Origin of the sequence: Sphingobacterium multivorum (genome assembly GCF_039511225.1) — a bacterium.
Lineage (GTDB): Bacteria > Bacteroidota > Bacteroidia > Sphingobacteriales > Sphingobacteriaceae > Sphingobacterium.
This window is the reverse complement of sequence record NZ_CP154261.1, coordinates 3,342,506-3,573,191: the sequence shown is the minus strand read 5'-3', so window position 1 is coordinate 3,573,191 and position 230,686 is coordinate 3,342,506. Positions and strand designations below refer to the sequence as shown.

At 39.9% G+C, this 230,686-nt stretch carries 209 protein-coding genes, 3 tRNA genes, 2 pseudogenes and 1 riboswitch (2 of these 215 cut by a window edge); of the genes and pseudogenes, 137 read left to right on the top strand and 77 right to left on the bottom strand.

The annotated features are described in order from the left end of the window. Positions 1-67 carry the 3' portion of a thiolase family protein gene (locus tag AAH582_RS15005; RefSeq protein ID WP_343318392.1) on the top strand. 1,112 nt of this gene lie to the left of the window's left edge, so only the last 67 of its 1,179 coding nucleotides appear in the window; its start codon lies off the left edge, out of view; the stop codon is at positions 65-67. A 123-nt stretch (positions 68-190) separates the two neighbouring features. Here the strand turns inward: AAH582_RS15005 and AAH582_RS15000 are convergent, their stop codons facing one another. Further along, positions 191-409 (bottom strand): hypothetical protein, encoded by a 219-nt coding sequence (locus AAH582_RS15000; RefSeq protein ID WP_046672939.1) that lies wholly within the window; start codon positions 407-409, stop codon positions 191-193. Positions 410-711: 302 nt separating this feature from the next. Here AAH582_RS15000 and AAH582_RS14995 point away from each other — a divergent pair, with 302 nt between their 5' ends. The 3 genes from AAH582_RS14995 to AAH582_RS14985 all read left to right on the top strand — a co-directional run bounded on the left by AAH582_RS14995 (position 712) and on the right by AAH582_RS14985 (position 4,609). After that, a complete protein-coding gene (locus AAH582_RS14995) occupies positions 712-1,452 on the top strand; it encodes a histidine kinase (RefSeq protein WP_343318388.1) in 741 nt (246 codons plus the stop codon). Next, the gene (locus tag AAH582_RS14990) at positions 1,442-2,164 is read left to right on the top strand and encodes a LytR/AlgR family response regulator transcription factor (RefSeq protein ID WP_343318386.1); all 723 of its coding nucleotides are present in this window, start codon (positions 1,442-1,444) and stop codon (positions 2,162-2,164) included. Before AAH582_RS14995 ends, AAH582_RS14990 begins: the two co-directional genes overlap by 11 nt. A 177-nt stretch (positions 2,165-2,341) precedes the next feature. Next, positions 2,342-4,609 (top strand): cation:proton antiporter, encoded by a 2,268-nt coding sequence (locus tag AAH582_RS14985; RefSeq protein ID WP_343318384.1) that lies wholly within the window; start codon positions 2,342-2,344, stop codon positions 4,607-4,609. Positions 4,610-4,671: 62 nt separating this feature from the next. On the opposite strand, the gene AAH582_RS14980 is transcribed toward AAH582_RS14985, so the two are convergent. Further along, entirely contained in the window at positions 4,672-5,796 is a 1,125-nt protein-coding gene (locus AAH582_RS14980; protein ID WP_343318383.1) for a DEAD/DEAH box helicase, read from the bottom strand. A 186-nt stretch (positions 5,797-5,982) separates the two neighbouring features. Further along, positions 5,983-6,174 carry a cold-shock protein gene (locus AAH582_RS14975; RefSeq protein ID WP_046672944.1) on the bottom strand — a complete coding sequence of 64 codons (192 nt, stop codon included), beginning with the start codon at positions 6,172-6,174 and terminating at the stop codon, positions 5,983-5,985. 573 nt (positions 6,175-6,747) lie between these two features. Between AAH582_RS14975 and AAH582_RS14970 the strand changes: the two genes are divergently transcribed. Further along, complete coding sequence (locus AAH582_RS14970; RefSeq protein ID WP_343318375.1) at positions 6,748-8,031, top strand: Gfo/Idh/MocA family protein; 1,284 nt, start codon at positions 6,748-6,750, stop codon at positions 8,029-8,031. 82 nt (positions 8,032-8,113) lie between these two features. On the opposite strand, the gene AAH582_RS14965 is transcribed toward AAH582_RS14970, so the two are convergent. The 3 genes from AAH582_RS14965 to AAH582_RS14955 are packed head-to-tail and all read right to left on the bottom strand — an operon-like array spanning position 8,114 to position 10,019. Further along, the gene (locus tag AAH582_RS14965) at positions 8,114-8,731 is read right to left on the bottom strand and encodes an alpha/beta hydrolase (protein ID WP_343318374.1); all 618 of its coding nucleotides are present in this window, start codon (positions 8,729-8,731) and stop codon (positions 8,114-8,116) included. A gap of 23 nt (positions 8,732-8,754) precedes the next feature. Further along, positions 8,755-9,054 (bottom strand): GNAT family N-acetyltransferase, encoded by a 300-nt coding sequence (locus AAH582_RS14960; protein WP_046672947.1) that lies wholly within the window; start codon positions 9,052-9,054, stop codon positions 8,755-8,757. Between the two features lie 38 nt (positions 9,055-9,092). Beyond that, the gene (locus AAH582_RS14955) at positions 9,093-10,019 is read right to left on the bottom strand and encodes a ring-cleaving dioxygenase (protein ID WP_343318372.1); all 927 of its coding nucleotides are present in this window, start codon (positions 10,017-10,019) and stop codon (positions 9,093-9,095) included. A 365-nt stretch (positions 10,020-10,384) separates the two neighbouring features. On the opposite strand from AAH582_RS14955, the gene AAH582_RS14950 reads away from it, so the two are divergent. The 9 genes from AAH582_RS14950 (at position 10,385) to AAH582_RS14910 (ending at position 24,374) form a co-directional block, all read left to right on the top strand. After that, positions 10,385-10,870, top strand: a complete 486-nt coding sequence (locus tag AAH582_RS14950) for a nuclear transport factor 2 family protein (protein ID WP_343318371.1) — start codon at positions 10,385-10,387, stop codon at positions 10,868-10,870. 130 nt (positions 10,871-11,000) lie between these two features. Further along, complete coding sequence (locus tag AAH582_RS14945; protein ID WP_053003562.1) at positions 11,001-11,825, top strand: glycoside hydrolase family 16 protein; 825 nt, start codon at positions 11,001-11,003, stop codon at positions 11,823-11,825. Between the two features lie 162 nt (positions 11,826-11,987). Next, positions 11,988-12,566: a helix-turn-helix domain-containing protein gene (locus AAH582_RS14940; RefSeq protein WP_343318370.1), complete on the top strand. Its 579-nt coding sequence runs from the start codon at positions 11,988-11,990 to the stop codon at positions 12,564-12,566. Positions 12,567-12,750: 184 nt separating this feature from the next. Then, positions 12,751-14,091, top strand: a complete 1,341-nt coding sequence (locus AAH582_RS14935) for a DUF5690 family protein (RefSeq protein WP_343318369.1) — start codon at positions 12,751-12,753, stop codon at positions 14,089-14,091. A gap of 32 nt (positions 14,092-14,123) precedes the next feature. Then, complete coding sequence (locus AAH582_RS14930; protein WP_343318368.1) at positions 14,124-15,278, top strand: TIGR03364 family FAD-dependent oxidoreductase; 1,155 nt, start codon at positions 14,124-14,126, stop codon at positions 15,276-15,278. A gap of 326 nt (positions 15,279-15,604) precedes the next feature. After that, on the top strand, positions 15,605-19,525 hold the full coding sequence (locus AAH582_RS14925) for a response regulator (protein WP_343318367.1): 3,921 nt from the start codon (positions 15,605-15,607) through the stop codon (positions 19,523-19,525). 4 nt (positions 19,526-19,529) lie between these two features. Further along, complete coding sequence (locus tag AAH582_RS14920; protein WP_070570518.1) at positions 19,530-19,886, top strand: response regulator transcription factor; 357 nt, start codon at positions 19,530-19,532, stop codon at positions 19,884-19,886. 4 nt (positions 19,887-19,890) lie between these two features. Further along, positions 19,891-20,958, top strand: a complete 1,068-nt coding sequence (locus tag AAH582_RS14915) for a hypothetical protein (RefSeq protein WP_115049269.1) — start codon at positions 19,891-19,893, stop codon at positions 20,956-20,958. Then, entirely contained in the window at positions 20,952-24,374 is a 3,423-nt protein-coding gene (locus AAH582_RS14910) for a sulfatase-like hydrolase/transferase (RefSeq protein WP_343318363.1), read from the top strand. Before AAH582_RS14915 ends, AAH582_RS14910 begins: the two co-directional genes overlap by 7 nt. Here AAH582_RS14910 and AAH582_RS14905 read toward each other — a convergent pair. The 8 genes from AAH582_RS14905 to thiS form a co-directional block, all read right to left on the bottom strand. After that, the gene (locus AAH582_RS14905; protein WP_343318361.1) at positions 24,371-25,612 is read right to left on the bottom strand and encodes a YaiO family outer membrane beta-barrel protein; all 1,242 of its coding nucleotides are present in this window, start codon (positions 25,610-25,612) and stop codon (positions 24,371-24,373) included. The genes AAH582_RS14910 and AAH582_RS14905 overlap by 4 nt on opposite strands. Before the next feature lie 146 nt (positions 25,613-25,758). Then, positions 25,759-26,466 (bottom strand): HesA/MoeB/ThiF family protein, encoded by a 708-nt coding sequence (locus AAH582_RS14900; protein WP_343318359.1) that lies wholly within the window; start codon positions 26,464-26,466, stop codon positions 25,759-25,761. Positions 26,467-26,470: 4 nt separating this feature from the next. Further along, positions 26,471-27,595 (bottom strand): 2-iminoacetate synthase ThiH, encoded by a 1,125-nt coding sequence (thiH, locus tag AAH582_RS14895; protein WP_046672956.1) that lies wholly within the window; start codon positions 27,593-27,595, stop codon positions 26,471-26,473. A gap of 9 nt (positions 27,596-27,604) precedes the next feature. Beyond that, positions 27,605-28,375: a thiazole synthase gene (locus tag AAH582_RS14890; protein WP_046672957.1), complete on the bottom strand. Its 771-nt coding sequence runs from the start codon at positions 28,373-28,375 to the stop codon at positions 27,605-27,607. After that, on the bottom strand, positions 28,372-28,989 hold the full coding sequence (gene thiE / locus AAH582_RS14885; protein WP_343318357.1) for a thiamine phosphate synthase: 618 nt from the start codon (positions 28,987-28,989) through the stop codon (positions 28,372-28,374). Before thiE ends, AAH582_RS14890 begins: the two co-directional genes overlap by 4 nt. Then, the gene (locus tag AAH582_RS14880; protein ID WP_343318355.1) at positions 28,950-29,567 is read right to left on the bottom strand and encodes a thiamine phosphate synthase; all 618 of its coding nucleotides are present in this window, start codon (positions 29,565-29,567) and stop codon (positions 28,950-28,952) included. Before AAH582_RS14880 ends, thiE begins: the two co-directional genes overlap by 40 nt. Further along, the gene (gene thiC / locus AAH582_RS14875) at positions 29,564-31,378 is read right to left on the bottom strand and encodes a phosphomethylpyrimidine synthase ThiC (protein ID WP_343318353.1); all 1,815 of its coding nucleotides are present in this window, start codon (positions 31,376-31,378) and stop codon (positions 29,564-29,566) included. The genes AAH582_RS14880 and thiC overlap by 4 nt, the downstream gene beginning before the upstream one ends. A gap of 45 nt (positions 31,379-31,423) precedes the next feature. Further along, positions 31,424-31,630 carry a sulfur carrier protein ThiS gene (gene thiS / locus AAH582_RS14870; RefSeq protein WP_046672961.1) on the bottom strand — a complete coding sequence of 69 codons (207 nt, stop codon included), beginning with the start codon at positions 31,628-31,630 and terminating at the stop codon, positions 31,424-31,426. A gap of 59 nt (positions 31,631-31,689) precedes the next feature. Beyond that, positions 31,690-31,785, bottom strand: a riboswitch (TPP riboswitch). A gap of 160 nt (positions 31,786-31,945) precedes the next feature. On the opposite strand from thiS, the gene AAH582_RS14865 reads away from it, so the two are divergent. After that, on the top strand, positions 31,946-34,582 hold the full coding sequence (locus AAH582_RS14865) for an alpha-L-rhamnosidase (protein ID WP_343318350.1): 2,637 nt from the start codon (positions 31,946-31,948) through the stop codon (positions 34,580-34,582). 65 nt (positions 34,583-34,647) lie between these two features. Here AAH582_RS14865 and AAH582_RS14860 read toward each other — a convergent pair whose 3' ends face one another. Then, positions 34,648-36,060, bottom strand: a complete 1,413-nt coding sequence (locus AAH582_RS14860) for a PLP-dependent aminotransferase family protein (protein WP_343318348.1) — start codon at positions 36,058-36,060, stop codon at positions 34,648-34,650. 111 nt (positions 36,061-36,171) lie between these two features. Between AAH582_RS14860 and AAH582_RS14855 the strand changes: the two genes are divergently transcribed. The 7 genes from AAH582_RS14855 to AAH582_RS14825 all read left to right on the top strand — a co-directional run bounded on the left by AAH582_RS14855 (position 36,172) and on the right by AAH582_RS14825 (position 41,581). Beyond that, complete coding sequence (locus AAH582_RS14855) at positions 36,172-37,062, top strand: DMT family transporter (protein WP_343318346.1); 891 nt, start codon at positions 36,172-36,174, stop codon at positions 37,060-37,062. 140 nt (positions 37,063-37,202) lie between these two features. Continuing rightward, complete coding sequence (locus AAH582_RS14850; RefSeq protein WP_343318344.1) at positions 37,203-37,805, top strand: GrpB family protein; 603 nt, start codon at positions 37,203-37,205, stop codon at positions 37,803-37,805. 109 nt (positions 37,806-37,914) lie between these two features. Further along, positions 37,915-38,343, top strand: a complete 429-nt coding sequence (locus tag AAH582_RS14845) for a DinB family protein (protein ID WP_343318342.1) — start codon at positions 37,915-37,917, stop codon at positions 38,341-38,343. Positions 38,344-38,419: 76 nt separating this feature from the next. Then, entirely contained in the window at positions 38,420-39,274 is an 855-nt protein-coding gene (locus tag AAH582_RS14840) for a GNAT family N-acetyltransferase (RefSeq protein WP_343318341.1), read from the top strand. A 202-nt stretch (positions 39,275-39,476) separates the two neighbouring features. Continuing rightward, entirely contained in the window at positions 39,477-40,115 is a 639-nt protein-coding gene (locus AAH582_RS14835) for a hypothetical protein (RefSeq protein WP_343318339.1), read from the top strand. Between the two features lie 174 nt (positions 40,116-40,289). Beyond that, positions 40,290-40,757, top strand: a complete 468-nt coding sequence (locus AAH582_RS14830; RefSeq protein ID WP_046672968.1) for an SRPBCC family protein — start codon at positions 40,290-40,292, stop codon at positions 40,755-40,757. A 53-nt stretch (positions 40,758-40,810) separates the two neighbouring features. Further along, positions 40,811-41,581, top strand: a complete 771-nt coding sequence (locus AAH582_RS14825; RefSeq protein ID WP_343318337.1) for a hypothetical protein — start codon at positions 40,811-40,813, stop codon at positions 41,579-41,581. Positions 41,582-41,658: 77 nt separating this feature from the next. On the opposite strand, the gene AAH582_RS14820 is transcribed toward AAH582_RS14825, so the two are convergent. Beyond that, positions 41,659-42,768: a serine hydrolase domain-containing protein gene (locus AAH582_RS14820; RefSeq protein ID WP_343318336.1), complete on the bottom strand. Its 1,110-nt coding sequence runs from the start codon at positions 42,766-42,768 to the stop codon at positions 41,659-41,661. Positions 42,769-43,058: 290 nt separating this feature from the next. Here AAH582_RS14820 and AAH582_RS14815 point away from each other — a divergent pair, with 290 nt between their 5' ends. From AAH582_RS14815 to AAH582_RS14775, 9 genes are all read left to right on the top strand, one after another. Beyond that, positions 43,059-43,622, top strand: coding sequence for a dihydrofolate reductase family protein (locus AAH582_RS14815; RefSeq protein ID WP_046672970.1), 564 nt, complete (start codon positions 43,059-43,061; stop codon positions 43,620-43,622). Between the two features lie 102 nt (positions 43,623-43,724). Beyond that, positions 43,725-45,023 carry a spondin domain-containing protein gene (locus AAH582_RS14810; protein WP_343318333.1) on the top strand — a complete coding sequence of 433 codons (1,299 nt, stop codon included), beginning with the start codon at positions 43,725-43,727 and terminating at the stop codon, positions 45,021-45,023. 161 nt (positions 45,024-45,184) lie between these two features. Further along, positions 45,185-45,886 (top strand): peroxiredoxin-like family protein, encoded by a 702-nt coding sequence (locus AAH582_RS14805; RefSeq protein WP_046672972.1) that lies wholly within the window; start codon positions 45,185-45,187, stop codon positions 45,884-45,886. A 79-nt stretch (positions 45,887-45,965) separates the two neighbouring features. Further along, entirely contained in the window at positions 45,966-46,709 is a 744-nt protein-coding gene (locus tag AAH582_RS14800; protein WP_343318330.1) for a helix-turn-helix domain-containing protein, read from the top strand. 198 nt (positions 46,710-46,907) lie between these two features. Then, a complete protein-coding gene (locus tag AAH582_RS14795; RefSeq protein ID WP_343318328.1) occupies positions 46,908-47,525 on the top strand; it encodes a hypothetical protein in 618 nt (205 codons plus the stop codon). 305 nt (positions 47,526-47,830) lie between these two features. Next, positions 47,831-48,079, top strand: a complete 249-nt coding sequence (locus AAH582_RS14790) for a hypothetical protein (protein WP_343318326.1) — start codon at positions 47,831-47,833, stop codon at positions 48,077-48,079. A gap of 321 nt (positions 48,080-48,400) precedes the next feature. Then, the gene (locus AAH582_RS14785; RefSeq protein ID WP_343322366.1) at positions 48,401-48,811 is read left to right on the top strand and encodes a TlpA family protein disulfide reductase; all 411 of its coding nucleotides are present in this window, start codon (positions 48,401-48,403) and stop codon (positions 48,809-48,811) included. A 231-nt stretch (positions 48,812-49,042) separates the two neighbouring features. Next, entirely contained in the window at positions 49,043-49,798 is a 756-nt protein-coding gene (locus AAH582_RS14780; protein ID WP_343318325.1) for a DUF6882 domain-containing protein, read from the top strand. A 175-nt stretch (positions 49,799-49,973) separates the two neighbouring features. Beyond that, the gene (locus tag AAH582_RS14775) at positions 49,974-50,546 is read left to right on the top strand and encodes a hypothetical protein (protein ID WP_147282052.1); all 573 of its coding nucleotides are present in this window, start codon (positions 49,974-49,976) and stop codon (positions 50,544-50,546) included. Between the two features lie 257 nt (positions 50,547-50,803). Here the strand turns inward: AAH582_RS14775 and AAH582_RS14770 are convergent, their stop codons facing one another. From AAH582_RS14770 to AAH582_RS14755, 5 genes are all read right to left on the bottom strand, one after another. Further along, positions 50,804-52,021: a transglutaminase-like domain-containing protein gene (locus tag AAH582_RS14770; RefSeq protein WP_343318322.1), complete on the bottom strand. Its 1,218-nt coding sequence runs from the start codon at positions 52,019-52,021 to the stop codon at positions 50,804-50,806. Positions 52,022-52,649: 628 nt separating this feature from the next. Next, a complete protein-coding gene (locus tag AAH582_RS14765; protein ID WP_343318321.1) occupies positions 52,650-53,123 on the bottom strand; it encodes an SRPBCC family protein in 474 nt (157 codons plus the stop codon). A gap of 142 nt (positions 53,124-53,265) precedes the next feature. After that, positions 53,266-53,568, bottom strand: coding sequence for a CHASE3 domain-containing protein (locus tag AAH582_RS24880; protein WP_430459026.1), 303 nt, complete (start codon positions 53,566-53,568; stop codon positions 53,266-53,268). A gap of 246 nt (positions 53,569-53,814) precedes the next feature. Beyond that, on the bottom strand, positions 53,815-54,132 hold the full coding sequence (locus AAH582_RS14760) for a nuclear transport factor 2 family protein (protein ID WP_343318320.1): 318 nt from the start codon (positions 54,130-54,132) through the stop codon (positions 53,815-53,817). Positions 54,133-54,155: 23 nt separating this feature from the next. Next, positions 54,156-54,947, bottom strand: coding sequence for an SDR family oxidoreductase (locus AAH582_RS14755; protein ID WP_343318318.1), 792 nt, complete (start codon positions 54,945-54,947; stop codon positions 54,156-54,158). A gap of 128 nt (positions 54,948-55,075) precedes the next feature. Between AAH582_RS14755 and AAH582_RS14750 the strand changes: the two genes are divergently transcribed. Next, the gene (locus AAH582_RS14750) at positions 55,076-55,435 is read left to right on the top strand and encodes a winged helix-turn-helix transcriptional regulator (protein WP_046672982.1); all 360 of its coding nucleotides are present in this window, start codon (positions 55,076-55,078) and stop codon (positions 55,433-55,435) included. Positions 55,436-55,678: 243 nt separating this feature from the next. Here the strand turns inward: AAH582_RS14750 and AAH582_RS14745 are convergent, their stop codons facing one another. The 3 genes from AAH582_RS14745 to AAH582_RS14735 all read right to left on the bottom strand — a co-directional run bounded on the left by AAH582_RS14745 (position 55,679) and on the right by AAH582_RS14735 (position 58,144). Beyond that, positions 55,679-56,068 carry a DUF5856 family protein gene (locus AAH582_RS14745; protein WP_046672983.1) on the bottom strand — a complete coding sequence of 130 codons (390 nt, stop codon included), beginning with the start codon at positions 56,066-56,068 and terminating at the stop codon, positions 55,679-55,681. Positions 56,069-56,259: 191 nt separating this feature from the next. Beyond that, on the bottom strand, positions 56,260-56,625 hold the full coding sequence (locus AAH582_RS14740) for a response regulator (protein WP_286753945.1): 366 nt from the start codon (positions 56,623-56,625) through the stop codon (positions 56,260-56,262). Then, positions 56,615-58,144, bottom strand: coding sequence for a PAS domain-containing sensor histidine kinase (locus tag AAH582_RS14735; protein ID WP_343318310.1), 1,530 nt, complete (start codon positions 58,142-58,144; stop codon positions 56,615-56,617). Before AAH582_RS14735 ends, AAH582_RS14740 begins: the two co-directional genes overlap by 11 nt. Positions 58,145-58,487: 343 nt before the next feature. Between AAH582_RS14735 and AAH582_RS14730 the strand changes: the two genes are divergently transcribed. Next, positions 58,488-59,492 carry an alpha/beta hydrolase gene (locus AAH582_RS14730; RefSeq protein WP_343318308.1) on the top strand — a complete coding sequence of 335 codons (1,005 nt, stop codon included), beginning with the start codon at positions 58,488-58,490 and terminating at the stop codon, positions 59,490-59,492. Positions 59,493-59,729: 237 nt separating this feature from the next. Here the strand turns inward: AAH582_RS14730 and AAH582_RS14725 are convergent, their stop codons facing one another. Next, positions 59,730-60,338 carry a flavin reductase family protein gene (locus AAH582_RS14725; RefSeq protein ID WP_343318306.1) on the bottom strand — a complete coding sequence of 203 codons (609 nt, stop codon included), beginning with the start codon at positions 60,336-60,338 and terminating at the stop codon, positions 59,730-59,732. Positions 60,339-60,357: 19 nt separating this feature from the next. Continuing rightward, a complete protein-coding gene (locus AAH582_RS14720; protein ID WP_343318304.1) occupies positions 60,358-61,776 on the bottom strand; it encodes an SDR family oxidoreductase in 1,419 nt (472 codons plus the stop codon). 344 nt (positions 61,777-62,120) lie between these two features. Here AAH582_RS14720 and AAH582_RS14715 point away from each other — a divergent pair, with 344 nt between their 5' ends. Next, positions 62,121-62,381, top strand: a complete 261-nt coding sequence (locus AAH582_RS14715; protein WP_046672988.1) for a hypothetical protein — start codon at positions 62,121-62,123, stop codon at positions 62,379-62,381. 242 nt (positions 62,382-62,623) lie between these two features. Continuing rightward, complete coding sequence (locus AAH582_RS14710; protein WP_046672989.1) at positions 62,624-63,067, top strand: hypothetical protein; 444 nt, start codon at positions 62,624-62,626, stop codon at positions 63,065-63,067. A gap of 190 nt (positions 63,068-63,257) precedes the next feature. Here the strand turns inward: AAH582_RS14710 and AAH582_RS14705 are convergent, their stop codons facing one another. Both AAH582_RS14705 and AAH582_RS14700 read right to left on the bottom strand, forming a co-directional pair. Further along, positions 63,258-63,623, bottom strand: coding sequence for a hypothetical protein (locus tag AAH582_RS14705; protein WP_046672990.1), 366 nt, complete (start codon positions 63,621-63,623; stop codon positions 63,258-63,260). Positions 63,624-63,661: 38 nt separating this feature from the next. Further along, complete coding sequence (locus AAH582_RS14700) at positions 63,662-64,558, bottom strand: cyclase family protein (protein ID WP_343318301.1); 897 nt, start codon at positions 64,556-64,558, stop codon at positions 63,662-63,664. A gap of 546 nt (positions 64,559-65,104) precedes the next feature. Between AAH582_RS14700 and AAH582_RS14695 the strand changes: the two genes are divergently transcribed. After that, the gene (locus tag AAH582_RS14695) at positions 65,105-65,557 is read left to right on the top strand and encodes an Hsp20/alpha crystallin family protein (RefSeq protein ID WP_046672992.1); all 453 of its coding nucleotides are present in this window, start codon (positions 65,105-65,107) and stop codon (positions 65,555-65,557) included. A gap of 276 nt (positions 65,558-65,833) precedes the next feature. After that, positions 65,834-66,862 (top strand): Atu2307/SP_0267 family LLM class monooxygenase, encoded by a 1,029-nt coding sequence (locus AAH582_RS14690; protein ID WP_343318299.1) that lies wholly within the window; start codon positions 65,834-65,836, stop codon positions 66,860-66,862. Here the strand turns inward: AAH582_RS14690 and AAH582_RS14685 are convergent, their stop codons facing one another. Then, entirely contained in the window at positions 66,863-67,444 is a 582-nt protein-coding gene (locus tag AAH582_RS14685) for a Crp/Fnr family transcriptional regulator (protein WP_046672994.1), read from the bottom strand. A gap of 309 nt (positions 67,445-67,753) precedes the next feature. On the opposite strand from AAH582_RS14685, the gene AAH582_RS14680 reads away from it, so the two are divergent. The 5 genes from AAH582_RS14680 to AAH582_RS14660 all read left to right on the top strand — a co-directional run bounded on the left by AAH582_RS14680 (position 67,754) and on the right by AAH582_RS14660 (position 72,219). Then, on the top strand, positions 67,754-68,755 hold the full coding sequence (locus AAH582_RS14680; RefSeq protein WP_053003568.1) for an alpha/beta hydrolase family protein: 1,002 nt from the start codon (positions 67,754-67,756) through the stop codon (positions 68,753-68,755). 142 nt (positions 68,756-68,897) lie between these two features. Beyond that, complete coding sequence (locus AAH582_RS14675; RefSeq protein WP_343318295.1) at positions 68,898-69,683, top strand: hypothetical protein; 786 nt, start codon at positions 68,898-68,900, stop codon at positions 69,681-69,683. 153 nt (positions 69,684-69,836) lie between these two features. Next, positions 69,837-70,571, top strand: a complete 735-nt coding sequence (locus tag AAH582_RS14670; RefSeq protein WP_343318294.1) for a helix-turn-helix domain-containing protein — start codon at positions 69,837-69,839, stop codon at positions 70,569-70,571. Between the two features lie 73 nt (positions 70,572-70,644). Next, complete coding sequence (locus AAH582_RS14665; RefSeq protein ID WP_343318292.1) at positions 70,645-71,178, top strand: dihydrofolate reductase family protein; 534 nt, start codon at positions 70,645-70,647, stop codon at positions 71,176-71,178. A 234-nt stretch (positions 71,179-71,412) separates the two neighbouring features. Then, on the top strand, positions 71,413-72,219 hold the full coding sequence (locus AAH582_RS14660; protein WP_343318290.1) for a hypothetical protein: 807 nt from the start codon (positions 71,413-71,415) through the stop codon (positions 72,217-72,219). 128 nt (positions 72,220-72,347) lie between these two features. Here the strand turns inward: AAH582_RS14660 and AAH582_RS14655 are convergent, their stop codons facing one another. Further along, positions 72,348-72,899 carry an antibiotic biosynthesis monooxygenase gene (locus AAH582_RS14655; RefSeq protein ID WP_046672998.1) on the bottom strand — a complete coding sequence of 184 codons (552 nt, stop codon included), beginning with the start codon at positions 72,897-72,899 and terminating at the stop codon, positions 72,348-72,350. Between the two features lie 269 nt (positions 72,900-73,168). Continuing rightward, complete coding sequence (locus AAH582_RS14650) at positions 73,169-73,549, bottom strand: hypothetical protein (protein WP_343318289.1); 381 nt, start codon at positions 73,547-73,549, stop codon at positions 73,169-73,171. Positions 73,550-74,201: 652 nt separating this feature from the next. On the opposite strand from AAH582_RS14650, the gene AAH582_RS14645 reads away from it, so the two are divergent. Next, positions 74,202-75,065, top strand: a complete 864-nt coding sequence (locus AAH582_RS14645) for an SDR family oxidoreductase (protein WP_343318287.1) — start codon at positions 74,202-74,204, stop codon at positions 75,063-75,065. A 375-nt stretch (positions 75,066-75,440) separates the two neighbouring features. Here the strand turns inward: AAH582_RS14645 and AAH582_RS14640 are convergent, their stop codons facing one another. Both AAH582_RS14640 and AAH582_RS14635 read right to left on the bottom strand, forming a co-directional pair. Beyond that, positions 75,441-75,971, bottom strand: coding sequence for a hypothetical protein (locus tag AAH582_RS14640; protein WP_343318285.1), 531 nt, complete (start codon positions 75,969-75,971; stop codon positions 75,441-75,443). A 129-nt stretch (positions 75,972-76,100) separates the two neighbouring features. After that, complete coding sequence (locus AAH582_RS14635) at positions 76,101-76,589, bottom strand: hypothetical protein (protein WP_343318283.1); 489 nt, start codon at positions 76,587-76,589, stop codon at positions 76,101-76,103. A gap of 118 nt (positions 76,590-76,707) precedes the next feature. Here AAH582_RS14635 and AAH582_RS14630 point away from each other — a divergent pair, with 118 nt between their 5' ends. Further along, positions 76,708-77,085 (top strand): HAD domain-containing protein, encoded by a 378-nt coding sequence (locus AAH582_RS14630; protein WP_343318281.1) that lies wholly within the window; start codon positions 76,708-76,710, stop codon positions 77,083-77,085. Between the two features lie 32 nt (positions 77,086-77,117). Here AAH582_RS14630 and AAH582_RS14625 read toward each other — a convergent pair whose 3' ends face one another. From AAH582_RS14625 to AAH582_RS14615, 3 genes are read right to left on the bottom strand one after another with little or no spacing between them, the layout of a single operon-like run. Next, positions 77,118-77,537 (bottom strand): hypothetical protein, encoded by a 420-nt coding sequence (locus AAH582_RS14625; RefSeq protein ID WP_343318280.1) that lies wholly within the window; start codon positions 77,535-77,537, stop codon positions 77,118-77,120. Positions 77,538-77,556: 19 nt separating this feature from the next. Then, the gene (locus AAH582_RS14620) at positions 77,557-78,303 is read right to left on the bottom strand and encodes a metallophosphoesterase (RefSeq protein ID WP_343318279.1); all 747 of its coding nucleotides are present in this window, start codon (positions 78,301-78,303) and stop codon (positions 77,557-77,559) included. Further along, entirely contained in the window at positions 78,300-78,758 is a 459-nt protein-coding gene (locus AAH582_RS14615) for an energy transducer TonB (RefSeq protein ID WP_343318277.1), read from the bottom strand. The genes AAH582_RS14620 and AAH582_RS14615 overlap by 4 nt, the downstream gene beginning before the upstream one ends. Positions 78,759-78,816: 58 nt before the next feature. Here AAH582_RS14615 and AAH582_RS14610 point away from each other — a divergent pair, with 58 nt between their 5' ends. The 18 genes from AAH582_RS14610 to AAH582_RS14525 all read left to right on the top strand — a co-directional run bounded on the left by AAH582_RS14610 (position 78,817) and on the right by AAH582_RS14525 (position 108,890). Beyond that, entirely contained in the window at positions 78,817-79,212 is a 396-nt protein-coding gene (locus tag AAH582_RS14610) for a DUF6896 domain-containing protein (RefSeq protein ID WP_343318275.1), read from the top strand. Between the two features lie 401 nt (positions 79,213-79,613). Continuing rightward, positions 79,614-79,961: a hypothetical protein gene (locus AAH582_RS14605; RefSeq protein WP_343318273.1), complete on the top strand. Its 348-nt coding sequence runs from the start codon at positions 79,614-79,616 to the stop codon at positions 79,959-79,961. Positions 79,962-80,572: 611 nt separating this feature from the next. Continuing rightward, the gene (locus AAH582_RS14600; protein WP_343318271.1) at positions 80,573-81,649 is read left to right on the top strand and encodes a hypothetical protein; all 1,077 of its coding nucleotides are present in this window, start codon (positions 80,573-80,575) and stop codon (positions 81,647-81,649) included. Between the two features lie 25 nt (positions 81,650-81,674). Beyond that, positions 81,675-85,067: a hypothetical protein gene (locus AAH582_RS14595; RefSeq protein ID WP_343318269.1), complete on the top strand. Its 3,393-nt coding sequence runs from the start codon at positions 81,675-81,677 to the stop codon at positions 85,065-85,067. 12 nt (positions 85,068-85,079) lie between these two features. Further along, entirely contained in the window at positions 85,080-88,637 is a 3,558-nt protein-coding gene (locus AAH582_RS14590; RefSeq protein ID WP_343318268.1) for a DUF6443 domain-containing protein, read from the top strand. A 4-nt stretch (positions 88,638-88,641) separates the two neighbouring features. Next, the gene (locus AAH582_RS14585; protein ID WP_343318266.1) at positions 88,642-89,145 is read left to right on the top strand and encodes a hypothetical protein; all 504 of its coding nucleotides are present in this window, start codon (positions 88,642-88,644) and stop codon (positions 89,143-89,145) included. Between the two features lie 501 nt (positions 89,146-89,646). Continuing rightward, positions 89,647-89,934 carry a hypothetical protein gene (locus AAH582_RS14580; protein ID WP_046673020.1) on the top strand — a complete coding sequence of 96 codons (288 nt, stop codon included), beginning with the start codon at positions 89,647-89,649 and terminating at the stop codon, positions 89,932-89,934. Between the two features lie 311 nt (positions 89,935-90,245). Next, on the top strand, positions 90,246-90,887 hold the full coding sequence (locus AAH582_RS14575; RefSeq protein WP_343322365.1) for a YbjQ family protein: 642 nt from the start codon (positions 90,246-90,248) through the stop codon (positions 90,885-90,887). Beyond that, positions 90,884-91,306, top strand: a complete 423-nt coding sequence (locus AAH582_RS14570) for a hypothetical protein (protein ID WP_046673022.1) — start codon at positions 90,884-90,886, stop codon at positions 91,304-91,306. The genes AAH582_RS14575 and AAH582_RS14570 overlap by 4 nt, the downstream gene beginning before the upstream one ends. 409 nt (positions 91,307-91,715) lie before the next feature. Further along, positions 91,716-94,892 carry a hypothetical protein gene (locus tag AAH582_RS14565; RefSeq protein ID WP_343318263.1) on the top strand — a complete coding sequence of 1,059 codons (3,177 nt, stop codon included), beginning with the start codon at positions 91,716-91,718 and terminating at the stop codon, positions 94,890-94,892. Between the two features lie 12 nt (positions 94,893-94,904). Beyond that, positions 94,905-98,456: a DUF6443 domain-containing protein gene (locus AAH582_RS14560; protein ID WP_343318261.1), complete on the top strand. Its 3,552-nt coding sequence runs from the start codon at positions 94,905-94,907 to the stop codon at positions 98,454-98,456. 3 nt (positions 98,457-98,459) lie between these two features. Next, the gene (locus tag AAH582_RS14555) at positions 98,460-99,335 is read left to right on the top strand and encodes an ankyrin repeat domain-containing protein (RefSeq protein ID WP_046671602.1); all 876 of its coding nucleotides are present in this window, start codon (positions 98,460-98,462) and stop codon (positions 99,333-99,335) included. A 16-nt stretch (positions 99,336-99,351) separates the two neighbouring features. Further along, on the top strand, positions 99,352-99,516 hold the full coding sequence (locus AAH582_RS14550; RefSeq protein ID WP_156167481.1) for a hypothetical protein: 165 nt from the start codon (positions 99,352-99,354) through the stop codon (positions 99,514-99,516). 306 nt (positions 99,517-99,822) lie between these two features. Then, entirely contained in the window at positions 99,823-99,954 is a 132-nt protein-coding gene (locus AAH582_RS14545; protein WP_084823028.1) for a heavy metal-binding domain-containing protein, read from the top strand. Between the two features lie 472 nt (positions 99,955-100,426). Further along, a complete protein-coding gene (locus AAH582_RS14540; protein WP_084823027.1) occupies positions 100,427-101,476 on the top strand; it encodes a tail fiber protein in 1,050 nt (349 codons plus the stop codon). Positions 101,477-101,500: 24 nt separating this feature from the next. After that, entirely contained in the window at positions 101,501-104,929 is a 3,429-nt protein-coding gene (locus tag AAH582_RS14535) for a hypothetical protein (protein WP_343318254.1), read from the top strand. A 12-nt stretch (positions 104,930-104,941) separates the two neighbouring features. Continuing rightward, positions 104,942-108,406, top strand: a complete 3,465-nt coding sequence (locus AAH582_RS14530) for a DUF6443 domain-containing protein (RefSeq protein WP_343318252.1) — start codon at positions 104,942-104,944, stop codon at positions 108,404-108,406. Further along, positions 108,387-108,890 (top strand): hypothetical protein, encoded by a 504-nt coding sequence (locus tag AAH582_RS14525; protein WP_343318250.1) that lies wholly within the window; start codon positions 108,387-108,389, stop codon positions 108,888-108,890. The genes AAH582_RS14530 and AAH582_RS14525 overlap by 20 nt, the downstream gene beginning before the upstream one ends. Before the next feature lie 198 nt (positions 108,891-109,088). Here AAH582_RS14525 and AAH582_RS14520 read toward each other — a convergent pair whose 3' ends face one another. The 5 genes from AAH582_RS14520 to AAH582_RS14500 all read right to left on the bottom strand — a co-directional run bounded on the left by AAH582_RS14520 (position 109,089) and on the right by AAH582_RS14500 (position 112,273). After that, positions 109,089-109,370 carry a transposase gene (locus AAH582_RS14520; RefSeq protein ID WP_430459024.1) on the bottom strand — a complete coding sequence of 94 codons (282 nt, stop codon included), beginning with the start codon at positions 109,368-109,370 and terminating at the stop codon, positions 109,089-109,091. Between the two features lie 141 nt (positions 109,371-109,511). Beyond that, positions 109,512-109,937 carry a helix-turn-helix domain-containing protein gene (locus AAH582_RS14515; protein ID WP_343318248.1) on the bottom strand — a complete coding sequence of 142 codons (426 nt, stop codon included), beginning with the start codon at positions 109,935-109,937 and terminating at the stop codon, positions 109,512-109,514. Between the two features lie 117 nt (positions 109,938-110,054). After that, positions 110,055-110,441, bottom strand: coding sequence for a hypothetical protein (locus AAH582_RS14510; RefSeq protein WP_343318246.1), 387 nt, complete (start codon positions 110,439-110,441; stop codon positions 110,055-110,057). 962 nt (positions 110,442-111,403) lie between these two features. Continuing rightward, positions 111,404-111,853: a WapI family immunity protein gene (locus tag AAH582_RS14505; protein ID WP_343318245.1), complete on the bottom strand. Its 450-nt coding sequence runs from the start codon at positions 111,851-111,853 to the stop codon at positions 111,404-111,406. A gap of 30 nt (positions 111,854-111,883) precedes the next feature. After that, positions 111,884-112,273 (bottom strand): hypothetical protein, encoded by a 390-nt coding sequence (locus AAH582_RS14500; protein ID WP_343318243.1) that lies wholly within the window; start codon positions 112,271-112,273, stop codon positions 111,884-111,886. Between the two features lie 219 nt (positions 112,274-112,492). On the opposite strand from AAH582_RS14500, the gene AAH582_RS14495 reads away from it, so the two are divergent. The 8 genes and pseudogenes from AAH582_RS14495 (at position 112,493) to AAH582_RS14460 (ending at position 119,244) form a co-directional block, all read left to right on the top strand. Next, on the top strand, positions 112,493-113,104 hold the full coding sequence (locus AAH582_RS14495) for a hypothetical protein (RefSeq protein WP_343318241.1): 612 nt from the start codon (positions 112,493-112,495) through the stop codon (positions 113,102-113,104). Between the two features lie 93 nt (positions 113,105-113,197). Then, the gene (locus tag AAH582_RS14490) at positions 113,198-114,778 is read left to right on the top strand and encodes an FKBP-type peptidyl-prolyl cis-trans isomerase N-terminal domain-containing protein (protein WP_343318239.1); all 1,581 of its coding nucleotides are present in this window, start codon (positions 113,198-113,200) and stop codon (positions 114,776-114,778) included. Positions 114,779-114,937: 159 nt separating this feature from the next. Next, on the top strand, positions 114,938-115,306 hold the full coding sequence (locus AAH582_RS14485; RefSeq protein ID WP_343318237.1) for a hypothetical protein: 369 nt from the start codon (positions 114,938-114,940) through the stop codon (positions 115,304-115,306). Positions 115,307-115,439: 133 nt separating this feature from the next. Next, a complete protein-coding gene (locus AAH582_RS14480) occupies positions 115,440-115,961 on the top strand; it encodes a hypothetical protein (protein WP_343318235.1) in 522 nt (173 codons plus the stop codon). A gap of 868 nt (positions 115,962-116,829) precedes the next feature. Further along, positions 116,830-117,696, top strand: a complete 867-nt coding sequence (locus tag AAH582_RS14475; protein ID WP_343318233.1) for a hypothetical protein — start codon at positions 116,830-116,832, stop codon at positions 117,694-117,696. A gap of 157 nt (positions 117,697-117,853) precedes the next feature. Next, positions 117,854-118,080, top strand: a pseudogene (locus tag AAH582_RS24875) (transposase); the annotation flags it as partial. Positions 118,081-118,456: 376 nt separating this feature from the next. Next, on the top strand, positions 118,457-118,660 hold the full coding sequence (locus AAH582_RS14465; RefSeq protein ID WP_343318229.1) for a hypothetical protein: 204 nt from the start codon (positions 118,457-118,459) through the stop codon (positions 118,658-118,660). Between the two features lie 62 nt (positions 118,661-118,722). Continuing rightward, complete coding sequence (locus tag AAH582_RS14460; RefSeq protein WP_343318227.1) at positions 118,723-119,244, top strand: hypothetical protein; 522 nt, start codon at positions 118,723-118,725, stop codon at positions 119,242-119,244. 138 nt (positions 119,245-119,382) lie between these two features. On the opposite strand, the gene AAH582_RS14455 is transcribed toward AAH582_RS14460, so the two are convergent. Next, positions 119,383-119,739 (bottom strand): NINE protein, encoded by a 357-nt coding sequence (locus tag AAH582_RS14455; protein WP_343318225.1) that lies wholly within the window; start codon positions 119,737-119,739, stop codon positions 119,383-119,385. A gap of 558 nt (positions 119,740-120,297) precedes the next feature. On the opposite strand from AAH582_RS14455, the gene AAH582_RS14450 reads away from it, so the two are divergent. Both AAH582_RS14450 and AAH582_RS14445 read left to right on the top strand, forming a co-directional pair. Continuing rightward, on the top strand, positions 120,298-120,894 hold the full coding sequence (locus AAH582_RS14450) for an SHOCT domain-containing protein (RefSeq protein WP_343318223.1): 597 nt from the start codon (positions 120,298-120,300) through the stop codon (positions 120,892-120,894). A 56-nt stretch (positions 120,895-120,950) separates the two neighbouring features. Next, entirely contained in the window at positions 120,951-121,085 is a 135-nt protein-coding gene (locus AAH582_RS14445; RefSeq protein ID WP_262896295.1) for a hypothetical protein, read from the top strand. 228 nt (positions 121,086-121,313) lie between these two features. On the opposite strand, the gene dapB is transcribed toward AAH582_RS14445, so the two are convergent. After that, on the bottom strand, positions 121,314-122,108 hold the full coding sequence (gene dapB / locus AAH582_RS14440; RefSeq protein ID WP_343318221.1) for a 4-hydroxy-tetrahydrodipicolinate reductase: 795 nt from the start codon (positions 122,106-122,108) through the stop codon (positions 121,314-121,316). 367 nt (positions 122,109-122,475) lie between these two features. Then, entirely contained in the window at positions 122,476-122,997 is a 522-nt protein-coding gene (locus AAH582_RS14435) for a YdeI/OmpD-associated family protein (protein WP_343318220.1), read from the bottom strand. Positions 122,998-123,188: 191 nt separating this feature from the next. Between AAH582_RS14435 and AAH582_RS14430 the strand changes: the two genes are divergently transcribed. The 20 genes and pseudogenes from AAH582_RS14430 to AAH582_RS24870 all read left to right on the top strand — a co-directional run bounded on the left by AAH582_RS14430 (position 123,189) and on the right by AAH582_RS24870 (position 150,637). Next, positions 123,189-123,452, top strand: coding sequence for a hypothetical protein (locus AAH582_RS14430; protein WP_343318218.1), 264 nt, complete (start codon positions 123,189-123,191; stop codon positions 123,450-123,452). Between the two features lie 469 nt (positions 123,453-123,921). Continuing rightward, complete coding sequence (locus tag AAH582_RS14425; RefSeq protein WP_343318216.1) at positions 123,922-127,182, top strand: hypothetical protein; 3,261 nt, start codon at positions 123,922-123,924, stop codon at positions 127,180-127,182. 10 nt (positions 127,183-127,192) lie between these two features. Further along, entirely contained in the window at positions 127,193-130,591 is a 3,399-nt protein-coding gene (locus AAH582_RS14420; RefSeq protein WP_343318215.1) for a DUF6443 domain-containing protein, read from the top strand. A 9-nt stretch (positions 130,592-130,600) separates the two neighbouring features. After that, complete coding sequence (locus AAH582_RS14415; RefSeq protein WP_343318214.1) at positions 130,601-131,047, top strand: tetratricopeptide repeat protein; 447 nt, start codon at positions 130,601-130,603, stop codon at positions 131,045-131,047. A 278-nt stretch (positions 131,048-131,325) separates the two neighbouring features. Beyond that, positions 131,326-132,287 (top strand): annotated as a pseudogene (locus AAH582_RS14405) (IS256 family transposase); the annotation flags it as partial. A gap of 427 nt (positions 132,288-132,714) precedes the next feature. Beyond that, positions 132,715-133,602 carry an AraC family transcriptional regulator gene (locus AAH582_RS14400; RefSeq protein WP_343318209.1) on the top strand — a complete coding sequence of 296 codons (888 nt, stop codon included), beginning with the start codon at positions 132,715-132,717 and terminating at the stop codon, positions 133,600-133,602. Between the two features lie 531 nt (positions 133,603-134,133). Continuing rightward, complete coding sequence (locus tag AAH582_RS14395; protein ID WP_343318207.1) at positions 134,134-134,499, top strand: class I lanthipeptide; 366 nt, start codon at positions 134,134-134,136, stop codon at positions 134,497-134,499. Between the two features lie 11 nt (positions 134,500-134,510). Then, positions 134,511-134,858 carry a class I lanthipeptide gene (locus AAH582_RS14390; RefSeq protein ID WP_343318205.1) on the top strand — a complete coding sequence of 116 codons (348 nt, stop codon included), beginning with the start codon at positions 134,511-134,513 and terminating at the stop codon, positions 134,856-134,858. 100 nt (positions 134,859-134,958) lie between these two features. Continuing rightward, a complete protein-coding gene (locus AAH582_RS14385) occupies positions 134,959-135,255 on the top strand; it encodes a class I lanthipeptide (RefSeq protein ID WP_343318203.1) in 297 nt (98 codons plus the stop codon). Between the two features lie 100 nt (positions 135,256-135,355). After that, complete coding sequence (locus AAH582_RS14380; RefSeq protein ID WP_343318201.1) at positions 135,356-137,536, top strand: peptidase domain-containing ABC transporter; 2,181 nt, start codon at positions 135,356-135,358, stop codon at positions 137,534-137,536. Beyond that, positions 137,529-138,806, top strand: a complete 1,278-nt coding sequence (locus AAH582_RS14375) for a hypothetical protein (protein ID WP_343318200.1) — start codon at positions 137,529-137,531, stop codon at positions 138,804-138,806. The genes AAH582_RS14380 and AAH582_RS14375 overlap by 8 nt, the downstream gene beginning before the upstream one ends. After that, a complete protein-coding gene (locus AAH582_RS14370; protein ID WP_343318199.1) occupies positions 138,799-139,608 on the top strand; it encodes a hypothetical protein in 810 nt (269 codons plus the stop codon). Before AAH582_RS14375 ends, AAH582_RS14370 begins: the two co-directional genes overlap by 8 nt. Continuing rightward, positions 139,598-140,779, top strand: coding sequence for a glycosyltransferase (locus AAH582_RS14365; protein WP_343318197.1), 1,182 nt, complete (start codon positions 139,598-139,600; stop codon positions 140,777-140,779). Before AAH582_RS14370 ends, AAH582_RS14365 begins: the two co-directional genes overlap by 11 nt. Continuing rightward, the gene (locus AAH582_RS14360) at positions 140,776-141,975 is read left to right on the top strand and encodes a lanthionine synthetase C family protein (RefSeq protein WP_343318196.1); all 1,200 of its coding nucleotides are present in this window, start codon (positions 140,776-140,778) and stop codon (positions 141,973-141,975) included. Before AAH582_RS14365 ends, AAH582_RS14360 begins: the two co-directional genes overlap by 4 nt. 3 nt (positions 141,976-141,978) lie before the next feature. Beyond that, complete coding sequence (locus AAH582_RS14355) at positions 141,979-145,011, top strand: lantibiotic dehydratase (protein ID WP_343318194.1); 3,033 nt, start codon at positions 141,979-141,981, stop codon at positions 145,009-145,011. Then, on the top strand, positions 144,965-147,139 hold the full coding sequence (locus AAH582_RS14350; protein ID WP_343318192.1) for a hypothetical protein: 2,175 nt from the start codon (positions 144,965-144,967) through the stop codon (positions 147,137-147,139). The genes AAH582_RS14355 and AAH582_RS14350 overlap by 47 nt, the downstream gene beginning before the upstream one ends. Beyond that, complete coding sequence (locus AAH582_RS14345; RefSeq protein ID WP_343318190.1) at positions 147,136-148,443, top strand: TolC family protein; 1,308 nt, start codon at positions 147,136-147,138, stop codon at positions 148,441-148,443. Before AAH582_RS14350 ends, AAH582_RS14345 begins: the two co-directional genes overlap by 4 nt. Further along, positions 148,436-149,353 carry a glycosyltransferase gene (locus tag AAH582_RS14340; RefSeq protein ID WP_343318188.1) on the top strand — a complete coding sequence of 306 codons (918 nt, stop codon included), beginning with the start codon at positions 148,436-148,438 and terminating at the stop codon, positions 149,351-149,353. Before AAH582_RS14345 ends, AAH582_RS14340 begins: the two co-directional genes overlap by 8 nt. A gap of 10 nt (positions 149,354-149,363) precedes the next feature. After that, on the top strand, positions 149,364-150,191 hold the full coding sequence (locus AAH582_RS14335) for a beta-1,6-N-acetylglucosaminyltransferase (RefSeq protein ID WP_343318186.1): 828 nt from the start codon (positions 149,364-149,366) through the stop codon (positions 150,189-150,191). A gap of 83 nt (positions 150,192-150,274) precedes the next feature. Next, positions 150,275-150,637 carry a glycosyltransferase family 2 protein gene (locus AAH582_RS24870; protein WP_430459023.1) on the top strand — a complete coding sequence of 121 codons (363 nt, stop codon included), beginning with the start codon at positions 150,275-150,277 and terminating at the stop codon, positions 150,635-150,637. Here AAH582_RS24870 and AAH582_RS14330 read toward each other — a convergent pair. Together AAH582_RS14330 and AAH582_RS14325 are read right to left on the bottom strand one after the other, a co-directional pair. After that, positions 150,552-150,806, bottom strand: coding sequence for a hypothetical protein (locus AAH582_RS14330; RefSeq protein WP_343318184.1), 255 nt, complete (start codon positions 150,804-150,806; stop codon positions 150,552-150,554). The genes AAH582_RS24870 and AAH582_RS14330 overlap by 86 nt on opposite strands. Before the next feature lie 84 nt (positions 150,807-150,890). After that, the gene (locus tag AAH582_RS14325) at positions 150,891-151,271 is read right to left on the bottom strand and encodes a hypothetical protein (RefSeq protein ID WP_343318182.1); all 381 of its coding nucleotides are present in this window, start codon (positions 151,269-151,271) and stop codon (positions 150,891-150,893) included. 188 nt (positions 151,272-151,459) lie between these two features. Here AAH582_RS14325 and AAH582_RS14320 point away from each other — a divergent pair, with 188 nt between their 5' ends. The 7 genes from AAH582_RS14320 (at position 151,460) to AAH582_RS14290 (ending at position 155,594) form a co-directional block, all read left to right on the top strand. Then, positions 151,460-152,470 carry a hypothetical protein gene (locus AAH582_RS14320; protein ID WP_343318181.1) on the top strand — a complete coding sequence of 337 codons (1,011 nt, stop codon included), beginning with the start codon at positions 151,460-151,462 and terminating at the stop codon, positions 152,468-152,470. A 101-nt stretch (positions 152,471-152,571) separates the two neighbouring features. Continuing rightward, a complete protein-coding gene (locus AAH582_RS14315) occupies positions 152,572-152,955 on the top strand; it encodes a hypothetical protein (RefSeq protein WP_343318180.1) in 384 nt (127 codons plus the stop codon). Between the two features lie 448 nt (positions 152,956-153,403). Beyond that, positions 153,404-154,048, top strand: a complete 645-nt coding sequence (locus AAH582_RS14310; RefSeq protein ID WP_343318178.1) for a DUF6266 family protein — start codon at positions 153,404-153,406, stop codon at positions 154,046-154,048. Between the two features lie 30 nt (positions 154,049-154,078). After that, on the top strand, positions 154,079-154,675 hold the full coding sequence (locus tag AAH582_RS14305) for a DUF6266 family protein (protein ID WP_343318176.1): 597 nt from the start codon (positions 154,079-154,081) through the stop codon (positions 154,673-154,675). A 14-nt stretch (positions 154,676-154,689) separates the two neighbouring features. Continuing rightward, positions 154,690-155,133 carry a DUF5675 family protein gene (locus AAH582_RS14300; protein WP_343318174.1) on the top strand — a complete coding sequence of 148 codons (444 nt, stop codon included), beginning with the start codon at positions 154,690-154,692 and terminating at the stop codon, positions 155,131-155,133. A 46-nt stretch (positions 155,134-155,179) separates the two neighbouring features. Then, positions 155,180-155,437: a hypothetical protein gene (locus AAH582_RS14295; RefSeq protein WP_343318172.1), complete on the top strand. Its 258-nt coding sequence runs from the start codon at positions 155,180-155,182 to the stop codon at positions 155,435-155,437. After that, positions 155,388-155,594, top strand: coding sequence for a hypothetical protein (locus tag AAH582_RS14290; protein ID WP_156167541.1), 207 nt, complete (start codon positions 155,388-155,390; stop codon positions 155,592-155,594). Before AAH582_RS14295 ends, AAH582_RS14290 begins: the two co-directional genes overlap by 50 nt. Positions 155,595-155,672: 78 nt before the next feature. Here the strand turns inward: AAH582_RS14290 and AAH582_RS14285 are convergent, their stop codons facing one another. Then, positions 155,673-156,608, bottom strand: coding sequence for a 1-phosphofructokinase family hexose kinase (locus AAH582_RS14285; protein ID WP_343318168.1), 936 nt, complete (start codon positions 156,606-156,608; stop codon positions 155,673-155,675). A 514-nt stretch (positions 156,609-157,122) separates the two neighbouring features. Here AAH582_RS14285 and AAH582_RS14280 point away from each other — a divergent pair. Further along, a complete protein-coding gene (locus tag AAH582_RS14280; protein ID WP_343318166.1) occupies positions 157,123-158,103 on the top strand; it encodes an Rpn family recombination-promoting nuclease/putative transposase in 981 nt (326 codons plus the stop codon). 131 nt (positions 158,104-158,234) lie between these two features. Here AAH582_RS14280 and AAH582_RS14275 read toward each other — a convergent pair whose 3' ends face one another. From AAH582_RS14275 to AAH582_RS14265, 3 genes are all read right to left on the bottom strand, one after another. Next, complete coding sequence (locus AAH582_RS14275; protein WP_343318164.1) at positions 158,235-159,647, bottom strand: DHA2 family efflux MFS transporter permease subunit; 1,413 nt, start codon at positions 159,645-159,647, stop codon at positions 158,235-158,237. A 92-nt stretch (positions 159,648-159,739) separates the two neighbouring features. Then, positions 159,740-160,651: a helix-turn-helix domain-containing protein gene (locus tag AAH582_RS14270; RefSeq protein ID WP_343318162.1), complete on the bottom strand. Its 912-nt coding sequence runs from the start codon at positions 160,649-160,651 to the stop codon at positions 159,740-159,742. Positions 160,652-160,715: 64 nt separating this feature from the next. Next, positions 160,716-161,519, bottom strand: coding sequence for an SDR family oxidoreductase (locus AAH582_RS14265; protein WP_343318160.1), 804 nt, complete (start codon positions 161,517-161,519; stop codon positions 160,716-160,718). Between the two features lie 424 nt (positions 161,520-161,943). Here AAH582_RS14265 and AAH582_RS14260 point away from each other — a divergent pair, with 424 nt between their 5' ends. Beyond that, positions 161,944-162,519, top strand: coding sequence for a Crp/Fnr family transcriptional regulator (locus AAH582_RS14260; protein WP_343318159.1), 576 nt, complete (start codon positions 161,944-161,946; stop codon positions 162,517-162,519). Between the two features lie 63 nt (positions 162,520-162,582). Further along, a complete protein-coding gene (locus AAH582_RS14255; RefSeq protein WP_343318158.1) occupies positions 162,583-163,590 on the top strand; it encodes an NAD-dependent epimerase/dehydratase family protein in 1,008 nt (335 codons plus the stop codon). A 159-nt stretch (positions 163,591-163,749) separates the two neighbouring features. Here AAH582_RS14255 and AAH582_RS14250 read toward each other — a convergent pair whose 3' ends face one another. From AAH582_RS14250 to AAH582_RS14240, 3 genes are all read right to left on the bottom strand, one after another. Further along, positions 163,750-165,882: an ATP-binding protein gene (locus AAH582_RS14250; RefSeq protein ID WP_343318157.1), complete on the bottom strand. Its 2,133-nt coding sequence runs from the start codon at positions 165,880-165,882 to the stop codon at positions 163,750-163,752. A gap of 145 nt (positions 165,883-166,027) precedes the next feature. Further along, positions 166,028-168,355: a GAF domain-containing protein gene (locus AAH582_RS14245; RefSeq protein WP_343318155.1), complete on the bottom strand. Its 2,328-nt coding sequence runs from the start codon at positions 168,353-168,355 to the stop codon at positions 166,028-166,030. 170 nt (positions 168,356-168,525) lie between these two features. Then, a complete protein-coding gene (locus tag AAH582_RS14240; protein WP_343318153.1) occupies positions 168,526-170,331 on the bottom strand; it encodes an IPT/TIG domain-containing protein in 1,806 nt (601 codons plus the stop codon). Between the two features lie 418 nt (positions 170,332-170,749). Between AAH582_RS14240 and AAH582_RS14235 the strand changes: the two genes are divergently transcribed. Next, positions 170,750-171,511: a helix-turn-helix transcriptional regulator gene (locus tag AAH582_RS14235; RefSeq protein WP_197083976.1), complete on the top strand. Its 762-nt coding sequence runs from the start codon at positions 170,750-170,752 to the stop codon at positions 171,509-171,511. A gap of 22 nt (positions 171,512-171,533) precedes the next feature. Then, positions 171,534-172,154: a hypothetical protein gene (locus AAH582_RS14230; RefSeq protein WP_046672471.1), complete on the top strand. Its 621-nt coding sequence runs from the start codon at positions 171,534-171,536 to the stop codon at positions 172,152-172,154. 27 nt (positions 172,155-172,181) lie between these two features. On the opposite strand, the gene AAH582_RS14225 is transcribed toward AAH582_RS14230, so the two are convergent. Further along, on the bottom strand, positions 172,182-172,496 hold the full coding sequence (locus AAH582_RS14225; RefSeq protein WP_343322363.1) for a serine hydrolase: 315 nt from the start codon (positions 172,494-172,496) through the stop codon (positions 172,182-172,184). A 107-nt stretch (positions 172,497-172,603) separates the two neighbouring features. On the opposite strand from AAH582_RS14225, the gene AAH582_RS14220 reads away from it, so the two are divergent. The 3 genes from AAH582_RS14220 (at position 172,604) to AAH582_RS14210 (ending at position 174,140) form a co-directional block, all read left to right on the top strand. Continuing rightward, positions 172,604-172,933 carry an ArsR/SmtB family transcription factor gene (locus AAH582_RS14220; RefSeq protein ID WP_343318150.1) on the top strand — a complete coding sequence of 110 codons (330 nt, stop codon included), beginning with the start codon at positions 172,604-172,606 and terminating at the stop codon, positions 172,931-172,933. 79 nt (positions 172,934-173,012) lie between these two features. Continuing rightward, on the top strand, positions 173,013-173,486 hold the full coding sequence (locus AAH582_RS14215) for a DUF6428 family protein (RefSeq protein WP_343318148.1): 474 nt from the start codon (positions 173,013-173,015) through the stop codon (positions 173,484-173,486). Between the two features lie 15 nt (positions 173,487-173,501). Further along, positions 173,502-174,140, top strand: coding sequence for a low molecular weight phosphatase family protein (locus tag AAH582_RS14210; RefSeq protein WP_430459022.1), 639 nt, complete (start codon positions 173,502-173,504; stop codon positions 174,138-174,140). Between the two features lie 73 nt (positions 174,141-174,213). Here AAH582_RS14210 and AAH582_RS14205 read toward each other — a convergent pair whose 3' ends face one another. From AAH582_RS14205 to pfkA, 12 genes are all read right to left on the bottom strand, one after another. Then, on the bottom strand, positions 174,214-175,122 hold the full coding sequence (locus AAH582_RS14205; protein ID WP_343318146.1) for an SMP-30/gluconolactonase/LRE family protein: 909 nt from the start codon (positions 175,120-175,122) through the stop codon (positions 174,214-174,216). Between the two features lie 102 nt (positions 175,123-175,224). Next, complete coding sequence (locus AAH582_RS14200; RefSeq protein ID WP_343318145.1) at positions 175,225-176,625, bottom strand: TolC family protein; 1,401 nt, start codon at positions 176,623-176,625, stop codon at positions 175,225-175,227. A 1-nt stretch (position 176,626) separates the two neighbouring features. Beyond that, complete coding sequence (locus AAH582_RS14195) at positions 176,627-177,784, bottom strand: HlyD family secretion protein (RefSeq protein WP_343318143.1); 1,158 nt, start codon at positions 177,782-177,784, stop codon at positions 176,627-176,629. 39 nt (positions 177,785-177,823) lie between these two features. Further along, positions 177,824-178,198: a DUF3302 domain-containing protein gene (locus tag AAH582_RS14190; RefSeq protein ID WP_343318141.1), complete on the bottom strand. Its 375-nt coding sequence runs from the start codon at positions 178,196-178,198 to the stop codon at positions 177,824-177,826. Between the two features lie 73 nt (positions 178,199-178,271). Beyond that, on the bottom strand, positions 178,272-178,922 hold the full coding sequence (locus tag AAH582_RS14185) for a hypothetical protein (RefSeq protein ID WP_343318139.1): 651 nt from the start codon (positions 178,920-178,922) through the stop codon (positions 178,272-178,274). A 103-nt stretch (positions 178,923-179,025) separates the two neighbouring features. Further along, positions 179,026-179,637, bottom strand: coding sequence for a Crp/Fnr family transcriptional regulator (locus AAH582_RS14180; RefSeq protein ID WP_343318138.1), 612 nt, complete (start codon positions 179,635-179,637; stop codon positions 179,026-179,028). Positions 179,638-179,873: 236 nt separating this feature from the next. Continuing rightward, a tRNA-Leu gene (locus tag AAH582_RS14175) sits at positions 179,874-179,958 on the bottom strand. A gap of 5 nt (positions 179,959-179,963) precedes the next feature. Further along, a tRNA-Gly gene (locus AAH582_RS14170) sits at positions 179,964-180,036 on the bottom strand. A 53-nt stretch (positions 180,037-180,089) separates the two neighbouring features. Beyond that, positions 180,090-180,162 (bottom strand) — tRNA-Phe (locus tag AAH582_RS14165). Between the two features lie 175 nt (positions 180,163-180,337). After that, a complete protein-coding gene (gene gap / locus AAH582_RS14160; protein WP_046672467.1) occupies positions 180,338-181,336 on the bottom strand; it encodes a type I glyceraldehyde-3-phosphate dehydrogenase in 999 nt (332 codons plus the stop codon). Between the two features lie 4 nt (positions 181,337-181,340). Beyond that, positions 181,341-182,192, bottom strand: a complete 852-nt coding sequence (locus tag AAH582_RS14155; protein WP_046672466.1) for a hypothetical protein — start codon at positions 182,190-182,192, stop codon at positions 181,341-181,343. Positions 182,193-182,209: 17 nt separating this feature from the next. Next, on the bottom strand, positions 182,210-183,187 hold the full coding sequence (pfkA, locus tag AAH582_RS14150) for a 6-phosphofructokinase (protein WP_411567705.1): 978 nt from the start codon (positions 183,185-183,187) through the stop codon (positions 182,210-182,212). A gap of 185 nt (positions 183,188-183,372) precedes the next feature. Between pfkA and AAH582_RS14145 the strand changes: the two genes are divergently transcribed. The 7 genes from AAH582_RS14145 (at position 183,373) to AAH582_RS14115 (ending at position 194,743) form a co-directional block, all read left to right on the top strand. Next, the gene (locus tag AAH582_RS14145; RefSeq protein WP_075992906.1) at positions 183,373-184,044 is read left to right on the top strand and encodes an NUDIX hydrolase; all 672 of its coding nucleotides are present in this window, start codon (positions 183,373-183,375) and stop codon (positions 184,042-184,044) included. 256 nt (positions 184,045-184,300) lie between these two features. Next, positions 184,301-184,900, top strand: a complete 600-nt coding sequence (locus AAH582_RS14140) for a TetR/AcrR family transcriptional regulator (RefSeq protein ID WP_046672464.1) — start codon at positions 184,301-184,303, stop codon at positions 184,898-184,900. Positions 184,901-184,928: 28 nt separating this feature from the next. Continuing rightward, positions 184,929-186,245, top strand: coding sequence for a TolC family protein (locus tag AAH582_RS14135; RefSeq protein ID WP_046672463.1), 1,317 nt, complete (start codon positions 184,929-184,931; stop codon positions 186,243-186,245). Positions 186,246-186,259: 14 nt separating this feature from the next. Beyond that, positions 186,260-187,315, top strand: coding sequence for an efflux RND transporter periplasmic adaptor subunit (locus AAH582_RS14130; protein ID WP_115049038.1), 1,056 nt, complete (start codon positions 186,260-186,262; stop codon positions 187,313-187,315). Positions 187,316-187,379: 64 nt separating this feature from the next. After that, entirely contained in the window at positions 187,380-190,562 is a 3,183-nt protein-coding gene (locus AAH582_RS14125) for an efflux RND transporter permease subunit (RefSeq protein WP_046672461.1), read from the top strand. A gap of 150 nt (positions 190,563-190,712) precedes the next feature. After that, positions 190,713-192,554 (top strand): glutamine--fructose-6-phosphate transaminase (isomerizing), encoded by a 1,842-nt coding sequence (glmS, locus tag AAH582_RS14120; protein WP_343318129.1) that lies wholly within the window; start codon positions 190,713-190,715, stop codon positions 192,552-192,554. An 8-nt stretch (positions 192,555-192,562) separates the two neighbouring features. Next, the gene (locus AAH582_RS14115) at positions 192,563-194,743 is read left to right on the top strand and encodes a DUF4954 family protein (protein ID WP_046672459.1); all 2,181 of its coding nucleotides are present in this window, start codon (positions 192,563-192,565) and stop codon (positions 194,741-194,743) included. A 100-nt stretch (positions 194,744-194,843) separates the two neighbouring features. On the opposite strand, the gene AAH582_RS14110 is transcribed toward AAH582_RS14115, so the two are convergent. From AAH582_RS14110 to lgt, 4 genes are all read right to left on the bottom strand, one after another. Then, positions 194,844-195,410 carry a helix-turn-helix domain-containing protein gene (locus tag AAH582_RS14110; protein WP_046672545.1) on the bottom strand — a complete coding sequence of 189 codons (567 nt, stop codon included), beginning with the start codon at positions 195,408-195,410 and terminating at the stop codon, positions 194,844-194,846. Positions 195,411-195,808: 398 nt separating this feature from the next. After that, positions 195,809-196,351, bottom strand: coding sequence for a L,D-transpeptidase family protein (locus AAH582_RS14105; protein ID WP_046672458.1), 543 nt, complete (start codon positions 196,349-196,351; stop codon positions 195,809-195,811). A gap of 93 nt (positions 196,352-196,444) precedes the next feature. Next, entirely contained in the window at positions 196,445-197,635 is a 1,191-nt protein-coding gene (gene trpB / locus AAH582_RS14100; protein ID WP_231585208.1) for a tryptophan synthase subunit beta, read from the bottom strand. Between the two features lie 153 nt (positions 197,636-197,788). Continuing rightward, positions 197,789-198,604 carry a prolipoprotein diacylglyceryl transferase gene (gene lgt, locus AAH582_RS14095; RefSeq protein ID WP_046672457.1) on the bottom strand — a complete coding sequence of 272 codons (816 nt, stop codon included), beginning with the start codon at positions 198,602-198,604 and terminating at the stop codon, positions 197,789-197,791. Positions 198,605-198,876: 272 nt separating this feature from the next. Here lgt and AAH582_RS14090 point away from each other — a divergent pair, with 272 nt between their 5' ends. The 16 genes from AAH582_RS14090 to AAH582_RS14015 all read left to right on the top strand — a co-directional run bounded on the left by AAH582_RS14090 (position 198,877) and on the right by AAH582_RS14015 (position 216,532). Then, the gene (locus tag AAH582_RS14090) at positions 198,877-199,995 is read left to right on the top strand and encodes a M42 family metallopeptidase (protein WP_343318125.1); all 1,119 of its coding nucleotides are present in this window, start codon (positions 198,877-198,879) and stop codon (positions 199,993-199,995) included. Positions 199,996-200,031: 36 nt separating this feature from the next. Continuing rightward, positions 200,032-200,373 carry a DUF3467 domain-containing protein gene (locus AAH582_RS14085; RefSeq protein ID WP_046672455.1) on the top strand — a complete coding sequence of 114 codons (342 nt, stop codon included), beginning with the start codon at positions 200,032-200,034 and terminating at the stop codon, positions 200,371-200,373. A 417-nt stretch (positions 200,374-200,790) separates the two neighbouring features. Further along, positions 200,791-202,299: a bifunctional GNAT family N-acetyltransferase/carbon-nitrogen hydrolase family protein gene (locus AAH582_RS14080; RefSeq protein WP_046672920.1), complete on the top strand. Its 1,509-nt coding sequence runs from the start codon at positions 200,791-200,793 to the stop codon at positions 202,297-202,299. A 29-nt stretch (positions 202,300-202,328) separates the two neighbouring features. Continuing rightward, entirely contained in the window at positions 202,329-204,371 is a 2,043-nt protein-coding gene (locus tag AAH582_RS14075) for a M13 family metallopeptidase (protein WP_343318120.1), read from the top strand. Between the two features lie 160 nt (positions 204,372-204,531). Beyond that, a complete protein-coding gene (rplU, locus tag AAH582_RS14070) occupies positions 204,532-204,843 on the top strand; it encodes a 50S ribosomal protein L21 (protein WP_028068281.1) in 312 nt (103 codons plus the stop codon). Positions 204,844-204,887: 44 nt separating this feature from the next. Continuing rightward, a complete protein-coding gene (rpmA, locus tag AAH582_RS14065; RefSeq protein WP_046672918.1) occupies positions 204,888-205,151 on the top strand; it encodes a 50S ribosomal protein L27 in 264 nt (87 codons plus the stop codon). A gap of 352 nt (positions 205,152-205,503) precedes the next feature. Next, a complete protein-coding gene (locus AAH582_RS14060; RefSeq protein ID WP_343318116.1) occupies positions 205,504-206,247 on the top strand; it encodes a hypothetical protein in 744 nt (247 codons plus the stop codon). Positions 206,248-206,252: 5 nt separating this feature from the next. Further along, a complete protein-coding gene (locus AAH582_RS14055) occupies positions 206,253-206,843 on the top strand; it encodes a hypothetical protein (protein ID WP_112376352.1) in 591 nt (196 codons plus the stop codon). Between the two features lie 236 nt (positions 206,844-207,079). Continuing rightward, positions 207,080-208,048 (top strand): formylglycine-generating enzyme family protein, encoded by a 969-nt coding sequence (locus tag AAH582_RS14050; protein ID WP_343318113.1) that lies wholly within the window; start codon positions 207,080-207,082, stop codon positions 208,046-208,048. Between the two features lie 26 nt (positions 208,049-208,074). Then, complete coding sequence (locus tag AAH582_RS14045) at positions 208,075-209,388, top strand: Gfo/Idh/MocA family oxidoreductase (RefSeq protein WP_046672915.1); 1,314 nt, start codon at positions 208,075-208,077, stop codon at positions 209,386-209,388. Positions 209,389-209,400: 12 nt separating this feature from the next. Next, positions 209,401-210,423, top strand: a complete 1,023-nt coding sequence (locus tag AAH582_RS14040; RefSeq protein ID WP_343318111.1) for an FAD:protein FMN transferase — start codon at positions 209,401-209,403, stop codon at positions 210,421-210,423. 15 nt (positions 210,424-210,438) lie between these two features. Next, positions 210,439-211,362: a hydroxypyruvate isomerase family protein gene (locus tag AAH582_RS14035; RefSeq protein ID WP_070561137.1), complete on the top strand. Its 924-nt coding sequence runs from the start codon at positions 210,439-210,441 to the stop codon at positions 211,360-211,362. Between the two features lie 95 nt (positions 211,363-211,457). Continuing rightward, on the top strand, positions 211,458-212,702 hold the full coding sequence (locus AAH582_RS14030; protein ID WP_046672930.1) for a nucleoside permease: 1,245 nt from the start codon (positions 211,458-211,460) through the stop codon (positions 212,700-212,702). A 42-nt stretch (positions 212,703-212,744) separates the two neighbouring features. Continuing rightward, on the top strand, positions 212,745-214,430 hold the full coding sequence (locus AAH582_RS14025; protein WP_046672912.1) for a GMC oxidoreductase: 1,686 nt from the start codon (positions 212,745-212,747) through the stop codon (positions 214,428-214,430). A 19-nt stretch (positions 214,431-214,449) separates the two neighbouring features. Then, positions 214,450-215,883 (top strand): Gfo/Idh/MocA family protein, encoded by a 1,434-nt coding sequence (locus AAH582_RS14020; RefSeq protein ID WP_046672911.1) that lies wholly within the window; start codon positions 214,450-214,452, stop codon positions 215,881-215,883. 19 nt (positions 215,884-215,902) lie between these two features. Then, entirely contained in the window at positions 215,903-216,532 is a 630-nt protein-coding gene (locus AAH582_RS14015; RefSeq protein ID WP_343318108.1) for a gluconate 2-dehydrogenase subunit 3 family protein, read from the top strand. A gap of 99 nt (positions 216,533-216,631) precedes the next feature. On the opposite strand, the gene AAH582_RS14010 is transcribed toward AAH582_RS14015, so the two are convergent. Further along, complete coding sequence (locus AAH582_RS14010) at positions 216,632-217,357, bottom strand: acyl-[acyl-carrier-protein] thioesterase (protein ID WP_046672909.1); 726 nt, start codon at positions 217,355-217,357, stop codon at positions 216,632-216,634. Positions 217,358-217,680: 323 nt separating this feature from the next. On the opposite strand from AAH582_RS14010, the gene AAH582_RS14005 reads away from it, so the two are divergent. Then, positions 217,681-217,947, top strand: coding sequence for a hypothetical protein (locus AAH582_RS14005; protein ID WP_172462508.1), 267 nt, complete (start codon positions 217,681-217,683; stop codon positions 217,945-217,947). A 123-nt stretch (positions 217,948-218,070) separates the two neighbouring features. Here the strand turns inward: AAH582_RS14005 and AAH582_RS14000 are convergent, their stop codons facing one another. The 6 genes from AAH582_RS14000 to panB all read right to left on the bottom strand — a co-directional run bounded on the left by AAH582_RS14000 (position 218,071) and on the right by panB (position 225,375). Next, the gene (locus AAH582_RS14000; RefSeq protein ID WP_343318106.1) at positions 218,071-219,372 is read right to left on the bottom strand and encodes a TolC family protein; all 1,302 of its coding nucleotides are present in this window, start codon (positions 219,370-219,372) and stop codon (positions 218,071-218,073) included. A 7-nt stretch (positions 219,373-219,379) separates the two neighbouring features. Continuing rightward, a complete protein-coding gene (locus AAH582_RS13995; RefSeq protein ID WP_343318104.1) occupies positions 219,380-222,463 on the bottom strand; it encodes an efflux RND transporter permease subunit in 3,084 nt (1,027 codons plus the stop codon). A 6-nt stretch (positions 222,464-222,469) separates the two neighbouring features. Next, positions 222,470-223,531, bottom strand: coding sequence for an efflux RND transporter periplasmic adaptor subunit (locus tag AAH582_RS13990; protein ID WP_046672906.1), 1,062 nt, complete (start codon positions 223,529-223,531; stop codon positions 222,470-222,472). Positions 223,532-223,714: 183 nt separating this feature from the next. Then, entirely contained in the window at positions 223,715-223,867 is a 153-nt protein-coding gene (locus AAH582_RS13985; protein WP_070561129.1) for a 30S ribosomal protein THX, read from the bottom strand. 83 nt (positions 223,868-223,950) lie between these two features. After that, positions 223,951-224,553, bottom strand: a complete 603-nt coding sequence (locus tag AAH582_RS13980; RefSeq protein ID WP_343318101.1) for a hypothetical protein — start codon at positions 224,551-224,553, stop codon at positions 223,951-223,953. 6 nt (positions 224,554-224,559) lie between these two features. Continuing rightward, a complete protein-coding gene (gene panB, locus AAH582_RS13975; protein ID WP_046672903.1) occupies positions 224,560-225,375 on the bottom strand; it encodes a 3-methyl-2-oxobutanoate hydroxymethyltransferase in 816 nt (271 codons plus the stop codon). 83 nt (positions 225,376-225,458) lie between these two features. On the opposite strand from panB, the gene AAH582_RS13970 reads away from it, so the two are divergent. The 6 genes in view from AAH582_RS13970 to AAH582_RS13945 are tightly spaced (at most 42 nt apart) and all read left to right on the top strand, a layout consistent with a single transcriptional unit that may run on beyond the window. Next, on the top strand, positions 225,459-226,202 hold the full coding sequence (locus tag AAH582_RS13970) for an RluA family pseudouridine synthase (protein WP_343318098.1): 744 nt from the start codon (positions 225,459-225,461) through the stop codon (positions 226,200-226,202). A 15-nt stretch (positions 226,203-226,217) separates the two neighbouring features. Next, entirely contained in the window at positions 226,218-226,811 is a 594-nt protein-coding gene (locus AAH582_RS13965; RefSeq protein WP_343318096.1) for a TlpA family protein disulfide reductase, read from the top strand. A 23-nt stretch (positions 226,812-226,834) separates the two neighbouring features. Then, positions 226,835-227,671: an orotidine-5'-phosphate decarboxylase gene (pyrF, locus tag AAH582_RS13960; RefSeq protein WP_343318094.1), complete on the top strand. Its 837-nt coding sequence runs from the start codon at positions 226,835-226,837 to the stop codon at positions 227,669-227,671. 42 nt (positions 227,672-227,713) lie between these two features. Continuing rightward, positions 227,714-229,264 carry a glutamine-hydrolyzing GMP synthase gene (gene guaA, locus AAH582_RS13955; RefSeq protein WP_046672899.1) on the top strand — a complete coding sequence of 517 codons (1,551 nt, stop codon included), beginning with the start codon at positions 227,714-227,716 and terminating at the stop codon, positions 229,262-229,264. Then, entirely contained in the window at positions 229,221-230,504 is a 1,284-nt protein-coding gene (locus AAH582_RS13950; RefSeq protein WP_053003558.1) for an ABC transporter substrate-binding protein, read from the top strand. Before guaA ends, AAH582_RS13950 begins: the two co-directional genes overlap by 44 nt. 7 nt (positions 230,505-230,511) lie before the next feature. Beyond that, positions 230,512-230,686 carry the start of an RsmB/NOP family class I SAM-dependent RNA methyltransferase gene (locus AAH582_RS13945; RefSeq protein WP_343318091.1) on the top strand. 1,001 nt of this gene lie beyond the right edge of the window, so 175 of the gene's 1,176 nt are visible here — the first part of the coding sequence; the start codon lies at positions 230,512-230,514; its stop codon lies off the right edge, out of view.

Sequence of the window (230,686 nt, the reverse complement as noted above, 5' to 3'; positions counted from 1 at the left end):
ATTAGGACTGGCAGCGATATGTAATGGTGGCGGTGGTGCCTCTGCCATGGTTATTAAGAAAATTTGATGCTTCTTCCAGCATAAGATTAAAGTACTCTTATGCTGGAAGAAGTTCAGTTTTATTGAATTCGGTTGTTATTAACCATCAAGCTTCCAAGAAACTTATTTTATTTGCTATCAAGTCGTTTGTCTACTCTTCATATAGACGACTTGCTTCGACGCCATGGAGCGCAAGCTCCGACTCGATTTCCGTCGGGTTTAATCGAATGCCTTCTATGGTTAACAGATTGTAAATAGAATCCAAGTCGATCTTCCATTCGTGGATGCCATTCAATTTTTCAACAGCTTGTTTGATTTTATCTACAAGACTGGGATGTTGTGCATTAGTTTCGAAAATGAGTTTTTCCATCGTGTTTCATATTAAGCCGGATAAAAAATCAGGCGGGTTTAACCAAAATAGCGTAGACAATCATTTGATCGGCTAATTACAATAGTATCAATATAAGGATAATAATCTTAAATTAATGCTTTAAAATGACTAAATTGTAATGAAACTGTTAATTTTTGTAATAAATACATGTGAATTTTACAGTGCTATATTTTGTTTAGAAGCACTCAAATTTCATTTTATCGTAAACGGATAAAGGGGCTGGTCGGCCGGATTTTCTGGAGGCTGTTTTTCGTTCATAATGAAATTTTAACTAAGTTTGGATGAACATGACGACTGAGATCTCGAATATTATTATTCTATTATTGCTGACAATTGTTGTTTTAATATTGGGTTTGTATCTATTGTTAAGACAAAAATACCGGAGACTTGAGATAGAGAATAGACAACAAAAGGAGCTTTTTAATCGTATGGACAATCAAAAGATAGCACATTTCCATCGGGCTCAATTAAATCCACATTTGCTTAAAAATTCGTTGAACGGAATACTTTCTCATGCTTATCAAACCTATTATACGATGGACAAATTGGCCATGGTATTGGATTACGTGTTGTATGAAAGTGAAGATGAACTCGTTTCACCAAAGGCCGAAATTGAATTTGCCCGCAATCTCATTGAGATTAATAAAGTAAAATTAAGCCCTTTATTTGATATCCGCGTAAAATTTGATATTGATGAACTAAATGACGCTATATTGAACACACCTTCTTTTGTTCCTCTGATGTCGGTTGATTTAATTGAAAATGCGTTTAAGCATGCGGACTTTCACGGTCCGGATTCTTTTATCGCAATCATGTTAACCTTTAAGAACGGTTTATTCGAATTAGTTGTAAACAATCGAATATCAAAACGTTCACCATTGCAAAAGTCTAAAAGTGGAATAGGTAGCAAAACTTTGGAAGAGCGTCTCATGTTGTATTATCCAGGTAGACATCATCTGCGCAGATTTGTAGAAAATGATGTTTATACTGCCCACCTTCAAATCAGATTGTATGTCGATTGAAAGAAATTTGAAATGTATTCTTTTGGATGATGAAATACCAAGCTTGAGATTTTTGAAAATGCTCTGTGAGCAGATCCCTGGCTTGGAGGTGGTTAAAACTTTTAATGATCCAGCTTCATTATTGAAGGAATACCGCAAACTGACTTTTGATTTTTGCATTCTGGACATTGAAATGCCAGAATTTAACGGATTTGACATAGCCAACGAGCTAAAAAACTATCCAATTGTCTTTTCTACTGCATATAAACAATATGCGAGCGATGCGTTTGACATCAATGCAGTAGATTATATGCGTAAACCACTATCCCTACAGCGTCTTCAACAAGCCATTATGAAGGTCGAGCAATTAATCAGCAAGCGATCTGAAACTATCTCTTTTGCGCAATTTAATACGAATAAGGGAAAAACAGTATTGTATTTCGAACAGATTAACTATGTTCAAATAGCTGAAGTAGACAGCCGGGATAAAACAGTTTATTTGGCGGATGGCTCGTTTATTTTATTGAAAAATATAAGCTTTGATAAGCTGCTGGAAATCTTGCCTGAACAGGATTTTATCCGTATCAATAAAAAGGAGATTATCGCAAGCAAAATCGTCAAATTTTTCTCCGCTGATGAAATTACAAGCACTTTGTTGGACGAACAAAATCTACCCCTTCTTTTTAATTTGGGCGAATCGTACAAGAAAATGTTTTTCGAGAAATTCAGTTGATTACAAAATTCTTTTGGTTCATTACATATTTTCTTAGACCTACCTGCTGAAAGGCATTAAAACTACAACAGAATTATATTTTTGTTGGGACCGTATTTGAAAAACCACTTGTTTAGGGATTATCGGTCGAGACTTAGTATGCTATTGTCATTATATTTATTTTAATTGCTATTGAAAATGAGGAAATATAGGAATACAATTTTCTATGTAGTTTTAGTTGGTACATTACTCGGTGTGATGTATTGGGTGATTCATTTGGGGACACAGCTGGAGGCTCCAGAGTTGCTGCGCGGGGAGAAAACAAGTCAAGGTGCCTGGAACGATTTTACATCAACCTTAATCCATAGCCTGCAACATCCGCTAGCCATATTACTGGCACAAATCGTGACAATTATTGTCGCTGCACGTATCATGGGCTGGATTTGCATAAAGATTAAGCAGCCTGTCGTCATAGGAGAGATGCTCGCCGGTATCATATTGGGGCCATCGTTGCTGGGACTCCATTTTCCCGAATTTTCGCATACACTTTTTCCTGTAGAATCGCTTAGTAACTTGCAGTTTCTGAGTCAAATTGGGCTAATCTTATTTATGTTTATCATTGGCATGGAGCTGGATCTGAATGTGCTGCGAAATAAAGCGCATGATGCTATTGTCATTTCTCATGCAAGCATTGTGATCCCATTTACGTTGGGAATTTCACTGGCTTATTTTTTATACCTATTCCATCCACCCGCAAATGTAGAGTTTCTATCTTATAGCTTGTTTATTGGTATTTCCATGAGTATAACAGCGTTTCCTGTTCTTGCTCGAATTATACAAGAAAGGGGATTGCAAAAAAGTAAGTTAGGAGCAATGGCGATTACCTGCGCTGCTGCAGACGATATTACAGCTTGGTGTATTCTGGCTGTCGTGATAGCAATTGTCAAAGCGGGTGATTTCGCTAGTGCATTATATACCATCGGGCTGGCTGTTGCCTATGTGCTCATCATGATTAAGATCGTTCGTCCATTTTTGATGCGCGTTGGAGAGGTAAAAGGAAGTAAAGAAGCACTAAGTAAGCCTGTTGTTGCTATTTTCTTTATTGTGCTGTTATTGTCGGCTTATGCGACCGAAGTAATCGGAATCCATGCACTTTTTGGAGCATTTATGGCCGGAGCTATTATGCCCGAAGGGAGTCGATTCCGGACAGCATTTATCGAAAAAATCGAAGATGTTTCAACCTTATTACTATTACCTTTATTCTTTGTCTTTACAGGTCTCCGCACGCAGATCGGTCTGCTTAATGACCCTCAGTTATGGATGATTACCATTGGGATTATTTTGGTTGCGGTTATTGGTAAATTTGCAGGTAGTACGTTAGCGGCGCGCTTTGTTGGTCAAAGCTGGAAAGATAGTTTGAGTATTGGTGCCTTAATGAACACGCGGGGATTAATGGAACTTATCGTCCTCAATATTGGATACGATCTTGGCGTTTTAAGTGCTGAATTATTTTCGATGATGGTTGTAATGGCGTTGGTCACTACTTTTATGACGGGACCATCCTTAGATTTAATCAATTTCCTCTATCGACCTAAGAAAAATTCACTACAGGAAGATTTCCGTGATAAATCAAAATTTAAGATTCTATTGTCTTTTGCGAAAAGTAACACGGGGATTTCACTATTGTATCTGGCTGATGCTTTAACGTTGAAATCAAAAAAGAACGCTGAAATTACGGCATTACATATTGAGCCTGCCAACGAATTACATCATTATGAAGTGGAAATCCAGGAGCTGGATAGTTTCCGTGAAATTAAACAGGTGGCGATGCAGCTTGAGCAACCGATCCAGACAATTTTTAAAATCTCCAGTGATATTGACAGCGAGATTGTTCAAACTTCCAATGAGCGCAATCAGGACTTATTATTGTTGGGTGTCAGTGAATCAATTTATGAGGGAAGCTTACTGGGGCGTTTTTTAGACTTTACTACCCGGATTGTGAATCCCGAGAAGTTATTCCATACGGTTACAAATGCAGAGTCTCCTTTCATGACTTTCGATCGAAATCAGCAAATCAATGCTAAAGTAAATGCACAAGTAGGTATCTTAATCGATAAAAATTTTCTAAAGGCAAAGCGTGTGGTTGTCCCTGTTGTCTTAAAAAACGATGAATTTCTATATGAGATGATAAAACGCCTGATTCAGCATTCAGATGCTCAAGTCATCGTGTGGGATCTCAACCAAGTGCTGCAAACCAATGAAAGCTTCAAAGAGAAATTAAGGCAATTGGAACAGCTTGTTCCAAACCACCTTACAATAACTGAAAAAGAGTTAAACCGTGAGACCTGGCAGGAACAAGACTTAATGTTGATCAGCCTTCCCAGCTGGAACAAAATTGTCAATAAAAAAGTACATTGGCTTCCTTTCACGCCATCGACCCTGTTGATGGCAGATCGCAAACCGTAAATAAAATTAAAAGCCCCTAGATCTACTAATCCAGGGGCTTTTAATTAAGGTGTTCTAAAAATCTATTTATTGATCTTTTCTATCTTGATTTTTAATCCGATTAATTTTTCAATATCAGCTAAATATGGTCTTTCTTCTACATCGCAAAAAGAAATCGCTTTTCCTTCCTGACCAGCTCTTCCCGTTCTTCCGATGCGATGAACATAGGTTTCCGGTACGTTAGGGAGATCATAGTTAATTACAAGTGGTAGTTGTTCGATATCAATTCCTCTTGCAGCAATATCGGTAGCGATCAAAATTTTAAGATGGCTGTCCTTAAATTCACCTAAAGCTTTTTGTCTTGCATTTTGAGATTTATTTCCGTGAATGGCTGCTGCTCTTAAACCATTTTTTGCAAGCAACTTAACGATTTTATCTGCTCCGTGTTTTGTTCGCGAGAAGACGATAGTACGCTCGTGCTTTAGCTTTTTTAATATGCTGGTCAATAATTTGATCTTATCTTTCTTTTCAACAAAAAATACAGATTGATTTACTTTCTCAGCTGTTGAGCTTACAGGAGTAACATCCACTTCAATAGGTTTATGTAATATGCCCTGTGCAAATTTACGGATATTGGGCGGCATCGTTGCCGAGAAAAATAATGTTTGTCTTTTTGACGGGACTTTGGTCAGGATCTTTTTGATGTCATGAATAAAGCCCATGTCCAGCATATTGTCCGCTTCGTCCAATATCAAGATCTCGATTTTATCTAGAGAGACTATTTTTTGATTCATTAAATCAAGTAAGCGACCTGGGGTAGCTACAAGAATATCAACACCCTTTTTAATTTCTTTGACTTGCTTTTCTTGGCTTACACCACCGAAAATAGTACAATAGTTTAGTTTTAGATGTTTCCGGTATAGGTTTATATTGTCACCAATCTGAATGGCTAATTCACGTGTTGGCGTAAGAATCAAAGCCCTAATCGGCACGAGTTTTCCTGATGTCTTCGTCTCTTCAAGACGTTGTAAAAGTGGAAGTGCAAAAGCGGCCGTTTTACCGGTTCCTGTTTGGGCACAACCAATAAGATCGTTGCCTTGCAATACAATTGGAATAGCTTTTTGTTGAATTGCAGTAGGATGTGTGTAGCCTGTTTCTGTTATTGCTTTTAAAAGCGGAGCGATTAAACTGAGTTGTTTAAATTCCATAAATAGTATGTTCGAATTTGTCTTAAATAAAACCTTTGAGAATCCTTTTCATACTTTTTATTGAAAACTAAAAGTCTTCAACGGAAAAGTAAAAGATTGCCGAAAAATTGTAAAGGAAGAATAGGAAAAAGAAATGGGATAAGTCATTAAGAATTACCCCATTAACAAGAAAGTGTATTTTTTGGATTACGCCAATTTTACATTTGTAGCGCTGATCCCCTTTGGAGTTCTTTCTACATCATAAGTAACAACGTCGCCTTCAGATACTTGGTTTTTAAGCGCAGAAACGTGTACGAAAACATCTGCACTACCATCCTCTGGTGTAATAAAACCAAAACCTTTAGTTTCATTGAAAAATTTAATTTTACCTGTATTCATTATTTTTAATTAAGTGCGGCAAGGTAGGCATAATAAATGATTATTCCTTTATTTTTTTTAATGAATTATAAAATGTGTTGTGTAGCTGAGCCTATTTTTTGAAGGAGATGTTGATTGAGCCAGCGCTAGCGGAAGGAATTTATCGAACATAAATGTCTAATAAAACACAATCCTCCCAACCAATGTAACATGGTCAATTCATGATATTGTTGTAAATGGTATTATTAATTATTTGGATAAATATTTTTTTAAAATGTTTGTTCTTCGTGAAATTTGTATTAACTTCAACTGCCCCTCCCAAGGGCATGTTTTTCATAGGTAGATGTATGGTCGAGTGACTCTAACTCGACCATTTTTGTTTTGTCCATAAGGTTCCGTAACAATTGTCGATATATATTTTACAATGCTTTTTGCGAGCACCTAAATTCATTTTTGTATTTTCATCGAAGCAATTTGTTTTTAATAATAAAGAACGTAATTCTTGTTAAATGGCATTCATCCAAGCGTATGTAGTCCATTCGTATCTGATATTTAGATGATATCCGTTAAAAACAAAACTTAAACCAATATCCAATGAATAGAAAAGATTTTATCAAAACGTCTACTGTTTTAGCTGCTTCAACATTTTTTTTAAATGCGAAAGGTTCAACCTTTTTAGATCAATCCATCCGGGTTGGATTAATTGGTGTAAATGGTATGGGCTGGTCTGATTTGAATGCGTTGTTAAAGAATGATGGCTTGGTGTGCACGGCTCTTTGTGATGTGGATGAAAATATTCTTAAAAAGAGAGCCGAAGAACTTCAAAAAAGAAATATACATGTCGAAACATTTGTAGATTATAAGAAGATGCTGAATAGCGCGGTTGTGGATGCGGTCATTATTGCCACTCCAGATCATTGGCATTGCCTGCAAATGATCGATGCCGTAAATGCTGGAAAGCATGTGTATGTCGAAAAACCCATTGGTAACTCCATTCTTGAATGTCAATTAATGGTTCAGGCAGCAAAAAAGAATAAGGCTATTGTACAAGTCGGACAATGGCAACGGAGTCAGCAACATTTCCGGGATGCCATTGATTTTGTTCATTCGGGTAAATTGGGCAAAATAAGATTGGTGAAAGCTTGGTCTTATCAAGGGTGGAAAAGTGCTATCCCCGTTGTCCAAGACGAACCGGTTCCCGCAGGTGTACATTATACGGAATGGCTAGGCCCAGCACAAAAAAGACCATTTAATTCGAATCGATTCCATTTTAATTTTCGATGGTTTTGGGACTATGCGGGTGGTTTGATGACCGATTGGGGCGTGCATATGTTGGATTATGCTTTACTGGGGATGAAAGTTTCCGATCCAAAATCCATCATGGCCTCAGGAGGTAAGTTTGCGTTCCCGGACGACGCCGGCCAAACGCCCGATACGATGACTGCCGTGTATGAGTTTGATGGCTTCAATATTCAATGGGAGCACGCCAAGGGGATTGATCTCGGGCCTTATAACCGTAATCATGGTGTCGCATTTATTGGTAACAATGGTACGCTGGTGTTGAATAGATCGGGCTGGGAGGTCATTCCAGAAAAAGGAAGGATGGAGGCGGTCGCTATCCAACCTTCTTTAGATAATGGGTTGGATAAGCATATGGAAAATTTTGTAGCGGCCATTCGCGAACGTAATCCAGAAATACTTCATGCACCAATTGAAGTAGGTGCGCATATTGCCATCTTTTCTCAGCTCGGAAATATTGCGTTCAGAACTGGACAAAAACTCTACTGGGATAAAGATAAACAGCATTTTACTGATCAGAAAGCAAATAAATACTTAGCTTCGGTTTATCACAACGGTTATAAATACCCAAAAGTATAATGCATTAAAATTGGTTGTTGATTAATCATTTTAATCAACAACCAATGGATCACTCTTTACCAATGAATCATTGCTTTATTTCTTAAAGAACAAATTCATTTGCAAGATCGATCTCCTCGCGATTGATGGAGTGGCCTGCGTTTTGATATACCATGAGCTTTACATTAGCATTCATGTTTGCCAAGATGGATACTGTAGCTTCAACCCGTTCAAGAGGAACATGGAAATCAGGATCGCTAGTGCCAATAAAAATAGGTGTTTGTGCGAAGTCACCCTTATAATTATTCCTGTTAATTTCTTCACCGATTACTCCGCCAATAATTGCTATAGCGCCACCATAGCGTTGCGCATGCCGCGCAAGGTATTCCAGTGTTAAGCAGGCTCCCTGGGAAAAACCAAAAAAATAGATGTTTTCGGTGGGAATCCCATGGTCTAAAGCTCGTTTAACCGTATGATCGATCAGATCTATTGCCGAACTCAACCAGGGTTCATTCTCTTGTACGGGAGCAATAAAAGAATAGGGGTACCAACTGTGATTTTCTGCCTGTGGTGCAAGTAGTGCGAAATTATCGACATGAAGATAGGATGACATACCAAGGATGTCTTCTGCACTTCCTCCACGACCATGGATCATGATAATCGCTTTTTTTGCCTGTTCTAAATTTTGCCCAGCTATTTTAATATTTATTGAATGACTCATTTTATCCTTTCATATATGGTAATTTATACCGTTTTTTTAAACCACACGTCCTGATAGAGCTCTGGATGGCGATGAAACTGCGCATTTACATAAGGACATAAAGGAACAATTTTCATGTTGTTTTCGCGCGCATGAGAGACCAATTTCTCGAGGAGTATTTTTGCAAAACCCCGGCCTTCATAAGCTTCGTCTACCTCCGTATGATAAACAACCAAATTACCGTCGATGATAGCGATGCTCATTAAACCTGCTTTGTGGTCGTCGGAGAATAATTGGAGCTCTCCACGTTGATTTTTGTCTAATACAATTTCAGTTCTTTCCATAATTTCCTCGTTTGAATAATGATGTTTTTATACTTTAATTAATCGATTTTTGGCAATGTCTGCTCAATCTGCGAACGATAGCTTTCATATTGCTTTGGCAATTTCAGTGCCGACCCTAAACTGTATAGCGGCTCGTCTACTGTAAATCCGGGATTGTCTGTCGCGATTTCAAATAAGACACCACCAGGTTCACGAAAATAGAGTGAGAAAAAGTAATCTCTATTTATTTTTTCTGTGATATTCAGCCCTGCCGAAAGCACCTTTTCGCGATACTCCATCAATACATTGTCATCCTTTACCCGGAATGCGATATGATGGTTTGTGCCAGCCGCATTTTTGCCATAGGGCAGATTTTTATCCGCTATTATGTCGACAATGTTTGCGGTTTCAATGCTGTCAGTTGTTAATCTATAGCGGTTGTCATCCTGCTGATGAAACGAATAACCTAAAATATCGGTCAATACGCGTATAGTTGGATCTGCTTCTTTTAATGAAAGCGTGACATTATGGAATCCTTTTAGCGCATGTTCTGCATTGACGTCGGTCGTTGTCCATGCCTTTCTAGGGTCGTTAGTTTCAATAAACTGAAGTTGTAATCCATCGGGATCATGAAATGAAATCAGCTTCTCTCCAAAAATCTCATTTTCCTGTAAACTAATCTGATGTTCCGCTAAGCGATTTTTCCAGAAATCCAAACTCCCCTGAGGTACGGCATAGCCAATATGAGTCGCCATTCCCGCTCCCGGAGTACCCTTTCCGATACCTTCCCAAGGGAAAAATGTAAGAATCGTTCCAGGTTCGCCCTGTTCATTACCGAAATAGAAGTGATAGGTCCCTGGGTCGTCGAAATTAACTGTTTTTTTGACAAGGCGTACACCCAGTACTTTCGTATAAAAATCAAGATTTCGCTTTGCATTGTCGGCTATCGCAGTAATGTGATGTAGTCCTAATATTTTATTTTCCATAGCTGATATTTTTATTTTCTTAACTGATGTAAAGTTACATCGTGCAATAAGAAATTTTATTGAACTAGATTAATAAAAGCGATAATTGGCCTTTTTGTTTTATAGCACTATTGATTTTCGAAAATATAAAAAAAAACGCCTGAAGTTGGGAGCTTCAGGCGTTTAACCTAACCAATTATTAACCTAAATTTATGAAATGTATATTTCTGAATATTATACTATCGATGATAAATCCAATTATCATGCCAATATTTAATAGTGTAAAAGACCTCAGATAAAAGCAGTATATATTGTATAATTTAGGTAAATTGGATTGTGCTAAGGTGGGGTGTGAATCGATGACTTCAATTAAAATAGATTTAAAGATGAAAAATAGAACAATAGTTAGGGTCATGACTTTCTCTGTTTTATTGCTAACGCTGGGTTGTCAGCAATCTCCAACAAATGAATCCAAGGAAGCTGCGCAAAAACAACTTGACGAAAACAAAGAGAATAAAAGAATCGTTTTAGATTTTTATCAGCAAATGTTTGGTGATAAGGATATTTCTGCAGTTGACAAGTACATTTCTCCTCAGTATATCCAACATAATCCCGCTGTTGCGGATGGAGCAGCAGCGTTTAAGCTCGCTGCGACAAAGTGGTTTGAAGGGCAGCCTAAGACAAAGATTGATGTACAGCATATTGCTTCGGACGGCGATTTGGTCTTCATACACCTAAAAAATAAGAATCCAGATGGTAGCCTTAAATCGACAATCGATATCTTCAGATTGGAAAAAGGTAAAATCGTAGAGCATTGGGACGCGCAGCAAGATGTACCTAAGAACGCGGCAAATGCTCACCCTATGTTTTAAGGAGTTTGCGCAATCTCATTTTTTGCGTTTGAATCTTTGTTTCTATTAATTTTTAGCGGAGTTGTCGGTTATGGTAATTTATGTCTAAATTTAGGCCTAAATCATTTTTTGCGAAACCACTATTTTAATTATGAAGAGAGTCCTAAGCCTAAGTTGTTTTTTCTTACTGTTTTCTGCATGTAGTGTTCATTATAGTCCAAAAGAATATCCTTATGTGTATATGCAAAAGAAGGATCGTGAGCTTAAAGAATGGAAGCTGGTATGGGAAGAAAACTTCAATTCCCCAAAGCTAGATAGTAGTAAATGGTCCCGGATTCCAGCAGGGGAAGCCGATTGGAATCGGCATATGAGCATGGATGACGCCTGTTTTGGATGGGAAAATGGTGAGTTAATTCTTAAAGGAATAAAAAATGCAGACAAAAATAGCGATTCAAGACCATTTTTGACAGGCGGGATATGGAGCAAGGGGAAGTTTGCTTTTCAGTACGGACGCGTAGAAATCAAAGCCAAGCTTGGAAGTGCAAAAGGCGCATGGCCTGCCATGTGGATGCTGGCGGAGTTGGACAAGTATGGGAAATATCCTAGAAATGGTGAAATCGATATTATGGAGCATCTTAATTTTGACAATATCATATACCAGACCACGCATTCCTATTATACGTTGGATCTGGGGCAAAAGGAGAATCCGAAACATTTTGGTACAGCATCGGTCAGCACTGAAGCATATAATATATATGGTATAAGTTGGTATCCCGACCGCATCGTATTTCAGGTGAATGGTGTTGATACCTTTACTTACCCAAGAATTAATGATGTCGACCCTTCTCAGTGGCCATACGATCAACCCTTTTACCTTTTGATTGACCAACAGTTGGGCGGAAACTGGGTTGGTGAAGTAAATCAAGACAAGCTACCCGTTGAGATGCGTGTTGACTGGGTTAAAGTTTACCAATAGTACTCACCAATGCTGAGCAAAATGAAAGATGAAAAATCTACTGTTATTGAACCACAGTTTTCCGGAAACAGTGAAATATTATAATTTTATAGGAGACCTATGATTAAGTGCTAAAAACTTAATATACGCGACATAGGAAAAATGTTTACTTTTGGCCAAATTATGGAAGATAATACGATATTCAAGATTAGTAATAAGATTAGGGAAATCCGAAAAGAAAAAGGAATTACGATACAGGAAGTTGCGGATAGAGCGGGGGTAAGCAAGGGACTTATTTCGCAAATTGAAAATAACAGAACAATACCTTCCTTACTCGTATTGATTAATATCATCAATGCACTGAATATTGATCTTAACGAGTTTTTTAAAGATTTTAATTCTGAATTGGATTCAGGCCCTGTGGTCGTTCGGAAAAAAGATACGTATAGTCCGTTTGAAAAAGAGTCGGCGATAGGTTTTCATTATAAACGGATTTTTACAACTGCGATGGATAGTTCGACCATGGATATTGTTCTTTTGGAGTTGCTTCCAGATGCAGAACGCCCCATGGTGGAGACCGAAGCCTATGAATATAAATATATCATTAGCGGACAGGTGGAGTATATCTTCAATGATCAAAAAATTAGCTTAGCGGAGGGCGATTCGATTTTCTTTAATGGACGACTATCACATACACCGCGCAATGTTGGAAATGGAAAGGCCGTCATGCTAATTGTATACTTTTTTGAAAATAAGAAATAGATAATAACACGTTAAGTATTAGAGCATCATTGAATCATTCAATGATGCTTTTTTTATTTTATACTTTTCGTATTACAAATGGATAATTATATTTGTTTATAAATACTTAACAAAAGTTTAGTATTGTGTTAATTTCCAAAATTTACTTTTGATTGCGGACGATGAGGTCTGTTAACAAGTTTAGATGATGGAGTTAAACCAACGAATAAAACGACGCATAAATAGACTGGATGAGAAATCTGTGGCTATTGTTCTGGCTGTTACAGCATTTTTATGTTATACGAGTATGTATTCATTTAGAAAGTCATTTACGGCATCTGCCTTTGCAAATGATGCTATTTTTGGTGTCGATTATAAAGTCTGTATGGTGGTCATTCAAATGCTGGGCTATTTGTTGTCAAAGTTCTATGGCATTAAATTTATTTCTGAAAGTAAACAACGTAATAGAGGACGGTATTTAATCGCATTGATTTGTATTTCATGGATAGGGCTTTTGGCATTTGCACTTTGTCCAAGGCCTTGGAATGTTGTCTTTCTTTTTATCAATGGTTTTCCATTGGGAATGGTTTGGGGATTGGTATTTAGTTATTTAGAAGGAAGGCGTTTTACAGAGATTATGGGGGCAGTAATGTCCGTGAGTCTGATTTTTGCTTCTGGACTGATAAAAACTGTTGGACGGTGGTTGATGTCTTCTTTTCATATTAATGAATTTTGGATGCCATTTTTGACGGGTTTACTTTTTTTTCTACCCTTTATTTTGTGCGTATGGATACTTGAAAATGCCCCAGAACCTACAACGGAGGATAAGAAGCTACGGACAGAACGCGTTGCAATGGACAGTCAAATGCGAAAACACTTTTTTAAAACCTTTATGCCCGGGATTGTATTGACTATTATCGTGTACACGATGCTTACTATTTTACGTGACGTGCGGGATAACTTTGAGGTAGAAATCTGGCAGATGTTACATGTAAAAGGAGCGGGTATTTTTGCAAAAGTTGATGGGACTATTTCATTAATTGTATTGCTGTTGGTGAGTTGTCTTATCATGGTTAAAAACAATCTTAAAGCGTTTAAGTTGATTCACTATATGATCATTATGGGTTTCCTTACTGCAGGTATTTCTACCTATTTGTTTACGAGGCAATGGATTGATGGTTTAAGTTGGATGTTGCTCGTTGGTTTGGGGTTATATATGGCATACATTCCTTATAACGCTATATTTTTTGAAAGAATGATCGCTACATATCGTATGAAAAGTAATATTGGTTTTGTGATGTATATGGCTGATTCAATCGGCTATTTGGGTAGTTTTCTGATATTGGTGAACAAAGAGTTTATGCCAAATTCTGTTACTTGGGGAAATTACTTTATTCAATTGGTTTTTTCGGCGTCTATTATCGGAGCGATTTTGGGCATCTTCTCCCTACTTTATTTTATTCGAAAAAAAGAGCAGATGAAAGTAAGCGACGATGAGTTGTTGGCTCCTTGGCATGCGACAAAAGGAGAAGTACAAATTAGTTAACTATACTTTTTTATGATATTCTATTTATAAAGATGAAAACAAATACATATGATTTAATTATTGTTGGGGGCGGGATTTTAGGAACCTTTCATGCCTATCATGCGTTACAAAAGGGGTTACGTGTGCTCCAACTCGAAAAGGATAATTTTCCCGTGGGATCTACCGTTCGTAATTTTGGACAAGTAGTGCCATCGGGAATGGCCGGTGAATGGTTTGATTATGGTGTACGTGGACTTGAAATATATCAATCTATTCAGCGGGAGATGGATATATCCGTTAGAAAAAATGGTAGTATCTATATTGCTTCAGATAATGATGAAGTTCAGGTACTTCATGAGTTATCTAAGCATTATCAAGCGAAAGGATATGAACATGAACTTTGGTCGAAGGAACAGGTTTTATTGAAATATCCTGTGATGAATGCTAGTTATGTTAAAGAGGCTATCTTTTTTCCGCAGGAACTCAGTGTAGAACCCGAGTCAATGATTAGACAGCTGCATATTTATATGCAAAATAAGTTTGTGGACTATACGTTGAAATACGATACGACAATTGTGGCCTGCGAGGATAAAAATGATGCTGTTGTTGTCACAAGCAGTACGTTGCAAAACTTTGAAGGGAAGAAATTGCTTATTTGCAATGGATACGAGTTTAAAATTTTATATCGTTCCTTATTTGACAATAGTGGACTTGAAATTAGCAAGTTGCAAATGATGCGAACGAAACCTTTGGCCCATATCCATTTGCCAGGGAATATTTTAACAGGACTGACCATTCGTCGATACGAGAGTTTTGAAGAATACTGCCCATCTTTTCAAACAATTCCATTGCCTGATCACTATCAGGAGCTACGCAATTATGGAATTCATATGCTTTTTAAACAGGCCACGGATGGTAGTATTATTATCGGTGATTCGCACGAATATGCAGCGGGCAACAGACTGGATGAATTGGGCTTCGCTGTGAATTCCTATATCAATGAATTGATGATTACAGAAGCCAACCGTATCATGCCGATGGAGCGTGCCTCGATTTCATCCTCTTGGGCAGGTTATTATTCGCAGCACAAAGATCATATTCTTGAAATCGACGCTAGCTCAAGGATACATGTTAGAACCGGTATCGGAGGGAAGGGAATGACAGCAAGTGCCGGCTATGCCGAACAGAGTATTGAAAAACTTTTTTAACTTATACCTATCGCAGAGCCCCGCTATCACATTTAGCGGGGCTCTTTCGTTTTTAAGCTATTTTCTGGATCAATTTATCCAAATGCACTGTAGAATTAAAGTTCCCGCTTTCTTAATAAGGTAAAAACAATATAAAATTCAATTAGTAAATAACTAAATTATGAAGAAGGCGTATGGATAATCTTTTTATAGCATCAACTATTTTTGCAGTTGATTGTTCTTTATAAAACATTTATCTGAGCAATATTTCCTTATTGTTTAGGCGTTAAACAATGTTTTTATTAACTTCACGGTCACAATAAACCAGATCTAAATAGTAGAAGTGAATGGCAAATAATGTTTTTCCTGAAAATGAGTTAAGAAGGATAGAAAAATTAAAGTCCTATGAGTTAATGGGACTCGGGAAAGACCCTGAGCTGGATGTTTTTGCGCAGGCGGCCTGTCTGATTACAGATTGTCCCGCAGCGTTAATTGCCATGATGGAGCAAGACACACAACGTATTCAAAGTTGCGTTGGTATGGAGTTGGATACCGTTGACAGGAAGAATACAGTCTGTCAATACACCATAATGAGTAAGGAGGTCCTCGTCATTGAAGATACTTTTGAAGACCCACGCTCGTCTTCCAATCCATTGATTCGCGAGGGAAATATCCGTTTTTATGCCGGCGTTCCGCTCCTGGATGATGATGGCGATGCGCTTGGAACGATCTGTGTCATTGATTTCCATCCGAAAACGCTTTCGGATAAACAAAAAGACTCGTTGGAGGAGCTGGGCAAGGCAGTAACCAAAATATTATTGGGAAAAAAACGAAAAGTTCAGGCTGGTTATTTCTCCGAAATTTTTCACTTGACGAACAATATTATTTGTGTATTGGATGAGGCGCGCAAGGTAAAAGAAGTTAACCCCGCATTTAGTAAAGTCCTGGGATTGTCCAGGTCGAATAGTTTAGGCAAATCTATTTTTACCTTATTGGGAGATACTGAAAGGGAATTAGTGTCGGACTTAGGTCGGGTTGAGGAAACCAAATACGGCGTTCAATCAACGAGTAGGACTAAAATAGAGAATGGCCAAGTTGTTGAAATTGAATGGCATTTCAAATATGATCCAATAAATCATGATATTCTGGCTTTTGGCAGAAACGTAACAAAAGAGCGCGAAGAAAAACTCAAGTTGGAGAATTCTGAACGTAGATTCCGTAGCTTTTTTGAAAATGCGATCGGTCTGATGAGCATGCATGACTTGGACGGTAATATTCTATCCGTTAATGAAAAAGGAAGGGAGATATTGCGGTATGCCAAAGAAGAGGTAAAAGGACTTAACCTCAAGAAATTGGTGCCGTCTCATCATGTCGCTCTTGTTGAAGAATATCTCAAACGTATTGCAAGCAACAAAGAGGACTCGGGAATGATGGTTCTTCAAACAAAAGATGGTGAAGACATTTCTTGGCTATACCATAATATGTTGGAAACGGATGAAAATGGACGATCTTATGTTGTCAGTACGGCCTTGAATATGACGGATCGACTGCGCCTTGAAAATGATCTTTTGCATACCAAACAAATCCTGGAGCAGACCAATGCTGTCGCTCAGGTAGGCGGATGGGAGGTCAATTTAGCTGAAAACAAGGTCTATTGGTCCGACTCCACGAAGTTAATTCATGGTGTGGATCCTGATTTTACACCTGATTTTGAACATGCAATCGGATTTTATGAGCCGGAAAGTCAGGTTATTTTGCGTGGAATTTTTGAAAACGCCGTTAAAACAAGAACACCCTATGATACCGAATTGCGTCTATTAAAACAAGATGGTGAATCAATTTGGGTGCGGGTAAAAGGTATTCCCGAATTTGAAAATGATGTGTGTAAACGTGTTTTTGGAATTATTCAGGATATTGATAAAAGTAAATCGCTATTCTTGGAACTGGAACGCAAAGAATCTATGTTACGGGCTTTTGTGGATTATGTTCCTGCTTCGGTTGCTATGTTTGACCGAGACTTTAACTATATTTCGGTGAGTAATCAATGGTTGGAAGATTTTCACGAAGGAGTAAGTTTGCCGCCAAATAGTAACTTTTTTCAATTGTTTCCGAATATACCGGAAAATAGAAAAAAAATCTACCTTGATGCGCTGGAGGGAATACCGTATAAGAATACGGATGAAGTCATACAGGCTGGTGGACTTGCCGAAGCACAACATTTCAATTGGGAAGTAAGACCGTGGCATCTCGCTGATGGAAGTATAGGTGGGATCATTATTTTTACACAAAATATCACTGAATCGGTTAAAATAAATGATGAATTAAAATTAGCGAAAGAGTTGGCCGATCTGGCGAGTAAGGCAAAGTCCGAATTCCTCGCCAATATGAGTCACGAAATTCGAACGCCATTGAACGGTGTGATTGGATTCTCCGATTTGTTATTAAAAACACCATTAAATGACACACAGTTACAATACTTAGGCTATATCAATGAATCTGGAAATAGCTTACTCAATATTATTAATGATATTTTAGACTTTTCAAAAATCGAATCCGGTAAGCTTGAATTATTTGTCGATAAGTATAATGTATATGATGTAGCGAATCAGGTTATTAATGTTGTTCTCTATCAAGCACAACGCAAAGAAGTCGAACTGCTTTTGAACATTGAACAGGGGCTGCCGGCTTTTGTTTGGATTGATGAGGCACGTATTAAGCAAGTATTGGTGAATCTATTAGGTAACGCCGTTAAGTTTACGGAAAAAGGTGAGATTGAATTTAAGATCAGTAAACTTCGCAACGATGAGGATAAATTGACCTTACGTTTTTCGGTTAGAGATACGGGGATAGGAATTCCACCAGAGAAACAACAACGCATCTTTGATGCCTTTACACAAGAAGATAGCTCCGTCAGTAAACGATACGGCGGCACGGGACTAGGCTTGACAATCTCCAACAACCTCCTGAAATACATGGGTAGTAAATTGAATCTGGAAAGCGAACTGGGCGTCGGATCGACGTTCTATTTTGATATCGAGGTCCGATGCGAAGAAATGGAGGAGGAAGATACAGACTTACCGTTAAATCGTGTCCTCGTTGTCGATGACAATGCTAATAATCGGATTATCCTTCAACATATGTTGGCCTATAAAAACGTTGAGTCTGTCCTCGCAGAAAACGGTATGGAAGCCTTACAGTTGCTGATGAAAGGTGAACGATTCGATGTGATTTTAATGGACTATCATATGCCTATCTTATCGGGTCTGGAAACGATAGAAAAGATTAAGGAACTCTTTAGAAAACAAGAAGAAGGCATTCCATTGATTGTATTACATACTTCCTCGGAAGAGCATGAGGTGATTTCTGCATTTAGACAGGAGGAGCGGTCATTCTGTCTACTTAAGCCGATTAAATCTGAAGAACTGTATTCGACTTTAAGAAGGGCGATACAACAAAATAGGGAAGATGCTGTGCAAGTAAAGGCGAATGCAAACTTATCGTTATCATCAGATTCGTACGGTCAAGACGTTAAGGTGCTCCTGGCAGACGACAATGCCGTTAATATGGCGCTTAATTTACGCATGATGGCTAGCATCATGCCTGGCGCCCAGTTAACCGAAGTTTCTGACGGAGCCCAAGCCATTCGTGCTTGCAAAGAAAAACAATTTGATTTTATTTTGATGGATGTTCAGATGCCCGAGGTCGATGGTATTGAAGCAACCAAACAGATCCGGCAAATGTCATCCTATGCTGAGACACCTATTATCGGTGTTACTGCCGGTAATATTTCAGGCGAAAAGGAACGCTGTCTGGAAGCGGGAATGTCAGACTTTCTAGCTAAACCTATTCGTCAACAGGATTTATTCAAGGCCTTGGAAAAAGCCATGTTATCGGTTAAACCTAGTGCTGCCGAAGCCTCGGATCTGGAAGATTTGGACGAGCATCTGGATATGCGACGGCTGGAAGAACAGGCTGGCGATGATCCCGCATTTTTAACCTTTTTTCTGGATTTGGTCGTCCGGGAAATAAAGGGGTCTAGAAAGCAGTTAAAGGAGGCCATTGATACAAACGATATTGTACGCATCAAAGAACTCCTTCATAAGTTGCGGGGAACTTCATCGACAGCCGGACTTATTAAATTGGCTCAAATGACCAAGGACCTTGAGATCAGCCCAACGATTGAAACAGACCTTGCGATCGCTTTTGTGGCAATTGAACAAGAAATGGATATCGGATTGGAATTAATTGCAAAAATCTTAAATAAATAATGATATGTTGATTTTAATAGCGGAAGACGACGAATTGATACTACGTACTGTTGAACACAAATTAGTGAAAGAAGGACACGAAGTGGTGCTGACCAGAAATGGCCGTGAAGCCATCGAGAAAATTAATGAACTGAATTTGGATTTAGTTGTAACGGATATTATGATGCCCTTTGCTTCTGGTATTGAAATTCTTTCGGCAATAAAGAGTATCGGAAAGAAAATCCCGGTTATTGTATTATCGAGTATGGGCCAAGAGGAGGTCGTGGTGGATGCATTTGATTTAGGCGCATCTGATTTTATGGTTAAGCCATTTAGTCCAAACGAACTGATTCTTAGGATAAAACGCCTGATAAATAAATAAAATTATGCACCACCATATCGAGCTACATGAGCTTATTCTGGCGATTGTTATCGTATTGATTTTAGTACTATTATTGATTATCACAGTACTGGGATACAGCTTTTATAGCTATAGAATCCTTCATAATAGGCAATCTTGGCGACAGATCATCGAGTACAAAATTATGGAAACTATAGTAGGTGGCGATGAGAATGGCGATCGAGACTTGGAGTTTGCGAAATACCTGAAGGAACCTTCTTTTCGGGCTCTTTTTTTGGATGTATTAGTTGACTCGGATCGAAAATTTTCTGGTGGAGCGAAACAATCGATCAATAGGTTGTTTCATGATTTTAAATTGGAGGATGAGGCTTGGCGAAAGCTTCGGCATAGAAAAGCTTATCTGGTTGCGGGTGGTGTTCAAGAGCTTGCCGCGATGAATGTTGAACCGGCAATCCCTGAGATAACAGCCAAGCTTAATGATCCCCGTACTGCGGTATATCAAGAAGCACAATATGCGATCGTAAGTTTTAAGGGATATGAGGGACTTGGTTTTTTGGACCATTTCGATCGTCCCTTATCTGACTGGCAACAATTGCGTTTATTGTTTTCTATTCATGAAATACCCGAGCTTTCGGAGTTACATGTGGATACCTGGCTTAAGAGTTCAAATGATTCTGTCGTCGTATTTACATTGCGTTTGATCCGAAAATTTAGATTGATGACTTTTTATACCGAAGTTTTTAGCCTATTGGATCATCCATCTACGAAGGTTCGTGTACAAGCCATACGAACGTTGCAGGCTATTGAGAACAGTGGGACAATTCAGCAATTTATGCAAAATTTTGATCTGCAACCAATAGAAGTTCAGATCGAAATCCTTAAAGCAATGAAGATTGCCAAAAGTAGGGAAAGTGAGTATTTTCTAAAGGATCAACTGTGGAATCATAACCAAGTGTCAATTAAAATTTCTGCAGCAGAAGTACTCGTTGTACTGGGCGAAGAACAGTATTTGCGCGAGATTTCACAACGTGAAGATACATACGACGAACTTACACAAATTATTAAACACGCTTTGCAAGAGAAAAAATGTTAGAGTTTTCCCATATCGTATACGAAATTATAGTTTGGTTATTTTTGCTTTATTCGGCAGCAGTATTCATTATCTATACTTGGATAGGGCTATACGCTTATGGAGCGGTGTTTCGTTACAAACACAATAATACATTTACGGATTATAGTATTATTGCCACCAACCCCAACGCGCCAACATTCAGTCTGATTGCGCCAGCATACAACGAAGGGATGACCATCGTTGAAAACGTACGTTCATTATTGTCGCTGTATTATCATAATCTGGAAATTATTATCGTTAATGATGGTAGTAAAGACGACTCAATTTTGAAATTGATAGCTTCTTATGAACTTGAACCAACGTCCTTTTTTGTTCAGGGAACTATTGAGACCAAGGATATAAGGGGGATCTATAAGAGCAAAAATCCAGCTTTTAAGAAGCTGATTGTTGTTGACAAGGAAAACGGCGGTAAGGCTGATGCGCTCAATGTCGGCGTTAATATTTCTTCGGGAGATTATATCGTCTGTATTGATGTGGACTGCATTTTGGAACAGGATGCTATTCTAAAATTAGCAAAGCCATTTTTGGAGCAGACCGACAAACGCGTTATAGCCTGTGGCGGAGTTATACGTTTGGCTAATAACTGTAATGTTGTGAACGGTTCGGTGGTCGACGTTAATCTTCCAAAATCATGGTTGGGACGTACGCAGGCTTTGGAGTATATCCGTGCTTTTATTTTAGGCCGTATGGCTTGGTCCAGGGCTTCGGGATTAATTCTTATTTCCGGGGCATTTGGCGCTTTTGACCGGGAGATTGTATTAGCGTGTGGGGGCTATGACCGAAATACGGTGGGAGAAGATATGGAACTCGTTGTTCGTATGCGCCGCTATATGGAGGAGCAAAAGCAAGCCTATGAGGTGGTCAACATTCCTGATCCATTGTGCTGGACGGAAGTACCCGAGTCAAAAGAAGTATTGCGTAAGCAGCGCAATCGTTGGATGCGGGGCACGATGGAAACCTTATGGAAACATCGAAAACTCATGTTCAACCCCAAATATGGCCGTTTTGGTATGCTCAGTATGCCTTACTGGTTTTTCTTTGAATTCTTAGGACCCATTGTCGAATTTACGGGCTATATTGTTTTTCTGATCTTTTTTATTCTGGGAATCATCAATTGGCCATTTTTCGTTGCGCTATTTGCTTTGGTAATTGCTTCCGGAATTTTGTATTCGATCTATGCCATCTTAGTTGATCTTGTTAGTCATCAGGTTTATTCGAAGAAACGAGATCTTTCCACGCTGATAACTACGGCGATACTAGAACCTTTGTACTTTCACCCAATCGTTGTTAAAGCTGGGGTACAGGGGGTTGTTGATTACTTTCGCAAGCAGCACGGCTGGGGAGAAATGACACGACAAGGCTTTCAACAAAAAGATGCGAACGAGTCTGTCTGGAAATACCTCGGTCAGCGATTGAATCTGTCGTTACAGAGCTTAGGACCTGTTATGTTGGTGTTCTTTGCCTTGTATATGTTATCCGTTGGCGTAGAATGGTGGTGGTACGGCCGTCGATTTGTTCAGCTTTCGGAGTCACATGCCGGGAAATACCTGTTCTTGGATAACATCTTGTTTCTCTTTCAATCCTTAGCCTGTTTGGGAATCGGCTATTTATTGCTTCAGTTCATAAGCAGTTTTTGGGCGAGACTTCTTATGGTCATATCGTTTGCGTTTATTGTCGTTATGCAATTCATCTTATTCCTGTATTTTGGCGAATCGAGAAATTTGCTTGGGGCTGATATGTTCTATTACAGTTCGGAAGAGATGAAGCAAATTCTGCAGGCTAGCGGTATGTTGAGTTTTACCAATATTGCCTTGCTGCTGTTATTGATCGTAATTTCTTGGGTTCCCCTTTGGGTTGCCAATAAACAGACATTCAAAAAGGCTTATGCGAGTATTGCACTGTTATCTTTGGGGATCATATCGTTTTTTGTCTCCTCGGCTTCGCTTTTGGGGGGGAGCTCCGAAAAAGATGAATTCGTCGCCAATGCAAGCCGGAGTAAGTGGCGTTATTTTTTCGATTCCAATTTCACTAATTACGTGGATGAGCACCCTGGGATGCTCGCTATGTTCAATAAAGACGACGATGATGCAAAAGTGGTAGATACTAAATTTCCCTTTTTGAAAAAAGAGGATACTAAAGATTTCCTAGGGGCATACATGCAGAAAACGGCGAAAGTACCCAATTTGGTCATTCTTGTTATCGAGGGTTTAGGACATGCCTATAGTGCTGAAAATGGCTATATTGGCAACTTTACACCTTTTATAGGTACATTGAAGCAACAGTCTTTGTATTGGGATAATAATATGAGTTCCTCGGGTCGGACATTTTCCGTTTTGCCGACCATAACAGGTTCGTTGCCTTTTGCAACACATGGATTCCTGGAACAAGACACCTTGCCTGACAACTTTAATCTATTTAATATTCTGAAGAGTAATGGATTCAATACTGGGTTTTTCTATGGCGGTCATTCTAATTTTGATTTCATGAAAAAGTTCATGGATTATAATAAAATAGATATGCTCATGGACCAAGCCGCATTCGGACCTCCTTATAAAAAATTACCCGAAAAGGGTGGGGAGAGCTGGGGATATGAAGATCAAGCTGTCTTTAGCAAACTTCTTGAAGTACAGAAGGTACAGGAACACCCTTATTTCCATGTTCTTTTGACACTATCAACCCATAATCCGTTTTTGATTAATAATGCGGCTCATTATGAGCAACTATTTGATCAACGTATCGCAACATTGAACCTTACACCCGAACAAAAAAAGTGGGCTTTGGAAAACCGTACCCAGCTTGTTTCGGTGCTGAATCTAGATGATGCGATGGAACAGTTCTTTAATGAATATAAAAAGAGACCAGATTTTGCAAATACTATTTTTGTCATAACTGGGGACCACGCGATGCCTGAGATACCCTTGCAAAGCAAAATCGATCGTTATCATGTTCCACTGTTGATTTATTCACCACTTTTGAAAGGGCCAAAGACTTTTCATAATTTTGTTAGCCATTTTGATGTCGCGCCTTCCATATTGGCCTACTATCGCGAGAATTTTGGTATGAAAACTCCTACACAAGTTACCTGGATCGGTCAGGGCCTTGACAAGGGCACTTCAGCTCAGGGAGATGGCATTGCCATGATGCAGAGTAAAAATCAATTGATTGATTTTGTAAAAGGCAGTTACCATCTTTCCGATGGACAACTGTATAAATTGGATGGAATACTCAATGAAGATGCCGCCTCGGATAATGCAAGAGAAGAATTGTCCAAGCGCTTTGAACTATTTAAGCGCAAGAACAAACTCTTTTATACCCAGAAGCGACTTCTTCCAGACAGTGTGTATACAAATTACTTTAATAGAACAAAGAAGAACTAGAATTTTCGAATATAACCAAGGATGATGTCCAATTGATTTCCTTTCTCTTTTGGCCTGAATTCTTGGTTATAATAGGTGCCCGAAATTGAAAATAGGTTACTTTGTTTCACCGAGAAGTTATACTCGGCACCTACTTTGAATGTCTTTAATTTATAGGAAGCGTTGTCCAATAGATTATTTCGGTTTTCTTCGGGGCTCAGACCCGTTCCGGCACTGAATCCGAAGTAATCGTTTGCTCCTTTTGTATAATAGCGGACCGTTCCGGTATAGGATTGGGAAATATTCTTTTCGCCCGGTGTAAGATAAGTCCTCAGATTGAACCAAAAGTTTTGGTAATATTTTCCTACTGAAGCCGTGTACATCCAGATGTTGTCACTAAAATAAAGCTGACGATATCCGATCTCTCCCTCAAAGCTGTTCGGAAGATTGGCATAGAGAGACACGCCAGTTCTATATTTCGCAAAAATCCCCACATTATTGGAGTATCCAGCACCCACGTAGAGGTAAAATATCTTTGAAAGACGAGGATAAGCCTCCATCTCGAATTGTACGCCATTTTCTGCAAATTTATTTGCATAGTTGGTCCTGAAAATAACTGATCCTATGGGGGTTGCCCGCTTATAACTTAAGCCGACAATGTGCCAATTATGATCAAACTGTTTGTCAAAATAGACGAAGTTGTAGGTCAGACCGATTGCGTTTTTAGCCGTATATTCTTCAATACTTTTTGCCAGTGCTCGAGCTTCTGTGTTTTTAGGATTAATTGCCAATAAACTATGAATTGCCTTTTCGGCAGCTTCATAATGATCGTTGCCATAACTAATTTTACCTTTTAACAGCAATAGATCCTGCGACTGCGGATGTTGGCTAAGCCCTTTGTCTGTAATTGCAATAGCTTTGTCAGTCTGATCATTCCAATATTCCAATGAGGCATATGCTAAAAAGAAATCTTCATCACTTGTATTCTTTTTGTCCAGTTCTGTGAAGATGGTTCTTGCCGAATCAATTTTATCCGACCAGGTATAAAGCCGCCCGAGAAAGATGCTAATATCGGTGTAATCCGGTGCTTGAAGTAGCGCCTGTTTGGATAATTGAATGGCTTGCGGATAATCTTTTGAATCAAAGGCTACCTTTCGCGCTTTTACAAAGAGATCATCAGCAGTGAGTTTCGTCTCTTGCGCAATTGAAAATAAGGGTAATAAAGAGAGGGAGAGTAATGGATAAATTACTTTTTTCATTCCAGATCGTAAAGTTGACATTTAAGCTTGCTAATATATAAACTAAAATTAGCAAATTTTGTTTGTCTGCTTTTGTTTTAAAATAAATTTTTGAGCTCTTTTAAAGCGTTCTATCTCTTTTTGCGGAACGCCTTCCGAAATAATCCTTAGAAGGAGAGTTTCGAAAAACGCCAATGGAATGTGTCAACAACCGTTAACTGGTTGCTGTCTACGGGTAATCCGGTTATTATTTTAAGCACCTGCATGGCCATCATACTGCCGATAATACCGGGTAAAGGACCCAGCACCCCATTTTTATCGCAATTTGGAACCTGTTCCGGATCGGGGGGCGTTGGAAAGATATCCAATAGGTTTTTACTACCCTGATAGTTAAAGACAGCCAGCTGTCCTTCAAAACCATAGATGCTACCGTACACCAAAGGTTTATCGAGTTGTAGGCACGTATGATTAAGCAGGTAGCGTGTTGTAAAGTTATCACAGCAATCGACAATGATATGATAGGGAGCGAGCAATGCTAGCGCGTTGTCTGCATCTATTTTTACCTGAAAGGGCTCAAAATCAATTGTACTATTGTGTTGCCGTATATAGGCTGTGGCACTTTCTGTTTTTGCCTGGTGTATATTATCTTCGGAATGAATGATCTGTCTATTTAGATTGTGGATTTCAACCCTGTCAAAATCAACCAGGCCAAGTTTGCCTATACCAGCCGCGGCTAAATATTGAACGACAGGGCTCCCGAGTCCCCCTGCACCGACGACCAATACCTTGGCATCCATAATCTTCCGTTGTCCGGTAACGCCGATCTCTTCAATAAAAATCTGTCTGCTATAGCGATCAAAAATGTTATTTTTCATGTATTTAACGTACTATACCGGCATAATTGCTCTCCCAGTCTTTCATCACTGGAGAATAGCCCATCTTTCTGATTTGATTTTTTATTGTTTCCATATCTCTTTCATCACTTACTTCAAATTGTTCCAAAGCTTGCGGATCAACAACATAGCCTCCCGGATTGGTCTTTGAAGCGGCACTCATGGTCGTTACGCCAATAGGTATGATATGATCCCTGAAGGTTTCGTTCTCTCGGGTGGAAATGGAGATTTCTAAATTTTCATTCCACAGGCGGTATGCACAGATCAACTGCAGTAGATCGCGGTCTGCCAAATGAAAATTTGGCTCAACAGAACCTGCGGCTGGTCGCAGGCGTGGAAAGGAAATCGAATAGCGTGTTTGCCAATATTGTTTTTGTAAATAGGCGATGTGTGCCGCGGTGAAAAAGCTGTCCACCCGCCAGTCCTCCAGCCCAAGTAATACGCCCAGTCCGATTTTATGGATTCCCGCCCGGCCTATACGGTCAGGCGTATCCAAACGATAGTCAAAATTGGACTTTTTTCCTTTCGGGTGATATTGTTTGTAAACTTCGCGATGGTAGGTTTCCTGATAGACCAATATTGCATAGACTCCGGCCGCCTGCAGTAATCGGTACTCGGATTCTTCCAGTGGCTGTACTTCAATGGATATCTGTGAAAAATGAGGTTTTAAAAGCCGAATAGCATTTAGGAAATAAGTGATCTCGACAGTTTTGTTGGCTTCTCCGCTGACCAGTAAAACATGGTTGATTCCCATGGCTTTGAGTGCCATTGCCTCTAGTAATAGTTCGGAGTTGCTCAGGGTTTTGCGTTTGATTTTATTGTCCATGCTAAAACCGCAATATGTACAGATGTTTTGGCACTCATTGCTCAGGTAAAGCGGGGCATAGAGCTGTATGGTTTTACCGAAGCGACGTTGCGTGATTTGTTGGGTTTTTTGTGCCATTTGCTCCAGATATGGTGCTGCAGCCGGTGAGATGAGCGCTCTAAAGTCAGAGAGCGTTAAATGGTCTTTTTCTAACGCATGTTGTACATCCTGATCCGTAGCGTCATAAATCTGTGCATGGACCTCATCCCAGGAGTATTCATCGCGTATCATTTTGAAATCTGTCATAGTGAATCATCAATCAAATAAAAATGAAGTTAGGGGGCTCGAAGCGATTGCTTGGGAGCCTATCTTTCCCAATCCGGCCTCATAAGCTTTCCGTCCAGCGATAACGGCCTCTTTGAAAGCTTCGGCCATACGTATCGGATTATTAGAGACTGCAATTGCCGTATTGACAAGCACCGCATCAGCTCCGATTTCCATGGCTTTAGCGGCATCGGAAGGCGCTCCGATTCCAGCGTCTACGACCACTGGGACATTACTTTCCTCAATAATAATTTCGAGAAAGTCCAAGGTACGCAGCCCTTTATTGCTACCAATAGGGGCACCTAAAGGCATAACGACGGCTGTGCCCGCATTTTCTAAACGTTTGCAAAGAACCGGGTCTGCGTGGATATATGGCATGACGACGAAACCCAATTTAGCAAGTGATTCGGTGGCGCGTAAGGTTTCAATAGGATCGGGCAGCAGATAACGCGGGTCGGGATGAATTTCCAATTTCACCCAGTTTGTTTCCAGTGCTTCGCGAGCAAGTTGAGCCGCAAGTACTGCTTCTTCAGCTGTTCGTGCTCCCGAAGTATTGGGAAGCAAATGGATTGCCGCCAGATCGAGCGCACTGATGAGACTGTCGTCTGAGTCGGTCTGGTCGATTCGTTTGAGGGCGACGGTGACCAATTGGGAAGCCGAAGCCACAATGGCAGCGCTCATTTCTGTGAGATTACCGAATTTGCCCGTACCGAGAAATAATCTGGATTCAAATACGCGATCGGCTATATGTAGGTTGCTCATAGTAAAATTTTATTGATGGATGAAACAATGTTTGGAGTCTTGGTTACGATTCCCGAGAGTGCTACACCGTAGACGCCAATTTCTAATAGATGTTGGATATCTTCAAGTTGGCTTATACCGCCAATTGCAAATATTGGAATAGGGGTTAGGCCTTCTCGGCGGACTTGTTGGATGATGTTTTCATATCCTGCAATCCCCAGTAGGGGACTTAGTTTTTGCTTTGTCGTGGTATAGGTGAATGGCCCGAGCCCGATATAGTCACAACGTTCACTTATTCTTTGTTTTACATCCGCAAAGCTATTGGCTGTACCGCCGATTATTTTTCCTGCACCCAATAGGTGCCGGGCAGCTGTTACACTGCAGTCGTCCAGTCCCAAGTGCACCCCATCAGCGTCTACGGCCGCTGCAAGCGAAGGATGGTCATTGATGATACAGCTGGCACCAAATTCGGTACAAACCTGCCTGATCTCTTCGGCGAGCGCATAAAGATCTTTTTCCTCGGCTTCCTTCCATCGGATCTGTATCCATTTGGCCCCAGCATCCAGCGCTTTCAGCATGTTGTTTTTTTGTTCCCTTAAAGTTTTACCTTGTGAGATATATTGGAGTCTTTCCATAGTTTTTGTTTGCATGCAATAAAATTTTGAATAGGATCCCGATGTTTCCATAAAGTGCCATATAAGGCAATTCCATCTGCACCTTGCTGCATCGGAATAAGACAGTTGTCTTGGTTTATCCCTCCAAGACCGATGAGACGAACAGCAAAGTTGGCACGTGACGGGAGTTGACCGAGTCTTGTATTATGCGTTCCATACCCCACTTTTGAGATGCTCGGAAATAATGGACTGAAAAAAGCATAGGCCCAACGTTCATCAAGGCTATTGAATTGATCAATATCATGCACAGATGTTGAACAGATTGTTGTAGGCCCCAGTTGATTTGCAGATCCATGCAGTCTACTTTTATCGTTCAGGTGGATTCGTGCAATCCCAAGCTCAGCCGATAGATGCGGATGTGAGTGTAAAACCAATCTGTCGCGGTATATAGGAGCTATAGTTTCTATATATCGCGACATTTGTAAGTCTGTAAAATGATACTTACGCAAATGCAGAATATCAAGACCTTCTTTAAACAACGCTGTTATAATCGCCTGTTCAGAACGGATTGTTTCTGCTGCTGTCAATGCAATAATCATGAATAGATCTCTTTTCCTTGTGCGATGAATTCCTGCGATTTTTCCAGCATCCCCTGGGCGGCACTATCCCTGATTTCCTGCGTTATTTTCATCGAGCAAAATTTGGGACCGCACATGGAGCAGAAGTGCGCAACTTTAGCCGCATCTGCCGGCAATGTTTCGTCATGATATTCCCGTGCGGTATCTGGATCAAGGGAAAGGTTGAATTGATCTTCCCATCTGAATTCGAATCTCGCTTTACTCAAGGCATTATCACGATATTGTGCACCAGGGTGTCCTTTGGCTAAATCGGCCGCATGGGCAGCTAGTTTATAGGTGATTACACCATCTTTGACATCTTTTTTATTTGGTAGGCCCAGGTGTTCTTTGGGGGTCACATAGCAAAGCATTGCACAGCCATACCAACCGATCATAGCCGCTCCAATGGCGGATGTGATATGGTCATAGCCTGGAGCAATATCTGTTGTTAAGGGACCTAAGGTATAAAATGGCGCTTCGTCGCAACAGCCCAATTGCTTATCCATATTCTCTTTGATCAATTGCATCGGGACATGGCCCGGCCCTTCGATCATCACCTGAACATCATGTTTCCAGGCGATTTTGGTGAGTTCGCCCAAGGTTTCGAGCTCCGCAAATTGAGCTGCATCGTTTGCATCTGCAATAGCTCCGGGGCGAAGACCGTCGCCAAGTGAAAAAGCCACATCATATTGTTTCATAATTTCGCAGATTTCCTCAAAATGGGTATAGAGAAAATTTTCTTTGTGATGAAAAAGACACCATTTGGCCATGATAGAGCCGCCTCTGGAGACAATTCCAGTAACTCGGGATGCCGTGAGATGGATATAACGAAGCAATACGCCGGCGTGTATGGTAAAGTACGAAACACCCTGTTCGGCCTGTTCAATCAAGGTATCTTTGAATATTTCCCAGGTAAGATCCTCGGCCACCCCCTTTACTTTTTCGAGCGCCTGATAGATCGGTACTGTACCGATTGGGACTGGCGAGTTACGGATAATCCATTCGCGGGTTTCGTGAATATTTTTGCCAGTGGATAGATCCATGATGGTATCAGCCCCCCAACGACAGGCCCATACCGCTTTCTCAACTTCTTCCTCTATGCTTGAACTTACGGCGCTGTTGCCAATATTGGCATTGATTTTAACAAGAAAGTTGCGTCCGATAATCATAGGTTCACTTTCAGGGTGATTAATATTATTGGGTATGATTGCTCTTCCAGCGGCGATTTCTTCACGGACAAATTCGGGCGTAATAGCCTTGTTGGGAGTTCGGGCTCCAAAATTTTGCCCCCGATGCTGATGATCCATTCCAGGGGTACTAGCTTCCAACTGCTCAATACGTTGGTTTTCCCGGATAGCAACATACTCCATTTCCGGGGTAATGATGCCTTGCTTTGCATAATGTAATTGGGTGACATTCTTGCCGGCAGAGGCTACTTTCGGTTTGTGGCTATAGGCAAATCGGAGTTCGTCCAACGTTGGATCAGAAAGTCGTTTTTGTCCATATTCAGAGCTGATGCCAGTCAATTGTATGACGTCCTGACGATCCAAAATCCACTGTTCGCGAAGGCGTGGGAGCCCCTTTCGGATATCGATCTGGACGGTGTCATCCGTGTAGGGGCCAGAAGTATCATAGATTGTTACCGGCGGATTAATTTCGATCTGTCCATTCGTTAATTTGGTTGGGCTCAAGGAGATTTGACGCATAGCGACTTGAATAGGAAATAGTTTTCCGGCTACAAAAATTTTCTTTGCATTTGGAAAGGGGGATTGCGTAATTGTTTCAGCTGTCATTTTTTCTGTATTGTGGTGAATTACTCGGTTGATTTTTTTGAAAGGCTATCCGCCCTGAGATGCGGTGATTAAGATAATCTGATCATAAGGCTTAACTGTCGTCGTAGCCCAGTCCTTTTTGGGGATGACTTGGTTGTTGATGGCTACAGCCACACCCTGGGTTTTGCCAGATAATTCCAAAAGTAACAAGCCTTCAAGTGAAGTAAGTGCGGGATCGAAAAATCGAATTTGATGGTTTATTGTAAGTTCCATTCCTTAATTTTTTTGGTAAAACTTTAGGAATGGCTACACAAAGGCGCAGCAATGCACCTTGTAGACAGCTCACTTTTCCCTACGCCAGTATGATCCGGATCAGGTTCTAAGGGTAAAATCTCAGCCTGCATGAGCAGACACCCCTAAAGTTGCGACTAATATAAGGTTATTTTTATGAAAGTTGCAAGAAATTTATTTTGCTGTCTGAGGTATATCGTGCAGGAAAGGACAGGTCACTATGTGGAAAATATTTGATATATTAGATTTTTAAATCAGCTAAAACAATTTAACAACCACCAAGAATAGTACCTTTTGATGCGTAGGATTTTATTAACAATACTGTTGTGTATAGCGAACAACACTTATGCCCAACCTAAAAGCAACTGCATCGCCGTACAGTTGACATGCGAACATCTGGTCAATCCATTGGGTATCGACGCAACCCAGCCGAGACTTAGCTGGCGCCTTGAGGACCAACGTAAAGGTGCGGTACAACAGGCTTATCAGATCCTTTTAGGGCAAGATTCGCTGGCACTACTGAAAGAGACGAAAAATAGCTGGGATAGTGGCAAACAGCTCAGCTCGTCCATGTCAGTGCCCTATAACGGCGTACAGTTAAAGCCACAGACCACGTATTTCTGGAAGGTTAAGGTCTGGGATAAGGATGGTATATCAACAAGTTCTAAAATAGCATCGTTCGAAACTGGAATGATGGGAATGGACCTTTGGAAAGGAAAATGGATTAGCGACAATAAGGATATTCATGCGCGAGAAGCGCCTTATTTTAGAACAGAATTTAAGATAAATAAGCCGATAAAGTCTGCGCGCGCGTATATTGCCACCGCAGGGCTATATGAGCTTTCCATGAATGGTCAACGCGTAGGAGACCATCGCCTGGATCCAATGTATACTCGATTCGACCGGCGTACATTATATGTCGTGACGGACGTAACCCAGCAGCTTCAACAAGGAGAGAACGCTATTGGCGTTGTTTTGGGGAATGGCTGGTATAATCACCAACCACTAGCGGTTTGGAACTTTGATAAAGCACCGTGGCGGGCCCGACCAACATTCTGTTTAGAGCTGAAAATCGTTTATACAGATGGTACAGTAGAAACTATTGTTTCAGATAAGCAGTGGAAAACAGCTTCGGGACCAATTACTTATAATAATATTTACACTGGTGAGCATTATGATGCAAGACTGGAAATACCCAACTGGGACAAACCTAAATATGATGATTCAACTTGGCAGGCTGTTCAGTATAGAAATGCGCCATCTGCACATATCGTTTCCCAACAGATGGTACCGATTCGGCTCGTGAAATCCTATAAGCCCAAATCAGTGACAAAGATAGACCAACGTACTTATGTTTTCGATATGGGTCAGAATATGGCTGGGATTACAAAAGTTAAAGTCAAAGGAGCTGCAGGTACTATACTACGTATCAAGCATGGTGAACGATTGTCGGCAGATGGGCGTCTTGACCTGTCCAATATTGATGTTTATTATCGGGGCGATAAGGAAAAGGAGCCCTTTCAAACGGACATTCTTACCTTAAGCGGTCGTAATGATGAGTTTATGGCAAAGTTCGGTTACAAAGGATTTCGTTACGTCGAAATTAGCGGTAGTGCGGCAATTGCATTGGATAGTTCGGCTGTGACCGCTTATTTTATGCATAGTGATGTGCCCGCCATTGGACAGCTCAAGACGTCATCAGCGTTGGCCAACAAACTATGGGAAGCAACCAACAATGCCTACTTGTCCAATTTGATGGGCTATCCGACAGACTGTCCGCAGCGCGAAAAGAACGGTTGGACAGGGGATGGGCACCTTGCGATTGAAACAGCTTTGTACAATTTTGACGGGATAACAATTTATGAAAAATGGATGGCGGATCATCGTGATGAGCAACAGGAGAACGGTGTCTTACCTGATATTATTCCAACTGGGGGATGGGGTTATGGTACAGCGAATGGTTTGGATTGGACAAGTACCATTGCCATCATTCCCTGGCAGATCTATCAGTTTTATGGAGACCCACGTGCATTAGAAGAATGCTATCTTAATATCAAACGCTATGTCGATTATGTCGACGGAATCAGCCCATCTGGGTTGACCACTTTTGGGCGTGGAGACTGGGTGCCAGTGAAGTCACAGTCGAATCTGGAGTTGACCTCCTCGATTTATTTTTATGTGGATGCGACCATCTTGGCTGCTACGGCTAAATTGTTTGGTCACACAGCAGATCAACAAAAATATGAACTGCTGAGCAGAAAAATTAAGACGGCCATCAACGCTAAATTTTTAGATGCTTCCAAGGGTATTTATAGCAATGGAACACAGACTGAACTGAGTGTTCCACTCTATTGGGGTGTGGTACCTGACGAAATGAAAGCCCGGGTTGCAGCCAACCTGAATAAGAAAGTGGAAGAGACCAACTTTCACTTAGATGTAGGGGTATTGGGTGCAAAAGCATTATTGAATGCGTTAAAAGATAACGGTTATGCAACGACAGCCTATAAGGTTGCGGTACAAGATACCTACCCGTCTTGGGGATGGTGGATTGTAAATGGCGCGACAACATTGTTGGAGAATTGGGATTTAAAAGCAATCCGTGATATTTCAGACAACCACATGATGTTTGGCGAAATCGGTGGTTGGTTTTTTAAATCTATCGGTGGGATTCTGCCGGATCCTAAACAACCTGGATTTAAACATGTGCTCTTAAAACCCATCTTCCCCCAAGAACTGAAAGAATCTTCTATTTCTTATGATTCACCCTACGGTAAAATTGTTTCCGAATGGAAGTTAAAGGATAAAAAGATTGTTTATAATATCCAAATACCCGCAAATGCCACGGCGACATTTTATCCACCGGATAATGTTAGCAGCAGCAATGTCGTCCAATTGGAGGCGGGTAAACACAGGCTGGAGCTGGAACTCAAGTAATCATAGGCTCCGACCTGTCGTTTCGTTGCCCCGACTGTTGGATTATGCTCTTATCATGTTATGTATTAGAGTGCTGTCGCGAGTTTGCCCAGCTGTTTTAATTTTAAAGCGAGTTCATTGCTCCAGGGCAAACCAATACAGAGACGCATGCAATGGTGAAATTGATCCTGCAAGGTGAAAATCCGCCCCGGTGAAATGCTAATCTGTAGTTTAAGCGCATAGTTATATAGCTTGCCTGTATCGATGTGTTTTGGAAACTCGACCCATAGGGCAAGTCCACCCTGTGGACGGCTAATTTTAGTGCCTTCCGGAAAATGGTCCGAAATGATAGCAGCGTAGCGCTGGTAGTTTTCCGTTAATGATCTACGAAGTTTACGCAGGTGGTTTTCATACTTTCCAGTTAATAGAAAATTTCCAACCGCCTCATTGATGATCGCCGTAGATGACAGGGAATGGATCAGTTTTAGTTTGATAATCTGTTCTTTGTATTTTCCAGGAGCAACCCATCCGGCACGGAAGCCTGGAGCCAACGTCTTTGAAACGGATCCACACCAGAGGACATTGCCATCCCGGTCAAAAGATTTGCAACATTTGGGGCGTTGGGTGCCAAAATGGAGGTCGCTGTAGGTGTCATCTTCGATTAGCGGAATTTGGTGTTTTGACAGCAATGCCACAATTTCCCGCTTGTGCTCATCCGGCATGCAATAACCCAAAGGGGTGCTAAAATTGGGTACCAGTAAACAGACTTTAATTTGGGGCAACAGATTTTTGAGGGCTTCAATGTCTATTCCTATGATGGGGTCCGTAGCTATTTCCAGCACTTTAAGCCCTAGACTGACGGCAAGTTGGAGGATACCCGGATAGCAGGGGCTTTCCAGAGCCAGTGTATCTCCAGGTTTGGTTAAGGCCATCAGACACAAAACTAAAGCATTCATACAGCCGTTGGTGGTAACGACATCATCTTCATTTAGATTTCCACCCCAGGCCAATGAACGTACGGCCACCATACGACGTAATTTTATATTGCCTTGCAAGGGTTCATATGCTGTGCCACCATCGCTGAGCTCCCGTGTAGCGAGGACGATTTCTTTTTTTAATTTTGCGGTAGGTAGGAGACTTCCGGAAGGAACACCGATTGAAAATAAGGTTAAATCACGACGACCCATGGTTGAATACACCTTATTCATCAATTGATCCGGTTCTCGGTTGTTGGCGATTGGAATAGGTTGACTGGCTGCCGCCAACGGAAGTTGCAAATAGTTTGGAGGACTAACGAAGTAGCCGGATTGGGGCTTGGACCGTATAAGAGAACGGCCTTCCAACGCTAGAAATACCCTTTTTGCGGTATTTATACTGATACCGTGTTCAGCGCTTAGGTTCCTCACTGAAGGTAGTTTTTCGCCAGCTTTTAAGACGCCTGATTTAATCTTATTGGCAATATTGTCTGCTATTTCATGATACAAATAATCTTTTTTCATCAAATAAGGATTGGTGTTCGTCTTCAAAGGTAGCTGTGTCCATTGAATTATCAAAAACTGTGACTGTGCTTAGTTCTTGTAATGGACGAACTTTGTGTAAAAGATTTAAACATGGCGGAATTAAGTATAAGTAAATTACAGGAAAATACAACAAGCGGTTGGTTAAACGGTTTTATTGGTGTGGTATTATTTAGTGGTTCGTTGCCGGCAACACGCATGGCCGTTTTAGCGTTTGATCCTGTATTCGTTACACTAGCAAGGGCTTCCATTGCAGGCATATTGGCACTGATAACATTGATGGTTTTTAAGGAAAAACGTCCAGAAAGAAAGCAATTGGGTTCGCTATGCATCGTGGCAATAGGATGTGTCGTTGGATTTCCCTTACTGAGCGCTTTGGCTCTGCAGCACATCACGTCCGCGCATTCCATCGTTTTTATCGGTATTTTGCCCGTATCGACAGCCGTATTTGGTATTATACGCGGTGGCGAGCGTCCGAAGCCAATCTTTTGGCTGTTCTCGGCTTTAGGGAGTCTACTGGTGATCGGCTATGCGATGGCACAAGGATTAACAGCCTCACCTTTAGGCGACGTTTTAATGATTTTATCGGTCATTCTCTGTGGTTTGGGCTATGCTGAAGGTGCAAAATTGACCAAGACGCTAGGGGGCTGGCAGGTCATTTCCTGGGCCTTGGTTTTGTCGCTGCCGTTGATGTTGCCACTTACCTTTATCTATCTTCCATCTTCTTTTGACACTGTGCCTATCGGGGCCTGGGCCAGTTTAGCCTATGTGTCGATGTTCAGTATGTTTATTGGCTTTGTTTTTTGGTATAAAGGACTTGCCCAAGGTGGCACGGCGACCATTGGGCAGTTACAGTTACTCCAGCCTTTTTTCGGTCTGGCTTTAGCCGCCGGGCTTCTTCATGAACAAGTCGGTGTTGGCATGCTGGCCGTAACAGTTGCTGTTATTCTTTGTGTCGTTGGAACGAAGAGATTTGCCCGATAAATGCATTAGAAAAAAGAGAACTGGATTATAGGCTCTCTCGGAAAGCGATAAATTTATTAACTTTAACTTTTAGGGTATCATTCGAGGCGTATTTGATCGAATGATGTGTATTTATCTTATATTGGCAAAGACAACAGCGTATGATTTTACCGTTTGAACCTTATAATCCGATATGGAAAGCGAATTTTGACAGTATTCAACATGAACTTTTTACGTTGTTGAAACCAATAAGGTCGAGGGTTGATCACATAGGCAGTACGGCCGTTGAGGGATTGTCTGCCAAACCAATCATTGATATATTGATCGGTTTAGAGGAAGAAAACGATCTTGATCGCATTCCGTTCCTGTTGCGGGACAAGTGCTATGTATATTATGAAAAATACAATGAGGATATGCCTTACAGACGTTTTTTTATCGCCCTGATTGATCGTCCTGAAGTATTAGGATTACCAGAGCAAATCGCACCTGGCGATGAAATTCCAGCACGATTGCATGACCATTCGTTACGAGTAGCACATATCCATAGCATACCCTTGCAATCAAAACACTGGTTGCGCCATATAGCCTTTCGCGATTACCTGCGTGCGCACGACAATGTAAGAGATCGCTATCAGGCACTCAAAGAAAAATTGGTACTGCAGCAATGGAAAGATGGTAACGATTATAATGATGCGAAAGATGAGTTTTTGAAAGAGCATGAAGCAAAAGCTGTGGAATGGTACAATAGTGGAATGGTACAATAAAGGTTGCGGAACAATAGAATCGTATTATAATGAGAACCTTGGACAAAGCAGCGTGGATGCATCGGATTAAATTGGTAAGAAATTAAGGTTATACTAGCTAGATTTAGGTATGAATACATTATTGGAAGAATTTGAGCATATTATTCAGAAGTTTTCTTCGCAAATTTTGGAAATAAATGAAAACGATTTTAATCGCAAATTAGAACCAGATAAATGGAGCAAAAAAGAGATTCTGGGTCATCTAGTCGATAGCGCTTTTGTTAATTACCAACGGTTTATAAGAGCTCAATTTGAAGAAAATCCAAAAATATACTATGATCAGGTAGCCTATTGTGCATCTGCAGGTTACCAACATGCTGAGACCGAGAAATTATGCAATCTATGGCGATCGGTAAACGAACAATTGTTGTTTTTGTTTAAGCAGGTAATTGCGAACAAATTGATTCAAAGGACTTGTAATGACCATAGCCTCGAATTTTTAATGCTTGACTATGTGGTGCATTTGAAGCATCACAGAAATCAGATTTTGTCCGAATGAAAAAATTTAGGAAAGGATAGCATGAGAGCTCTTTGTTCAGGCATCAATAAATTTAATAGTCCATAAAAAATAAGGGATGGAGATACGAAAATTGAAAGCGGGAGATAGTGCTGACTTATTAAATGCAATTAATGGAGCTTTTGCCGACTATATTGTACCATTTCAGTTAGACGCATTGCAATTGGAGTCGAAGATCCGAGGCGAGGATATTTTAATGGACTTGTCAGTTGGTGTTTTTGACGGAATAAAACTGGTAGCTTTTATCATGCATGGCATGCGAGAAATTGAGGGTAGTAAAGTGATCTACAATGCTGGTACAGGTGTTTTGCCCGCCTATCGGAACAGCGGATTAGTCGGTGAAATGTACAGATTTATGCAGCCATCCTTCAGAGAGTATCGCGTGAAAAAATTACTATTGGAAGTGATAGAAAGTAATCGACGTGCTATTCGGGTATATGAAAAAAATGGTTTTGTTAAAGGCCGTAGATTACTGTGCTTTGGAGGAGAACTTCATGTAAAGATGGGTGCTTTATCTGGCGGAACACAGCCTATCCGTATACAGTCTATCCATGACTTTTCTTGGGATATTTTGCAGTCTTTTTGGGATGTTGAACCCAGCTGGCAAAATAGAAGTGAGCGTAGTAAATTAATTCAGCTTAAAGGGTTGGGGGCATTTATTGGCTCCGATTTGGTGGGATATATCTTGTTCAATTCGTCCAATAGGCGGATCTACCAAATTGCTGTAGCACAGCAGTATAGGCGGAAAGGTATTGCAACACAGCTTTTATCCGAGCTGAAAGTGTTTGTGTCCAGCGCAAAGGTACAAATTACTAACGTTGATGAAAAAGCCAAAAACTTGCAACTATTTCTACAAAGACAAGGCTTAGTCAACACAATCAACCAGATTGAAATGGTCAAGATGATTTTCTGATAATATCAATTAAAAATTAAAGTATTTCATTTACGATCAATAATAGTGAAAACAAATGTTGTTGTAAAAGTGTTGTTTAACAAAAGGTTAGATAGGATGTGCTATTAAACTGTCCATTATAATTCTATTTACTGCTGTAATTTTACCATCCCTCGGAAAAGACGCTCTTCAACAATTTAAACGACACTAATTTTTAAAACATATGAAATCGAAGTCATTTTTAATCGCAATTGTCTCAAGCTTATTGTTGTTGGCTTGTAGCACTTCAACAAGGATAACAGATATCTATAAAAATAGAGACCTTACTCCCAAACAATACCAAACAATATTCATTATTGCAATGACAAACCACGCTAAAGCAAAGGAGGTCATTGAATCCAATTTGGCAGAAGCAGCTTCCATGCATGGCTACAAGGCTATTAAAAGCAGCGACGTTTTTAAACGGACGTTTACCAAAGATGAAAGTCAAAACAAAGATTTAGTGATGAAAGCAGTACAAAGTTTGAATGCAGATGCCATTTTCACTGTTACCCTGATCGACAAAGCCAGCGAGACCCGATATGTACCGGGAAATGGGCCTTATATGCCTTATCCGAGATTTGGTTGGTATGGTAATTTTTGGAGCTATTACTCCCATTGGTACCCCATTGCATACGATCCTGGTTATTACACGACGGATAAAATGTACTATCTGGAAAGCAATCTATATGATGTTAGCTCCGAACAACTGCTTTGGAGTGTACAGTCTGAAACGATCAACCCTTCCAGCTTAGCAGATTTTTCTAAAAGTTATACAAAGGCGCTCGTAAAAGCATTGGAAAAGGATATTGCTGCTAAATAGCCATTGATAAAAAGTATGCTTTAAAAGCTAGCTTCAATTTAAATAATGTATTTGTGTAAAAATATTCTTTATAACACCGATTCAGTACCTCGTAAAGGTGTTTTATGGTGTAATAATAAACTAAATTGCATTAATATTGTTATATTGGCAAGCAATAAAGTTAGCTCAAATCAGATGAGGTACAAATTATATAGAGAACAGCAATTGACCTGCGATATGGATACCGCATGGGCATTTTTTTCCTCACCCATGAATCTTTCAGAAATTACTCCAAAAGATATGGGTTTTGTAGTCACCTCAGACTGTGATCAACAAGAAATTTTTGAAGGAATGATCATCGATTATTTGGTATCTCCGATTCTTCGGTTTCCGCTGAAGTGGAAGACCCAAATAACGCAGGTGGAAAAGAATAAAAGTTTTACTGATTTCCAACTAAAAGGACCTTATGCCTATTGGAATCATTTTCATGAATTTATTCCAAATGAAAATGGGGTGCTCATGAAAGACAGGGTTGATTATGAATTGCCTTTGGGGATTCTAGGCACAATTGCGCATGGAATTTTTGTTAAAAGGAAGTTGGAGCGAATCTTTGATTACCGTTATCAGGTTTTAGAAAAATTATTTAATCAAACTCAGAATTAGTGGTAACGAATCTATTGCAGTTCACGTGACCGAAAAGAAAGAAGTAGTCTACAATGAAGAAATTTTATCAAATAAGCAATGGAGTTGCTTTGGTCATCACGGTGATCATTAATTACCTATCCAATACGGGGATTTTTAATGGGGAGACCATGGCAACAATTTCTGCTAAATATCAAAATCTATTTACACCTGCGGGATATGCCTTTTCCATATGGGGTCTCATTTATTTGGGGTTGTTTGGATTTGTAATTTATTTTGGTCCTTTTGTCAGACAGACAAATGAAAAAGATAAAGTAGTTTTAAAAGTCGGATGGTGGTTCTTGATTTCTTCTCTAGCAAATAGTCTATGGGTCATTACCTGGTTGTATGACTATACCTTTTTAACTATTTTATTGATGGTCTTACTTTTTGTGTCGCTATTAACGATAATTTACCATACACAAACTATTGCGTTTCATGCTGCACGCAGCAAGCGTATATTTCTTAAGATCCCTTTTCAACTTTATGCAGGGTGGATTTCTGTCGCTTTGATAGCCAATATTGCAGCCTATCTGACGAAGATAGGCTGGGGCGGCTTTGGATTATCAGCTACCATGTGGGCTATTATCATGTTTGCAATTGCATTAATCCTTCACTTATTGATGATCTGGCAACGTCATTTGCCGGTATTTGGACTTGTCGCCGTATGGGCTTTCATAGCCATTGCAGCTGCTAATAAATTGGTTAATAGCACTGTATATGCAGCGGCTATAATGGCAGCCATTATTGTTTTGCTAAATGTAATTGTGTACTATATTCAATATCGTAAGCGACAGCCTTTCTAGTGCTTACCTAATAAAGTACATGATTCTGTTGGCAATCGAATTTTAAGCTTTCCATAGTAATGCAGCGAAGCCAACTATTATTTTATTGCTGATTTTGCAATCAATAGCTTTTGAAATTCTTTTCCGATAAATGGATTGATGACGTGCTGAAATCCTTTTTGCAATGTAAAGACAGTGATAGTCGCATCAGACTCCGGCGAATAGATCACATCTGTTCCCCACCAACCCCCATGATAGTAGGCGTTGAATCCCATGTCAAAATGATAAATTCCCAAACAATATTTAGATTTATCTGACGAAAGAACATAGGTATGCATCGCTTCTAGAAGCTTTTTATCCTGAATGATTTTCCCGTCAAATAGATATTGGAAAAACAGGGAAGTCTCTTTGGCTGTTGCTGCGATTCCGCCGCCTCCGTACAGATCCCAGGAAGGATCAATAGCATAAGAGTCCCAGTTGTATTTGTTAGCGTATTGATGGGCGAGTGGCAAGGTGCTTTCAGGATAATGCTCTAAGTTTATAAACCATGTCTTTGTAAGATTTAATTCTTTGTATTTCAGTAAATTTCGAATAGCTGTATAAAATGGCAGATGCGTTTTTTGCTCAATAATCTCGGTGAGGAGCAAATAATTAATATCAGCGTAACTAAATATTTCACCGACAGGCTGAGGGCTCCCGATATCGATGGATCTTCTGATCTGCTCGTCTTTTTTCCATTTATATTTAGGATGCTGATTGACGAATTCAAAATAAGCTTCATCTACATAATCTTGAATTCCCGAAGTATGTGACAGCAAGTTCTTTATAGTAATTCCCGCTAGATTATAGCCATCGCTTTCAAATAGGTGACGTGTTTTTTTTGATAATAAATTGGCAATCGGTTGATCAATAGAAAATTCACCTTTTTCTACCAATCTTAGCATTGCTGCAGCAACATAAGGTTTTGTGTTGCTAGCAATCAAAACAGGCTGTTGGTCTTCCAGCGCTTGGTTCGTGCTGGTATCTGCTACTCCTCTTGCATAACTCCAGGAAATATTGTGTTTCGGTGCTTCTACATGAACAATAATCCCGATTGCATCCTTATTTTTATCATAAATAGAATCTACTTTATGCTTAAAAACTGGCTGTAATTGAGCCCATCCGATTAATGGAATAAACATTGTGTTTAATAACACGATTTTTTTCATATGTTCTTTTCTAAACGTGTATCTCAGATCCAGAAACTTTCTGAGCATTGCTAAGTATATTTCTTTACTACTACACTAACAGACGCCACTGCACCTGCGAAAGCATTGATCCTACAGCAGGGGTAACGGATTTTGCTTCCTGTTGCGCTTGTGAAAATAAGAATTAAAATAATAATCTTGATGGTGAAAAATGTAAAATAGTACATCAGTTTTATTTCTTGTCGTATGCAAAGTCTTTTCAATATATAAAATGTTAGATTTATGGTGTAAAAGAAGCTTATCGTAAGGATATGAGAAAAGTAATTGCAGCATTCAATATGACCCTTGACGGGTTTTGTGATCATACAGCAGGCATTCCCGATGAGGAAATACATCTTCATTATACGCATCTATTAAATAACGCTGATGTCATTTTGTATGGTAGGATTACCTATCAGCTTATGGAATATTGGCGGCCTTTTGTGAAAAGTCCCTCAGGTGAAAAATCAATGGATGACTTTGCATTGGCTATCGATAAAATTCCAAAAGTTGTTTTTTCAAATAGCCTGAAAAATATAGACTGGGCAAGTGCAAAATTGGCCGATGGTATACTTAAAGATGAATTATTGAAATTGAAACAGCAATCCGGTAGGGATATTTTGGTTGGGAGTCGAAGTTTAATTGTACAGTTGTTGAATCTCAATTTGATCGACGAATTTCAACTGTGCATTTATCCAGTTGTTGTAGGACAGGGGCTTTCACTTTTTGAAAATATAATCGATAGAAAAGTTTTTAAATTGTTAAAAACAAAGCCTTTTTCTGGCGGATCAGTCCTCTTGTACTATCAATACAGTCCAACACCTACTTCCCTATAAACTATTCCATCGGGAAATATCGGCAACACAGCGGGAAATCCAGATACCTGCAGCTCCTCTGATGAAATTTACATTTGTAATGTAATTTAAAAAGAATTCATTATGAAATATAAACATTCAATTTTGTGGGCTATAGCAGCATTCCCCTCGCTAATTACCGCTTGCAAAAAAAATGATGCTATGCCATCGATGTCGGAGACGACCATCACGATAGAAAATGTATTGGATTCGAAACCATTGGTCGAGTCTGGTCGTTTTAAAAACAATGGTGCTTCGCCAGTGATTATGCCTGGTGAAGCAATTTCCATTAAGTTTTCTGCAGCCAAAGGACAAGCGCTTAGCTTTGCAACGATGTATGGTTGGTCGAATGACTTGTTTTTTGCCCCCGAAAATCCTGGCATAAAGCTGTATCAGGACAATGGAACTCCGGTTGAGGGCGATGTTTCGGTACAGATCAAATTATGGGATAATGGTACTCGTATCAATCAGAAACCAGGCGCAGCTGTAATGCACCCGGGAACCACAGAAACTGCTCCAAAAGCTATTAGCGAAGTAAATGGAACCGATGCACAGGGCAATACTTATGCTGCAGCTTCTACCTTAATGAAGGCAACACTTCATTATGAAGGGGATTCCAATTTTACACTTATAATCACGAATACCTCTGGCGATACGAGCAATCCGACTCCCTTCAGTCCCGGAGTTTGGGCGATTTCATATATCGCAGGAGGCAAGCTGATAAATTCTAATCCATTATTTGAGGCAGGAAAACCAAGTGCAAATGGAATGACAAATATTGCGGAAATGGGAGACAATAGCGTTTTAGGAAATTATATCAATACACAAACAGGTATTTTTACACCATTATCTCCGGTTTTGGTGGTGTTGTATAAAGGCATCGAAAACCCGATATATAAAACCGGTGAAAATGACCGTGGAAAAGGACTGAAAGATTTAGCGCAAAAAGGTGATGCATCAGGCCTGGCGACTTATCTTAAAACACTCGCAGGTGTAAAAGCTGTTTATATCCTTCCGGCGGCTAGCTCAACTGTATTACTTCCTAAAATCGGAGCGCAGGCGGGAAGTAGCGTTTCGCAGCAGTTAAGTGTAGCAAGTGGAGACCGAATTGCCATTGCAAGCATGTACGGGCTTTCCAACGATTGGTTCTTTGCCACAAAAGGTAATGGAATTGATGCAACAGTAAAAGGAGATGTATCCTATTCAATCGGATTGTTTGACAATGGGACAGCGATTAATCAGTTTCCCGGAGCCGGCAATGAGCAAGCAGGATTAGGCGGCACTCCTGCGACAGAACGTAAACCTGTTATAGAAGTGCCTAATCCAAATGGGTTCACCACACTGCCATCAATTTCCAGCATGATTAAAGTAACAATCAACTAATTTTTGAGTCCGGTTATACGTACGAAAATCTCATGGATATTATTGTCCTTACTGGAGACAGGACAATCAGCAACCTATTACATGCAGGGCTAAAGTATCGATTGAGTTTCCATGGACAAAAAGTATAGATTCAGTTTAATAAGTAGTAAATGTGTTGTAAAATGAAAAATTATATAAAAACAAAATTAGCTGCGTTTATTGCGTTGCTGTTATTCACGACGTGCATCGCAGGCATAGCCAATGCGCAAGAGCCGTCTCGCATGAGTAAAGCTGACGGCGTGATACATAAAATCGAAATGAAGCAATCCCCTTATCATATTCCGCAAAATCCGGAAGACATCAGCCCGCTATTGTGTGGAGAAAAAATACCGATGGCCGTATTGTTTGACGTTTCCGGTAAAGGATTTGATCTCAATAGGGCGATTTCCCAAAAACCGACCATTTTGGTTTTCTACCGCGGTGGCTGGTGTCCTTATTGTATCAGACAACTTTCGGGCTTACAAGAGGCCTTTTTAGGATTGGAAGAAATGGGGTATCAGTTGATTGCCATAAGCACAGACGAATCTGAAGGACTAATGGAAGCTGCAGCAAAAGAAAAATTAAGCTATACACTTTTATCGGATTCAGATCTTGCGCTGTCGAAACAAATGGGGATTGCATATAAAGCTCCAAAAGACTATTGGGAGATGCTTCCGAAAACAACTGGAGGTAAGGACAGCGAGTTATTGCTTCCAGTGCCATCAGTTTTTATAGTCGATCAAATGGGAACCATACACTTCGAATTTATCAATCCCAATTTTAAACAGAGATTGTCCTCCAATCTGCTGCTTGCAGCTGCAAGCAGCATTAAAGAAGACCTTTAAATTTCTAGTTTTTGGATAGTAGACTCTTAAGAAAATGATTAAATTTATGCGAATTGAAATGCTGTAAGTAAACGACAACATGATTAGGGAGTATAATGATAACGTGACCGCAGCACGGTTTGTGATGCATAGTGACAACAACCAGTTTTCAGGTAGGGGACTTCGTAGTGCGGGTTCTCTGCCTATCAACACATTTATCTACAACAAGGGCGGCGAACAGAAAGTGACGATCGATGAGATTAGCTATACGATGCCATCAAGGTGTATACTTCCTTTGGTTTCCAATCAGCATTTTGTATTTGAGCAGCCCGATGCGCTGACTGCCTGGCAGTTTAATAGGGAGTTCTATTGTATCGTTGACCACGATGCTGAGGTCGGTTGTGTTGGTTTTCTGTTCTATGGTATTCGACATCCAATGTTCATTGTATTAAATGATACTGCTGTCGAAGAAATGTCTCATCTGGAGAATGTGTTTTCCAATGAGATGATGGTAAAAGATAATTTTCAGGGTGAAATGCTGCGCACCCTTCTTAAGAGAGTTATTATCAATACCACAAGAGAGGAACATGAAGTCAGGTTCTATGCCGCTGCACTCAACAAATCACCAAAAACACTGAGCAATGTATTTGGTCTGTTGAAACAGTCAGCGCCATCTGTTCTTATCCGTAACCGAATAATTCTTGAGGCTAAAAGGTACCTCCATTATACCGAGAAGTCAGCGAAGGAAATAGCCTACGAACTTGGTTTTGAAAGTCCTGCCCATTTTAGCCGGTTTTTCAAAAAGTATTCTGGAACAAATGTTTCAGCTTTTAAGAACCTTTGATCATAATTCAAGGCACGGGTTGCCGTTTAGAGAAAGACTGTATTGTATGGGAATTTGATTTATACCTTTCAATGAATATGCGATTAAGGTTTCCTTATGAAAAATAAGTGAATTTGCTCTTAAAATAAAACGTATGCCATTGGTAAACTGGCGCTAGAAAATTGAAGCCCAATATAACAAATTATTAATACTCTGTAAATGAATTTATTAAAACGGTATTTTGTGTTGATAGGGATGATCATTGCATTGATTTTTATGTACATTGCAATTTCGGTTTATCCGGGTGGAACGTACCAGAATGAATCATCGATTGGATTTGATTGGTCAAAGAATTTTTTTAGTAACTTATTTGGAGAAAAAGCATTAAATGGAGCCGAAAACACCGCTAAATACTGGGCATTTATAGGTATGTTTTTCTATTCCATAAGCTGTGCTGTATTTTTTGTTCATATATCAAAAAAAATTCCTAATACAACAGCGTCAAATTTCATAAAGTATGTTGGAGTACTTACTATGCCCTTTACATTTTTTATAATTACATCCTTTCATGATTTGATGTTGGCTATTTCAACTAATCTGTTTTATTCATGTGTGGTATGTATTACCGTATACGTGCTCAAATCTAAACTCACTTTTTTTAAATATTATTGCATATTATGTTTATTCATCTTTTATTATGCAACCTATTTGTATGTTACAGGACAGTGGGATTTGCTATCATTAATACAGAAAATAAATAACGGTAGCACCATGATATTGATTATAGGGCTTGAGTATTTTACGGATCAAACTGATTTTTCCAAAAGAATCGGATGAGCTATCTTTTTCAAGAATTGTTTAAGCATTTCATGTCCTGCAACCAGACTACAAATTTCGCCCGATAATTTTCTTTGTTTTCAACAATTTGGGTACTAACTTATGACCTATAAAAGCATAAAAAATGCAAATCGATTCAATGGTAAAAAACTTCATATGTTTAAACTTTTTATTGACAATATCAGGATTGGATCGGTTTAATATGATGACTTTGTTTTAGCTAGTGATCCTCAAAGTTTATTAATCATAGAAGCTAAAATAGGAGAATACAAATAATCAACAAACAGAAACGGAGCACAAAGAAAATGAAAAAAAGAATCTATAATCTAATAGTAGCTGCCCTAATTTTTGGATTTTTCACGGATTGTCACCAAAAAGAAAATAAAAATTCAAATTTTAATAAAGAAAACAGGTTAACATTTACTGAAAAAGAGAGTACAGTGTATGTTGAGAAGTTTGATGATTTTCTTGTTCATTTCTTTTGTGACTCAATATTTCAAATAAGCAGAATAGATTTTCCACTCAGAGGCATGTTGAAGATTATTCCTTTTTAAAGAAGAAAGGAAATAATTATTATGAGATAACCTATCGGTCAAAGTTGGACGACATTGTTTATTTTTTAGATTTCAATCTGTGTCAGGACATTGGTATCTAACATATTATAGTTTTGAATGGAACTAGATAAATGATCATTTGGGGAAGAGCAAATTAATAAAGCTTCTTTTGACCATCATCAAGGGAGACTTTTTCTCAATATTTATGATAGGATAGATTTCGTTCAATGAGGCTATGTGATTAGATGGGACTGACAACCTATCTTTTCTTGATACTACAATGGTAATTTTCTAACCAAAGGATTAGTTTTTTGCAGATGAATTGCACCCATATTTGAGCTTGCAAACGATAACGGCAATCTCGTTAGTCTTGAAGACTTCAGAGGTAAATATGTTTTGGTGGAGTTTTGGGCAAGTTGGTGCGGGCCATGCCGCAAGGAATTTCCCCTTTTGCAATCTTTATATAGCGAATACAAATCAAAAAACTTTGAGATCCTGGCCGTATCGATCGATGAATCACGTATGGACTGGCTTACAGCGATAAATAATGAAAAGCATTTATGGACTAATGTAAGGGACAAAGGGGGCTTTAGTGGTGAACTTTATCAGATTTTTGGTTTAAAAGGAGTTCCTGACAACTTTCTTTTAGACAAAGAAGGAAAGATTGTAGCACGAAACCTTCGGAGTAGTGAATTAAAAAAAGTATTGGATAAATTGATTTCGGACAATTAGTTATAAGAAGAAGCAAACGTTTATTATTCTAAAATGACATAGATGAGACTGCATTACATTGATTCAGGTTTATTCCATTGCGGGATACAGAAGAAAATTTTATTTATTTTGATCAATAGATGCCATATCATTATATTGTCACTCTGATAGAAGCTGAAAAGCCAGATAGTCATTCAGTTTTAAGTAGTTAGAAATGTTGTAAAGACTGCCAAAAATAAAATATATACAAAGTTGGGAATAAATTACGAACAGTTTGCTGGTAAAAAGTGTCGTGAACTTATGCAAATCCAGGAAATATTTAGAGAACAATTGGGCATGGACGGCTATCAACATTGGTTTTACGATGCTGAACTTGCACTCTTGCGGTTATACAATGACGATAAAGATCAATTGTATTTCAAATATATTCCTATTGGTACTTTTTCACTTATATCAGAAACGTGGATGTGGAGTTGGTGCAATGACCATTGTATCGAGCCTAATAAGGACAGCACATTTGCAGTTAGAGAATTTGGAATCAAAAACGATTACCGAAAATTGACAGATAGAACTTTCCCGGCCGATGAGTTCGATTGTTGGGAATTTGCGGCGATATCTTTTGATCTTTTGGGTGGCATCGGTGTGTATAGGGTTTCCACCGAAAAGCTCCAAAGCTATTTTCTCATTATTGCCGTTTTGGAGGAAGATTCTCGGGAAGTTATCCATTTTAACCAAGCAAAAGTTGAATGCAAAATCCATGGACGATCAAGACCCGCATTCGTTTGTAAGCATCTAAACTTAGAGGATCCCAAAGGCTTTGAAGAGGCTTTTGAAACATATAGAGGGATGGAACTTGGTGACGATGACGATTTTCAAGCTTGGTGTGATAAATGTGAAAAGGTCAGGCTCAGAAATAATGGTTGGAACGAAGATGCTGAGAAATTCGCAAATATCAAACTTATATGTGAAGACTGTTACTTTGAACTGAAAAGCTTTAATTGTCATTGATATTGATGGTTATCACCTCAAGTATAGATGCTTTAAAACCAGCCTTACAAAATTATTAGCTATGTTAGAAAAATTATGGTGGAAAATCTAGAAGAAATAAAGATAGATCTTTTTCAGTTTATAAGGAATAAGTCTAGAATGGATGGTGAACCTATGTGTACCAAAACAATCGTATATGAAATTTAGCAAAGAAAATTGGAGGCCTCATGAATATGAAGAATGGCTCGAATTAAACCTTGATCTGATTGGTAATTTAATTTCTGACAACAAAGTAGTAAAAGCTTTAAACGACGGTGTTCCAGAATCATTTGCTCCGTTTTCAAGTTTTAATAGGAAAGAGAGCTTTATATACTTTCAAACACTAAATGATTATTTCGATAAGAATTTTGAAAATGGTTTAGAATATATTGTATTTGGATCAGACGGAGCTGGGAATCCTTTTTGTATTAATAAATTAAACAACAGCGAAATTGTCCTTTTAGATTTTGAACTGGAGAAGATTGTCTCAACAAACAGAAACATAGATGAGTTTTTGGATTCAATATTGGCCTACAGAATGTTTATTAACGTTGTACAATCAAAATATGGTGCGGAAGCTTTATTTGATAACTTGTACAGGCAAGAGGATATTGAAACACTCAAACAAAAATTCTCAAAAATAAACGCTGATTTGCTATCAAGTTCGGAATTTTGGAAGCAGGAAATTGAAGAATTGATTGTAAATAAAAATGATAGTCCGACAAGTTGAATTTAAGCGTATGAAAATCTGCGATCAACAAATTGTGTTTATAAATACGCGGTAATGAAGGGCATTCACGTAAAGTCAAAGCCTTCGAGTCTGAGCGAGAAATTAAAATTCTATTTCGAAACGTTGCCAAATTATTATTGTAGTAATGTGACAAAAATGAATTATAAAAATTTCCTAGCACTAATTTTCATTGTAGTAAGCGAATTAGCGAATGCACAATTTGCAAAAATCGTTAATAAAGATGGGTATGTTGTTATTTATTGCGGAGATCTCCAGAAGTAGGTAGGATCACACGTAATCACGTTGTTTTTTAAATATTTGTTACTGCTTTTGTCAAACCCGCTAGGAACTAAAGAAATGTACTGCAGATCAGGGTCGGCAGGTCTATATCTACTTTCTGTGTTAAACTGGCTTTTATTCGTACATTGAATCCAGTATAAATTCTTTGCCATATAATAATCCAGGTACCAAAGTTTACTTACTTTGGACTCTGCGTTAAGCTTGAGCGATTGATTATTTTTTAAATGCTCCCTAACTTCTTCAATGCTCAGTAAATTGTTGTTGTCGTCCATCACAAATGTACCATGGGAAGGATCCATCCACAGCCATTTTTTTAGAGTTTCAGCATATACGCTATTGATCACATGGCAATCAGTATCTTTGTCGTCTTTTGGCATGCATGTAACATAGCGTGACTTAAATCCCATAGCGAGGTACATTTCATTTAACGTCATCGCTTTGTGCCGACAGTTGATACCTTTTCCCGTTGCCTTGTGGTAGTTGTAAAAATCAATTGCGTCAAATTCACATAACGCCCAATTGCTGCCGTCATATTTAATGTTATTTGCCACGAAAAACATGATATTACTGATTTTGGAAATTTCGTCGCCATTACCAGCTATCGAGTCCAGGTTGAAAAAATTTTTTACCGCTAATAAATTACGATCGCTCGCTATCTCATAGGTAAATATCGGCAAAGAGTCAATATCCGCTGAAACGTATCCTCCTGATTGCTGCAACAGAGTTAATTTATCGTATTGCTTCAGTTGGACCAATGCTTTTACAAATTTACTTTCCTTACGAATATTATCTAGATCATGATCATTTAAAGCATTACGATAGTCGGTATATCCCCACAAAATTGCCTTTTCAAAACTTGAAACAGCTTGTTTTTTTTGATTGAGTAATGATTGTAAACAAGCAAGGTTGTAGTTTATATTCGCATTAATTTCACTTATCGTAGTTTGATATTCCTGCTTTTCTTTTTCAGATAGCTGTAAGTTGTCCATTTTGGCCGCAATGGCATTTAATACTGTGGCTGCTTTTTGATAATCCTTTGCCGGGTAATAATTATTATATTCCTGTTCTAACTTCTTAAAGTCTGAGAGGAATTTATGCCATGTCGTCGAAGTTGTCTGCGCGATTACACAGGTGGTCAGCAGCATGAAAAGAAGAAGGTTAAATAATAGTTTCATTGGAGGTTTTAGTTAAGTAAATAGTTTTATTGTATCAATGTCAACTGTAATGTTTACGCTTGAAAATCTTTGTCCCACGATTTTATAAAATAGATTTTGCTTTAAGACAGCTATGCCATGTGAAATATTACATCTAGCTGGTGAAATATTATCTAAATACTTTTTAAATAGTTATTACTTAATTCGCCGTGATTGAAGATCGTCTTCAATCCATTCTGACTTTAAAGAAGGATGTGATCTTACGTTTGATTTAGGTGGTTCGTATCTACTTAATTCTCGAGGTGATGAAGTCGGGTTATTTGGCAATTATTCCAAACAGATATCCGATGATAAGGGAACAGAAAGAAGTTTTCTTTCTGACCAGAATTCGGGAATAGGGGGATTCGGATCGTATTAGTAGGTACCGCATAGAATCGGTGTAATGGCACGAGTAATGCAGAATTTCGTGACCGAAAATAGATTTGGTGGGATTGCTTTTCAAACAGGTGTAAATTTCCTGATACCAGCAAGATAACTCAAAGGACGCTCCAAAATGTGTGCGTGATTTTTGACAATAAAAAATTAAGCAAGTGAGCCTAGGTTTTGAAGGAAGGATTTGCGTCTGTTTATTCCAAGGAAATAACCCAGATTATTGGGTTATTTCTGTTGTGGCTTCATGCGAATTCAGGTAAGGAGTTCCTACACCTGTTTCAATATATGATTTTAAGCTTGCTGTAAATTGTCTCCAGCCATCCGAGCAGATCTGATAGCATTCAACATCGGGCTGTAATCCCATATGTGTCAGCTGTAGTTCAGTATCATTATTTTTTTTGATGATTTCCCAAATAATGGTTGTACCGATCCATTCTTTCTTGTTTTCTAGACTCGGAATATCTAACAGTGAGTCCTCTACGTACCATACGGCTTTTGTGTTAGGTTCGAGTTCCTGTACGCGAAATTGTTTAAATACCGATTCTCCAAAATGAATCGTAAATGATTCCCCTTGTTTGTTAGAAATGCCTTCAAACATTTCAGTCCACCATAGTGGAATATCATTGGTCAATGCACCAAATACTTTTTCTACAGGTGAATTCAGAGGTATTGTAATACGGTAATTTTCCATATCGACTGATTTATAATTTTTGTTGTGATAACCAAAATTAAGCTTTAGTATCCAACCCAAGCTTGACATAGGACAAGTATTACCAAATGTATTATAAGCATTTTGGTGGATGATAAATTATAGATGACGCGATAATATGAACTCATTTATATGCTAAGCACACCTTTTTTTCATAACTACTAAACACTAATATATTTTTTGAGTAGTTCAAGAAGGTCCGCTCGCCGTATCGGTTTTGGAGTTTATCTTTAAGATTAAATCTATCTCTATCAGCAATAAGCAGGGGATATTCCTTCCCGCTTTTATCCAACGGTTCAAGAAATTCTTCCTTGCCGGTAAGCTGATAACCCCGTTTGCCTGTTTCAGCATTTAACAGCGTGTTTAAAATATCCTTTATTAAACTGATAGATTCCTTCGTTTTTAGGAGGCTTTGCCTGCTTTCCATCTGCTTATGTATGCTAATATAAGCGGCTATAGAACCTGTAATCAGCAGTATTAAAGAGAGCATTACACCTATCTGAAGATTTCTAATAATTTTTTTGGCATAGGATGGTTGTTTACTGTTAAGATACTAAAAAAGTAAATAATTACCCCAGCTTACCTATTGAATACTTTACATAAGATTGAATACTTTGCATAAGAATCCAAAGGTGGGCAATGTTACTATCGGCGCCAATAGTATATTGCACTGTTAAGTTGTTATTTTCAGATATTTAATTCGATCATTAAACAATTGGAAATGATATTTCAAAACAACAGGACTACCAGGAAATGCACCTGCAGTCTCCACTGATAAAATACTTTCACCTTCATTAAAATCCAAGGGTGTCATTGTCGCCCCGTATTCTTTGTTAGCTTTGTCAATCCAGTTTTGAATTTCAATTTGTCCCTTGTGTTTTTTTCCCTCATCAACTACTTCTGCATCTTCAGTGAAACAATTCGCGTAAGCACCACTGTCAAATTTGTTTTGTGCTTTCAGGAGTTCGGAGATAATGTTTGGTAAATTCATGTTTTTAATTCTTTAGAAGATTATTAAATCGTTGGTACTGTTCCGCCATCAATAACATATTCTGTTCCCGTTAGATAACTGGCTCTCGGTGAAACCAGGAAGCCAACAAGTTCAGCTACCTCTGCAGGCTCTGCAGGTCTACCGAAAGGGATTCCTCCGAGTGCATCAATTACACCCTGCTGGGCTTCTTCTATCGTACTGTTCGAATTTCTTGCAATTTCGCCTAGCCAAGCTTCCGATGCTGTGGTATTGATCCAGCCGGGCGATACCGTCAGCACACGGGCGCCTTTAGGAGTAACTTCGTTCGATAAGCTTTTACTGTAGTTCCTCAATCCTGCTTTTGCCGCTGCGTAAGGTAACGTTGAATCATATAAGGGTAGTTTGCCTTGAATAGAAGCAATGTGAATGATCACACCGTTTTTGCGTTCAATCATCTGCGGTAAAAAGCCTCTGTCTAGACGGATCGGAGCCAAAAGGTTAGCTTGCAGTGTTGATTCCCAATCCTCATCGCTTAGCACAGCAAATCCTCCTGCAGGTGTAGACGATCCACCGAGATTGTTTACTAGGATGTCAAGTCTACCATACTTCGAAAGCACCTCGCTCACCACTTTTTGAGCGCCCTCTACTGTACTCAGGTCGGAAGCAATGAAATGCAGCTTGCTGTTTTCCACTTCTGGGACGTTTCTAGCAGTAATTACAACTGTTGCCCCAGCATGTAATAGTCTTTCCGCAATTGCTCTTCCAGTGCCTTTTGTACCCCCTGTTACCAAAGCAATCTTGTCTGATAATTCGTTGTTGAAATTAAATTGTTCCATTTTTATAAATTGTTTATAGGACAAAATTGAGGTATAAAAGCAGCTTGTGCAAGTACGGAATTACGATTCATATAGGGATAAATTTTTCCCCTATTGTACAAATCGGAACATACCTTTAATTTTGAAATATGTATGAGAGAAAAATAATTCCGAACCTGAACTGCGGTCTCGACTTGATAGGTGAAGTGCTTTATGGCAAATGGAAAATACGCTTGCTCTGGTTTATTGATCAGGGACATAAAAGACCGAGTGAATTGCAGCGTAAGATACCAGACGCCTCTAGACGGGTGCTGAATATCCAACTGAAAGAACTGGAAGATCATGAGCTTGTCATGAAGAAAATTTATCCTGTCGTTCCACCAAAAGTCGAATATTCACTCACAGATTTAGGGATGAGTTTAATCCCTATAATTTCTGCATTGGGACATTGGGGTGATCAAAACGAAGATAGATTGCGAACAATAATTTTAAAAAGAATTTCAGGATAATACCATAGTTGCTCTTATCGGCAATATATTTTAGTTTATCCAGAATTTCTCTTTTATTTTCTTAGCCTTTGCCAGAAGCTTAAGTCGGTAAAACATGAGGTAATCTCGACGTTGACGGTTAAAAAATAGCGTGCTATTTTTTATTACTGAAGGGTAGAGCAATTGACTATTCGACTCGATCTATAAAAAAACAGCCGAATATCGGTTCGGCCGTTACTCGGAAAAAGCTCCCGAACATGGGCATTACTCCAATCTTTTTAATCTGAACAATAACTGTTGAACAGCTTCTTGCGCATCATCAATAATGGATTGTGAGAAGTTTTCCTTAAAGAGTCCTTCTCGTTTGTTTTCAACCTGCTTATAAAAGTCTTCAATGTATTTGATGTAATTGGCCGGTTTTGACGTTTGGGGAATCACGATATCGAGTGTGCCTTCCAATGAAAAAGTGGTTTCCACCAGTCTATCTGTAATATCTATAAGAGACTCAATTGCCTGGTCTAACGAAATATGAGCCTCATAGCTCCCTTTTCCGGTTATCGACCAATGGGTCAGCTTCAATGCGTTCCTGAATGAAATCATTTCACCTAAAAAGTTCGCAATTTCCTGTTTTGAGTTCTGTTGTTTTTTTGCCATGATATTTTACTTTATTTAAGTCACATTTTTGATTATTATAACAACATCCTAGCGGTCAAAGTTTCTAATTTATTAGAAAAACCGCTAGTGATCAAGAAATCAAGGACATCCGGATGTTCGACTGTATAGTTTTGTGTGCCAACAGGGCCTACCCAACGAGGTCGGGCGAAATAAGGGATTGTACTATACTTTTAACTAGCCAATACGTCGTGAATACTGGATGTAATTTCATTTAAATCAAAAGGTTTCGCAATAAATCCGTTTGCGCCAAGTCCTTCGGCAACATCGCGACCATCTACACTGGCGGATAGTACAAGGATAGGTATATTTTTGATTTCGGGTGTATTGCGAATGATTTTAATCAGCTGGTCGCCCGAAAGCACGGGCATCCAAAGATCCAATAATAAAAGATCCGGTTGATATGCTATAAGCTGTTTGGTCAGATTTGTACTGTTTGTTTCGCTTAAGACCTGGTATCCCTCCAAATCCAGGAACAACTCCAGCATCTCGACAATGCCTTGGTCATCGTCGCAGATCATTATTTTTTTACTTTCCATCGCTTTCTGTCCTCATTATTGGTAATGTAAAATTAAAAGTAGAACCTTCTCCAGGTTCACTTTCCACCCACAGGGTTCCGTTATGATGCGTTATAATTTCGTGCGAGACATAAAGTCCAATACCCAATCCCGGAAATTTCTTTTGGGTATGGCCGGCCCGAAAGAAGCGCTCAAATATTTTTTGCTTGTCGACATCTGCTATCCCCATGCCATAGTCTCGTACAGAAACCTTAACAAAATTTGCAACCCGATGGATGGCAACGTCAATTCTATTTGAACCCGGCGAATATTTAATCGCATTGGATAACAGATTATTGATTACCTGAATAATTTGCAATTCATCGCCGCTAACTGTAGCCTCTGTGGAGCCCGAAAGGTTTATTTCGTAACCAGGCGCACCTACAGTCATATTGTCAATGGCTTCCCGAATTGTATGGTCTATGTTAAAAGGCTCCATGTGGAGTTCAATATTTCCAGACTGTATTTTTGAGGTATCTAATAGTTTAGTGATCAATATATTCAGTCGATCTATATAGGCAGATATTTTATCCAATGTACTCACAAATTTACTGTCTGAATGATCTATACTCAGTCGTTGCAGAATCTGTACAAGTCCCTTAATGGTCGTTAGGGGTGTTTTTAGTTCATGACTGGCGACAGACAAAAAATCGTCTTTACGTAGATCCTGTTCTTTTTTCTCGGTGATGTCTTCAATGGCGATCAGTATACGGTCTTTATATTGCCCTTCAAATTCAACGCGATAGGCATTTAATAGCATCACCTTGCGGCCAATATGCGGAAATACATGTTCTACTTCGTAGTCAATTACGGGATTGCTAGTTGGCAAAATATGCGTAAGAAGTTCCTTCAACGAGGAGATATTCCATTGCTTATTGCCCAGATCAAATAATAATTTTCCGACAGTTTCTTCTGAGGAGACGTGAAATGACGTTAAAAAATGTTTATTTGCACTCAGTACGGTATAGTTGCCATCGAGTACTAAAAGACTTTCGCGAACCGTTTCAATCATGCTCGAGAGGAAGCTTTCCTTATCTTGCAATTCTTTGGTCCGTTGCTGTATTTTGATCTCGACATTGTTTTTTTCCTCCCGGAGCTCATGTTCGGCTCTTTTACGCAAGGTAATATCATTTTGAACACCAATAAAGTGCGTGACCTGGCCGGCTTCATTCTTCACAGGCGAAATAAAAAGCTCATTCCAGAAGAGTGTTCCGTCTTTCCGGTAATTACGGATTTCGATCTTACATTCTTCACCATTTTTGATAGAATCCTTTAGGATATTGCGTTCAGGTTGAGAACGATCCTGCGCTTGCAAAAAGCGACAATTGTGACCGATAATTTCATCGTGTGAATAGCCACTGATGTTTTCAAAAGCCTTATTGCAATAGATAATCGGATTATCATCTTGTAAATTATCGGTGATAATAATGCCTGAATAAGCAGAATTTAACGCCTTAAGATATATATTTAAATCATTGATGCCTGACGCACGTTTTCCCATATAGTAATATATTCCAAATATCGTTGTCCAATTTAGTCTATAAAACGAAAACCAAGGTAAAAGAGCCTGTTTTTTTTGAAAAACACGTATAAATCCGCGTCATCAGCTCAGCTCGTATGTGGTGGTTTCAAGCCCTGCCATCAACTCCATAACCATAGACTTCTGTCGATTTTAAGCTTATTGAAGCCTGACTGGTCTTAATGCGAATTCCATAGCGAATCAGTTCGGTGATATTACTTTATTTTTTTCCATTACTTACAAATTTGTTAGTAACATACATTCAGCTGTGCATTCTAGTAAATGTATGTCTTCTATTTAATTTTGCTTGAAATTTTGATAGCGTATGAAAAAAATTCTCGGAATACACGTGATACCGGGAGTGATTTTCTATAAAAATATAAACGATAATAAAGAAATGAATACAATTGAATTGACTCCAGAAATAGTTAAAATAGTTGAAAACCTAAACAAGCTGCATGTGTTTGACGGCATAAATCCATTAGATATAAGCCGCAAAGGTTATGAGACAATGGCCATTCAGCTCAGTGGCAAAAAAGAAGCGGTGAAAATGATAGAGGAATTTAATATTCGTAGCAAGAATCAAGAAATTCCTGTGCGAATATACCGACCCAATGAAATTGTAAATGAAAAATCACCTGCTATCATTTATCTTCATGGCGGTTGGTTTATTTCTGGAAGTTTTGAGACGCACGATGCTATTGTCCGTCAATTGGCCAATGTTACAGGTTCTGCTATTGTTTTTGTCGATTATCGATTGGCGCCAGAGCATCCTTTTCCGGCTGGTTTCGATGATGCTCAATTAGCCACTGAATGGATCCTTAATAATTCGGACTCTTTAAACATCGATAAAAATAGGATCGGAATTATTGGCGACAGTGCCGGGGCAGCTTTAGCCGTAGGAGTTTCGACACGGCTTGGTCGGCAATTGAGGTTTCAGGTGTTGATTTATCCTGCGGCTGATAATCAATTAAATACGCAGTCATGGGACGAATATGAAAATGGTCCGATTATTAATAAAGAGGAAGGAATAAAAGCCTGGAATTGGTACTTAGCTGACCCAAAGGATCAACAGAACCCCATGGCAATTCCGCTATTGATTAAAGACTTCAAAAATACGCCTCCAACGTTGATTTTATTGGCTGAACACGATCCTTTGCGAGATGAGGGAAAACAATTGGCAGAGAATATGAAAACTTCGGAAATTCCAGTCCAAATTATGCATTACAAAAAGATGGTCCATGGCTTTATGCATATGGGAGCTGTTTTAAAAGAGACCAAAGAGGCCCTTTGGGACATCGCAGCATTCACAAAAGAAAACTCACAATAAAACTTCAGCCGATGGTATCATGATCACCGCATGGTTTTCGACGTACAATTATTTTACGGATTACCTCAATAAGGCAAAAGGAACGCATGAGAAAATGGCAAGCTACATGTTGGTTTTTTTGGTATTATCGATGTTTTGTTACTGAAATATAGGAAAAATGCTGAACATGAAGGTGACCGAAACACCTGCAGTTTTCCTTTCCGGAACATTGAAATTTCCAATCTTCCGGAAAGTTAATTAAGGTTTTGCATAAGGTAACCTTTCAATTCGACTTGTGGTATGATAGCTGTCAAGACCGCTAGAGGTTATTGTCCCGGCTTCTTCGATATCGATATAGCCATCGTCTTTTAAATATCTATTCGGCACGAAAGCTGTTTTAATCTGACCAATGACCAATGTCGTACCATTCAGTTCAATTGCTGTTTCTTGAACAAAATTACAGGCGAATTTTATTTTACTTTCCCGGACAAAAGGGACAGGAATTTTTTCCAGGTATTCAGGGGTCAGTCCGACCTTTTCAAATTCGCTTACTCCTTTTGGATATTTGGCGCTACATTGATGTGCCTGTTGTACAAAAACAGGGGAGACATGATTAATCGTATAATATTGCTGCTCCAGAATATTATCCAATGTGCTGCTAAACATTGTGGCTGGCCTAAGTATAATACCACAAAGTGCAGGATCTGCGCCCAAGTGGAATAAACTACTCAAGGTCGCTAAATTTTCACTTCCGTCGCTATTTTTTGTGCCGATCAGTACCAGGCTTTTAAACCCACCCAACGAGTTAATAAAATTAGCTCGGTATCTTCTTTCAAATGCAGCAATCGCGTTTTCATTATAAATCATAGGTTATGAATACTTATTTTTAAGTTTTAGCAATCCGATTAATCATTCCCTTAAATATGAAGCCGTGAAAAGGCCACACGGCATACCAATAGATCCTTCCAGCGATACCTAAGGGCCTAAAGGTCGCCGTCTGTATTAGGATATTATCCTCAATTTTAAATTCTAGCCAAGCTTCACCCGGGAGTTTCATCTCCGCATAAAGCAGTAATCTTTTCGTCTTCCTATCTGCGATTAGTACGCGCCAAAAATCAAGTGCATCACCCGCTGTTAGATCACTTTTGTTTTTTCGCCCCCGCCGCATGCCCACACCGCCGACCAATTGATCCATGAATCCACGGATTTTCCAGAGCCAATTGCCATAATACCAGCCAGAATTTCCGCCAATGGACCAGATTTTGGTCATTGATGCCTCACTATTTTGAAGCGGCGCCTTGCGGATATCCTTAAAACAACCATAACTGGGTACTTCCAGTAGGCTGGTAATTCCTCCGGATAAAATTTTACTGGTCTGTGCGTCTTTCCAGCTAGACACAATAGTGTTGCTTTCAATTTTTTGAAATGCTAATTGTATGGATGTGCGGTAATTGATCAACTTAATACCGAGTTCGTCTGCTAGATTATTTGGTTTACAGATCACTTCGACTTTCATGCTGTCAACCAGGTTTTTCGCCAGATTATAGGAAGTAGAAGTGACAAAATAGAGCCAGTAGGAGGACAGCCTTGGTGTCATCAGCGGGATAATATAGATTTGTCGTCTAAGTTTTCGTTCAGCGGCATATTGCAGCAGCATTTCTTTATAGCTAAGGATGTTTGGCCCGCCAATATCGTAGCTTTTGTTAAATGTATGCGGTTTAGCGATGACACCGATCATAAATTCGATCACATTGCGTATGGCGATCGGTTGACATTTTGTTTGCAACCATTTGGGTGTGATCATAATGGGAAGTTTTTCTACAAGATCCCGTATGATCTCGAACGATGCGCTTCCTGAGCCGACGATGATACCAGCTCGCAGGGTGGTGATTGGAACCCGTCCGCTGGCCAATATACTTTCGACGTTTCGTCTTGAGTCGAGGTGTTTCGACAAATGATCTGAATTAATTATTCCACTTAGATAGATGACCTGTTGTGCGTTGGTATTTTCAATAAAGTTTTTGAAATTAGTAGCGCATTGGGCTTCCATCTGCAGGAAATCACCCGATTGGGTAGCCATAGAATGGATCAGAAAATAAGCGATATCAATTTCAGGTGGAATATTTTTTAGACTTTCTTTCTCTAGAAAGTCAACTTCAATGACTTGAACATGGTCTAATATTTTCGATGTATCAAAACGATTCTTATCTCTCACACAGCAAGTAACTTCATGTCCCTGTTCCAACAACACAGGCAAAAGACGTTTTCCGATATACCCCGTTACGCCGGTTAAAAGTACTCTCATATCCTGAATTGTATAGTGTATTAATTTGTTTTTTGTGTATAAATGTACTAAAAATATATTTGGTTTACTTAATTTAGTGTAAATATATTCTAATTGGTCTAACAGCTAGGCCTACCCAATAGCCCCCGATCCGTTCTCGGATTTTTACATCATTTTCTTTCAGAAAATCGTTATTATGAATAGGCTAAGTTGTCATTTTTACAAAAAGGATCATCGCTTTTGGCACGATTATTTGTTGTAATTCGTTATAAGAAGTATAAAAATCTTAGTCTAATTTTATTCAATTAGTATATTTTTATTGTATTGTCATTACTATATTTTAAAAATTTTAGAAGGTTACATTTATGCAGGGCACAATTGACAGGACAAATGGAGAGGCACCTCGTTCTCAGATATTCCGTTTAACTTATAAAGGACAGGATTACCAATTGGTGCTGTTGAAAAAGACTTTATCAAAGCTCGATACAGAGTTGCCAATTTTGCTTGACGGAATAGATCAAAAATTAGTAAAAAGAGGAGAGTACTGGTTTTTTGAGAATAAACATTCGGATCAGCACTTTGCGACAGAAATTTGGCGTAATTTATCACTTCGATATCGTCTTTAATCTTTACGAGAGGACTGATTATTGTTTTACTAACAGTTCACGTACTTTTTTATGTTCTTGTCCCTATTTAAAGTTTTCGAGGTTATTTCTCTGCAGAGCATACCCGGAATGTTTGTATTGCTTTATACATTGTGACAAAAATTTCATCTGTGGATTTGATTAAACTATTTTAGGTTGCCCATTGTTCTCAAAATAACTGCACATAAACAGTACAAAAAGGTTGAACACGTAAAAAGCATAATATGAATGGATTTAATAAAAATATGTTGGGCGGATTGATCGGTGCGCTCGTACTCAATGTAGTCCATAGCGTTGCCAAGAGATTTGATTCCAAAGCACCCGCAGTAGATAAAGTAGGTGAAGAAGCGATGCAGAAAACAGTTCGCTTTGCTGGATTTAAACCACCAAAAGGAAATGCGTTAGTGGCGGCAACCTTTGGAGCAGATGTAGCTTCCAATACCATGTTGTATACTCTTATCGGCTACGGTGGGCAGAAAAATATGCTACTCAAAGGAGCACTGCTTGGAACAGTGGTTGGTCTAGCTACACTGACCATTCCGGAACAAGCCGGTCTGGATGCCACGCCATTAAAAAAGACTGACCATACCAAGTTAATGACTGTTGCCTGGTATGTGATCGGAGGAATCGCCGCTGGTCTGGCTATGAAAGCTATGAGGAAGAGTTAGGAAATATCGGTGTTTCATATTTTGAAATAATGAAAAAGGTTGGAAACCATTAAATATGTGTCGATCGGAAAAAAGCGATTATCGCTTGAAGAGCCGACAAGCCGGAGTCATGTCGCCTAAATCCTTAATTAAGAAGAGATTCGTAACAGAAGGTAATCGCTTCGCCAGCTGCAGCCTTTTATCCTAAGAGCTATGGTGCTGTCAACAAACATAGATTTTCCATCACAATCGTCCAGTACTTTTTAGTTACTTCACGCTGACCGTCATTTTTTAAATTATCAACATGAACTGAAATTGTGGTTTTATCCTTATTTTTAGAGGGAATAAATCTGACCTGTAAATGCGCACTTTCTTCGAAATCTTTATGCTTCCATTTAGTTCGGATATGCGAGTATTCTTTAAAAGTCGAAAAGTTCTGATCAACTCCCTTAGCCCAGCAGCCTAATCCCTTGTCTGAGAAAAAGGCTTCCCAAAGTGTTTCCACATTCTCTGGCACAGTCCTTCTGATTCCAAACTGCCAACCGGCATCTTTTGTTAGTCCAATGTTATTTACCATGTTTAGTTTTCTTAGTAAAACGTAGTTTACATTCGAACTTAAATATTTTTTTCAATCGAAGCAAAAGCTCTTACCGGAAATGTCCCGACACCTTTAAATTTTGGTGGGGCGGCGGTGAAGGAAAAACCCTCAGATGGTAATTTATATAAATTACAGAGATGTTCAACAATCAAAATCCCTGCTTCCAGTAGCTCTGTATGAACTGGTCTTGTTCTGCCAGCCGTGTCATCTATATTATGGGAATCAATACCTACAAGTTTGACGTTACAATCCCGAAGATACCTTGCCGCCTCCTGAGTAAGATAAGGATGATCCTGATAATATAGCTCTGTATTCCAATGAACATCCCAGCCAGTCTGTATTAGCACTGCCTTATTTCTGATTTCTCTGTTTTTAAGATGATGTTCCGTGATTTTCAAAGTATCGGTAAATGGTATGTGAATCTTTACGGCATCAATCTGCGCAAAATCCTTCAATGCTGTTTGTGCCGTATCGTTGCCATCAGCAAATCTATGAAAAGGACAATCAATATACGTTCCAGTGTTGGTAACCATCTCAATCTTTCCAATGTGAAAGGTAGTACCGCCGTCATAATTTTGCTTTGACTGTTCTCTAGACAGGAAATCGCAAATATGTGGTGCTGGCAGACCTTTGTAAGTTATCAGACCATCTTCGATTGTGTGACTAAGGTCAATTAACAATTTTTCTGCAACACCATCATCAATTGGTTTACGTTTGTGATGTTCAATCAGGATTTCCTTATTTAGAATATTCACCTTACCAACCATAAGTAGCCTCATATCTTGGACGATATATTCTGCCAGGGCACTATCGCTAATATCGTCGCCGATTATATCCAGCCTGAAATCCTCACCTTTGATATTGCCCCCATTTGTAAAGTATACCTCGAAATCAAATTTTACTCTTTTTTGCATAAGATATTTTTTATTGTTAAGGTGACAAAAATGTAGAATTCTAAATATTGTTTACTTGACTAAATAAAAGCTCGCTATTATTCATGGCAAAAAGACATTCAATGTTTTGGATCAATTGATTTAAAGGGTTATTTTTCAAGCGATATACATTTTAAATTTTGACCGTACTTTGAGGTCAATCAGCAAACAATTAGATCTATAAAAGTAGTGAATAATATCATACTATTTTATTCAACTGCCCAGGGTTTATCATTCGACTATTTTTGAAAAACTTTCTTGTCCTGCTGTTCCATTTCCTTAGGCAAAGTCAATTGGAGAAGATGGTTTTTAATTTTCTGTCCTTTATACTTGAACTTTGATTTTAATGCCTGATTATTTTCGAAATAGCTCCAGTCCGATTTAAGCTTAAAATCTGAAAATTTGACAGCCTGTATGAAAAAAATTCAGATTTTGGCAAATGGCATTCTCTTTGATTTGGGTCTTATACAGCTGGCCAGCTGGAGTGTTATTAAATTGATTGTTAAACTTATTTAAAAGGAGATTACAATGAATAATCTAGTGAGGAGAAACGGAAACAGCAATTTAGGCTTTTCCAGCATCTTTGATGATTTTTTCGGTCGTGAACTTTTTAACTGGGGCAATAACAATTATTCATCCACCAGTACGACCGTACCTTCCGTAAATATTAAGGAAACTGGAGACGCCTATGAGGTGCAGGTTGCAGCACCTGGCATGGACAAAAATGATTTTCAGATCAGGCTCGATGGTAACCTGCTTACGATCTCATCCATGAAGGAAGATAACAGAGAAACTAAAGAAGATAACTTTACCAGACGGGAATTTAGTTATCAATCTTTTCAGCGAAGTTTCGAGCTTCCAAAAGATGTTGTGGATCAAGATAACATTAATGCAAAGTATGAAAACGGACTGCTCATGTTGACCATTCCTAAAAAAGAAGACGCAAAGCAGAAACCTCCTAAAATGATTGCGATATCATAAGTGACGATAGTGAAAATGGCTACCCTCCGTAGCCATTTTTTTTGAATTAAGGTCATATTATACTTAACGTTATACTATCCTCAGCTTTTTTAAAACCATCATTTACATCTTAAATTTCATAATTTAGTATCGGCTGCAAATTGCAGTTCCGTTAACTGCCAATCTAAAATGAAAAAAACATTTTTTTTGATGTAGATCATCGTTTTAAGCCGTCGGAAAAATTGAAATTTAATTAGCTTTTCAATAAGGGAAATCTATCAGATTAAATCAATAATTATGGAAATAGGAATAGATAGTTTTATAGCAACCGGAGCATATAATGGGGGATTGAGCTCAGCGGAAAATATGACAGCCATGGAAACGCTGTTGTCGAAGATAGCGTTTGCAGATCAGGCAGGATTGCATGTCTTCGGGCTCGGGGAACATCATAGAAAAGAATTTTTGGATGAATCACCGGCAGTCGTACTTGCGGCGGCGGCCGCCAGGACTCGGCAGATTCGTCTAACGAGCGCGGTCACTGTACTGAGTGCCGCAGATCCTGTAAGGGTATTTCAGGAATATGCAACATTGGATATCATTTCTAAAGGGCGGGCTGAAATTGTAGCTGGAAGAGGGTCGTTTATCGATGCTTTTCCATTATTTGGGTTCAACACGCAGGACTATGACGTACTTTTCGAGGAGAAAATCAAATTGCTTTTAGAAATACGTGATCACGAAACAGTAACCTGGAAGGGAAGATTCCGGGCAGAGCTGAAACAGCAGGCAATATATCCTAGGCCGGTGCAGGAGCAGCTTCCTGTCTGGATAGGAGTAGGAGGCACGCCACAATCATTTATTCGTGCCGGAATACTGGGGCTCCCATTAATGGTAGCCGTCATCGGGGGTGAAACCCATCGCTTTCGGCCTTTGATAGATTTATATTACGAAGCGGGAGAAAAGGCCGGACACCCTCGGGAGAAGCTTAAAGTAGGGCTACATTCACTCGGTTTTGTAGCAGATACAACTTCAAAGGCTAAAGATCTTTACTTTCCGGGATATCAGGAAATGATGGGTAAAATTGGAAAGGAGAGAGGCTGGTCGACACCCACACGGGAAATGTTTGAGGCCCAAGCCAAACCGACAGGTGCCTATGTTATTGGCAACCCCGAAGAAGTTGCAGAAAAGATATTGCGGCATAGTGAGGCTTTGGGTGGGATCTCAAGATTTACATTTCAGATGGATAACCCAGGACTGAGTAGGGAAGATATGTTTAGAGCCATTGAATTAATCGGAACAAAGGTAATTCCCCTGGTAAATCAATCCTAATTATTTTTTGACTGCCCGGGACCTGATTCTGCTCAGCGTTTCTTTGGTGATCCCTAGATAAGATGCAATCAATTGCTGTGGAAAGCGCTGTGTAAATTCAGGATAGCTATCAATAAGCATATTATAACGTTCTTCAGCCGTCATACTTAGGGCAGCATTGATTCTTTTTTGGCTTGCATAAGAATAATTTTCATCCAATCGGCGTGTAAGTTCATTCATGATTGGAAGGGAAAATACCTCCGCTGCGGCTTTTTTCGTCAAGACAAGCAAATCAGTGTCTACACAAGCTTCAATATTGAAGGCGGAGGCTGTGATTTTTGCAAAACTTTCCCGATCACCGACCCACCAGCCTTCAATATAAAGGCTCATGATGTGTTCGGCACCTTTTGCATCTATACTGTATTTTTTCATAGCTCCTTTGACAAGAAATCCCATGTGATTACTTATTTCACCTTCTTTCAAAAATGCCTGACGCTTTTTTATTTTACGGTGAACAAAATTATTTTTTAGGATCCCAATTTCATCTAAGTTTAGGGGCCTGGAAACCTTCGAATTGATATAGTTGATTAAAGTATCGTACATGAGTCGTTGTTTTACCTGGCACAAAAGTAAATATACCAACTTTTATTTTTTTATGTATTTTTAGTTTGGATGTTTTATTCGTCAGCTAAATTGGATGTTTAACCCATTCGTATTGAAAATAAACCACCCAAGGCTAGCAGCTTCGTCTATACCTGAGCTGCTATTTAAAATATAGCATTGCGGAGAAAACTATTTTATGGTTAAATATAACCATTGATCTAATAAACTTACCGTTCGTAAATTTGTCTATTGATAGGTGGTTTGTCTCTATTTTCAATTGATAATAGCCTAAGTTTAGTCGTATCGAATATGAATATCCCATTTAGTTTTGTTTTGTTGAGTCTATTTTTAATGATTTATCATACACCGGTCAAAAACGTTGGTGAACGTAAAATTGCGTATACTGATTCTATTCGAGGGCGTCCTTTAAGTGTGCAGCTCTGGTATCCGACAGAGGACAGCAATGTTAAGGATACAGAACGGCCATTTATTTTACCGCCTACAGCAAAAGACGCAGCATTTATACAAAATAAACATCCATTGATCGTGTTGTCTCATGGTACTGGAGGCGATCGATTTAGCTTATCTTGGCTGGCGATTGAATTGGCGAAAAACGGATATCTTGTTGTTGCTCCAGATCATTGGGGCAACACGCTCGATAATAAAATTCCTGAGAACTTTGTACGCTATTGGGATAGACCGCTAGATATTCGTTTCTTGATTTCATCATTACTTGACGATACACGGTTTAATAGCTATATAGACAGCAATAGGATTGCCGGCATAGGGTTTTCACTGGGGGGGTATACTACTTTGGCGCTTGCCGGGGTCAAACTGGATTGCGATATGCTCAAGAAAAACGCTTCGTTAGCCGAAAACCGAAAGCAATTTGTCGTTCCTGAGTTAGGTGACCTCCGGGAATTAATGCAAAGAATATCCTGCGAACGGGTGCCCGCAGATTTAAGAGATAGTCGCGTTAAAGCCAGTATAGCCTTGTCTCCAGCCCTTGGGCTTGGCCTTCGAAAAGCGAAGCAAACGAATACATCACCAGCTTTGATCATTGGCGCGGCAGAAGATTCGATAGCTCCTCTTAAAACGAACGCACTACAGTACAATAATGTCCTTAAAAATTCAAAATACAGTGTACTTCAAGGTAAAATAGGACATTACATTTTCTTGAATGAAGGGAAGCTTCAATTGGTTAAAGATGAGCCTACTTATTATCGCGACCATAATGCCACGGACAGAAAATCAATACATCGACAATTGGTAGCGGAAATACTCGCTTTTCTTTCGGAGCATTTAAAATAACTATCAGTGAACATAGCTCGCAAATGCAATTCGCTAGCGACGTTCAAGGAGCTTAATGCAGTATGATATTCTTTTGGTGCAGAGATTGCTAAAATAGAACAATGCTTAATTAACTGGGAGAATTACCAATTCTTAAAAGAGTATGATGATACAACAAGCATTTGCTTATAAAGCAAAGGAAATTTTAGAACCAGATGACAATGTGATTGGTTTGGCAATTGCGGGGTCCTGGCTAACAAATGAAATTGATGACTTTTCAGATCTTGATCTAATTTTGGTAACGAGACAACGAATTTCTAACGACAGAAATCTTATGTTGGACTACGCGAAAAGACTAGGGAATTTTTTGTCGGGTTTTACCGGAGAGCACGTTGGAGAACCGAGATTATTAATTTGTCTTTATGCCGATCCTCTTTTGCATGTTGATATAAAATTTTTAACAATTGAAGAATTTAAAGTCCGTATTGAAAATCCAACACTGCTAATCGATAAAGACAAACAACTGGAAACAATACTTTCTCAGACCGTTGAAAAATTTCCTTACCCAGATTATCAATGGATTGAAGATCGTTTTTGGATCTGGGTGCATTACGCGTTGTTAAAAATAGGACGGGGAGAATACTTTGAAGCATACGACTTTATGGCGTTTTTACGAATGGTTGTTTTAGGCCCATTGTTGCATATCAAAAATGACAATTTACCCCGGGGTGTTAGAAAAGTCGAACAGGATTTGCTCCCCGATGATCTCGAAAAATTAAAACTCACCCTTCCAACGTATGATAGAAAATCTTTATTAAGCAGTTTGAGGAATGGCATATTGCTCTATAGACAATTGAGGCGAGATCTTTTTGACGATGCCGTTACTTTGCATAATGAAACGGACAAAAAAGTAATGTCGTATTTCGAAGAAATCGAAAGCCGGAGATAAATTAAAACGGGATGATATTCAAATTTGGAGTTTTTCGCGTGATAAAATGTACTTCTGCGGTACTACTTTTCAAGAATGCGCCTCCGAAAATACATGAGTGAATTCTGATCATAACTTCGTATTTTACCGTAGTAAACTGAGCCCATAAGACTAATGGAATACAAGAAAGTGAAACCTTATAAAGAATTAGAATCCTATATTCATTTTTATTGGGAACTGAAAGGAAACGAATATGAAAAAGGGTGGGAGCGTGTTTTTCCCGATGGTTGTGCTGGGATCCTATTGAATTTAGGGAATAAATGTTTGACTGATAATGGTTGTTTTTTGATGGATTCTGGGAAAACCTATGTAGTAGGTGCTATGACTGCTTTCAAAGACAGCCTTATTGATAACGATACGCATCTCATTGGCCTTTGCTTAAAGCCTGCGACTTTTGCTAATTTTTACCGTTATGCTTCTCAAAATGAATTAACAAACAATACCGTCGAACTTGAAAAGTCCATCGCCTTTTGTGTTGATAAAGTGCATGAAGATTCATTCAATTATTTCGATCGTTTTTATTCCGAAAGGCTAAAAACCAAAACAAATCAGTTACACACTGTGATTAACGATATACATTTATCCAAGGGAAGAATTAGCGTTTTTGATCTGGCAAAAAGAAATTGCACAACGGTGAGACAGCTGGAACGCAATTTCAAAAAGCTTATCGGACTATCACCAAAAGAATATTCAAACATTATCCGTTTTCAGCATGCATTGTCCTTAATCAGAAATTCGAAACAAAGCCGCAGTTTTATGGATATCGCTTTTGAATGTGGCTACTACGATCATTCACATCTCAGTCTTGAAATCAGACGAAATACAGGACTTCTACCTTCGTCACTTTAATTTTGTCGCATTTTTACAAAATGTCGATGATACCGTAGATGTAAATTTGCTTAAACTTTAGAACTTTAATCATATGCGAAAAATTTCACTTTTCATTGCAATGAGCCTGGATGGATATATTGCAAAGCCCAACGACGACTTAAGCTTTTTGAAATTAGTAGAAAAAGATGGAGAAGACTATGGCTACGCTGAATTTGCGTCCCGGATTGATACCATAATTGTTGGCAGAAAAACTTACGACTATGTTGTTCGCGAAATCGGATCATCGCACTACGACAATGGCCAGCGAGATATTTATGTCATTACAAAAACCGAAAGGCCACAAGTAGGTAGGACGATTTTTTACACAGGGGACTTAGCCGAATTGGCAGCATACCTAAAATCAGGGGACGGTAAAAATATTTATTGTGATGGTGGCGCGGAAGTAATCAATGAGTTATTGAAATACGGCTTAATAGACGATTTTTTCATTTCGGTTATTCCGGTTCTGTTAGGTAATGGAACAAGGCTTTTTAGAGATGGAAGACCTGAGCAAGCCCTAGAATTTATCACAGCAAAAGCATTTGATACTGGATTGATACAGCTGCATTACAAGTGTAAAAAGTAAAAACAGCGCGTGCAACTGTGACATGTTACTTTAGCGGGCCTGGTATTTCCACTTCTTGGTTCTGGTTGCGCAAAAATTTACCATTGTACTGCGAATCATAATTTTCTGCTCACGGATTTTAAATAGAGGACCATGGATATTGTCCAATACCTTATTTTTATTTTTGAATAATAGAGAACTGCAATGGCATAAACTATAAATGTTATTGCTTTGCTTAAGTCTGAACTAAGTCTTATGAAATCAATTGGGAAATTTCTTCAATGGTCGGTGGCTGCAGCATTCATCTTTGTCATCATTTTTTGGGGCAATAATTACCGTTATTTTATTTATGCGCTGGTATGCTCTGCTTTACTTTATTTCCTCTTGCAAAAAATGATCCTTCGCAAATTAGGTAACGGAGATGCCCGGGAGGAAGTCCGCTATGATGTGAATGGAAAACGCATAACGATGCAAGGCGGCAAGCGCATGGTGTTTGCGGTGCTATTGGTAGCAGTTTATATTTTAATAATTTCCGTTTTTTCTGTAAGTCCATCTTTGGAGCGGAAAGAGTTTGTGCTGACGCACCCGAGCTGGGTTGCAACAGCACCCGCTATCCTAAACTTCGAGTCTAAAATACACAGAGGAAAGACAAAATACGCGTATTTAAATATCGAATACCGATATACTGCCAATGGACAACAGGTCTTGCGGAAATTAGACAAGGCGGAAAAGCACTATGCATTTTTACCGGTTATGAGCCAGCGACGTTTTGAAGGAATGCGGACTGAACTGTTGGACAGAGCAAAGAGAAGAATAGCTGATAAGGAATACATATTGTTTTATAATCCACAAAATATTGAACAGCAAACGTTTTTTCTTGCAGACGATTCCTTTTATCTGCAAGGATCTTGGCTATACGATATATTATTTGTCTATTTATTATTATTCTTATTCATTGTAATTATTGTGTTTCTGTTTAGAAAAGACTATAATAATAGGATGAAAAAATCTAATTCGACCATTCATTATTATCGTCGTACAGATTATTATGAAAACAGATAAATTTTTTTTGCGGCTTCATAAAGCCTGAATTTTCCCTTACTATTAAATACCACAAAGAAATTGTTTTATGAGTGCAAAATTTGCAAAGCTAGGTGTCGTTTTCTCTGACAAATTTTCTCTCATTTAAGTTACCGATAAAGCCATTTTTTTATCCATTTTGTATAGTTTGGCATAATGACATAGACCATTAATGCAACAACAGCACAAGATATAAACAGTGAATCAAGCAACCGGATGGGAGGGAATCCCAGCCTTTTTAATATTGGAAGTAAAATTAACGGAATTACTATTGACAAAGGATAAATAGCCGACCATGTTACCAAAAACTGCTTCCAGCGCACCGGAGGCTTCATTGTGCTATTTTCCGAAGTAAATAAAAAATCAAGTCCCGTGTTAATGTAATAATTATCATCTTTTGCCAAAAGGGGGCGGATTTTTTCAATCAATTGTTTTCTATCGTCGGATTGCATCCAGTGTTTCAAATTACTTATCGTATCAAAACGAATGATAACGGTATAGAGGTACGTTAACCCCTGAATCGGACGAATGATCTGCCAGTCGATAAGCCCTCTGGCATTTCTGCAGAGCGGTCCTATCTCATTCAGCCATTGCTCATAGTCGTGATCCCTTCCCTCTCTGATATGGTGAGAAATTACTACTGTTGCTCCATTAGTTTCCATAAACCTAGCGTTAAAATGAATGATTTGAAAATAAAAAATTGTGTTATTTAAATATATTATAATCTGCGTTTATAATGCGTAAAAAAAAACAAAAATATTCCTATTAACGGGTTGCCTGACGGAGTTGCAAGAGGCTCGCTCCGGTTATTGCTTACTTACATCCCTGGCAGGTACATGGAGTGATCTCCTTCGATAAGGCAACGATCAGTACATGAATTGCTAATGATGGAAATTCAAAGTCCTCTTCCATGAAATTGTTTTTACAAAAATCAGAAATCCTGCCATCTATTAGATGGTTTGAAGGGAACTCTATTTGGCTTTATTTTTTTCCAGTCCCGATACGCGAAATGTCTGCTAACCGTTAAATAATAGCGCCAACGCCAAAAACACAGCGGGTTAATTCTGTAAAGCCTAAATATTTCCATATTGATCATTTCTGGTTTGGTATCATGGATAAATCCATACATTGTCCACTTGCTCATCCAAGGGGCATAAGTATCTATGTATTCAATGCTGGTAAACGCAGCGTTTGCATTAGCATATCGAAAATGGTCACCATCAATGGCCTTTAATATTTCTGTCCCTATAATTGGTGTATTGGGTATAACCAAAATACATAGTATAATTCCTTTAATAAATTTTCCTTTCATATCTTTTATTGACAATTTGTGCTAGCTATCGGAACTACACGACCTAAACGCTACATTACTTTAGTAGTATCTGGTGTTTTCTTCTTTAGATTATTTTCGATAATACTGAGGCCATATAGTCAAAATGCCCACCATTGACTACATAGTTTTTCGGCCGTCAAAAACAAAATATATAAATTGAGTTTCCGTAAATTTTCGTTAACATTTTGTTGTTGATAAATGAGTGTTGCTGTATTTTATCTGTCTAATGAACCATTGGACCTAAATTAGGCCTATTAAAACTTAAATCTTTTGACAAAGGGCAAAAAATCGCAGTAAATTTTAGATGGCATCGCAATTATAAATTCGGAAAATCTTGCTTCGAAAGCATTACTTGAGAAGTTTGATTTTGAACTTTATTTTAGCGGACTGGAAGAAAGTATGGCTATTTCTTTAAATACTAACAATAAAAATATCAAAAAGGGATATTAGTCGCTCATGTAAATTTCAATAAAGCGACATCAATTAGCATGTAAGATATCCTCAAGAAATTGTCCGTCTTAAAAATCAGTGGCATTTTTTTCAAATCCCTTCATTAAAGGACAAATATAAATACCTACCAAACTTTTCAGACTTTGACTTTGTTCACTTTACGGATGAATCGGTAAATGGTATGAAAAAAGCAGCAAGTAAGAAGATTCGACCGTTGCAAAAGCAAAAGCGACCCGGATTGGAAGTAAATATGACACCAGTTCCTGACACTTCACCGTTAACGTATCCTGCAGAAGGAAAATTGCACAATAAGGTAGCGTTAATTACGGGAGGAGATAGCGGCATAGGCAAAGCTGTAGCTTTGTTATTTGCGAGGGAGGGAGCTGATATTGTTATTGCCTATCTTAGCGAAACAAAAGATGCAAAACAAACCCAGAAAGAGGTTGAATCCTTCTCCAGAAAATGTATGCTGATTAAAGGGGATTTAGGAAAAGAAAATCACTGTAAAAAAGTGATTGAACTTACGATCAAAACGCATAAGCAAGTTGATATTATCGTTAATAATGCAGGTCTTCATTGGGAAACAGAATCAATCGAGAAAATCACCACTGAACAGTTAAACAAGACATTTCAGAATAATTTCTTTTCCTATTTCTGGATTACGAAGTATGCCATACCGTATCTTAAGAAGGGGGCAAGCATCATTAATACCTCCTCTGTGACTGCATATCGAGGCAGTCCAAAGTTGATCGATTATTCTGCAACAAAAGGAGCAATAATTTCTTTCACACGAAGCTTGTCAGCAAATCTTATCGCTAAAGGAATTAGGGTCAATGCTGTTGCGCCAGGTCCGGTATGGACTCCATTGATCGCATCTTCATTTGACCCTAAAAAAAACTCCGAATTTGGAAGCGACTCCCCCATGGGGAGGGCAGGAATGCCGAATGAGATTGCACCAAGTTTTCTATTTCTCGCTAGCGAAGATTCAAGTTTTATAAGCGGTCAAGTTTTACATCCCAATGGTGGAGAAATCATCAATGGTTAGTCAGCGAATAACTCACCTTGCAACAGCTTTGAGACTTAATTATGAAACATTATCCTTGACAGAAGGAGATATCGTTAAAGTGAATCCTATTCGTATTACTCAGGAACAGGTTGACCATCGGAGGCCGAAGAAGTGAAACATCATCATGTAAAAGTCTGCTTTTTACCGGTCCCAGGAGGTCCCTCGATAATACTCATTGGGTTGGCAAGCCATTATTTACAGCCTCGTTTTGACTGAGGTTAAATCCAAAGGGAAAAATTTCAACAGGGGCGAGGAGGTCACAATTTTTGGGTTGTATTTTCTGCTGAAATGAACTATTGGCATTAAACATGTTGGAAAACTATTCTTTTAGATAGGATATTAAAAACTTTCCATTTAGTAATCTGATTTTTCAAAATCAAATATGACCTTTCTTATGACAGGTTGTAAGAATTCAATCCAATTGTTGATATCTGTTTCGTCAAAATATACAAACCAGATATCACTAGAATTTTTGTAGATGTTATCAACTTTCTCAAATTTTTTCTTGTACCAAAGCTGTATATTTTCATCCATGCCAAAAATATAATGGTTACTAGGTGGCAAACGCAGTTTGTCTTTAACTTTATTTTCGAGCTCGGTTACTTTGGCTAGATCGTCCACTGTTAAAAAGAATGGGATTCTTTCTCTGAAAATAGAAGGAGAACCGATGTCATTGTTCTTGCTAACCTGTACTTCAACGACAAATTTAGAACCAGCATAAGCATCAAAACCACTTTGGGCACATTGGAACCAAATAACTAAATAGTGATCTTTTAATTGTTTGTAAAATCCCAGCATGCCACTTTTAGTCTTTTTAAACCCTGCACCTTTTAATTCGGGAAAGATAATTTTATTGATTATTCGATATACTTCCGTTGATTTCATTTTGCTTAATAGAGTTTTCTAAATATTTAGCTCTAATTTAAATAAATTAGTCCTCATTTTTCACTGATAATAGATTTGAGTGCCTCTAAGGAATAATTTTACATAACCCCGTGTTTGGTTTTTGGATAATCAAAGATGGTAAGATTGTCCAGCCAATGAGATTCCCCGAAGTCCATCAACTCCGGTGGTTCCTTTTCCGGATATTCTCGGAAATACGATTTTCGCTCTTCTATTATCGATAGTATCCCAGGACACATTTTGTTTTCTGTACAGATCGGCGTCGAGATCTAGATCCAATATCGGCATATCTTTTACAATAATATAGTCCGAAGAGTCCGTTGCACTTTCCTCCATCATCTGTCTGGTAATGACTTCTATATTATGTTCTGTCAAACTATTTGAATACATGCTCAGATCAAAGTAAAGCGTATCCTTGTTGTCTACAGCAATTGCGCCGACATAACTGTCTACTCCATTTTGTTTGACCTGCTGCCATTTATAGGGAACTTCAAGCGTAAATAGACCAAAATCCATTGTCTTTGTGCGAGCTGGATCCTTGCAACCGGTAACGAGGATAGTAAGGGCAGAAATGTGGAATAGTTTTATGAACTGTTTCATGCTATGGCTTATACGTTGAATTTACAAAATTAGGCTGGACTATCAATCTATGGCTAATATTTTTTATTATTAAATCGCAAACGGGTGGAGTGGAAGCGCCAAATTAATTATTAGCTTCGTGCAATATGAATTTCTTTTAGATATAGACGGTGTCATGGTACATGCCAATCCACATAGGTCTGTAGAGCAGGCAACTGATGGCTTCTATGTAGCAAAATGGAAAAAGAAATTTCTTGATAGGGATATTCGAATTGATTCACTTCAACTGTTGGATAATGCTGAACAACATTTGATTGATCACTATACGCGAAAGGACGAAATATTAGGTCATATTGGTCGGCAGTGTATGCAACCGGAGGAAATCATCATAATAGATGATGACAAATCGTTAAACGATCTACCTCGAGAGCTAAAGACGAGGCTAGTATCTACATCTTCTTATATCGGATTGACCGAAAAGGATCTTCCCAAATTGAAGACCATACTCAATAGGTAATTCCCATTAATAGTTGTCGCATTGATTATAAGTCAATCAGAGAAAAACTGGAAAGCTGGATAATCTTTCAATTTGATAAAGTCAAATCTGTAGTAACAATTCCAATAGCTTACTATTCTACTTCGGATCGCCCTTTCATATAATGTGTTTTCAGTAAAGAATTCTTTGATCCAACTCTTTTGCTGCGGGGTAATGCATGCAATAATGGTCAAATGGATTTCCATAACATACTCACCTAATAGCTGCACTACATATGGAATGCTTTCCGAGGGAAAAAGATTCATTAGTTTCGCTATTGCTATTTCACGAATGTACCCATCATGATGACGGGTCATGAGACCTAGTTCCTCAAAATCCTTCGTCGTTTCAACGTCGTTTTTCGTTGTGGATGTATATATCCGATATGGAAATTGATTAACTTTTCCCTGCCATAGGACGTCGATTTGTTCCATTCTCATTGTTGTTTTTTGATCATATCTCTATGACAAGGTTCTTATTAAACCCATTATACGGTTCATTGATATAGCCCTGTGGATTGCATATAATTTCGGTGTTACCGATTTTATAATTTACGGGAGTATGTATATGGCCATGAATCCAGTAGGAGGGTTGATGCTTTAAGATAAAGGCTTCCATATCCGAGACGTAGGCGGCGCTGATCGGATCGTCCAAATACTTCTTTGGTAAGGATCGCATGCTCGGAGCATGATGCGTCACTACGATGTTGTGTTTCGCTTCGCTGACACTAAGACTTTCCATCAACCATTGTCTCGAAGTTTGGTGGATTCTAAACGTATCGATGCTTCTTAATTTGACATAATTGTCACCCAATCTGATCTTCTTATAATCATTCATACGGCTTTGGCATAGCGATCCATATGCAGCAGGATTGCCCTTTAACGAAAAATCAGTCCAGAGTGTGCAGCCATGGAAACAAACCCGATCGATCTCCAAAGATTCATTTTCCAGCACATGGATATTTGAATTGCTTGCAGCGTCTTTGATTTTATATAGTGTTTTCGGATATGCTCCCTTATAATATTCATGATTTCCCAGTACATAGATGATCGGTATATCCAAAGAAAGTGATTTGAGCCAGCTGATCCCTTTTACTCCTAGATCCGTATCTCCAGCCAATATAAGTACATCCGCTAAATTCAGATCGAAATCATTGTATCCAAATTCTCTATGCAGGTCGCTAACGATGTGGATTTTCATCTTTGTCTTTTTGCCTCAGATTGTAATTTTAAATCACCTTCACTGAATGATAGGGGGTATGTATAGCCGGATTTTACAGCACGTCCATTTTGGTATCCCGGTTTCCAGGGACTGGATTTTTTGATCAATTCAATTAGTGTTTCACCTGTTTGATAACCGATATCTTTGGTTATCTGAAAATTACTGAGCCGTCCATCTTTCTCAATCGTAAAATTGATCATCAGTTTGCCGTTTACTTTTGCTTTCTTGGCTGCAGTTGGTATCTTATAATTTTTAACAATCCAATTTTTAAATCCGTTTGTACCATAAGGCGGCTCAGGAAATATTTCAATCATGTGAGGAGGAATATCCGCGATTGAGTCATCCAAAACAAGTGACTGACCGACAGCCTGCGATAATATGCTTATCGATACAATACACATAAATGATAACTTGCGAACCCCAAAAAATCCCATTGTATTAAAATATAACGCAGTAGCTAATTTACATATCTATTTTGTATCTTGATACAAAATGATTAATCAAATTATACGGAAGGTTTTGAATGATTATGTTGCTTTCATTAATGACTTCAAACATCAGTTTTCTCCAAATATGGAAGAATTTGAACAAAAGAGCAGTCGAAATCGCTCGGGACAAATTGGTGGATTCAATTACCAGTTTCATGGTGCGGGCTGCCGTTTAGAAAAAGACGGTTTAGTATGTGAATTTGATTTTATGCCTACCAATGAATATCCCATAAAGTTTTGTTTATGGAAAATGAGGGAATTTATTTTGACCAATAAAGCATATGGATTAGTTAAATTGGAAGAGTCTGAATTGCATGAGGTGCTACATACACTGGTTGAAGATGGCACTCTTGTCAAATTGGTATTGGGCGGCGTGGTTTGGGAAGTATATCAGGTCTGATGCAAATTCTTATTTTTCCTCGTATTTGAAGATCCACATGATCCATTAGAAATTGATCTTTTTATTTTTTATAAATTAACAGGTGTTTTGTTGAGAAAGTAACAGAATATAAGTAAATCGTTGAAATGGAGAAGATAGTTTTTTCTCAGATTGTTCAACATATTTATTCATGAACAAATTTGCGACATATCTTGGAGGCCAGGTCATAACAGACCGCGTAACCTCCTTTGTCTAAAGCTTCTTTGATTATTTGAATTATAATGAGCAAAGTCACAAATGGAGGTGGAAGTTTATAGGGAATGGGTAAAGATATTATAAAATAAATAGTGGTTCCTCAGGAAAAACTAAAGTTGTAGGAGAGGGGTATAGGCCTGCTAAAGATGATAAATCTCGAATAATTTATGGAAAATAGTCTAAATATAATTGAAAAATACGAGTTACTGGTATCTACATTAAACATGATACTTGCTCCACTCAAAGAACCAGGTGTTTTATATGAAGAAAAAGTTCGAAGAAGCTTGGAAGAGCTTGAAGGAGACTATCATTCATTTTTGAATCAAACTTTTATTGAAGAATTACACCAGTCTAATGTTATTTCCAGCAATGGTGTTGTTTTATTAATGAAGATACGGTCTGCTATTGAGGATTTGGGTCAGTTTAGATGGAATGTTGAGGACTTTCTAACAGATAATAATTGGTATGAAATAAGAAATTTTGTTGTTAAAGTATTTTTATCAGAATTGAAATAGTAAAGGTAGCTTGTGGAAAAATAAAAGTGGCCCAATCCAGGTTTATGAGATTGGGCTTTTGTTGTTTATTGTGCATACCACCGGAACAGAGATCCTTATTGACGGCGGAACGGTTTGATAATTTTCACTTTATTTTCTCGGATGTAAGTGATCGAAGTTTTCAAACTTCCACCAGAGTAGGAGACACAAAAAGAGATCCTGGCACGGATCATAACAGAGCAAAAAAGTCTTTGAGATAAAAGGCCAAAATAGATATTATATGTACAATAACGTGGAAATTTCGATACTGCTGACCATTCAATTCGGAAAATTTTGACCATTAAAATATTATGCTGAGAAGTTTAAAATCCATTTTCGCTTATTTTATGGTTCCTATTTATAGTGGTCAATTTGCGTCGGAATTGCATGGCCCCGATGTCCGAAATCTCCACACTATAACCTTAACGAAAAAATATTTTAAATAATGCTATGAATAAATAGCAGGAATTTTTAAATTCAAGTAACCATAAAAAGAAAGCTAGCCAGATCTATAGAAGCGATAAAATAGCTTCTTAAAGATTCCTATGTGTATTTTTTATTACTAATATATTTTATTAACCAGTTTATTAGCTATGAATAAGTTAAAGTCGGCATTTCTGTTTGCCTTTAGCGCATGCGCCATGGGAAGCCATGCACAAAATCTGCTCAACCTCAATGATTGGGTAACCGGTTCCGGAGGAACTTCAGGACTCGTCGCCAACGGCCTTGCCAGTGAGAATGAACGCGAATGGGGAATAGGTCCCCTGGGGCCGCAGGTCGTTCTATGGAAAGCGACGCCCAGTGGGGATGCACAGGCTGATGGAGGCTGGAATTCTGTCGATATCGCTATCAATAACCAGAAGACCTACCGTTTTTCGGTATGGATCAAACGGTCAAATTCGAAAAATGGAACAGCTTACTTTGGATGCTCAGGCGTCAATTCATTGGCAGGTGTCGCAAACAATAACCCTTATTTCTGGTATGGTAACTTGCCCGAGCTCGACCGCTGGTATTTGTTGGTGGGCTATGTACATGGTTCGAATGATCCCTCTACCGTAAATTATGGTGCCATATACGACGGTGTTACGGGCCAAAAAGTTGCTGGTATGACAGATTTTAAATTTGCTTCAACAACAACTGCTACCCGCCATCGTTCCTATTTGTTTTATGATTCCAACGTCAATGACCGTCAATATTTCTACGGACCTCGGCTGGAAGAGGTCAATGGAAATGAGCCCACGATAAGTTCCCTTTTGAACAATCCTGTCGGTGCCGGAGATTTTTATTTTTCAGGAAAAGTTGGTGTAAAAACACAAACACCCGGTGACTATGATCTTGCTGTGAATGGTAAGATCCGTAGTCAAGAGATTAAAGTAGAAACTTCTGGCTGGGCCGACTATGTTTTTGAAGAGGATTATAAGCTACCGACACTAGCCGAAACCGAAAAATTTATTCAAAAGAACGGCCATTTACCCGATGTGCCCAAAGCAAGCGAGGTTGAAGCCAATGGCATTTCATTGGGTGAGATGAACAAGCTGCTGTTGAAAAAAATTGAAGAGATGACCCTGCATTTGATAGAAAAAGATAAAGTGTTAAAGCAGGTGGTTGACCGTCTTGATAAATCGGAGAAAGCGTTATCCGAAATTAGGAAACACCAAGTGAAAAAATAAACAGCAGACCAATTATAATATTATTATGAGAAGAAAAAATTTAGGTCTGAAGCTTATTGCATTAAGCTGGCTGCTGATGACGACAACTCTATTTGGTCAAGGCCCTGAAAAAGGTGGATTGATACGTTTGGCTGATCCCCAGCCACCCAATGTTGCAGAACTGGGCAAGTATGCGGTGTATCCCACTGCCGAGTATACCGGAGTAGTTCCTATATCGATACCTCTTTTTGAAATTTCACTCAAGGGGAAGTCGCTTCCTTTTGGGTTGAGTTATCACGCTTCAGGTATTAAGGTAGATCAGGAGGAAACAGAGGTTGGACTTGGCTGGAGCCTTTCGGGCATGTATACGATCAGCAGAAACATTATCGGCGGTATCGACGAGCGTTCGGGCAGCTCGACTTATAATGGGGTATATTTTCATAACCCCAAGACGATACAGGAACTTTTGAACGAGTATAATGCGCCAATTATTCCCAATGATCAGGGTATTATAATTACCAAGAAAAACGATTTGAGAGCATTGGCTCTGGGGAATAATGATAATCACTCCGACCTTTATACCTTCAGCACCAAAAGCAGGTCCGGTAAGTTTTTGGTAAAAAATATGAACGAATACTATACAATTCCTTATTCAAGCATAAAAATCTCAAGAGGAACTATTTTAGGTGACAGTTACAGATCCTATCCTTTTACCATCGTAGATGATGAGGGACTGAATTACCTTTTCGATGACAGATCCTATTCGATCGGAGATGAAATCAACAATGGGATGACCAGTTATGCGACAACCAATTCCTGGTATATATCAAAGATTACCGATAACGAATCAGGAGAGTACGCAAATTTTCAGTATGTTGACAATTGGATCCGGGAATATATCAATAATGAACAGGTCAGGGTTGGCTATGATTTTAATGGGGAAAAAGTATTGCCTATGAACGATTATAGCTATAATAAATCAAATAATTTTGTCGATAATAACAGTAAACTGATTACTTCCATAGTCCACTCTAACGGTCAGGTATTGTTTGAATACATTTCAGTGAGCAAACCTGTATATTTTAGCCCACGAAAGTTTTTGAGTAAGATCAAGGTTTTGAATGTCAAAGGCGAACTGATCAAAGAGGTAAATTTCGTATACGATTCGAGTACGGACCGTGTAAAACTAGCTTCGGTTACCGTTAGGAATCTGGATGCGGGAAGCGGTGACCAGAAATATGATTTTGCTTATGACCCGTTGCGTCTTCCCCAAAAGAAAGACTTTTCTGTGGATTATTGGGGATATTATAACGGAAATATGGCAAACACCTATCTTCCACCAACAACTATACGTATTAATAACGTACAGAGCTATTCTGGTGTAACGCCAACCTATACATTTGGATCCGCTGACCGGACCCCAAATATTCAGTATATGCAGGCTGAAATGCTCAAAAGAATTACCTATCCTACCAGGGGGTACACCGATTTTGAGTTTGAGAACAACAAATACATTGGGAAAGTAAGATCGACCAGTACCAATTATATCAGCGAAACAGTGGTCGGATTGGGCGTAGATCAGAAGAATGAAAAGGTGAGAACGTTTACTTATGGTACTTCGGGCACAGGGCAGTCGTTGGAGCCAGCTGTCATCGACATTACTTTTAATCCGCCAACTCCGCCATACACCGAGTTTTCCATGCACCCCCAATGGGTAAGAATAACCGATAATACAACAAATACGCAGATTTTTGAAAAATGGCATGATAGCGACCCTAGTCAGCCACTACGCTTTATCCAAACGCTTAACCTGACACCTGGACATAATTACGAACTAAAGATCACAGTTTATGGAGCCTCGGTTCCTCAATCGAATTATATTACTACCAATACCCGTGTTGATTTGAATTGGAAGGTCATTACAGAGTCCGATGGTGAGAAGCCCGGTGGTGGACTTCGGGTAAAAAGTGTCAAAAGTTATTCGCCCGAGGGGAATCTGCTTTCCAATGACTACTATAAGTATGGTGAGAATGAAAATGGTCTCGGTATATCCTTCTTTGACGAGGCTATTCTCTATAAAAATTACCAGGATCAGAACTACTTTACATTCTTCGAAACAGGGGGCAGCGGGGGCAACGCTGTCACTCCTGGAACCGCATATTGGTGGGACCGTAAATATTTTGGTATAAGCAATTACTCAAGCGTGGCCACCTCCGGAGCTACTATTGGCTATTCTAAGGTCAGGAAGTATCAGCAGGATGTTGTCAACTCAGATCTGATTCTTTCGGAATCTGAATATATAATACCAAGAGAAGTTTCCTTCAGCAGTTATGAGTTTCTGAATTCACAGAATTACGGCAGCCTGTCATTTTTGCTCAGCGAGCCTTCGATGATCAAGAAGACGGATTTCAGAAAATACGGCAGTAGCTTTATGCCAATAAAGAAAGAAAATTACACCTATACACATGATTATCTACTCTATACGAGTCCGCTTGTCTTTGAAACGAATTATTACGAATGGACAATGGGGCTCAGTAATGGAACACATTTTCAATCCAATTATTATGTGGATTATACCTTTAGGCAGTCGTCTCTGAATACTTCTCGGCGGAAACCACTTCAAAAGATTGGGAAAGATTATTTCTACAATGCCGATCTATCCCTAAAAGATAGTATCTCAACCGAGCAGAATTTCGAGTATAATGCAGCTTATGCGGATGAACCTTCCAAAATCCGTGTCGCTTCGAGTAATCAGCCAGTGGAAAATATCCAGGAATTTACCTATCCGGATGACGTGACGAGCTTCACCGGTTTTGGGCTTACATTGAGCACAGACGAGCAAACGGGACTCAATGCATGGAAAAAAGGAGTGTCTCACTTTCCAAACAGAGCTGTCAGGAGAAAGGAGTATAAGGGCACAGTATTGACCGGTACGTATTACAATCTAGCGGCGCCGTACAATGGAAAAGTTTTTCCAAGCAGGAGCGTTGAACAGAGAGGAAGCATGACCTACACCGATCTTGTTGTCAATCGGTATGATGCTGCAGGAAATCCGTTGGAAATCCGTAAAAAAGACGGACCGCTTACTGTCTACCTTTGGGGTTATGGCGGACAGTATCCAATAGCTGAGATAAAAAATGCTTCCTATAGCGAAGTATTGACAGTCTTGAATCAGGCGGCTTTGGATAATCTTAATCTCGTAAATGTGTCCGACGCTGCGATTGAAACCGCAATGAATACGCTGCGTAATGACTCCCGGTTGGCCGGTGCCATGGTGACCAGCTTCACCTATAAACCGCTCGTTGGCATGACCAGCAAGACGGATGCCCGTGGCATTAAGGAGACCTATACCTACGACGGCATGCAGCGTTTGCAGGCCATCCTGGATCATCTGAACTATGTGACCAAGTCCTTTGATTATCATTACAGACCCAATTAAGCCTATCCAATCATGAAAAATAACTTTTTAATACTACTATCATTACTCGGGGCTGGGGCGGTACAAGGGCAGACGCTCGTGGACAATCTTACCCTGAGTTCCTATAGCAACCAGACGAATATCCAGGCGCTCAAGAGTATTACACTCCAGAATGGCTTTTATATCCCTGCCCCCGCGGCAGGCAAAACCATTACGATCGGTATTGCCGGCTTTCAGAACATTCTGAGCAACCCTACTGCCGGTCAGAACTATATCCTGACGCGGACTTTCCGTGATACGGTTAAGCTTGCGCAATTGGCCAATCAGCGGACCATTGGTCAGGAAAACCAGAGCATCCAGTACTTTGACGGACTGGGCAGGCCGAGCCAGGGCGTCCAGCTAATGGCCAGCCCCAGTTATAGGGATATTGTACAGCATATCGAGTATGATGGATTTGGCAGGGAGAGTATCAAATATCTTCCGCACGTGCAGAATTTGGCGGGAAATGGAAGCTTCAAGCCTACGGCCAAGATAGACCAGCAGGCCTACTATGCGACCACGAATACCTGGGATGCCGCGGTGGTAAAGACAGCGAAGCCCTATGCAGTTACTGTTTTTGAGAACAGCCCGCTGAACCGTGTGCAGCAGCAGGGTGCTCCGGGTGTACCCTGGCAGCCGGTTGCGATCCGCAACAGTGTAACCGCCAGTACCGATTCCGGCCGCACGGTGGTAAGTGATTATGGGACGAACGGGACCAATGATGTGCGGCTGTGGACAGTCAACAGCACCGGAGCCACAGCAGGGTATTATGCTGCCGGCAAACTCTATAAAACGGTGATCAAGGATGAGAACTGGGTATCGGCAAACGGAAAGGGCGGCACCGTGGAGGAATTTAAAGATTTCGAGGGGCACCTCGTGCTCAAGCGTGTGTGGGAAACAGACAGTAAGAAGCTGGAAACGCAGTATGTGTACGACGACTTTGGAGACCTGCGGTATGTGATCCCGCCGGGATTCCCTTCCACGGCCACAACACTGACCGAGGCCACCACAGGCGATTTCCATGAGCTGGTGTATGCTTACAAGTACGACGAAAAGAGAAGGCTGGCTGAAAAGAAAATCCCGGGCAAGGGCTGGGAATGGCTGGTGTACAATACCAATGATCAGGCTGTGCTGACGCAGGATGCCGTACAGCGCGGACTTGGGAAATGGAGTTATACAAAATACGATGCATTTTGCCGGGTTGTACAGACGGGATTATACAGCAAGACTTTTGCGAGCCAGTCTGCGGCACAGGCCGACGTGAACACGGTAAGCAAATATTGGGAGGACCGGGTCGGTACAGCAGCCTATACCAATCAGGCCTATCCCAAGACGGGGCAGTCATTACAATCGGTAAATTATTACGATGACTATGTCTTCACAGGAGGAAATACAGCCAATCTGCAGCCGCTGAATATTACCAGGAGCACCAAGATCAAGGGGCTTTTAACGGGAAGTATGGTGTGGAAAGATGACCGTTCGGACTCGATGCTGACCATCAGTTATTATGATGACTATGGACGTGTGATCCAAAGTGTTGGTCGTAACCATTTGAACGGAACAGACCGTGTGACCAATGAATACAATTTTCCAGGTCAGGTAGTCAGGAGCACACATGTGCATACACCGTCCACAGGAGCGGTGGTGACTATTATCACGACCAATGAATATGACCATGTTGGCAGACTGGTACAGACCAAGAAGAAAGTCAACGGACAGGATGAAGTGATCCAGAGCAGGCTCGCCTACAATGAGATCGGGCAGCTGAAGACCAAGTCACTGCATAGCGAGAACGGTGGTGGCAGCTTTATGACCAATATCGGCTATGCCTACAATGAGCGGGGCTGGCAGACCAAAGCAAGTTCGGCGCAGTTTACCTCGCAGCTGAACTATAATGTGAATGGTACAACGGTGCTGGGTAACGCCCAGTATAATGGCAATATCGCGCAGCAGCTGTGGGGCTATGCTGCTACAACAAACAGCACATTTACCTACACTTATGATGCGTTAAACAGGTTGAAGAGTGGAGTGAGTACAGGTACGGTGATGAGCGAGGTATTGACATACGACGATATGGGCAATATCAAAACACTGGTCCGTGACAATGGTACGGCGATTACGTACAACTATAACAATACCAATAAGAGCAATAGGCTGGAAAGTCTTTCGGGGGGTGTAACCGGCTCATTTACTTATGACCTGAACGGAAATGCGACCAAGGACCGCACGGGGATGACCCTGAACTACAATTACCTGAACCTGCCCAAAACAGTGACCGGTACGGGTAAGAGTATTGCGTACACCTACGATGCATCGGGTGCTAAGCTGAACCGCAAATCTACAGTTGGAGGTATCACAACCGAGCAGGACTATATCGGTGGGATTGAATACAGCAAAGCTAGTGGAGCAAATCCGGTGATCGAACGAATCGCCACGGAAGATGGCTTCCTGTTGAATAGTTCAGGAAATTATAGTTACTATTACAATCTGACAGATCACCTGGGAAATGTGCGTGTTGTACTGAAGAAAGATGGTACTGCCACAGCCCCTGTTGCGACAGTAATGCAGAAACAGGACTACTATCCATTCGGAAAGACGAAATCTATTGCAACGAGTATCAATAATAAGTATCTTTATAATGGCAAGGAAATGCAGACTGACTTGAATGGCGGGACGCATACCTTGGGAAGTTCTTATGTACTGGAAGGACAGCTGGATTACGGAGCGAGATTCTACGATGCGGAGATCGGACGGTGGAATGTGGTGGATCCGTTGGCGGAGCAGATGAGAAGACATTCACCGTATAATTATAGTTTCAACAATCCCCTACGTTTTATTGATCCAGATGGAATGGGGCCAACGGATATTGTGTATTTTAATAGAAAGGGGCAAGAAACAAGTCGGGTTATCTCAAAAACTGAATTTAAAACTTACGTGAAAGATTCGGACGGTAATTATCAACTAGTTGCAATGCCGAATGTTATAACGGGTAAAGGTGGTTCCAATACTACAGGTGCTGTTTATCAGAAATACGATTACCAAATAGCGGCAAGTACGGCTGTATTCAATATGGATAAAAATGAAGGTTCTCTATCGTTGGTGACGGATGGAGGGAAATCAATACCATCATCGGCCACATCTCAAATACCTGATCTAGATCCTACTACGGTAAAAGCTATTGCAATGCAAGAATCTGGTATTGGTACAGGGAAGGAGGCGAATGAGAAAAAAGATATTATGCAGGTTAACAATGGTGTTAGTAATTTTGCAGATTATAGTCCCTATAAAGCGAATTATGGACTTTCAAAAGGAGTTGTACCTGGCCCTGTTACATCAATTAATGCGGGTATAAAAGATCTAGCGACCAAAGGCTTTAAGGGTGGAGTCGGATATAACTCAAAAACTGACCAAATGAGTTTTAAATTTCAGGGATGGGATAAGGCTATTAATAACTACAACGGAGGTGGTGCTGCTAAATATGGGCAGGACTATCTGAAATCTATAAAAGATATGATCAGGAGCTCTGTAAAACCAAACCCACAAAACTATTAGAATTATGAATAAGCTTTTAATGATGTGTATTTTGCTTTGTTTGTCTTGTTCTGGACTCTCTCAAGATAAAGAAGATATTGTATTGTCTGTTTTATCCAAAGACGTTATTGGTAAGACTTTTAAGTTCAATCTAAGCGATAAAAAGGTTTATAATAATGAAGCTTCTATAACTTATTTAGGCGAAATTGATACAAAAACCGATGGGAAATATTATGTAGTTACATGGGGTCGTGTATGGGGACCTAACAACCATACTACAGGTGCTGTTTTGTTATACGATAATAAAAAACAATACTTTGGAAAGTATGTGTTGGGAGCTATAAGTGATCTGCCTATAAAGTTAGACAAGAATGAACTGTTCTTTTATAACACAAATAAAAATGACTGTGACCAGTCTTTAGTCACTAAAATTGATTTTTCTGAAGTTCCTAAGAATATCTTCATAAAATGCAATGGTGAATTGGGGGATGTTTATGAGCTTAGTTTAGACTCCTTGGAAAAGAAATAGTCATCGGATGTGAGATATTCCTGATTCAGCGCCCAATCTTTATCGGATTGGGCGTTATTGTTTTATTTGAGTATCGCCTGCATCTTGCTCTTGGTGGAGATTTCGATACTGCTGACCATCCGAATTCGAAAATTCATGACCATTCAATTCGGAAAATTTTGACCGCTAAAATATTATGCTGATAAGTTTAAAATCCATTTTTGCTTATTTGATGGTTCCTATTTATAGTGGTCAATTTGCGTCGGAATTGCATGGCCCCGATGTCCGAAATCTCCAGCCAATAAACTGGATAAAAAAAATAGCAGATTTGCACAGTTCAGAACTAGAAAGTGTAAAATAAACTCATTCATAAATTTCTGAAATTTGCCAAATCTAAAAATTACATCAGTATAAAACGTTTATGAAAAGAGTACCATTTAGGAAGAGTATCGTATAAAGGGAAAAGTCATATTTTATTTAGTTTCGGTGGGGCATTATGCCGCTAATACAACAGGATCTCTAATGGAGTTAATTAACTATTTTTCTGATGCCAACGAGGCAGTTTTGACAACATCATTTGTTTTGAATAAGACGGACCAAATAACTAGAGTGTATCATCATCTCGAGGATGGAATGTGGGAATTTATTAGTGACAGAGCGGTTGAAGAATCGGATTATAAAGTTATTTCCATGGAAGAGATATTGAACACAGATGAGGAGCTGTTGTCTCTTTCTGATATGGAGCGCGGCTTTTTTGCTTATAGAAAAGAACCAAATGGTACTTTTGAGATAAAACCCTCAATCCTATAAAGATTGGGCGTTGTTGTTTTATTTGAGTATCGCCTTCATCTTGCTTTTGGCGATGAATGCGACAAATAATGCAAATACGTGATCCTTTGCACTTTCGGTGAGCTTTTCAATATCCTGAAACCTTTCCACTGTCCTATGGTCTTATTCTATTGTACCTTACTTTTATGTATTCATATCCAGAAATCGCTACCTGGTGTTTATCTTAATTGTCTTATTAAAACGTTCGAATAAATTAGCTACGGTTTCCCGTAACCAGCCATCCTTTCAAACCTATACCTTAGCCTTACAGTTTGTAATAATCTTGAAAGTTAATATCTGTAAGCCTATTCATTCAGCCAACCACGACCAATTCCATCGAAGGGAGGGAGATTTCACGATATAATGATCCAATAGCAGCCAATGTTGTCATCGGTACCACTGTCTTTAGCGATATAGGAGCCAGCTATGTAGATTTCTTTGGCGGTCGTTCTACCAGCTATGAGAAGAAGATGCAGGAAATGTACAAGCGTGTCACAGAAACGCTCAAGCAACGTGCGCAGGCAATTCGGGCTGATGCTATTATAGAGTATAGTGTGGATATCAATGAAATCTCAGGAAAGGGGAGTCAAATGTTTATGATTACTGCGGTGGGGACACCAGTACATCTTAAAGAGGTTGCTCGTGTTCCTGTAGAGAAGCAGGATGATCTATTGGACGGTGAACTGATTCAGCAAAAGGTTCGAGCAGATATTATCTTAGAGAATTATAAGTCGCTAGGGTCTATTAATAAGGAAACAGCTGAATTCATCGCTACGTCGGGCCCACGGGAATTTGAGCCACTTGTGTTCAAAGCAATGAATGAGGATTATGGTCTAGAACAAACTCCAAAAGAAAAGTTGGAAGTGCTATTCCGCTATTTTGATTACTTATCATATGAGGAAGCTATTGCTATTCTTTATCAGAAGGCAATTTGACAACCTTACAAGTAAAACGTATCAGTGCTATTATCACTTCATCCAATTTTATCGATTACACAAAAGCCATTAACCTTTTAAATAGTAATATACATGCTAGACGTATTGCGCTGAAAATATTCTTTTTGGACAAAGATTGGTATTCAAAAGAAGATGTTACTATTCTGAAAAGTTTAGAAGGAAATGCTTTGGCAAAGTTCTTCCCTGAAATTGTACAAGTTGAGGAATCGAAGGGAATATTTTCGAGTGGAAAAGAAGTGCGGCGATGTGAATGTGGTCATACAAATAAGCATGACAATTCAAACTGTGGCTCCTGCGCACGAGATAAAAGAGGTTTTATGGAGAAAAGTTGGAAACCGGAAGAAGTACAGGATACGTTAAATAGGAGAATACGGATTATTGAAAAGCTGGATATCTAATCACACAGGGACTTTTTATAAATTATTCACAATTACTACTTAGTCATATGTTATGGATAGAGCAATAGTTTATGTTTTTGACGATGAGGAATCTAAAATTGTATATGCTAACGAAGTGATATTTAAATAGAATATTGCTTCTTAATTAGGTCTCCATTGTATTCTTGCAATTCTAAATGAAATATTATTGATTGAATAGATGAAAATCCTTATATTTAATTGATTTTAGATTAAAGCTTGTTAATTTATAGAAAAGTAATTAAAAGCCCGATTTTTAGGGACAATATATAACCAGGGGGATATTGGATTTAAAAGGCCAAATAATCTATACTCAATTATAAGAGTTGACTACTACATTTCTTTGCCAAGTTTGGAGATAATATTTCAATATTCCTCAATAATTAAGTTAATGAAAAGTTTTTTATTTACATTGATGTCAGGGACCAGCTTGCTGATATCTTCACTGAGCGCTTCTGCTCAGTCAACAGAGCCGAATTACATACATCCCAAACAGTATTTGCCCTCAAGCCCAGATGTGATGGCGTTTAACAAAATAAGCTTTATACCCGTTGGCTTATTTACGGGAAAGCCGAATATTACTGTCCCAATTACAAATTTAAAGATTCAAGATTATGACTTTCCAATTTCGATTAATTATAATGCTGGTGGTATAAAAGTTGAAGAGATAGCGTCAAATGTTGGATTGGGATGGTCTCTCAATGCCTATGGTAATATATCGGTAGCTGTCAATGGGTTTGGTGATTTTCAGAATAATGGTTTTGCTACATTGTCATCGACAGAATTTAAATTGCCAGATGCCCATCTATCAGGCTTGATATCCTATCAACCTGATCAGTTTAACGGTGGGACACTATATCGCTTGGGTGTAGGTAGTGCTGAAGGTACAATAGATACTCAGCCGGATATCTATTCATATGCGGTTAACGGAATTAGCGGTAAATTTTATTTTGATCAATATGGGCAAGCACACACCATACCATTCAATGGAGTTAAAATCGAACATTCTGGCTTCGGTAATAATATCTCAATAACAGATCTAAAAGGAATAAAATATACATTTGGAGATTTTGAATTTTCAGAATTACCGAGTAATTGTAGTGCAAGTTCCATATCTGGACAGACCATGCTACTCACTACAATTGCTCTTCCTACAGGATCTACAATCCAATTTGAATATATCGCAGTCAACTATACACAAAGGATCCAACCGCCTATAAGTAGGAATATCCCACTTGGTACACGAAGTATTGGTTTAGATTGTACGAACACAAACACAAGTATGATTGTGAATTCTAAAGCTATTAATAGGATCATTAGCTCAGATGGTACCGAGATAAAGTTCTACTATGGAGCAAATCGTACTGATCTTGTCGGTACTAAGGTTTTGGACAGAGTCGAAGTAAAAAAAATGGGTATTTCTCAGAATACAAATTTTTATTATAGTTATTTTGGTAGTTCGAGTGAGGAGTTTCAGCGGTTGAAATTGGACAGTGTTAAAAATTACAATGGTGGTACATATAGTTTTACTTATAATGGCCAGATTTCTTTACCAAGTAGATATTCATTTTCACAGGATCATTGGGGATATTATAATGGAAAGAATAACCCTAATTTACTTCCTGTCGAGCCTGAATTTGGTTTTACGGATGGGGCAAACCGTGAAGTTGATCCAAGTTATCTACAGGCAAATATTCTAACAAGGGTTACCTATCCTACCAAAGGCTATACTGATTTTGTGTATGAGCCAAACGATTATTATTCTAAAGATACCATGAGCATTGTATCACATGCTGACCATTATTTAAATAGTCCAAGTAATCAGATCATAAATTTTACTATACCGGAGGGAGCTATAGTGAGCCAGTCAAAACTTAAGATTCAAGTAAGTGGCTCCAGCTCCGGTGGGGGAATTGGAAATGAGCCTGAAGACCCACAGGATTATGTGGTATCTATCCAAGGAAATAACGGGTTTCAGGCAAACTATACTGCCTATCAGAACCAAACACTGGGACTGAACTTATCACCTGGGGTCTATAGTATGCAGTTTTCAAATACTGGAAATAGAATGACAAATATTACGCTGAGTTATGATGTCACTACAAAACAATATTCCGAAGGAAATAGATTTGCAGGCGGGCTTCGATTAAAAACACAAATAAGCTATGCCAAGGTCGGAGATATAACCCCTCTAATAGAAAGTTATGTCTATGCTATAAATGGGAAATCCAGCGGTCAAATTAATTATAAGCCAAAATATACCTATCTATTGGAAAAATATTTTTTGGATGAAAATGTATATAACTTTTTTCCATCTAGGTTCTTTGTCCAGAATTCAGCAAGTGTTGATCCATTGAATTCTTTACAGGGGGGAAGTGTTGGTTATACGTTTGTATCCAAAATTCAGTCGAGCGGGGCGCAAAAGGTGCAGGTGGATACCGAGTTTTCTCACTATGGAGATTATGGTGGACGTTATTCCTTCCCTCTGCCACCTGTTATTAGTATGGATTGGGCGAATGGAATGTTGTTAAAAGAGACTTCTTACATTGATAAGAATGGTATGCTTAAGCCTGTAAAAGAAGTGCGCAACTCTTACTCTATTCAAAATGAAGATACCTTTTGGGATTATCATTTTTCTCCCATTACCAAACCGACCGACGACGGAAATAGAGGTATAGGTTATGTCATTGCTTTTGCTTCTCCACCTTATTTGAATGGTCTGTTAAAAAAAGAGGCCACATTTTTTATCAATGATTATCGCTTGATATCTAAATGGATCCGTCAGGATTCCATTGTCACCACTCATTTTGACACAGAAGATAGAAAAATAAAAACAATATCTATATTCAACTATGGTGATTTATATAATCTTATGCCTACGCGTATCAAAATTGAGAAAAGTAACGGTAGAACTTCCAGCAAGCGCTTGTATTATACAACCAGTATTCCGGATAATCTAAAAACTACAGAAACAGCAATTTTAAAAAGCCAACATCGTTTGAGTCAGATAATTCTAAGTTCAGATAGTATCAACGTTGGACAAAATGTAAACCAACGAATTATTTTTAAGAATTTTGGCAACGATCGGGTGTATTTAAATAAGGTATATCTTAAAAATGGTAGCGCAGACGAGTATCCACAATTGGAAATTTCGCTTTATGATACTTATGGGAATGCAAGGGAATTTAAGGATCTTTCTAATTCTTCTATTGTCTATCTCTGGGGTTATAGCGGCAAATTTCCAGCGATAGAAATTAAAAATGCGACCTATGCAGAAGTTGCAACAGCACTTACGCAGGCGGCTATTGACAACCTGAACAGCAGTAGCCAGACAGAGGCGACGATGGAGACCCTGATCAAGAATGCCGCTGATAAGTTACGCACAGACATTCCCAAAGCCATGGTGACCAGCTATACATATAGACCATTGGTTGGTATGACCAGCAAGACGGATGCCCGTGGCATTAAGGAAACTTATACCTACGACGGCATGCAGCGTTTGCAGACAATTTTAGATCATCTGAACTATGTGACCAAGTCCTTTGATTATCATTACAGACCCAATTAAGCCAATTCAATTATGAAAAAGAACTTTTTAACATTACTGTCATTAGCTATATTGGGTACTGTGCATGGGCAGACACTTGTGGACAACCTCACCCTGAGTTCCTATAGCAACCAGACCAATATCCAGGCGCTCAAGAGTATTACACTCCAGAACGGCTTTTATATCCCTGCCCCGGCGGCAGGCAAAACCATTACGATCGGTATTGCCGGCTTTCAGAATCTTGTGAGTACTCCTACAGCTGGACAGAACTATATATTAACCAAAACGTTCCGTAGTCCGGGTGTTACACTTGCTACATTGAATGCGCAGCGTACGATCGGAGATGAGAACCAGAGTATCCAGTACTTTGATGGTCTAGGAAGGCCTAGCCAAACGGTGCAGCTAATGGCCAGCCCGACCTATAGAGACATTGTACAGCATATGGAGTATGATGGATTTGGCAGGGAGAATATCAAATATCTTCCGCACGTGCAGAATTTGGCGGGAAATGGAAGCTTCAAGCCTACGGCCAAGATAGACCAGCAGGCCTACTATGCAACCACGAATACCTGGGATGCTGCCGTGGTCAAGACAGCGAAGCCCTATGCAGTTACTGTTTTTGAGAACAGCCCGCTGAACCGTGTGCAGCAGCAGGGGGCACCAGGGATTCCCTGGCAGCCAGTTGCGATCCGCAACAACGTAACCGCCAGTACCGATTCCGGCCGCACAGTGGTAAGTGATTATGGGACGAACGGCACCAATGATGTGCGGTTGTGGACAGTCAACAGCACCGGAGCCACAGCAGGTTATTATACTGCCGGCAAACTCTATAAAACGGTGATCAAAGATGAGAACTGGGTGTCGGCAAACGGCAAGGGCGGTACGGTGGAGGAATATAAGGATTTCGAGGGGCACCTCGTGCTCAAGCGCGTGTGGGAAACGGACAGCAAGAAACTGGAAACGCAGTATGTGTATGATGACTTTGGAGACCTGCGGTATGTGATCCCGCCGGGATTTCCGGCTACGACCACAGCACTGACCGAGGCCACCACAGGCGATTTCCATGAGCTGGTGTATGCTTACAAGTACGACGAAAAGCGAAGGCTGGCTGAGAAAAAGATTCCGGGCAAGGGCTGGGAATGGCTGGTGTACAATACCAATGATCAGGCTGTGCTGACGCAGGATGCCGTACAGCGCGGACTAGGGAAATGGAGTTATACAAAATACGATGCATTTGGGCGTGTTGTACAGACGGGATTATACAGCAAGACTTTTGCGAGCCAGCCTGCGGCACAGGCCGATGTGAACACGGTAAGCAAATATTGGGAGGACCGTGTCGGAACTGCCAATTATACCAATCAGGCCTATCCAAAGACGGGGCAGTCATTGCAATTGGTGAATTATTACGATGATTACGGATTTACTGGAGGAAATACAGCCAATCTGCAGCCACTGAATATTACCAGAAGCACCAAGATCAAAGGGCTTTTAACGGGAAGTATGGTGTGGAAAGATGACCGTTCGGATTCAATGCTGACCATCAGTTATTATGATGACTATGGACGTGTGATCCAGAGTGTGGGGCGTAACCATTTGAACGGCACAGACCGTGTGACCAATGAATACAATTTTCCAGGTCAGGTAGTCAAGAGCACCAGAGTTCATACACCATCCACTGGGGCAGCGGTGACCATCATTACCACCAATGAATATGACCATGTGGGTAGGCTGGTACAGACCAAGAAGAAAGTCAATGGACAGGATGAAGTGATCCAGAGCAGGCTTGCCTACAATGAGATCGGGCAGCTGAAGACCAAATCACTGCATAGCGAGAACGGTGGTGGCAACTTTATGACCAATATCGGTTATGCCTATAATGAACGGGGTTGGCAGACTAAGGCAAGCTCGGCGCAGTTCACCTCCCAGCTGAACTATAATGTCAATGGTACAACGGTGCTGGGTAACGCCCAGTATAATGGCAATATCGCGCAGCAGCTGTGGGGCTATGTTGCTACAACAAACAGCGCATTTACCTACACTTATGATGCATTAAACCGGTTGAAGAGTGGGGTAAGTAACGGTACAGTGATGAGTGAGGCCTTGACATACGATGATATGGGTAATATCAAAATGCTTGTCCGTGACAATGGTACAGCGATTACCTACAACTATAACAATACCAATAAGAGCAACAGGCTGGAAAGTCTCTCGGGAGGCGTAACCGGCTCATTTACTTATGACCTTAACGGAAATGCGACGAAGGACCGTACAGGGATGGCCCTAAGCTATAATTACCTGAACCTGCCAAAAACAGTGACGGGTACAGGTAAGAGCATTGTCTACACCTACGATGCATCTGGCGCTAAGCTGAACCGAAAGTCTACTGTTGGCGGTATCACAACCGAGCAGGACTATATCGGTGGGATTGAATACAGCAAAGCAAGTGGGGCAAATCCTGTGATCGAACGTGTCGCTACCGAGGATGGATTCCTGCTGAACAGTTCGGGGACTTACAGTTACTATTATAACCTGACAGATCATTTAGGCAATGTAAGGGTTGTACTCAAGAAAGATGGTACAGCTACAGCACCTGTTGCCACAGTGATGCAGAAACAGGATTACTATCCATTTGGTAAGACGAAATCTATTGCAACGAGTATCAATAATAAGTATCTTTATAATGGCAAGGAGATGCAGACTGACCTAAATGGTGGTACGCATACCTTGGGAGGTTCTTATGTTCTAGAAGGGCAGCTGGATTATGGGGCGAGGTTCTATGACGCTGAGATAGGTAGATGGAATGTTATTGACCCTAAGGCAGAAGTGAACAGACGTTGGTCTCCATATCGTTATGCTTATGATAATCCATTGCGATTTATTGATCCGGACGGGATGTTAGAGGAACCAACTCCCTTAGAGGCTGCCATGATTTCTAAACACGTATATGGAGATAAGAAAGATCCAGGTGACCTTATTGGCGGATGGCAGGTTTCTAAAGCAGGAGGAGGTTTACAGTTAAATAATGAAAAAAGTGGTTTTAAGTCTAATGTATATGAGAGAACTGTGGATGGGAAAACAGAATATGTATATGCTACAGCTGGCACAGAGATGGATGATTTTAAGGATGCTAAACATGATGTTTTACAACCATTAGGGATGTCTTCTCAATATACTCAATCAATTAAAACTGTAGATGCTTTGAAAAAAATTATAGGAAGTGCTGAATTAACTTTCACTGGTCACTCTTTAGGCGGTGGTTTGGCGGAAAACAATTCATTACATACTGGAGATAAGGCAATAACTTTCAATGCGGCGGGGGTAAGTCCACTAACAAGTGGTACCTTAAAGAAATCTAATACAGATGCATATATTATGAGGACAGATCCGTTAAATGCTCTTCAAAAGATAAGCGCAATACCAACGGCTGGGGGAAATAAGCATTTTCTTCAACCTCGAAGTTTTAGTGGCATATTTAATGGTCATAGTATTAACTCTGTGATAGAGGCTCTGATAAAACCTACGGTAGGTCAACAAATAAATAGCGGATTGAGAAATTCCATCACTCCTTCTCAATTTAAATTTTAGATTATGAGAATTTTTATAGTAATATTAACTTTTACACTTTGTGGTTGTCATAATAGGGATGATAAGATCGATAAAGAGAAACTTCTTGGTAATGACTATCGGCTTTTCCAAGGTTCGCCTAGTTGGGATTTGGCAAAGGCAGTGGAAGATGAGAATATTAATTTAGTGAAAAAACTAGCTAACGAAGATAGGCAGCCCGTCAATTACCAAGAGCCTAAATTTGGCAAAACTTTATTGATGCTCGCGATTAATAATAACGATTATCAGAGTGCAAAAACATTATTAGCTTTGAAAGCTGATCCCAATATCGCAGACAGATATCGAGGATCTACAGCGATGCATGATGCCGCAGCAAATTCAGACCCTAAATATCTAGAGCTTTTGATAAAGTACCATGGTAACCCTAATGTTGTTGAGAATAAGCCGATTACAGATAGTGACAATGGAAGGGAAACGCCATTAAATATAGCAATTACATATATCTCAGGTAATAATCTAAATAAAGTTAAACTCTTAGTTAATGCGGGAGCCGATGTTAATTTTTATAATTCTTGGTATACTTATTATCCGCATTTACCATTATCAGATGCAATAAGCCATCAACAGTTTGATATAGCACAATATTTACTTGAACAAGGAGCAGATTATAAGCGAATCATGTATAGGACGGTGCAAGGAGATTCAATCTACATTTTGGGAGCACTTAGAAGAGAAATAGTTGATTTGGATAAAAAAGAATACCGCCAGAAGAGAAATGTCATATCCTTTTTAAAAACTAAAGGATTGGATTACGCGAAGGAACCAGTCCCTGATTTTATTGAAGAAAAGCTCAAAAAAGATTATCCGGAGAATTGGCAAGAGGTTCTAAAAAGTTATTAGTTAATATGACTACTGGGTGAGGTTTTATGACGCCGAAATCGGACGATGGAGTGTGGAGGACGGGCCAATCCCGGGTTGTATGGGTGGGACCGGAAATCCTGGTCGTATTGTAACTGGAGGCGCTCCCTTAGATCTGAAAGGAACTAACCCGGTTTTTAATAAGAATTGGTGGAAATGGTAAATATAACAGAATTAGAAAGTTGAAAATTAAATATTCTTTTGCAGTATTTTTATATACCTATTTGAACCAAATTGACCTGTCTTTGAATAGAAGTAGGTGGGAACCTCTTGATAATCTGAGGGATTTTTATCGAAGCCAAATTTCTCCTAAAAAAGTTGCAAATTATCTCATTAATAAATTGGGGCTAAACGTTGAAAAATTGAATTATTTGATTTTTATTGACGAAGAATCTTTGTGGGAGAAAATTAAAGATTCATTATTATCAGACTTGGGTGTTAACCTTGCCCGATTGAAAAGTATAATGCCATGATATTAACCACGACCAATTCCATCGAAGGGGGGGATATTTCACGATATAATGATCTAATAGCTGCCAATGTTGTCGTCGGCACCACTGTCTTTAATGATGTAGGGGCGAGCTATGAAACAAGTGATTGAACGTCTCGAAAAATCAGAGACGGCATTGTCCGAAATGAGGAGTGAGCGAGAAAAAACCAGTAGAATATTATTAACCGCTAACTGATAAAGCCTCCCTTGCTGACTGTCAAGGGAGGCTCTATTGTGCTGTGCTTTTCGGTATCTCCCAGCTACCGCTTATAAATCTCTTGTTTTTCTAAGATAGGGCCTGCTACATCCATACTTTTGCCTATATCATTTAAATTAAAGAAATATGGCAAATCAATTTTTGGTTAAGGAACACGTGGTTGCTATGCAAAGTTTAATAGCGATGCGATATAACCAGAAGGAAAAAATATATTAAATAACGCTATGAATAAATAGCAGAAATTTTTAAATTCAAGTAACCATAAAAAGAATGCTAACCAGGTCTATAGATGCAACAAAAATAGCTTCTTAAAGATTCCTATTGTATTTTTATTACTGATATATTTTATTAACCAGTTTATTAGCTATGAATAAGTTAAAGTCGGCATTTCTATTTGCCTTTAGTGTATGCGCCATGGGAAGCCATGCACAAAATCTGCTCAACCTCAATGATTGGGTAACCGGATCTGGTGGAACTTCAGGCCTCACTGCAAATGGTCTGACCAGTGAGAACGAACGTGAGTGGGGGGTGGGTCCTTTGGGTACACAGGTTATCCTATGGAAAGGGGCTCCCAGCGGAGATGGGAATGCGGACGGGGGCTGGAACTCAGTGGATATTCCGATCAATAATCAGAAGACCTACCGTTTTTCGGTTTGGATGAAAAGAACAAATTCTAAAAGTGGAACGGCCTATTTGGGCTGTGCCCCAGGTGTGAATACACTTGCTGGAACGATAAACAATAACCCCTATTTTTGGTATGGAAATCTCCCTGAACTTGATCGCTGGTATCTTCTGGTAGGTTATGTACATGGTTCAAATGACCCCTCTACCGTAAATTATGGTGCAATATACGATGGCGTTACAGGTCAGAAAGTTATTGGTCTGACAGACTTTAAGTTTGCAGCGACGAATACAATCACTCGCCATCGGTCGTACCTATATTACGACAACAATACCGATGATCGTCAGTATTTTTATGGCCCTCGGATAGAGGAAGTCAACGGAAATGAGCCCACGATAAGTTCTCTCTTAAACAACCCTGTGGGAGCCGGAGACTTCTACTTTTCAGGAAAAGTTGGTGTCAAAACCCAAACACCCGGAGATTATGATCTAGCTGTGAAAGGCAAGATCCGCAGCCAAGAGATCAAAGTGGAGACCTCGGGCTGGGCCGACTATGTTTTCGAAGAGGATTATAAACTACCTACATTGGCCGAAACCGAAAAATTTATTCAAAAGAACGGCCATTTGCCCGATGTTCCTAAAGCAAGCGAGGTTGCAGCAAACGGTATTTCCTTGGGTGAGATGAATAAGATTCTGTTGAAGAAAATAGAGGAGTTGACGTTGCAGGTGATTCAATTAAATAAAACTGTTCAGGAACAGGATAAAGAAATTAAGATAATAAAGATCGCCAAATAGACCGTGAGAAAAAAGATTCAAATAATGAAAAGGAAACTATTTATCATTTCGTCGCTATCGCTTGCTATGAGTTGGTGTTTTGGCCAATCGCCGAGTATGCCAAAACAGATCATTGGACCAAGTCCAACGGTATCGAATTTTGTCCAATATAAAGAAACTCCTGTTAATCTATATTCAGGTATGGTTAATGTGAGTATTCCACTCTATACGATAAAAGTAGGGGAACTAGAGATTCCTATTTCCTTGGATTATAAGGGTGGGGGAATAAAGGTTTCGGAGATCGCCTCCAATTGTGGATTGGGTTGGAATCTAACGACTGGTGGTGTTGTGTCGCGAAGTACGGTCGGCCTTCCCGATGAAACTCCAAAAGTGGGTTATCTGTACTCAACTTATTTTGAATCGTTTTCTAGTTATAATGAAGTTCAGAAACATACTATGGGGACAGGATCTACAGATGGGGAGCCTGATAACTTTTATTTTTCCTTTCCGGGTGGTTCCGGCCGATTTAATTTTGATAGGTCCGGTAATCTCGTAAGTATCCCGAAAACGAATTATCAGTTTATTAAAGGACCTGAACTTTTTTATAGTTCATCAGTGGTGAGTCCTGCGACATTGATATCGACCAGGTCCATAAAAGACGATAGGGGTAATTTATACAACTTTAATGATGCTGAAATGGGGGAAGTAACTGGCAATCGATTGGTCAACTTTAATACGACAGGCAGTGGCTCTGTTGCTATCAATAGCTGGCATCTCTCTAAAATTACTACACCTGTCGGTGATCAGGTAAATTATACCTATGAAGAAGTTCCCGTTTCTTATGATCTTGCCCCAACAGAAACGATAAATGCTAAAACTATGGGTAGTGAAGATCCTCTTCCACCGTCAATTGAATCGTACTCGCGAAATGTGATAAAAACAAAACGCATCTCAAGCATATCATTTAGAGGCGGAAAGGTGTTGTTTAAGTATAACAGTACGTCCCGTGCAGATCTCGTCGGTGATTTTGCACTCGAAGAGGTTCAGATTTTTCAAGGCAGTACACTTATTAAATCTTTTCAGCTAAATTATCTCTATCTCGATGGACCTAATCTAAAGAACCGTTCAGATTATCCTTTGACAGGCGAAACAAATTTCTTGACAAATACGAGCCTTGCACCTTCTGCTACTATGTCAAGGCGACTGGTTTTGGAATCTGTGCGTGAGAGAAGTGAAACAGGCCAATTTATGGATAATGGACACCGATTTGAGTATATACATAATTTTGGCCTCCCTAACCGAAGTTCAAGGAGTATTGATTTTTGGGGCTATTATAATGGTAATACTGAACCTAAGATTATTGCGCAGCAGTCTGCCCAAGATGCCGGTTTAGTCGATTTTTTTTGGTACGATAGACATGTTAATACGGAGTACGCAATACAGGGATTGCTTTCTAAAATAATTAATCCTATGGGCGGAGTAACTGAATTTAGCTACGAGTCCAACAGTATAGCTGCAAGTCCCAAATTGCCTGTTACTTTTACCGAAATGGTTAGTATTGGCGCATCTGTTTCTTTTGCACATTCATTATATGGGAAAATTGTTTATGAAGATCCGGACGATGGTGGTTATCCTTATGTCCTGGTGCAAAAAGACGGACAGATGGTTAAGAATTACTATAGAGAATTTGTGTTGCCTGAACGTAACAATTATACAATTACCATTCAAAATATGCCCAATGTATATGGTATTTATTTTTATCTTTTTGATGTAGGACGTAATCGTACTGTGCAGACTTTTATGAATGACTATGGTGGTTTAATTAATCTCGACGCAGGTATTTACCGGCTCTATATAAGCCCCTCATTAAGTGCAACTGTTCAATCGCCTCAAAACCCCTATTATAATACGTTTATGACTGCATCTGTTACAGGCTATAAGGCGTATACAAAAACATTGAATTCTTCTGGCCCAACAGGAAATATCGTCGGTGGGGTTCGTATTAAAGAACAGAAAATTTATGACCCTTTAATTGGCCAATATGTTTTGAAAGAATACAAATATCGAGATCCTGATGGGGGTGTAAGTGGTGTTCTGTTAAATGCACCCGAATTTTCTTATTCCAAAGAAGCATCATCTAGCGGTTCGTCCATATCCAAGTATAAGGTGCTAACCTTTGATCCGGTGATCGGTTTACGGACTACATCAGGAAGTTATGTGGCGTATTCAAATGTTGAAGAATGGACAAAATCCGGGGATCTTACTGCATTGGGTAGGGTGGATTATAGTTATATTAATGCAAATACAAACGATGATGTGTTTTTTACCCCAGCAGTTGACTATAGTGGGTTTATGCCTCCATATAATCTTTTACCCAATCCACCTGTAGATAACAGGGATTGGCTTAGAGGCCGTTTGCTTAGCAAGTCAATTTATTCCGCGAGTAATCAATTATTGGAGAAGGAAATAAATACATATGATTATTATCTGGAAAATACGAATGTAAGGGGTTATAAGATAGATTTTTATATTGAGGTATTGAATGGTACAAGTAATTACTACTATAATAAATTTGATTATAAAACAGGCTACCTACATCTCAAGGAAAGTACAAAGACGGTTTACAATCAAGCACCGTCGACAAATGTCGAAGTCAATAATAGATATATCTACAGTAAAGTGCACCTGCAACCTCTAGCCATGTTCCAGAATCAAAGTAATGGTGATAGTACGGCTACTTTCTATACCTATCCAAAAGATTTTCAGGGAGGAAATACTTCGATCGCCAACTTGATAGCAAATAATATATTGATCAATCCCATTGAACGTATTACCGCAGTGAAGAAACAAAGTTCTTATTTTTTGAAAGAGGGCGAGCTTAATATATATCGTTCTGCGGGGAATGGTCTGTTGGAAAGAAAGGATATTTTGGAAACGGATGTGCCAATCTCGCTGGCCTCTTTTAAGTTTAGCAACCGAGTTCTTGGTGTATTGCCAACCGAAGGATTATCTGCCAGTTATGGTGCGGATGCGCGATATAAACCTGCTTATTCATTTTTACAATACAATACGTCCGGAAATCCACTAGAGCTGAAGGTGAAAGAATTGCCTGTCACGGTTTACCTCTGGGGCTATAATAATCAGTATCCAGTTTTAGAAATCAAAAATGCGACTTATGCAGAAGTTGCAACAGCACTTACGCAGGCAGCTATTGACAACCTGAATAGTATTAGCCAGACAGAGGCGACGATGGAGACCCTGATCAAAAATGCCGCTGATAAATTACGCACAGACATTCCCAAAGCCATGGTGACCAGCTTCACCTATAAACCGCTCGTTGGTATGACCAGCAAGACGGATGCCCGTGGTATAAAGGAAACCTATACGTACGACGGTATGCAACGACTTCAGGCGATCCTGGACCACCTTAACAATGTAAACAGATCCTTCGATTACCATTATCGTTCCAATTAAGCCTATCCAATCATGAAAAATAACTTTTTAATACTACTATCATTAGTCGGGGCTGGGGCGGTACAAGGGCAGACGCTCGTGGACAATCTTACACTGAGTTCCTATAGCAACCAGACGGATATCCAGGCGCTCAAGAGTATTACACTCCAGAATGGCTTTTATATCCCTGCCCCGGCGGCAGGGAAGACCATTACGATCAGTATTGCCGGCTTTCAGAATATTGTGAGCACCCCTACTGCCAGCCAGAACTATGTCCTGACGAGGACTTTCCGTAGCCCCGGAGTTACACAGGCTACCCTGAATGCCCAACGGACGATCGGAGATGAGAATCAGAGCATCCAGTACTTTGATGGTCTAGGAAGGCCTAGCCAAACGGTGCAGCTGATGGCCAGTCCAACGTATAAGGATATTGTCCAGCATATTGAATATGACGGGTTTGGTCGTGAGTCGACGAAATATTTGCCCTATGGCGAGAAGTCAGGCAACGGTAGTTTCCGGGCTTCAGCAAAATCGACACAGTCGGATTTTTACAAAGATGGGGTAGGCTGGGATGAGGCAGCTGTGAAGACGCCGAAGCCCTATGCTGTTACTGTTTTTGAGAACAGCCCGCTGAACCGTGTGCAGCAGCAGGGTGCACCAGGGATTCCCTGGCAGCCCGTTGCGATCCGCAACAACGTAACCGCCAGTACCGATTCCGGCCGCACGGTGGTAAGCGATTATGGGACGAACGGGACCAATGATGTGCGGCTGTGGACAGTCAACAGCACCGGAGCCACAGCAGGCTATTATGCTGCCGGCAAACTCTATAAAACGGTGATCAAAGATGAGAACTGGATATCGGCAAACGGAAAGGGTGGTACGGTGGAGGAATATAAGGATTTCGAGGGGCATGTCGTGCTTAAGCGGGTCTGGGAAACAGACAGTAAGAAATTGGAAACGCAGTATGTGTATGATGACTTTGGAGACCTGAGGTATGTGATCCCGCCGGGATTCCCTTCCACGACTACTACATTGACAGAGGCCACCAGCGGTGATTTCCATGAGCTGGTCTATGCATACAGGTACGACGAAAAGCGAAGGCTGGCTGAGAAAAAGATTCCGGGCAAGGGCTGGGAATGGCTTGTGTACAATGCCAATGATCAGGTTGTACTATCGCAGGATGCTGTACAACGGGGGCTAGGGAAATGGAGCTATACAAAATACGATGCATTTGGCCGGGTTGTACAGACGGGATTATACAGCAAGACTTTTGCGAGCCAGTCTGCGGCACAGGCCGACGTGAACACGGTAAGCAAATATTGGGAGGACCGGGTCGGTACAGCAGCCTATACCAATCAGGCCTATCCCAAGACGGGGCAGTCATTACAATCGGTAAATTATTACGATGATTACGGATTTACCGGAGGAAATACAACCAATCTACAGCCACTGAATATTACCAAGAGCACCAAGATCAAGGGGCTTTTAACGGGAAGTATGGTGTGGAAAGATGACCGTTCGGACTCGATGCTGACCATCAGTTATTATGATGACTATGGACGTGTTATCCAGAGTGTTGGTCGTAACCACCTGAACGGCACAGACCGTGTGACCAACGAATACAATTTTCCAGGTCAGGTAGTCCGGAGCACGCATGTGCATACACCATCCACTGGGGCAGCGGTGACCATCATTACCACCAATGAATATGACCATGTGGGTAGGCTGGTACAGACCAAGAAGAAAGTCAACGGGCAGGATGAGGTGATCCAGAGCAGGCTCGCCTACAACGAGATCGGTCAACTGAAGACCAAGTCGCTGCACAGTGAGAACGGTGGCAGCAACTTTATGACGAGCATCGGTTATGCCTATAATGAACGGGGTTGGCAGACTAAGGCAAGCTCGGCGCAGTTCACCTCGCAGCTGAACTATAATGTCAATGGTACCACGGTGCTTTCTAATGCTCAGTACAATGGCAATATCGCGCAGCAGCTGTGGGGCTATGCTGCCACGACAAACAGTACATTTACCTACGCTTACGATGGGCTAAACAGGTTGAAGAGCGGTGTGAGTATAGGTACAGTGATGAGCGAGGTATTGACCTATGATGATATGGGCAATATCAAGACATTGGTCCGTGACAATGGCACAGCGATTACGTACAACTATAACAATACCAATAAGAGCAATAGGCTGGAAAGTCTTTCGGGGGGCGTAACCGGCTCATTTACTTATGACCTGAACGGAAATGCGACCAAGGACCGTACAGGAATGGCCCTAAGCTACAATTACCTGAACCTGCCAAAAACAGTGACGGGCACAGGTAAGAGCATTGCCTACACCTACGATGCAGGAGGCTCCAAGCTGAATCGCAAGTCTACTGTCGGCGGTATCACTACCGAGCAGGATTATATTAGCGGGATTGAATACAGTAAAGCTAGTGGGGCAAATCCAGTAATCGAACGTATCGCTACGGAGGATGGCTTCCTACTCAACAGTTCGGGTACTTACAATTACTATTATAATTTGACGGACCATCTGGGTAATGTGCGTGTGGTACTAAAGAAAGATGGTACAGCTACAGCCCCTGTTGCTACAGTGATGCAGAAGCAGGATTACTATCCATTCGGTAAGACGAAATCTATTGCAACGAGTATCAATAATAAGTATCTTTATAATGGCAAGGAAATGCAGACTGACCTGAATGGTGGGACGCATACCTTGGGAAGTTCTTATGTACTGGAAGGACAGTTGGATTACGGGGCAAGGTTCTACGACGCAGAGATCGGTAGGTGGAATGTGGTGGATCCAATGGCTGAGCAAGGTAGAAGATGGTCATCCTATGTTTACGCATTTGACAATCCAATTCGATTTATTGATAAAGATGGCAATTGGCCGACCCCACTTATGGTTGATAATGGTAAATTTATCAGTTCCTTTAGGATGCGAAAACATCCTATAACTGGAAAAATGACTCCACATAAAGGAGCAGATATTGCAGCCAAAGTTGGAAGTAAAGTGAGAGCAGCAGCAGACGGTAAAGTTACCAAAATTGCCTATCAATATAATCCTACTAAAAAGACCGGATGGGGTTGGTATGTTGAAATTACACATAAGGATGGATATGTAAGTCGTTATGCTCATTTAACAGAAGGAGGTATTGATGTGAAAGTAGATCAAGAAGTGAAAAATGGTGATGAAATTGCACAATCAGGCAAATCTGGAGGTGTAACAGGTCCTCATTTGCATTTTGAAATCCTAGAAAACGGAATCCAAATAGATCCCATGAAAGTTTATGATTTACAATCTTTTCTAAATATCCCTATTAATCAGGGGACTTTAGATGAAGTTGTTATTAATCCTCCTCAACGAAAAGATCCAAAAATACCAGAAGCAGATCGAGAAAAAGATACTACAACAAATAGAGTAAATGATGAAAATCCACCAAATCAACAGAGAGAAACGGAGCACGAAGAAAATGAGAAAAAGAATAAATAATATAATATTAGCTGCCCTAATTTTTGGATTTCTCACCGATTGTCACCAAAGGGAAAATAGAAAGGTAAATTCTACTAAGGAAAACAATTCAGCATTTGCCGATAAAGATAGTACAGTATATACTGAGAAGTTTGATGACTTTTTCGCTCATTTCCTTAGAGACTCAGTATTCCAGATAAGTAGAGTTGATTTCCCACTTAGAGGTATGTCAACTGAATTTGTTTTTGATGAAGAAGAAGCAAGAGATTCTTTAGGTAATTGTTTTTTCATTAAGGACAGAAAATTTTATTGGACCAAAATGAATTGGACCTTTATTCAGGGTGCGAATCTTAATGTAAAAGATTATTCCTTTTCCAAAAAGAAAGGAGATAATTATTATGAGATAACCTATCGGTCAAAATTGGACGATATTGTTCTATTTTTTAGATTTCAATTTGTATCAGGACATTGGTACCTCACATATTATAGTTTTGAATGGAACTAAATAAAAAATTACAAAGAGAGGGCAATATAATAAAGTCTCCATTGGTTGTGATCAATGGAGGCTTTTGTTTTATACTTTCCTGTTTTCTAGCTCTACTGTCGTAGTTTAACAGGATTCCCTCTGCCCCCAGAATGAAGAAATCTCCAAATGTTGATATTTTGGAGATTTCGATACTGCTAACCATTCGAATTCGAAAATTCATGGTTCTTCCCCAATTTTGGTGGTCAGTATGAGGTCAATCAATCTTTTTTCCAATAAACTCAGCGAACAGCGGCCATACACCTGCCGTTTTAAGGTTTTTAATTTATTCACATTTCCTTCTACGGGTCCATTACTCCACGGTAGATCAAAAGCGTTCTTAACGGCTTTAAAGTCTTTTAGTAGACCTCGCGCAATGCCCTTCAGCTCAGGAATATCCGACTGTTCGACACTTTTCACCCAAGATTCAAGGCACGCACTGCTTTTCTGTTGGAACATCATATTGCGAAACTGTCTAATAACTGTCAGGCATTTCTATAAGGTCGATGCCCATTGCAGAGTTGATCCAAGATATGCAATTCCTTTGGCGATAGCTTACCCTGATCCCTGAAGAACAGTTTTGCGGTTAAGGACTCCAAAAACTCAGATCTTCAGGAAGAATATGCTTTGTTCCTTTTTTATTGCCAATTGCAACGAATACCTTGCAAGACCATCCGACAATGTTGAATAAGCTCCACAATACCCTCTTTTTTTTAGTTCACCGTGAAGTTCTTTAAGCTGAATTTCAGGACAGTCTTTCTTTCTCTTCTTGACATAATCAAGATGTTTCTCGATTTCTGTAGATGATGAGTATGATTTTCGGCTAAATTCTTGGCAGTTTCTATATTTTTTTATCGTATTTCGGCTCATCTTGAGCCTTCTTGCGATTTCTTTAATAGCAAGGCCTTCTACCAGCATCTGTTTTACTTCCATAAACTTTTCCTGCGCTGGTGAAATTCCTGTTTTATCCATAATGCGTGCAGGGGAGGATTTAGTATCACTATTATCCTCTCTTACTTTTTTCTTCACAGCGTTCTCTCTGTATAGGACTTTTTGGTAGCTTCATCAAGGTTTTTCAACAAATGCCCTCTATCAGTGACCTGAATTGCAGTGGGTGCTCCAAGTGTGGACGCCTTTTGATAATTGCTATATCTGTCTCTTGAAAATTATCCGGATTGTTTTTCGCTGCTTTAGCCAGGTTGTAAGTGTTTTTTCCTCTCTGTCCGAGAGCAGGCCGATAGGTCTGTTTGTTTTAAGGTCAATAAGTATACTTCCATACCGTTCTCTTTTGCGGATTGCCCAACCGTCTACAACGGCTATGTTTTTTTTATCCGCAGGAAGCTCCGCTTTTGCTATCAGACGCAATAAGGTTGTATCACTGACCATAATGGAAAATTGCCCACAGATACGTTCAGACGGTTTACCACCTGCTTGGATTACTATGTTCAGAAGTTTGCTATCCAGCCTTTTTGTTCGGCGCTGATAAGGAGCAAAATGTGTTTTAAACGTTCCGTAAATATTTTTAAGGGACATTCAAGCGTGTCGCAATAGAATTTTCGGGCTTTCAAGATAATGTGGGGGACACTTACCAAATACCGGAAGGTCTATAAAGCGACGTGTATAGTAACTGTGTAGCTTAACAGATGGTAGTTCGCAGTTGGGACAATAACCTTTGGAAACCTTCCCTTGAACATAGATATTAACCGAATCAATTTGGTTGTCTACAGAGATTACTTTAAAAACATCTTGATGATCAAATAATAGTTTGCTGACATTCATTAAGTTATTAAACGAATAAATCTGTAGTTATTTTATCAATTTACCACCAAAATTGGGGAAGAACCAATTTGCGTCGGAATTGCATGGCTACGATGTCCGAAATCTCCAGATTATCCATATTATATACTTAACTTTTTATAGTTTAAGGCGCTGATTTTGATGTTTTTCGTCCATTTTTATGAAATTCTAACACATTTACCTTTCTGTGCATGTATACCCAATGAAACTCCAAATCCTACAAGAGTAAACCATATGATTACAATATTCTCACGGCCGTATAGCAAAGTGAATTTAAATAGGGGGTGCGCGTGTATATAATCTGCTATTGGCCATACAAGTACAGATAATCCAATTATTATCGCCATTGAAAGCCAGAATTTTGGGAAAGACAATATTATATTTGTAATAAGTGTAAATAGTATTGCAGCTAGAGCCGAACCAACATACATGGCATACAATCCCATTGGAGAAAGAATAAATACTTGTGATGCCCATTGTGATGATAAAGATGACAATGCTTAAAAAGCAATGTAGCAATATACCAGTCAATTTTTTAGGAAAACTGATTCTATCAAAATTGCTTAATGACACGGCTAATAAGATTAATGTTGGGATAAGGATAAATGACCAGTCCCATTTAATGTAAATCGAAAAAATTATGCCAGCCAAAATGCAGCAGAGCCATGTCATTAGAATTCTTATCATTTACAATTTACTTAATATACTACAACAGGATATTTGTTCGTAATATTATTTAATTTCTGAAGAACTGGCTTGATATAAGTCTGGTCAAAATCGAGTTCAAAATCCAATGTAGTGCTATAGACTCCTGGATTGTCAGTACAGCTTATTTCAGCATTGATATTACCTAGCCCATTCCCTTTAATTTTCATATATAAATAACCTTCCAAATCTTTAAATTCAATTTCGGAATGTAAATTTTCATATAGCAAATTCAGATCCCGTTTAAAATTCTCAAAGTCGAATGTTGTTAGGTCTGCATCGTAGATGCCACTGAAAGCGCCAGCCTGTACTGAGATTTTAGTCCTCAACCAATTCTTATCCCAGTTGCTAGTGGCATCAATAACTAATAATCCACTTACCGCAATTGAAATTGATTGGCCCCATGAGTATAATCCAATTGTAAAATCATCGAGCTCGTCCATTTGCGATTGTTAAATTATATTATCTACACATTATATCGACTCAGGTTCATTCCATTGCGTGATACCGATAAACATTTCTTTCACAAACCGTTCTGTATATCGCTGCATCCCAGTTTCCTCCTTATCAAAGTAAGAATTTATTTTTGAACAAACTTTAGGGGTATAGCAAAGTTTGACCCGGAGGTTCTCTACCCATTCAGCGCGAATAACGATTGTTATTAATCTTTTCGTATCACGGGATAAACCGATTACCGTAATATCTTTACACATTCCGGCAAACCAGTCGATAATATACACCTTGGCACCAGCGCTAAACTGTTTCGTGCCGATACGTGTTTGTAGTTTCCCTTCACCATAACTAATTTCCTGTTTGATATTAGCAACCAATGTCCAGAATGGTGTAAGTTTTAAATGATCCATATTGATTCAGTTCTAATTGAAATATGGTGAAGTTCCATTATTTTATAAAAGATGTTCTGGTATTTTGCACTGTTCTTTCTATGATCTATCAGCGGAACAGTTACTATATTTTTTTATTTCTTAAATATAAGGTCGCTATCAAATATAACTATTATTCCGTTCATGCTTTTTCGATGCTGCAAATTTTGTAAGTTGGTATCATAGAAAAACAGCAATTTTATGCAACAATCCACAAAGACAAAGCGGTCACTGATTTTAACAACAATTACCTGTAGCGTTTATCTTGTGCTGACCATATTTTACCATCATATTGACAAGTATCTTTCTGGTATTTTGTTTTGGGGTCTGACAGCTTTAATCCCCGTTACTTTTGTAACGATATTTGTTTTTGAAATCAAGGGAATTATCGAAATTATCCGCAATCAGAAGAACTTGTCTTTCAAATTTTGCTTACCAACAATAGTTTGTTCAATTACAATTTTGTACACGCTATTTAGTCCCTACAGGCTTGATTCAGAAAAACTCGAAAGCGACGTGGAATTTAGAGCCTGTTATGGAGGAACTCAAAATCAAGCTTATATCCTTTTTAGAAAAGACAACACATTTGAATTGCATTGGACAGGCGTTTTCGGATATAATGAATGGAGGACGGGCAAATGGCAGAGAGTAGGTAATATACTAACGCTCCAATATGATGGAAACAAAGTTGAACAACTTGGCGAAGAAATTTTGATTTCCGGGGGTTATCTAAATCCAATCGGAAAATCATTTGATAAAAAGAAATATCCACAACCGATGTTTTATCTTGGATACTGTAAACATGAAAATTAAATTGTCATCCAAACTAAACGAATAAAATAAGTTACCGACATTTAGAATATTAATTCAAAATTTCCGTAAATTTAGTAGTATATAAACTACGCCATGAAAAGACCTATTTTGCTAGCATTACGATGCTGTGCGCTCCTTAGTTTTCTATTCAGTTTTATTTCATATGCTCAAAATTCAAGGCCTTCTGCGCCAAAAAAACACTCAGGGAATGGAAATAGCGGCCCAAAACAGGTAGATATCTATGTAGCTGGTTCATGTTACAATGAAAATACACAAAAGCACACTGCTGTATACTGGAAAAATGGCCAGCCAGTAGCACTTACGGATGGGCAGACTACCGCTGAAGCGGTCTCTATGGCTATTTCAGGGAATGATGTCTATGTAGCGGGCAATAGTCTTGGACAGGGCTTATATTGGAAAAATGGACAGGAGGTAAAGTTGGAAAAAGATGCAAATGCTTCCAATCATGCTTATTCCATTATGGTTAAAGATGGCGACGTATATGTGTCTGGTTTTTATAGATATATGTCCTCTGATGGGAGATGGCATGACTTAGCCAGGTACTGGAAAAACGGGCAGCTTGTTGAACTACCAGTTGGAGGCAATAATTTTAGCTATGCCACTTCCATCGCAGCAGTAGATGATGATCTATATATTATCGGGAGTGCTACTGACAACCACGACGATTTATACTGGAAAAACAGCCAAAAATTGGAGACAATCAATGAATTAAAAGTGGTAACTGGCATTTCCCAACTGCAGGGCAATGTTTATGCGGTAGGCGAAACGCAAAGCGGACAACCTGCATACTGGAAAAATGGCCACACCGAAAGCCTGTCCGGCATACGTGGAGTCACTACTTGCGTTGCTGTATCGGGCAATGATGTATATGTAGCCGGTGTTGACGACAGTAATGGAAATGGCTATACACTTGATGGAAGAGGTTATATAGATGAAGGTGATGTCGGTAAATGTTGGAAAAATGGACAATTACTGGCAAATCTCAAAGATACAGAATATACGATCTATAAACCGCTTTCCATGGCTGTGTCCGGTAATGATGTATATATTGTAGGATATGCCACTGATGGCCATAATATAGCGCCCCCTAAATTAATGAAGAATGGTCAAACCATAAAATTAGCTAAGATTGAAGGCAGTTCATGGTGTGAAACAAATTTTGTCATATCGAGCGAAGTCGGTGATAATCGGATTTCGAAGCAAAATAAAGGTAGCTCAGAAAACTATAATGCAAATGTTCCAAAGAATACTTCTGTCCAAAAAGAGCCTTCAAATAATCTTATTGCAAAATTAGAAGCAGTTAATAAATTTTTTGCCGAAAATAAAAAGAAACCTGGAGTTATTACCTTACCAAATGGTATTCAATATGAGATTCTGAAACAGGGAACTGGTCCTAATCCTACAATTTCGGATAAAGTGAAAATAAAGGGAAATAGTACTTTGATGGTCGGTAGTGAAATTACAGAAAGAATTGAAGTGTCAAATCCAATTGAGGTAACAATAAATAAGCTGATAACTTGTCAAGAACAAGGGTTATTATTAATGAATGTAGGAAGCATTTATAGAATCTTTTCACCTGACAGATTTGTTAATAATAAGAATCCTGGAACGATATCGATATTTGAAATTGAGCTTTTAGAAATTGTGAAGTAATTCTTTAATTAATAAGTCTTTATAAGAGAATAACCTAGGTTGGAACTGTTGCCCCATTTAATCATATTATAAATAATCCATCTTTATTGCAGAAGACAAAATTTATACAAGATGGAAATCAAGTATTTTGGAATGGTACAGGCTTTGTAAAATAATTTTATGGAAATAATAACACAAATATCTGATGTAAATTATATGCTTCAGAAATATAAGGGAGCTAATCTGCAGCTTGCATTTTATAGCGAGAGTTTAAGCAGGCTGGCAATAAGATTATATTTCACAAATCAAAAAAAAGTAATTTATATAATCGGAATTGGTTGTGAAAAAATATGTGGGTCTTTTCGTCTCTCAAATATTGATTTGTCTGTTAGTAATGTAGTTAATCATGAAATGGGGTCAGATTTAATTAGGATTTTTGAAAAAACTTCCGGTTTTGAGGTTTTAACCTCTGGAGGTGTCACGTTAGCAGAGGGAGAGGATTCTGAATTTGGGACATCTTTTGATCATTTTATTGACCCTCATCACTAGTTTAGGCAATTTCTGCTGATGCTATTATTTGGTTAAATGATGATATTGGCGAATTTTCGGGAAAAGTGAGTCGTATGCTACGTCATGAAGTATAAAATTTAGAGTCATCAATCCTTACAAAGACAACCAAGTTATGAAGATGCAATTGACAATGATTGTCTTGCTGACAATATTAACATTGACCAGCTTCGGACAAAATAATGATCATAAATCTGTGGATCATTCGGTGGATACCACTTTTATAAAACCATTGGAAGAAAGGCAATTAGGGGAAAGCAAGTATTCTATTTCTTTGCCCACAGATTATGCTGTGAATGAAACCAATGGAGAAGATTTTTCCGTTTACCATTTTTATCCTGCTGACACTACAGATCATACAGGTTTCTCGGGAGGCTTATATTTCGGTAATCATCCTAGCCAATTTCCAGCTAAAAGCAGAAGTTGTAAAACCGAGCATCTGAAAATTGAAATATTTGATCAAGATGTAAGTTGGACCATTTATAACTGTAATGAAGACTATTCAATTCAAAGCATAATGTATAGTAAAAGCGGCGAGGGGTGGAATGAATTGGTTCACATGTTTGGCAAAGCAAAATCAACTAAAGATCTCGACAAATTGCTGTTTATTTTTAAGACAATGAAAAAAAAGGAATAATATATGCATTACCTCCCCGGAGTGACCTATACACAATCTAAGGAGCAAGGGATCTTGATCGATTTTTTGCCATCATAGTCGGTTTTAAACGCTATTTGATAGTTTATATATTGATAAAAGTTGAGCTTTAATAAAGAAATAACGATGGAGAATTACTTGATAATGCTTAATAATACGATTGAGTTCTTGAAAAAAAATAATCTAAAGTATGAGCACATGAAATTTTCATCTGGTTCAATAATGCTAGATGTTTGGAATAATAAAAAATTCTACGTTTTTCAATTTGAACCTGATCGAATAGGTTTCTCAGAAGTTGGCGAAAATGCCGGCTTTGATACTATACCTGACAAAATACTTTTGAATTCAGATATGTTAAGACTTGTATTGACGAGTATTGTTTAAAGCAATGTTCTTTTGAATACTTACCTGTTTTGGTATACTTACCTTAATTTTATCATCAACGATTAAGCCCCAGTTTCTAAAAGATATCTTTTTCATTTTTTCTCTAAATCAACGTGGCAATACGTTTTTAAGACAATGTCACAACAGATTCCAGCCGGTCTCATCTTTTCTTTACAAATCGGTGCTCTGCATAAGGGGTTAGTTATTAATCTTGTCCCATTAAGAAGTATTATACCATGATTCTATCCCGATAATTGGAAAATGATAGCGAATAATAAATATAGCTTTACGGATTATAAAATAGCCTTTCATACCAAAAAGACCGGCCGTATATTTACATAAGTGAGGGTGGGTCAAATAATTGAAGTTCGGTAGCGAGCTCGCGCTATTTAAAAATGGTGAATTAAGCTTTGGTGTACTATTTGGTGAGACTATATATATGAGGATAGGTCATAAAAAATACGATATGAGAAAAAAAATAATAGCATTTATGTCAATGTTCTTACTGTACGTTTTTGCTTTTGGACAAGGCACACAGAAAACTAAACCCCAGATAAAAACTGAGGAAATAACCTACCATGGAATAGCGGGGCGGCCTATTAACAGAATCGATATGCAAGGACTGGATCAATATAAAGAGTACAATTTAGATGGTACCGTTTCAAATACTTATATCGTAGAGTTTGACAAAAGCAAGAATAAAAATAATTACAATTTAAATGAAAGATATATCTATGAAAAAGGAAAACTCTGCAAAATAGAACTAATTGGCACAGGTACGGCGGATAAATATGGGGAGATTTTGTTCTCTTATAATGAACAGAAACAATTGACAAAGAAGATTGAAAACCGGTACGAAGGCAATAGGTTAAATCTGAATCAATTTAGCGCATACACAGATTATTTTTATAATGAAAATGACGAAACAGTAAAACGTTATGAATACGACGAAACAAAAAAAGAGTTTTTGTTAGTTTCTATTGTCACTAAAATATATGATCGGAATAAAAATATGATTCAAGAAAAAACTGACAATTTTGATGGCAATATATCAGGGGTTGTTGATATCAGATATGACAATTCAAATAAACCAATCGAGCTAAATTCTTCTTATTTTAAAGAAACAAAAAATTATAAATACAATTCACATGGCGATATAGAAGAAGAAATAAGCAGATCTGAAGAAAGCCCTACCATACAATCATCAACCTATTCATATATTTATGATAATTATGAAAATTGGGTTGAACAAAAGCAGATTATTAAAAGAAATCCTAAAGACGAATTTGAAGGTGGAATTTTAATAAAAAGAAAGATCGAATATTATGAATAAAACGACCTCTAAAAAGTGGTATTGAGACTGTAACGTAAACTGTGTCATAGGAATAATTCAATAAGATTATTTATATTCAATTATTCAAACGACACGGTCATGAAAGAAAAAGACCCATTCGATTTTTCGTTAGTGTTTGTTTTTAAAGGAACGCAAAAGGGCTCCGCTTGAAACTGTTTATCCCTTTGTATTCCTAGACTGTATGCACATCAAGGTTCGCCAGAATGGAACTGTTGAATCGAGGGCTATCTATAATACCTGGGAGTTGGTATGGATGGTAGAAAAGATCTGATCGGTCTTTATAGCTCAGAAAATGAGGGAGCTAAGTTCTGGCTTTCAGTTCTTATAGATTTAAAGCAACGTGGCGTTGAAGACATCCTTATTTTAAAGTAAAAGACACGGCTAAAAAAGATACTATTCGACCTTCCGTTGAAGGAACCGGAGCTGAAAGATCTTTTAAAATCTTACCCGATAATAAACTTTTGGCGGATACACTCATAATGCATATCGGTGATACTCCGGCAGATAAGTTGGTGTTGAAAATGAAAAATTCCGATGGCCCATGTTCCAATCCGATAGTAGTTGAAGTGCTACTTAATGATGTTAAATTAAATTACGATCAAGGCAAAGGCCAACTTATGAAATAATTTTTTAACCAAATAAATCAATATTATTATGAGAAATTTATCAGAACTATTAAACGATACACGCAGGGGTGTGCGCAATGCATGTTCTCACCTGGAATAATAAAGAAGAAAAAATGCAAGAAATAACAGCAGATGGAAAATTTGAAGTGGAGGGAAATGTTTTCATTGAAAGGCGTTATTATTTTAAAGCGGATAGCAAACCTTACCATGAAGATAAAATTGCTTTTACTGGACTGGCGGGGGAATATGAGTATAAAGTAAAAAAAAGAACAAAAAGAATTACATACTCATTCTGTATCTTGATGCAAGATGAATAATCTTGCTATAAGAAAAGTGATAAATAATTATATTGTTGCCATCTAAACCTAACAGAATTAGAATGATGAAAATTAAATATTCTTTTGTTGTATTTTTATATGCCTATTTGAACCAAATTGACCTTTCTTTGGATAGAAGTAGGTGGGAATCCATTGATAAGTTGAGGGATTTTTATAGTACCCAAATTTCTCCTAAAAAAGTTGCAAATTATCTCATTGATAAGTTGGGACTAAACGTTGAAAAATTAAATTATTTGTTTTTTATTAATGAAGAATCTATGTGGGATAAAATTAAAGATTCATTATTATCTTCCTTAAAGAGAGATGTTATTTTGGAAGACGATAAAGTATACTTTTTATGTCAGAAATTATTGCTTTTGGATAATTTCTTAGAGAATGGCGAGCAGGTGCATAGATTAGAAATTGAGAAATTAAGGATAGAATTTTCTAAACTGAATTATGGTACAATCAAGTTTAAACTTGCTAAGAAGGATCGTTTAAAGGCGAACAATATTGAACATTTCTTGCAAAACGAAATTTTACGAACAATTAAAATTTGTGAGTTTAATAAAGGTTATTTTTAAATCAAAATGGTCATCTGACCAAACTGCCTCCTTTAACCGTTATAAGGGTGCCAATTTGACGCTCTCTTTTCCCAGGTCATAGCTAATAAGGCCTCCCTTGACATTCATCAAGGGAGGCTTTATTAGCTATTTTATCCTTTAAAGCAGCTTACGTTTTGCGTCCTCAAATTCGGCTTGTGTAAGTATTCCTTTTTCCATCAATCCATGTAATCGCTCTATTTCATTTGCAGCATCCTTTTGGGGAATGGGGGAGGTAGGCACATAATTATGAATGATGGGTTGCGAAAAATATACACGGTTATATTTCATATCAAAACTCTCTTTACTCATTGCTAGAAAAACGATAAAGTCAATCAAAGCGATAACTGCGGGTATAAGCGTCCAGCAGAAAAGGAGATAAAGGAAGCCTAATCCGGTCTGCCCTAGGTAAAATCTATGTGCACCAAATCCTCCAAGAAAAAATGCCATTAAAGCTGCGGTTGTTTTATCTTTCATATGTTGTTGATTAATGTAGTTTGTATTGTCTTTTCAAACCTATGGATTGCTTTTCAAGTCTTCTTACGGTTTCCCATAAGCAATCCTGCTTTCAAACCAATACCTTAGCCTTACAGTTTGTAATAATCTTGAAAGTTAATATCTGTAAACATATTAATTCAGCATTTTTTAATATGTGCCTTGGTTAAATTTCCTGTTTTTGATTTTAAACAAGCTAAGGTTTCCTTTACTCTAAGCTATTTAAAGTTTAAATGAACTGTTTTAATAGGGGTGGTTTCCACCAAGCCATCTCATAAGTCCGTCTCTAGCTTGCCTCATTCGTCGTCTGTCATATTTGCCACTCGACGGTAATGATCTTCCCTTAATTTGCGACGACCATATTTCGTATTCGGATTATAAGGTTTTCTTTGCGCCATGTTGTTGCAGATGGTTATAAGATTAAATAGAATCTACTAGCAAATCTCAGCCTTTCTTTTACTTTCTCCTTACGGGTTCCCGTATAATTTCATTTTAAAGAAGCTTTAGTTTTGCTTCAAGTTATTATAAAGAACATAGACAATGGAAATATTTTTAGGATGGATTATCTTTTCGTTAGCAGTGGGTGCTATTGGCGTTAATAGAAATATAGGTTTTGCCGGAGCATTCTTTCTTTCATTATTCCTATCTCCGGTTATAGGACTCATTTTTACTCTGGTGTCTAAATCAGACGAGCAACTCAGATTTGAAACGGAATTGCTTTCACATACAAAAAAGCAAACCGATGGCATCTTAAATGCTGGTCATAAATCATTTACAGATGAGTTATTTAAACTTAAGACATTGTTGGACTCCGGTCTGATTAGCAGGGAGGAGTTCGAGTCGGAAAAGGAGAATTTAAGACGAAATGCCCCTATTAAGAAAACGGTACTCGCCTTATATTGCTCGCAGACTCCAAGTATGTCAGGAACACTTATGGTAAGGGTGGGGGATATAGGAGGTTTCGTTACTTTACCTTGGAGTAAGAATGATGCAATAGATTTTAATGTACAGACAGATGAAGTGAAGGTGGTGATTAGTCCTAAATCAGTATTCGCGAGCGAAAAGACCGTATATCTTAAAACTATCAAAGATGAGGCTGCTTATTACGATATTTTTGAAGTCTATAGCAGGTCATAGGCTATTAGAAATATGCGGCTATGAATAAACATACTTTATAAATAAATTTCAAAATTATGGCACTAAAACCAGGACCAAAAAGAATTGCCGAATCGACAGGCAAACCAGACAGACGCCAAAGAGACAACAAAGAAACTCCAGGCAATACGCCTTCTTTATCTCCTCCAAAAAGACAACAAGGGAAGAAGTAGTATTTTTTCATAATACACAATGCAAAGTTATTTGCATTGTGTATTTAAATATTCTAAGGATCTCAATGCCTGCTGAAATGAAGGTTATTAATCGTTGATGAGGGGTGTATGCATCGGCAATGGAGAATAAGAGCATTTATGTAAAACGGTTATATCGAACGGCTCAACCGAAGCTTAAGTGGTCCGCATCAGGTATGCTCACATTCCTGCTGATAATTTTAATCTGATTTAGAAATCCATTACTGTGTCCAAGCCGCGTTTGAGTCCCTTAAATGTGTCTATTTTATTTAAAGCTATAAAAATGCCTTTAAGATAAGGTGCTGCGCCGCTTCCTGCTTCGTGTTTAATATTCAGTCTTTCGTCTTCCATACCAAAGATTGTTTCGACACCGAGTATATGACCCGGAAGGCGAACTGCGTGGACTTGAATGCCATTGATTGTAGCTCCCCTCGTTTCTTTATAACCAATGGTGTTTTCTATAGGCACATCCAAAACTGGTTTTTGAATCTTAGAAAGGCGATAGGCAAGTTCAGCAACTGTTCCACTTGGGGCATCTACCTTCTTTTGGGAAGCATAGTCTATTATTTCGAAGTGATCAATATATTTTGCTGCAGTTTCCGAAAATCTTTGCAATAAAACAGCCGTTATTGAAAAATTACCAGCAGCTAACACAGATACATTTTTTTCCTCTGCAAGCGAGCCGATCTCTTCATATTCCAGATCTGAAAGCCCCGATGTACCAACAATACTATTTTTTCCATTCTTAATTGAAGCTATAATATTTTTCTTTGCAATTTTTGGGGATGTAAAATCAACCAAAATATCAAAATCCACCTTTTCAATTGCTTTTTCAATTGAATCAAATAGCGGAATTACCGCTTGATCTAAACCTAAAATGTCCGATAAATTTTCTTCAGATCTTGATAGCCCACCGACTAATGTATAATCTGAACTAGCCACGATCGCTTTGCTCAATTCTTTACCGACCCAACCTGTGGCTCCGGCTATAAAAACTTTTTTCATACTAATTTCTATTTTATTTATTCTACTTCAAATACAACCTGTATTTCTACAGATCAATTTTTCGGTATAGATGAGTGACCAGGTGCTACCATGTTCATTTTTTTCATGCCTACCGATATTGTTAAATGATAGTATAAAGTTAGCATATGTTTTTTTATTAAATTTGCCAATAACTATATGCAAAACGACAAGAATAAATGTGGCTTAATTATTTTGATTGCGTCTAATTTATCTGCATCAAATCCCGGGACAATGTCGATGATATGTATGGCCCGAGCAGAGAGGGAATTAAGGTCAAAATTATTGGATTGACTGTCAGTTAAATTAGTGAAACGATGTGTGTAAATCCCACAGATTACGTGTTTCGCTATCGCATATGTCTTGGTTTTAGATGTAGTGCTGCACTTTCTACAACCTCAGCTATGCGCTTTTGTCTAGTTTCCGGTTTTCTGACGAGGATAATCCAGCCCAATATTATTTTTCTTGATGATTTGCTCAGACTTAGAAAATATTCTCTCGAACCAGTATGTTTTTCGAAAGCAATTTCTAAGTCATTTGGAATGATCAGATCTTCAACTTCATCTAAAATTGCCCATGATCCATTTTGTTTTGCAACTTCCACGCATGCTAAACCCGCCTCTGTCAATCGCCCACTTTCACTGAGTTGCTTAACTTTTTCTTTGTTGATTTTTGACCAGTTGCTTTCCGGTTTACGTTTGGTAAAAAATTGCATGTAAGAGGAATCGTCAATCGTCTTTCTTGTGCTGTCAATCCAGCCGAAGCAAAGCGCTTCGACAACGGCCTCACTCCAACTTATTGAAGGAATATTCGACTTTTTTGTATAAAAGACAAGCCAAACTGACTGTCTGGACAGATGGTTTTCATCCAACCATTGTCTCCAATCTGTTTGGCTTTGCGGACAATAGGCGATTACATATAAAAAATGTGAAACCCTAAATATCTTTATTGTACATAGTTTTACTAATATGGTTAGCAATGTTATAGAGTACAATCTCTAGAATCTTTTGCCGAAATCGGGTAATGTACGCTCAAATTACCGTGTATGATAAAAGCATGGGTATGAAAGATTATCATCTTTACAACAAAAATGGTCTTGCTTTTTATGCTTTCAGGAAATCTCAGGGAGTGTGGCAATTTGTACACGGTGTACTTGCCGATGACATCAATGAGGTGTGCTTTGACGCTCTTATACTTCGCTTTGATACGGATGTGCCTGAGTTGCTTTATCATCATGGAAAACGCCAGGTAGTGGAAGTACGGGCCAATAAATACAGCCTTTGGCATATTTATCTCAATAATGCTTATTCTATTGCCCTATGTTGAAGCAACGCTATGAAATCATATCTATACTTTTTCTATTATTAATCAATTTATCGTAGTAATTGAGTTATAATTTGGATAGCATTTCCCCTGATGTATACCAAATCCAACTGGCAAAAATAGAAATCAATTATTTAGCCTGATAAGGGCATGAGGAACAAATTAATTATAATATAATTTCTTCTTAATAAATGATTAATGTGTTTTACTTTTTTTTGTTGCAAGTATTTTAATCAAACAACGTCTTGATGATAATGATATTAGCTGATATTAAATTTGTATTTACATTTTTTTCGCTATACCAAAATAAGCTCAGCTCTATTGCTCAATTTAACTTTAGGGATCGTTATCAATGTTTCTGTTGCAGTTGTCGATTAAATTTATGTTTTGATTAATCTGTTGTGATCTTGTGTGTGATACTTTCTACAGAAGACCATTTGAAATTATTGAACCCCACTTTAAAATATAATTCATGAAAATAAGAAAGTTTTTGCTACAGGTTTTACTCGTGTGTATCAGTTTGCAAAACGCGAGTTATGCGCAAATAGATATCAAATCTATTGTCGATATAACACCTCCAAATGTGAGCAATTTTGAGAAGGTGAATAATGTTGAGATTAACAGAGCAACTGGTACGGTCAATTATGATATTAATATTTACTCCCTGGCAGTAGAGGCGGGACTGAATATCCCAATAAGTTTGAATTACAACAACAACGGTTTCAAGCCACAGAGTATTCCAAGCTGGGTTGGTCATTCGTGGAGTGCCAATCCCGGGGGTTTTATTATTCAGGAAGTTCGGGGGCATGATGATCTAAGTAGTAATGTTGGCCTAGCTCAGGCAAGCATTAAAAAGAAACTGAATGATTATTTGAGCAATGCTTATTCGACTCTGGAAAAGTATACGTATAAAAAAGATATCTTCGAAGGAAAATACGATGCCGAATACGATTTATTTCAGGTTAGTCTGCCCACAGATAATTTTGGCTTCTATCTTAATGATAACCAGGTCAAGACCACAAATTTTAGATCTTTCAAGATCGATGTTACCCAGAATTCAATCCAAATTACAGACGATCGCGGCATAAAATATTCCTTCAATGAAAGATATAGTTCCTCTTCGGGCGGAAGTATGAGTGAAATGGGATATCCGATTACAGGTGGTGTTATGATATGGTATCTGAACGAGATTATTACTCCAAATGGGAAAAAGGTAACATTTGAATATGTTGATGATTATTCGTACAGATTAAGAACAAACTTACTGACCGTGTATTATGGCCCGGATCAATACACTGGGGATGGTGTATGTGGTAATGGCACGGGACAATACAACTCGTCAGTATTGAATTATAGCAACCAGCGGGTTATATCATCGATAAAACTTGACGATATTCAGATCCGATTTAACACAGTAACCAGAAATGACTTGGTTGGGACAGACAATAAAAAGGGTAAGGCGCTATCAGGAATTGATATTCAAAAAGGAACTTCAATTATTGAAAGCTATAGATTTAATTATTTTAATACAAAAAGACTGACGCTTACCAGTATAGAAAAAAAAGACACAAAGACCAATGTGTTTCAGTCATGGTACGCTTTTAAATACCATCAAGCTGGTTCAGATAAAATTCAAGACTTTCCGTTGGCCGGCGAAAACAACATGAATGTCAGTGAGGACCATTGGGGCTTTTACAATAGGAAAATCGCTTATGATTATAGTATTCCGACGTTTGATTATTCCAAGTTTATGCCCGCTCATGCGGTACCGCCCAACAATACAATCCGTTCTGATAAAAATGCTGATGCAGAAGCTTCCAGAATGGGAATGCTGATTGAAATACAGACGCCCACCAAGGGTAAAGTATTATTCAATTATGAGCCGAACACAATAAGTTTTCCGGATTTGGGAAGTATTCCTTATGAAATTGCCTATGGTGCCAAATACGATATGACCCGTACAACTGTACTTGACACCGAGGTCGACTGTAGAGCAGCATCAAATTGGGGTAATGCTTCTGGAGAATTTCAAATATTGGAAGACAATAACTATGAAATTTGGTGGTCCATAGGCCGTGATCCCAATGATAATGTTAATGGTGGAGGGATTGATATCTATGATCTAAATGGACCGTCTGAGGATAATATTTTTAGTCGATCAGAAATTAATAGTCCAAGCGGTAGCAGTACAATCAGTTTGAAAAAGGGTAGATACAAATATCTTTTAAATGCCGGATGTGATTACGAAGAAGGCTATAGCAACTTTGCCAGTCTACGTATTGAATTCACAAAGAAGTCTAACATTTCATTACAGGTCGGAGGGAATAGGGTGAAAGAAATTAAATATGAGGATCAGGGGAAATTGCAGCATGCAGAAACTTTTAGCTATGAAGATCCAAAGCTTATAAATTCACCTAAATATATTTCTACGACCGATGTATTTGGTTATACTACTCAGGGCCCCCATATCCCCAGTCATAATTGTGGGTACCGTTATAATGTACATTCTCATAATCTCGTGCCATTTTCACCTTATGATCTATTATATGGTAAAGTAACAAAAGACAATGGCGCGGGTAAAGTAGTATCGTACTATAATCGGGAAACTTCTAGCTATGGTAGCTACAATGTAAGGCCATATCCTACACCTTTTGCATTATCATGGCGAGATCCCTCGCTTCTACGTGAAGACTATATCAGAGATGACGGTGTTCTTGTGCAAAAAAAAGTATTTACTTATACAAATCCCCCTCTAAATTCACAGTTGGACAATGGAGTTAAATTTGATAAACTCTATCTCTTGATGAATGGAATGGAAAGAGAGGATGACCACCTAAGATATTTTACTGAAGCGCTAACGCCGGTAGGTTCAGATAAATTTGCGTTATCCTCTGAAACAGTCGTTACTTATTCGGGAGTGGATTCCGTGGTTAATACTACAAATTATACCTATTCAGATCCAGATTTTTATCCGGCAGTAAAGACTGTCAATAATTCGCTAAAAGGGAAGGTAGTAAGTATCACAAATTATATAAATGACTATCTAAGCAATACACAATTCGATGTTCTTAAAGGTAAGAATATTATCAAGAATCCGATAGAGGCCGTTGAGTTAAGCGTAGAAGCGGGTATTGAAAAAATAGTTGGCGGAACAATAACCAACTATGATGCATTTGGTAACCTTAGCAAATATACTCGTCTAGAAACTGCGGCATTTATACCGAAATCTAGTTTTAAATTTAGCAGTCGCACTATGGGCACTATACCGCCTATGGGAACGAAACAGAGTTATATTCCTGATATCCGCTATAAGGATGAAGTCGCTATTTTACAGCGGGACATCTATAATAATCCCCTGGAAATTAGAAAGCTGTCCGAACCACACACAGTGTACCTCTGGGGTTACAACGGTCAATATCTGATAGCGGAAATAAAAAACGCGACTTATTTGGAAGTCTCTACGTTGCTGACCCAAGCCGTGATTGATGGGTTGAATCTGTCGACTGTCTCGGATGCCAGTATAAATGCAGCTATGGTCAAGTTAAGAGCTGGACTTCCAAAAGCTATGGTGACCAGTTATACCTACAAGCCATTAACCGGAATGACCAGCAAAACCGATCCAAAAGGGATTACAGAATCTTATCTATATGACGGTTTTCGACGTCTACAGGCTGTTTTGGATCATCTGAATAATGTGACCACTTCTATCGACTATCATTATCGTTCCAATTAAGCAGTATACTATGAAAAAGAAAATTTTAACACTATTTTCCCTTGTTGTAGCGAGCCTTGTCCAGGGGCAAGTATTACCCAAGGATACTACATTGATTGCCTATACCAATCAGACAAGTATCCGTGCACTAAATAGTATTACGCTTAAGGACGGGTTTTATATCCCGTCTGGAAAGAATGTTACGATAGGCATTTCCGCATTTCCAAACCTAGTGAGTACTCCCACTGTTGGTCAAAATTACATATTGACCAAATCTTTTCGTGTTGGAGGTGTGACACCTCAAACCGTGAATGCAACACGTAGTATTGCTGACGAAAACCAAACGGTCCAATATTTCGATGGGCTAGGTAGGCCGAGTCAATCAATCCAGCTGATGGCGAGCCCGACCTATAAAGATATTGTTCAACATATCGAATACGACGAATTTGGGCGTGAGGCCATCAAATATTTGCCCTACGTCAAAAATGTGACCGGAAATGGATCATTTAATGCAAATGCAAAAGCGGATCAACTGACCTATTATTCAAAAACAAATACATGGGAAATGGATATCGCCAAGACGGATTATCCTTTTGCTGTGTCATTATTTGATAACAGTCCACTTAATCGGATAGAGGAACAAGGATTCCCGGGGGCTGCTTGGCAGTTGCCTGTAGATCGAAACTTGGTCACTTCTGCGATGACGAGTGGTAGGACTTTGGTGATCGAGAATGGTACCAATGGAGTAAATGACGTTAAGCTTTGGACTGTCGACGCATCTGGTAATGGTGCTAACGCTACATTTTATGGCGTAGGACAGCTTAATCGTACAACTACTAAAGATGAGAATTGGGTGAAAGCAGACGGCCGGGCAGGCACAATAGATGAATATAAAGATTTCGACGGCCGGGCTATACTTAAGCGGCAATGGAATATCAATCCACAGACCAAGGTCGTATATCCTCTGGAAACCTACTTTATCTATGATAATTTGGGGAACCTTAGATATGTGCTACCACCGGCTGTATCGGTAATCGCTTTTACCGAAACTGCTAGTGATCCTAACTTTGATAAATATATCTATGCCTATAAATATGATGGTCGTAAACGGATTATAAAGAAAAAAATTCCGGGTAAAGGCTGGGAGTATATGGTCTACAATAAAAACGATCAAGTAGTTTTTAAACGTGATGCCGAGCAGCTTAAGCGAAATGAGTGGAGTTTTACAAAATACGATGCCTTTGGTCGGATCGTGATGAGAGGGGTGGAGGTAGGGCATGTGGGCGATAATCAAGAAGCACTTCGACAAGCATTAACAAACTTTAATGGACCGCTGTGGGAAGAACGGGGTGATGCGTTGGAAAGCTATACAAATAATACAATCCCCCAGAATACAGCTAATATGACCGTGCTGGAGGTCAACTATTATGATAGCTATGACAACATTTCAGGTCTACCTTTTACGGATCATGCCGCTTATAGCAAGAAATTAAAAACATTGCTTACAGCAAGTAAAACAAGGATTCTAGGCAGTACAGAATGGCTATGGAAAGTAAATCATTATGATGACTATGCGCGAATAGTGGATTTGCGAAGTACAAACCATCTTGACGGGACAGATGTCGTAACTAACACTTACAGTTTTGCAGGAGAACTTTTGACTAGTACACGCGTACATACGCCCCAATCCGGCACCGCAGCAAAAATCGTAACAACCAATGATTATGACCACGTGGGGCGGCTGTTTGCCACAAAAGAGAAGATAGGCGCACAGGTCGAAGTGGTACTTATGTCGAATCGTTATAATGAGATCGGTCAACTCCGAACCCGTTATATGGGTAAGGTGGCGACCGAACCGGGTTATGTTGATACGACCAACTATACCTATCACGAGCGCGGTTGGACGAAAAGGATTGCTTCGAACAATTTTACACAGTCGTTTATGTATGAAGATGGAACTGGACGGCAGTACAATGGTAACATTTCAGCATTGTCCTGGCGTTTTGCTCCTGGGGCAACGACAAGTACATTCAATTATACCTACGATAGAACTGGTCGACTTTTGAGCGGTGTAAGTACGCCGGCGGGAGCAACAAGTATGAGCGAAGTGGTAGATTATGATGACATGGGCAATATCAAGACACTTAAACGGGACGCGCTGACTACAACTGCCTATACTTATAATGGTAATAAGCTGACAGGACTGACGGGAGGGCTATCAGGCAATTATACCTATGACGATAATGGTAATGCAAAGACTGACCGAACAGGTATGGCATATACATATAATTATCTGAACCTGCCTCAAACGGCTATTAAAGCAGGTGCAAATGTAACCTTTCTATATGATGCCGCAGGTAAAAAGCTTCAGAAGTTATCGAAGATAGGGACGACGAGTATTGTAACGACCACAAGAGACTATTTGGATGGCATCGAATACAATAATGGCACTATCGAAATTATTCATAACTCTACTGGTTATGCACTAAAAAGCGGCAATAATTTTATTTACCACTACAACCTAACGGATAACTTGGGTAATATTCGTACGACAGTGAAGCGTGGGACGAGTGCTATAGCGGTAGATGTTGTGCAACGTGATAATTATTATCCGTTTGGCAAGCGTAAAGTTGTGGTCGGTGGGTATAATAAGTATCTTTACAATGGTAAGGAGATCCAGGGCGAGCTTGGTGAAACTTATGATTATGGGGCTCGTTTTTATGATGCGGAAGTTGGTAGGTGGTCCGTGGTCGATCCCGCAGCGGAAATCTATCAGTCCTATTCACCATACAATTATGTTCTTAATAGCCCAATCGGTAAATTAGATCCGAATGGGATGTGGGAGAAAAATGACTATGGAGGCTGGTCTACCAATGACCCTGAAGATATTGCCGAATTCCTTCTTCAAAATCAGGGGAAAGATAAGGGGGAAGACCCACCTAAGAAAAGAAATCAAGAAAATAAAGGAACTGAGAAGAAAGACGACAAGAAGAAAGAAGCTGAAAATACTTCCCTAAAAAAAGGAAATGTAGGTAAGGATAAAGCAATGTCTACAGCCTTTACTATTGCACTTGGTACTTCCACTCTTGATGGGCCCTTCCCATTTGGAGAAATAGTAGGAGGAGTGATTATAGGTGGAACAGCAGCCTATGTATACTCATCGGATATTGTCGATCAATGGGATGCGTCATCGACTGCCTCTTTAGGTGTTGACTTTTTTCTAGGTACTAACTTTAATAATGTGTTTACTGGAAAATTTGAAAATCTCTTTTCTGCAGAACACACCAAAGGAGCGAGACCAAGTACCTTAAGTAAGCATCAAAGAGGACAATCTAGAAGAGCAGTCGATAGGGGGGGAGAAAAAGGAGAATCTTTACCTCCAAGAAAAAGACCACCTAATTGGAAAGGGCCATGGCCCCCAAAAAAATAATTATTTAATATGGCAAAAGGAGATAAATTATATTTTAAAGCTCTCGAAGAAGCGAGCAAAAATACTGAGATAGGAAATTCAAATGCACTTGAGTTATTACGGAAAGCGATCGAAAAGAATAACAGTAAAGCGCAATATGCTTTAGCGACTTGGTATCTATATGGGAAAAACGTTAAAAAAGATTATAAAGTAGCCGTGAAGCTCTTGTTCGATTCATCCCTTCAGAACAATGAACTGGCCTGTTTCGATTTAGCTGTTTGTTATGAGAGTGGTTTTGGAGTAAAAAAGAATACGAAAAAAGCTTTCTTATTTTATTCTAAAGCTATTTTACTTGGTGAGAAACAATCTATTTACGAGGTTGGTCGGTGCTATTATTATGGCATTGGGGTTAATAAAAATCTAGAGCTGGCTAGCGTTTATCTTGATATAGCTCGTTTGTATGGAATAGAAACCTAACTATGTTGATCTTAAATGAATCAAAAAATAGTATTAAAAACCACACGGGAATCTGGTTCCTGAGTGTGAAGTTCAAGTTTATAGTTCATTATTTGTGTTTTTTCAGAGAGACTGTAACGTAAACTGTGTCAGAGGAATAATTAAATAAGATTATTTATATTCAATTATTCAAACGACACGGTCATGAAAGAAAAAGACCCATTCGATTTTTCGTTAGTGTCTGTTTTTAAAGGAACTCAAGAGGGCTTCGCCGTTTTGAGCGCTTCAAGGCAGAAGCTATGCAAGGTCTTTACGAAGGTAAAAGTTTATCTCCCAATGATGGCGTCCTAGCGCCGTCAATGAAGCATCTGTTGGAACCCATGATGGATGGAGAACTGGAAAACCACTTGAACGAAGAGAAAGCTTCAGGCAATAGCAACCGGCGAAATGGCAAGACAAAAAGGTTGTCCGAGGCCTCAACACTGGGACATTTGAACTGGAGACAGGCCGGGATAGATCGGGAACGTTCGAGCCTAAAGTAGTACCTAAGAGATAATTAATCATCACTGAACAGCTTGAGGGACACGTGTTGAGCATGTATGCCAAAGGAATGAGCACACGGGCGATAAGCGAGTTTATACGCGAAATGTATGCAATGGAGATCTCTGCCACAGAAATATCGCGTATTACAGAAAGTGTGCTTCCAGCGGTAAATGAGTGGCGTAGCAGGCCTCTTGAAGCTGTTTATCACTTTTTATTCCTAGACTGTATGCACTTCAAGGTTCGCCAGAATGGAACTGTTGAATCGAGGGCTATCTATAATATCCTGGGAGTTGGTATGGATGGTAGAAAAGATCTGATCGGTCTTTATAGCTCAGAAAATGAGGGAGCTAAGTTCTGGCTTTCAGTTCTCACAGATTTAAAGCAACGTGGCGTTGAAGACATCCTTATTGCTTGTATTGATGTTCTAAAAGGGTTTCCTGAGGCCATAGAAGCTATTTTTCCAAAAACAAAGATCCAGTTGTGTATTGTTCACCAGATCAGAACAGGTATGCGTTACGTAACCGAAAAAGATAAAAAGCTTGTCATGGAGGATCTAAAACCGGTCTATAAGGCTGTGAACGAGGAAATGGGATATGAAAACCTACTGTCTTTTGAAGAAAAATGGGTCAAGAAATACCCCCTTGCCGCCAAATCCTGGATGGATAACTGGACCAATCTTTCTACTTTCTTTGAGTACGAGGATCAGGTTCGCAAGATTGCCACCTACAATCAATGGAATTAATGGCCGTCTGCCTGTTCTGCTACGCTGGTTGAAGGAAGAATGCCCAGATATCGTATGCCTACAGGAGTTGAAGGCGCCAAAGGACAGATTTCCATTGAAAGCGATCAATGATGCATTGATAAATCCCTTGATATTTTTTTAGAATTTCCAGTGCTTTACCCGTATGTCATTAATTTACATTGGTGAATTTTAATTACTTAATAGCCACTACCAATATCTTTCTGAAAATCGCCTGCAAGTTTCTTCCTTGAACATTTTTTTAAAAAAAAATCAAGATCATTTTTAGAATTAATAGAAATTTCCTATTTTTATAGGAACTGTTATGTGCTAGCGGTTGAACTCTTATAAATTATCGCTAGCTACCAATTAATATAAACTTTTTAAAGGATAAGACTTGATTTTTATGCAAAATAAATCAGAAGGGGATGCTTTGTCGAGTGCCTGTGAACAACAACATGTATTTATTGATCAGTTAGATTCGAATATTTATTATAGTCTAATCCAAAAGCCGGTTAGGATTGACGTTCCTCAAAAAACGGGATATTTTAATATAGTATTGTTTGAGGAAGGAAATGGAGTTATCAAGATAGACGGCCAATCATATGAAATACAAAAATCGAAAGTGTTTGTGCTATTACCAGGTCAATACGGAAGTGGTAATATTTTACGGGGAACAGTTGCCCATCATCTTATGGCCAGAACCGAAGTGTACCATTCAATCAGCTCTGTAACTTCCTTTCCTATAGGTAAACTTAAACTAACTCCAGAACTCAATTTATCGCGTAAAATTTTCGATAATCTACGTGATGAAATAATAAAAATAAAAGATATTTTAGCTGAATCAAGTGGTAATTATTCTGAAAATGAGGATGTTGTTATAAATAGATTGAAAACTATTTATTTAATGTTAAAAGCTGAATGCATGAATATTCGAAATTTAGAAGTCTTTGACGTTACACATCCTGCTGTTGATAAATTTGTACAGTTAGTAGAAGAGAACTTTAGAACTTATAAAAATGTCAATTTTTATGCGGAGCAAATTCATATACAATCCAATTATCTCAATATTTTATGTAAATCAGTTCTAAAGGTGTCTGCTAAACAGTTGATAAAGAATAGAATTATTGAAGAAGCAAAAATACTTTTGCTCTCGTCCAATAAATCTGTGAAACAGATATCTTTTGAGTTAGGGACTATAAACTCCAACCAATTTTCATTATTTTTTAAGAAGGAAACTGGTCTCAGTCCTAAAGAGTTTTTCAAATTGCGTAAACTTGAAACTTTAGCGTAAATGATGTCAAATTAATTTAGATCATCCATATGAAGGTACTTTCCCATAGCTTTCATTTACAATCTTTCGTTTAAACCGAATATTTATTAAAATCTATGTTTATTATCATTAAACATTAAGGTGTTAGTTTTTAATGATTTAATGTTATTAAATCTATTGTTTATCAATATTAAAATGTGTTTTGTTAATCAAAAATCAATGAAATTGTTATTTTTTTAAATGATTTTGCGATTTTTTTAATTAGAATTCTTTGATAAATTAGTTTTATCAATCCAATTATAAAAAAATCTTTTAGCGAGATCAATATGCTTATAACGGTAAATATATTATTTAGTAGCTTTCTGGCCCTAACCTCTATTAATTCCCGTATCTATAAATTCAGAATTAAAGTAGGGGTACCTGGGTTTAAAGGTAACCTCTTAAATTTGTTGTTGAATTTCCTCCCTTCGCTTCCTTTTCTATCCACGTCTTGCTACTTATTAGTTTCATTTTTCTTCAATATAGTCCCTCTCTATCAAAAACATATAAAATATGAAAAAGAAAATTTTAAAATTTAGTAAGCAAGACATTGCAGATCTCTCCCAAGAAGAGCAGAGACAAATTATTGGCGGTAATAATGCCCCGACGGTTGGAGAAAATTGTACCATCACTTGCGAAGATAACGGATGTAATACTTATAAAGATGGTGATTGTACTACAACAGGTGATACAGGCCCATGTCCCAGCAATTACAGGGGAACCGCCTGTGACCCTAAGTCAGGAATGGAGAATGCTACTTGTTATATAAGTGCAGGCAACGTCTGTCATTCTATGCAACAGTGCACATATGCAGATTGCACACAGGGTTGTCCGACGACTTATGGTGATGCGACATGTAAGAATTGTAATACAAAATAGCCCCTAATGTTATGAAAAAGAAAATATTGAAATTTAGCAAGCAAGATATTGCTGATTTATCTCAAGAAGAACAAAAGCAAATTATTGGTGGAGCTGGTACCGTTGGTGCGAACTGTACCGTAACATGTCCGGGAGGTGATTGTGGCGTTAGCATCTATGGCTGTTATTCTAGGACTGATACCGGAAACTGCGATAGTGTTAAAGATTCTCCCGGTAAATGCGATCCTGAATCGAATATTGGAAACTTCACATGTTATGTAAGTGCTCTTGGAAATTGCCACACCGAAGGTAACTGTACACTGGGAAATTGCACGGACGGGTGCCCCACAACTTATGGTGATGCAACCTGTAACTGTTAATTAATTATTTTTAGGATAGATAGAGAGGGGAATTTGGTTTATACCATAAACTATATTCGATAATTTATAATTAACTGTATTGACTCTAATTGAAATCAAAATGGAAAGAAAAGTTTTAAAATTTAATAAACAGGATATTGCGGATCTGTCAAAAGATGAACAGAAGCAAATAATTGGTGGGGCGGGTGCAACAATAACGGATTGTGTTACTGCTTTTAATGGATATTATGTTCCGACGAATCCTACGGAAGATACATATAATAATGTAACAATGATTAGCAACTGCCTAGAGAACGGATGTACATATAATAATATAACTATGATTAGTAATTGCCTAGAGAACGGATGTACATATGTTGATCCAATAACTTACAACAATGCAACTTACTACTGTTAGTTAACTCTTGGTCATAGATAATTTTATTATCTGTTGTTGGACATATTCTTTACCATATAGCAGGGCTAAAATTCATAGATAAATTTAAATGTAATTTAATTTGAAAGCGTATAAACAACTGAACTCAAGTGACTGTGGACAAACCTGTATCAGAATTATTGCGAGTTATTATGGTAAGGAATATTCCTTGAGTTACCTAAAGAATCTATCTGGCTATACAAAGTCTGGAACATCTATGCTGGCGTTGAGTAAACTTGCCGAAAACATAAAATTAAAATCCAGGGCCGTCCGTATTTCTTTTGATTCCTTAATGCAAATAAATCAGGCTGTAATGATTCATTGGAAGGATAATCATTACGTTGTTTTGGACAAAATTATTAGAGGTGACAAGGTTAGGGTAATTGATCCGGCAGTAGGACGGTTAGTCTATACAAAAACTGAGTTTCTCAATTGTTGGTCTGTCAATGATGCATTTCAGGGGCACGCACTTATTCTGGAACCAGCTATTGATTTTTTAGACACTGATTTATTGGAAAATCAAAATAAACTGACACTGCTTCATTATTTCCGGTATTTAAAAAAATGTAAGACGCAAATTATATCGATTCTGGTCGCTTTTGTTTTCTCGTTATTTACACAGCTCATCGCGCCATTTATTATGAAAAGTGTTATAGACGTTGGGATAGAGGGAAAGAACTTTAGCTTTATCCAGTTGATAACGGTCGCGCAACTGATATTATTGGTGACCGGTACCATCGTAGGTTTTATAGAGACCAGGATTTCAGTACGCATGTCCAATATATTGAATCTTTCCATCTTGTCTGACTTTTGGTCGAAATTGACCTCTCTTCCCATTGCTTACTTTGACCGTTATCATACAGGAGATACTTTAAAACGTCTTGGTGACCATAGTACTATTCAGTCTTTTATGACGGGTACATCGATTAATTTGATTAAATCGATCGTAAATTTTGTTATTTATACTATTATCCTATTGTATTTTAACAATATACTTTTTGCCATTTTCCTTGCCGGTAACGCAGTTTACTTCGGATGGATTTGGATCTTTCTGGGAATAAGAAGAAAACTTAATTACAAAAGCTTCGAATTAGGGGCAAAGAATTCTAATAATACAATCCAGTTTGTCGAAGGAATGAAAGATATTAAGCTTAATAACGCTGAGCTCCCCAAGCGGTGGCAATGGGAGCGGATTCAAATTGAGCTTTTTAAATTTGCCTTTAAAACAATTGATTATAATCAGATTCAGTCTGCCGGTGCATTACTGATAACGCAGATGAAGAACATTACCCTGAGCTTAATAGTTGCAAAGCAAGTGATTGATGGACAAATTTCTTTGGGGACGATGATTTCAGTGCAATACATTCTTGCACAGCTCAATGGGCCATTACAATCTTTTATTGGCTTTGTTCAACAGACACAGGACGCGAAAATAAGTTTGGAGAGGCTTAATGATATTCATGAAATTACTTCAGAAAATGAAGAAGGATTGTACAATACAAATTTACCTCCCATTTCGAACTTTTCTTGGATTCACATCAACAATCTTTCTTATAGGTACCCTGGGGCAGAAACATATGCAATAAAAAATATTTCAATGCATATACCAGTGGGGAAAACAACAGCATTTGTTGGGACAAGCGGCTGTGGGAAATCAACACTCCTGAAAATTCTAATGCGGTCATATATTGATTATGAAGGTGAGATACTTTTGGACAAAGACAACTTTTCCCAGGTAAATCCATTTTACTGGAGAAGCCAAGCAGGATTCGTGACGCATGAAGGATTTATTTTCAATGATAGCGTGTTAAACAATATTGCGTTGGGAGATGTAGAAATCGACATTGAAAGAGCGATACAATGTTGTCGGTTGGCCAATATTTATGAGTTTATAATCACAGCTCCTAAAGGGATACATTCTATTATAGGTACAGAAGGCATCGGCCTGAGTCAGGGCCAAAAACAACGGATACTCATAGCGAGGGCTTTATATAAAAATCCGGAAATCCTTTTTCTAGACGAACCGACAAATTCGCTCGATGTAAATAATGAGCAGGAAATCATAAAAAACCTTGATTCGCAAAAACAAGGAAAGACATTGATCGTTGTTGCACACAGATTAAGTACTATAAAAAATGCAGATCACATTGTGGTACTCAACAATGGTGAAGTCGCTGAACAGGGAACGCATCAAGAGTTGCTTTCTCTTAAGGGGATATACTGGCAATATTTCGAGAAACAAATTGAATATGTATATGAGTAATGTTGAAAATATAAGTTATAGATCTCAAGACACAGATTCTTTTATTAATACCAGACCGTCATTCTTAGAGCGAAACGGCATCATTATAATAGTGGCCATAATTATCGGATTAACGATAGGGTCATATTTTGTCAGCTATCCGGAGAAAGTGGAACAAGTCGGTTATCTGTCCAATGAAAATTCTCCAAAGGCGATTATATTGCCATCAGGCAGGGTAATTTCAAAGATAATGTTTGCTGCAGGTTCTGAGGTAGATAATGGTTCGGTGGTATTATGGCTGAAATCAGATATTGAATTTCAGCAAATAGCCCTCCTTAAAGAGAAGCTACAAGTGCTTGAAGACATCGGAAAGAAAATAAATAAAGATGACTTAGAGTTTTTCCTCAAAAAGGCATTTATATATGAATCTTCCGAATTAAGTATCGAGTATGCGAATTTTTTGAAGGATATCATGGACTATTTTGACGTCGCTAATAATTCGTTCTATAAAAATGAAAAAATACAAATAGGAAACCATATCAATCTAGCAAAAGAAAAAAGTAAAATTTACCATGAAAACATCAGGTTGTCTGCGGCGGATATAGAAGATTATGAGGGGCTAAACCATGTCAACAAAGAGCTATTTGATAAAGGATTAATTACCATTGATGAGTTCAAAAACTCTGAAAGCCAAAATAAAAGCAGACAAAGGCAGCTAAACTCCCTACATGTCGAACTTAACGATAATAAAAATCTGATCGCTTTAAAAGAAAGCGAATACATGAAGCTTTCAGCAGAAGAAGAGAGAAAATATAACAACCTTAAACTATCGATTTTTAAATTGATGGGGGCTGTAAATAAATGGATCAAGCAAAACTCTGTTCAGGCTGGCTGCAAGGGTAGGTTTGAACTCAATAGCTTTTTACAAGAAGGAGATTATGCTCCGAGCAATACCGTTGTTGGTTTTATAGTCCCTGGAAATTCAGAATTCTATGTCAAAACAAGTATTAACCAGGCCAAAATAAGTAAGATAGATCTGAAAACCCCTGTAGAAGTTCGTCTGGATGCATATCCATATAAAAACTTTGGAAGCGTTGTCGGTGAAATTAAGAGAATAAGTAATGTTGTTACGGATAGTGGATTGGTAAGCAAGATAATGTTGAAAGATGGATTAGTAACTACAACTGGGCACACCTTGGAGTATAAAGAAAATTTAAGGGGAAAGGTGATTTTGACAACTAAGAATGAACGATTATTAAATAAATTATTAGAAGGAATATCCCATGAATAATGACACAACAAACCAAGTTATGGAACTTGAAATAAATTCATTAACGAATAGTCTTTTACTTAATGGATTTCTATACCACAAAGTTGAGGATAAGTTAATTTGTTGCAATAACCTAATCATAATATCATATTTAACTAATGATCAGCTGATTTATGACTTAGCAGTAGATCTACTTTTCACTACATTAAAAAGTAGTATGGTCAGAAAGGATGAAATTGGCAAGATAACGATTTCAAAAATGCTTGCTTATTGTCTTTACATCTCATTTTTTCTTGACCTAGATCTTGAATTTGACGATATTATACAAGATTTTGTTGACAGTAACGATGACCTTCGTGACACTTCCTTATTATCATTCCTTTTTAGCCTCAAAAGAAATGATTTGCAAAGTATTTCTGATTTTGATCAATGCATTCAAGGGCAAGGTATAATTTCTGCTCTGATAAAATTGTCAATACTAACTGAGCAAGGTATGACAGTTGCACCAACTATAATTAAGTTGTTTGAAGACCATATAGAAACTTCCGAGCGATATGCCCAGGATAATCAGTTGCTGGATTTTGCGACCCAACTATTTCTGCTGGATATCAGTTTAAATAATTCCAAGCGGCTGGTAAACTTGCGTCAAAACGTGAAAATAAATTTAGTGGAAATAAAAGCGAAGCTGTTCCCTAATTTAGATTCTTACAATGATAATGAAAGGCAAGCTTTTTTTCAGATGCTTGATGAAATAATACTTAAAGGTAATACGCTGAGTTGCAAAATTTTGTTAATGAATATCTATTTAAATAATGAAAAATAAAATTGATGTAATTTTCCTTGATTCCGTTGGAATAAGCAATGCTTATGGTATTGGGGCATATGGAAAAAGTTTAGTGCCTGAATTGGCTAAATCGGAGGATATCAATCTCTATCATTTAACGATATCCTACGGACCAAGTGGTAGTTTTTTGATATCCCAAATGAAAGGATATAAGAAAATAGTCATTACTTTCAATAATTCTATGAGCCATACCATGCAGGAAAGGCACCTAGTCTCACTTTCAGCTCTGATCGCTTTTAACATGGTGATTTTTCATGCTAAAATAGATGTAGGGATTCTACATGTCAATCTTTCTGCAGATTTTGAAATTTGTAAAGTCGCTAAGAATCATGGATTTAAAGTTATTTTAACGCAACATGTCATGCTTTCCCCCATAAGGACATCAGGCTATCAAGGAGAATTTACTGAGCTCAACAAAAAATTCTTTTCGATGGCAGACGGAACAATCTTTTTGTCCGATAAAACCTTGAAGACGGCTTTAAAAGATTATAAGGTTGACAAAAGAAATGCAGTCCTTATCTATAATGGTATCAAATGGCGTTCGTCCAAAAGTTCAAAACAAGAACTAAAGAGAAAATATGGATTCCGGAGCGGAGACTTTATTTTATTATATGTAGGACGAATAGATGAATCAAAAGGGGTGTTTGAGCTACTAAGAGCATTTAGTACAATCGGTAAAAGCATACATACTTTAAGGTTGGTAGTGGTAGGGTCTGGAGATATTACTAAAGCTATGTCAATCAGTAAAAATATTGTTGGGAAAATAAGTTATACGGGGTTTGTCGATAGGCAGATGTTAGCGGAACTGTATAAAATAGCCGATCTGGGTATTCTGCCTTCTTATTCCGAGCAATGTAGCATGGCTGCCATCGAAATGCTGCATAACAACATTCCACTAATTTTGAGTGATATAGAAGGATTTGATGTTTTTGCAGATCAGATATTTCATAAAGCCAAAATTATCAAGAAAAAAAATCAGAAGTCGGTTGACATTGATTTTATCATGAAGAAAATTGTGGAGATATACGAATCAAGTGATTATAAAGACAATTTTATAAAAGTAGCAACCCACTACAAAAAGCATGTCTTTAATCTTCAAAAAGCTAAAAATGATACTTTAAAATTTTACAATCAGATTTTTTATTCATGAATAATTCCCGGCTAGAATCAGCACTCGATCACATTGCTGTTGTGATTAAGGACAGTTTACCTTATATAGGGCTAAATGGTGGTGCCTTATTGAATACTTCAGGTATTTCCATATTTCTATACCATTATGGGCAGATTAGAAAAGACGCACATGCTATAAGGCTTTCTTCGGACATTCTCAATCAAGTTTTTAGTTCCGATCTTCCGTATTCGAAGCATAAATCCTCCACTACATCTTTTTGTTCTGGACTTGCTGGTACAGGATGGTTGGCGATGTACATGAAGGATAAGGGCGTATGGGAAAGCTCGTTGGAAATGCGCGAAATGGATGAATTAGTTTTTGAGTTTTATAAGGAGTCAATTGAAAAAGGATTTCATGATTTTCTTCATGGGGCATCTGGTGCACTACTATATATGTTGAAGAGAAAATCGAAGTCATCTCAGATAAAGGCTAAATCAATGATTATAAGTTTGTTAGATATTGCATACGATGAGGGTGATTTGTTTTTCTGGAATGATTACGATCTGGAAAAAAATTTAGTGAAGAAGAACTTCTTGAATTATGGGCTTTCGCATGGAACTCCGGCAATTCTATCGATACTATCGAAAGCAAAAACGGTAAACTATGAGAAAGTTGATCATTTAAAAGATCTCGTCCAGCGTGGGGTAAATACTTTATTGAAGTACAAAAATGATGAAGGTTTGATGTCTCGCTATCCCTATAACGTTAATATTGACGAACCTTCGAATCAGTTCACCAGGTTAGGCTGGTGCTATGGCGATCTTGGAGTAGCACAAGCGTTATGGAATACTGCATCTTTTTTAAAAGACCATAAAATCATAAGTACAGCGTATGATATAGTGATTGCGTCCACCAATAGAACTTTTAAGGACTCAATAGTCCAGGATGGTGGGATTTGTCATGGCGCTAGTGGAATTTCACATATCTATCACCGATTTTATAAACTAACCAGGAACATGAAATTACTTAAGGCTTCAGATTATTGGATGGATATAGCACTGGAAATGGTTGAGCCGAGAGAGAACCTGATTACTGGGTATACAAAATATACACATACAGAGGGTTATGTAAATAGTTTCGGATTATTAGATGGTATTAGTGGAGTTGGTTTGACGATTTTAAATAGATTATCTGATAAGAAACTGAATTGGGACGAATGTTTACTAATATCTTAAAGAATGAATCAAGAATGGATTACTGAATTTTTTGTGCTGAGGAAACCAGTTCTTGCACAGAATTATCTACAAACGCAGTGGGACGAAGACCTACATGGTAATTTATCAAAGTTAAGCAATGAAACTTTGGAGGCTATTTTTGTTGCGTCTCCAACACTTTATAAAGAAATTGTGAAGACTAAGGATGGCCAAGGTGCTTTATCTGAGGAAAAGAAGGAAAAATTATTAAAATCATTATATAAATATATAAATAGAGCTTCAAATAGATGCACACCATTTGGGTTATTCTCATCTTGTAGTACGGGTAAAATTACAGATTCGAAGGATAACCTTGATTTGCGTTCAGGGAAAATTATCAAGCATGCCCGACTTGATATGGATATTTTATCTAAACTTGCATTGCATCTCAAGGGTATTTCAGAAATAAGAAATAAATTATTGTATAGTTCCAATTCATCATTGTACTATTCAAAAAAGAAGTTTAAGTATTTTGAATATAGATACTCAAAAGACGGATACCGATCTTTTCATTTGAGTTCAACTGACAGTCACAATGTAATTAAAGATGTTATACGATTCTGCAATACTCCACGTGCTATAGATGAAATTTCCATGTTTCTTGTGCAAAGATATCCTGTTGAAGAAGAAGATGTCCATGTGTATTTAAATGAATTGATAAACAACAGCGTTTTGTTAAGCAGTATTGATCCAAATGTTACCGGACCAGAATATTTCGAGGTTATATTGGCTGAAGTCAAAAGGATTTCGGTAGAGTACTCTTCTGACACCTGTGATTTCATTTATCAGAATTTAGTCCAGATTCAAGAATATTTGTCAGTAATCTTTTATTCAAAAAACCAAATAAGTGATTATCATTCAATTCAGAAAATATTGTGCACCATTATGGGCACCGATTCCATTGATACAAGCAATACTTTTCAAGTTGATATGATTGCAAAAAATCGTGATTTAAACTTGAATAAAGAGTTTGTTGATACGCTAATCTCTTCTATAGAAGAGTTAAATAGCTATAATCAAATACGAAGACAAGAGTCATTCCATCTCAGAAGTTTTAAATGGGCATTTCTTGAGCGCTATGAACAACAGGATGTCAGGTTAGTTGAGCTTTTTGACAAAGTTTCTGGACTTGGTTATCGAAATCTATTCCACGATACAAGGCCTTTTTCAAGTCAAATCCCTGAACCTGCGATAGCAAAACTTGCCCATGAAAAATATCTTGATTTTATAAAAAATGGCGATCAGATTATACAAATAGAAGCAGAAGACATTTTACCTAATAGTTCGTCGACGAAATTGCCAGATAATTTTTCTATTATGGGCAATTTATTATCTAAAGACGGTGAATCTTTTTTTAATATTATTACTACACCATCGTCAACGACCAATCTAATCGGACGATTTTGTCATGCAGATCAAAAACTTTTGGAAAATGTGAAGACCCACCTCACACCGTCAAACGGGAATGGAATTATTCATGCGGAGATTGCTCATCTTCCACAGTCAAGGATTGGAAATATCCTATCGAGACCTAATTTACTTGACTGGGAAGTAGAATTCCTTTCAACCTCCAAGGTTGAAGGGAAAAGAAAAATAGCAATTGCTGATTTATATGTGAAAGTGGAAAATAATGAAGTAATATTATATTCAAAGAAGTACAAAAAACGAATTATTCCTAGACTTTCATCAGCTCATAATTATTCAAACTTTAGTTTAGAATTATACCATTTTCTCTGTGATCTCCAAAACCAACATTCACCAGTTATTCAATTGTGGACATGGCCTGAGAATCTACAAAACAAGACATTCTTACCCAGAGTGGTTTATAAAAATATAATAATATCTATGGCACGATGGATATTGGATTGTAGATTGTTTAAAGCTGAAATGTTAAGGCATAAGAGAACTTTTGCGGAGCAATTGAGGCAGTTTCAAAATGATCATGGATTGCCTGATGTCTTTCAAATAATGAATGGAGATAACTTTTTGGTAATCGATTCCAAAAATTCAATTTCTATTGCTATACTTGAAAAAGAAGTAGGCAATGGACATTCTTTAATGCTGGTTGAAAATTTATACGAAAACTTTGATTCTCCAGTTATTCAAGACAGTAGGATTTACTCGAATGAGATTGTACTGCCAGTGAGACGACGAAAAGAGTTATTTCCAGTTCCCAAGTTTGTCTTTAAACCTCCTGTATTATTAAAAAGAACTTTTTTATTTGGCGAGGAATGGACCTATATCAAAATTTACTGCAAAGAAAAATTTGGGAATGATGTACTAAAGCGTAGCTATAATATTCTTAAGAAAACCAAGGAACAATTTTTCTTTATTCGATATCGCGACCCTTTACCTCACCTTCGAATTCGAATCAAAATGAACAATCTCGGCACTGTTCTTAACCCACTGCTAAAGGCACTTTCTCCCTTGGTGGGAGAGGGCATCATTTTTAATATCGTAACAGATAAGTATAACCGCGAAATCGAAAGATATGGAGAGTCTACAATGCTGGGAAGCGAGAGTTATTTTGGGCTTAGTAGTATCTTAGTTCTGGATTATTTAAATATTAAAACTAATCAGAATACGCACGCATTTGCGGTTAAAGTAATAGACAATTCATTGGACTTATTGAAATGCTCGTACGAACAAAAAATGACCATCTATAAACAAGGTTTTGGCTCTTTTGCTCAAGAATTTAATTTTTTTAACAACAAACACCTACAAAAGGCTATTTCAAAGAATTTTAATGAGATTAGAAAAAGCTTGGATGAGGAAAAACATGGTCCCAACTCGACCATTCTGCAAGACTATTTAAAAAAACTGCAGGTTCTTATAACTGATTGTGATAGACCTGATCAAATTTGTACCCATTCGTCACTGATCAGAAGTCATATTCATATGTTTATTAACAGATTGTTTCCCTCCAACCAAAGAATGGAGGAATTATTAATTTATTTCTCATTAGAAAAGTATGGGCTTTATAATTCGAAAAGGAAAGAGACGACAAGATCTCTTTAAGATATTTTTTATAACACTCAGTTGTTTGATTGCCAAATGTTATGGACAGCAGGTGCAATATGAAAAGAAGTGGTCAGAAAAACTTCTTGCAAATATTGTCGAGACAGGTGAGTCAACTACAATCCAAATCCTTTCCTCAAAGGATGACTCCTTACAAGTTAGTAAAGAGTTTAAGTTTGCAGATTTTCAGAGAGGTGCCATGGAGATTTCCGGAGAGTATAGTGGAGATGAACCACCATCGACTCAAGACATCAAAATTATTAGCATTGGGTATAAAGATAAAATGGTAGTTTCTTATATGTCTGAAAAGTTGTTCAAAACCAATGATCCAATTTTCGATTATTATGTACCATTTGGATCCAAAATTGATTCATTGGCTGTATTTATCCTTGGTAAAGTTACTGGTCAACTAAAGTTAAAAAATGTCAAATTCAAATTTTCAGAAGGAGAGTTTTCTAAAAATTGGCAGGCACATTTTTCAAAAATCGCGCGAAATCCTGAAAAGATAAACCAATTAGCTCTGATCGGTAAAGTTTGGGGTGCATTGAAGTATTTCAGCCCGGTTATTTCGCAAAAGAAAATTGACTGGGATCAGGTGTTACGTGATGAACTAAAGCGATATTTTTATTCTAATAATCCTCGTGAGCACCAAGAAATTATTGAAAGGATGTTATCGCAAACAAGAGGAGCAATTGAAGCCACAAATAGGCTGGATACTTTTAATAGGGAAAGTTTTAATGTCGATTATAATTGGTTAGAAAGATCCCCCTATTTACTACCACAGCAACGAGGGGAATTGAAGAAGATCATCGCTGGTTTTTATGCATTTAATAATCAATATATCTCTACCGCGGACCAAGGAACAGGTTATCTAACCACAATAAAAGAAAATAAATATCATAGTAATGATATTGTCACTGTTTATGACCGTGTTTTGAGCCTGTTCAGATATTGGAACATCATCAACTACTATTATCCGTATAAAATAATGCTGAAAGAAGAATGGCCGGGAATACTGGATAAATGGCTTCCTGAATTTATTACAGCCAGTGAACCAATTGTCTATGGTAATAGGTTACTTAAATTTAATGCAGAACTGAAAGACGGTCATTCCAGTGTACCTCTCGCCATACCGTATGAATTAATGAATTATATTTATCAATCTCAAATCGGTACTATCCCGGCACATATCAAAATTGTTGGCAATAAGGTTAAGATTACGGCGATTGATTCAGCTTTTTCATCAAGCTCTGGTTTGAAAATAGGAGATCAGGTTATTAGTATAGGTAATTCAGATCTCCCATCCATTATTAAAAATTTAGCGGAGTATATCGGCGCTTCAAGAATGGATATCAAGAAGAAACATATTAACAATAAACATCTTCTGAGTTATTTCCCATTACCAAAGGATAAGAAGCCAGTGCTTATTACCATTCGTAGGAACGGAAAGATCCGTAATATCAACTTTATACCACAGATGCAGTATTATAATGTTCTGGCGCAAATCCATGAACCTAAACCAGTACTAAAAGCAGAAAATAAAATAAGGGATGGAATATACAAGTTAAATAAAGAAACACTTTATTTTAATATCGGTGACATCGGCAATTATATAGATGAAGACAGTAGTATTTATGATGGTATAAAAAATGTTATTGTGGACCTGAGAATATATCCGAAAACATATCAGGATTTCCCGACATTTACCAATCCGAGCACTGTTTTTTCTTATTTACAGCAATCAGTTAGTGTTCCCGGATGGGTACGTACAATAGAGATGAGCACACCAAAAACTGGTTATTCATTTCCGGGTAATGTTACTGCCCTTATATCTGAAGAGACAATCAGTAACGGGGAATTTTTGGCCCTTATGCTAAAAACGCGAGTGAACAAAGTGAAATTTGTCGGGAGAGCAACAGCAGGGGCAGATGGAAATGTATTAAATATCCCTTTAATTGGTTTTAAACGATTTTACTTGTATATGTCGAGTATAAGGGTCTTGGATAATGAAAGAAATGAAACTATGGGAGTGGGAATTATTCCTGATCTCTTTATAGATCGTGTGAAAGAGATGGAAAATCCGGATAAGGACTTATTTATTGAAACGGCTTTGAAACAATTCAAATGAGAACTTTAAAAATAATTATCGTTTCTATTTTTTTTATGCCACTTCCGGGGATCGCGCAGGTCAAGCTTAGTTTAGATAATTGTCTTTCGATCCTGGAAGAAAAAAACAGAAGTTATTTGATCATTAAGACCAATGAAACTATCGATGAACAGCGTATCTTTCAGGAAAAGGATAAATTGATACCGCCGCTGAATCTATCTATGTATAATGGTCTGTTGACAGGTCGATCAATAAATCCAACAACAAACTTGTTTGAAAACAATTTCATGTTTTATCAAAATTTTGGCTTGCAGACCTATTATCCAATTCTTGATTGGGGGCGGAGAAGATATTCGATTCGGCAAAATAAATTTTTTTACGAATCATCTCGTTACCGTTCTAAGTCCAATTTACTGGAACAGAAAATTAAGCTTATTCTCTACTATTTTGATATTTTAAAATATCAAAATAGTATTTCGATTACTTATTTAATGAATAGCCATCTTAAACACTTATTGCAACTTTCAGATTCTCTTCAGCGTGTTCAAAAGGATATCCGGATCACAGGCCAAGAAATTAAGGTCAGAATACTTACCGACAGTATTAACGTAATTAACTATGAGAAAGAGGTTTTTAATAAGAAAATAGAACTTGCAGATCTGTTAGGAATGGATTATGATACGCAAATCGAATTGGTAGATGATAAAAAAACCACCTCGGAATTTTTCTACAGTTCCGAAGAAGAAATAATAAAGAAGCTTAATGAAAGTGCGCCAGATATACTAGCACAGGAAAGTAAAATCGAAGGTCTGATTATGGGACTTAAATTGCTGGAAAAATCTAAATTACCAGTTTTAGGCGTGAATATAGGTATATCGACAAACTATTCGAAATTATTTGACTCGAAAAGCGATGATTATTTCAAAAGTCTCCATAATAACCTTGGTGGTAATGCAGCCATTCAAATAAACATCCCTTTATATGATCAAAACCAAAGAAAGAGACAAACTAAAATAGCCAGGGCTGAGCTCACCAAAGAAAATTTGCAGCTGGAAACACTAAAATCTAATTTGTTCACTTCTGTCTTATCAACTTTCAATAGTTATAAAAAGCAGCAGAAGGAATTAAGTATCCGCAAAGCAAACTTGGTGTTGCTAACTGAAATTTTATCATCAAAAAAAGAATTGTTTTTAGCAAAAAAGGTTACAATAAAAGATTTTTTGGAGGATTTCAACCGAGTTAGCATGGGGGAGTTAGAGATTGCCAATACTCAGGCCAGCATCGCCTGTTACGAGAATTTGCTTAAAATTTATTTAAATGATTGATAAACCCTATATCTCTGTGATACTACCTGTTTATAATGGGGAGGATTATCTCGAACGGAGTATCCGTTCTATTCTAGAACAAGATTTTCAGGACTTTGAATTTTTAATAATAAATGATGGTTCCCTGGATAAGACCAAGGAAATAATTAAAAGTTTTGATAATTACAGAATTATGTATATTGAAAATTCAAAAAACCAAGGGATTGTCAGATCCCTTAATAGAGGGCTGTACCTTAGCAAGGGGAAATATATCGCCAGAATGGATAGTGACGATTATTCATATTCCAATAGGCTATCAACTCAATTTGCTCTTTTTGAAGACCATCCTGAGATTGATATTTTAAGTTCTTGCATATTTATTAAAGAACTGGGGGAAATGGGCAATAGCCTCACAGACGCTCAGATTTCAGCACTACTGATGTTTTGTAATCCTTTATTTCATCCTACAGTGATGATGAAAGCGGAATCTTTAAAGAAATGTAAACTATATTATGATGAGAAAGCTAAGCATTGTGAAGATTACAAATTGTGGATAGATGCTAAAATATCGGGGCTTAAAATCTCCAGATGTTCAAATGTATTGTTGGAATATAATTTTGGCCCAGGCAGGATATCCCATACTAAAAGCAGTCAACAGCGGAACAACACGCTTATAATTGCCTATAAATATGCATGCTTACATTTTCCAGAGTTCCTTCGAAACAAAAAGCACTTGTTTTACAAACTATTGACTGGCCATCGTGAAACTGACATGGACGTCGGTGATCTTGAAGCTTTTGGAATGCAGTGGATATTGGAAAATCAAGTGTTGAATATTTTTGATCCGCTACTATTATCAGGCTGTATCAATTCATTTTTAAATTTTAGTACTGTTACAGAAAATAGTGCCGCAATGAGGTTTCAAAATTAGGAGGATTGCAATGCAAAAACACGCATACTTAGTAATATGTCACAAAAATAAAGATCAGGTTATTGATTTAATTCAGGAACTGGTCAAACATATCGAAAATCACTGTCTTGTTTTTTGCGATATGAATTTTAATATTGATCTAACAGAAATATCGTCCATAGGTGCTAGTAGCCAGATAACCCTTATTCATTCCAACTTTAAAATAGAATGGGGGAAATTTTCGCTTGTAGAAGCAGGTTTGCTACTATTAGAAAAAGCATATCATCTAAATGTAGATTTTTCTTACTTTCATCTCATCAGTGGACAGGATTATCCAATCAAGTCTAACGAGCAAATCCAAGATTTTTTTAAGGATAATAATAAAATCTATATAGACTATTTCTCCCTTCCTAGAAGCGATGGACATTGGCCTCCAGATGGAGGTTTAAGTAGATATCTTGCCAATAATAATAACAAAGCACATCTACCTAAAGATATAAAAACTTTATACGGAGGAAGTCAATGGTGGAGTTTACCAAATGAAAGTGTGGGCTATGTATTGAATTACGTGAAAGATAATCCATCAATTAAAAAATTCTATCATGGTACACTTATTCCAGACGAGTCATTTATGCAAACCATCTTATTAAATTCTATTAAACTCCGGAAGAAAATAGTAAACAATAATCTTCGCTATATCGATTGGCTAAGCGGGCCCTTATTTCCAAAGATTCTAATTGAAAGTGATTTAAAAAAAATAATAGAATCAAAATGTTTATTTGCAAGAAAATTTGATCAAAATGAAGACCCCAATATCATAAAATATCTAAAGACACATATTAGAAGTAAAAGAATTTGATCTTCTTTATTATAGACAATTTGAAACTGAACATCTATTAATCTTGATATGAATTGATAGAATAATACCTTTATTTTAAGTATATGGATAGTATAAAATTAACTGTTATTATCCCAATCTTTAACAATGTTAAAGATATCCACAAATTAATAAACAGTCTACTTAAGCAATCCCTATCTGATTGGGAGTGTATTATTATTGACGATGGTTCTACGGATGGTTCTCAAGAAGTAGTTAACGATTTAATTATTAATGATTCAAGATTTCAATTGCTTCATAGAATTAATTTTACACCAAGGAAAGGTGCTAATGCCTGCCGTAATTTAGGTTTGTTGAAGTCATCTGGAAATTATATTGTTTTTACAGGTAAAAGATATGAATATCTGCCTGTTCGACACGTAAGGGGACAACAATACCTTTGGATAGTTCAAAATCTAAGAGATTGATATAGCCCATCAGTCCGTCGAATTGCTGCAGGCAGACTTGCCCAACCTGATTGTGATAATTCCGGATATCTCCATTTGACATGGCAATTAGGGGTTCAAGTGCTGATACTGAAGGACGGCATGCCGCACCAAAAACAGCCGTTAGATTAATCTGTAATGCTTTTTTCATAATGAATTATAGGTTATTTTAATCCCGCCGGCCTGGATTTCGGAAAGACCGACGGGATTTGAATCTGGATAACGTAGGATTGGATTAACGCTGCGGATCGCTGTATGAAATCCGTATAAAAAGAGGAGTAAAGGTCACCTTCACGACATCATCTTGCCATTGATCAAGGCCGTGAACGCTAAGCTCCTTGAAATCGGGATCTTCTTCTTTTTGGTCTTTTTGAAACTGCAGCGTATACCCTTGCATGAGATAATTGCTGATAGCCGTGCTAAGTTGTTTCCGAAGCTCAGCAGGAAGATTGTTAAGCTGCTCCACCTGATGGGGCTGCAGGTTAAAATGGTGTTCCATCCACGCCGCAAAATTGTCTTTCATCACCTGTAGTTCTAGTGCGCGATCTGCTAACGGTAGCGCGAGAAGGGTGGCTACTTTTTGCGCCACACCTGCATTGTCAAAATTTTCTTTCATACATTTTAAATTTTGACAAATGTTTATGTTACTGGTCGTTAAACCTAGTGTTTCAAAATAACCTACCACATTTAGTAGGTTAATCTTTTTGAAGAGCCAGATATATTTCCTAGAACTTGAAAATTTTGATTAATTTAGATGTTCAAACATGTAGATATAACCTAAATATTGGCGCTTGACGGACTAATATGAAGCATTTTTTTAAGCTATGCCTGGGAAGCTTATGCTTTTCCATGTTGTTTAATTTGATTGGAAATAAAGGAATTAAATTGGAACGGTTCGGGACCTGTACGTATCGCGTCTGGACAGTAACCTTTGCTTTAGCCATTATTATTGCAGGCCTGCTGATCCGCATCTGCCTAAAAATAGCCTGGATCGAATGGCAAAAAAAATATCCTGAATTGGAACTGCTGAAAGAGGGGCGCTTACAGATCAAAGGTATACCCAAGTCGCAGAGAGCATGGGCCGTCCTTTCGACGACAATCGTACTGTTGCTTGTCTACCTTTGTTTTATCTATCTGATCGCGTACGTGCGCCGAAATAACAACAGCACCAATTTATTTCGGAGTTATTTATTGCATTACATGCCTATGGTAAGTATATGCTGCTACTGCTATGTCGGCTATGTTTTTAAACAAGGTGATTTATGGTGGTGCACACCTCAAAACGCAATTTCACTATTCGGTAGGCAGCTGCCCGAAAGAATAGTGCACGTCGTTCATCCAACTATTTTAGATGAAAAGATCGTCATCGGATCGCTTTACGACATTCTCTATAGCCACGCTAAATTTGAAACCGACTTTACAAGAAAACTGGCCGTGCGCATGTTTGATGTGCCGTTTTACTTTTCGAGCAAAGGGGAGAAGGAAGTCATTTTGATGGACGGGACAAGACGGAAAGCGGACCGGTTTATGGAGAAACTGGAGGCAATCGGACTGGATAAATGGTATTTCCGCATCAGCAGCGGCTGCCGCGTCAACATGATGCTTATCCGCTATCCCGTGCCCCCAAATACATCCAAGCTTGAATTGCGCAAAGAGGCATTTGATAGCCTGCGGAATGCAATGACTGAAATGGATATTGAAAAGCTATTGGTGGCGACGCAATGGGTAAGGAAGAGTAGAAATCTAACAAAATTTTTGGATAACGTTAATAAGCTGGAGCATAAGGGATGGGATTACCTTATTCCGCTCAATTGAATCATCCCACTAGTATGAACTTAGATAGACCGAGCGCAATAGACCACAGGTCTGCTGCTGATCTGGATTTCGGCGGTTAGTCGAGCTAACCATGCCCATGTATGTTTTTTATCAAAGGATCTCCTGATCAAAAGGGGATTATTACTCGTTTTGTGTCCAATGCGACAGGTATTCATCTAAAAATCCACTATTCTTTTCAACTAAAAACAAGTATCGAATATACGCCGCTAGAAACTAAGTTGGACCGTATCCTGGACCTGCTGCAGGAACCGCAGTATACGGAGCTCCACAGACTGACGGGTACGATGACCATCCACGAAGTCGCCTATTTTTTGAGCAAAAGTGTGCGCACCATCGAGCGCCGTATTGCCAAAGGCCTGCTCAAAGCTACCTATAAAGAGGGCAATGCGGATCTCTTTCTCAAAAAAGATGTGGTGCAGCTGTATGTGGCTGAATATAAAAAATGGCCGCGGCAAATGCCTTAAATCCCTATGCTGTTCGTACCTGCTTCGTATTGTCTTCGGAGATGAACAAGAGAGCAGCCACTGTTGACCCGTTGCTGAACAGTATTTCCCTGTTCGGCGGCTGGTCAAGGTCTGTTCGGCATCTGTACGGGATCTATTGCCGATCCGAAGCAGGTACGGAGCTGGTCGGAAGCAAAGGCCTGAGACGGCTGCTCAACCCCGTAATTTTTGAAGGGCCAGACGACTGCGTACCTGGAATGTGCCCGATTGTGCAGCTTATTTTATGCCTGCTATCCTATGGTCGCCGACAGCCCGCCGACAAAAGCCGGGATACCGCCGACCAGTCTCCGCCAACCTGCTTTGCGCTATTGACAAGGGGCTGTTTGATGTGGTATGTTTGTCGAAGTAAAGCAATACATACCGGTATAAATGAAAGCTTTATGGAGTTTAAATTTTAAATAAAAACAACATGGCAACAATCAACAATGGTGTAATCGGAAGAGCAAGTGGTAAAGTCGGCGCGGTGATCGCCTCGTCCTGGAAATCTATCAACTACCTCAAGGGCTTGCCCAAAAAGCGGACGAAAGGGATGTCCGAAGAACAGCTGATCCAACAGGAGCGTTTTCTGAAAATTTCCAAATTCCTGATACCGATCACGCCAATCCTGCAGGTCGGGTTTGGGCTCTCCAAAACCGAAAAGATGACACCGACCAACGTGGCACTGCAGCTCAATATCGCCCAGGCGGTAACCGGTACTTATCCAAACTTTAGCTTGGATTACAGTAAGATCGAAATTAGTAAGGGCTCTTACCTCAACGGCGGTGGCATGGAGGCTGCTGTGAGTGGCGGAATTCTTTCCCTCTACTGGGATACTATCCTCAACAGCCTTTACAAAACCAAGGCCGATGATCAGGTCATTATCTTGGTCTATTCACCTGAAAAGGATGAATTTATGACAGCGCCAACACCGCCGACCCGAGCCGCCGGTACAATAGACATCGCGATTCCTGCACACTTGCTTGGTAGCAAGGGGCACGTATGGATCTTCTTTACCGACCGCAAGGCCGAAAAAGTGTCTAAAAGTACCTATCTGGGAGAATTTGACCTGGCTTAGCCATTGATGGAGTAATTGAACGGGAGGAGCATGTGGCTCCTCCCGATTTTTAAAACACAAAACGATAAGATTATGCTGGTGATTTCTGAGTTTAAAAAGCAGGTTAAAGATCCGACACGTAGGCAGGCGGCACAGGAGCGCTTTCGACTGGCGCGCCGGTTTTTAAATCCACTGTATCCGCTTATCCTTAAAGGTTTTGCCCATAGCAAGTGCACGGTGCAGGCGGCTTTTGGCCGGGCCATGTCGCATACGCTGACCAATGTGATACAGGGTGAATATCCGGATTTTCAGATAGCGCCCGCCCTGGCAAAAATCAGCAATGGTATGCTGTCTCCGCTCGCGGTGAATACCTGTATACGTACGTCCAATACAATTCAGCTGAGCTGGGATGCAACCGAATCCAACATCAAAGATTATAGCCAATGGGACGACCAGGTCATGCTCTGTGCTTATGATATTATTGGCGAGCAGGCGGCCATCAACGAACAGCAGGTGTTGCGGAAGGATCTCCAGATGACGATCGAGCTGCCATCCATGCTGCATGATAGGCCGGTGCACCTGTACCTGCTCCTACATGATCGTGATGAAAACCTGTACTCCAGAAGTCAATACCTCGGTCTTTTCTAATTTAAATTTTGCGTATGAAATCAACGATAAAAGTACTTCGCACAAAACAGGGCAAGCATAGCACGCTGTCCGAGATTTACGTGAACAATCAATTGATCTGCTACGGTCTGGAGAATATTCCGCGTCCCGTGAAGATAAGGGGAGAGACCGCCATACCAGTCGGGCACTACACCCTGGGATTTAACCGCGAGGGGGCGATGAATGGCCGTTACTACGACGATTACCCCAAAATGCACCGAGGTATGCTTGAAATACGTGATATTCATAATTTTAGCTATGTCTACTTCCACAAAGGGAGTAGCTATAAAGAGACTGCTGGCTGTGTGCTGGTGGGCAATCAGTATGTACTGGAAGATGGCGACTACCGCCTGCTAGCCTCGGGCGTCGCCTACAAAAAGTTCTATCCGCTTGTGGCCGAACTGATGCTGCAGGGACTCGTCGAAGTGCACATCGAATGAGCGTCGCCCGATATCGGGGAAGTGAACACCGTTAACTAAAATACACATGAAAAAGATCTTCAATAAAATAGGACAGGTGCTGCAGCTGCTGTTGGCTTCACCTGTTAAGCTGCCGGGTAAGGTGGGCAATGTATTAAAATACCTGGCCTTGGGGCTCGGTATCGTGGAAACGGTATTGGATGAAGCTGAGCAGCGGCCGGAGGTAGATGATAAGGATGCTTCGGACGGCACGCAGGAGCATAGGTCCGTAAAAAATGAGACCGAAAATACCGAAGAAAGGAGCGCGATGGATGAAAGTGAATGATATGCGCGTCTCGGCCATCGGCGGTACGATCTGTTCCATCTGGGCCAGCATCTCGCTGGGCGATGTATTGCAGACCGCCCTGACGGCTGCCTTGGGTACCCTGGTCAGTTTCGCGACAAGTAGGCTACTAGCCAAACTGGGTAAACGGAAAAGATGAGTGGAACAAAAAGGTGCACAGGATTGTGCGCCTTTTTGTAAGGCAACATCTTCATTTGTAAGGCAAAATCCTCAATTTTTATCTTTTTTTTATTTCCGAAAACAGCCGATCGACATCTTTCTTGGCGAATAGGCCAGTTCCCTGCGCCATTGTTGTCGCTGAGCCGCAGGCGATTCCCATCTGAAGTACCTGCTCCAAATCTCCTTGTTGGGCTAAGACAGACACCATTCCGGCAACCATACTGTCACCTGCTCCGACGGTACTGCGCACCTTCACCACTGGGGAAGGTAGCTGGATTTTTTCTGTTTTTGAATACAAAATAGCGCCCTGGGCACCTAGCGAGACCACGATTAGCGTTGCTTTCCCCTCCGAAATTAGCTGTTGGGCGGCCATATCCAGATCGGAATGCCCCAATTCCTCTTTTCCCACAAGAGCCGCGAGTTCTCCTGCATTCGGTTTGATTAAAAAGACACCTTCTTCCAAGGCAAGGCGAAGTGCATCGCCAGAGGTGTCAACCAGTATTTTACTACCCTTCGTTTTGTACGTGTTAATCAGTGACCGTATAAATTCGGGCGGTACTCCAGCTGGCATACTACCGCTGATAACGACAAAATCCGGGATATCCGTGAGTTCATCAATCGAAGTCCTAATTCCCGCCAGCTCGTTGGATTCAACTTGTTCGCCTGGAAACCCGAATCGATATTGCTGATTGGTTGCGCTGTCAACCACGATAAAGTTTTCGCGGGTCTCGCCATTCACCCGAATAGGATCTATAGCAATATCCTCCAGCTTTAATAAGCTTTCGAGCAGACTGCCTGTCTTTCCCCCGGATGTAAACAAAGCAGTCGAAGCCAAACCAAGTCTTTTCAGGGCACGAGATACGTTAATTCCGCCGCCACCGGGTTCATATACAGGTTTTTCGCAGCGTAATTTCTTTTCGGGAACGATATGTTGTACACTGGTACTCTTGTCTACGGATGGGTTCAGGGTTATTGTTAAAATAGATTTTGCCATTTGTTTATGTTATAAAGCTATTCAGAGATAAAATAGTTCATTGTCGAAATGCACTAGTCAGTAATTTAAATAAAGCTAATAATTATTATTGACAGTGTACAGCGCAAAATCCCTACCTGCCTTCGGTTTCGTCAACATTGCTTACCCCGTTATTTGAATCATTCCTGTTGGTAGACGAGGTCTTTGCTCAGACAATGTTCTTCCCAGGGTAGTTGCACTGCAAGGCGGTAAAAAATGCTTTTGCGGACTTGTCCGTTTGCTTCATGATCTGCCGCAGGTGACTCACCACACAACTCAATCGCGTTCCTGATAACCTTATAGTACCAGTTGTTTTTAGCCGGACGCCCAATGGGGATGTAATCAGTGGCAGCCTAAATGTAACGGAAGTTATCAATACAGCCTTTGCATAGTCGTTGACGGTAGGTCTTCGGGAATCTGTATTTTTTTACTAAAAATATTAGTTTTATTAAGTTCTTTTTTCGAAATTTACAGTCAACAACCAATTATTATATTTATGAACGAGCCCGTTTATATAGATCTAGTTTCAGATTATGCATTTAAGCGCATTTTTGGATCTGAACCTAATAAGGATTTACTGATTTCCCTATTGAATGAGTTATTCCGTGGACGGAAAAGTATTGTCGATTTATTGTACGAAAAGAATGAATATGTAGGGGATAGTGAGGAGATCGGGACCGTGATCTTTGACCTGATCTGTACAGCTGATAATGGAGACAAGTTTGTGATTGAAGTACAGCGTACTGCACAGATAAATTTGAAAAAGCGTATGCTTTACTACGGCAGTAAGCTTATTGCGGATCAGGCTCCCAAAGGAAAACGGCGAGCGTGGAATTATGCGATAACCGAAGTGTATATCGTTGTACTTATGGATGGATTTACTTTTTCACAGGCGGATGAATCCAGCGCTGTTATTCACGATATTTGCTTGTGTAACAGGAAGACAGGTCGCGTTTTTTATGAAGAGTTAGGGTTTATTTACGTTCAATTGCGTAACTTTATAAAAGTAGAGGCGGAATTAGAAACTGATCTTGATCGTTGGCTTTATGTTTTACGTAATATGTCCAAGCTGAACAAGATACCGGGCTATCTGAAAAAGCCTATATTTGAAAAATTATTTAAAATAGCGGAATACGCAAAGTTGAATAAGGAGGAACGAGCAATGTATGATGTAAGTCTAAAACGTAAATGGGATGCTGAAGCAGTGCGCCAATATCAGGAGCAACAGCTTAACGAGGCTATTCAGAAAGGCATTAAACAAGGCATTAAACAAGGCATTAAACAAGGCATTGAACAAGGCATTGAACAAGGTGTCGAACAAGGATTGGAACGGGGCGCTGAGGCAAAAAGCTATGAGGTAGTGGAAAATTTGATTACCGAACTTAAGCTTGCTGATGATGTTATCGTGCGTGTTGCGAAGGTTTCGCTTGCTTTTGTACAGAAAGTACGGGCAGATCTAGCCAGAGACAAAAAGTAATTATTCCCAATTATACAAACATAACAAACAGCTGTTCATATTTTTGAGCAGCTGTTTTTGCACTAACTAAAGCTGTATCTGCTGGAGCTTTCCGGCAAACAGTTTGCCTACAGCCCGAAAAATCTAAAGGACTAAGCGGCCTTCTGCACTTCTTTTGGTGAAGGCAAACCTCTTAGATTGGCTCCGTCACTTGGCTTAATTTTGAAATACTCGATTAAGGATAGTAGGGATAAGCCAGCAATTAACTGCAAGGCCAAGCTGAAATCCCGCATCTGATAAACGGTATCCTGATAATAGCTGCTTGCTAGGTGAAGTGTTACCGCTCCCAGGGCGATACCCATACCCAGTGCCATTTGCTGTGCCGTATTGTACAGCGTATTTGCATTGCTGAGCTGTCCATTGGGTACGTCTGCGTAGGCCAAGGTATTTAGGCTTGTAAACTGGAGCGACCGTGTAAGCCCCGAGAAAAAGAATACGATGGCCACAAGCCAGATCGGCGTTTGCAGGGAAAGCAGGGAAAGTCCGGCCGTAAAAATTGTTAAAATAATACCGTTGCCGATCAAAACCTTACGGAAGTCAAACCGCCGTGTGATCCAAATGGCTACCGGTTTCATGCTCATACTGCCCAGCATGTTGGCCATATAGAGGAGGCCTGCATGAAATGGACTCAATCCAAAACCCAGCTGTAGCATAAGGGGCAAGATAAAAGGAGCAACATTGATCACCATACGGGTAATCGAGCCGGAATATACCGTAACCCGGAAAGTCTTTATTTTGAGGATACGATAATCGATCAAGGGGTACTGGATACGTTTGGAGTGCCATACCGCAACAGCCATCAGGGCAAAGCTTGCCAGGATAGTGACAAGCGGTTTGGTATAATCTCCGTTGGCTGCGCCGATCATTTCGGTACCCAGCATGATGCCGGCAAGGCCAATTCCGCTGATTAAAAAACCGATGATATCAAGTGGACGGCTATTTTCAGATTCCATTGCCGGGATAAATGTATGCACGGCCCACAGCGCAAATACGCCGAAGGGTATGTTGATAAAGAAGATCCAGTGCCAGCTAAAATAGGTCGTAAAAAATCCGCCCAGTACGGGACCAACAATAGGGCCTAATAATCCGGCCCAGGCAATATAACCGATCGCATCGACCAGATCCTTCTTTGCAGTATGCTTCAGCACGATGAGACGACCAACCGGTACCATAAGTGCTCCGGCTGTACCCTGGCAGATGCGCGCTATAACGAAAGATGTCAAGTTGGTACTCAGCCCACAAGCGATCGACGAAAGTATAAATCCTATAATGGCTGTATTGAACACTTTTTTTGCGCCGTAGCGGTCGGCGATCCACCCGCTGATCGGTATAAACACGGCCAGCATGACGGTGTATGAAGTAATGCCCGCACTGAGGTGTACCACATTACTCTCAAAATCATGTGCCATTTTGGGTAAGGCTGTGGATATCGCTGTGGTGTCGAGCATCTCCATAAACAGTGTGCCACCAACAATGAGCGATATGATGCGTGATTCTTTCTTCATTTTGCTCTTCTTCAATCCCGAACGGGATAAATCTGCGACAAAAGTAAAGCTATATTAAAAAAGAAAAGTCATTTAAAGGCAATTAAACGGGATCAATTAAACGATTGCCTGAATACTAGCGGTGAAACATTGGTTTTTTTCTTAAACAGTTTGTTGAACGATTGTGGATGTTCAAAACCGAGTTTGTAGGCAATCTCTGCCACGGAAAGGCTTGTCGCCGTGAGCTTTTCCTTGGCTTCTTCAATTAACTTGTCGTGGATGTGCTGCTGTGTGTTTTTACCGGTAACGGAACGGAGTAAATCGCTTAAATAACGAGCCGATACATGGAGGCTTTCTGCCAAATACTCTACCGTCGGAAGTCCTTGTTTTAAGGTTTCCTCGCTGTCGAAATAATCATCGAGTAATTTTTCCAATTGAGTTAGCAAGGCATGGTTAACGGCTTTCCGGGTAATGAATTGACGCTCATAGAACCGGTTGCTGTATTGCAAGAGCATGTCAATTTGCGACAGAATAATTCCTTGGGTATGTTTGTCGATATGCTGATATTCCTGTTCGATTTTAAGAAAAATTTCTATAATGTCTTTTTCTTCGCGTTCGGAGAGATGTAATGCTTCGTTTAGCGCATACGAAAAGAAATTGTAGTTTTTTATTTTGGTGGCCAGGGGGTGGGTATACAAAAAATCGGGGTGAAATAGCAGCATGTAACCTTTTCCGCATTCGGCATTCATCTTTCTGATTTCAGCAATCGTTAACGATTGGATCTGCTTGGGCGCAATGAAATTCATTGTTCCTTTGTCGAAATCATAATAGTGTTGTCCGTACTTTAATGTTGCAGTAACGTCTTTTTTAAGCGAAATACTGTAGAAATTCACGCAGAACTGCTCCCAGATGTCGCTTTCAGCAGGTTTTATTCCAGCGACATCAATTACACTGACGAGCGGATGTAAAGGGGCCGGCAAGGACAATTGCCGGTGAAATTCGGATATGGAATTGATCGTATGCATCCTGTTTCTATTTCACAAATTTACAAAAAACAACTGCCTTAGCGGCAGTTGCTTATTTAAAAAATCAGGCGCCAAATTGTTTTGCGATTTCTTGCCTGAACGCTTCTTTTCCGATTTGTAGTCGTCTTTCATAGAGTGCATGTGCGTCGTCGCCTGCCAGATAACGTACTTGATCTTTCTTGTCCGTTGCGGCTTCATACACCACTTGGGCAATCTGCTCTGCCGTGGATGCATTTTGCATCATCAGACCCATTTGTTCGAACAGTTTGTCTTCAATGTCCTGATAATCGGAAGTTCGGTTCATATCCAAAGAGCGACCTGCAAAATCTGTCGCTATTCCGCCCGGAGCAACTGTTTTGATGGCTATTCCAAATTGTTTCAATTCAAAGGACATGCTTTCGCTCCAGCCCTCCAAAGCGAATTTTGTCGCATGATACATGGAATGTAGCGGGAATCCCATAAAGCCACCAATGGATGTGGTCGAAATAAATAAACCACCTTTCTTCGCTCTAAAATAAGGGATAAATGCTTGTGTAACGCGCAGTACGCCCAACAGATTGGTGTTGATTTGGCGAAGTATTTTTTCGTCGCTTAAGGTTTCAAAGGCACCCATTAACCCATAACCTGCATTATTGAAAACGACATCAATGTTGCTTAAAGAGATGGCTTTTTCTACAGTTTCTTTGATTTGGGCGGGATCGCTTACATCTAATTTTAAGAGCGTTATGTTTTCGATCTCGGTAAGTTCGGTTTCATTTTCGGGATTTCGCATGGTTGCGATCACATTCCAACCTGCCTGTTGAAAGAGTTTGGCCGTCGCTTTTCCCAATCCGGAAGAAGCTCCTGTAATGAAAATTGTCTTTTGCATTGTGTTATTGTTTGATTCCATATAACAAATGTCTAAAGAAAGCATAGGGTACCTGTTGCCAAATTGAGCTTGATTGTAGCCAAAATGACGAAAGCGAGGTGTGTAGACAAATCATCGACTTTGGTACGATTATTTGGTGATATTCGTTATAAAAATGATGCGATGTTACGCTGATTTTTACGTAATGAGTGTACTTTTTAGCGTATCCGTTTTGGCGAGGCTATTGACAAATTGGGTCAGCTGAAACGGTGGATAGGATGAGCGGTTTATATAAAACAAAATTTATTTACTAATTTTATTAGTATTCAGGTCGTTTTTAGTATATTTGTTAGGTGAATGAGGGATTCCCAGCGATGCAACACTTAGACAAGAATATGCCTAATGAACGTATGAGAAAGCTTGGGGGCCAATTAAAACAGATATAATGCACACAAAGTTTATTCAGCTGATCAAACAACACAGTCCGTTATCGGAATCCGAGATTGAACTGTGTAAATCTTATATGGAGCCCGTGCGCTATGCCAAACATCAGCTCATTGAAGAGGAGGGAAAGGTACCGGCTTACCTGTATTTTGTGGTGTCGGGTTTTGTTCGCCTGTTCCATTATAATGATAAGGGCGACGAGCTGACGACACATATCAACTGCCCACCGGGATTTATCTGCTCTTACCAGCATTTCAACCACCAGACCTGCACGGAAGAAAACCTGGAAAGTATCACCGACAGTGAACTGCTGCGCATCAGCAAGGCAAACCTCGATCTGCTGACAAGGCAATTGCCTTCATTTAAGGATTTTAGTGTGTATGTGTTTCAGCAGTCCTTGACCTATAATGAGAAGAGAGCAAAAGAGCTTGCCACGCTTACGGCCGAAAAACGTTACCTCAAACTCATGGCCGAGCAGCCGGAATTGCTGTACAACGTGCCCATGCAATATATCGCTTCTTTCCTTGGTATGAACCCCAAAAGTTTGAGCCGCATCCGCAAACAGATCATTAGGTAACATTTGTGAACTGATTTTGAATGGCCAAAGCAGAACTTTGTGCTATCATTTAAAATCAAACACATGACAACAAAAAAATTGGTATTGGTGTCGGGTGCAAATGGGCACCTGGGAAATAACCTGGTCAGACTACTGTTAGCAAAGGGTTTTCGGGTACGTGCTTCGGTCCGGAATCTTGGCAACTGCGCCGCGCTGGAAGGTTTGCCCTGCGATCTCGTGGCGGCAGATATCACCGATAAGGTCTCTTTCGTCAAGGCGCTGCAGGGCGTGGATACGTTCTATGCCGTGGGCGCAGCTTTTAAGCTATGGGCCCGCGATCCACAAAAGGAAATCTACGACGTCAATATGCAGGGTACCCGCAATACCATCGAAGCTGCGGCGGAGGCAGGTGTCAAAAAAATCATCTATGTAAGCTCCATTGCTGCACTGGATTATACGCATACGCCCACAAAGGAGAGCAATGGCTACAACCCCGACCGGAGGGACGCCTATTACAATTCCAAAAACGATGGCGAAAAGCTGGCCTTTAAACTGGCCGCCGAACTGGGCATCGAGCTGGTGTCGGTCATGCCCGGTGCCATGATCGGAAGCGAAGCCGCTCTGCCCCTCAACGTTTCCTACGATGTGCTGCGCCTTATTCTGACCAAGCAGATTCCCGTAGATACCGGTATAGCCCTCAACTGGGTGGACGTCAAAGATGTCGCCGAAGGCTGTTATCTCGCCGCCCTGCACGGAAAAGCAGGCGAACGTTATATTTTAGCCAATGAAAAGTGCATGACGATAACCGATACGACCAAATTGGCACAAAAGTTATATCCCGAATTAGGGCTCAAGATTCCGGCAGCTGTTCCCAAAATGTTGCTCTATGGAGTAGCAGGGCTTATGGAGCTCGCGGGGCGGCTGAAAGGTACGGCGCCAACGATTACCCGCAAAGATATTGCGATGTTTTCGGGGCTGCAGCAGGATTTTGATATCAGCAAAGCACGCACGGAACTGGGCTTTAATCCCAAAAGCAGCGAAGAGGCGGTACGTGAGGCATTGGCCTACCTGATGGAACATCGCCTGCTTTGAAGCCGGCCGAGGCCAAGGACGCTTGATGTACTGGCTTATCAGGCGGAACATCGAATGGTTTAAAGCGGACTTAGCCCTTGTTTTAAGCCGAAGTAAACGTATATCCGATGTGATATCGAATTGCTTAAATCTGGATAAAACCTTGACTCGGGCCTTTGTTTAAAGGCTTCCATCAGGATGCGATTCGGCAAGCGGTATGGTAAACCAGAAATTGCTGCCTTGGCCGGGACTGCTGTCCACACCGATCTCACCGCCATGGCGCTTGACAATTTCTGCCGAGATATACAGCCCCAGTCCAAGTCCCGAGTACTTTTTGCCATCGGGATAGACCCTGTAATAGCGCTCGAAGATCTGCTGCTGTAGCTCAGCTGGAATGCCTTCGCCATAATCCCTTACATGGATCTTGACAGATCGGGGGAGCTGCTCGATACGCACGTCAATGGTATGCGAAGCCGGTGCATATTTGATGGCATTGTTGATCAGGTTCGAAACCACCTGTTCGATGCGCTGTTCGTCGGCATGGAGTGTGGCCTCGAGGTCGCCATCCAGGTTGAGCTGATGCTTGCCGATCATATTGATGTCGCGAAAGCAGGATCGGATCATCTTGGCTGCCGCAAAGGTTGTGGTATTCAATTCGAGCTGCCCCAGGCTGATACGGTGCATATTCAATAGGTCATCTACCAGTGCGGTTATTTTTTTGATACTGGCGCCCGACATGTCAATCAGTTTGCCAATGGTAGCATCGGCCGATTTGTCTTTCAGCATCTCCAGCATCTGTATCGTTCCCCGAAGGCTGGTAATGGGGGTTTTGAGCTCGTGGCTGGCGATACTCAGAAAGTCCTCTTTCTGCGCCTCGTAATTTTTGCGGGTGGTTACGTCCACCGTTACCCCGATCAGGTCGATTGGGGTGCCTTCGGCATCATAGTGGGTCAGTCCCGAGGAATTAATCCAATGAAGCGAACCATCAGGCCAGCGGGTCATATATTCGGCTTGGTAGGTGATCTTTTTGGCAATGGCTTCCTCCACTTTTTGCTGCACCATCATCCGGTGCTCGGGGATAATGGCCTGAATGAAGTCTTCAAATTCAAAGGTTTCGTTTGGCGGCAGGCCAAAATGGCTTTTACAGGTAGCCGAAGCCTGGTTTTTCCAGTTTTGGATATCCAGATGATAGGTGCCCAGTTCGCCGGCTTTAAGCGCCATTTCCAGCTCCTGGTTGAGCCCTTCCAGATGTTTTTTCTGCCGGATACGCTCGGTCACCTCGTTGGCGATCACAATAATGGATTCTGTGTTTCCGTCTTCGCCTTTGACCGGTTCGTAAACAAAATCAAAATAATGGGTGCTTAATTGCCCATCCTCCTCGAATTCCACAGGAGCGGTGTCTCCGATATAGGTCTGGCCACTGGTGAACACATGGTCGAGCAGGTCAAAATAAGGCTGGCCTTCGAGCTCGGGCAGCGCTTTAGCGATGGGATAGCCTAAAATGGCCGCCGTTTTTCCCCAGATGTTGAGCACCTTATCATTGGCTACCTCGATCGTCATTTCGCGGCCCGTCAGAATAGCAAAGGCAATGGGCGCTTTGGTGATAAAGGATTTCAGCCGCTGCTCGTTTTTCTTGAGGTTTTTGTTGAGGAGCAGGGTCACATCATACGATTTGTATAGCATGCTGTTGGTCTGGGTAAGCTGCGCATTGGCGGCTTCCAGCTCGCTATTGAGATCGAGCAGCCGCTGCTGCATATTGGCCAGATGGGTATTGACGGCGGCAACCTCTTCGATCTTCGCTAGCGCTGATTGGCGCAAAGCGACCTGATCCATAGCTGTTTGGGCAAAGGAGGCGAGCTTGTCCCGTTCGGCTTGGCCAAACTCCCGGGGCTGATGATCGGTAATGCTGAATGTGCCGATCAGAAAGCCATCGGCTGTCATAAGCGGAGCACCTGCATAGAATCGAATGGCATGGCTGTCGATCCAGCTGCGATCGCCGGTCCAGGCTTTTTCGCGTAATAGATCTTCAATCACCATCACCTGTTGATGTTCAATCGTACTGGAAAATAAACTGTTAGCGCGGTTGAGAGGCTCTGCTTGGTCGATGCCTATGCTGGATTTGACAAAGATACGATCTGCACCGACAAAGGTGAGGAGCAATGCTGGCACCTGAAAAACCTGTGCAGCTAGCTGTAGCAGACCATCAAAAATACGTTCGGAAGGGCTATCGATAATGTCGTAGCGTGCTAATGCCGCCAGCCTATCCATTTCCCTACGGTTTACAGCAGCTTCGTTGAATACGTTTTCTATCATATGGCCCGATCAATCTTTTTCTGTAAAGATAACCCAATCTAGGCGAAATTGCTATTGCCATGCAATAATTTTTCCTTATAAAATAAAAAAAAGCGACCGTTGACGTTTCGATAATTGAATCTGTCCGAAATGATTGTTACTGTTTTTATTGTTCCTGAAATTGAAAACCCACGCGGATCGCTTTCAGGCCGACGAGGCCCTGGAGATCTTCCACCTCAAACTGTTCGATGTTGTCGTCCAGTAATCCTTTGTGCTGTAGTAGGTTGATGTAACCCAGGTACTCTGTCTCTTCATGTACATTGGAGTAGACAATAACCAATTTGCCTTTTTGGGTAATACGTTCCGTCGAGCCTTTGATCTTGGCTTTGTCGATCCGTTTCTTGGCAATTTCATAACGCACATTGTAGGAGCCATCAATATCGAATTGCTTCTCGTCCATACGAAAGCGGATGGAAATGGGGGTGGCAAACACCAATATCAGCGAGGTTACTTCGAGCAGGTGGGGCAGCGAGGGTTGCAGCTGTCTAAATTCCTGTTCCATGGCACACATCACCTGCAGTTGCCATAGGCGTAAATTGCGCAGATAATACAGCTCAAAATTCCGGTCCGGAGCAATGGATGCACCGATATACATATTGTGCTCGATACCATCTGTCTTGTAGCGCTCGTAGTAATGTGGAAAGTACTGTTGGGCTTCCACCTGTTTTTCGTCGAGGATGGCCACCAGCTTTTTATTGATCAGCGTGATGGAGTTGTCATAATCCTGGCGGGCCTCATAAAAACCGCCGATGGACAGGTTGATCCGCTCAAAATAGCGGTCTATGGCCTCAGTGGCGAGGCTATTTTTGTTGTTTTTCCTGAAATTCTCGAGAATAGGGTGAATATCCTGATTAAAATAATCGAGCATGAGCTGTTCCGTATCGGTCAGCAGCCCATGTTGCAGCGTCGCCAGATTTCGTTCCAGATCGAATATTTTCTGCTCAAATAGGGGTAATTGCTGCGTTTGGTTGACCGCAGTGAACAGCGCGATCAGGTCCATGCTCTGATTGATCAGATCCTGCCGGATCGCCTGATTGCGGGATTCGGAGGAGCCCTGTACGTCGATTTGTCCATAGAGCGGATACACCTGGTCGAAGACAATTTCCTGGAGGGCATAGTCTTTCCCAAAGGCGCGGTCGTTGAGGAAGTGGATGGCTTCTTCCTGAAACCGCCATTTGACACTCGGATGGATTGACGTATATTCCTTTTGGATCACCGCTTCGATCTGGTTTTCAGTTTCAGAAAATGCTTTGGAGACTTTATCCTTTATAAAGGGCAAGATGAAGTTGAGCTTGTTGGCATTGACCGAATTGAGTTCACGTACCTTGGAGGAAGACATTTCCAGTAAACCAAGCACTTTGTCGCCTTCGATCAGGGGCACAAAAATAAAGCTCTTTACATTTTGCTGCTTCAGCTTATCGATAAAAAAGGCCTGTTTTGGATCAGCAATCGGCAGCTTGTCAATATCCGGTACAACAAGGTATTCGTCCTTGGTGAGCATGCGTTCCAGCGTCTCACTGCAGAGCATGCTTTCACATTCCTCGATGGTCGAATCGTAAAGCAGATGGCTGTACAGTTGTTTTTCGACAATCCGTAAGTTGTATTCGTCCCTGACTTTTTCAAAGGAGGTGAGTCCGATCCGCAGATCATTTATTTTATAAATCGACCTGAAGATGCTTTCTATTTCCGTCATTTGGATCGCACTTTTCTCGCGCAGCAGATTACTCTTGAAGCTGGATACCGCATTTTCAATGGTGGCATCGAAGAGCGTCATAATGGAAAAGCCCTTCAGGATCCAGCTCTGCTCGGGGAATTTGGACTTCCATAGGGCAATATCCGAAAAGTTGTCGACCAGTTCGGTAATATCTTCTGCCGAAAGGTCGATAGCCTGTTCTGTCGGAAGGACATCGATAAAATCGGCATTGAAGAGGACGCGGTAATGATGGATGATGTTATTCTTGTCTGGAATATCCAAAAAGAGGGGGGCATCCATAGCATCCACCTTAAAGCCATAATACTGACTGATGATGACGCAGCAATTGAGGATATAATACGTATCGGGCGAAATATCGCGCAGACTAAATTCATAGTGATCGCCGGCGTCCTGTAATATTTTTTCCAGTCTAGCGGTGTGGTTGAACGTATAGAGGTGGAAGGGAATGGTAATGGCCTTGATCTCATTGTGCGTCAGTGAGCTTGGAAACAGATCTGCCAGCAGCACCTTGATGATAGGCTCGTAGCGCAGCAGGTCTTCGGCTTTTTCGACGCCCTCGATAAGTTCGGGGTATTTGCTGATTTCTTCCAGCAGCGATCGGGCGTAAGTAGCCTGAAAGCCAACCGGCGATAGAGCCGCTGCTTCAAAGGATGGTATAATCTTATGAAAAGCGATCAGGGTTTTAAACGGACTGGAATCAAAGGCGAAATTAAACTGCATAATGGTTGTTCCCGACTAAATTAGATTATTGCTGGAAGATGTACAAAAATATAAAATAATCGGCGAAAAGAAAATCCAAAGCGCAAGGCTAAAAACGTTGTGCTTTGGATTTCGGGCAGATGGGTACAATGAATAATTCGTATTTAAATGGCGTCCGTTTAAATCATATACTATTTAAATTGGATTTTTCGGATGGAACCGTCATCGGATGCGACGTAAAGCATATTGTCTTTATCGACTGCAATGGCATTAACGCCATTGAACTGCGCTGCTTTGCCGATACCATCTTTGCTGCTGTTGGTCGGGTTGTTGCCGCCGGCGATGGTGGTGACCACACCATAGGTGTTGACAACCCGGATGCTATAATTGTGGTTGGTATAGTCGTTATCGCAGACAACAATATACTGATCCGACCAGAGCGCTATTCCCATCGGACTGCCAAACAGCACAGCTGTGCCCTGTCCATCCTGTGCGGGGATATGGTTTTTATTATTGGCCCCGGCGAGAAGGTAAAGCCCATTTTGATCTTTTTTCCAGATGCGTTTGCCAGCGCCATCAGCAAGATAAAAGGTGTTCGCGTTTTTCATTTTTGTCATCCCCAGTATAGTGGCGGATTGCTGATAGGTGGGGTCGACGCTCAAAAAGTCCATATTATACAACCAGCCCATAATATTATCGCCAGCGATGCGGTTGACCACATATTGCTGCTCAGGGAAATTATTGGCATACAACATCGTCTCGCCATCAGCCAGAAGGGCAATCGGACGCATACCTGTATTTAAGCGACGTCCTTCTAAATTGAGGTCTTTACTACCGGCCCAAAGTTCTGTTTGCTTTGGCAGATTAGGCGTAAAACGGAATATGCCTGGTGTCACTTCTTTACTTTTCCCTGCCACATATATCTTTCCATCATTACCCAAGGTAATGGCCCAGGGATCCGTGATGATGAGTGGTGCGTCGTTGGCATCGATTCGGCCGTCGCCGTTGATGTCTTTTTCAGGTGGTCCCAGCGGCTGGTAGATGACGGCATGCCCGCTTGCATCGTAGGAAAGCGTGCGGTAGTTGGACGGGTCGGTGAAGTAGAGCGTATTGTTGTTGTCGATAGCGATGCCCTGAATATTCTGGCATCCCAAAGCCGCTATGCCGTTAACCGTAGTAACCGTGGGTAATAAAACCGGTATGGGCGATACGCTGCTCACTGTTTTATTGTTTACCATGACCGTGAGCATTCCCGTCGTGGCCTCGGCAGGAATGGTGATCACGAGCTTATTTTTTGAAGCCTCGTTCACCAGGGCATTTTTGCCATTGAGTGTAACCAGGTTCTGTTCGGGTTTGTCGCCGAAATTTTGACCTAAGATCGTTAAGGTGCCTCCCGGGATGCAGGGGGCTACTTTGGCGAGCGCTTGGTTGTCAAGAGCCAGCATGCTACCATAGTTAATAAAGGACGATAAGGCAAATACAGCAAATGTACTGTTACTGCTGATGGGATTACTGAAGAGCTGTACCCCATTTAGATAGACCATACCATTGACGACCTGAACGGTGATGGTTTTGCCGCTTAGGGTGGTCAGTTTCTTGTCGGGCGTAAAATCGCTCAATGAAAAGCGGCCCTTGACAATATAGTCCTTGATGGAAGAGCCATCCTTAAAATCGGATCCATTGGTTCCATTTGCTGCTCTTAACCGGGGTAGATCTTGACTGCCCTCAGTAGCAGATGGCAGGTTATGCTTTGCTACAGACACATCAGCAAGGACCCGTTCACTCAGGGTAAAGACCGTAATGCCCTGATTAAGCTCTTCCTCAGCAAGCGACGCGCTCTTCAGATCGGCGGTAAAAGATTTCAGTGAATCTATTCCTGTCAGCACATCCTCGAGTTTCGATTTAGTACTTTGTTCCGGTGGATTGTCTTTATCCTTATGGCAGGCTTGGATACCCAAAACAATGAATATTCCAAAAAAAATAACGAATCTATTCATGGTATATGTTTTAAATGTAGATCTTTTGTCTGATTGGAAACAGTCGGGTTTTGATGGCTTCATGTGAACTGGTGTTAATGGCTTCATGTGAAGTAGGCGATGATGATAGTTAAAATTACCAGTACTGATTTATTGTTGAAATACCCACTAGTGGGTATTTGTGCGCGCTTGAATAGTTCATTACAGGGATAGAAAGGTCTCTTGTTCAGTATCTTCGTTGGGGTGCAGCAAATCCAATGATCATGAGGGAGCTGGTTAGTTGGTCAAGAATGGATTCGTGTATAGCTTATTGGGTAGGCTTTCGGTCTTACGTGTTGCTTTTCTGTTTAACTGTAAGATGTTCAGTGCGTTGTGTTGGAAAAGTAATTTTGTGGGTATTGTAAATAATGGTTAAATTTAAGAAAGTCAATGTTGGCCTATGGAACGTCTTTTCAGATCAGAGAGCCTAGCCATGTATTACGATGAAGATCGTGATATTTTCATGGGTAAATGGGACAACTGCAATGTGGCGGAAAAGCTCATCGCAGGAATCAAGGAGTACAAAGGTATTTTTGAGAAAATAGTACCCGAAAAGGTAATCTGGGATCTCTCTTCGATGAGTTATACAATTCCGCCGGAACTGCAAAACTGGATTCTTGATTTCCTGGATATACCGGCCTGCAGACACGGGATAGACTATAAGGTCGCGCATATCTTAAGCCCGGATATTTACGCGAGCATCAGCGTGATGAACATGTACGTGGATGGGAAAACGACCTTTAGACCCCATTTCTTTTCGCATGAAAATACTGCGCTGGACTGGGTCAACTTAACGACCAAAGGCCCTGTTTCTGATACGGAAATCCTGCCGCCTTTACTGAAAGTGGAGTCTTTGCTTAACGAGAATAAGGGTCGGATTACCCTCGATGTGGACAGTGCGGAGGTTCCGGAATATCTGCTCGATATTCTTAAAGTGATCAAAAACCGACGTTTTTTCTCCGCGGGAATCCGCAATTATATGCAGCTTACCGCAAGGGAGAAAGTGATCCTAACGCTGATCCTACAGGGAAAGCCCAATAAAATTATCGCGGATATCCTGAGCATCTCCTGTGAAACCGTGAAAACCCATCGGCGCAATCTGCTTCGAAAACTGCAGTGCAAGAACATGAACGAACTGATGCGCTTTCAGATATTTTTGTAATTCAATCGATACGACTTATCAAATGAAAAATCGAACCAAAAACCTATTGTTGCTTTTTCTGATCTTTTTTACTTCGGTTACCGTTCATGCGCAAGTTGGACGGACAAGCAGCAATGATACGATTAAACTAAAATCTACTGTACCATTTGACGAGGAATTTGCAAAACTTGCGCTATCCGAAGGCAAGAGCACAATTAAGGGTAGGGTAAGCCTTACGCTTCCGCCTGCAGACGGTGCAAAAACATTTTATGGCAGCAACCTAATCGTATACCTCTTTCCGGTCACCCCATATTTATTGGACTTCCTGGAGCTCAGGAAGCAAGAGGATCCCAAAAGATTAAAATTTGCTTTTCTGAGTCCCACTTCCTGGAAATACCGGTTGGAGGCGACATCCAATGGACAGGGGGAATTTGCATTTTATCATATGAAACCTGGGAAATATTATCTTGAAGTCTATTTTCCATGGCAGTACACGGGATCTGACAACAAGTATGTCGGTTCGGAGGGGAATACAGATTACTATGAAAAGGAGTATTTTTCCAATAAATATGAACAAATGCTGAGCAAGATGGTGGAGATCAAAAAAGACGGTGCTACGGAGAAAGCAAAGCTGCACAAATTTGTTGTTGGAAGGCGGCGCTAGCCATTTGCTGATCCAATGAAAGACACTTCACGTTGAAGGGGACTTGGAGCCTGTGCATTTGTATATTCCGCTTAAACGACGGTAAAATTGTTGAACATTGGGATGTGCACTGTCCTGACCGCTACTATCGTTAACTAGGATGACAATAGCGGTTTTCTTTTCAGGATAGAGGTAGCATAGCGCAGTGAAGCCACAACCATCGTGCCCCGTGTGCATAAGATAAGAGAGACCATTTTCCTCCTTACCCATCATCCAGCCCGATCCCATGCGCATACCATCGGGTCTTGTAAACGTAGTATTATGGCTTAGTGCGAGGGCAGCATTTTTGGCCTTTAAGCGTATGCCACGTTGGGTAGGTACAAGCAGTAGGGTAGGCTACAATAAATAGGATGCTGAAATTTGGATTGATAAAATTAATATCGTAATATTGCGATGTATTAACGGTAGACATGGGAATTACAAAAACAGAAATTTACACCGACGAACAGAATAAACTGGCTTCGTTCCTAAAGGTCTTAGCACATCCGGCACGGATAGCCATTCTTCAGTACATCATAAACCAAAAAGCTTGTATCTGTAATGATTTGGTGGAGGAATTGGGATTGGCACAGGCGACTATATCGCAGCACCTGAAGGAACTTAAACATATAGGCATCATTCAAGGTACCATAGAAGGAAAATCAGTCTGTTACTGCATCGAGGAAAATGTATGGAAACACACCCAAGGTATACTGAATGCTTTCTTTAACCAGGATGTAAAAGTAAAAGGATGCTGTTAATGCATTTTTTTGGGAATACGTATCGTAATATTGCGATACATCATTAATAAATAGCGCGTTCATTTTAAATTGAATTATCATGAGATTATCAGAAATAAAAGAAATCCTTCCAACTTTAACGAATGTTGAGTTTCAATTGGAAAACGGCAATTTTGTCCCGGAGCATTTCCATGTGACCGAGGTCGGTCAAATCACTAAGAACTTTATCGATTGTGGTGGCGTTATCCGCAACGAGAAGGTAGTCAACTTTCAATTGTGGAATGCGGACGATTATGAGCACCGTCTCAAACCCGCAAAGCTGCTCCATATCATCAAGCTTTCTGAGGAAAAACTAGGCCTAGAAGATGCTGATATCGAAGTGGAATACCAAAGCGATACCATCGGTAAGTACGATCTTGATTTTAATGGGAAAACGTTTATACTGAAAAATAAAACGACTGCTTGTCTGGCGCAGGATGCCTGTGGCATACCATCGGAAAAAACGAAGTTGAACTTGGCGCAGCTACCGATCGCGCAACCCTCATGCTGTACACCTGGATCAGGATGTTGTTAAATTGTTGAGCATCGCATGATATACCCTAAATTAGCAAATACCATTGAGCAGCTCAATTGGACGCGATTGGATAACGAAGATAGCATCACTGTTTTACAACCTTTGATCCTTGCTATTCAGCAGAAGGTTGATCAATTGGAGGCCGTAAACCTCAATTTCATCTGTACCCATAATTCAAGGCGCAGCCACTTGTCCCAGGTTTGGGCACAGGTGGCAAGTGCATATTTTAATATCCCGAATGTATATTGCTATTCGGGCGGTACGGAAGAAACAGCCCTATTTCCTAAAGTAGCGGAAACATTGGCTGGGCAGGGTTTTCGTATCTTTACGGTTTCGGAGACGCGCAACCCCGTATATGCTATAAAATATGATGACAATGCGCTTCCTGTAATTGGTTTTTCAAAAAAATACGATAGCCCCTTTAATCCGGTATCGCAATTTATCGCCATTATGACCTGTTCGCAGGCCGATGGGGCATGTCCTTTCATAGCAGGTGCCGATAAAAGGTTTCCGGTCACTTTTGAGGATCCCAAAATTGCTGATCATACACCCGACCAGATCAGAATATATGCCGAGCGAAGCCTTGAAATTGCAAGGAGCATGTTTTACGTTTTTTCAAAAATCAAACGATGTGATTGCATAAACAAAAGATAGGGAAGTGTGGATTGGCAATTTGCTATTCAATATTTTAGAGGTTTATGAATATTGGTATCAACCACTAAACTCGTTAGTTTACGCCTTTTGTTTTCATCGGAATGCGGTATATCGCCGTTGAGGCGGTTATAAATAGATCGCTGCGATCTTTGCCACCAAAACAGACATTGGATGTCCATGGTTCATTTACCTCGATATGTCCGATCAGCAGGCCTGTTGGACTATAGATAAAAACGCCTTTGCCTGTGAGATAAATATTTCCTTTATCGTCCAAAGTCATCCCATCGGATCCCTGGTCGATAAGCGCCATCTGTCCGCTGAGCTTACCATCAGATTCAATGTTAAATCGATAGGTTTTATTCCGTTCGATATCGGCGACATAGAGGTATCTTCCATCGGCCGACCCTACAATGCCGTTCGGTTTGGTGACATCTTCGGCTACTACGATCGGTTTTTTTCCTTTTCCTGGTGGGAGGTAGTATACGTTCTGCCCTGTGATTTCTGGCTTTTTCCTCGTCCAATAATCGCGCAGATAAAAGGGGTCTGTAAAGTAGATGCCACCTTTCTTGTCTGCCCAAAGGTCATTTGGACCATTCAGTTTTTTTCCATCAACAGCTGAGAGCAGGACGGTAACCTGACCATCTGTGCCAATGGACCAGATTTCGTTCCTTTCGTCGGCACAGGCCAGGAGCTGACCCTGATGGTTAAAGTACAGCCCATTTGCGCGGCCTGCAGCATCTTTAAAAAGCGTAAGTTGCCCTTTGGTGCTATACTTCCAGATTTTGTTGTTGGGCTGGTCGGTAAAATAGATGTCTCCGTACTTATCCACTGCCGGTCCCTCGGTAAAGGCAAACTGCCGGGCTATTAACTGCAGGCTGTCCTGATGAAACAATTGCGCGCTGACGTCTAAACCCTTTAAGGAGAAGAGCACGGACAGTAGGAGTGTCGGCCAATGCCGGCGAGAATGAGCTGAATGGTACATATTGTCTAATTTATCAATTTTCGGACAATAAATAATTGAAGGGCTACTAAAAAAAGTGTAAAAGCGACGGCGATAATAAGTTTTATATATGCCTTTTTGTGTCTAAAAATTGGCAAGTCCGTTTGCTCCCAATGCCATGTAAAGGTTAATCCTTTCAATGCGTTGTTGGAGATGGAGATCGATATTGTTCATTTCCCTTTTTACCAGTTCTCTTTGTTTTTGGAGTAGCGTGAAACTATTGCTGCTACCAACATTGATCTGTTTTCTTGTCAAATTTATATTTTTCTCCAACGAAGAAATGACCTGTTGCTGGAAAACCTCTTGCTTCTCGATCGAACCTAAATTTGCTAATGCGGATTCAACTTCATTGAATGCTAACAAGACCGATTTTGCATACTCTTCAACGGCTTGTTTTTGTTGTGAGGTTTTTATGTCCACATTCTTTTTTAGTTTCCCCCCGTTAAAAATAGGGGTTGTTAAACCACCACCGACTTTTATCAATGGATTGGAAAAAAGATTGCTGATCCCCTCAACATTGGTTGCTGCAGCTCCAAAACCAGCACCGATGTTTATAGCGGGCAGTCGTGCTGCTTTTGCTTCGTGAATTTCATAGAAACTGGATTCTATTTGAAATTGCTGGGCCATAATATCGGCTCTCTTTTCCAAAACATTGAGCGGAAAATTTGTCGGGATATCCTTTTGTAAAGCCGAAAATTTAGCATATACTTTTATCAAACCCTCGGGGTATTTTCCACACAGCATTTCTAAACTTCTTCTCGATTGCGAATTCGCATTTTTGATTTTCTCAAGGTAAGAGTTCAGGAGAATAGACTCGCTTTCTATATTGGACAAATCGATGGCGTTTGCCGTTCCAACCTTATTCTGAACAGTTAAAATCTTTTTTAAGTCCTCGGTTTTCGTAATATACTCACTGATCTTTTGTTCCTGGTACTGGCCCGCAATATTGAGGTAATATGCCTTAGCAATCATCCCCGCAACGGACTGTTCTAGCATTTTTTGCTGAAATGTCGCCGAAAAGTATTGGCTTACACTCGCCATTTCCGCAGATTTGTTTTTTCCCCAGAGGTCAAGCTCCCAGTTGGCTTTTAATTGCAACTTTCCGATGTGACTTCCACTGACAAGATTGTTACCTGTATTTGCTAATGCATTAACACTTGGATAAAGGCTACTTCCAGCAATATCCATCGCTAATTCAACTTGGTTCAGCTTTTCTTTGGAAATGATTACATCTGCATTATGGGCAAGCCCATCTTTGATTAACGCTTCCAGTTCAGGAGTGAGTAGTTCATTCATCCACGCATAGGAAAAAGCGGGTTGATTTTCGCCTTTTTCCTGAATCCATTTGTCTGATATTTCAACATTCGCCTTTATTGCGCTTGTGTTTTTTAATTCTTCAATCTTCTCAGGTGTTGCATTTTTGTAGCCGATACATGAAGTCAAATTGAATAAGAATAGCGCTCCCATGCTTATTTTCTTTACCATGTTAATGCAGTTTTGGAATTAAGTAATTGATCTTGCTGCTCACCCGAACCATCACTTTTCGGATAAGATGCAAAGGCTTGATATGGTCGGAATAAATGACAGCCGTTCCTCTTGCACCGACTGTTAAAGGTTGCTCATTTTCGTCCAATACAAATTTGGCAATGAGTTTTCCATCGATTTCTGGAACTTGTCGCGCTGTTTCCGGAATTCCCGCAGTTGTGGCATTACCCCCAAGCATTCCACCGGCATTGTTCATAATACCCTGGCTAGTTGCATCCACCACGTATTCCAATTTGGCCTTGACTACTTTCCCGGGCGCCGTTTTTAAAGCAAGCTCGACCTCATTTCCATTTTTTACAGTTTCCAGCTCATTTTGAGAGAAGAAGGCTATAATAGATTGTTGTTTTTGAATTAGCACAAAAGCAGATTTAAAAGGTGCCATCATTGCCCCTTCATTCAGCTGTACATTCGGAATCAGGCCATCGGTAGGTGCTAAAACCACTGTTTGGGAAAGGTTCCATTTTGCCTGATCCAATTTAGCTCTTAGTTCCGCAATAGATGAATTTTCGCCATTATGTGTTGACTGATATTTGGCTTCTAAAGATGATTTTTGTGCTTGAGCTGCACTAATTCGGGATTGCAGATCCTGCGAAGTTGCGACAGCTTGTTCCAGGTCAAATTTGTTGGCAGCACCAGCTGCTACAAGTTCCTGATATTGCTTTATTCTTTTATTGCTCAGATCAAGTTGGGATTGTAAACTCAACATATTTTTGCGGGAAGCATCGATATCCGAATTATAGGAGGAAACGGTCGATTTCATATTACTCAGTTGGGCTTCCAGCGATTTTATTTCCTGCTCGTAAGGTACAGGATCTATCGTAAATAGTGTATCTCCTTTTTTTACCTCCTGATTTGTTTTCACGTATACTTTCTTAACTTTTCCCAAGGTTTGGGTAGTTATATCGACACTTCGATTGGCTACCTTTACATCCGATGTAATTGGACAAAAATAGTTGAGACTCAATATCAGTGCAATAGACCCAAAAATAGGTAAAGAGTATACAACAACTTGCGTATTGAAATTCCAAGGGATTAGTTTTAGTTTTTTGATGAGAAGCCAGCAAATACCAGCATATATTCCTATTAATAATTCTAACATAATTTTTTTTTCTTGATGATTCTGTATTTCTTATAGAATTTATTTCTTTTCCTCTATAGGTAAGCTTTCTTCAACTGAAGAAGAGTCTGATTCTCCTAAATCTGGAGCATGAGCTTTAACTTTTCTGTAGTCGTAGTTTGCCCATATCAACGCAATTGGCCAAAGAAGACCTCCGAATATCAATGAAAGTAAACACATACTTTTTATGGCACTTAGCTGGGGATGGTTTTTCTTCTCCGCTATTTTTTCAGGATAAATGTGCACTTTCCAAAATAGAAAAATTCCAGCAATTGGTAAGATAAATATGATAAGCCATGATGCGACATCTGCGATTGTGTCTTCTGCACCGCCAGTAGCGGCATGGGAAACGCTGCACAAAAGCAATAAGCAAATTGTTGCAAATATTTTTTGCATAATACGATAAATTTGGTGATAAAAATCTCGGCAATATCAATGAAGATAAAGCCGAGAATCATGAAAACATGATTTAAAACGAGACTTTAGTTCCATATTCTTCGCGAAGCACATTTCGCATATGATCAACATTTTCATGGTAAACTGTAGTTTGCTGCGGGCTTAAGACTTTGTCAAATGCTTTGTCCGTTTTCTTTAGTGCTTTATGAAGCCTACGTCTTGCATTTTTTTTACCCCGTTTATTATTGGCAGAAAAGTATATGTCTAGATCTTCTCTTACATTTTTTACTACTGTTTGATTGATGTCAAAAATTGGATCGAGCTGATCTTGGGTTAAATCCAACATTTTAGCCATGACAATAGTTCTAAAAGTAGCTGCTCTTATTATTTTGTTTTCCTTAAAGAGTTGAAATTGTACCGGTGATAGAATTTCCTGTACAGCTAGGTTCCTTTGTTTTAAGATTTCTGTAAAACCTTCGATGTTCTCCGCAGCGCCTGTATGTTGAGCAATGCTATTTTGGCGTAGATTTTCTACAGCATTGGCTGCTTGAAGGTTTATTTGATAAACCTGTTCAGCTTGCGTTGTTGTCATATTTAAAAATGACATTTCTTGAGTGATGTACAGTCCAACCTTTTCCGCTTCTTGAGATTGGGCAAGTACCACATTCGTTTCTAAAAGTACGAATAAGCTTAAGACACTAATTCTTACAATAAATTTGTTCATTTTGTTTTCGTTTTAAATCATACTATCTGTACAAATTGCTGTTTTACAGCTTTTTTGACGAAACAAAATTAGAACGAATACAGGCTAAAAAAGTATTCTTAAGTTAGTTTTTTGGTGGCCGTTTTTTTTGTAAGCGGGCTGTTAATCTGGACAAAGAATTTGGTGTAATGCCCAAGAAATTAGCGATATGCTTACGATTTGTGTTTCTGGTGATATACGAACGGTTTTCTAAGAAAACTTCATAACGGGCACTCGGAGAATCAGCGCATAGCTGCTCGGTACGGATGCGTAAGTTATCAATTATAATTTTTAAGGATTTGACATAGAATTGGAAAATCCCTTTATGTTGAAAGGCCAAATCTTCAAACAGTTCCTTCGGAAATAGTAGTAACTGGGTGTCCACAACTGCTTCGATGGTGTATTTTGTTTCCCGTTGGTCAGCATAATATTCCGGGATACTGGCAATAAAGGCATAATCTGCTTCCGAGGAGAAGAAAACATTGTTTTCAGTGCCATCATCCGAATAGAAATACCAACGTAATAGACCCGTTGTGAGCACAAAGACGGAATCAAAACGGTCATCCGTTTCCACAAGTTTTGTCTTTTTGGGCAGGAATAGCGGTTTGCATATTTTGGATAATTCGAGACGCTCTTCATGGCTCAACTGCTGAAGGGATTCCAAATGTTTTAATATTTCCGACTGGCTTAACATCATTGTAATGTATAAGCTCAAATTTAATAAAAATCTGGTCAGTTTTGTTTGAAAATTTTGCTATACTCAAGGTAGGTCATTTCGAACCCAACTTATCTCGGGATAGATAAAATTACCATTTATATGCCTATATCTATAGTTGACTGATCGAACCCGATAATGATCCGGTATTAACAATTTGGTTCAGCGGATTTTATGGTATAAAACAAGAAAAGCCCATCGTTAGATGAGCTTTCTTGTACCTAGGGCGGGAATCGAACCCGCACTCCCTTAACGGGAACAGGATTTTAAGTCCTGCGTGTCTACCAGTTCCACCACCTAGGCAGGTGAGCGAAAAACGAGATTCGAACTCGCGACCCCAACCTTGGCAAGGTTGTGCTCTACCAGCTGAGCTATTTTCGCATTGGAATTATTATTCTTTCAATCTGTCAGAACCTTGCGTTCTTCCTTTTCGGTGGTGCCAGCTGGATTCGAACCAGCGACACAAGGATTTTCAGTCCTTTGCTCTACCAACTGAGCTATGGCACCTTTTCAATTGAGCTGTCTGCCTTATTGATGATGCAAATATAGACGGATTATTTGAATTACGAAAGCCAAAAGCGCTTTTTTTTGCGTTTAAACGCCAACCTGCTGATTTTTAAGGAAAAAAAATAAGGGGCTATTCGCGTGGAATAGCCCCTTTATTGGATATTGGTCGGGTTGATTACGATAATTTACCAACTTCTAATACCAAGTCAACGATTTTGTTTGAATATCCCCATTCGTTGTCATACCAAGAGACAACTTTAACGAAGTTATCATTCAATGAAATTCCTGCTTTTGCATCGAAGATTGATGTACGAGCGTCACCTAAGAAATCTGAAGAAACAACTTCGTCTTCTGTATAACCTAGGATACCTTTCAATTCGCCTTCAGAAGCTTCTTTCATCGCAGTTTTGATTTCTTCGTATGAAGCACCTTTGTTCAAACGTACTGTTAAGTCAACAACTGAAACGTCTGCTGTAGGAACGCGCAATGACATACCTGTCAATTTACCTTTCAATTCAGGAAGAACCAAACCTACTGCTTTAGCAGCACCTGTCGATGAAGGGATGATGTTTTGGTATGCACCACGACCACCTCTCCAGTCTTTTACTGAAGGACCGTCTACCGTTTTTTGTGTTGCTGTAACGGCGTGTACTGTTGTCATCAAACCTTCAACGATACCAAATTTGTCGTTTAATACTTTAGCGATAGGCGCTAAACAGTTTGTTGTACATGAAGCGTTTGAAACGATGTGTTGATCAGCTTTCAATTCTTTGTGGTTTACACCCATAACGAAAGTAGGAGTATCGTCTTTCGCTGGAGCAGACATCACCACTTTTTTAGCACCTGCATCGATGTGTTTTTGAGCCAACTCTTGTGTCAAGAAGAAACCTGTCGATTCGATGATTACTTCAGCACCTACTTCATTCCATTTTAAGTTTGCCGGATCTTTCTCAGCTGTAACACGGATCGTTTTTCCGTTTACAATCAAATTACCGTCTTTTACTTCTACAGAACCGTCAAATTTGCCATGTGTTGAATCATATTTCAACATATAAGCCATATAATCTGGTTCAACTAAGTCATTGATACCAACAATTTCAATTTCTGGACGATTGATAGCCGCTCTGAATGCTAAACGACCAATACGGCCAAATCCGTTAATTCCAATTTTCATATTCTTAATTTTTATTGATATAATATTTAATTAAATTGTGTATCGGTTCTTTTACGACAGTACCAATACTGATATTAAATTCGTCTGTGGCAACTTCCCGGAGTATGTTTTCATAATTAAATGCTACGGAACCCGTAAAGTTCACGTCACTGTCCGGATATTCTTTCATTAAGGGCTTGATGTACGTTTTTATAAAGGTACGAAGTCCATTCTTAACTAATTGATTGATGAACAGATGATCCTTATGTTCGAGGACGAAGTCGGTAAATGAATTCAGAAAATTTGTCGGTTGGGGAGCAATATACACCCTTTCCAGAATGGTTTTCTTATCGATGTTAAATTCTCTTTCCAGTTTGTCCCGCAGATCAATGGGTAGGGTATCTGTCATGTAATGTTTGAGCAACTGCTGGCTGTTCCAGTTTGTCGCCCCCTCATCGGCCAGAATATACCCCAGACCATAATTGTTGTCAATGATTTTTTTCCCTGTATAATAAGCTGCATTTGATCCACTGCCAATGATGCCAATGATGCCTTTTTCGTCACCGAAAGTCGAAATAGCCGAAGCAATGACATCATGATCAACCCGGACGCGCGCATTGACAAAAAAACGCTCCAGGACATTTTTTATTTTATCCTTACGTTCCTTCGACGATGATCCCGCACCAAAAAAATAGATCCGTCTGATTTTTTCGGCATTGTTGATCAGATTGGTGTTTTTATGCAAATGCTGTAGTATGGAGCGCTCGTCCTGAAGATAAGGATTGATCCCGTTCATGCGGAAACCCGTGGTGATCCGTCCCTTGTCAGCCAACCGCCAGTCTGAAAATCGCGACCCACTATATACTACTGCTATCATGTCTGTTCAATTTATGATTATAAAATCTCAGCCATCTCCAATAAATCAGGGCTAAGTTTAATTTCCTTATTGCTGATTGCTTCTTCAATTGGAGTTGTCTTGATTTCATTACCACGGAGCCCAACAGTAACGCGTGTATTTCCGGCCAATAATTCATTGACAGCAGCAAAGCCCAATCTACTCGCAAGCACGCGGTCGAAACTCGTTGGAGCACCACCCCGTTGCAAATGCCCTAATATACTAACTTTCGTGTCGTAATGATCAAACTTTTCTTTTACTTTTTTTGCGACATAATAAGCACCACCATTTTGATCGCCCTCTGCAACAATAACAATAGACGATGATTTCTTTTTGATGGCACCGTCTTCCAGATGACGGATTAGATCGTCAATGGCCGTTTCTTTCTCTGGGAGTAAAATGGCTTCGGCTCCACCGGCGATGCCTGCATTTAAAGCGATACAACCTGAATCCCGGCCCATTACTTCAACAAAGAAAAGACGTTCATGTGACGCCGCCGTGTCTCTGATTTTATCAATCGCTTCGATGACAGTATTGTTGGCTGTATCGTAGCCAATGGTATAATCAGAACCGTAAAGGTCGTTGTCTATCGTACCCGGAATACCTATAATAGGTATTTCAAATTCTTTGGAGAAGAAGTTGGCACCTGTAAAGGTACCGTCACCACCAATGACCACCAAGGCATCCACGCCGGCAGCGATCAGATTGTCATAGCCTTTTCGACGGCCTTCGGGTGTCTTAAACTCCATGCAACGTGCCGTTTTTAATATTGTGCCACCACGTTGTATAATATTGCTGACCGAACGCGTATCCATTTCGATAAAATTTGCGTCGATCAAACCTTGGTATCCTTGATAAATACCCGTTACTTGTAATCCTTTATGCAATGCTGTTCGAACGACAGCACGAATACAGGCATTCATACCAGGAGCATCACCTCCCGACGTCAATACACCTATTTTTTTAATTTCTTTTATCACACGCTATATTTTAGGTTTTACGAATATAAGATTTTTATAGTGTATATTCTACACTTTGAATAAATTTTTCAATATTTTTTTGCGCATCACGTTTAGGAAGCGTATAATTGTTACAGATAACCCGATGATTAGTAACCGCTAAATTTAGCTCAGTATATTGCACATAAATAAATTTAGAAGTTTTGTATAGTAATTTTACCGTTGACTGTGTCATATTAGGCTTTCACGAAGGAGAATTAAAAGTTCTTTTGGCCGAAAGAAATGAATATCCTTTTAAGGATTGGTGGGCATTGCCAGGTTTTTTCGTGGATAATGACGAAGAGATGGAAGATGCCGTAAAACGAATTTTGTATGAGAATACAGGTTTGAAAGATGTATTTATGGATCAGCTGCATTCCTTTGCCGGTTTAAAAAGGCATCCAAAGGGACGTATTCTGACGGTGGCTTATTACGCCCTCGTGCAGCTGGATAATACCAAATTGAAAACCAAACCTGTTACAAACTATATGAAGCAGGCAAAATGGTTCCCGGTTCGGAATGTACCTGAACTGGCCTTTGACCATAAGCAGATTTTGGACCTCTGTCTGGAAAGATTGCAACGCCGCCTTGCGTATAAGCCGATCGCTTTTGAGCTGTTGCCTGAAAAATTTACCCTCACCCAGTTACAATTGGTATATGAGGGAATTTTGAATAAACCACTCGATAAACGCAATTTTAGAAAGAAAATGCAGAATTATGGCTTTCTAAAAGAACTCGACGAAGTGCAGACTGGAGTTGCCTATCGTGCAGCACGGCTCTATAAACTGGATAAACGAAAATTTTTAAAACATTTTCAGAACACGGTCGCATTCTAACAGATCTGTTCGTATACTGAAAGGCAAACTCTCGAGTTTGCCTTTTTTTTTCTGAAAGTGTCTGATCTTATTGGCCAGAAAGAACCTTCAGTTTGCTTTCATTGCTGCTGGTGTCTGCGAAGTCATGAAGGTTTTGTTGTCAGGTTAATATCAAAATTATTACAATTTCAAAATTTATTTTGCCCAACATGTTACTTTTTATATTTTTGAACAATTTTTGATAAAAGTCAGAAAGTAGAAAGGAGTTTTTTGAAGAATGGAAGATAGAAAAGATCAAATCATTCATGCGGCGATAAGACGCTTTATGCATTACGGTTTCAGTAAGACGACAATGAATGAAATTGCGGAGGATATAAAAATTACCAAAGCGAATTTGTATTACTATTATTCGGAAAAGAATGCACTTATACGGGATGTGATTGTGCGTTTGACGGATGAATATAGGGAAGAGGAGGAGAAGATGGTGGCTGTGCACGTGGGCACCACCTACGAGCTGATCATTAAAATTCTGGAACTGCGCGATGCATTTGTCCGGAAATACTATATGTTGCACATGAACGAAAATCTCGAATGGATCAAGGGACTTTCCATGCAGGATTTTTTTCAATGTCTGCACGACCGCGATGTGAAAGCCTTGTTTGAGATCCTTCAGATCGGTGCCGAAAAAGGTGAAATCGATGGGGAGCATTTATATGAAACGGCCGAAATCTATGTGGAACTGATGAAGAGCTTATCCCTGATGTGCAATATCTCCGATATCATTTCGGGAATTCCGAATCAGGATCGTTTTGATGAAGTGCTGCAAAAGCAAAAGCTGGCTACCAAGCTCTTTTTTAATGGTATAAATAAAAAGTAGATATAAAATTAGGATAAATAAATTAGGAATGAAAACAATCAGAATACTAGCCAGCCTTTTATTAGGTACGATGGTTTTCCAAAGTCATGCACAGCAACAATTGAGCTTAAGTGATGCCATTAAATTTGCATTGCAGAACAAGAAGGAAGCTAAAAAGGCAAAGTTAGATCTCGAAAACTCGCAATACCAGATTGATGAGGTTAGGGGTAGCGCGTTGCCACAAATTACAGCAAATGGTTCCTTAAAATACAATGTGTTGATTCCAGAAATGGTATTGGAAGCCGGTGGTCAGACTCAAAAGATTAAAATGGGACAACCTTGGAATTCAACAGCGGCCATTTCCTTAAATCAGCAGCTTTTTAATCAATCGATCTTTACAGGCTTGAAAGCTGCTAAGACCACAAAAGAGTTTTACCAAATAAATGCGCAGTTAACTGATGAACAAGTAATCGAAAAAGTGGCAAATGCTTATTACGATATCTACCAGGAACATCTGAAACTTCAAACGATAGAAAATAATTTGCAAAGTACCACAAAAACGAAAGATGTGACGGAAGGACTTGTGAAAGCTGGGCTTGCAAAAAAAATAGATTTAGACCGCCTGGTGGTCAATGTGAATAACCTGGAGGCACAAAAACAACAAACCACCAACGCTGTACAGATCAAAGAAAATGCATTGAAATTCGCAATCGGGAAGCCGATCGAGGAAGATATCGAATTATCGGAAGAGACGTTTGATATCAATGCCGCGTTGGCCGTGGAATCGGATAATGTAGAAAATAGAACCGAAGTGCAGTTGATGAAGAAGCAAATTGAACTTTACGAACTGAATAAAAAATCGAAAGTCGCCGACCTATATCCTAAATTATCCTTAGGTGGAGATTTTGGTTTTAACGGATTTGGTAAAGGCTTTCCAATTGGTGGCGATTTTAGCTGGCCAAAGACCTCGAGCATAGGTTTAAATCTTTCGGTGCCAATCTTCACCGGAGGGACAACAAAAGCAAGAATCAACCAGGCCGATATTCAGATTAGACAAGCACAGGTTGATCTTGAGGATACCAAATTGGGCCTTAATCTGGCGAAAGAAAATGCCAAATCACAGATTAAGATCAGCTTGTTGACGATCGACAATAATCGCCGGAATGTTAAATTGGCCAAGGGTGTGCTAGATGATACAAAAAACAATTTTAACAATGGTTTAGCAACTTTAACAGAATTACTTGATGCTGAAAAAGCACTAGCAGATGCAGAAAATAATCTAAATACGAGTCTGTTGAACTATAAAGTAGCCGAAGTACAGATTATTAAGGCAAATGGCGAATTAAAATCACTAATTAAAGAATAATTGACTAATACAATATGAAACGCGGAATTATTACCTTACTTATTATTGCTGCTGGTCTAGCAGGAATATTTTTTGTGTTAAATAAAAATAAAAAGAAAAATGAGGCCGAAACGGCAGAGGTAGCAAAGAAAAATGTGGCTATTGCAGTGCGTATCGATACGGCAAAAGTATCTTCCATGGACTTACGCTATACGGCTAACGGAACATTTTCTCCGAAACAAGAAGTAACTGTTTCGGCTGAGACTGCAGGTAGAGTGGTGAAAGTATTGGTTGATGAAGGTTCTCATGTAAGCGCCGGTCAGACTTTGGCGATCATCGAGGGCGATAAACTGAATGTGAACGTAGCGAATGCGCAGGCTGCATTTACCAATGCGCAGGCCGATCTGCATCGCTTTGAAAGTGCCTTCTCTACTGGTGGTGTAACCAAACAACAGTTAGACCAGGTGAAATTGCAATTTGAGAATGCGAAAAATAACTTAAAAGCGTCCAAATTGAATGCTGGCGATGTGACCATCAAAACGTCGGTATCGGGTATCGTCAATGCACGTAAAATCGAACCGGGTACTTACCTAAATGTGGGCGCTGCAGCCTTCGATATTGTCAATGTCGCCACCTTGAAATTGCGTGTCAATGTAGACGAAAAGAATGTGGCTACCTTAAGGATCGGTCAATCTGTTGATGTGACAGCGAGTGTATATGCAGACCAACGCTTTACAGGTAAAGTAACTTTTATTGCTCCTAAATCGGATGGTAGCTTAAACTTCCCGGTGGAAATCGAGGTAAATAATGCATCGAACCAATTGCGTGCGGGTATGTACGGTACAGCCATCTTCGGTGAAGGTGTTGCCAGCAATACGTTGATCGTACCTCGTAATGCCTTTGTGGGTAGTGTGAGCGACAACAAGATCTTTGTGCTGAAAAACGGTAAAGCCATCGAAACAAACGTCAAATCGGGTAGAAACTTTGGTGATTACATCGAGATCTTAGGTGGTTTGCAAAATGGGGATCAGGTGATTGTTTCGGGTCAGATCAATCTATTTGACCAAAGCCCTGTAGAGATTATTAAATAGAGCATACTGTAATCGGTAGCAGATGGAACCTCGGTTGCATAGCTATTAAAAATAAATTATTCGAATGAAAATTACCGAAATATCGATAAAACGCCCCAGTATAATTATCGTATTATTTATAATACTTACATTAGGCGGGTTGTTTTCTTATACGCGATTGGGCTATGAATTGGTCCCTAAATTTGAAATTAACGTCATTACGGTACAAACGGTCTATCCGGGAGCTTCGCCCGCAGAGGTGGAGAGTTCGGTGACCAAAAAAATAGAGGATGCTATTTCATCCTTGGAAAGTATCAAAAAGGTGGAGTCGACTTCCCTGGAAGGGGTATCGATTGTCATGATTACCCTCAACAACGGTGCGGATGTCAACTTCCTGCTTACGGATGCTCAACGGAAAATAAATGCCGTGATCAACGATCTTCCGGATGATGTAAAGACACCTTCACTCTCTAAATTTTCCCTGGATGATGTGGCCATCATGAGTTTGGCCGTCACGTCCAACTTATCGGAAAAAGAACTCTACGATCTTTTGGACAATAAAATCCAGCCGGTCTTTGCGCGGATCAATGGTGTTGCCAAAGTGGACCTGATCGGAGGTGAGGAACGTGAAATCCAGATCTCTGTAGACCCGAAGAAAATTGAAGGTTATGGACTGACAATTTCGCAGGTACAGCAAATTGTAGCGGCATCCAATCTCGATTTCCCGACAGGTAACGTCAGTACTCGTGATAACCGGACAACCATCCGTCTTTCGGGTAAAGTGACTTCGATCGAGGAGCTGCGTAACCTCCCGATCACAACACCGGCAGGGGTGCAGATTTATCTGCGCGATATCGCCGATGTGCGGGATGGTATTAAAGAGATTGAAAAAGTAGCTCGCCTGGACCGTCAGAATACAATCTTATTGCAGGTCTTTAAACAGTCTGATGCAAATGCCGTAGCGGTGTCTGAAGCGGTCAAGAAAACCATTGCGGTACACGATAAAGACGGAAAAGTAATTTCGGGTGTAGAGAAGGATTATGCGGCACAGAATATTAAAATTCTGGTGGCCAATGACTCTTCAGAATTTACCTTGAATGCAGCCGATAACGTGATCCATGACTTAATGATTGCGATTGCATTGGTGGGCTTTATCATGTTGTTCTTCTTACAAAGTTTACGTAATGCGGCGATTACCATGGTGGCGATTCCTTTATCTTTGATTGCTACCTTTATTGGCTTGCTTTTGATGGGCTATACCTTAAACTTGATGTCTTTACTCGGTTTATCCCTGGTAGTCGGTATCCTTGTGGATGATGCGATCGTTGTTATCGAGAATATTCACCGCCACATGGAGATGGGTAAAAACAAGGTGCGTGCGGCCTATGATGGTGCTTCGGAAATCGGATTTACCGTAACGGCGATCACCTTGGTTATCGTGGTAGTGTTCCTGCCGATCGCGATGTCTACGGGTTTGGTGGCCAATATTTTGGCACAATTCTGTGTGACGGTAATCATCTCGACGTTATTATCCTTATTGGTGTCATTTACGGTAGTGCCTTGGTTATACTCGCGTTTCGGTAAATTGGAGCACTTGAGCAAAACTTCTTTCTTTGGTCGTATTATTCATGGTTTTGAAAGCGGTTTGAACAGCTTTACACATTGGGTTGCTGGATTGTTGACCTGGGCTTTAAAAAACGTCGGTACGAAATTGGCTACGTTGTTTTTGGCAATCGGTTTACTTGTTGCATCGTTTTTTTTGGTCGGTATGGGGTATATTGGTTCGGACTTCTTCCCGAGTATTGACCGTAAGGAGTTTTTCATCCAGTTGGAACTCGATAAAGATGCTTCACTGGAGAAGACCAACTTGTTGACGCAAAAAGCGGAGGCTTATATTAAATCGAAACCTGATGTCAAAGAAATTATTACGACAGTGGGGCAGTCTTCGGACGGTATGGCTTCAACAACGGGTTCGCGTTATAAATCGGAGATCCACGTGATCCTCGACAAGGAAAATTTTGAGGGTAACTCACAAGTGTATTCAGCGACGCTGAAGCGTGAACTTGAAAATAAACTGATCGGCGCTAAAATCAAAACCGTCAATGTGGGTATCATGGGAGCGGAGCAGGCACCATTGAAGCTGACCATTATCGGTGCTTCTGTCGAAGATGCGCAGGAATTTGCAGAGAAGGCGGCAGATCAATTACGTAAGATTCCTGGGGCTGCGGGTGTCAAATTGACTTCTGAAGCGGGTAACCCCGAGATCAATGTGAAGATCGACCGTGATAAAATGACTTCTTTGGGACTGAATGTCTCTACAGTGGGTATGACAATGCAGACGGCATTTTCAGGAAATACGGATAACAAATACAGAGCGGGTGATAACGAGTATGATATCAATATCCGCTATGCGGAAAATGGTCGTGCCAATATCGACAACGTACGTGATCTGAAATTTATCAATAATCAGGGTGCCTCTATTTCTCTGGATCAATTTGCCAATGTAACTTTTGGTTCGGGACCTACGTTGTTGGAACGTCGCGACAAGTCGCCGGCAGTATCCATTCAGGGACAGGCAATCGGTAGACCAATGGGTACCGTAGCACAAGAGTGGCAGGCACAGTTTGAAAAACTACCCCGTAAACCGGGAATCGTCTTTATCTGGGGTGGTAATATGGAAAACCAAACCGAAGGATTTGGTACTTTGGGTATTGCCTTATTGGCATCTATTATCCTAGTATACTTGGTAATGGTTGCTTTATACGATAGTTTTATCACACCATTTGTGGTCTTGTTCTCGATTCCATTGTCGTTTATCGGAGCCCTATTGTTCTTGGCGCTGGGAAATCAGACGCTGAATATCTTTACGATTTTGGGTATCATCATGTTGATTGGTCTGGTGGCCAAAAATGCGATCATGCTGGTTGACTTTGCCAACCATCGTAAGGAAGCTGGCGATAACACGCACGATGCGTTGGTGGCAGCCAATCACGCGCGTCTTCGTCCGATTTTGATGACGACAATCGCCATGGTATTTGGTATGATTCCTATTGCAATCGCTACTGGAGACGGTGCCGACATGAATAGAGGTCTGGCGATCGTTATCATTGGTGGTTTGTTATCTTCTTTATTTTTAACCTTGGTTGTTGTACCGGTGGTATACTCCATTTTTGACAGTCTTCAACGTCGTTTTGGAAAGAAAGAAAAGACAAATTATGAAGCCTTGATGAAGGAAGATTATGACCATGTCGACGTGGCAGAACATTAAAAAATAATACATTTTACAATAGAAAAAGGCGGCTAATAAAACATTAGCCGCCTTTTTTGTGTTAATTTTAGGTTAATCAATCGATTGCGTAAATATTTTTTATTACATTGCGGCGCATTAACAAAATATACACTTAAAATTGAGACATACATGTGTGGAATTGTAGGATACACAGGTTATCGTCAGGCGTATGGTATCGTCATTGACGGATTACAAAAGTTAGAATACCGTGGTTATGACAGTGCTGGAGTGGCATTGCATAAAGGTGAACAGATCGATGTTTACAAAAAAACAGGTAAAGTCGCAAACTTGGAAGAGTTTGTGTACGGAAAAGATCTACAGTCGACCACAGGGATAGGTCACACCCGTTGGGCTACCCATGGTGAACCTTCTGATCGGAATGCACATCCGCATTATTCCAATAGCGGACGCATCGCGATGATTCATAATGGCATCATCGAAAACTATGCTTCCTTAAAATCAGAATTAATCAATAAAGGTTATACGTTTAAAAGTGATACCGATACAGAGGTTCTGGTCAACTTTATCGAAGAAATTCAATTGCAGAATGAATGCTCGTTAGAAGAAGCGATCCGTATTGCTTTGAAACGGGTCGTAGGGGCCTATGTGATCCTCGTTTTGGAAGCTGGTCATCCGGATCGTATTATTGCAGCACGTAAAGGAAGTCCTTTGGTGATCGGTATCGGTAAAAATGAGCATTTTTTGGGTTCAGATGCTTCTCCGATGTTAGCGTATACCAAAGAAGTTGTTTACATCAATGACTATGAACTGGCCATTATCACACCGGAGGAGCTGATCCTTAAAAATCTGGGTAATGAGCGCATCACACCTTATGTCCAAAAATTGGATCTGGAACTGTCAGCTATTGAAAAAGGGGGCTTTGATCACTTTATGTTGAAAGAGATCTTTGAGCAACCGCAAACGATTTTTGACTCCATGCGTGGACGTCTGGATCTGCAATCTCATCAGATTACACTGAGCGGCATTGAAAAATTTGCCAATGAGATCAGCAACACCAATCGCATTGTGATTGTTGCCTGCGGTACCAGCTGGCATGCCGGGCTTATTGCAGAATATGTTATTGAGGAATTGTGCCGCATTAATGTGGAAGTTGAATATGCGTCGGAATTCCGCTACCGTAATCCGGTTATTCATCCGGGAGATGTGATCCTGGCGATTTCCCAGAGTGGAGAAACGGCTGATACATTGGTTGCGTTGGAAAATGCAAAAAAACAGGGTGCTATTATATTGGGTGTGGTCAATGTTGTTGGATCTTCTATCGCCCGACTTTCGGATGCAGGTGCCTATACCCATGCTGGACCAGAAATCGGCGTAGCAAGTACAAAAGCATTTACAGCACAGTTGACGGTATTGAATCTGATTGCCTTAAAGATTGCTTCTTTGAGAGGCTCGATCAGTGAAGGGCGTTATCAAAAACTCGCAAAGGAATTAAATGAAGTGCCTGAAAAGGTGGAGTGGATTTTGGATACGCAGGTTGATAAAATCAAAACCATTGCAAAAAAATACAAAGATGCCCGCGACTTTCTTTTCTTGGGTAGGGGATATAATTTCCCGGTTGCCCTGGAAGGTGCACTCAAACTCAAGGAAATTTCCTATATCCATGCCGAAGGTTACCCTGCAGCAGAGATGAAACATGGACCGATCGCATTGGTTGATGAGAACTTGCCGGTTGTTTTTATTGCTACAAAGGATGCTTATCACGAGAAGATTGTTTCAAATATTCAGGAGATCAAAGCACGTAAGGGAAAGATTATATCGGTAGTTACCAAAGGTGATACCGTTTCTGAAAATCTATCGGATGATTTTATGGAAATTCCGGAGGCCGATGAGATCATAGCGCCATTGATTTCGGTTGTACCATTGCAACTGCTATCGTATTATATTGGTGTAGAACTCGGATTGGATGTGGACAAACCACGTAACCTGGCGAAGTCGGTAACTGTAGAGTAAGGGGGCCTATGAGTGTATTGAAGAAGAAACCTTTGGAACAGCTGGGGTATGGATTTATCCCAGATGAGTTTATTCCAGCAGGACAGGATGAATATACCCTGCGCTTTCAGCAAAACCCGCGTAATGACTACCGTGATCTGACGGAAACGGAGGTTCAACAATTGATTAACAACGGTAACTGGTCCAGCGACTGGACCAAGGTCAAAGTATCGGCAGTCTTTGATCCGAATCAGGTGCAGCACTGTAAGTTTTATGGTCTAGTCCGTATCGGCAATTTGAGTCCGAGTTACCTGGATTACCGCAATCTGCAGCTGCCTATTGGTCTATATCATTCGACGATCATCAGTTCGGACTTTGGTGACGATGTTGCAGTCCACCATGTGGGCTACTTATCCTACTTTATTGTCGGTAATGAGGTGTTGTTGAGCCAGATCAAGGAAATGGAGACCGGTAGTACAGCCAAATTCGGTAATGGTATTCTCCGTGATGGTGAAGAATCCGATAAACGGATCGAGCTGGAGCTCTGCAACGAAAATGGTGCCCGCTCGGTTTATCCCTTTGACGGCATGCAGGCAGCAGATGTATATCTTTGGACCCGCAATCGGCATGATCACGCCTTACAGCGGCGATTTGGAGAACTGACGGATCAGAAATTCGGAACTCAACGCGGCTATTACAGCCAGATTGGCGACCGCTGCGTCATCAAAAATACGTTGACGATCAAGAATGTCAAGATCGGGACTGATGCTTATATCAAAGGGGTCAGCAAGCTGAAAAATGTAACCGTCAATTCTTCGCAGGAATCGTATACACAGATCGGTGAGGGCTGTGAGCTCGTGAATGGAATTATTGGCTATGGCTGTCGTATATTTTACGGCGTTAAAGCCGTGCGCTTTATCTTGGCTTCCTATTCGCAATTGAAATATGGTGCGCGTTTGATCAACTCTTATTTGGGGGACAATTCGACAATTTCCTGTTGCGAAGTGTTAAATTCCTTGATTTTTCCAGCGCATGAACAGCACCACAACAACTCGTTTTTATGTGCGGCATTGGTGATGGGACAAAGTAATATGGCAGCAGGAGCAACCGTAGGATCCAATCACAACTCCAGAGCTGCGGATGGTGAAATTATCGCGGGACGTGGTTTTTGGCCCGGACTCTGTGTCAGTCTAAAACACAACTCCAGATTTGCATCGTATTGCCTGATTGTAAAAGGGGATTTTCTGCATGAACTGGATATCAAGCTGCCTTTTACCTTAGTAAGCAATGACGTACAACATGATCAACTGGTCCTGATTCCGGGGTATTGGTTTATGTACAATATGTATGCATTGGTACGGAATGCCAATAAGTATGCGGCGCGGGACAATAGACATTTCAAAAATCAATATTTTGAATACGATATGTTGGCGCCGGATACGGTGAATGAAATGTTTGCAGGGATGGATATGCTGGCTTTGGCCGTGGCGGATAGTCTCCACGCTGCAGCAGGACAGGAGGAGCACCAACGTATTGTTGCTGGCCGGGCACTGCTTGCCAACAACATGGATCTAAAAGATCAGACCATCGTGTTGCAAGGAGCCGAAAATTCACGCAGGCCGACTGTTATTCAGAAGGTTGGTGAGGCTTATCACTTGTATCGTTCGTTTATAAAATACTATGGCGTACTGCATCTGATGGATGCCCTCGAGGAAGGTCTGTCACTGCAGGATATTATGGCCTCCTTGTCGGGTAGATCGCGTACAAACTGGGAGAATATAGGCGGGCAGCTGATTGAAAGCAATGCCCTGCACACTTTCCTGGATGATGTCAAATCAACAAAAATTGATTCATGGGACGAGATTCATGAGTTCTACCACGATAAGAGTAAATCCTATGCCTTGGATAAACGTGAACATGCACTCTTGTCTTTAATCGAAGTCTTAAATTTGGAAGGTATGGTTTTATCAACAGATAAAATTGTATCTTTGTTGGATCAGGCGCTTGGGCACCGGATCTGGATCGGTGAACAGATTTATAAATCCCGGGCCAAAGACTACAAAAATCAGTTCAAAAACATGGTTTATGCCAATGATGAAGAACGTGACATTGTGGTCGGAAAACTGGAGGAAAATTCTTTTATCAATCAACAGCAAAAAGAATTAGAGATATTCAAGATAAGGGTTGCTAATTTGAAAGGGCAATTTTAAAAGAAAGGCTTCCGCTCGGAAGCCTTTTCTTTTTTGTCTGTTTTCCAATCCTGGCAGCCGATGCTGTTATGTAGCTTGCTTTTTTTTGTCGTTCCACGCTTTACTCGTTGATTTTATCCAGAGGTTTGCGTTTATTGTCTTTGATCTGTTTAAAGTGACTAGGTGTCAATCCGGTTACTTTTTTGAATTGATTGCTTAAATAGGCAACACTGGAGTAATTGAGTTTATAGGCAATTTCACTTAGGGTAAGTTCGTCGTACACCAATAGCTCTTTGACATATTCAATTTTCTGGCCGATGAAGTATTTTTCGATGGTGATGCCTTCAACGTCCGAAAAAAGATTGGAGATGTAGTTGTAATCATGGTGCACTTTTGTGCTGATGATTTCGGAAAGATTAAGGCTGGTGTCGTTATGTTGATTACGGATGAGATCCAATACCACATGTTTTACCTGTTCGATGATGACGGTTCTTTTATCGTCAATCAGTTCAAATCCAAGTGCCGAAAAATTTGAAGCAAGTTGTTTACTCTCCGTTTTGGTCAGCTCTTCTTCAATCTCAACCTGGCCCAAAGAAATATGCTTCACATGGAGATTGAGCTTCGCCAATTCATTTTCAACAACCATTATGCATCTATTGCACACCATATTCTTTATTGCAAGTTTCATATCTAAATTATTACTGATTTGTGTCTGCATCCCATAGAATTTATGAATGCTTTGCTTATTTTTTTTAAGTCCATATGGACTATCCTGTTGCTGTTCTGCACGTGTATTTCATTCTTCAATTGCCTGTAGGCTACAAGGTGATCATTCGTATTTATGTTTCTCACATTGCGAAGTCCCATCGGAATTATTTTAAATACAAGTTACTCATGTAAACTCAAAAATCGGTAATTTATTAGACACGAGGTTGTAATATTTAAGGTTTATCTTGTAGTATTTTGAAACTGTGGGAAAAAAGGCGGAACAACTACATCCCTAGCGGATGATCGTAATGGGATGGCTGGCCAGCCCTTAATCCCTCAAGATGCTAGAGGTTTAGTTCAGTCAAGGATTTATTTTCATTAGGGCTTTATTTCAATAGCTGTGCCTATTGGAACAGCGTCAAAAAGCTCGTCAATTTCCGAGTTTGTGAGTGCCATACAACCGAAAGTCCAGTCCATGTGGCGTTGCAATTTACCGATAAAGCCTAGTCCGTTTCGGAGTCCGTGGATCTTGATGTCGCCACCGGCATCTTTTCCTAAACTTTTGGCATGGGCGATATCTTGTTCATTCGGGTAGGAGACACCTAGGTTTTTGTGATAGTCGCTATATGGATTTTTATCATTGATCGTATAAAGACCCTCGGGTGTTTTTAAATCACCTTCAAATTCTTTGTCGCCCACAGGTTGACCGCCTAGTGAAATACGGTATGATTTGAGGAGCTTTCCCTTGCTATAGGCCAATAGTGTCCTTTTAGATTTATAGACAATCAGTTTGTCCACTTTCGCATGCCGATCCAACGTTGGTTCGGGATAAAGATTATAACCTATCAGGCCCAGGCAAAGTAAGACGAGGAGGCTGATGACTGTTTTTAAAACTATTCGACGTTTTCTAGGTCGTTTCATCTTGGCGATCGTTAGCTAATGGATAAAATGTTTAACCCGAGCGCCCAACGTAGGCTTGGCGCTCAGGCTATGCATGTATTTTGATTTTGCGGCTTAGAATTCGCGGTCAACATCCTTGTCGCCACGTCCCGAAAGGTTCACAATAGCGACTTGGTTTTTGTCTTTGAGCAATTTAACCGCAAGGGCAACAGCATGAGACGATTCAATGGCCGGAATAATACCTTCCAGTCGGGAAAGCAACTTGTAGGCATCAATCGCCTCGGTGTCAGTCACGGGATGATAGTTTGCACGATTGCTATCTTTTAGCTGGGCATGTTGGGGCGATATCCCTGGGTAATCAAGGCCTGCAGATACCGAGGTTGAGGGGATCGGATTACCTTCATCATCGACCAGACAGTATGAAAATGTCCCCTGGAATACAGTTGGTTTACCAAAAGAAAGTGTCGCTGCTGTTTTTGGATAAGTCCCGGTGCCACCACCTTCACCACCATGAATTTCGACGGCATGATCATCGAGAAAACCCGAAAATAAGCCAATCGCATTCGACCCGCCACCTACACAGGCAAAGATGCTGTCGGGAAGGCGCCCTTCCTGATCAAGAATCTGCTGGCGTGCTTCTTTACCGATAACGCTTTGAAAATAACCGACCATTTTTGGGTAAGGATGTGGGCCAACATGTGATCCCAATAGATAATAAGATGTGGGATTTTCGACGTAATACATCAAGGCCGCGTCTACGGCATCCTTTAACGTACGGCTACCGAGATTGGTCGTCACAACCTCGGCACCCAACAATTCCATGCGTTTGACGTTTAGGGCTTGGCGCGCAGCATCGATTTCGCCCATAAATACTTTACAGGGGATGTTTAACAATGCTGCTGCTGTTGCTGTTGCAACGCCATGTTGACCGGCGCCAGTTTCGGCAATGATTTCTGTAGCGCCCATTTGTTTAGCCAAAAGAATTTGACCGATACAGTTGTTTATCTTGTGGGAACCTGTATGGTTTAAATCTTCCCGCTTCAAATAGATTTTGGAACCTACGTATTCGCTTAAATTCTTCGCGTAATATAAAGGTGAGGGGCGACCGACATAATGTTTTAAGATCGCAATAAACTCTTTCTGGAATTCTTCTTTTTGGACATGACTATCGAAAAAAGCAGCCAGTTTATTCAATTGCTCTTCCAATACTGGTGGGATGTAAGATCCGCCAAATTCTCCATATTGACCATTGTATTGAAGCATCTTCTCATTTGCTTCGACAGATGCAGCTTGTGTTAGACTCATTTTAGGCTTAAGTTTCTTGTTGTAAAAAGATATATTGTTTATTGAAGCCTAATATAGTAATCTTTGCAGGTATAGAAAAAAAACAAGGCATCTTTTGTAGAAAAGATGCCTGTAAAATCTTGTATTTGCAAACAAAAAACAATGTTTCCTGTTTTAAGCTTTGGTTTTCCGGAAGATAAAGTAGAAGCCTACCAGAATAAAAGGTATACTCAGTAATTGGCCCATATTTAAAGCCATACTTTGCTCGAAAGGTTCTTGGTCAATTTTAAAATGTTCCAAGACCATGCGTGCACCAAATAATAGGACCATGAATATGCCAAATAATTGGCCTTTTTGGCGATTGGGATTTGATTTGAATAGGGAGCCAATGATAATGAAGATCAAAATATAGGCGATTGCTTCATAAAGCTGCCCAGGGTGGCGTGGTACATTGTCTACACGCTCGAAGACGATAGCCCAAGGTAGATCGGTAGGTGTGCCAATAATTTCGGAATTGAAGAAATTTCCGATACGGATAAGTGCACCGGCAATAGGGACTACAACGACCAATCGGTCCGCTAGCCACAGAAAATCAGTTTTTGTTTTTCTGCAGAATAAATAGAGTGCGAGGATAATTCCAATGGCGCCACCGTGAGAAGCCAAACCTGCAAAACCAGTGATATGAAATCCTGTTTTATCCCATTTGAATGGAAGAAAGATTTCAAGTATATGATCTTTGTAATAGTCAAAATCGTAAAATAGGCAGTGTCCTAATCGTGCTCCGATCAAAGTGCCCAGAAAAATATAAATTGAAAGCTGATCCAACTGTTCTTGTGTGCGGCCTTCCTTTTTGAATATACGTAACATGATTACGTATGAAACAAAAAACGCTAACAACCAGCATAAGGCATAATAGCGAAGGGCAAAAGCGCCAAAGTTGAACATTTCGGGGTCAATATTCCAATGTATTGCACTTAATATTGAATTCATAAATTTTATAGCTTTTTAAATTACTTTGAAGTAAAGATAAGCTTTAATCTCATTTTTTTATTCCTACAATTTGTTTTTAAGCAGAATATCATTGGGCTGCGGATCTAATTCATTCATCGTGAACAAAATATTGTCTTTTGCGGATCCTGTTTACTAAAAGAGGAGCGTATGACCTAAAATAAATTGCGCAAACAATATTTCAAAAAACATTTTTACTTTTGCATTTCATTGAAATTTTCATATTTTGACGAAAGTAAATAGAAAAGGAAAAGATGGCAGAAAAAAACAAGAAAAAAGAGCCGAAGCACGACGCGGTTGTGACGAAAGATTCGCTTTCATTTTTTGAGAAATATATCAATAATGCTTCTCCTACAGGATTTGAGTGGGAAGGTCAGCGCCTGTGGTTGGATTATTTGAAGCCTTATGTTGATGATACATTCGTTGACAACTACGGTACAGCTGTAGGGGTAATCAATCCAAAAGCGGAGTATAAGGTCGTTATAGAGGCTCATGCGGATGAGATTTCTTGGTTTGTCAATTACATTACTAAAGATGGATTGATCTATGTGATTCGTAACGGTGGTTCGGATCACCAGATTGCACCGTCTAAGCGCGTGAATATTCATACGGAAAAGGGTATTGTCAAAGCTGTATTCGGCTGGCCGGCAATTCATACGCGTTCGGGAGAGAAAGAAGAAAATCCTTCGCTGAAAAATATCTTTTTGGACTGCGGTTGTGGTACCAAAGAAGAGGTTGAAGCCTTGGGAATACATGTCGGTTGTGTCATTACATACGAAGATACATTCTCTATCCTTAACGACCGTTATTATGTTGGGCGGGCTATGGACAATCGTGCCGGTGGTTTTATGATTGCTGAGGTTGCTCGTTTGCTAAAAGAGAATAAAAAGAAATTGCCATTTGGATTATATATCGTAAATTCGGTGCAAGAAGAGATTGGTTTACGTGGTGCCGAAATGATTGCAGATCGTATCAAACCGAATGTCGCCATCGTAACTGATGTGACACATGATACGCAAACTCCGATGATCAATAAGATCACACAGGGCGATCTATTTTCAGGGAAAGGTCCGGTATTGTCCTATGCTCCAGCGGTTCAGATTAATCTGAATAAACTGTTGGTTAAAGTTGCTGAGAAGAATAATATTCCTTTCCAGCGTCAGGCTTCTTCTCGTTTTACAGGAACTGATACGGACGCGTTTGCCTATAGCAATGGTGGCGTACCGTCTGCGTTGATTTCTTTACCACTCCGTTATATGCACACAACAGTGGAGATGGTGCACAAGGAAGATGTGGATAACGTGATCCGGTTGATCTACGAAACATTATTGAATATTGAGAACGGACAAGATTTTAGAACATTTACAAAGTAGAATTTAAGAATATATTAACTTATCATTAGAATTATTATGGAAAATAACCAAAATCAAAACGAATTGAGCATCGAGTTGACAGAAGAAGTAGCAGAAGGAACCTACTCAAATCTTGCGATTATCACTCACTCTAATACTGAATTTGTGGTTGACTTTATCCGTGTGATGCCAGGAGTGCCAAAAGCAAAAGTGAAATCAAGAATCGTTTTGACTCCAGAGCATGCAAAACGCTTGTTAGGTGCATTGGTTGATAACGTGAACCGTTTCGAAGCATTAAATGGCCCAATTAAAATGGACTTAGGTGTTGCTGAACAACCTCAACAAGGTGGTGATCCTACAGTTGCATTCCCTTTTGGAACGCCACAAGGTCAAGCATAGTTGATTGCAGCTGTCATTGAGATATCAAAAGCGCCAATTGAACATTGGCGCTTTTTTTATGTCCTTGATTTCAGCAAAGTCTTTCCGATGCTCCAATTGGGTTCATGTATGAAAAAGACGATTGCCCTAACTACCTGTTAAGGGATAAGATCATCAAGATCTAATTAAAATTGAAACATCTGCATATCAGGTAGTGCCTATTAATATTTCTTAATCAATGTTTAGACAGTAATAAGTCAGTGCATATTCAGTCTACACTGAGCAAGCACTGAACGAGCACTGAACAATCACTGAGTAAGCACTGTCTAAAATATGAAGTTGGGTGCCATCTGATATTCGCCTGTGGGCTATTGCTAGTTTTGGACTTGGCATTTACTTTTACTAAATTTAGATAACTAATTCAAAAAGGAGATTTATATGGATATTCAAGTGCGGAACTTGACAAAGAAGGATTATGTTGATTTGAAACGATCGATGGAACAGGCTTATGATGGTGCAGGTGAGACCTGGTCAAAGGAAAATATTCAGGATTTGATTGATATATTTCCCGAAGGGCAATTATGTGTGGAGATTGATGGACATGTCGTTGCCTGTGCCTTGTCCATTATCCTGAATTCAAAAAAGAATAATATTTACGATAGCTATTATGAGATTATCGATGACGGTAAGTTTACCAAGCATAGTGATGATGGAGACACCCTTTACGGGATAGAAGTGTTTGTTCATCCGGCACATCGGGCGTTACGTCTCGGCCGGCGTCTCTATGATGCGCGTAAGGAGCTGTGTGAACAGATGAACCTCAAATGTATTGTTGCCGGGGGCCGTATTCCCAATTACCATAACTATGCGGATAAAATGAGTCCGCGGGTTTACATCGAGAAAGTCAAACGCAAGGAGATCTATGATCCGACGCTGACCTTTCAGCTTTCAAATGATTTTCATGTCAAAAAAATACTCAAGCATTATCTGCCTGAAGATGCTGAATCGATGGAGTTTGCTACCCTGTTGGAATGGAATAATATTTATTATGAGTCAGAGACACGGTCCATTTCGACCACCAAGCAGACGATCCGTTTGGGGCTGGTGCAATGGCAGATGCGCTTGTTTGATAATCTGGAGGCATTTTATGATCAGATCGAGTTTTTTGTGGATACCGTGAGTGATTATGGAACAGATTTTATCATGTTTCCAGAATTTTTCAATACGCCGCTCATGAGCCCTTATAACGATCTTCCCGAGCGCCTGGCGATGGAAAGGCTTGCGCAGCATACCTCCGAGATTATCGATCGCATTCAACAGTTTGCTGTATCCTACAACGTTAATATCATTGCGGGTTCCATGCCATTGATGGAAAACAAAAAACTCTACAATGTTTCCTACCTCTGTCATCGCAACGGTAAGCTGGATGAGTTTAAAAAAATTCATATCACGCCAAATGAATTTAAATACTATGGTATGGTGGGTGGTAGTGAAGTGAAAGTATTTGACACCGATTGTGGTAAAGTAGGGCTGTTGATCTGTTACGATGTCGAGTTTCCTGAACTGAGCCGTATTTTGGCCGATCAGGGCATGCAGATTCTATTTGTGCCCTTTATGACGGATACCCAAAACGGGTACATCCGGGTGCGTACCTGCGCGCAGGCCAGGGCGATAGAAAATGAATGTTATGTGGCTATTGCTGGCTCTGTGGGTAATTTGCCGCGTGTGAATAATATGGATATACAATATTCGCAGTCTGCCGTTTTTACTCCTTCAGACTTTGCTTTTCCCAATAATGCCATCAAAGCCGAGGCGACACCGAATGCCGAAATGGTGCTTATTGCCGACGTTGACCTGTATGCGCTGCGCGACCTACATGAGTATGGTACTGTTAAAGTGAAGAAGGATAGGCGGAAGGATCTGTACGAAGTGAAACTTTTGAAGTAAATTTAAATACGCTTTTAATCTCTTAAAATATGATACAAAAAGTCAAATGGGGGACGCTATCCATGGTCTTAATGATGATGTCATGTCAGTCAAATAAGAAAAGCGATACTGCTCAGGAGGTCCGCACAAATTTTTTTGATGTCTCAGGTATGGATACGACGGTGAATCCAGGAGATAATTTCTTCCAATATGCGAATGGAAGCTGGATGAAAAATACGCAAATCCCGGCGTCGGAAACGGGATGGGGCTCCTTTTATGTGCTCGCCGACGAAAATCTGGCAAACCTGAAATCTATTTTGGAAGGGGCCGCAAAGTCCGACAACAAAAAAGGTTCAGATCAGCAAAAGGCCGGCGATTTCTATGCGAGTGGTATGGATACGGTGACGATTGATAAATTGGGCGCGAAACCGATCGAAGGAACCATTCAAAAAATCAATGGGTTGAAAAGTATTGATGAATTGATTGCGTATGCTGCAGATGGATTTAAAGAGGGCGATGGTGATCTTTTTACCTTTTATGTCGCCGCGGATGACCGGATCAGCACTAAGAATGCATTGCAATTTTTTCAGGGGGGACTCAACCTGCCTGAAGCAAGTTATTATTTAGATCAGGATGAGAAAGCGAAGAAGATCCGGGAGGCCTATGTCGCGTATCTGGTCAAGTTATTCGGACTGATCGGTGAAGGGGCAAATGCCCAAAAGTCGGCGGAGGAAGTGCTGCGCTTGGAAACAGAAATTGCCAAATCACATGCTACACCGGTAGAATTGCGGGATCCCATTAAAAACTATCATAAATTTGCGGTACAGGAGTTTCAGAAGCAAACGCCAAACCTCAACTGGAAAGATATTCTGCAACGCTTGGATGTGAAGACCGACACGATTTTGGTACAGCAGCCCAAATTTTATCTTGCTTTAAATAATTTGTTGAAATCACAATCCTTAGACAGCTGGAAAACAAAGCTTAAAGCAGATCTGGCAAATGCTTCTGCGACGGCCCTGAGCAAAGGTTTCCGGGAGGCAAAGTTTGAATTATTCGGGAAAACCCTGAATGGTCAGAAGCAGGAGAAAGAGCGTTGGAAGCTGATGGTGAGCTCGGCGGACGAGAATCTTGGCGAGATTGTGGGCAAGTTGTATGTGGATGAATACTTCAAGCCCGAAGCAAAAAAACGAATGCTCGAATTGGTCGACAATTTGCAGAAAGTCTACAAGAACCGCATTGAGAAGTTGGACTGGATGACGCCTGAAACCAAAAAGAAAGCGATTGAAAAATTGGAAGCATTCACCAAAAAAATTGGCTATCCGGAGAAGTGGAAAGATTATAGTGACGTGGAGGTAGCCAAAGATACCTACTATGCCAACTTGCAGTCTGCTGCAAAGCATGCTTATAAAGAAATGGTGGGTAAAATCGGTAAACCGGTTGACAAGGCAGAATGGCTGATGACAACACCCACAGTGAATGCCTATTACAATCCGCCGTATAATGAAATTGTATTTCCGGCCGGCATCTTGCAGTTCCCCTTCTTTGATGCCAACGCGGACGATGCAATCAATTATGGCGCTATCGGTGCCGTTATCGGACACGAGATGACACATGGTTTTGATGATCAGGGGCGCCAATATGATAAAGACGGCAACTTGAATGACTGGTGGACTGCAGTGGATGCGAAACAGTTTACGCAACGCGCCAGCCAAGTCGCGAAGTTATATGGTGGTTTTACGCTGTTGGACAATCAACATGTAAACGGTGAGCTTACTTTAGGTGAAAACCTGGCAGATATCGGCGGTTTAAATATTGCCTATGATGCCTTTAAATTAACCAAACAAGGGCAGGGGCAGGACAAGATTGATGGTTTTACCCCCGATCAACGTTTCTTCCTGAGTTTTGCGCAAGTGTGGCGCGTAAAGAGCAGCGATGAGCGCATGCGGCTACGTTTAAAAGTTGATCCACATAGCCCCGAACAATTTCGGGTAAATGGTCCCGTATACAATATGGAGGCTTTCTATAAAGCATTTAATGTACAGCCTACAGCAAAAATGTATGTGGCACCTGAGAAAAGAATTTTGGTTTGGTAAGTGGAAACAGGCGTGAACAGCATTGTCCTAATACGGATTAAGGTCATGCTGTTCAACTGATAACGTTTAAATGGAAACGAAAAAGTAAATTTGTCTTTGAATTATGATAAAAACTGATTACTTTTGCCCTTCATTTAATAACACATTTAATTAATTAACAATGTACGCAATAGTAAATATAGCAGGACAGCAATTTAAGGTTGCAAAAGACCAGTTCCTTTTTGTACACCGTTTACAAGGAGATGAAGGCGCTAGTATTGAATTTGACAATGTATTGTTAGCAGAAGACGGTGGTAAATTTACCATTGGTACACCTAGCGTTGCTGGTGCAAAAGTTTCGGCTAAAATTTTGTCTCATTTAAAAGGCGATAAAGTTATCGTTTTCAAGAAAAAACGTCGTAAAGGCTACAAAAAGAAAAACGGTCACCGTCAACAATTTTCTAAAATCCAGATCACTGGTATTACGTTATAATTGAATTTTTAATCAGACAAATAGTCTTAAATTAAGATAAAGAAATGGCACACAAAAAAGGTGCGGGTAGTTCTAAGAACGGCCGTGAGTCACATAGCAAGCGTTTAGGTATCAAAATCTTCGGTGGTCAACAAGCAATCGCTGGTAACATCATCGTACGCCAACGCGGTACACAACACAATCCTGACACAAACGTTGGTATTGGTAAAGACCACACATTGTTCGCTTTAGTAGACGGTAAAGTAGTTTTCCGTAAAAAAGCTAACAATAAATCTTATGTATCTGTAGTTCCTACAGAACAAGCGTAAGGTTTTGCAACAATATTGGAAAGGCATCAAGAAATTGATGCCTTTTTTTTGTGTGTCTGTTCTCCCGTGGACCTGCCCTTGGGCAATATGAACGAAATCGGATGCTACTTGCTGCACTTTCGTTCAACAGAGCGACTGTTCGCAATACTGTTAGCACACGGAGCACCTGTCTCGGTAATTTATCGGAGTTGGTAATGAGCGCGTTAAAGTTTTGGTTTTATTTAAATTGTTATTTTCTGTTAAATGTAACTGCTTTGGTACAATTTTTATAAAGGATAGGTGTTTTTAAGACAATAGGCGAAACATTCCGGAGTACCATTGGATGCAAGCACGATTGAATAAATACTTACATATGAAATACAACAAGTTTGGATATGGTTTGTGTGCCGGGTTATTTGCCTGTTCATTTTATTCCTGTAGTTCGATTTACATGCCCAATGTGCCTTCAGCGCCGATGTTTACGGAAGCTGGCGAGGTGTATGTATCTGGCAATATCAATACAAAGGCTAATGTATCGGCCAACCTGGGGGTAGCCGTCACTGATCATGTGGCTGTCATCGCCAATGGTTCCTATGTGGATAATCGATCCAATATTAAAGACTATGCGCAAAAGATGGGGGAAGCAGGGATAGGCTATTTTACACGCTTTGGTCGGAAAAATAATCGTGTATTTGAAGTTTACGGGGGGTATGGACTGGGCACGACAAGTGTCGTAAACAAACGTTCGTCGACGATGGGACAGGCTATTGTAGAAACGCAGGACATGGATTTTGATAAGGTGTTTGTGCAGGTAAACTTTTCGTCGGAGAAAAAGGATGCCCTGAAGTTGTTTGGCGACCGGCATGATATCGATTATGGTACCATCATCCGGTTGAGCAATATGCGGATGAAGAATTTTGCTATTGATAATCTTCCAGCAGAAAAAGAAGACAATATGCTCATTGAACCTGTATTTTATACAAGGATGGGCTTAGGGAAAGGATGGAAGCTGCAATATACGAACGGTATGGTATTCGGTTTTAAAAGTAACACCTATTTAAAAGCAGGGTACCCATTGTTTACACTGGGAGTTTTATATAAATTTGGAGGAAAATAGGGGCTATGAGCAAGAAAATTTTATTTGGATGTTTGGTTCTGCTGGGTTTGTTTATTTCCGGCTGCGGCGTGAATCGACAAAAGGCACAGATCGAGAATTTGGCGAAATGTAAGTTCGATGTGGAATCGGTAGATAGTATTCGGTTGGCCGGAACATCACTGCAACGACTGATCAAGAATAATCAAATCGACCTGGGAGCGGCGCCGAGTCTGGCATTGGCCTATTTGCGGAAAGATATTCCATTGAATGCAGTTATCCGGCTTAAAATAGACAACCCGACGCTCAAAAAGGCATCCATTAATAAGTTTCAGTATATCATTCTTTATGGTGGACAGCAGCTTGTGGAAGGGATTGTCAATCAATCATTACAAATTGAACCCGGAGAATCTACCGTAGCCAATGTGCGTATAGCGACCAATATCTATGATTTGTTGAAGAATTCGGACCTGCAGGATTTTTTAATGTCAAGCGATGAGAATAAAAAGGGAATATTTACGTTAAAAGTGAAACCTTCTATCAATATTGCAGGGCAGTCGGTATTCTACCCGGGTTATATTACCATCGATAAAGCGGTAAGTCGTAAGATCCTGCTTTAGACAGGGGTATACTGTGATAAGATATTAAGGTTTTCCATGAAAATGGAAAACCTTTTTTTATTGATCTTGATTTTCAGGCTAGTTAAGTTCCCGAGGATCCTAACCGGCATCTGGCTAAATCGATATTACGAATGGACTATTATGTTAAGAATTAAACTGTAATAAAAAAGTTATAGTGTCAAAGTGTAAAGTATACACCTTATTTTATATTTTAGTCTTTAATTACAAACCTAAATATGTTAAAAAGAATCTTTATTCCTGTTTTGTTATTTGCCGGCGTGCACGCTACGGCTCAGAAAGCTTTCGAACCTTATGAGCAACCTATTGAAGGGACTAATCTGACGTTCAAAATGCTGGCAATCCCTGGTGGTAGCTTTAAAATGGGAACTACAAGTGGGGGGAAAGAGGATGAAAAACCTGCACACGAGGTGAAGTTGGATCCATTTTGGATGGGCCAGTATGAAGTAACCTGGGATCTATTTGAGCCATTTCTGTATAAAGATTATGAGATCGCAAAGAGTAAGGACGGTAAAGTATCGAAAGAGATTGATGCCGTTACGCGACCGACCAAACCTTATTTGGATATGACTTTTGGTTTTGGAAAGGAAGGGCACCCGGCCCTAGCGATGACCCATTACAATGCTATTCAATTCTGTAAGTGGCTGTATGTCCGTACCGGTGTATTTTACCGTTTACCAACAGAGGCCGAGTGGGAATATGCCGCTCGAGCTGGTTCAAAGACAACTTATTTTTTCGGTGATCAAGCAACGCCATTAGCAGATTATGCCTGGTTTAAAGATAATGCTGAACAGAAAACACATATTGTAGGACAGAAGAAACCGAATCCTTGGGGCCTTTATGATATTTATGGCAATGTTGCCGAATGGACTTATGATCAATATAAGGCCGATAGTTACAATGAAGGTAAAGGCAAAGTATTGACTAATCCTGTAGTCGTTCCGACAAACCTGTATCCACATGTTGTACGTGGTGGTGCTTTTGACAGTGGTGCCGAGGACATGCGCTCTGCAGCGCGTGGTGCCTCAGATCCCGTATGGAAACAGTTGGATCCACAAATTCCAAAAAGTAACTGGTGGTTTCCGGAAGCCCCATTCGTGGGTATGAGACTAGTCAGACCCCTCAACCCACCTAGTCACGAAGAGATTATGGCTTATTACGACAAACAGCCAATCAAAGACTTTTAATATAAAATAATCAATATAAAACTGTTATGGAAAATCTAGAAAGAAGAGATTTTATTAAAACTTCTGCTGTAGTTGCTGGGGGCGCTGTGCTGAGCTCAATGCCTTTATCAGGTGCATATGCCGCTGGTTCGGATGTTATCAAAGTTGCCTTAGTGGGCTGCGGGGGCCGCGGAACTGGAGCTACATTTGATGCGCTAAGTTCGGGCATGAACATTAAAGTGGTGGCGCTTGCAGATGCTTTTAAAGATAATTTAGAGAGTACTTATAAAACGCTGAAGGAAAAATGGCAAGATAAGATCGATGTAAGTGACAATCACAAATTTGTGGGGTTCGATGCATATAAAGACGCAATTCAATTGGCCGATGTTGTTATTTTAGCAACTCCTCCAGGATTTAGACCAATGCATTTTGAGGAAGCGATCCGTCAAGGTAAACATGTTTTCATGGAGAAACCGGTCGCTGTTGATATCCCTGGTGTACAGCAGGTCTTACGTGTGGCTGCAGAAGCTAAACGTAAAAAATTGAATGTTGTAGTCGGGTTACAACGCCGTTATCAAACGAATTACCGTGAGGCGATCAAACGTATTCACGAGGGTGCAATCGGTGATGTGACCTCTGGACAAGTTTATTGGAACTCAGGTGGTGTATGGGTGCGTCCGCGTAAGCCAGAGCAAACTGAAATGGAGTACCAAATGCGTAACTGGTATTATTTCAACTGGTTGTGTGGCGATCATATCGTAGAGCAGCACGTACATAATATTGATATCGCCAATTGGGTGAAAGGTGCTTACCCGGTATCGATCCAAGGTACAGGTAGCAGGGCACACCGCACCGGCAAAGAGTATGGTGAAATCTATGATAATTTTGCATTAGAATTGACCTATGCCGACAATAGCGTTGTTTATAGTCAATGTAGACACTTCGAAGGTATACATAACCGTGTAGACGAGCAATTCCAGGCAACAAAAGGACGTGCTTATCTTTCTGCAGGTGGACAGGCAGTATTGTACGACTGGAAAGGAAAAGAAATCTATCGCCATGACGCGAAGGGTAATCCAAACCCTTATCAACAAGAACATAAAGAACTATTTACGGCAATTTCGAAAGGCGAATATAAATTTGATAATGCAGAATATGGTGCTTACAGTACGTTGACAGGTATTATCGGACGTATCGCTTGTTATACCGGTAAGGTAATCAAGTGGGATGAAGCCTTAAAATCGACCATCAAATTGGGACCAGATGTACTTGCTTGGGATGCTAAACCAAAATTACTTCCGGATGCAGAAGGTTTTTACCCAGTAGCGATGCCTGGTCAAAACACCAACTTATATATTTAAGCAATTGGGCCGATGGGATTAAAGTGGAATTTGTGCCTTCTATTTTTTGTTACGATTTGTTGCATTGATGTACAGGCGCAGATACCGGCAACGAAACCCCATAAAATTCGGCTGGAGGGACCCGCGCAGGGTACCCAATTCCATATCACTTACTTCGCTTCCGACAGTCTTGTTAGACGGTCGGAAGTTGACAGTATTTTAACGGCAATCGATTTGTCGATGTCAATTTATCGCAAGGACTCGAGGATATCCAAGTTCAATACAGATACGGTAATGTCTGTTGTGATGGATAGCCACATGGCTAAGGTGATAAAAGCTTCCTTTAAATACCACAAATTATCGAAAGGTCAATTCGATATCACTATTGCCCCGCTGGTCAACCTATGGGGCTTTGGTGCTAATAAGAGCCTGGTGGCCCCGGATTCGGCGACGGTACGAAAAGCGAAGGAACTGGTGGGAATGCACTACTTGAAGGTTAGTGGCAATCGGCTGATCAAAAAGAAAAAGGGGATTAAAATCGATGTTAATGGTATTGCACAGGGGTATACGGTAGACGTCTTGGCCGACTATCTCGAACGTAAGGGAATTGCCAATTATATGGTCGAGGTCGGTGGTGAAATCAGGGCTTTGGGAACTCCGCCAGGTGGGCAGGGCTTTTCCATTGGTATTGTTCAGCCCGATGGTGAAAGTGGGGAGGAATTGATGACTGCTGTTGCGCAGCTCAATGAAGGGGCGCTGACAACAGCCGGCAGTTTCGAAAAGTTTATTCAATACAAAGGGAAAAAATTGGGTCATCATATTGACCCTGTTTCGGGTTTCCCATACATGACCGATATATTGAGTGTCAGCGTCTATGCGAAGACTGCCATGGAAGCGGATGCACTGGATAATTATTTTATGGGCATGGAACCCGAACAAATTAAGACAAAAGCCAGAAAATTGAAAGGTGTGGCGGTTTTTGTCATTTTTAAAAATAAAAATCAGTCCATAGAAACGATTTATTCGGATGGATTTGGTAAATTATTTAAAAATTAATCAATTATAAATAAAATGAAGAGATCGGATTTTATTAAAGGTAGTCTTTTGGCCGCGGGGGCAGGACTAGCTGGACAGACTTTTGCGTCTACAACTCAAAATACAGCAAATACGATGGATAAAGGAAAGACATTCAATTTAAATTATGCTCCCCATCAGGGAATGTTCAAAAATCATGCAGGTGATAATTTCCTGGATGAAATTCGGTATATGTATGATTTGGGATTCCGTGGAATAGAAGACAATGGCTATTTGGGCAGAACATTGGACGAGCAGCAGAAGATTGGTGATTTATTGGCGAAGTTAGGCATGACCATGGGTGTATTTGTTGTGGATGGCGGACAAAACTGGATGCCTTCTTTAGCGACGGGTAAACAGGAGTATTTGGACAAGTTTGTCGAAACATGCAAGAAGTCTGTCGAAGCTGCCAAGCGTTGTAATGCAAAATGGCTGACTGTGGTACCGGGCTTTTATGAAAGAAAACTGCCGTGGGGTAATCAGTTCAGCAATATCCTTACTGCGATGCGTAAGGGTGCGGAGATCTTTGAACCACATGGTTTGGTGATGGTGTTGGAAACCTTAAGTGATACACCAGATTTGTTTTTGCAGCAAACGCATGAGACCTATGCTTTATGTAAGGCTGTAAACAGTCCATCCTGTAAAATTTTATATGATATTTATCACATGCAGCGTACCGAAGGAGATTTAATTGCAAATATGAATCGTTGTTGGGATGAAATTGCGTATATTCAAATCGGCGATAATCCAGGTCGTAAAGAACCGACTACGGGCGAGATCAATTATAAAAACGTATTCAAACACATTCATAGTAAAGGATATAAGGGTATCATGGGAATGGAGCATGGTATTTCCAAGCCTGGTAAAGAGGGTGAGGATCGCTTGGTGGCGGCTTATCGCGAGGTCGATAGCTTTTTGTAATATTTTAATAGTGTACTATTGACAATTAGATTTAATTTCTTAAATTGAGCAGGTAAAACCAATTAGTAGTATTGTAAAACACCATTTTTTTTATGATTTCATCAACAATAAAATTTAAACTATCCTTTATGATGTTCCTCGAATTTTTTATTTGGGGGGGATGGTTTGTCACATTAGGTACTTTCTTGAGCAAAAATCTACATGCAACGGATTTTGAAATGGCCAATGTATTTTCAACACAATCATTGGGAGCGATTATCGCGCCTTTTATTGTCGGAATGATTGCAGACCGTTATTTTAATGCGGAGCGTATTTTGGGTGTTTTACACTTGGTTGGCGCGGTATTAATGTATCAAATGTATGGTGCTGCAGATATGTCTACTTTTTATCCGTATGTATTGGCTTATATGATACTTTATATGCCGACATTGGCTTTGGCGAGCTCAGTTTCATTTCGTCAATTAACAAATCCGGAAAAACAATTTTCAGGAATACGTATCTGGGGAACAATTGGTTGGATTGTAGCAGGTTTAGCAATCAGTTATATCTTTAGATGGGATGCCGCTGCATCAGAAGGGGCTTTGAAAAACACCTTCTTAATGTCGGGCGTAGCTTCATTGGTACTGGGGGTATTTTCCTTTGCATTACCTAAAACGCCACCGGTTAAATTGGATGAAACCGAAAAACCATCCTTTGCATCAATCATTGGACTGGATGCGATCAAATTGTTGAAAGACAGAAATTTCTTGATCTTTTTTATTTCTTCGGTGTTGATCTGTATTCCATTGGCATTTTATTATTCAAATGCCAACTTGTTCCTTACTGAAATAGGATTGGAGAATCCAACAGGCAAGATGACTATCGGTCAAGCATCTGAGGTATTGTTTTTATTGGCCTTACCAATTTTCTTTACAAAATTTGGCTTCAAGAAAACAATTTTGGTCGGTATGTTGGCTTGGGTAATTCGTTACCTATTATTTGCTTATGGCAATGCAGGTGAATTGTCGTTCATGTTGTTGATCGGTATTGCATTGCACGGTATCTGTTATGACTTTTTCTTTGTTTCGGGACAGATTTATACAGATAGCAAAGCTGGCGTTAAATACAAATCAGCAGCACAGGGCTTGATCACTTTGGCAACATATGGTGTCGGACAGTTGATCGGTTTCTGGGTAGCAAGTTATGTTGGAGATAAGTACAAGGAATTGAAAGCAACCGATATGGCAGCATTCTGGAATCATACCTGGGTTGTACCTGCAATTATCGCAGCTGTTGTATTTTTTATCTTTTTAGCTTTATTTAAGGACGAAAAGATCGACAGTACTAATGCTGCACACTAAACAGAAAAAATAACTATTTAAAAACAAATAATTAGAAGAGAGATGGCAACAAATACTTATGACGCAATTGTAATCGGTTCGGGGATAAGTGGTGGATGGGCTGCGAAAGAATTGACAGAGAAAGGGCTGAAAACAATTATGCTGGAGCGTGGTCGTAACATTGAACACATCAAGGATTATACTGCGCCAAATAAGAATCCATGGGAATGGCCTCATGCTGGCGGTCGTACGCAGCAAATGATCGAAGAATATCCGGTTTTGCGTAGAGATTATCCACTGAATGAGAAGAACCTGGATTTTTGGGTAAATGAAAAAGAAAGTCCCTATACAGAGGTAAAACGTTTTGACTGGTACCGTGGGTATCATGTTGGTGGACGTTCTTTAATGTGGGGGAGACAATCTTATCGTTTGGGCGATTTGGATTTTGAAGCTAACTTGAAAGATGGCCATGGTGTGGATTGGCCGATTCGTTATAAGGATATTGCCCCTTGGTATAGTTATGCTGAAAAATTTGCTGGTATCTCTGGAAATAGAGATGGTGTACCATCTTTGCCAGATGGAGATTACATGCCGGCAATGGCGATGAACATTGTTGAAAAAGACCTGGCTGAGCGTTTGAAAAAACAATATGGTGGTCAACGTCATTTCATCATGGGTAGAACAGCAAACATTACTGTTCCGCATCATGACCGTGTAAATTGTCAATATCAAAATCAATGTTGGTTGGGTTGTAATTTTGGTGCTTATTTCAGTACACAATCGGCGACTCTTCCTGCAGCGAAAAAGACTAATAACTTAACCTTACGTCCTTTTTCTATCGTAACAAAAATTATCTACGATAAAAACACGAAAAAGGCGAAAGGCGTTGAAATTGTTGATGCTGAAACAAACCAAACGTATGAGTTTTTCGCTAAAGTAATTTTTGTTTGTGCATCTGCATTAAACTCGACTTGGGTGTTGATGAACTCAGCTACAGATGTTTGGGAAGGCGGTCTGGGTAGCAGTAGCGGTGAATTGGGTCACAATTTGATGGATCACCATTTCCGTTGTGGTGCCGGAGGTAAAATAGATGGATATTTGGATAGCTATGTATATGGTCGTAGACCGACAGGCTTGTATGTGCCACGTTTTGTAAACGTAGAAGGTGATACCAAAAAACGTGACTATGTACGTGGATTTGGTTACCAAGGTGCTGCAGGTCGTGGACGTTGGTCTGGTGCTGTTGCCGAGATGGAAGTTGGTGGTGCATGGAAAGATGCGATCTGTGAGCCAGGTGACTGGACTGTTGGTTTTACTGCTTTTGGAGAAACCTTGCCATATCACGAAAATAAAATTACACTTGACAAGAACAAAAAAGATAAATGGGGCTTACCTGTATTATCATTTGACGCTGAGATCAAGGATAATGAATTGAAAATGCGTGGTGACATGCAAAATGAAATGAAGGAAATGTTGGAAAGCATTGGCGTAAAAGATACCTATACGTACGATAACGTATATGGTTTGGGCCAAGGTATCCACGAAATGGGAACTGCCCGCATGGGACGTGATCCAAAAACTTCGGTATTAAATGGTAACAACCAAGTTTGGGATGCATTGAATGTTTTCGTAACGGACGGTGCTTGTATGACTTCTGCAGGTTGTGTCAACCCTTCATTAACATATATGGCACTTACTGCTCGTGCAGTTGATTTCGCAGTGAGCGAATTGAAAAAAGGTAACATCTAATAGCTAAAGATTGATAACAATGGAAAATAACTCAAATAAGACGAGTAGAAGAGATTTTATAAAGAGCGCGGCAACAGCTGCTGCGGCTTTTATGATCGTCCCTCGCCATGTATTGGGCGGAAATGGATTTACAGCTCCAAGTGACAAATTACAAGTAGCAGGTATTGGTGTAGGGGGTAAGGGTTTTAGTGACATCAATGCATTCCATGATTCAGGAAAAGCAGATTTGGCTTTCTTGTGTGATGTGGACGACCGTCGTGCAGCTGGTGCGTTAAAACGCTACCCGAAAGCAAAATATTACAAAGACTACCGTGAGATGTTGGATAAGGAGCACAAACGTATAGAAGCCGTTTCTGTATCAACTCCAGATCATCAACATGCGATTCAGGCACTCGCAGCTATGCAGTTGGGTAAACACGTGTATGTTCAAAAACCGTTGACTCACGATGTTTGGGAAGCGAGAGCATTGACGCATGCAGCTAAAAAATATAAGGTGGTTACCCAGATGGGAAATCAAGGTGCATCGAATGATGGACCACGTTTTGTACGTGAGTGGTATGAAGCAGGCCTAATCGGTGATGTACACACGGTATATTGTTGGACAGATCGTCCGGTCTGGCCTTCAGGTATTGCATGGCCTACAGGCAAGGCCGAAGTTCCAAAGGAATTAGATTGGGACCTTTGGTTGGGTACAGCACCGTATAAAGAATATGTCGATAAATTGGTACCTTTCAACTGGCGTGGCTGGTGGGATTATGGTACTGGTGCATTGGGCGATATGGGTTGTCACCTGTTGGAAGTTCCTTTCAGTACCTTGGGATTGACTTATGTACAGGATGTACAGGCAACTGTAGGATCGGTGTATGTGGATGAATTCAAACGTGGATATTTCCCTGAAAGCTGCCCTCCATCGAGCCATGCGACATTAACATTCCCTAAAACTGCACGTACAAATGGTCCTGTGACTTTACATTGGATGGATGGTGGTATTCAGCCTGCTCGTCCGGATGAATTAGGTCCAAACGAAATCTTTGGTGATGGTGGTAATGGTATCTTACTTGTTGGTACAAAAGGTAAAATCCTTGCGGATACCTACGGCCAGAATGCACGCTTGTTGCCAACTTCAAGAAAAGAGCAAGTGGCACAGAAATATGCCCGTGTACCAGGACAAGAAGGTGGACACTACGCACAATGGGTGGAAGCCTGTCAAGCTGGCTACGGCAAGAAAGAAGTAAGTTCACCTTTTGAAATAGCAGGTCCTTTGACAGAAGCTTTATTAATGGCCAACCTAGCGATCAGAGGTGCTGATTTACGTATTGATGGTAAATACCCTGGACGTAACCTGAAATTGTTGTGGGATAACGATAATATGCGTGTTACCAATTTTGACAACGTCAATCAATACGTAAAACGTAATTACAGACAAGGTTGGGAAATGAAATATAATTTCTAAAATTAAGATATTTAGTAGTATGAATAGAAGAGAAGCATTACAACGGGTTGCCTTAATTTTAGGAGGTACCGTTATCGGCGCTAATTTATTTTTGGAGGGTTGTACGCGCTCAGCAACAAAAGATGTGCAAGCATTATTTGAAGCGAAGACAACTGACTTATTAGGTGACTTGGCTGAGGCAATCTTACCAGCTACCGCAACTCCGGGTGCGAAAGAAGCAGGGGTAGGAAGTTTTATTCCGGTCATGGTTCGTGACTGTTATACAGAAAAGCAACAAAAAGCATTTTTAATTGGTTTTGCGAGCTTAGATGATAAGGCAAAAGAGGTGAAAGGCAAGCCATTCCTGGAGCTTTCTGCGGCAGACAGAACAGCTGTTGCGGCTGCTTTGGACAAAGAAGCCAACGAGTTTAATAAAAAACAGGCTGAAGATCAAAAAGATATCATTGAGAAGAATAAGGAGAAACAAAATCAATTGTACAATTACGTTGAGAACGATCCACCACACTGGTTCACGATGTTCAAACAGTTAACATTGACTGGTTTCTTCAACTCCGAGCTGGGCTGTACAAAAGCGCTACGTTTTGTAAAGATCCCCGGAAAATTTGATGGTAACCTTCCTTACAAAAAAGGCGATAAAGCATTTGCATAAACGATGCACTATGTAAAATAAAAAGGGAGGCCCGTAGCCTCCCTTTTTTTATTGTTTCGCGTTTTATCTTGTTTTGCGTTCTTATCTTGTTTCCCCTTTTTATTTTGTTTCTATGGCTAGCGCAAAATGAATACGCTGCTGTTTGGTCACTGTCATAAAGTAACCCTGATCAGTTGCATCGCCATTAATTTCTACGGTATCATTATAGCGTAATTCACGCAGGTAATTCATCTCTAGGGATTTGATCTGATTGGTCAAGACAAGTTCAATGGGCAACCTGTCCATACACCAGTCCAGGTATTTTACATTGTTGGCGTGATTGACAATATCCAAGTCAGAAAGCTTAACGCTATATTCATCGCTGTTTTTGACAGTCTGGGAAATATCCAGTTTTGAAAAGGGCTGTTGTGTTGCCGGGCGATCGGGATAGGTGGTAAAATCCTTGGTGGAAATTGCGAGTGTTTCAGAGCTCCGCTTCACGGTATTGATCACAGCCCAATAACTGGTTGCCGTAACATACATCTGCCCATTGACTGTAATTTCGAAATTCCGCGTTGAGCGCGCGCCTTCCAATTCCTGAACCCAAGTTTTAACCTTGACAAGATCCATCCATTTGGGCAGTCGTGCAATCTCTATGCGTATGCGGCTAAGTACCCAAGTTTGATTATGTTTGGCCATTTCTTTAAAACCGAAACCAGCAATATTGGCATGTTCTCCCGCGGTAAGCTGCAGGATATTGGATAAATCAGAGAAACGAATGCGGCCGTTAGAATAGCATTGCGTGAAATAGATTTCCCACTCTTTTTCAAAAATAGATTTTTCCATTTACATATTGTTTTGAGCAAAAATAGGCAATATGAATGATTTGGGTTATAAATTCAAAATGAAATGACACTATATTCAGATATCTCGTTATAAATGCCTGTTTGGCTCGCAGACGGTCTCTAAGCGGAGCAGTGTGTCTAAAGTACAATCGTTTTTTTATTGTAAAATAAATGATAGTTTTCAAGGATTTAATTGATTTTTATCATGGGAATCGGTAGATTTAAATAAGCCAATGGCAGAAAGAAATAAAATAAGATTGGCTTTAAAGCGTTATAAGAGTAGCATAGCGCAAAACAATAATTTACACATTAAATGCTAGTATTATGGTTGGAGAACTAATAGCTAAAGAGGAAATTCCTCAATTTAAATTTATCCCGGCGAGTGAAGATAAGACAGCGACTTTTATGGATAAATTGAAGGGGGCACTTCGGTTGGGAAATGAGTTTAAATCCAAAACTGAAATCGCCTTTGAGACTGATTCCGGACCAAAGCGTATCGAGACCACTGTGTGGTCGCTAACCGATAGATATATTCAGATTAAAAGTGGCGTTTTAATACCACTGAAATCTATTATAGCAATTGACTATTAAATAGACAAACGAAAGGCTCCTCATTTAGTTAAGGAGCCTTTCGCTTTTTAAGAATAGATGCTGATGAAAAGCGCTTCAAAATCCTGTCCCTTCATGAAGAGAACTTTATGCTGAAAGAAATTTCTAGTATGTTTCGCCTGTTAATTCTTTTAGGCGTATTTCGGATACCTTCGCGTCATATTGTGCAGTATAGCTCCGAGTCATTACATTGATGTAGTTTAGCTGCGCTGTTCTTACTTCCAAGGTTGTGATGGTACCGATACGGAATTTATCCATGGTGATATTTAAATTTTCTTTTGCCAGCTCCTCATTTTTCCGTTCTACATGAGCCAGTTCCATATTGGTGATGTAGGTTTGGAACAGCGTTCTGACCTGTGCCTGAATATCTTGTTTCTGTTGCTGTATCTGTAGCTCAGAACCCTTAATCTGAAATTTGGCAATCCGTTCGTTTCTATTTTGCAGAAATCCATTGAAAATATTAAGGGAAGCCGATACACCGTAGGTAAGACCTCTATTTTTGTTTTCTGTCGAGAAACCGAGGGAGGAGTGGGATTCGTTCCAGTTGTAACCACTGTTTAATCCAATTTTGGGATAACGTTCGGCCTTAACTGCTTTTAAGTTGAGTTCGGCCACCCGATTGTTGATGATGGCAAGCTGAATTTGTGGATTTTGGCGATCGGCAATTTCGATCAGATTACCAAGTTTAAGATCCGTATCAAGTTTCATCTCATCTTCAACCTGAAAATCCAGGCTCAAGTCGCGTGTCATCAGCTGATTGAGGTAAGTCTTGGTATTTTTGAAGCTTTCCTGCTGTCTGAGTAAGTTTGTCTGATCGGTATTTAAATCGACTTTCGCATTCAGGAGATCCAGCTTGGAGCCTTTTCCGATCTCCAGGCGATTTTCGGCCAGCGTGACGCGGTATCTCGATAGGGCGATGGTGGTATCCAGCGCATTTATCAGGCGCTTTTGCTGCACCAGATTGTAGTAGGTTGCCATGACTTCGCTGAGCTGGGTGATCACTTGATATTTAATCTCCGCTTCCCCTTGGCGTTGTATTTCTTTGAAGCGATCGCGACGGGCAAACATACCCAATCCATCGAATATCGTCCAGTTTAGGTTGACCCCGTAAGACATGTTGTCGTTTTTTGCATTGGAGATCTGCTGTATTTGACCATCTGCTCTGACCTGTCTGGAATTCTGGATGGAGTTGCTTCTATTGAACGTTCCAGTTACTGCTGGGAGCATACCCGCGCTTCCTAAACTGGTATTCTCCACATCAATGTTATTGTCATTTCTAGCCAGGAGAATGTTGAAGTTATTGCTCAGCGTAGTTTTCAGTGCATCTTCCAAAGTCAGTACTTCTTGCGCACGTGTTTGAAACATGATGGAGTAAAGTAATACTAGTAGGATGAAATTTCTCTTCATGTCTTTATTATTCGTAGCTTTTAATGTTATCAAATTCAGGTCTATGCTTTTTTTGTCTTGACCACATGTAATAGATCGCCGGGATAATGAACAAGGTTAAGATAAGGGAGAATATTGTACCACCAACGATCACAACTCCCATACCAATTCTGCTCGTTGAGGCAGCTCCAAGTGACATGGCAATCGGTAATGCGCCCAAGGCAATGGCCAAACTTGTCATTAAGATCGGTCTGAGGCGTGATTCGGCAGAGTGCATGATTGCCTCAAATTTTTCCATGCCTTCTTCACGCATTTGATTGGCAAACTCAACAATCAGGATACCATTTTTGGTCACTAGACCGATAAGCATAATTGTTCCAATTTGACTGAATATATTCCAGGTTTGATCAAATAGCCATAGACTTATTAGTGCACCGGCAACGGCCATAGGCACCGTAAGGATAATGATAAATGGGTCGAGGAAGCTTTCAAATTGGGCCGCCAAGATCAGGTAAATAAGCAATAAAGCAAGGCCAAAAGCAAATAAGGTATTGGAGCTACTTTCAACGAAGTCACGTGATTCACCACTAAGGTCGGTGGTGAAGCTCTGGTCGAGTACCTTTTCTTTTATGCGATCCATTGCTGCAATTCCGTCGCTCATGCTCATGCCTGGTGCCAAGCCAGCTGAAACTGTAGCCGACATATACCGGTTATTGTGGTAGAGTTGGGGGGGACTGCTTTCTTCCCTGACGCTTACGACGTTATCTAACTGGATAAGCTGTCCGAGGTTATTACGCACGTAAATTGAAGCGAGGTCTGTCGGTGTAGCTCTACGGTCATTTTCAACTTGGCCTATGACCTGATATTGTTTGCCATCACGCATAAAATAGGCGAAACGTTGGCCGCTTAACAACAATTGGAGTGACTGTGAAACGTCAAGTACCGAAACACCCAGACTAAGTGCTTTCAGACGATCAATTTCGACATGCAGCTCGGGCTTGTTGAACTTCAGGTTGATATCCGTTGTCGAGAATGCTGGATCGCTGTTGACCTCATTCATAAATTCGGGAATCTTTTCCTGAAGTTTTTCAAAATTCTGTGCCTGGATAATGTACTGAACTGGTAGTCCACCTCTTCGATTCATGGATATCGTTGGCGTTTGCGAAACATTTACGCGTACGGCATCGTATTGTTTTGTCCATTTAGTGAGCTCTTTGGCAATATCATCCTGTGATTTTTTGCGCTCACCAGGATCAACCAAAGTCATCCGTATACGTCCGGAGTTGACTGAGCTCGCGCCGAAACCCGGAGAGGTAATGTTTAAACTGATTTTATTTTCGGGAATGGAGTCGTAGACCAATTTGTCCAATTCCTGCATGTAGCGATCCATGTATTCATAGGTGGCACCTTCAGGACCTGTTACATTGACGGAGATGTTACTTCTGTCATCATAAGGCGCTGTTTCCTTTTTAATGGAGGAGAAAAGGATACCAATAATGATAAAACATAGGATCAGAATTGGAAAGCTGATCCATTTGAATTTCATGAATTTTTCCAGTGCCTTGGCATAACCTTTATTCATTTTGACAAACATGGGTTCTGTCCAATCGTAAAACTTCGTCTTTTTGTGACCACCACCTTTGATCAGATAGGCATTGAGCATCGGTGTAAGGGTGAGGGAAACAAATGCCGAAACCAATACGGCCGAGGCGATGACGACACCAAATTCTCGGAACAGCCTTCCCACAAAGCCCTGAAGAAATATCACCGGTAAAAATACCGCTGCAAGTGTAATTGAAATGGAAATAACAGCGAAGAATATTTCCTTAGACCCTTTTAGCGCGGCTTCAATTGGAGACATTCCTTCTTCAACTTTCTTGAAGATATTTTCGGTAACAACGATACCGTCGTCGACGACAAGCCCCGTCGCAAGTACAATAGCGAGTAGCGTCAGTACATTGATGGAAAAACCAAAAATATACATAATAAAGAATGTCGCAATCAAGGATACCGGAATATCCAATAACGGACGTAACGCTATGCCCCAGTCGCGAAAGAAAAAATAAATAATCAGGGTGACCAGTATGATCGAAATCAGGAGTGTCTCGGCGACTTCTTCAACTGATTTTTTGATGAATGTCGTATTATCAGAAGCGATGTTGAGTATAATATCCTGCGGCAGATCTTCTTTGATCTGATCGAGCATTTTATAAAAATTGTTGGCAATATCGAGATAATTTGTTCCCGGTTGCGGAATAATGGCAATACCGACCAGCTGTTTACCATTACTCACCATTTTTGTTTCGAGATTCTCAGCGTCTATTTCGGCCCGACCAATATCGGTAAACTTGACGATACGGCTGCTGTCGGCTTTTAGAATGATGTTGTTGAATTGCTCGGGGGTAGAGAGGTTGCCGACGGTTTTTACGGTGAGTTCGGTTGTGTTTCCGACAATTTTCCCCGAAGGTAATTCAACATTCTGGCTATTTAATGCCGTACGAATATCCGAAGCAGTGATACCATAGGCAGCCATACGGTCGGGGTTGAGCCATAGCCGCATGGCGTAACGTTTTTGGCCATAGATCTGTGTGCTGCTGACGCCGGGTATGGTTTGTAACCTTTCAGAAATCACATTTTCGGCATAGTCGCTCAGCGAAAGTTTGTCGCGTGTCTCACTTTGCAATGTCAACGTAATAATGGGATCGGAGTCCGCATCGGCTTTGGATACCACCGGTGGAGCATCAATATCCTGGGGTAGGCTTCGGACGGCTTGCGATACTTTATCCCGGACATCATTTGCGGCTTCCTCCAGGTTCTTTTTTAAATCAAACTCGATGGTAATATTGCTGGATCCCTGGTTACTTGAAGAAGAGATGTTACGAATACCATCGATCGAGTTTATAGCCTTTTCTAGTGGCTCGGTAATCTGAGATTCAATGATATCAGGATTGGCACCGGCATAATTTGTTCTGACAGAAACAATAGCGGGGTCAATAGAGGGGTATTCGCGTACACCCAGAAAACTAAAACCAATATAGCCAAACAAGATGATGGTAATATTGACGACAATAGTTAAAACAGGGCGTTTAATAAAAACTGCAGATAAATTCATGTACAACTAGTTAGCTAATGATACCTTAACTTTTACTCCATCTTTTAAAGACAGAACGCCCGTGGTTAAAACGGTGTCACCGGCACTGATTCCAGATAGGATGACGATGTCTTTGTCGGTACGTGCACCTGTTTCGACCTTCACTTCCTTGGCGAGGCCATGCTGTAGTACGAAAACCTTTTTACCGTCCTGTACGGGAACAATAGCTTCTGTAGGAATGGATATCGCATCGTTTTCCACTTCGATCGGCACGATAACATTGACAAAAGATCCGACTTTCAATTTACCCTGATCGTTTGCTGCTCTGGCGCGGACGGTGAGGGTTCTGGTGTTAAGTGATACTTGCGGTTCGATAGCGTAAACGTTCGCTTTAATGACGGTTGGCTCATTGGCTACACTGAACTCAATGGGCATATTTATCTTAACAATATTGCTGTATTTTTCGGGTACTGCAAAAGTAACTTTGACAAGATTGTCCTTCACTAAATTTGTAATCAGGGTGCTGGATGAGACAATGGCACCTACGGAAATATTCCGAAGTCCAATCATACCGCTAAAAGGAGCACGGATGGTTGTTTTGGATATCTGCGCCTGAATCAACTGGATCTGTGCTAAGGAAGTTTTTAAAGCTGCACTGGCAATATCAAACTCTTCCTGACTGATTGCTCCTTTCTGCAACAGCAGTTTGGCCCGGCGTTCATTTTCGGCATTCAGCTGATTTGTTGTTTGCGCTTGTCTTAATTGTGCCTGAAGTTCAATATCATCGATCTTGATCAAGGGCTCGCCCTTTTTGATGCGCTGTCCTTCGGAGAAATAGATTTTGGTGATTCGACCACTTACTTCACTTCTGATTTCAACCTGCTCTTCTGCGTCAATGCTTCCCGAGAGATTAATGGATCTATCGGCGACGGAAGATTTGGCAATGATAGCCTGTGCCGGGACGGGCATATCTTTTTTTCCATTAGGCTTATCAGCTTCTTTTTTGTCTTTTTTAGCAGTTATCAGAAAGTATCCACCTCCAAATACAGCACAAGCCAAAAGGAGGTAAATGATCGATTTTTTATTCATACGATATAGTCTCTTATGTACTTTTTACATTTAACGGGTAAATATAGGTTTAATATTATGCTGATATCAGTTGTCAAAAGGATTTTACAATACATGAAAACTTTACCAATGGACAGCGAAATGGGCGAGCGCGAATGGTTGGAAATAAAAAAAGCTAGAAATAACTTTCTAGCTTCCTGTTTACTATTTCTTTGATTTTGCTTTTGGTTGGACTTCTTTTGGAGCCTCTTGTTTTACTTCCGCCTTGATTGCAGTTTTCGATACATGTGGTCTTCTTTTTCCAAAAGAACCATTCGATATTTTTCCTCTTCTGGTCTTGATGTCACCTTTTCCCATAGTGTGAAATATTTTGGTTTTAACAAATTTTATTAATTACCTAAATATACCACATTCTTTTTGGATATTCAATTTGTTCATTTTTAAATGATTGGAAAAATACGTTTTTGAGTAACTATATTGAAATTTTGGGCGATGGTGTCGAAAAACAAATTGTTGGCAGGCTTGTTTTCCGCGACTAAATAGGGAATTTCCAATATTTTATTTTTTAACTTGATACGGTAGTAGCCGTATAATAAACCTTTGGTCGTTTGAATAGATTCGATTTTCTGAACGGCTTCTATGTCCTTAAACATGTTAAAAGCATAGTTTTCTCCTTTGAGCTGTTCAATAAAAACTTCATTGGTTTTGGCATTGTACCAGATTTGCTGGCTTTTGAGCTTGCTAAAGTGGTTGTTGAACAGAAAAAGATAACCTAGCAGGAAAAAGGCTATCGGAAGCAGGAACAGGACAATTTTTATCTTCATGAACAGCAGGACGGTGATCAAAATGAGGACAACACCCGTCACGGCATTGGAGACGCTCTTCTTTAGATTTGCCTGGATGACCGGAGATGAAGCTTCAATCAACTGAAAACCTGATTTTAAATTTCTGGACATATCCTCGGTAAACCCAAATAGACTGAATTTTTTGCGTATCATCAGATAAGCAATAAGAATAATAAGTCCAATGATCAAAAACCGCATATTTTTTTAGTATTGTTCGTCTTCGTTCGGGTACTGGACCGCTTTTACTTCGGCCACATAATGAGCTACTGCAGTTGTGATCTGTTCGTGCAAATTAGCGAAATGACGCATAAATTTTGGTTTGAAATCAGCATTCATACCTAGCATATCGTTAATTACAAGAACTTGTCCATCGCAATCCGGTCCAGCCCCAATACCAACTGTTGGAATCACCAGTTTTTCGGTAACTGTTTTGGCTAATTTTGCAGGTATCTTTTCCAAAACAATGGCGAAGCAGCCCGCCTCTTGTAAAGCGAGTGCATCTTCTATTAATTTTGCGGCTTCCTGTTCTTCTTTTGCCCGCACACCAAAATTTCCAAATTTATTGATGGATTGGGGAGTCAAGCCCAGGTGTCCACATACGGGGATGCCTCCGGCAATGATTTTTTTGATATTTTCGATGATTTCTAAACCACCTTCCAGTTTCAGTGCGTGCGCACCTGATTCTTTCATCATGCGTACGGCGGCATTGTAAGCCTCATTGGCGGAACCCTGATAGGATCCAAATGGCAAATCTGCCAACACCATGGCGCGTTGGGTACCTCTAGCGACGGCAGCGGCATGGTAGATCATATTATCTAGGGTGATAGGCAAGGTAGTTTCGTAGCCAGCGAATACGTTAGCAGCAGAATCTCCAATTAAAATAACGTCAACACCAGCTTGATCGACCATTTTGGCCATGGAGTAATCATAGCTTGTAAGCATAGAAATCTTTTCCTGACGTTCTTTCATGGCTTGCAGCATTGCTGTGCTTACTCGTTTCATTTCTTTGTTTACAGACATCTTAACTTATATTGTGTGTTCAAAAGTAAGCTTTTTATCATACATTGAGCAATATTCTGCCTTGTGTTTTGTATTTTTGCAGAATGATACAAAATGAGACTCGTCTATTTAAATTCCCCAAATTTTCAGAATTAATCATCCATGAGGATGAAAATTTGATCGTTATCAATAAACCACCGTTTGTCGCTTCGTTAGATGAACGTGAGGGAGGGGAGGTCAATATTCTTCGTTTGGCGAAGAAATATCATCCTGATGCACAGGTGTGCCACCGCCTGGATAAAGAGACCTCGGGTATTTTACTAATTGCAAAAAATCCAGAAACATACCGTACAATCTCCATAGCATTTGAAAAAAGAAAAGTGAATAAGATTTATCATGCGGTCATAGGAGGTACACATACTTTTCAGGACTTGCTTGTCGATTTACCTATCTTGAATCAGGGCAATAAAAACGTATCTATTGACCGTGCAAACGGTAAACCGGCCGAGACCATCTTCAATTCGATCAAATACTATAAGAATTATACTTTGGTGGAATGTAAACCTATTACAGGACGTATGCACCAAATCCGTATTCACCTCGCCACACAACATGCCGCTATCGTGGGGGATGACATGTATCGCGGTAAACCTGTGTATTTGTCCCAAATTAAGAAAAGGGGATATACATTGTCCAAAGATGAAGAGGAGCAGCCTATTATGAAGCGTTTTGCACTCCATTCAAAACAGGTTGAATTTGAGTTGAATGGAGTTAAGATGGCTTTTGAGGCACCTTATCCAAAGGATTTTGCGACCTTATTGAAGCTGTTGGATAAGTTCGATTCTTAATCCCGGGATTGCCTAATGAGTCCAAAGACAAGAAACATCATCGGAAACGGTGTATTTGTACTGCTCATCGGTTTGTTGATCTGGCCAACAAGTAGAAGTTATTTTCAGCAATTTTTAATGAAATTGGGTTTTTTCAACCCTAAACTGGAGCTTGTTTCAGCTACTAAAGAATCCGACAGGCGGGCTCCAGAGGCTTCATTCAATCATGTCTCCTTTGTCAATTCGCGGGGAGAAACAATCAAGGTGGCGGATCTGAAGGGAAAAGTGGTCTTTATTAACTTTTGGGCAACCTGGTGTGCTCCCTGTCGTGCCGAAATGCCTTCGATCAATGTACTCTATGAGCGGTATAAAGATGACCCAAATATGGTGTTTTTAATTGTGGAGATTGAAGGCGACAGGGCTAAGGCTGAGACTTTCATGAAAGAACAGCAGTTGACCCTGCCAATTAGTTTTCCAAATAGCGATATTCCAAAAGAATGGCTCTCGGGACCGATTCCATCAACGGTGATATTGGACAAAGCGGGTAAGATCGCGACACGGCATGAAGGTATGGCGGATTATTCAAGTCCGGATGTAGGCAAATTTATGCAAGATTTAATCAATAAATAATTTTTAAGATCTCTAAATATAGTATGACAAGAGCAGAACTTATTCATCAAATAAAAGCGAAACGCTCATTTCTATGTGTCGGACTCGATACAGACCTCACCAAAATCCCGGAGCATCTTTTAGATGATGAGGATCCGATCTATAGCTTTAATAAGGCTATCATAGATGCAACAGCTGATTTATGTGTTGCCTATAAGCCTAATATTGCGTTTTATGAATGTTATGGCATGAAAGGCTGGCAGTCGCTTCAAAGAACCTGGGCAGCTTTACCGAAGGATTGTTTCAGTATTGCTGATGCAAAAAGGGGCGATATCGGTAATACGTCGGGACGTTATGCGATGGCATTTTTTGATGAAAAGACGTCTGGTCTTGGATTTGATAGTATTACTATCGCACCTTATATGGGGAAGGATTCGGTGACACCATTTTTGGATTTTAACGATAAATGGGCTATCGTACTTGCGTTAACATCGAATGAAGGTAGCCTGGACTTTCAAAATTTTGAAAACAAAGAAGGATTGCAATTGTTCGAACAGGTGATCGATAAAGTCAATACTTGGGGTACACCTGACAATTTGATGTATGTGGTCGGAGCAACACGTGGGGAGGGCTTTATTAAAATTAGAGAACATGCACCAGAACATTTTTTATTGGTTCCAGGCGTGGGGGCACAAGGCGGCTCGCTTGAAGATGTTTGTAAATTTGGTATGAACAAAGATTGCGGGCTTTTAGTAAACAGCACAAGGGGAATTATCTATGCCTCAAACGGACGTGATTTCGCTGAAAGGGCACGGGAGGAAGCGCTGATTCTACAGAAAGAAATGGAAGTAGAACTGTTAAAAGCAGGCATTATTTCCTGATTTGACATTTAATAATTCATTCGTAATACTTACCTTTGCAGCATGCCAGAAAAAATTATAATTCTAGACTTCGGGTCTCAATACACACAGTTAATCGCTAGACGTGTCAGAGAACTAAATGTGTATTGTGAGATACACCCGTTCAATAAATTGCCAGATTTTGACGATACCGTAAAAGGTGTTATCTTTTCGGGAAGTCCTTATTCTGTTAGACAAGAAGATGCACCGCAAATTGATTTTGTCGCTATTCAGGATCGTTTCCCACTTTTAGGAGTTTGTTACGGAGCGCAATACATTGCTCAAAAATCAGGAGGTGAAGTGTTGCCATCTGAAATTCGTGAATATGGTCGTGCAAATCTGCAGTTTGTCAATAGCGAGAATGAATTATTGGCAGGAGTACCCATTCAATCGCAGGTATGGATGTCACATGGAGACACCATCAAAGAAGTTCCTGCAAATTTTGATATTATTGCAAGTACGGATAAAGTGCGCGTTGCAGCTTATCAAGTAAAAGGCACCCGTACCTATGGTATACAATTCCATCCGGAAGTAACACACAGTACAGATGGTGCTATCTTATTAAAAAACTTCGTTGTAAACATTTGTGGTTGTGCACAGGATTGGACACCAGACGCATTTGTTGAAACAACAGTATCCGCTTTGAAAGAACAATTGGGTGACGATCACGTTATCATGGCTTTGTCAGGGGGCGTAGATTCGACAGTAGCAGCGGTATTGTTGCACCAAGCAATTGGAAAAAATTTACATTGTATTTTCGTAGATCATGGTCTGCTTCGTAAAGATGAATACGAGCAGGTATTGGATTCTTACAAAAATATGGGGTTAAATATTAAAGGAATAAATGCCAAGGATTTATTTTATGGTAGATTAGCTGGAATCTCTGAACCAGAAGAGAAACGCAAAATCATTGGTAATTCATTTATTGATGTTTTTGATGAAGCTGCAAAAGAAATCCAAAAGGAATTACCTGAAGGAATTGAAGCGAAATGGTTGGGACAAGGAACAATTTACCCAGATATTATCGAGTCGGTTTCAGTGAAAGGACCTTCAGCAACAATCAAATCGCACCATAACGTTGGTGGTTTGCCGGATTTCATGAAATTGAAAGTTGTAGAACCACTTAAGACGTTGTTTAAAGATGAAGTAAGAAGAGTAGGAAAAGCATTAGAAGTGGATCAGGCAATTCTAGGCAGACATCCCTTCCCTGGACCAGGTTTGGCAATTCGTATTTTAGGTGATATTACGCCTGAGCGTGTACGTATTGTACAAGAGGCTGATGCGATCTTTATCAATAACCTGAAGGAAGCTGGCTGGTACGATAAAGTATGGCAAGCTGGTACAATTTTCTTGCCAGTGCGTTCCGTAGGCGTAATGGGTGACGAGCGTACTTACGAACATGTTGTTAGCTTACGTGCAGTTGGTTCTCTTGATGGAATGACTGCGGATTGGATACATTTACCATATGACCTGTTGGCAAAAATTTCAAATGAAATTATCAACCATGTGAAAGGAATAAACAGAGTTGTATATGATATCAGTTCAAAACCGCCCGCTACAATTGAGTGGGAATAAAATATGGGTTGCGGCACTTGTGGCGTTATGCCTTGCGAGTTGTACAACCAAAAGAAGCACAGTATTGCGTTCGCCTTCCTCCGGTCAAGGCGAACAGCAAACTGCTGTGACTAAACCAGCTGTTGACAAAGAAAAGACCATTGTCAAAGTGGGCGATGTGCAAAATGTCAATGGGCACGCCGTGAAAAATAATCGAATAGCCCTACTACTTCCGTTCGAGTTAAGTGGTATTGCAGGGACGATTACGAAAGAAGATGTGGAGCGTTCTTCCTTGGCACTTGATTTTTATCAGGGGTTTCAGTTGGGTCTTGACAAAATTGCCAAAGAGGGTGCTTTATTTGATTTACAAGTAATTGATTCTCGAGACAATGTTGCGTATAATGCGACTTTAGGGACTTCGGTCAATGTCAAAGATGCCGTACTTGTGGTCGGCCCAGTGTATCCACGTGAGATAAAAAGCTTTGGGCAAACATTTGCAAATAAGAATGTGCTGCAGGTTTCCCCTTTGGCGGCCACTATGGCTTCTGAATTTAGCTTACCTAATTTGGTTTCCATCACACCCTCTATTCGAACACATTCCGAAACATTGGCGAAATATGTTGCTGATCAATACTATACCGGTGATCAAATATTAGTATACGATGCCGGTGACGATGAAAGCAAACAGTTCCTAGTCAATTTTGTTAGCGAAATTTCAAAAGCCAATGCACAGGCAAAAGTGAAAACGGTTTATAATCTTGCGGAACTGGATAATAGTCTTGTCTTGACCGGTTCAAATCATATTGTAAGTGGTACAGCCAATAAGAATCTTGTGAAAGCTTTATTGGATAAGATGGACGAACGCTTTTTGAATCCCGGTAATCAATTTAAGTTGTATGGACATCCGAATATGGCTAAGCTTTCGTTTGAGAATTTCGAAAATATGGATTTTTATGGACTTACTGTTACGTCTTCCAACTTGGTGAATGAGAGCGATAGTGATACCCGTAAATTTATTGGAAATTATAAATCGGCTTATAAAGTGGACCCATCTGAGTTTTCCTATAAAGGATATGATGCGGCGTTGTATTTCGGTCGATTGATCCACAAATATGGCGTAGATTATGTTAGCCGGATGACGCAGGATAAGTTTTCGGGATTGAATAGCGATTATAAATTTGAATTTTATCCAAAATGGGGCTATGCCAATAGAGCTTTGGGTATGATGGTTTATCACAACAAAAAATTTGAAAGAAAATAATCTTTGAATGGCTGAATTCAGTGAAAGACGTGTTCATCAGCAAATACGTAATTTTGAGCGGGCAATGGATGGTTTTGAAGCGGATCAACCCTTTTCGCGTTATTTGACTACTTTTTTTAAGCTGAATAAGCAAATGGGATCATCCGATCGCAAGGCTACTTCCCGTTTATGTTATAATTATT

Excerpts from the sequence above, each read along its gene's own strand:
- AAH582_RS24880 (WP_430459026.1), bottom strand. The coding sequence starts at position 53,568 with ATGGAAAGCAGGCAAAGCCTCCTAAAAACGAAGGAATCTATCAGTTTA.
- AAH582_RS14190 (WP_343318141.1), bottom strand. The coding sequence starts at position 178,198 with ATGCAAAAAATATTTGCAACAATTTGCTTATTGCTTTTGTGCAGCGTT.
- AAH582_RS14040 (WP_343318111.1), top strand. The coding sequence starts at position 209,401 with ATGGGATTAAAGTGGAATTTGTGCCTTCTATTTTTTGTTACGATTTGT.
- AAH582_RS14935 (WP_343318369.1), top strand. The coding sequence starts at position 12,751 with ATGATGGAGTTAAACCAACGAATAAAACGACGCATAAATAGACTGGAT.
- AAH582_RS14700 (WP_343318301.1), bottom strand. The coding sequence starts at position 64,558 with ATGCAAAAAAGAGTAAAATTTGATTTCGAGGTATACTTTACAAATGGG.
- gap (WP_046672467.1), bottom strand. The coding sequence starts at position 181,336 with ATGAAAATTGGAATTAACGGATTTGGCCGTATTGGTCGTTTAGCATTC.
- AAH582_RS14860 (WP_343318348.1), bottom strand. The coding sequence starts at position 36,060 with ATGAAAAAAGATTATTTGTATCATGAAATAGCAGACAATATTGCCAAT.
- AAH582_RS13970 (WP_343318098.1), top strand. The coding sequence starts at position 225,459 with ATGATACAAAATGAGACTCGTCTATTTAAATTCCCCAAATTTTCAGAA.
- AAH582_RS14480 (WP_343318235.1), top strand. The coding sequence starts at position 115,440 with ATGAAGATGCAATTGACAATGATTGTCTTGCTGACAATATTAACATTG.
- AAH582_RS14760 (WP_343318320.1), bottom strand. The coding sequence starts at position 54,132 with ATGAATTTACCAAACATTATCTCCGAACTCCTGAAAGCACAAAACAAA.
- AAH582_RS14580 (WP_046673020.1), top strand. The coding sequence starts at position 89,647 with ATGGAGTTAATTAACTATTTTTCTGATGCCAACGAGGCAGTTTTGACA.
- AAH582_RS14720 (WP_343318304.1), bottom strand. The coding sequence starts at position 61,776 with ATGAGAGTACTTTTAACCGGCGTAACGGGGTATATCGGAAAACGTCTT.
- AAH582_RS14930 (WP_343318368.1), top strand. The coding sequence starts at position 14,124 with ATGAAAACAAATACATATGATTTAATTATTGTTGGGGGCGGGATTTTA.
- AAH582_RS14955 (WP_343318372.1), bottom strand. The coding sequence starts at position 10,019 with ATGGAAAATAAAATATTAGGACTACATCACATTACTGCGATAGCCGAC.
- rplU (WP_028068281.1), top strand. The coding sequence starts at position 204,532 with ATGTACGCAATAGTAAATATAGCAGGACAGCAATTTAAGGTTGCAAAA.
- AAH582_RS14135 (WP_046672463.1), top strand. The coding sequence starts at position 184,929 with ATGAAAACAATCAGAATACTAGCCAGCCTTTTATTAGGTACGATGGTT.
- AAH582_RS14125 (WP_046672461.1), top strand. The coding sequence starts at position 187,380 with ATGAAAATTACCGAAATATCGATAAAACGCCCCAGTATAATTATCGTA.
- AAH582_RS14180 (WP_343318138.1), bottom strand. The coding sequence starts at position 179,637 with ATGATGTTAAGCCAGTCGGAAATATTAAAACATTTGGAATCCCTTCAG.
- AAH582_RS14510 (WP_343318246.1), bottom strand. The coding sequence starts at position 110,441 with ATGTCCCTTAAAAATATTTACGGAACGTTTAAAACACATTTTGCTCCT.
- AAH582_RS14865 (WP_343318350.1), top strand. The coding sequence starts at position 31,946 with ATGCGTAGGATTTTATTAACAATACTGTTGTGTATAGCGAACAACACT.
- AAH582_RS14915 (WP_115049269.1), top strand. The coding sequence starts at position 19,891 with ATGCACCACCATATCGAGCTACATGAGCTTATTCTGGCGATTGTTATC.
- AAH582_RS14325 (WP_343318182.1), bottom strand. The coding sequence starts at position 151,271 with ATGAAAGAAAATTTTGACAATGCAGGTGTGGCGCAAAAAGTAGCCACC.
- AAH582_RS13980 (WP_343318101.1), bottom strand. The coding sequence starts at position 224,553 with ATGCGGTTTTTGATCATTGGACTTATTATTCTTATTGCTTATCTGATG.
- AAH582_RS14940 (WP_343318370.1), top strand. The coding sequence starts at position 11,988 with ATGGAAGATAATACGATATTCAAGATTAGTAATAAGATTAGGGAAATC.
- AAH582_RS14210 (WP_430459022.1), top strand. The coding sequence starts at position 173,502 with ATGATATACCCTAAATTAGCAAATACCATTGAGCAGCTCAATTGGACG.
- AAH582_RS13965 (WP_343318096.1), top strand. The coding sequence starts at position 226,218 with ATGAGTCCAAAGACAAGAAACATCATCGGAAACGGTGTATTTGTACTG.
- AAH582_RS14770 (WP_343318322.1), bottom strand. The coding sequence starts at position 52,021 with ATGAAACTATTATTTAACCTTCTTCTTTTCATGCTGCTGACCACCTGT.
- AAH582_RS14280 (WP_343318166.1), top strand. The coding sequence starts at position 157,123 with ATGAACGAGCCCGTTTATATAGATCTAGTTTCAGATTATGCATTTAAG.
- guaA (WP_046672899.1), top strand. The coding sequence starts at position 227,714 with ATGCCAGAAAAAATTATAATTCTAGACTTCGGGTCTCAATACACACAG.
- AAH582_RS14970 (WP_343318375.1), top strand. The coding sequence starts at position 6,748 with ATGAATAGAAAAGATTTTATCAAAACGTCTACTGTTTTAGCTGCTTCA.
- AAH582_RS14475 (WP_343318233.1), top strand. The coding sequence starts at position 116,830 with ATGAGAAAAAAAATAATAGCATTTATGTCAATGTTCTTACTGTACGTT.
- trpB (WP_231585208.1), bottom strand. The coding sequence starts at position 197,635 with ATGAGTCTAACACAAGCTGCATCTGTCGAAGCAAATGAGAAGATGCTT.
- AAH582_RS14345 (WP_343318190.1), top strand. The coding sequence starts at position 147,136 with ATGAGAACTTTAAAAATAATTATCGTTTCTATTTTTTTTATGCCACTT.
- AAH582_RS14965 (WP_343318374.1), bottom strand. The coding sequence starts at position 8,731 with ATGAGTCATTCAATAAATATTAAAATAGCTGGGCAAAATTTAGAACAG.
- AAH582_RS14640 (WP_343318285.1), bottom strand. The coding sequence starts at position 75,971 with ATGAAATCAACGGAAGTATATCGAATAATCAATAAAATTATCTTTCCC.
- AAH582_RS14595 (WP_343318269.1), top strand. The coding sequence starts at position 81,675 with ATGAGAAGAAAAAATTTAGGTCTGAAGCTTATTGCATTAAGCTGGCTG.
- AAH582_RS14705 (WP_046672990.1), bottom strand. The coding sequence starts at position 63,623 with ATGGTAAATAACATTGGACTAACAAAAGATGCCGGTTGGCAGTTTGGA.
- AAH582_RS14695 (WP_046672992.1), top strand. The coding sequence starts at position 65,105 with ATGAATAATCTAGTGAGGAGAAACGGAAACAGCAATTTAGGCTTTTCC.
- AAH582_RS14390 (WP_343318205.1), top strand. The coding sequence starts at position 134,511 with ATGAAAAAGAAAATATTGAAATTTAGCAAGCAAGATATTGCTGATTTA.
- AAH582_RS14240 (WP_343318153.1), bottom strand. The coding sequence starts at position 170,331 with ATGAATAGATTCGTTATTTTTTTTGGAATATTCATTGTTTTGGGTATC.
- AAH582_RS14535 (WP_343318254.1), top strand. The coding sequence starts at position 101,501 with ATGAAAAGGAAACTATTTATCATTTCGTCGCTATCGCTTGCTATGAGT.
- AAH582_RS14090 (WP_343318125.1), top strand. The coding sequence starts at position 198,877 with ATGGCAGAAAAAAACAAGAAAAAAGAGCCGAAGCACGACGCGGTTGTG.
- AAH582_RS14820 (WP_343318336.1), bottom strand. The coding sequence starts at position 42,768 with ATGAAAAAAATCGTGTTATTAAACACAATGTTTATTCCATTAATCGGA.
- AAH582_RS14710 (WP_046672989.1), top strand. The coding sequence starts at position 62,624 with ATGAATGGATTTAATAAAAATATGTTGGGCGGATTGATCGGTGCGCTC.
- glmS (WP_343318129.1), top strand. The coding sequence starts at position 190,713 with ATGTGTGGAATTGTAGGATACACAGGTTATCGTCAGGCGTATGGTATC.
- AAH582_RS14825 (WP_343318337.1), top strand. The coding sequence starts at position 40,811 with ATGAAGAAATTTTATCAAATAAGCAATGGAGTTGCTTTGGTCATCACG.
- AAH582_RS14335 (WP_343318186.1), top strand. The coding sequence starts at position 149,364 with ATGCAAAAACACGCATACTTAGTAATATGTCACAAAAATAAAGATCAG.
- AAH582_RS14680 (WP_053003568.1), top strand. The coding sequence starts at position 67,754 with ATGAATATCCCATTTAGTTTTGTTTTGTTGAGTCTATTTTTAATGATT.
- AAH582_RS14945 (WP_053003562.1), top strand. The coding sequence starts at position 11,001 with ATGAAGAGAGTCCTAAGCCTAAGTTGTTTTTTCTTACTGTTTTCTGCA.
- AAH582_RS14200 (WP_343318145.1), bottom strand. The coding sequence starts at position 176,625 with ATGGTAAAGAAAATAAGCATGGGAGCGCTATTCTTATTCAATTTGACT.
- AAH582_RS14220 (WP_343318150.1), top strand. The coding sequence starts at position 172,604 with ATGGGAATTACAAAAACAGAAATTTACACCGACGAACAGAATAAACTG.
- AAH582_RS14060 (WP_343318116.1), top strand. The coding sequence starts at position 205,504 with ATGAAATACAACAAGTTTGGATATGGTTTGTGTGCCGGGTTATTTGCC.
- AAH582_RS14250 (WP_343318157.1), bottom strand. The coding sequence starts at position 165,882 with ATGATAGAAAACGTATTCAACGAAGCTGCTGTAAACCGTAGGGAAATG.
- AAH582_RS14605 (WP_343318273.1), top strand. The coding sequence starts at position 79,614 with ATGGAAAATAGTCTAAATATAATTGAAAAATACGAGTTACTGGTATCT.
- AAH582_RS14015 (WP_343318108.1), top strand. The coding sequence starts at position 215,903 with ATGAATAGAAGAGAAGCATTACAACGGGTTGCCTTAATTTTAGGAGGT.
- AAH582_RS14730 (WP_343318308.1), top strand. The coding sequence starts at position 58,488 with ATGAAAAAAATTCTCGGAATACACGTGATACCGGGAGTGATTTTCTAT.
- AAH582_RS14565 (WP_343318263.1), top strand. The coding sequence starts at position 91,716 with ATGAAAAGTTTTTTATTTACATTGATGTCAGGGACCAGCTTGCTGATA.
- AAH582_RS14500 (WP_343318243.1), bottom strand. The coding sequence starts at position 112,273 with ATGGATCATTTAAAACTTACACCATTCTGGACATTGGTTGCTAATATC.
- AAH582_RS13990 (WP_046672906.1), bottom strand. The coding sequence starts at position 223,531 with ATGAATAAAAAATCGATCATTTACCTCCTTTTGGCTTGTGCTGTATTT.
- AAH582_RS14075 (WP_343318120.1), top strand. The coding sequence starts at position 202,329 with ATGATACAAAAAGTCAAATGGGGGACGCTATCCATGGTCTTAATGATG.
- AAH582_RS14320 (WP_343318181.1), top strand. The coding sequence starts at position 151,460 with ATGAAGCATTTTTTTAAGCTATGCCTGGGAAGCTTATGCTTTTCCATG.
- AAH582_RS14625 (WP_343318280.1), bottom strand. The coding sequence starts at position 77,537 with ATGGAACAAATCGACGTCCTATGGCAGGGAAAAGTTAATCAATTTCCA.
- AAH582_RS14290 (WP_156167541.1), top strand. The coding sequence starts at position 155,388 with ATGAGACCGAAAATACCGAAGAAAGGAGCGCGATGGATGAAAGTGAAT.
- thiC (WP_343318353.1), bottom strand. The coding sequence starts at position 31,378 with ATGACAGCTGAAACAATTACGCAATCCCCCTTTCCAAATGCAAAGAAA.
- AAH582_RS14765 (WP_343318321.1), bottom strand. The coding sequence starts at position 53,123 with ATGGAAAATTACCGTATTACAATACCTCTGAATTCACCTGTAGAAAAA.
- AAH582_RS14255 (WP_343318158.1), top strand. The coding sequence starts at position 162,583 with ATGACAACAAAAAAATTGGTATTGGTGTCGGGTGCAAATGGGCACCTG.
- AAH582_RS14285 (WP_343318168.1), bottom strand. The coding sequence starts at position 156,608 with ATGGCAAAATCTATTTTAACAATAACCCTGAACCCATCCGTAGACAAG.
- AAH582_RS14650 (WP_343318289.1), bottom strand. The coding sequence starts at position 73,549 with ATGAAAGGAAAATTTATTAAAGGAATTATACTATGTATTTTGGTTATA.
- AAH582_RS14000 (WP_343318106.1), bottom strand. The coding sequence starts at position 219,372 with ATGAAGAGAAATTTCATCCTACTAGTATTACTTTACTCCATCATGTTT.
- AAH582_RS13995 (WP_343318104.1), bottom strand. The coding sequence starts at position 222,463 with ATGAATTTATCTGCAGTTTTTATTAAACGCCCTGTTTTAACTATTGTC.
- AAH582_RS14265 (WP_343318160.1), bottom strand. The coding sequence starts at position 161,519 with ATGCAAAAGACAATTTTCATTACAGGAGCTTCTTCCGGATTGGGAAAA.
- AAH582_RS14195 (WP_343318143.1), bottom strand. The coding sequence starts at position 177,784 with ATGTTAGAATTATTAATAGGAATATATGCTGGTATTTGCTGGCTTCTC.
- AAH582_RS14890 (WP_046672957.1), bottom strand. The coding sequence starts at position 28,375 with ATGAGCAACCTACATATAGCCGATCGCGTATTTGAATCCAGATTATTT.
- AAH582_RS14960 (WP_046672947.1), bottom strand. The coding sequence starts at position 9,054 with ATGGAAAGAACTGAAATTGTATTAGACAAAAATCAACGTGGAGAGCTC.
- AAH582_RS14975 (WP_046672944.1), bottom strand. The coding sequence starts at position 6,174 with ATGAATACAGGTAAAATTAAATTTTTCAATGAAACTAAAGGTTTTGGT.
- AAH582_RS14245 (WP_343318155.1), bottom strand. The coding sequence starts at position 168,355 with ATGCAGTTTAATTTCGCCTTTGATTCCAGTCCGTTTAAAACCCTGATC.
- AAH582_RS14530 (WP_343318252.1), top strand. The coding sequence starts at position 104,942 with ATGAAAAATAACTTTTTAATACTACTATCATTAGTCGGGGCTGGGGCG.
- AAH582_RS14230 (WP_046672471.1), top strand. The coding sequence starts at position 171,534 with ATGAAAAATCGAACCAAAAACCTATTGTTGCTTTTTCTGATCTTTTTT.
- AAH582_RS14305 (WP_343318176.1), top strand. The coding sequence starts at position 154,079 with ATGTGGCTCCTCCCGATTTTTAAAACACAAAACGATAAGATTATGCTG.
- AAH582_RS14110 (WP_046672545.1), bottom strand. The coding sequence starts at position 195,410 with ATGAAACTTGCAATAAAGAATATGGTGTGCAATAGATGCATAATGGTT.
- AAH582_RS14395 (WP_343318207.1), top strand. The coding sequence starts at position 134,134 with ATGAAAAAGAAAATTTTAAAATTTAGTAAGCAAGACATTGCAGATCTC.
- AAH582_RS14315 (WP_343318180.1), top strand. The coding sequence starts at position 152,572 with ATGTTTTTTATCAAAGGATCTCCTGATCAAAAGGGGATTATTACTCGT.
- AAH582_RS14855 (WP_343318346.1), top strand. The coding sequence starts at position 36,172 with ATGGCGGAATTAAGTATAAGTAAATTACAGGAAAATACAACAAGCGGT.
- AAH582_RS14490 (WP_343318239.1), top strand. The coding sequence starts at position 113,198 with ATGAAAAGACCTATTTTGCTAGCATTACGATGCTGTGCGCTCCTTAGT.
- dapB (WP_343318221.1), bottom strand. The coding sequence starts at position 122,108 with ATGAAAAAAGTTTTTATAGCCGGAGCCACAGGTTGGGTCGGTAAAGAA.
- AAH582_RS14910 (WP_343318363.1), top strand. The coding sequence starts at position 20,952 with ATGTTAGAGTTTTCCCATATCGTATACGAAATTATAGTTTGGTTATTT.
- AAH582_RS14620 (WP_343318279.1), bottom strand. The coding sequence starts at position 78,303 with ATGAAAATCCACATCGTTAGCGACCTGCATAGAGAATTTGGATACAAT.
- AAH582_RS14360 (WP_343318196.1), top strand. The coding sequence starts at position 140,776 with ATGAATAATTCCCGGCTAGAATCAGCACTCGATCACATTGCTGTTGTG.
- AAH582_RS14985 (WP_343318384.1), top strand. The coding sequence starts at position 2,342 with ATGAGGAAATATAGGAATACAATTTTCTATGTAGTTTTAGTTGGTACA.
- rpmA (WP_046672918.1), top strand. The coding sequence starts at position 204,888 with ATGGCACACAAAAAAGGTGCGGGTAGTTCTAAGAACGGCCGTGAGTCA.
- AAH582_RS14140 (WP_046672464.1), top strand. The coding sequence starts at position 184,301 with ATGGAAGATAGAAAAGATCAAATCATTCATGCGGCGATAAGACGCTTT.
- AAH582_RS14850 (WP_343318344.1), top strand. The coding sequence starts at position 37,203 with ATGATTTTACCGTTTGAACCTTATAATCCGATATGGAAAGCGAATTTT.
- AAH582_RS14755 (WP_343318318.1), bottom strand. The coding sequence starts at position 54,947 with ATGGAACAATTTAATTTCAACAACGAATTATCAGACAAGATTGCTTTG.
- AAH582_RS14685 (WP_046672994.1), bottom strand. The coding sequence starts at position 67,444 with ATGTACGATACTTTAATCAACTATATCAATTCGAAGGTTTCCAGGCCC.
- AAH582_RS14725 (WP_343318306.1), bottom strand. The coding sequence starts at position 60,338 with ATGATTTATAATGAAAACGCGATTGCTGCATTTGAAAGAAGATACCGA.
- AAH582_RS14105 (WP_046672458.1), bottom strand. The coding sequence starts at position 196,351 with ATGAAACGACCTAGAAAACGTCGAATAGTTTTAAAAACAGTCATCAGC.
- AAH582_RS14215 (WP_343318148.1), top strand. The coding sequence starts at position 173,013 with ATGAGATTATCAGAAATAAAAGAAATCCTTCCAACTTTAACGAATGTT.
- AAH582_RS14635 (WP_343318283.1), bottom strand. The coding sequence starts at position 76,589 with ATGAAACAGTTCATAAAACTATTCCACATTTCTGCCCTTACTATCCTC.
- AAH582_RS14415 (WP_343318214.1), top strand. The coding sequence starts at position 130,601 with ATGGCAAAAGGAGATAAATTATATTTTAAAGCTCTCGAAGAAGCGAGC.
- AAH582_RS14505 (WP_343318245.1), bottom strand. The coding sequence starts at position 111,853 with ATGGACGAGCTCGATGATTTTACAATTGGATTATACTCATGGGGCCAA.
- AAH582_RS14655 (WP_046672998.1), bottom strand. The coding sequence starts at position 72,899 with ATGGAAACTAATGGAGCAACAGTAGTAATTTCTCACCATATCAGAGAG.
- AAH582_RS14365 (WP_343318197.1), top strand. The coding sequence starts at position 139,598 with ATGAAAAATAAAATTGATGTAATTTTCCTTGATTCCGTTGGAATAAGC.
- AAH582_RS14645 (WP_343318287.1), top strand. The coding sequence starts at position 74,202 with ATGAAAAAAGCAGCAAGTAAGAAGATTCGACCGTTGCAAAAGCAAAAG.
- AAH582_RS14905 (WP_343318361.1), bottom strand. The coding sequence starts at position 25,612 with ATGAAAAAAGTAATTTATCCATTACTCTCCCTCTCTTTATTACCCTTA.
- AAH582_RS14525 (WP_343318250.1), top strand. The coding sequence starts at position 108,387 with ATGAGAAAAAGAATAAATAATATAATATTAGCTGCCCTAATTTTTGGA.
- AAH582_RS14815 (WP_046672970.1), top strand. The coding sequence starts at position 43,059 with ATGAGAAAAGTAATTGCAGCATTCAATATGACCCTTGACGGGTTTTGT.
- AAH582_RS14260 (WP_343318159.1), top strand. The coding sequence starts at position 161,944 with ATGCACACAAAGTTTATTCAGCTGATCAAACAACACAGTCCGTTATCG.
- panB (WP_046672903.1), bottom strand. The coding sequence starts at position 225,375 with ATGTCTGTAAACAAAGAAATGAAACGAGTAAGCACAGCAATGCTGCAA.
- AAH582_RS14005 (WP_172462508.1), top strand. The coding sequence starts at position 217,681 with ATGGTTGGAGAACTAATAGCTAAAGAGGAAATTCCTCAATTTAAATTT.
- AAH582_RS14845 (WP_343318342.1), top strand. The coding sequence starts at position 37,915 with ATGAATACATTATTGGAAGAATTTGAGCATATTATTCAGAAGTTTTCT.
- AAH582_RS14355 (WP_343318194.1), top strand. The coding sequence starts at position 141,979 with ATGAATCAAGAATGGATTACTGAATTTTTTGTGCTGAGGAAACCAGTT.
- AAH582_RS14840 (WP_343318341.1), top strand. The coding sequence starts at position 38,420 with ATGGAGATACGAAAATTGAAAGCGGGAGATAGTGCTGACTTATTAAAT.
- AAH582_RS14310 (WP_343318178.1), top strand. The coding sequence starts at position 153,404 with ATGGCAACAATCAACAATGGTGTAATCGGAAGAGCAAGTGGTAAAGTC.
- AAH582_RS14370 (WP_343318199.1), top strand. The coding sequence starts at position 138,799 with ATGAATAATGACACAACAAACCAAGTTATGGAACTTGAAATAAATTCA.
- AAH582_RS14790 (WP_343318326.1), top strand. The coding sequence starts at position 47,831 with ATGAAAAAAAGAATCTATAATCTAATAGTAGCTGCCCTAATTTTTGGA.
- AAH582_RS14035 (WP_070561137.1), top strand. The coding sequence starts at position 210,439 with ATGAAGAGATCGGATTTTATTAAAGGTAGTCTTTTGGCCGCGGGGGCA.
- AAH582_RS14795 (WP_343318328.1), top strand. The coding sequence starts at position 46,908 with ATGAATTTATTAAAACGGTATTTTGTGTTGATAGGGATGATCATTGCA.
- AAH582_RS14465 (WP_343318229.1), top strand. The coding sequence starts at position 118,457 with ATGCAAGAAATAACAGCAGATGGAAAATTTGAAGTGGAGGGAAATGTT.
- AAH582_RS14340 (WP_343318188.1), top strand. The coding sequence starts at position 148,436 with ATGATTGATAAACCCTATATCTCTGTGATACTACCTGTTTATAATGGG.
- AAH582_RS14115 (WP_046672459.1), top strand. The coding sequence starts at position 192,563 with ATGAGTGTATTGAAGAAGAAACCTTTGGAACAGCTGGGGTATGGATTT.
- AAH582_RS14460 (WP_343318227.1), top strand. The coding sequence starts at position 118,723 with ATGATGAAAATTAAATATTCTTTTGTTGTATTTTTATATGCCTATTTG.
- AAH582_RS14050 (WP_343318113.1), top strand. The coding sequence starts at position 207,080 with ATGTTAAAAAGAATCTTTATTCCTGTTTTGTTATTTGCCGGCGTGCAC.
- AAH582_RS14715 (WP_046672988.1), top strand. The coding sequence starts at position 62,121 with ATGCAGGGCACAATTGACAGGACAAATGGAGAGGCACCTCGTTCTCAG.
- AAH582_RS14205 (WP_343318146.1), bottom strand. The coding sequence starts at position 175,122 with ATGTACCATTCAGCTCATTCTCGCCGGCATTGGCCGACACTCCTACTG.
- AAH582_RS14235 (WP_197083976.1), top strand. The coding sequence starts at position 170,750 with ATGGAACGTCTTTTCAGATCAGAGAGCCTAGCCATGTATTACGATGAA.
- thiH (WP_046672956.1), bottom strand. The coding sequence starts at position 27,595 with ATGACAGATTTCAAAATGATACGCGATGAATACTCCTGGGATGAGGTC.
- AAH582_RS14400 (WP_343318209.1), top strand. The coding sequence starts at position 132,715 with ATGCAAAATAAATCAGAAGGGGATGCTTTGTCGAGTGCCTGTGAACAA.
- AAH582_RS14455 (WP_343318225.1), bottom strand. The coding sequence starts at position 119,739 with ATGAAAGATAAAACAACCGCAGCTTTAATGGCATTTTTTCTTGGAGGA.
- AAH582_RS14950 (WP_343318371.1), top strand. The coding sequence starts at position 10,385 with ATGAAAAATAGAACAATAGTTAGGGTCATGACTTTCTCTGTTTTATTG.
- AAH582_RS14555 (WP_046671602.1), top strand. The coding sequence starts at position 98,460 with ATGAGAATTTTTATAGTAATATTAACTTTTACACTTTGTGGTTGTCAT.
- AAH582_RS14745 (WP_046672983.1), bottom strand. The coding sequence starts at position 56,068 with ATGGCAAAAAAACAACAGAACTCAAAACAGGAAATTGCGAACTTTTTA.
- AAH582_RS14665 (WP_343318292.1), top strand. The coding sequence starts at position 70,645 with ATGCGAAAAATTTCACTTTTCATTGCAATGAGCCTGGATGGATATATT.
- AAH582_RS14990 (WP_343318386.1), top strand. The coding sequence starts at position 1,442 with ATGTCGATTGAAAGAAATTTGAAATGTATTCTTTTGGATGATGAAATA.
- AAH582_RS14735 (WP_343318310.1), bottom strand. The coding sequence starts at position 58,144 with ATGGGAAAACGTGCGTCAGGCATCAATGATTTAAATATATATCTTAAG.
- AAH582_RS14445 (WP_262896295.1), top strand. The coding sequence starts at position 120,951 with ATGGCACTAAAACCAGGACCAAAAAGAATTGCCGAATCGACAGGCAAA.
- AAH582_RS14670 (WP_343318294.1), top strand. The coding sequence starts at position 69,837 with ATGGAATACAAGAAAGTGAAACCTTATAAAGAATTAGAATCCTATATT.
- AAH582_RS14375 (WP_343318200.1), top strand. The coding sequence starts at position 137,529 with ATGAGTAATGTTGAAAATATAAGTTATAGATCTCAAGACACAGATTCT.
- thiS (WP_046672961.1), bottom strand. The coding sequence starts at position 31,630 with ATGGAACTTACAATAAACCATCAAATTCGATTTTTCGATCCCGCACTT.
- AAH582_RS14485 (WP_343318237.1), top strand. The coding sequence starts at position 114,938 with ATGGAAATAATAACACAAATATCTGATGTAAATTATATGCTTCAGAAA.
- AAH582_RS14660 (WP_343318290.1), top strand. The coding sequence starts at position 71,413 with ATGAAATCAATTGGGAAATTTCTTCAATGGTCGGTGGCTGCAGCATTC.
- lgt (WP_046672457.1), bottom strand. The coding sequence starts at position 198,604 with ATGAATTCAATATTAAGTGCAATACATTGGAATATTGACCCCGAAATG.
- AAH582_RS14560 (WP_343318261.1), top strand. The coding sequence starts at position 94,905 with ATGAAAAAGAACTTTTTAACATTACTGTCATTAGCTATATTGGGTACT.
- AAH582_RS14130 (WP_115049038.1), top strand. The coding sequence starts at position 186,260 with ATGAAACGCGGAATTATTACCTTACTTATTATTGCTGCTGGTCTAGCA.
- thiE (WP_343318357.1), bottom strand. The coding sequence starts at position 28,989 with ATGGAAAGACTCCAATATATCTCACAAGGTAAAACTTTAAGGGAACAA.
- AAH582_RS14020 (WP_046672911.1), top strand. The coding sequence starts at position 214,450 with ATGGAAAATAACTCAAATAAGACGAGTAGAAGAGATTTTATAAAGAGC.
- AAH582_RS14540 (WP_084823027.1), top strand. The coding sequence starts at position 100,427 with ATGAATAAGTTAAAGTCGGCATTTCTATTTGCCTTTAGTGTATGCGCC.
- AAH582_RS14085 (WP_046672455.1), top strand. The coding sequence starts at position 200,032 with ATGGAAAATAACCAAAATCAAAACGAATTGAGCATCGAGTTGACAGAA.
- AAH582_RS14520 (WP_430459024.1), bottom strand. The coding sequence starts at position 109,370 with ATGATGTTCCAACAGAAAAGCAGTGCGTGCCTTGAATCTTGGGTGAAA.
- AAH582_RS14920 (WP_070570518.1), top strand. The coding sequence starts at position 19,530 with ATGTTGATTTTAATAGCGGAAGACGACGAATTGATACTACGTACTGTT.
- AAH582_RS14590 (WP_343318268.1), top strand. The coding sequence starts at position 85,080 with ATGAAAAATAACTTTTTAATACTACTATCATTACTCGGGGCTGGGGCG.
- AAH582_RS14155 (WP_046672466.1), bottom strand. The coding sequence starts at position 182,192 with ATGATAGCAGTAGTATATAGTGGGTCGCGATTTTCAGACTGGCGGTTG.
- AAH582_RS14545 (WP_084823028.1), top strand. The coding sequence starts at position 99,823 with ATGATATTAACCACGACCAATTCCATCGAAGGGGGGGATATTTCACGA.
- AAH582_RS14350 (WP_343318192.1), top strand. The coding sequence starts at position 144,965 with ATGGGCTTTATAATTCGAAAAGGAAAGAGACGACAAGATCTCTTTAAG.
- AAH582_RS14900 (WP_343318359.1), bottom strand. The coding sequence starts at position 26,466 with ATGAAAAATAACATTTTTGATCGCTATAGCAGACAGATTTTTATTGAA.
- AAH582_RS15000 (WP_046672939.1), bottom strand. The coding sequence starts at position 409 with ATGGAAAAACTCATTTTCGAAACTAATGCACAACATCCCAGTCTTGTA.
- AAH582_RS14270 (WP_343318162.1), bottom strand. The coding sequence starts at position 160,651 with ATGCATACGATCAATTCCATATCCGAATTTCACCGGCAATTGTCCTTG.
- AAH582_RS14800 (WP_343318330.1), top strand. The coding sequence starts at position 45,966 with ATGATTAGGGAGTATAATGATAACGTGACCGCAGCACGGTTTGTGATG.
- AAH582_RS14010 (WP_046672909.1), bottom strand. The coding sequence starts at position 217,357 with ATGGAAAAATCTATTTTTGAAAAAGAGTGGGAAATCTATTTCACGCAA.
- AAH582_RS14330 (WP_343318184.1), bottom strand. The coding sequence starts at position 150,806 with ATGAAAAAAGCATTACAGATTAATCTAACGGCTGTTTTTGGTGCGGCA.
- AAH582_RS14185 (WP_343318139.1), bottom strand. The coding sequence starts at position 178,922 with ATGAACAAATTTATTGTAAGAATTAGTGTCTTAAGCTTATTCGTACTT.
- AAH582_RS14995 (WP_343318388.1), top strand. The coding sequence starts at position 712 with ATGAACATGACGACTGAGATCTCGAATATTATTATTCTATTATTGCTG.
- AAH582_RS14300 (WP_343318174.1), top strand. The coding sequence starts at position 154,690 with ATGAAATCAACGATAAAAGTACTTCGCACAAAACAGGGCAAGCATAGC.
- AAH582_RS13950 (WP_053003558.1), top strand. The coding sequence starts at position 229,221 with ATGATATCAGTTCAAAACCGCCCGCTACAATTGAGTGGGAATAAAATA.
- AAH582_RS14980 (WP_343318383.1), bottom strand. The coding sequence starts at position 5,796 with ATGGAATTTAAACAACTCAGTTTAATCGCTCCGCTTTTAAAAGCAATA.
- AAH582_RS14420 (WP_343318215.1), top strand. The coding sequence starts at position 127,193 with ATGAAAAAGAAAATTTTAACACTATTTTCCCTTGTTGTAGCGAGCCTT.
- AAH582_RS14740 (WP_286753945.1), bottom strand. The coding sequence starts at position 56,625 with ATGGAAAGTAAAAAAATAATGATCTGCGACGATGACCAAGGCATTGTC.
- AAH582_RS14425 (WP_343318216.1), top strand. The coding sequence starts at position 123,922 with ATGAAAATAAGAAAGTTTTTGCTACAGGTTTTACTCGTGTGTATCAGT.
- AAH582_RS14600 (WP_343318271.1), top strand. The coding sequence starts at position 80,573 with ATGAATAAGTTAAAGTCGGCATTTCTGTTTGCCTTTAGCGCATGCGCC.
- AAH582_RS14830 (WP_046672968.1), top strand. The coding sequence starts at position 40,290 with ATGAGGTACAAATTATATAGAGAACAGCAATTGACCTGCGATATGGAT.
- AAH582_RS14295 (WP_343318172.1), top strand. The coding sequence starts at position 155,180 with ATGAAAAAGATCTTCAATAAAATAGGACAGGTGCTGCAGCTGCTGTTG.
- AAH582_RS14495 (WP_343318241.1), top strand. The coding sequence starts at position 112,493 with ATGCAACAATCCACAAAGACAAAGCGGTCACTGATTTTAACAACAATT.
- AAH582_RS14045 (WP_046672915.1), top strand. The coding sequence starts at position 208,075 with ATGGAAAATCTAGAAAGAAGAGATTTTATTAAAACTTCTGCTGTAGTT.
- AAH582_RS14880 (WP_343318355.1), bottom strand. The coding sequence starts at position 29,567 with ATGATTATTGCATTGACAGCAGCAGAAACAATCCGTTCTGAACAGGCG.
- AAH582_RS14430 (WP_343318218.1), top strand. The coding sequence starts at position 123,189 with ATGAAAGATTATCATCTTTACAACAAAAATGGTCTTGCTTTTTATGCT.
- AAH582_RS14450 (WP_343318223.1), top strand. The coding sequence starts at position 120,298 with ATGGAAATATTTTTAGGATGGATTATCTTTTCGTTAGCAGTGGGTGCT.
- AAH582_RS14275 (WP_343318164.1), bottom strand. The coding sequence starts at position 159,647 with ATGAAGAAAGAATCACGCATCATATCGCTCATTGTTGGTGGCACACTG.
- AAH582_RS14810 (WP_343318333.1), top strand. The coding sequence starts at position 43,725 with ATGAAATATAAACATTCAATTTTGTGGGCTATAGCAGCATTCCCCTCG.
- AAH582_RS14080 (WP_046672920.1), top strand. The coding sequence starts at position 200,791 with ATGGATATTCAAGTGCGGAACTTGACAAAGAAGGATTATGTTGATTTG.
- AAH582_RS14805 (WP_046672972.1), top strand. The coding sequence starts at position 45,185 with ATGAAAAATTATATAAAAACAAAATTAGCTGCGTTTATTGCGTTGCTG.
- AAH582_RS14675 (WP_343318295.1), top strand. The coding sequence starts at position 68,898 with ATGATGATACAACAAGCATTTGCTTATAAAGCAAAGGAAATTTTAGAA.
- AAH582_RS14925 (WP_343318367.1), top strand. The coding sequence starts at position 15,605 with ATGGCAAATAATGTTTTTCCTGAAAATGAGTTAAGAAGGATAGAAAAA.
- pyrF (WP_343318094.1), top strand. The coding sequence starts at position 226,835 with ATGACAAGAGCAGAACTTATTCATCAAATAAAAGCGAAACGCTCATTT.
- AAH582_RS14610 (WP_343318275.1), top strand. The coding sequence starts at position 78,817 with ATGATTAATCAAATTATACGGAAGGTTTTGAATGATTATGTTGCTTTC.
- AAH582_RS14385 (WP_343318203.1), top strand. The coding sequence starts at position 134,959 with ATGGAAAGAAAAGTTTTAAAATTTAATAAACAGGATATTGCGGATCTG.
- AAH582_RS13985 (WP_070561129.1), bottom strand. The coding sequence starts at position 223,867 with ATGGGAAAAGGTGACATCAAGACCAGAAGAGGAAAAATATCGAATGGT.
- AAH582_RS14585 (WP_343318266.1), top strand. The coding sequence starts at position 88,642 with ATGAATAAGCTTTTAATGATGTGTATTTTGCTTTGTTTGTCTTGTTCT.
- AAH582_RS14775 (WP_147282052.1), top strand. The coding sequence starts at position 49,974 with ATGAAATTTAGCAAAGAAAATTGGAGGCCTCATGAATATGAAGAATGG.
- AAH582_RS14835 (WP_343318339.1), top strand. The coding sequence starts at position 39,477 with ATGAAATCGAAGTCATTTTTAATCGCAATTGTCTCAAGCTTATTGTTG.
- AAH582_RS14055 (WP_112376352.1), top strand. The coding sequence starts at position 206,253 with ATGAGCAAGAAAATTTTATTTGGATGTTTGGTTCTGCTGGGTTTGTTT.
- AAH582_RS14025 (WP_046672912.1), top strand. The coding sequence starts at position 212,745 with ATGGCAACAAATACTTATGACGCAATTGTAATCGGTTCGGGGATAAGT.
- AAH582_RS14750 (WP_046672982.1), top strand. The coding sequence starts at position 55,076 with ATGTATGAGAGAAAAATAATTCCGAACCTGAACTGCGGTCTCGACTTG.
- AAH582_RS14690 (WP_343318299.1), top strand. The coding sequence starts at position 65,834 with ATGGAAATAGGAATAGATAGTTTTATAGCAACCGGAGCATATAATGGG.
- AAH582_RS24870 (WP_430459023.1), top strand. The coding sequence starts at position 150,275 with ATGGATAGTATAAAATTAACTGTTATTATCCCAATCTTTAACAATGTT.
- AAH582_RS14615 (WP_343318277.1), bottom strand. The coding sequence starts at position 78,758 with ATGGGATTTTTTGGGGTTCGCAAGTTATCATTTATGTGTATTGTATCG.